The following is a 230,686-nucleotide window of genomic DNA, read 5'->3' on the forward strand; positions in this document are numbered from 1 at the left end:
AACCAAACGACAACTATATTTAGCCTGTAAAAAGTACTATTAATATATGCTTGATCTTTATATTTTTTTTAACTTTGACAATACAACTAATCAATTTTAGTAAACATAAATTCCATTGATGATGAGTCGCATATATCCTAGTCGCCTTTTAGCTATATTTTCAATTATATTTCTATTTTTTTCTTGTAAAAAATCGGATGTCAAACAGGAGCTCTTAAGTAATGGTCTATCCATTATCGCGACTGATGGCCACGTTGCAATTAGTGGCTATCGATCCTTTGTTGGTGAAGTTAGTACAGTCTATTGGTTAGATGGTCTAAAGATAGATGCGACTACATTTATTAAAAATATTCCGAATGGAACTTTTTATCGTAAAGCTATTGATGATAAATCAAGAATAAATTTTGAATATAAAAATAAGTCAGGAGCAAAAGAATCCTATCAGATGGACCAAGGTAGCTTCCTGTTAGATACCGTTATGTATTATTATAAAAACAATGTGAAGGTAAAAATGAATAGTGATAGTGTGGGGGTCCTACGTACTATGACTATGTATAATGATAAACCATTGTTTGCAGGTATGTATGGAAAGGTTTCTGGAAATTTCGGAGGAAGCTCATTAGCTATAGGTAAACCTTTTTATTGGAATGGTGTATCTGCGCCAGAAGAATTACCGTTGCCGAGCAAAGGAATATTTAAAGAAGTAACGACAATTTTTCAAGGTAGTGCAAATACAGTTTATATAGGTGGTAATTGTGGTTTTCCGGTCTATTGGAAAAATAAAGAACTTGTTGTATTGGATGAACGTTATGGTGAAGTTCTGCAGATTACACAATCGAACAATGATATCTATGCTGTTGGATTAATTAATAAACATCAATCAAACAGTACTGGTCATACTGCTTGTTATTGGAAAAACGGCGTTCTTCACGAATTAGAAGATAATGCTCAAGCTTCAGGAATTTTTATTAACGGTGAAGATGTTTATGTAACAGGTTCAACAGGAGACGTTCCTGTAAATTATAAGCCATGTTATTGGAAAAATGGTGTTCGTGTTGATCTGCCTACATCATAATTTTAACCTTACTTTTTTTCTTTTAAGATTTGCTGTGATTAAATTTGAATATTTAAAAATAAGTGTAATTTAGGTCTTAAAATTATAACCCAATGCGATATTCAATACATTCTATTTTATTGCTTCTTTCTCTTTCAAGTACATGTCTATTGGCGCAGACTAAAGAAGAGCTTAAGAAAAAATATGAAAACAGCGATCTTCATAAGGAAACGGAGAAAAAGATGAGAAATTCTAGAGCCTATCCCGATAGTGTGATTCTAGCACCTCTTCATTTTACAAACTCTTTCGTTACTTTAGATAGCGCTGTTAGTGACTTTCAATCTTTCAGTATCGATGTAGAAATATTGAATGACATTCCTGATGATTATGCGTTTTATATTTCACCTTTCAACATCAGCTTAAATGGTATGCCTATATATGGGGGCATCCAAACCCATTCTGATGGTTTTAGTGTGAAAGATAATTCCTATCAGCAGATCGGCAGAGGTGGGATTTTTTCGCGTTGGTATGAACGAAGTAAGGAAGCTACTCGCTCCAAAGGATATTACAACAGTAGTGATGGCGAAGGTGATTTCATCAGTGTTCGCAATAAACTTAATTGGAATAAGGGAAAATATCGCCTAAAACTTTCAAAAGCAGATTATGTTCCTGGAAAAGCAGTTCCAGAACACTATAATCCTAAAGATCTATATTTCGCCTGGGGCGATATGGAACATACGTGGGTAACCTACACGGTTGAAAATTTGGAAACTAAGAAAATTGATACCATAGGTTCCATGGCTTTTCCTGGCAAGAAGTTAGTGATGGGCAAAAGTATCATATACTTTACAGAGCAGTATCATAAAGCGTTTGATTTTGCCAGTAAGGATCGTAAACTAGGAGAGGGGTATCTCCGATATAAGGATATCCCAGTCATTGATATGACTTTAAGTAATTTGAGGATAAATGATAAAGAGTTTATTCCAAAGGAAATAAAAACTCATCATAACAGAACACATCATCCGGATCAGGATCAGATTGCAATGCCAATGCCGGTTCTGTCGACAGATAGCTATAATCCAACAACTGGAGTATTGACTTATCGGATCGGTAAGTTGGTGAAGTGGTAAATAATCAGTAAATAGTAATGTCTATAAGGCCACAGAATATTCTGGTCTTATAGACATTACTATTTATGGCACTATTACTTTTTAAATAGATTTTTAAAAAATGAACCTAATGTGTCTTTTCGCTGTTTATCAAGACCTAAGATTTTCAGATCTATTTCGATATTATTTTCTTCCGCATACGCATACCATTTTGCAAATTGAACTTCATCAGCATATTCTGAAGCAGGTCTATAATAATATAATAATTGGTTTACAGCATGATGGTAAACACCTATCTGCATTGCTTTTTCGTAATAGCTGATTGCTTTTTTAAGATTTATTTTTAATCCACCGAGGCCACGTTCATACATAATACCATAGTAAATAGGTGAAAATTCTTCATCGTAATCTTTTTTTAAAAGCGGTAGAACCTTTTTATAATCTTCTTTTGTAAAATATATATCGGCTAGCTTATCCGAATTGAAATAATATAATTTCTGGGCTTTTAAATAATAATCTAACGCTTTGTCTTCATCTTTTTCTACCCATTGGCCGTGGTAATAAAGATCTCCCAAATTAGCCCATCCTAATCCATTGCCCAATTCTCCAGCTTTAGTGTATGCATTTACTGCTTTATCAATATCTTTCTTACAGCCCAGGCCATTTTGATAGTGATATCCCAAATTGTTCCAGGCATTCTTTTCTCCTAATTTTGCAGCCTTTTCATATAATGCGAGACCTAAAGCTAGGTTGGCATGAACTTTATCTTCGGTATCGGTATAAATCATGGCCAATTCGGTCATCATTTGAGGATGCTTTCGCTGCACACCTATTTTTAAAACTTCAATTGCCTCCTCTATTTTGTTTTTTTTCAAAAGATCAAGACCTAATTCGTACAAGCTTTGATTATCGAAATAGTGAAAGTAATTTGCGCCGATTTTAGATTTCCAACCGGTGTAATATTTTAAGAAAAAAGCTAAGTCTTTTCCCCTTAAGTTCTCTTTTTGGTTATAGCATTTACCCATCTCCTCAGGTGTAATTTTTCTGATTTTCATCAGTTTGTCAAGACAAAACAATTCTTCTTTCTGATAGAGGAAAAGCTCATCGTTATGATGGTCAATTACTTCTGAAACATACTCGTAAATTGGACTTAATTGATTGGTCTGTCCATCCCAATATTGCATTCCATCTTTTAAGTGCACTCTTAAAAAGTGTTTTTCAAGCTGTTCGATTTTAAGATAAGAAGCATTGGGCTCTAGTAACCAATGGTTGTTAAAGGCATCAAAAATTCCATTACCAATTTCGGTATATAATATGTAGATATCTTTAAAGAAGTTTGCCAGATAATCAATTTCAATTTTTTGAATATTAGCATCTTCTTTTAGATAATTTTCATTTATCGGATTATAAATAAACCATTTTTTAGCCTTAAGGTAAACAAAAGTCTGGTAGTTCGAAAGTGTGATTACCTGATCTATTTCTGTATCAAGAATTTTTCCATCAGATTTGATAATTTCAATTTTTTTATTCCCTTTATTTGGTTTTACATAGAAAAAGTTATGGGGCAGTACATGTAATACATCTTCGAGATAATCGCCAATATGGACCCCTCTATTATTAAAATACTTACGCTTTGAAGTTCCTGCAATTTTTATAAAGAAAAGTTCACTCCCGTCAAAATCAAAAGGACTTTCACTATCTTGATTGATGACGTTTTCATTTTTATGATTGATTAACGTGTATGTGCTACCTGTTTTTGCATTAAAATAATTCCCATATAGATGTGTTAGCTCCTCATAAATAGGTGGAATAAGCAATTGATGATCTACCATATTTATAAGCCCAACCTTAGCATCAGAAGTTACACAACCAACTAGATGCTTAAATTCGTAATCGTAATCTGAAACTAGTCCGTAATAAATTTCAAAAACATGAGATGCATCATCATAAGTTGGTGGAACTATTTCAGTTCCTTTTGTGTCTAGGTAACCAAATTTGTTGTTTTTTTGAATAACTGCAATTCCATCCTCAAATTCAGATATTTCATCATAGTAGGCAGGAGTAATGATATTACCTTTTATATCTTTTAATCCTTTTACATCATTTTCTGTAAACACTTCAGCATAATCGTGTTTATAAACATCTTCATTCCAATATCCTAATCCGTAGTTTATCCAATCTGTTTTCAGAGCCTCAAGAAAATTTTGATAACCGGATGCTTTCAATATACTATCGAGCGGTTTTAAGCTTTGAGATTTTGTTGCCTTTAGGTAACTTTTATTTTTTTGTTGGATTTCAATAACCCAATCTTTCGCTTGTTCTGATTTTCTTTCCTCATTCATATTGAAGACATCCGTACCATCGATCAAGAACGTATCATAGGGTAAGTTTTCTAACAAATCAAATAGCTGATTGACGGGCTCGTAATACACCTTTTTATAGTGCAATTGGTATTCATCGGCCAATAGCGTGTAGAATTGCCTTAATAACACAATTCCCGCTTCTCGGTTTGCATATAATAGTTTTCCTTTTGCCCTGATTTCAGAAGCAAAAAGTGGTAATAAAAGAGGGGGTATTTCGTAGTTCCATTCTCCCAAATAATAGGGATAGCTTTCACCAGATTGGGAGTCGATATTATAGATGTAAATGCGATGTGCCATTTTTATAATTTTATTAAGATCCTGATCAAAGATAAAAAGATTAGTTTCTTAAAACATTCGCTGAAATTGGGGATTTTTAAGGAATGATATCTGCATACAAGTTATATTTTTCAGAATTTATGATAGCATAGAACCAACAGTATTCGGGATATATCGGTCAAAATAATGAAAAATATTGTTTAAAATTTACTGAAAATAGTATCTTTATTTAATAACAACAATACTAAATATTATAATCCTTTTACAAGTTATCTAATGAGATACATTTATTTGCGTTATGCGATGAATTTAATGAAAAATTTTAAATAGATTTTGAGACAAATACCTAGTAAAATCTCTGGCCACTAAAACATAATCGATGTTTTAATAAAATTTTAACTTTCCAATGCTTTTAAAAATACTGGATCCAAAGGAGATATGCTCGACGCAAAATAATGACTTAGATTACCGTTTTCATTGACTATATATTTGCTGAAATTCCAATCGGGTGCATGATCATTCCATCCATTTTGTGAAGCTTGAGTTAACCATTGGAATACAGGATGCTGTTCATTAGATTTGATCACTATGTTTTTTTTTGCAACAGGAAAGGTGACTCCGAAGTTTACCTGACAAAATTGCTCAATATTTTTGTCTGTGCCTTTTTCTTGCTCTCCAAAATCATTGGACGGAAAAGCGATGATAGCAATGCGGTTGCCCATTTTCTGATATAACGCTTGTAATTCCTCATATTGACGTGTGTAACCGCAATCAGAAGCGGTATTGACAAGGATTACTTTCTTTCCCTTAAAATCTGAGAAGTCTATTGTCATACCATTGCTTTTTACTGCTGTTAACTGGTAAAAAGACTGTAGTGCAGTTTTGCCAGAAGGAGCATGCAATATTGTTCCCATTTTTCCGGATCTGGAAAGTTTTTTGATTAGGGGATATAAAGTATGTAGTATTTTTTGTTTGAAATTCATAGTAATGTAGCGTTGATGAAAAGTAAAAGATATTATATGTTTATAACAAGAAAATAACTCGATGAAAATTACTTGGCTAAATATTGTAAAAAGTACTAAGTTACATATTTTGATAAGTTTTTTCCTTACCTATACATTCAACTTTAAATTAATGACGGATAAATTCTTTTAACATCCTAGGGAATTTATTGAAACAGCTTGTGAATGCCTTTTTGATATATTTTATTTTATGACAAACAAAAAAGTGTGATTATTTATTTATAAAGATGTTATTTGAATTTTGTAAAATAAATATAATAGTATGGAAAAGAATGATATAACAATTGTCTTGGTACATGGAGCCTGGGGAGATGGATCACATTGGAGTAAAGTAACAAAAATCTTATATGAGGCAGGATATAAGGTTAGAAGCGTGCAGAATTCTTTAACCTCCATGGCCGCTGATATTGAAAGAACGATCGATCTTATTGATAAAGAAGAAGGTAAGGTGCTACTTGTTGGACATTCTTATGGTGGCGCTGTGATTTCAGGGGCTGGTCATCATGAGAATGTAGCGGGACTAGTTTATGTTGCGGCATTTGCTCCGGACAAGGGTGAAAGTTTAGGAGGTATTTTTTCACGTAGAGAGCAGCCCAGCGGTGCTGCTAATATTGTCCCTGATGCGAAGGGTTTTCTTTGGATCAAGTATGACAAGTATCATGAGAGTTTTTCACAGGATCTTGATCCTATAGAATCAATGGTAATGGCTTTGTCTCAGAAACCTACTCATGGCAGTATTTTTGGCGCTGAGGCTGATGAACCCGCTTGGAAAGTAAAACCGAGTTGGTATCAGATTTCCAATAACGATCATATGATTCCACCTGAAACACAAAAGGAAATGGCCGAAAGGATAAAGGCAAAAGAGGTAATTGGTCTTGATGCCAGCCATGCTTCTATGGCTTCCCATCCTAAAGAGATTGCAGATTTCATCATAAAAGCAGTACAAGCTTTGTAAATTTAAAGTAAATACTGTTTTAGAGTTGTCTATAAACCATTGAGATATAAGTAACTTAATTTAGAATGGAAACAAGACCAGAAATTTTAACTTCTGGTCTTGTTTGTTTAAAAATGCATGTATTAGAGCGAGTCATTGAATACATTTCATTTCTAAGGGATAATAATCTTATAAAACTTATAATTTTGATAGTTCGTTATTTATTAAAATAAGTTCCTCTGCAGTAAAATTGATATCCATTGCCTGTGCATTGGCTATCGATTGTGACGCATTTCTGGCGCCTGCCAATACCACAGTGATGCCTGGTTGCAATGTTGTCCAGCGAAGGACCAATTGTGCTACGGTAACTCCCTTGTTTTGTGCAATAGGGGCAAGTGTTGCGATCAGGCTTTTTACTTTTTCGAGATCAAACTGTGAGAAATAACCGTTGCGGTGGTCATCTTGTTTTAAGGTGTTTTCTGTGAAGTATTTTCCGGTCAGTAGTCCTCTTTCCATCGGGCTGTAGGCGATAATGCCGGTTTGGTTTTCCAATGCATAAGGCACTAGATCCTGTTCAATACTGCGGTTGAGCATGCTGTATGAAACCTGATTGCTGGCTAGGGTAAGTGTTGCCGATGCTTCTTTTAATTGATCAACGCTGTAGTTACAAACGCCCGCTGTACGGATTTTTCCTTGCTGGATCAGAACTCCTAAAGCCTCCATCGTCTCGCTGATAGCGGTAGTCGAGTCCGGCCAATGGATCTGCAACAGATCGATGTAGTCGGTACCCAAACGTTTCAAACTTTCTTCCAGCTCTTTAATGATATTGGCTTTAGATGCAAATTTATATACCGGTATTGTTTTACCGTTCTCTGATGCATCAAAGAAAAATTCACCTTTTCCCTGGTTACTTCCATCCCAGACCAAACCAAATTTGGTCAGTAACTGTATTTTTGATCGGTCTTTTCCTTTAATGGCTTCGCCGATCATTTCTTCACTGAGACCAAATCCATAGAAAGGTGCAGTATCAATACTTGTCACACCGTGATCAAGTGATGCATGTACGGAAGCAATGGAGTCTTTTTTTTCATTTCCGCCCCACATATTGCCTCCAATGGCAAATGATCCATACGTGATGGCCGATAATTCTAATGCTGTATTTCCTAATTTTCTATATTCCATTGTGCGGTTGTTTTTAAATTAATGTTGTTGCAAGAATGATTGGTTTTTCCTGAAGCTTATCTGCTACAAGTTCACCAAATGCCTGGATGTAGGGTTGCTGATTGTGCGCATCTAAACCTTGCTGGCTCTTCCATATTTCATAAAAGGTGAACAGGTTGCTGTCATCGATTCCTTGATGCAGGCTATATAGTTCGCAGGCATCCTCTTTTCGGGTTTGCTCTACCATATGCTGCAGTACGGAAAGAACTGCAGCTCTATGTTCATCTTTTGTTTTAATGATGGCTGTTAAATGTATTTTCATGATACTAATGCTTCTGTTAGTTGTAGGGTAAATACTTTGTCAAGGTGTTTTTGGTAGGCTTCCATATCACGTAATATGTCTGCGTTTTTTTCCACATCATGGAAGTGAAAGCTTTCTAATTTTTCAAGGGATGCAAATGCATTCATACGATGAAAACCAAATAAAGGACCGTCATCTACACTGGTTTGATTGAAAAACTCTCCGGGTAAAGTGAAGGCAGTCTTTGGCGCATTCCAGCTGCTGGTCACCATATATTTGCGACCCTGCAACATACCACCAGTTCCGTAGTTGATGTCCGGGTTTTCAGAGCGGCGGCCGTCACTGTGGTATATGCCTGTACGGTGCCCTGAGGTAAACACTTCGTCAATATACTTTTTAAAAGCATTTGGTACCTGGAACCACCACATTGGAGTGTGGTAAATAATGTAATCTGCCCAAACAAATTTCTGAACTTCTTCGTCATGATCGTAACCATCTGCAATATGGGTTACTTTGATTTCTACGGAGTCAAATTTTTCAAAAAAAGCGATTGTATTTTCGGTTACTGTTTTATTGAACCGTCCGCTTGAATGCGCGAATGATTGTCCGGCGTTGATAATTAATATATGTTTCATATGTAAATGAATTTTCTTTTAATGGGCATATGGAATATCCAGATTATTTTTATTGCTGTTAGGCTATCGTGGATATTTCATTTTGCTTTATTTTAAATTTACTGTTACAAAGGTATCGGGGTTTTTGTTATTACAGAAATAGTATAAATTATAATTAAGTATTATATTTATGATACTTGTATTTTCACATCATACCGTACATGATTTACCAAACTTAATATAGACGATTATATAGGAATTAGGAGGGTGAGCATTAATGAACCTTGTTAATATTCTGAAAAATGACGGTTTATGTTCTAGTGAAAATGACCGATACTAGCATTTATAATCTTTTTATTATTATAGACGTATTATTTTTATGATACTTTTAGTATTTTTAAATCATATTTTTGATAATATGGTTAATTTGGAATGGTACCGCACTTTTAAAGCGATCTATAAGACAGGAACATTAACAGGTGCTGCGGAAATCTTATTTATTTCACAGCCGGGTGTTAGTTTGCATTTAAGTTCATTAGAAACCTATGTTGGTAATAAGTTGTTTGACCGTACAGGTCGAAAAATGATCCCAACAGAACATGGAAAAGTATTATATAATGCGTTGGTCGAGCCCTTAACAAAACTCGAGGAGGTGGAGAAAAACTTTCAGCGCTCAACAGAGAAACATATCCCGACAATAAGTGTAGGCATGTGTTTTGAAACTTTTCAGATTACTTTGGAACAATATGTCTCGACACTGCCTTTTAATCTGATTATCAGTTTCGGTGAGTATCCCGAAATGCTTGATCAGCTGGACAAAGGTATTCTAGATTTGATCATCACCCCTAAAAAGGGGGTGTCGGCCAATATTGAGCATGAACCGTTTTCATATGAAAAAATAGTACTTGTAGGGGGTAAAGAGGTCGATATTGACGCTTTTAAAGAAGTCCTGAAAACAAAAAATAAGGGTTTTATTGAAGATTGGCTGAAACAGCAGAAGTGGTACGGTACAACTGGCGATATGGAACATCTTTTTAATTTTTGGAACTTAAATTTTGGTAAAAAACCAGATTTTAGACCTAATTATATTGTCCCCAATCTGAATTCTATCGTACGCTGTTTAAGTGCAGGTGGAGGTCTGGCTGTTGTGCCTGATTTTTTATGTAATACTGAGATTGATAACGGGCAGATCCAACTGGTGTGGGAAGGAGATAAAAAACTCAAAAATACGTTATATTTTGGTTGTCGAAAAAAGACACTCCATCAGGAAGAAATTGATCATATTAAAACATTGTTTAGAAAAGTAATGGCCCGATAATTTTAAGCGTATTTTATGGAAACTACTAAGATAAAATGGGGAATAATAGGCTGTGGTGATGTAACGGAAAAAAAGAGCGGACCTGCTTTTAATAAAGTACCGGGTAGTGAGCTGCTTGCTGTTATGCGTAGAGATGCTGAGAAAGCTGCTGATTATGCGCATAGGCATGGAGTTCCTTTTTGGTATGCTGATGTTGACGGAATACTAAACAATCCCGAAATTAATGCCATTTATATTGCAACTCCTCCATCTTCGCATCTGGAATACGCACTTTTAGCATTGAAGCACGGAAAGTATGTTTATGTTGAAAAGCCTGTGGCACTTAACGCCAGTGAAGTGTCGATTTTGGCAAATGCTGTTCAGAAATATCAAGGTAAATTGGTGGTTGCTCATTATCGCAGACAGCTTCCGCTATTTTTAAAAATTAAAGAAATGATCAATAATGGTCTTATTGGTAATGTCCGGATGGTGGAGTTGCGTCTTTGGCAGAGCCGTTCTCCGGCTTTAGTCACTAAGGGAGCTGCTGATTGGCGGACAGATCCTGCGATATCTGGTGGTGGTTATTTCTTTGATCTTGCACCACATCAATTGGATCTGATGATCTATTTTTTTGGCACGCCTTTGTCTTATCATGGTTTTAGCCTAATTCAATCTACGGATAGTGCTGTTGCTGATCAAACAAGAGGCACAATTGTTTTTGATAACACGATCGTTTTTAATGGAAGCTGGTCTTTTAATGTAGCATCGTCGGATAACGTGGATTGCTGCGAAATAGTTGGAGAAACGGGGAGCTTAACATTTTCAATTTTTAGTAATAAAGTTGTTTTGAAAAATGAAAGTGGAGAGGAGGAATTTTCATTTGATCATCCCGAAAATATACAGCTACCAATGATTGCAAGTACAGTTAATTTCTTTAAGGATATGGGAGCTAATCCAAGTTCCATTGAAGAAGCGGTAACGTTAATGCAGATTATTGATGCTTTTGCTACTGTGGAATAATGAGGGTATTGATTTAAAAAATAAGGGTTGTTCAATTATTGAACAACCCTTATTTTTTAATGTTTTTGTCTATTACAAAATAGACTGACATACTTTAAGCGACCTCTAGTGTTGCTTGAATTGTCTTCGTAATCGCATCCAATAATACTTCCTTATATGCCATGAAATGGATCTGACGATCTACTTCTTCAGATACTTTTAAAGCTGTCTTAGCTGTCTTTACAGCTTGCAGTTCATTTAAATAAAGATCGTTAAATGTTGCGGTATCTTTATTTTTTAGTATTCTTATCGTGTGTGAATATTGTTCAAATATATCCGTGATGACAGCTAAATTTGCACTATCAAAATGTTGAAGTTCATTTGTTTTTTCAGAAAGCTTCTCAAGCTTTTTTCTTTCTTTTGCGTAACCCATAATCCTGCGAAGTTACAGATTTTTCTACAGCTATTTGCAAATGATGTGGAATACTCTTAAGAGATGTCAGAGTGCTATGCTTTCAGTAAATCTTTACATATCTAAAGATTAGTCGTAATCTGAGGAAATTAAAAAGGTTTCAAATCTGATTAGCGACGCTTTTTGATTGAATGAAAGTTAATTTCATAACTGGTTACCATGTTTGAGGTCGTAAGGTTCTAGCAACCAAATACGGTTTATGTTTTGCAAGTTTTGCATGAAATGCGGCCAACCCATAGAGCAATCCACTTATACATACGCTTGTACCATCTTGTGCATAGAGACGTATTTCATGCCGGGTTTTGTCAAATTCTGCATCTTTGATTTCATCCCAATTGATTGTTTTAGCTTTTCCCCAAGCATTGATCACAGATATTTTATTTTCACCTATGTATACTTTATGATTGTGGTAATAATTTGTTATATAAAGGAATCCGTAAAATAAGCTAGCCATGAGAAGCGCTGAAAATAAAATTAAGAGCCAGGAGCTATCTTGTCCCATATCCCAATTGAAATAATAGCCTAAGCCTATAAAAAATACAAATATTAAACCTATGCAATAACCTAGTATGGCAAAGAGAATATGGTTTTTAAGTATTTTGACGCCATGCTGTGTATTTTCAAATGAATTTTCTTTTTTTCGTGCGCGAGCAAATGTCCAAATAGTGATGGATGGTAAAATCAGTGAAATAAGAATATCAGCTAACATAGTTTAATGATTTTTTTTATTTTAAAAGGACTTTTCAAAAAGATTGATGCGAATTTAACTTTCATTTTTGATGTTTCACAAAAAAACTATAATATGTTTTGTTATGCTGTTTTTCACAATTTAATTGACACGGACAGTACATCGTTTTACAACAAAGGAACGGTGACCAAAGTAAAGTATTTGTTAACTTTAGTGTTACAATAGCCTCTCCATCCATTTTTTTATCAGTTTAGCATGACTGTACTTAAAACCCTTGATTTTTCAAATTCAACTTGATATGCAAGTAAGGGTAATCTAGCATAATAAGGTCATTTTCTACTATTTAGCTCATTTATAATGAAGGGTCTTGTGTTGCGATTATTGCAATGAATATGGATTTTTGATTGCTGTTTTGCTAATGAATGTTAGTTAAATTTTAAATTGTTTTCGCAATTAATGGTTTTTATTAAAAATATTTTATTTATTTGTTTCTGCGTGTTCACTTGGAATCATGCACACTAACATACATTAACGAACTAAATTAAATGAAAAATTCTAAACTATTTCATGTTTTAGCCTTTTCTATGGTATTTGGATTTGGTGGTCTCAACCAATCGATCGCCAGTACGCTGTCTGAATATCAAAGCAACCAAGTTAAGATTTCTGGAGTTGTTAAAGATGCGACTGGTCCGATCTCAGGAGCATCTATTGCTGTAAAGGGCACATCGATCGCCACTTTTACGGATGCTTCAGGTCGATTTACTTTAGCGACTATTCCTGCAGGATCAAAAATTGTGATCAGCTATGTTGGCTATGCATCTAAAGAAATTGAATGGAAAGGGGAAAGTACCTTGAATGTGCAACTGGAGTCTACATCAAATGATCTGGATGAAGTTGTTGTGGTTGCTTACGGTACCGCTAAAAAATCAACCTTTACAGGATCTGCCTCGGTGGTGAAATCGGATCAGCTGGAGAAAATATCAGGATCGGGATTTGCAGAGGCATTGCAGGGGATGAGCCCAGGTGTTAATGTGGTGAATAATGAAGGTAACCCGGGCGGTGACACCCGTATTCAAATTCGTGGTATAAGTTCTATGTCGGGTAATTCTAATCCGCTATATGTGGTGGATGGCATGCCTTATGATGGACAACTGAATTCAATATCGCCTTCGGATATTGAATCGGTTACAGTATTGAAAGATGCTGCAGCATCATCATTGTACGGTTCGCGCGCAGCAAATGGTGTGGTCGTGGTGACAACTAAAAAGGGGAAAACAGCTAAACCGCAATTGAATTTTAGATCGGCATGGGGTACTTCGGACAATGCAGTCAAAAATCCGACAAAAGCTTCTCCGCAGGAACAATTACTGAATACTTGGGAAGCCATGTACAATGATCAGTTCTATAAATATAACTTAACATCGGACAAGGCCGGAGATTGGGCTTCGGACAATGTCTTGAGTAAACTGCTTAAGCAGGTGACCAATTCGAAAGGTGAACCTACATATGTTTCTCCTTTTCAGCATATCAATGAAGACTATGTGTTGCATGATGGTAAGGGTAATCCCTATATCAATCCAAACTTGAAAATGATCTGGAATGAAGAAGATTATGATGTGTATAAGGCTGTTTTTTCTAGAAAACTAAGACAGGATTATGGCATGGATGTGTCGGGAACTGCTGGTGATGGAAAGACAAACTATTTCCTTTCATCTTCGTACCTAGATGATAAAGGATATGCTTCCAATCAGTACTTTAAGCGTTATGGCTTCCGTGCGAATGTGACGACTCAAATCAACAAATGGTTACAGGTGGGTGGAAATGTTTCTTACAGTGGGTCTAGACAGAATGTTTCTGGTGCAGCACGTGCTTTAGTGTTTACGACATCGATGTATTCACCTTATTTACGTAATCGCGATAATACAGATTGGGTTTACTCCGAAAAAACAGGTAAACGCATGTACGATTATGGCGATTATGTTAATAATTTCTTTGGAGCCAATGTGTTACAGAATAATGGTGATTATTGGAATAATGACAATGATGAAGATTTTAATAATTTTATGCGTACGATGATGGCATCCCGTTTCTTTGCTCAGGTTACCTTGCCTTATAACTTGAGTTTCAAAACGAGCCTCAGTATTGACGATAACAGTTCTAAAAACTTTTTGTACGGATCTGCAGTTCATGGAGCAGGACAGCTCGCTCCTTATGGTGTAACGGTGCTTACTAATGGTGGAAATGCGACTCGCTCGAATACGAACACTAAATCAGTGACGTTTAACAATATCTTAAGCTGGAATCAGGATTTTGGTAATCATAATTTTTCTGCATTGGCCGGTCAGGAATCGTATACCAACAACAGTCTTTACGACTATGGTTATGGTGAAGGCATTATGCAATTGGGGCAATATGAACTAAGTTCGACAACAAAGAATTGGCAGGTTCAATCTAACAAAGATCGTTTTGCTCTACTATCTTACTTCGGAAAGTTAGATTACAATTATAGCGGTAAATACTATTTATCAGGTTCATTCCGTCGTGATGGATCTTCCCGTTTTCATCCGGATAACCGCTGGGGGAATTTCTTTTCCGCAGGACTTTCCTGGCAGATTGCTAAGGAAGATTTCTTAAAGGATGTGAGCTGGTTAGATAACTTATCCTTCCGCTCCAGTTATGGTACTACCGGTAATGATAAGTTAAGCCGTAGAGGAGATAATGGCGTTGGAGGTGGTGATATTTACTATGCCTATCAGGGTGTATATGAAGCAAGCGATCTATATGGTCAAGCGGGTTTAAAACCATCTGCATTTCCTACGCCTGCTTTGATCTGGGAGAAGAACAAGCAATTTAATGCTGCATTTGATTTTGGTATTCTGAAAAACATCTACGGTACCATTGAGTATTACTCCCGTACTGCTTCTGATTTGCTTTACTACAAAGAGTTTCCACTTTCTGCACAGGTCGGTAATGCGAATGGTTTGAATACAAACTTAGGTGATTTGAAAAATTCGGGTTTTGAATTCTCATTGGGTGCTGATGCGATCCGTAATGAAAACTTTAGATGGAAAATTGATGCGAATCTTTCGACGTTGAAGAATGAGATCACTTATTTGCCAGGAGGTGAATTTACGTACAACAACCGTGGTGCTGGTTATAAACTTTCGGAGGGATATTCCTTGTATGAATTTTATATGGTGAAAAATGCAGGTGTTAATCCTGAAACAGGAAACATGCGTTACTGGATACGTGATGGTGAAAACTGGAAAATGACGGAAAACTATGATAAGGATGTCACTTCGAATGATTATCAACGTATAGGGTCTGCTCTTCCTAAAGTGTATGGTTCTTTGACCAATGCGTTTAATTATAAAGGGTTGGATATGTCCTTCATGTTGTACTATTCGCTAGGTTCTAAAATGTTTGATTATGCTTATGTGGAGCGTACAGCAGTACGTGGTGGTGTTGGTGTAATCCAGGATCTAATAGAAGACCATTGGCGCAAACCTGGTGATCAGGCTTTATTACCTAAATTTTCGAATGATGACTATGCGAGTACCCGTAAAAATTCTGATTTCTATGTGTTTGATAACGATTACTTAAGACTTCGAAATGTTTCTCTAGGTTATACGCTGCCGACAGCTACAATGGCGAGACTGGGGCTGTCTAAAGTGCGTCTGTATGTTTCTGGAGACAACTTATTAACGTTTGGGTCGGCTAAGAATCGCTATTCTGATCCGGAGACGGCTTTATCTGGTAATAATTATAATGGTTCTGCAGATAAAGATAACGGAATCCAAGGTTCAAGAAGAGTGTATATGGCTGGTTTACAAGTGTCATTTTAAGAAAGAATAGAAAATGAAAAATATCGTTAAAAGTTTACAATATATTGCATTAGGAACTGTTGTTTTAATGCAAACAAGCTGTAAGGATTTCCTTGATGCTAATTCTTCAACAGCGACTTCAGAGAATGTTGTTTTATCAAGTGCTTCTCAATTGGAGCGTGTATTGACTGCTACTTATAGACAATTGTATTTCAATGATCAAGGAATGGATCGGGTATATGCTGGTTTACCCGGTTTGCAGATGTATGTTGATTTAGGGGGTGCTGATATTGTGAGTCACACCAATATGGGAGGCAATCAGGTAACAGCATATACTTATGAACCGCAAAAAACACAGACGACAGGTTTATCTAATGGAATTTGGACGATGATGTATAAAATCATCAATCAAACAAATATCATTATTGAAGCGTTGCCTGCCGCGCAGGGGGAAGAGACATTAAAAAACCAGATTATGGGTCAGGCAAAAGCGATTCGTGGTCTTTGCTATTTCCATCTGATTCAAAATTATCAGCAAACTTATATGTTGGCTAAGCAGAAACCAGGTGTTATTTTGCGTTTGAGTCCTAAGGAAAGTGAAAATTTACCTCGAGCTACTGTAGAACAGACTTATGCGCAAATCGTCAAAGATTTGACGGATGCAAAATCGTTATTAGCTAATTATACACAGCCTAATAAATGGACCATTGATAAGTATGTGGTTTCTGGTCAGTTGGCACGTGTGTATTCGGTGATGAACAATTGGCAAGGTGCTTATCAAGAGGCGAAAACTGCTTATACAAATTATAGTCAATTGATGACCAAGACACAGTATCAGTCTGGATTTGATGATGTGATTACAAACAACTATGCTGAGGTGATGTGGGCAGTTCCATTTACAACGACTAATAACCTAGGTGGAGGAACACAATTTAACTTCTGGTATAACCAGGATGAAAGCTATGGCGAGGGTTATACGGATGGGCCTATTTACTCATTTTTGGATTTCTTTGCTGATGGTCAATATGAAAAACTGTTTGAAAAAACGGAAGATCGTTACCAATTTTGGAAACGTACTAAAAATGCTTCTAAAGAATGGTCGACAAAATGGGCGTATAATAAGTACAAACATTATGGTGATGCAAATGGTGCTAAACAGGGAAATACGAGACCTGAGGTTTCTTTAATGCGTGGATCTGAGATGTTATTGATTATGGCTGAGGCTTCAGCTCAATTAAGTAATGGTGAGGGTTTGGGTTATTTAAATAGATTGCAAACGGCTCGTGGAGTTAAAGGCTTGACAGTTGCCGCTTCTGGAACTCCTTTGCTAGAGGCTATTTATGTGGAAAGACGCAAGGAACTGTTATGTGAGGGAGTTACTGGAATTTATGATTTATTGCGTTTGCAAAAACCACTTATCCGTATTCAGGAAACAGCAACTTATGTAGAGGGGCACTATACTTGGGGTGTGACGAACTTGAACGGTTATGTTGCAAGCAGTCCGGCACCAACGGGAACTTTTCCTTCTAATGACTACCGTATGCTCTGTCAAATACCACAATTGGAAATTGCCAATAATACGGCACTTTCAGAGGCTGATCAAAACCCTTATTCAGGAACAAACTAAGGTAGTCTGTATCCTGCAAAAAAAGTTTTACAGATACAAGCTATAAATATGAATGTAAAATGGCCGAGTGTAATTCACTCGGCCATTTTTATTTTTTTACTGATTAAAGACGTCTTATCCAGATATTGCGGAAGTCAACAAGATCGCCATGGTCTTGCAATACGATTGGTCCTGGACCGTGAACTAATGTTTTTGGTAATCCGATGTACTCCGTAGTTCCTTCGATCTGCGTATTGTATTGTACCACAACACCATTGTGTAAAACGGTTACGATGCCTTTTTTGATTAATACACCATCGGCATTAAATCGTGGAGCGGTATACAAGACGTCGTAAGTATGCCATTGTCCAGCTGGTTTGGTTGCTGTGACCAAGGGTGGCTGTTGTTTATAGATCGATCCTGCTTGTCCATTGACATAGGTTGGGTTATTATTGTTGTCTAAGACCTGTAATTCATATTGACCCTGCAAAAAGATACCGCTGTTTCCTCTTCCTTGTCCTTCACCTTTGATGACTTCCGGACTTTTCCATTCGACATGAAGCTGGAAATCTTCAAAGTTTTCTTTTGTCTGGATATTCCCTGTTTTTGGGGTGGACGTTAAAACGTTATTTTGTACTTTCCAGGGTGCCTGCTCTTTTACGTTATTGGAACTTACCCATTGATTAAGATTGGAGCCGTCAAAAAGAACGATCGCATCAGAAGGAGCTTTGTTCTCAGTAGTTGTCACCGTACGCAGTACTGGAGTATAAAACTCGGTATCCTGCGGTTGAAATTTCGTTTGGGCATAACTTAAAGAACCAATTAGGCTCATGCTGAGGACACAGCAAGATATATAAATTTTGTTCATTTTGTAATAGATTGATTTCACGTAAATATAAGTATTCAATGTTAAAATCTGACATGCTTTTATGTAAGACTATTGTGATTGAAGTTCAGAGTGATTGAAAATGATCATCGAAAAAGAGGGTATAACTCATGTTTTAAAGTCGGGACAAAAGGTTGTCCGCCAAAACTAACAAAATGATGCATTTAAGCGTTATAATTATAAAAGGAAACACTTTATCGTCACCTAGTTTTTCATTCAGTCATGATAGAGCCCTTCGAGGGTTTCATGTACATCAATAACTAAAAACATGGATACACTAAAGCAATATCACGAAAAACGTAATTTTAAAAGTACAGAAGAGCCTAAAGGTAAGTTAAAGATTAAACGTGATAAAAAATTGCGCTTTGTTGTACAAAGACATCATGCCAGCAGATTGCATTATGATTTTAGATTGGAAGTTGCCGGTGTACTAAAAAGTTGGGCTGTACCAAAGGGACCATCATTGTTTCCTGCCGATAAGCGATTGGCTGTTCAAGTTGAAGATCATCCCGTCGATTACGCAAATTTTGAAGGGACAATTCCGGAAGGTAATTATGGTGCTGGTACCGTAAGTGTTTTTGATAAAGGGTATTATGAGTCTTTAAATGGACAAGATGAAGATAGTTTTTTAAGTAATTTAGCGGATGGGTCTATTAAGTTTGTCCTACATGGAGATAAGCTCAAAGGAGAATTTGCTCTTGTCAGAATAAAAGGTGATCAAGAAGGTAAGTCGTGGTTACTCATTAAACATAAAGATGAATATGCAACCGAAGTATCCTATAATGCTGAAGATGCAGTTCCTGAAAAAATAAAAAAAGAAGGATTAGAATATAAAAAAGTAGGAGCAAAGAAGAAGTCAAAACGAATAGCTAAGCCATCGAATAATAGTGAACCAGAGCTGACTCAGCTGTCGCCAATGTTGGCCAAGCTAACCGATGCTATGCCCGAAGGGAATGATTGGTTATTTGAAAAGAAATTTGATGGTTTTCGCATTATTGCTGTAAAAGAGGATGAACATATTTTTCTTTATTCCCGAAATGGAAAAAATATGAATAAACTATTTCCTTCCATTGTGAAGGAGCTAATGGCTTTAAATAGGAATGTTTGGTTAGATGGGGAAGTGGTGATAGAAGATCGCACAGGTAAATCGTATTTTCAGATGTTGGCAACCGGCGAACCATTGGGTAGTTCCTATCAACTGCATTATTATATCTTTGATATTTTGAATTTGGATGAAAATGACTTAAGTCAATACCCTTTATCTGAGCGAAAAGAACTATTGACTTTGTTTTTTAAAGGATTCAAAGGTCAAATGATTGAGTTGGTTACCTCACTAAAAGGGACGCCTATGTCCATTTATCGTCAAGCGGAACGAAAGGGATGGGAAGGAGTCATTGCCAAAGATCTTACCAGTCTTTATCATGCTGGAAAACGAAGCAATCAATGGCTTAAGATTAAAATTCGTCAAAGCCAGGAAGCTGTTATTTGCGGTTTTACAAAACCGCAGGGAAACCGTTCTTCTTTTGGAGCTCTCGTTTTGGGGTGCTATGACAATTTGGAGTTAACCTATCTAGGTAACTGTGGTACTGGATTTAGTGATGAGTTGTTGGAAATATTAATGGATAAATTGAAAAGGCGTATAATAAGCAAGAAGCCGTTTCCTCAAGTATCTATTGCGAAGGAAAAAGAAGTGACTTGGGTGAAGCCGGATCTCGTCTGCGAAGTTTATTATTCAGAGTGGACAATGGACCATCATTTACGTCACCCTGTTTTCAAGGGATTACGTACAGATAAAAAAGTTAAGGAGATCGTCATGGAAGAGGTCAGAAATGAAAGGGTAAAAGAGAAGATAATTTCTATAAACCGCCATAGTGTAAAACTAACTAATCTTGATAAAATATATTGGCCAGATGAAGGATATGTGAAAGGTGAAATGCTTGAATATTATGAACAATATGGTGATTTACTATTGCCTTACTTAAAAGATAAGCCAATTTCACTTCATCGTTTTCCTAATGGAATAGGAGCTGATAGTTTTTTTCAAAAGGATGTCGATTTAAAACAAATTCCAGATTGGGTAAAGACCGTGCCCATATATGCTGAAAGTACGGATAAAAATATCGATTATATGGTGTGCAATAATAGAGCAACCTTATTATATATTGCGAATCTAGGGTCTATTGAAATAAATCCTTGGCTATCTACATATAAAAAGGTGGAAAATCCGGATTTTGCTGTATTGGATCTTGATCCAAATGGAGCAGATTTTGATTCGGTCATTGAAATAGCGCAGACCGCTCATCGAATTTTTCAACAAGTTGGAGTTGCAGATTATATTAAAACATCTGGTTCGACAGGATTACATATCTACTTGTATGTCAAACAACGGTATACTTATGAGGTTGTACGCGATTTTATCCAGCTCATCGGAGAAATGATTCATGAGGAGCATCCTGATACAACAAGCCTTATCCGGGATCCTAAGAAAAGAAAGGGTTTAATCTATCTTGATTTTTTACAAAATAGAAGAGGACAGACCATCGCAGCTCCATATTCTATACGTCCTAAACCTGGTGCTACTATCAGCACGCCTTTACATTGGGAGGAAGTAAAGAAAGGTTTGGACATCAGGCAATTTAATTTAAAAACTATAACGGAGCGATTGAAGAAAGTGGAGGATCCATGGAAAACCTTTTTCGACACACCTAGTAATATTAAAGAAGCTTTAGCAAACTTATAACAATTGTCAAAGCGCGAACACTTAATTGATGTTTTGAATATTTTCAGATTTATAAATACCAATTTTTGTCTTACTTTTAGTAAATTGTATAGAGAAGTAGACGATTTATTTGTTGAATAGCAATACCATAAAGAAATTTAACCATTTATGTGAAAAATTATGATCTTTCATTGGGGTTAAATACCCGCTCTTGCGTATAAATTCAATGGTTGAATACACATTTCTAATTGTTTGAAAATAGTGTTGATGATTTAACTTGTGGTTTAGGGGGTATTAATACTCTTTTTTTTGAAAAAATATTAAAGGATATAGCACAGCGATTGCTTTAATGTTATCAACAATGCATGAATATTAAAATGATCCATGCTAGATAAAATTAGATTAAGTGTTAACAAAAGATGTGCGCAAGTACAGCAATAAAAAACTATCCTTTATGACAAAGACAGAATTTAACACCCAAGTGATCGAGCAAACAAATGAGCTCAAAGTTTTTGCAAAGCGTTTTACAAATGATTATGACGAGGTCAATGATCTTTTGCAAGATACCATGTTAAAAGCAGTAAGCTATTTCCGTAATTTTCAAGAAGGATCTAATTTAAAAGCATGGCTTTATACCATCATGCGCAATACTTTTATTAATAATTATAGACGTACAACTAAAAGTCGTTCTTTTATTACAACAGAAGAAGAGATCAGTACTTCGCATTTGCAATATTCTTCGGTAAGAAATGGTGGAGAAGATAAATTTGTGATGGAAGATATTCAGAAAGCATTGGGAGAATTGGATGAAGGGTTCTACATACCTTTTACTATGCTGTACGAAGGATATAAATATAATGAAATTGCTGAACATCTTAACCTTCCTATTGGTACAGTGAAAACTCGTATCCATATTGCAAGAAAAAGACTAAAGGGAACTTTATCAACATATAAAAATTAAATAGGATTAATTTCCATTTTGTGAAAAGAAGGGCATTCCTTGGGTTTAGACCTTAGGAAGCCCTTCTTTTTTTGTTTTCAACTTTCCTGTTTGTATTTCTTATAATGGTATTTTCCTATTCCATAAAAGGAACATTTTTATGGATTTTGGGTTATTATATAGGAAGCAGGATATAAAAATTGTATATGAAGAATTTATTTAATGAAAAACATCGCTTGGGCTTAGGTGGCGTGGCTATAGGAACTGGTTTTGAAGTATTATCAGATAAGCAGTCATATGATATACTGCAAAAGGCATGGGATCTGGGTATTCGATACTATGATACGTCTCCCTGGTATGGTCTAACAAAAAGTGAAGCGCGATTTGGAGAATTTTTAAAAGATCAAGATCGGTCTGACTATATCCTCTCTTCAAAAATTGGTCGATTATTTGATCCAGTGATACCCGAAGCTGTTCCGCCTACCATGTGGAAGGCACCATTTCCATTTGATTTCGAACATGACTATACTGCAGATGGAACTAAGCGTTCGATTGATGATAGCTTACTGCGGATGGGCGTTGATCATCTGGATATTGTATTTGTACATGATCTGTCTGAAGATCAGGTTGGTGACCGCTATGACTATTACTTCAAACAAGCAGCAGATGGCGCATTTAAAGTATTATCGGACTACCGTGACCAAGGTATAATAAAAGGCTGGGGACTTGGTGTCAATAAAATTGAACCTATTTTGGACTGTCTTGCAGTAGCGGACCCTGATATCTGTCTGTCTGCCACTCAATATTCAATATTAGAACATGAAGATGCTGTCGACCGCCTTCTACCCGCTGTGCAAAAAAGTGGAGTAAAGCTCGTTTCTGGTGCTGGATATAATTCAGGATTTATTGCTGGGAGAAACCGATATAATTACAAATCTTTTATACCAAAGGGCATGATTGAAAAACGTGAGCGTATTGCACAAATAGGAGCTTCTCATGGTGTCGGAATTATCCCTATTGCCCTTCAATTTGTGCTTGCAAGTGAGGATTTCGTTTCAATCATACCTGGTGCAAGTACTACAGATCAAGTACGATCCAATGTTGAGGCTTTGAATACCGTAATTCCCCCTCAACTTTGGGCGGAATTAAAAAATGAAGGTTTAATTTATAACAATGCTCCTGTGCCACAAATTTAGTGTTACAGCGACATTGTGTTATAGATAAATTATAAAAAATGATTTCTAGGCGTTTAACAAAGTGATCAGGACTATGGAAAATAAAAAAAAAGGATTTATAAGTAAATACATAAACATATTTAAATCGACAGTATCGGGATTTATGAATGAAGATTGTCTTAAATACAGTGCCTCACTTTCGTATTACACTATATTTTCAATCGGTCCGATTCTCGTGCTTATTATTTCCCTTGCAGGGATCTTTTTTGGAGAGGATGCGATTCAAGGGAAAGTGTTTTCAGAAATGAGAGGTTTGGTTGGTCCAAGCGCCGCCAGACAAATTCAGGAAGTGATCAGCAATCTGAAACTATCAGGTAAATCAAATTTTGCATTGATTGCTAGTATTATCACCTTGGTAATTGGAGCTACGACTGTATTTGGAGATATTCAAAATTCCATTAATAGGATATGGCATGTTCGGGCAAAACCAAAACGAGGCTGGCTCAAGTTGATTACGGATCGATTGCTATCTTCCTCTCTAGTTGTTGGACTTGGATTTTTATTAATGGTCACATTGGTTGTCAATGGTATCATTCTAGCTTTTACAGATCGATTGCAGGTCTATTTCCCTGATATAACAGTTTTCTTTATGAATGCAGTTAATTTTGCATTAAGCTTTGGAATTATATTTATTTTATTCGGAATCATATTCAGAACATTGCCTGATGTTAAGATCGAGTGGAAGACTGTACGCACGGGAGCTCTTTTTACAGCCTTATTATTTATTATCGGTAGGTATGCCATTGGATTATATTTAGAATCTTCCGGAACTGAGTCAACCTATGGTGCTGCAGGTGCACTTGTATTAGTATTATTATGGGTATACTATACTGCTGCTATCTTGTATTTTGGTGCGGTCTACACACGTGAAAATGCCATTGCAAACGGTATACCGATTAAACCTGCTGACTATGCGGTTTATGTAGAAGAAAAGGAGCGTGAGCGTGTGGTGGAAGAAATTCCGGCCAAACCCGCTGATCAAGGTGTGTCTTAATATAATGTTGTCAGATGATTATCAGGATTTTATGCTGTTATTTCGATTTTCATGAATAGGAGGTGTATAAATTTTTTGATAATACTATTTCGAAAAGGTTAATATTAATGATAAGTTTGTTGTTATCATTGCTATTTTCTTTCCGATCTGTGGTAAAGATATCTGGCAGTTGAATTACTTTTCAATTAATAAATATAAATGATGATAAAGACATCTTTAATGGTATGTGTTATGATGATGGGAATTTCTGTATCGGCACAGCGGAAGGGTTATCTTCCGCAGGGAGAAAATCAAGAAAGATATAAAGAAATCAGTGGACGGTACGGGAGTAATGACGGCATCTGTCTTTTTGAAGATGGTACTTTTATGCTTTATGGCTATGCTACAGCAGTTTTTGGGCATTATGGTTTTGAAAAGGACTACTTACTTTTTTATACGGATAAACAAGATCTATTTGAGATCTATGCCCACCAAGATCCATCTCTAGGCGCGGGAACGAAAATGGCTTTTGTAGGTTTTGAAGATGGAAATACCTATGTCAAGTTTGATAAAGACAGTGTACAGCAAGTGTTTAATGACGATGCGAACTGCTTTAGTAGCCCATTTGTATATGAAAAAAATACTTTTCCGAGAAGTATTAGTTTATATGCCGCAGAAAATAGTCAGGACGATTCTCTAGCTTCATGGAATTATCAGAATGATAAAGGCTTTAATAATTTTGTGCTCGTACACAATAAAGCCCGACGAGAATATGAAGATTTTTCCGGAGCGTTATATAAGAATGAAGATAATCAATTGGTGATCCAGCTTTCTAATTATGGAGGGGAAGACGGTTATAAGAAACAGGAAAGTGATCATGAATGGAATGATATCATGATGATGAAAAATGAATATCTTACATCGTTTAAATCACGTGATTTTATGCTTGTTAATAAGCATTATGGCACTTTTGAAAGGGATCTTTCTACCTATCGTCTGGACAAATTTACTAACCAGTATATGCGGCAGGATGACTCGGATAATGATGCCTATTATGAAGATAATGTGTATCAGGATGATCGTATCTTGAGTCAGTTTCTTAAACAGAATCTTATGGATAGGGTTATGAAGGGACGAGAAGAATTAGTATTTTCCGATTCAACTATCTTTTTCAGTAGCTGTACTGAGATCGAAAAGTCATATCGTTATAAAGGAAAAGTATTGAAGAAGGTCGATGATGAAGAGCTGAAGGAGGTTGTGGCACCTCTTATCATGACATTGCCGGTCGAACAAACTAATACGGGGAATGAGAAAAATAGTAAAAAGATCCATAAATAATATAAACCTTCATAGACGATGTAATCTTTCTCTTTGTCCTAGATAGATCAATGTGTACATGGAATAATTTCTTTTTAATTGAGGCTATGCGCTAAAAAATTCAGGTTGTTGCTTATATACTTTGATACCATACATTGATGATATTTTGAAGTCAATTGATAATGAGTAAAAAAAATAATTCTATCAGTATTTCGAAAAAAAAGTTTGGAAAGAATAATAGTGCCATTTCATTAATTTTTGTCATTATGTTTTCTCTTTTAGGAGTCATTGGCATTATAATAGATTGGAAAAGTGGACTTTCCGGACTTGCTTTAGTAACTGTACTATATGTTGTTCATAGCTTCGTCAAGTTCAACTATTTTCTCTACTTTATTGGCTTGTCCTTTGTTGCTATATATCTGTTGAGTGAATGGCAGGATATTGAATTTTTACAGATCGTCCTTTCTTCGATTTTTCTAACTTTTTTATTTTTCATAAAATCGAGTTATCAAACTTATAAAGCACTTGATAGTTTTGAAATTTTCTATTTGGATAGCAGAGAGCTACATTGTTTATCAACGGAGAATGATGCAGATTATAAAGGCTATGCACTAGATCCTAGAAGTTATTTAAAGAAGTATGCTGCAGAAAAAATTAGCGCTATCTCTTTCAAAAGAAAAGATATGACCATTGCAATAGATGATCTATTGATACGACCTAGAGCGCTAACAACAATTGATCTAGAACAGATTTACGATTTTGTAAAAATTAATTATCCAAATCTTTTAAATAGAGACGAGTTTATTCAACAAAATCTAAGTAAAGAAAATCAATATTACATTCATAAGATTTATATTTTTAGTCCTATCCTCGTTTTGGCACTTGTTATCTATTTCTTCGGAGATAATGGTAAAGATCATATCCTAACGCTTTGCTGTTTAATATTAATGGTTATTCTGCCAGTTGTCATTAGTAAATTTTTAGCAAGAGTATGAAGTGTACTTTTTAGTATTAATATTTTCATAGCTAAATCATATACTAGTTTTTTCGTTTAAAATAATCGAACACGGATTGTAAGATCTCTTAAGCGAATTGTAAACCCATCACAATATTGTCGATGTTTAAGGTATTTTTGTAATAGTAACAATTGAACATCATCGAGATTGCTAATGGTGTCATTTTCAAATTATATAAATGAACTATTTATTATTATTTTTCTTTACGATTTTATCTGCCTGTACCAATAATACGATACAAAAGCAGGACATGCGAAAATCTAAAATAGTGCAATTGCCAGGACATTATAATGTGCAGGATAATGCATGGGAAAACAGCGATCCCAATTATGATGCTTATTCTTCATTTGGAGAAGATCTTTATGCCACATTCAGTAAGTTGGATAAAGATGGAAATAGTTTGGGTCTGGGTCTTATTGATAAGAGTGGGAAAGTTATTATACAGCCTATTTACAGCAGTGTAACGATGCGCATTAGGACGGAAAATGATTTTTTCGTCGTTAGTGATTCCCTTAATAATTATGGTATAGTCAATAGCGAGGGTGTTGAAATTGTAAACCCTCAATTTGATGATATCTATTTTGGGAATAATGCGGCCGATTCGATGGATACAAAATTTGGATTGATAAAAGTCAGTAAAAATGATAAGAAGGGCTACATCAATGCCGCTGGTCAAATTATTGTTCCGGTAAAATATGATGATTTATTTATGATGGGCAAGAATGGCTTGATCATGTTTCAAGTTTTGATTCCTATAGGTAACGGTAACAATACCGCTAAATGGGGAATTATGGATTTTAATCAAAAAATAATTAGCCCACCTCGTTTTTCTTATCCAAGTCGTTTTGAAAATGGTAGCGTAACACTTGTATCAGAAGGTATAGAATATGATGTAAATGAAAATGGAATAATTAAAAAAAAATAATGAACACTTTTTTTTAAGCCTTATTATGTATCATAATAACGTTGCGAAAATCTGCTTATTAAAGCTATTGAAAAATGAAAGATTTTTTTAAAAATAAAATAACGATCTTTTTTACGTTAAGTGCATTATCGATTTTGATCGGAATTTTAATTGCGATTGTATTAGCTACGGGGGTTTCTGCTCCAGATAAGTTAGCCGCGATGTACATTTTTTTTGGACTGATTCCTGTTTTGCTCATCATTGTGATTGACAGAATCTGCGTTTGGAAATTTGGAACAAGAAAAGTAAATAAAATTCAGCTTTATATCCTGATCTGTTTTATTGGTCTGTTTGTAATCAATTGGATAAGACTACGATTGCAGGTGTAAAAACCTCAGTAATATAAATAATTAAAACATAAGATAAATTTAAATGAAAAGTAACAAAACCAAAATGATTCTTTTAGGAACAGTAGCTGTATTAATCGTATTGCTTATTGCTAGTAATTTTATATATATCACGCCAAATGAAACATTGCTCTATAAAGCGCAGCAATATGTAACCTATTCAAAAGCTGATTGGGAAAATTATGAAGAAAATAAAAGAATATTAGCAAATAATCCAACAGACGGTAATATTCAAACTGAGGTAGCTGCGGTAGTTTCTCCTGATGATATTTACTCGTTAGATACGAGCCGTGTGGCACCTGAAGTTGTTGCAAGTGAACTTGAAAAGATTAAAAAAGCAAATTTTGATCGTCTTGTTGAAGCTAAAATTAGACCTGATCATGAAGATGCACAGGCTGCGTTGATCCGCCATACTGATGGCCGATTAACGGACGTCATTATTAATCAAAAGATCAATATAAAAGTTGGTAAGTGTTACGATAACCCAAATACAGATGGCAATTACAATTGTGTAAGCTGTATGATTTTGTTATATAATAGAGATAAGAAAGATTGGCAGGAAGCACCTGATGGAGATAATTTTCTTAAGCCCGCGTATGATTTTTATCAGCCGTCAAAAGGCGATATTTGGGAAGCTAAAGATCTGACGATGCGTATTCCATTTGATTATGATCTGTACAAAAAGTTTGAAGGTAAAGAATAAATTTTTGAGCTCAATAATTGGAATGTAGTGCCATGATAGTCATGGCACTACGTGTCGTGATTGTCCACTTCATTTGGATTTGGCGGAAGCGGATTCGTGTCTTTTTTTGGTGGTGTACCGGTATTGCTTTTCACTTTGTTCTGAGATAAATCATTAGATTTCTCTTTGGGAATTTTTGCTATTGTTTTTAGAGCTTTATTTTTCATATAAACAAATCATTGTGGTAGTTTCATTATGAAGATAGTCTTTTATTGCTGTGAAATATGTTCGTAATGTTGTTTTGCTGAACAGTGTCATTGAAACAAATTGTTGAAGTTTTCGATGCTGTGCATAGCTCATTCAGTAACTGAAATTGTTTCTTTCCTACATTTGCCCAAGACATTTGTTTTCCATATTCTAAAGCATTGTTTCTGTAATAGTGCATTTTCTCAGGTTGATCTAAAAGATCATTGACAACTGACGAAAGTGCATGTGCGTCATTAAAAGGAAAGAATAACCCACGGTCATCTGCTAAGAGGTCTTTAGCATACCAATATGGAGTTGAAATACAGGCCGCTCCAGCGCCCAGTGCAAATGACAGTGTTCCACTGCTGATTTGGTTTTCATTTGGGTAAGGAGTGACATAAATATCGCAAGCGCTCAAATATTCCTTTAATAGTTTTTCGGATGCAAATTGATTGACAAATTGCACTTTATGACCAATATTACGGGCCATGACCATATCCATCAAATCATGTCTGTACGCGTCACCTTCATGCTTTAAAACATTTGGATGTGTTGAACCTAATATAATATAAACGAAGTCGTCATTCTCAATTTCAGAAACTGCCTGAATCGCTGTTTCAAAACCTTTGCTTTTACCTAAAAAGCCGAAACTGAGCATGACTTTTTTATTTTGAAATCCTAATTTTCTCTTCGCCATCTCTTGGTCGCAATCGAAGTTTGGAACACCGTGTGGTATTAGACTTACCTGACTACGATCAATTTGATATATTGTCTCTAGCATATTGATGGCACGACTCGTCATAACCGTGATTTTACTGCTATACTGCGCTAGTTCACGGAGAATACGGTATTCATTATGATGCGGATGTTCCAGCACGGTATGTAAGTTGGTAAGAATGGGTACATTTAAGTGTTGAAGTAAGTCAATAATGTAGCTCCCTGTTTCTCCGCCAAATATTCCGTACTCGTGTTGGATGATACAGGCATCAAATGCATTGTTGATGACATCGGCAGCCTGAATATAACTATCTAAATTTTCTTTCTCTACGATATAAGTTACTTCTTCAGGAAACACATATTCCGAACCATCAGATACCGCAAATATGTGATGATCATTCGCTAAAGATCGTGGCAGGGAGTGATATAGATCATGTGAAAACGTTGCAATTCCGCACTGCCTAGGTGGGTAAGTTCCAATAATAGCTATTTTCATTTTTTAGTATAAATTAAATCCACAAGAATTATTGAATGATATGGAATATTTCTGTACATTCTTCTTGTATTAAGAACAGGGTAAACGCTGTTAAGTTCAATTCGAATCGAATCCGATGATGTAAACAGGCATTTATTCTTATAAACAGGTATAAATTACTGTTATCACCGAGGTTGTCTCTTTATTTGTCAGTAACTCATAGAATTATCGTTTAAATAATTCCTTTTTATTGTTCATAATTGGAAAATATCGCTTTTTGCAAAGTAATATTTTTGGACCAATATAGTTTGCTTTGTGTCTAGGTGTCATTATTAAAAAATAAAATCCTATTTTTAGACTTTATCATTCGAATACCTGTGTTTACACGATTGTTGTTTACAGACGAATTGAACTAAACTGCTATGATTTTAATTGTTGACGATCAAGAAGCGAATATTTATTCACTTAAGAAATTACTCGAATCTCAAAATTTTTCAGTTGATACTGCGCTATCTGGAGAAGAGGCACTAAAAAAGGTTTTAAAGAATAATTATGCATTGATTATCTTGGATGTTCAGATGCCTGGAATTGATGGTTTTGAAGTTGCAGAAACGTTATCCGGTTTTAATAAAACTAAAGATGTTCCGATTATTTTTTTGTCGGCAGTCAATAAAGATAAAAAGTTTATTACTAAAGGTTATGCATCAGGTGGAATAGATTATGTTACGAAGCCTATTGATCCAGATATTTTAATGCTGAAAGTGAAGACTTTCTCTCGTTTATATGAACAGACGGTAGCTTTAAATGATATGCAACAGGTGCTTCGATTGGAAATTGAAGAACGGAAAAAAGCGCAGCAGGAGTTAAAGGAACAAGTAGAAAATTTGCATTCGACATTAGAGTCGCTACCACAGTTGGCATTTACGGCAAATGGAGATGGTGAAATAGAATTTGTGAACAGTAAATGGCTATCCTATGCAACATCAAATAAATTTCCTACAACGCATGCTGATGATCCGGATATACATGTATCTTGGGCAGAAGCATTAATTGCTGAAACACCAATCGAACTCGAGGTTCGTATAAAAGAATTAAAAGACGAGCTTTTCAGATTTCATTTGTTGCGGATTATTCCGATTAAAGAAAAGAATAATCAGGTTAAGTGGGTCGGTACCTTTACAGATATTGACGATCAAAAACAGATGGAAAAGAAAAAGGATGAGTTTTTGAGTATAGCCAGTCATGAATTAAAGACCCCATTAACCAGCATTAAGGCATATGCCCAGTTATTGGAACGAACAATTAATACTGCTAAAGACGTCACCGCAGTCAAGTACATCAATAGGGTACAAAGCCAAGTAACCAAACTTAGCGGACTTATTACAGACTTGTTGGACATCTCAAAAATTGAAAACGGGAAATTGAAGATTACAAAAAAGAATTTTGATTTTGAAAACTTACTAACCAATGCTATTGATATTATTTATCAAACCCATGAAAATAATTCCGTTACTATTGAGAGGGAAGGTGATCGAATAGAAGAGCTCTTTTTAGGTGATGAAGTTCGGATTGAACAGGTCTTGATCAATTACTTGACAAATGCCATTAAATATGCGCCTAATACAGATCGAATCATTGTACGTACAGAAAAGGAGGATGATCAATTAATCGTTAGTGTAAAGGACTATGGTATCGGTATTCCTGAACATAAGCAAAAGAATATATTTGGTAAATTTTATCGGGTAGAAGAATCTTCGGTGCGATTTCAGGGACTTGGTATAGGCCTTTATATCTGTTCGGAGATCATAAAACAACATAATGGTACGGTAGGTATCCAAAGTGAATTGGGCCAGGGATCTACTTTTTATTTTACTCTACCTTTAAATTAGTAAGAAAATGTCTAAACCATTTTTAAGAAATTTACAGATTGGCTTTGGTTTTTCCTTGGTTCTGTTATTGGCAAGTTCTACTGCATCTTATATAAGTATTAAAGAGCAGATCAATAACCGTACAAAAGTTGATCATAGTCGGCGCGTCATCGCATCAGCAAATAAAATATTAAATGATTTGCAAAATGCAGAAACTGGTCAACGGGGGTTTCATCTCACCGGTAAGGAAGCTTTTTTAGAGCCGTATATTAATAGTCAAAAATCTTTACCTCAAGCGCTAATCTTGACAAAAGAACTTGTGACTGATAACCCTGAACAAAGTCAAGTAGCGGACAGTCTATCTTCATTAGTGACTTCAAGACTTGGGATTTTAGCTAATCTCATTACAATAAAACGACAAGGGGGAGAGGTCTCTTTATCACAATTGGAAGAGGGTAAACAATATATGGATAGTTGCCGTGCTATCATTGCCCGGTTTATTGATGTTGAAGAGGTTCTCCTGAATAAAAGGTCTGATGAGCTCAATAAATCCTCTTTTTATACCTCTATTTTTGTCGTTATTGCGGCTATTGTTTCGTTGTTGATAACTATAGTTTTTTATTTACGTATTCGAGAAGATTTTATTAAGCGAGAAGAGTTACAAAAGTCTTTGACAAATAAAGATGAAGAAATCAGCAGGAGATTAAAAGTTACGCAACGTATAGCAAATCAAATAGCTAGCGGTGATTATACGGTCAATGTGAATGATACGGAACAAGATGATTTAGGAAGTTTGGGAGGCTCTTTGAATCAAATGGCTGATGCTTTAAAACGATCATTTGATGACTTAAATAATAATGAATGGAGACAAACAGGTCTGGCTCAGCTAAATGAAACTCTTGTTGGAAATAAAACAGAACAAATCTTAATAGCCGATGCTTTAAACCAGCTAATTAGCTATGGAAATTGTACCAATGGTGCTTTTTACCTTTGGGATCAAGATCGTATTGTGCTTAAAAATGCATATGGTTTAGAAGACCGTATGGTAAAGTCCCTATCGCCAGGAGAAGGTATGATTGGTCAGGTTTTTAAGGAAGGAAAAGTTAAACGATTTGAAAATCTATCGAACAGTGATTATGTCGTGAGTTTTGCCAGCGGTCAATTTCGTATCGATAATGTGCTTTTATTGCCTGTTTTTGCGGATTATCATTGTATAGGTGTTATTGAATTGGGATCGATCAATGCTGTAGAAAATGTAAAACTACCTTATTTCATTGAAGCAACCCGCAATATAGGGATTGCGATAGCTGCAGCGAAAAGCCGTGATCAGGTACAGCAACTTCTGGAAGAAACGCAAACGCAAACGGAAGAACTGCAGGCACAACATGCTGAATTGGAAAATTTAAACACGGAGCTCGAGGCGCAGACTCAAAAATTACAATCATCTGAAGAAGAATTGAGAGTCCAGCAGGAAGAACTTGTACAGTCCAATCACGAATTGGAGGAACGGTCAAAATCTCTTGAAGAAAAAAACCATCTTATCGCCGAGCGTAATCTAGAGATACAGCGGAAAGCTGAAGAGCTAGCGCTGAGCACAAAATATAAATCGGAATTTTTGGCGAATATGTCACATGAACTTAGAACTCCGCTTAATTCTATCCTTCTCTTATCACGATTGATGTCAGAGGATACGGACGGTAATTTGAATGAAGATCAAATTGAATCAGCAAAAGTTATTCAGAGTTCAGGAACAAGTTTATTAAGTTTAATAGATGAAATCTTAGATCTTTCTAAGATCGAATCTGGTAAAATGGAACTTGACTATCAAGATGTGAAATTACAAGATATAACGCATGATTTGCAGAATCTGTTTTTACCATTAATCAAGGAAAAATCACTTTCTTTTGATGTGTCTATTGATTCGAATATTTCTGATACGATAGAGACCGATCGTTTAAGATTAGATCAGGTTTTAAGAAATCTGTTATCAAATGCTGTTAAATTTACGTCGGAGGGTAAGATAAGTTTATCAATTTCTGAAGATAAAGATCATCCCGAGAATTTAATTTTTGAGGTTAGGGATACTGGAATTGGCATAGCTGAAGACAAGCAGAAAATTATCTTTGAAGCCTTTCAGCAAGCAGATGGGTCAACACGGAGAAAATTTGGCGGTACTGGACTAGGACTTTCTATCAGCCGGGAAATAGCGCGCCTCCTTGGTGGTAAGATTTTATTGACTAGTAAAGAAGGAGAGGGTAGTGTCTTCAAACTATTTATTCCGAAAAGCAAAACTTCTGACGTAATAAAACCATCGTCTGAGCGATTGATCGATATCATTGCTTCTGATATAGATGAAATGAAGAGTATCGTTGGTGAAGCAGTTTCTCCTAATATAGTTTATACTATTCCTGAAGAAGTCGAAGATGATCGCGATCATATTGTAAAAGGTGATAAAGTTATTCTTATTGTGGAGGATGATACTGCATTTGCGAAGGCTTTGCTCAAATATACACGTAAACAGAATTATAAAGGGGTAGTTGTGGTAAGAGGAGATATTGCTGCAGAATTTGCTGCTCGCTATTTGCCCTTAGCTATTTTGTTGGATATTCAGTTGCCTATAAAAGATGGCTGGCAGGTTATGGATGAAATAAAAAGCAATCCACTTACTAGACACATACCTGTTCATATCATGTCTTCACTTCAGGTCAAAAAAGAGAGTCTACTCAAAGGTGCTATAGATTTTATTAATAAACCTGTTGCCGTTGAGCAGATCGGGATCATGTTTAAAAAAATAGAGGATGCGCTAACGCGTTACCCAAGAAAGGTTCTGATTGTTGAAGAGAATCCTAAACATGCTTCAGCACTTTCTTATTTTTTGAGCAATTTTAATATTACTGCCGAAATTAAGACAAATGTTGATGAAAGTGTTCAAGCATTAAGTTCGGATGGCGCCAATTGTGTGATTTTGGATATGGGGGTGCCTGATAAGATTGGTTATGAAACTTTAGAAGCAATCAAAAATAATAAGGGTTTGGAAAATCTTCCTATTATTATTTTTACAGGAAAAAATCTGTCGCATGCAGAGGAGGTCAAAATTAAACAATACGCAGATTCTATTGTTATTAAAACGGCCCATTCTTACCAGCGAATTTTAGATGAGGTAGGACTTTTTCTTCACTTAGTTGAAGAAAATTCTGCTGACGTACAGAAAAGAAAAGTGAATAAGCTAGGTTCTCTGAGTGAAGTGTTAACAGGAAAGAAGGTTTTGATCGCAGATGATGATGTAAGGAACATATTTTCATTGTCAAAAGCATTAGAAAAGTACCAGATGAATGTTATATCAGCTACAAATGGGAAGGAAGCTTTGGTACAGCTAGAAAATAATCCGGATGTATCTATCGTTCTGATGGACATGATGATGCCAGAAATGGATGGTTATGAGACGATCAGGCTAATGCGAAAAAATCCGAAATATTCAAAATTACCAATCATGGCTGTTACGGCAAAAGCAATGACTGGTGATCGGGAAAAGTGTATTGTAGCAGGTGCTTCTGATTATATATCTAAGCCGGTTGATACTGACCAACTGTTATCTTTACTCCGCGTATGGTTATATGATAATTAAGAGCATAAAATAGGTGATGAAGAAAGCTAAGTTAGTATTGATTATTGATGATGATAATCGCAATATCTTCGCATTGCGATTGGCTTTAAAGTCGCGAGGATATCAGTCACTTTCCTGTAATAGTGCCCAAGAAGGCTTTGAATTATTGGCTAATAATAGCGATATTGAGATTGTTTTAATGGATATGATGATGCCCGATATGGATGGTTATGAAGCTATTCAGGTGATTGGGGCATCTGAAACTTATGGTCATGTTCCCGTGATTGCAGTAACAGCTCAAGCTATGCAGGGAGATCGTGAGAAGTGTTTGGATGCTGGTGCTCGTGCTTATGTGCCAAAACCAATAGATTTAGATCTATTAATAGGTATAATTGAACAGAATAGTTAGATGTGGGAACCGAGTATTATAAAAAATGAGGATATCGAGTTGCTTTTGACAGATGTGGCAGAACGGTATGGTTATGATTTTACACAATATAGTAAAGCGTCATTGAAAAGGCGATTGAATCGACTATGTCTGATCGATAAATTTACAAGCTTTGCAGAACTGCGATATCGGGTGATAAGCGATCCGGAATATCTGCAACGGTTTGTTGAGGAAATTACCGTCAACGTCACCGAAATGTTTCGGGATCCAAATTTTTATAAGGCTTTACGCGAGGATGTTTTTCCACGGTTAGGTACTTATCCCTTTATAAGGATCTGGATAGCGGGCTGTTCTACTGGAGAGGAGGCCTATTCGATTGCAATTTTGCTTAAGGAGGCCAATTTATATCATAAATCATTGATTTATGCCACTGATATAAATCCTGGAGTCTTAGAGCGGGCAAGTAGTGGGATGTTTCCCATCAGTCAAATGCAACATTATTCAGAGAATTATATTCAGTCTGGAGGGATAGAGGATTTTTCTAAATATTATACCGCTAATTACGATTCTGTAAAGTTTAACGGTGATTTAAAAGATAAAATGATCTTTTCAACACACAATTTAGTATCGGATACTTCTTTCAATGCATTTCAGCTAATTCTTTGTCGGAATGTGCTGATTTATTTTGACAAGGATTTGCAAAATAATGTTTTTGATTTATTTGATGAAAGCTTAGATACGCTGGGATATCTGGCATTGGGGTCTAAGGAAACTATTCGTTTTTCTAATTTGGAGAAAAAATATAAACAAATTAATGATGAACGAATATGGAGAAAAACCCGTTCATCATAATTCTCGTTTCAAATGAGTGATTCAATATTCGTAATTGGAGGTTCAGCAGGAAGTCTCAAGGTGCTGTTGGAGGTATTACCTCAACTTGATACGGATATATTGTTTCCTATTGTTATTATTGTGCATCGTAAATCCTATCCGGGATCTGTACTCAATAGATTATTAGCTAATAGCAGTAAATTGCCGGTTATGGAAGTAGAGGATAAGATGACTATTTTTCCCGGGAGCATTTATATCGTTCCGCCTGACTATCATATGCTTTTTGAAAATCAAACCCTGGTATCCTTAGACTTTTCAGAAAAATTAAATTTTTCACGTCCATCAATTGATATTACATTTCGATCAGCCGCAGAGACCTTTAAGGAGAATGTTGTTGCGTTGCTGTTATCAGGAGCAAACGCTGATGGGACGAATGGATTGAAAGAGATAAAGAAATATGGAGGAACTATCTTAGTGCAGGATCCAGAGACAGCAGAAATAGATTATATGCCTAAGCAAGCCCTATTGTCTATGGCGGTAGATCTGGTATTAAAACCATCCGAAATTGCGTCTTATATCAATCAATTGCGTATTTAACGCAACTAGCCTTGCGTTAGTTTTTTATTATATTAGCACCTTATTAACGTTTTCCTATACTTTGATTTACGATGAAAGATAAGACTATATTGCTCTTTGATGATGATGTGAATATACTGGAGGTTTGCACCATTATTTTGGAAAATTATGGATATCAGGTGGCTACATCTGAGACATCACATGATATTATTGAAAAAGTAACGGCTGTTAAACCTGATGTTATTTTAATGGATAACTGGATTCCTGAAATTGGCGGAATCAAGGCTACTCAACTTGTAAAACAGCATCCGGATTTTAATCATATTCCTGTTATATATGTTTCTGCGAATAATGATATTCAGCTATTAGCAGAAGAAGCGGGTGCTGACAGTTATCTCGAGAAACCGTTTAATTTGGACGATCTTGAAAATGCCGTTAAATCTATGTTGAACTTAGCGAAATCAGATTTAAATGTTTAAATGAATGGCTTATTCAATATGAATTAAAAAAGGATCCTGCTTGTTCAGGATCCTTTTTTAGTTCAACTCTATATTTTTTAAAACATTTATTTATCATTCATTAATTTTTATCTCCTGCGAGTTGTAAAGGATTCTAAAATAAATGTTTATCTATGATTGCGGAACAAGAAACTCAAGGACGTTTTCTCTTACTTCCAATATTGCAACATTCTTGAGCGGCAGTACCAGTTCGTCATCTATATGCATGTAGGTACTCTCACAATCAATGGTAAGCTGTTTAGCTTCAAATTTTTTATAGTCAAATGTAACTTCTTCTCCGTTTAATCTTTTCTTAATAAAAGCAGCGAAATCTGATCTTTGTGCCTCATCTACATATACGACATTGAAAAGACCATCATCTGTCACCGCTTCTGGTGATAATATTAGATTAGGACCCACGGATTGAATGTTCATAATTTCAAGTAACAAGCATTTGCCTTCGTAGATTTTATCATCGGCTTTTATCCAAAATTTTTCAGCTTTAGCAGTCGTAATAATTTCATGAAGGACTTCTAAAGCTAATTTTAGTTCATCTTTTGCGGTGTCAACTTTACTTTTATCAACGGATTCCATTTTCTGGATTAGGTGTGGAAAAACACCATATCCAGCGCCCTCTAAGAAGAAATCTGTCGTATCAGCATTTTTAATCACCCCTACATCAAAACGCTGTCGCTTACTGTTTTTCCAGTTTTTGATATGATCTAGATTTTTTTTGGTACTGTCAATCCCCAATGCTATGGACAGATTATTAGCAGTCCCCATCGGTAATATGGTGATAGGGATTTTCTTTTCAAGTGAATTTCTTTTCACCAATTCCTTAACGACTCCTCTTACGGTTCCATCGCCACCGGCTATTACAGCAAAATCTGCTTGATCTATTTGATGAATCCATTGATCTCCATTTTTTACCGAAAAGTATACACAAGCATAACCTTCCTGTTCAATTAATGTTATTAAATCAGATTTTAAATGATCCTCATCGCCTGCGCCCGGATTGTGTAATAAGATTGCTTGTTCCATAGATTTAATTTATATAACAACATTTAGCTTATCCATTTGTTGTTATTTATATAAAATATTTATTTGCAGAAACGATAGAAACTATGAGAATTTTAATAACAAATGACGACGGTATTTATAGTCCAGGTATTGCATCTCTAGCAAAAGTGGCTCGGAAATTTGGACAGGTAAAATTAGTGGCACCAGATGTTGAGCAGTCTTCGATGGGACATGCAGTCACACATTCTAGACCATTGAGTTATAAAAAATCTCCGATTGTATTTGAAGATGTGGAGGCTTATCGCGTAAACGGAACTCCAGCAGACTGCGTTGCCATGGGCATACATTTATGGAATGATGTTGATGTGGTTTTATCAGGAATTAATATGGGACCTAATCTAGGTAATTCGATGTGGCATTCGGGAACTTTGGCGGCCGCCAAACAGGCCGTCTTGTTTGGTATTAAAGGTATCGCACTGAGTACACCCGTGGGAAAAACAGAACCTGACTTTGAAGCGCTAGAACCCTTTGTAGAGCAAACATTGGCGCTTCTGTTGGCGGATAAGGAATTGGCTCTTTATAACGTTAATTTTCCTGAAAAGCCAACAGAAATCATCTGGACGAGACAGTCTGTGCGATTATATGATGGTACAATTATACCCGGAACGGACCCATTGGGACGAAAGCACTATTGGTTTACGGTATCTCCACTAGAGCCAGCTGATGAAGGTACAGACAGATGGGCTGTGGAGCATGATATGGTATCTATTACGCCATTGCGATTAGATTTGACGGATGAAGCAACGCTTTTGAAAAGGCTTGGAGAAAAATAGGTAATATTATTATCAATCGCGCTATTTATTTAAATGCTGATGTACATTAAATATATAAATGAAAATGAGAAATTTAAATATTGCTTTAATACTGATTATGAATGCCGTTTTCTTTTCGTCTTGTGGCGAGAATATGAAAAATAATTCCGATCTAAATAATACGCTAGATACAGTTCATCAGCAATTAAAAGGTCTTCCCCTCAATAATCTTGATCGGGAGAATCCTACAGATACCGTAGGTCATTAATAGACTTAAAGAAGCTTTGTTCGTTTTATCTAATGCAACGCTTAATCTGCTTCATCTCTGAGGGTGCGAATCTGATCGTGTGCCTTTTTTTGCTTTTCTGCATGATTTCGAATCATAGTGACGATAGCTATAGGAAGATCTGGGGCTTCTTTTAAAGCCTTTTCATACTCTTTTTTACTTGCGTCTTCACCACGTTCACATTCTTCGAGAATCTGTTTACGATCATGACCACTTAATGTTGCTTTCAGATCTAACCAGAAGCGATGCAATTTACCGGAGATGCGCGGGGGAATTGTTGGAGCTTCGCCATCGACAACGGTAAATGGAGCAAGCTCGGAGTTGAACAGGATGGTTTCTTGGATATAATCTTCGAATAGTGAACGTAAGTCATTATCACGATTTGTTTTTAGGTTTTCTAATGCTAAGGTATAGCCTTCGATTCTGTCGTTGTTAATCTGAATCAAATCTATTAAAATTCCTGCGGTTACAGTATCTGTATACATAATTTACTTTTTAGAAATACAACTATTAGAGGAACAAACTGATCCCTTAAAAAGTTTTTCGTTGAGTTTAATGCTCTTATTTGCTGATATTTTTCTAAAACAAAAATAAAAGATACAGAGTATTTGTCAAGATGCGTTAAGCCGGGGGATTACTGATAAAGTAACTATAAATCTTTAACGAAAAGGGTCTAATGAAAATTAGACCCTTTATCTATACGTTCAGCTGTACCGTATTTTTTGTTTCCTCATTAACGATACAGCATATTATGTGAAATAAATCAGTTTTAATAGTTTAATGATAAACCGAATCCCCAGCCCATATCACTATCGTAATGCGTACGTATACCCATATTTTTATTGATTACATATGTCAGGTCACCCATATATTCTAGATCTGTGTTGACCATAAAACCACCTCTTAATCTGGGTGAAATAGGAATGTCTTCGCGCATTAATTGTAAGCGTACTATTCCGTCATGATATACTTCAGCTTGAAAATTTACGAGCATAGGGAGCGTATACATAAATCCGGCACTGACAGCCCTTCTGACATCTTTCTTATTAACCTGTCCAAAGATGTTTTTTTCATGCTCGTCTTCACCCATTCTTCTATATCTCCAATCAAAACCTACAAATGGCATAAACCATTGCATTTTTCCGATGTATCGGCCTAAATGGGTCTCTACTTCATATCCATGCATATCATTATAGCCCAATCGCCATTCTGTTCCTAATGACCATCTGGCATTTTGTATCATTGCACCACCGTCATTACCGTTAGTCGCGAAATCATTTTGCACCATGAAGTGGGCCATATTACTTTCTTTCTGTAACGCTTTATAGGCCTTTTCTTTGTCTGGGAGTAACGGATTTTTATAATCGCCAACTTCAAACACTCTATTCATGCCCGCCATCATGTGGTATAAAATATGGCAATGGAAAAACCAGTCCCCCTCTTCGTTAGCTAAAAACTCAATAGTATCGACTTCCATGGGCATGACATCAATAACATTTTTCAGCGGTGCATTTTCTTTTTTACCGTTGATTACTCTAAAATCAAACCCATGCAGATGTATTGGGTGTCTCATCATGGAGTTATTGTAGAGGGTGATGCGTAATATTTCACCTTTCTTTACCGGAATTTTATCACTTTCAGCCAACACTTTATTGTCCATACTCCAGACATATCTGTTCATATTTCCGGTTAAGGTAAATTTAATATCTCTTACCGGCGCCTCTTTTGGCAGGGTGGTATTATAAGGAGATTTGAGCATTGCATAATTTAGCGTTACAATATCTGCTAAAGCATTGGCATTATACCGATCTTTATCATCGGTCATTTTATGGGAGCCATGTTGACTATGATCCTCTTTCTTTGTTTTGTCACCAGATTCTTTTTTTGTCTTATCACCAGATATTTCAGGATACATAACTACGTTCATATCCATTTGGTTCAGGCTCATCTTCATGCCCATATCATCCAGATCCCCGTTCATTTTCATCATGTCATTCATCATCTTCATGCCTTCAAAATATTTAAGGCGAGGTAATGGAGATATAAGCTGTTTTTTCCCGTTTCCTACAAAGTAACTTGTTGATTTTGTTCTATCTTCTGTAGTGGCCATGAATTCATACGAAGTGCCTTCATTAGGGATTGTGAGTACAATATCATAAGTTTCAGATACTGCAATCATTAATCGATCTACTTCTACAGGTTCTACATCGTTACCATCATTGGCTACAACGGTTATTTTACCTCCTGCATAACGAAGCCAAAAATAGGATGATGCACCACCATTTGATATGCGAAGACGAACTTTGTCTCCTGCTTTCAAAGTCTTATTATCTATTTTTTCTAGATTGGAGAACTCGTTCCCGTTCATTAAAACCTTATCGTAGTACACATCACTTACATCCATAGCCATCATACGTTTCCATTCATTTTTGACTTTAGTTTTAAAGTGACCTTCTTTAATAGCCTCGGCATAAGATTGGGTAGCACCTTTTTTGATGGCGGCCCAATCATTCGCATTATGCAGCATTCTATGTATGTTATCCGGATTTAGGTCTGTCCATTCACTTAATATAATTGGTATAGTAGGTAAATCGTCAATTCCTTTTCTGAAAGTTTTATCATCACTTCTTTTTTTCAGGATGAGACTGCCGTACATACCGATCTGTTCCTGTAAACCCGAATGGGAGTGATACCAATGTGTACCATGTTGGATAATAGGAAAGCGATAGGTATATGTTGTATTGGGTTTTATCGGTTCTTGGGTAAGATGGGGTACTCCATCCTCTTTATTAGGCAAAAATATGCCGTGCCAGTGTAAAGATGTATTTTCTTTTAGTTGGTTATGCACCACAATTTCGGCAGTATCACCTTCTGTAAATGTAAGAGTGGGCATAGGAATTTGTCCGTTAACCGAAATTGCCCGTTTTTCTTTCCCTGTAAAATTGACAATGGTATCTCGAACATACAGGTCATATTTGACAACTTTTTGTGCAAACGCAGTTGTTGCACAAATGAGCATAATCAATGTCTGTAACGCTTTTATAGATACATGCTTAGCTATATACATTGTTTATTTATTTTTTAGTGGAAGTTATTCCTGATGTTTTAACCAGTGAATAAGTATTTTTGTTTTTTCTGCATTTAATAGTTACATATAGCATATAAGAATATGATATACGTTGTCTATCTTATTTTAGAACTGTATTTATTAATTCAACGTTTCCACTGTGCTACCACAAGTCAACATTTTAGAACCAAAGTATGGGTTTTTGATGTCACTATCTTTACTCAACCAATGTGCACCTTTTCCTGCGTTAAACATCGGACAGTGCTGGTAGTAAATAGGACTCTCCAATTTAGATACTTTTGCTAGATCATAAATTGTTTTGGAAACATTTGCAAATAATTCACGTTGTTTTGGAACGGATTTAGATTTGGAAATACTTTCTACATGAGCAGTTAAGTCACTGATTCCTTTCATCCATACATCATGTTCTTTAGAAGATAGTGTATTCATATCTACTGCTTTAACAGTCGAAAGTAAGACAGTTGCTTGGGTGGAGGTAGCTGCCGCGTCAGTCTTTATTAAAGCATCTTTGACCGAAAAATAGCTATCAACAACTGCCTGCAATGGATTTTTGCTTTTTGTGGTAGCATCATGCGTTGCATGATTGGACATCTCATTATGATCTTTCAGCAGCATGGCATCAGTTTTGGTGCCAGTCTTTAATTCTCTTGTATATTGGCAACATTCAGGAAGCTTTATATATACATCCGCAGGAGCTAGAAAATCTTCGCTGTCATAACCTGCTAAGGCAATACGCTTTAAGATTTCTTCTCTACTCGTTTTTTGAGTATCATAACTGATTATAGCTTTTTTTGTATCAACATTCCATTCTACCTGAGCGACATTTTTGCTATTTCCTGCTTTTTCAATGGTTTTTTTACACATGTCACATTCTCCATAGATATTGACGGTTTCAGTTTTTGTATTATTAATTTGGGCATATGTATTTATAGATGATAATAATACAGTGATTACTACCAATATTTTTGATGTAGATTTCATGATTTTAATAATTAAAATAATATAAATTAAGGATTTTCAAAAGCTGATTATAGCTTTTGATAAGACGTACTTTGGGCATTAAGGGCCCTTTTTAACCTATTTTGGGAGGTAACCAGATGTTTGAAAATTCCGAATAATAATTATTTTGCTGAAATCCGAATTTTTGTTTGGCAACAAAAGAAAATTCTTTCAGATTTATATCAAATGGAATGGTTAAGAAAACGGAACAAGAAGAAGAGAGGCATCTACATGTTACATGATCGCACTTGCTATGGTTGCAGTCTCCGTGATCAGCTTTTTTAGAAGTATTATCTGAACAGGTATTATTTGTTTTTGAATGGGTAGTGTGCTGTTCGTGCGCAGTTGAAGTATGTTGCTTTTTAGTACTATCCTTTTCACAGGAATAGCCCGTACTTGGCAACAATAAAAAGCCAAGACAGATTAACAAGATAATACCAATATGAGTCTTCAAATTCTTCAATATTACAAATTTATAAATTAATTGTATTATTTAGCGATATGATGGTAATTTTTATTTTCTGTAATAGCTATGGTATCATTTTAAATGTTTACATATAATTACTGCTAGCTTCTTCAGCCATGGAAATTTTACATTGAACAATATTAAAAACAGAAAATTATAAGTTGATATTTGTATTGTTTTTTAATCTCTTAAAAACTATTAAAAAAATTGATGCCTGAAATATCTGGTTTCTAGATTTATTCTGATCTCATTATCTAACCAACCTACTTTACTAAAACAACTTTATCAGTTATGTGTTTAATCTTAAACATCTGATCTGCAATGGTTCGTGTTTTGTTTTTTTTAATAAATTAAGTTGAACAACCTAAAGATCACGTTATGCAGTTTGCTACTCTGACCAGATCCATCCTGTTAGACCTGCAGTCAAAAGGATATAATATATTAACCTCTAAGAATAGGATTGATGATGAGAACCCTACCTGGTATCCGATCAGTGTGCCCAATGTATGGGATTATCTGCTACAGCTAGATAGTAAAACAAATGTATTGAGTTTTCAGGAACCGGCTGTCCTTGTTATTGAAGATGCTTTGTTAAATGCGGAAGATGAGCAGCTTGATGGGGAGGTATTTATTGAGGATGATCATTATTTAAGACTGAACCAACGGCTTCACATCTATAATCAATATTATCAATTTGTAGCCAATCCGGAAGTTTATGATTTTTCATTCGACCCGCAAAGATTGATTATCCGTAATTATGCGCTGCATACTGGGGATCATAGTATGTATCTGGACTATCTGCAATTACATTATCCTGAACATGTTGCTGTAGGAATGAATGATTTGGAGTCTTTGACTCGATCTTTAATCTGTCTTGATGCTACTCAAGCACATAAGTGGTTTATGATGCACAATGTCGCAGTCGTAGAATCTGATATTTGGGTCTGTGATGAAGATGCTATTTTAAAAGTATTGGCTGTTCGGGGAGATGATTATACCTGGCATATTTCTGGTGATACTGACGAATTAATCTACAATCTTATTGCGCCACAAGATGTCTTGCCTATGCATGATCTGTTTTGGATTGATACAAGGGTAAGATAGGGGATATTATGCTATCAAAAAAAAAAGGATCGATTGTATGTCGATCCTTTTTTTTTGATATGCTATGATTATTTATTCTGTTCCTCCACCCAATGCACGATAAAGATCTGTTGAAGCATCAAATTGTTCTTTTTGAATCGAAATGGCCTCTAGATCATTTTGAAGGGAGTTATTCTGTGCAGTGATAACTTCAAGATATGTTGCCATTCCACTTCTATACAGCAACATTGCATCACTAACAGCCTTTTGCAATGCCGTTTTTTTCTGTTCTATCAGTGTAATACGTTGGCTTGCGTACTCTCTTTTTGCTAAAGCATCAGATACCTCACTCACAGCAGTCATGACTGCCAGACGAAATTGTTCGGCAGATTTTTCCTGTTCGATTTTTGCTATTTCATAAGCTGTTTTTAACTTCTTATTTTGAAAAATAGGTTGGGTAATGTTACCAGCAATATTCTTTACTAATGAACCAGGTAAATCAAACCAATTTTCAAATTGGAATGAATTTGTTCCAATAGAAGGAGTTAATCTCAAAGAAGGATACATCTGAGCCTTTGCAAGACCAGTACCTGCGTTAGCAACTACCACAGCATATTCTGCAGCTCTAACATCAGGACGTCTACTGAGCATATCGGCAGGAACACCTATTGGAAAGCTTTTCACAAAGGGTGTCGTATCCATTGTATTTGCTCGTGATATGCTATCTGGAAAAGACCCACAAAGAATACTCAGTACATTCTCTTGTAGTGCGATGTTTTGCTTAGCAAGGGGTACCAATAATTCAGCAGTTTTCTTCTGGGCTTCAGCTTGATCCACCGCCAGTGAATTGGTTTGCGCAGACTCGAACTGAAGTTTTATGATGTGCAAAGTCGTATCGCTCAAAGCAATGTTTCGCGAAGCAACTTTAAGTTGCTCATCCAAAGTAATCAAATTGTAATAAGCCTGTGCGACTTGACTTACAATACGTGTTCGCAATGCTGATAAATTTTCACGTTGCATGAAGAAGCTTGCTCTTGCAGATTCTTTTTGCAACGCAACTTTCCCCCATATATCCGCTTCCCAAGAAATATTAAGAGAAGCAGAATAATCGTCCATGTGTTGATTTCCTGTAAACTGCTCACTCAAAGAACCGTTCAAAGAGCTTTTTGATAGGTAGTTTCGTGCAGCAGATATCGAAAGATCAGCTGTTGGAAGAAGTCCCAGTTTTGCCTGTTTATAGGAAAGATCCAGCTGACGGAGACTCATCATAGCGATCGATATATCCTTGTTCTTATCAAGTGCCTTATCGATCAAAGCCGTCAAATAAGTATCTTTAAAGAAAGTTTTATAGGGCAAACTAATGGTATCACCTGTCACCTCAACCGTATTCCTATAACTTTGTGGAGTCTCCAACTCTGGACGACTATATTTTTTGTTTACAGAACATGAGGACAACAAAGTTGCCACTCCAATACCGTAAATTATATTATTTATAGATAATGCCATTATTCAACACTTTGAATTTTTTGATTTTTATTTTTACCCGATACCTTTTCCTGAAGATATTGAAAGAGTATATAAAGGATCGGTATGACAAACACACCTAATATTACGCCTGAAAGCATCCCTATTGCGGCGCCCGTACTGATCGATCTATTACCCATTGCAGATCCGCCCGTAGCAAACATTAATGGAATCATACCAGCAATAAAAGCTAGAGATGTCATGATAATAGGACGTAATCTTGATTTTGCACCCTCAATGGCAGACTCTACAATAGAATAACCTGCAGCTCGCCGTTGTACGGCAAATTCAATAATTAAGATTGCATTTTTAGCTAATAATCCCACAAGCATAATCAATCCTACCTGTACATAAATATTATTATCCAATCCGATGGCTTTAATCGATGCAAATGCACCAATAATACCTGTTGGAATAGATAGCAATACTGCAAGTGGTAAAAGGTAACTCTCATACTGTGCCGCTAATAAAAAGTAAACGAATAGGAGACACAACGATAAGATAACTAACGTTTGATTTCCTGCTGACTTTTCCTCTAAACTTAAGCCAGTCCATTCGTAACCGTAGTCTGACGGCAACTTGCTTAATACATTTTTTTCCAGATTATCCATGATTTCTCCGTTACTGGCGCCGGGTAGAGGCACTACACTAATGGTCAGCGCATTGAATAAGTTGTATCTACTTAAGGATTCTGGACCATACGCCTTATGTAGTGTAACCAGTGATTTCACAGGAACCATTTGATTTTGGTCATTACGGACAAATATTTCATTAAACGAATTTTCGTCTGTTCTGAATATTCCATCAGCTTTTACGTTGACACGGTAGAATTTACCAAATCGTGTAAAGTTCATGGATTGATCACCTGCGAAATAGGTCTGGATTACGTTCATCATGTTACTGATTTCGACACCCATTTGTTGCGCTTTATCCTCATCAACTTCAAGTTCAAGTTGGGGGAAATCGGTACGGAATGTTGTATAAGCAAATTGTACCCCTGGTTGTTGCATAATTTGTCCGATAACCTCATCGGACATCTTTTTCAGTTTTTCTGGCGATTTTCCACTTTTATCCTGTAATACGATTTCGGCACCGCTTGTAACCCCATATCCGTCTATTGGAGGGCTTCTAAAGGCCATTATAGTTGCTTCTTTAACAGTTGCAAACTTTGCTGTTAGATTTCCTAAAATCACATCAATATCTTTCTCCGCACCACGATCTTTCTTATCTTTCAACTTGATAAAACCCATAGCATATGCTGGACTGGCACTATTTGATAGAATGTTGAAGCCTGTAATAATGGTACTATTCTGTACTGATTCTTCTTTTTCCAACATATCATCTATACGTGCAGCAGCGGCAGTTGTCCGATCTAAGGCGGTACCCGGAGGCATACTTAAACTGAAGATAATAAATGAATCATCTTCCATCGGAACAAAGCTTTTTGGTGTACTGATCATCATCCAGCCTGCTAGTGCAGTAATCACAATAACTAAACCTGCACCGATCCACTTTTTAACAATTAAGAACCGTAATCCTTTGATATATTTACCTGTTAAATTCTCAAATCCAGCATTAAATGCAGTAAAGAATCGTTTTCCAAATCCTTTCTTTTCGACTTCTCCATGATGACCCTCGGCATGATTATTTTTCAATAATAAGGCACAAAGGGCAGGAGTAAGGGTTAACGCATTAACCGCCGATATAATAATTGCAATCGCCAATGTATAGGCAAACTGCTTATAAAAAATACCTGCAGAACCTGTCATAAATCCGATCGGTATAAATACCGCAGACATAACTAAAGTAATCGATACAACTGCACCCGTGATCTCACCCATAGCACTATGAGTTGCCTCTTTTCCGGTCATGTTTGTGCCTTCCATTTTACTATGGACGGCTTCGACGACCACGATGGCATCATCGACGACGATACCGATTGCAAGTACAAGTGCAAAGAGTGTCAGTACGTTTATTGTGAAACCAAAAGCAAGCAGAAAGAAAAATGTTCCTATGATCGCTACCGGTACAGCAATTGCAGGTATAATAGTCGATCTAAAGTCCTGTAAAAACAAGAATACGACGATAAATACCAGAATAAATGCTTCAATCAAAGTAGATTTCACCTGGCCTGTTGCTTCGTCCAAACGCTCTTTTGTACTCATCAAACTGGTATAGTCTACGCCAGGAGGAAAGTTTTTGGAAGCACTCTTTAATACATCGCGTACACCGATTTCGATGTCATTTGCATTAGATCCTGTAGTTTGCAGAATTGCAACAGTAACTGAGTTTTTACCGCTCATAGTTGTATTTCCACTATAACTAAGAGAACCAAATTCTATACGAGCTACATCTTTTAAGCGTACCAAAAGCTCACCATCACGTTTAACAACGATATTTTCATATTCATGAGGTTGGCTTTTTTTACCTTTATAACGCATTACGTACTCCAGTGCAGCATTCGATTCTTCACCCAATTTACCGGGTGCCACCTCTAAACTTTGAGTGCCGATGGCTCTACTTACATCTGCAGGTTCTAAACCATAAGAAGCCATTTTCTGCGGATTGAGCCAAACACGCATTGAATAGTCCTTTAAACCAAAAACCTGTGCCTGACCTACACCGGGTACACGTTTAATCTGTGGTATGACATTGATGTTGACATAGTTTTGAAGAAACAACTCATCATATTTTTCATTATCATCCGTATACACGTTGAAGATCATGATCATACTGTTCTGTTGTTTTGAGGTCGTAAGCCCCATCCGGATTACTTCCTCTGGAAGTATCGGCGTTGCTTGCTGTACTCTGTTTTGCACGTTTACAGCGGCCTGATCAGGATTGACACCTTGTTTGAAGATAATGGAAATGGAAAAAGAACCATCATTACTTGCAGTAGACTTGATATACTGCATGTTTTCCACACCATTGATCTGCTCTTCCAGTGGTGTTACCACTGAGCGGATCACGGCCTCACTGTTCCCACCAGGATAACTCCCCGAAACCATTACGGTGGGTGGAGATATATCTGGAAATCTTGTTACAGGAAGTCTTAATAATCCTATAACACCCAATATTAATAGCACAACCGAAATAACGGTGGCCATTACTGGTCTATCTATAATCTTTTTTAACATGTTGATACTCGTCTAAAAATTAATTTTTTAATGAGTCTTGACTGATTACTTTAGGTTGAACTACAATTCCTTCTGTTAATTGGTCAATACTATTTACGGCTATTTTATCGCCCGCTTTTACGCCGGATTTGATGATATAATCTGCACCTGTTCTACCATTTATTTCAATAGGTTTCATTGCCACTTTATTGCTGTCAGCGAGGACATAAACAAAAAATTTGTCTTGAATATCTTTCACTGCTGCCATAGGTAGCTTGATTGCACTGTTCAGACTTTTAGTTAAAACCACTCGCGCTGCACCTCCTGAGCGTAAAATTTTATCTGGATTTGAAAATACCGCTTTTAGTGATATCGTTCCTGTGTTACGATCAATGTTACCACTTGCAATTTCAACCTGACCTTTTTGATTATATTTGTTACCGTCGGCCATGATAATCTCTACCGTGTTCATTCCGGCATCTGTTTTTCTATCATTCATAAAAGCAATAAATTTTGCTTCATTGAGGTTGAAGTAAACAAATACCTGATCGATTTCAGATAAACTTGTCAATGGATTGACATCAGAAGGTGTGACCAAATTTCCGACCCTACTCGGAATACGGCCTATATATCCACTTACTGGTGCTTTGATAATTGCGAAGGCAGCGTTTAACTGTGAAGAGCTCACTGCTGATTTGGCTTGTGCCACTTGAGCACTTGCTGCATCATATTGCGCTTGTGCAGTTTTTAGCTGTAGGTCTGAAACAACCTTTCCCTGAACTAGAGGTCTTATTTTTTCTAATTCAATCTGTGCATTTGCCTGTGCAGCTAGTGCCGATTGTAACGAAGCTTTACTGTTATTCACCTGCTCATTGAAGACATCACTTTTAATTTTAAAAAGTGATTGCCCCTTTTGTACATATTGTCCTTCCTTCACATATGTCACTTCTAGGTAACCGGAAACTTGTGCTCTAATATCGACATTGACTGTTCCCTCTATGGTACCAGGATAAGTTTCTACAATCGTAGTCGGAGACTCTTTTAGCTCAATGAAATCAGCAGGAACAGCTTGTTGTTCATACGATCCATCTTGTTTTTGTCCGCCACATGAAATAAATAATAAACCGAAAGCAAATACGGCTGTATATAGATTGAAATTGTTTGTTGCTTTGAATTCTTGCTTTACCATTTTTTTATGATTAAAATTTCAAATACAAATAACAGAAGATTAGATGGTTTAAGAAAGAAATAATTGACTGAACTGGTGAAAATAGCTTCTGAACCGAAATAGTGATCTACTGAATCATCACGATGTAAATTGGTAAGTATAGCCGATTGTTTTTGTTTTAATACGATAAAATTAGAATTAAGTCTAGTAACAATTAGGATGTTAAATTTAAAATTATCGAGAGCAACAGCTATATTATTTTTATTTCATGTAACAGCAGTTTTGTAATTTATTGCTTTCTGTTGATGGAATTTTTTGTGATCAGAATGGTTTTTAATGTCAAAACAATCAATGTGTTGTGTTTTTTTACAATTATGTCATGTGATTTTTTATAGATAAACTCAACATAATAATTATTATTTCAAAATGTCAATGTTCATGCAATGGGAATGAATGTTTATATTTTATATCTTTGTTATGCTTTAGGGGTATTCTAAAAAAGAATTGAGAGAGTCCCTTTGAACCTGACACGGCTAATACCGACGTAGGGAAAAGCAATACAGTACACCTGTGCTGTTTTGTATGTGGTTTTTTCCTAAAGCATTCAATCTTTTATTAAATGAAATGAATATGGAGAAAACACTTTGGATGCATATCCAACAAGTAAGAGCACAATCGCCACTCGTACATAACATTACTAATTTTGTCGTCATGAATAATACTGCCAATGCCTTATTGGCTGTTGGAGCTTCACCTATTATGGCTCATGCTAAATCTGAAGTAGTCGAGATGGTCACTATCAGCGATTCACTTGTTATTAACATAGGAACATTAGATGAAGTGTGGTCAGAATCTATGTTATTGGCTGCAAATACTGCTTCTCAATTAGGGAAACCTTGGATTTTAGATCCTGTTGGAGCGGGGGCGACATCTTATCGCGATCATATTCTAAAAGAATTGCTTCGTGAAAAACCAACTGTCATAAGAGGTAATGCATCTGAAATTATTGCACTAAACAAATCTAATCTTATAAAGACGAAAGGAGTGGATAGTACTTCTCAAAGTGGTGAAGCAGTTAAAGCCGCATTAGATCTTCATCGACAATATGGTTCCGTTGTTTGTATTTCTGGCGAAACTGATATTGTGATTTCTGGGAGTCAGGAGATTCATCTAAAAAATGGACATCTTTTGATGACAAAGGTAACCGGGTTAGGATGTTCTGCAAGTGCGATTGTTGGAGCCTTTATAGCTGTAATAGCCAATAAAACAGAGGCAGTAACTGCTGCAATGGCTCTCATGGGAGTAGCTGGAGAACTAGCTGAAAAGGAAAGTGATGGACCGGGTAGTCTGCAGGTTAAACTTCTTGATAAGCTATATAACATCACTGAAACTGAATTTGGGAATACATTAAAATTTAGCATATAATGGATTTCGATACTTCTTTTCCTTATCAGTTATATCTTGTGATTTCAGAGCAGGATTGTCGTGGAATAAATTATCTTCATGTTGCGGAGCGCGCTATTATTGGTGGTGTAGATATTATACAGCTTCGAGAAAAAGAGCTAACGACCCGTCTTTACTTGGCAAAAGCCCGCCAATTGAAAGAGATCACTGACAAATATGGGATTCCTTTAATCATCAATGATAATCTTGAAGTGGCCCAAGAATTGGGTGCGGCTGGTATTCATGTAGGTAACCATGATATTTCTCCTAGTCATATTAGAAAAGCTTGGTATAGCCCAAGACCTCTGGTCGGTTATTCTATTGAAAATCTTGAACAGTTGAAAAATGAGCAGATTCCATTATCCGATTACTTGGGTATCAGCCCTGTATTCAATACTGAAACCAAAAAGGATACCATCACAGAATGGGGCTTAGAAGGTATTGTGAATATTCGACAACGAACAGATAAACCGTTGGTTGCTATTGGCAATATCCATATACAAAATGCTCGTCGTGTTATACAGGCAGGTGCCGATTGTTTAGCTGTAGTGTCTGCGATATGTGGGAGTGAAAATCCAGAAAAAGCAGCATTTGAACTTAAAAATGAAATTTTAAAATGAAAAAATACCGATACCCAACTACGCTGACGATCGCAGGTTTCGACGGAAGTGGCGGAGCCGGAATACAAGCGGATATCAAAACTTTTTCGGCATTAGGATGCTATGCTACCTCGGTATTGACAGCATTGCCTGTGCAAAATACGATGGGAGTCCGAAAGATTTATCCCATAGCACTGGAAGCTGTAGCAGATCAGATTGAATCTATTATGGACGATGTCTTTCCTGATGCCATAAAGATTGGAATGGTCCATACACCACAATTGGTTATTACAATTGCGCAGACGCTTCAGAAATATAAAAAAGTACCCCTTGTATTTGATCCTGTAATGGTTGCTACTAGTGGCCACCGGCTTATTGAGGAACAAACTATTGCAGCAATGATCGACCTACTTTTCCCCTTAGCAGATTTAATTACACCGAATATGGATGAAGCCGGTATACTGGCCAATGCGAAAGTAGAAACATTAGAAGATATGTATGTTGCAGGGGAAAGTATCCTAGCATTAGGTTGTGAGCGCGTCTTGGTAAAGGGGGGGCATCTGGAGCAGGATACGCTGCAATCTATATTATTTGATAAAAATTGCCGTCCCGAAATATTTAAAAGTAAAAAAATTAAAACAAAGAATACCCATGGTTCCGGGTGTACGCTGTCATCTGCAATAGCCGCTTATCTGGCACAGGGGCATACGATATCTGAAGCAGTTTCTTTAGCGCAAAACTATGTTTTTGTGGCAATAGAACAAGGGGCAGATGTACAATTAGGAATGGGCAATGGTCCTTTAAATCATTTTTTTAATCCTCAAAAACAAATTAAATATGAATTGGTCTGAACAGGTTTGGAATAGTATCTCAGATAAATATCAGTCTATATTAGACATGCCTTTTATAAAGGAACTTACGACAGGAAATTTGCCTAAAGAAAAATTTCAATTTTATATGGCTCAAGATTCGCTTTATCTTGAACATTTTGGTCGAGCATTAGCCCTTATTGGTGCTCGAGCACATGATGTTCAAGATGCGCTATCCTATATGCGTTTTGGAGAAAATGCAATTGTCGTGGAAAATGCCTTGCACGACTCTTATTTTAAGGATTTTGGTGTTACCGAGAAAGGTGATATTCAGCCTGTTTGCCATCATTATGTGCATTACCTAAAAAGTACAGCAGCGCTAGATCCTATAGAGGTTGGGATGGCTGCAACTTTACCCTGTTTTTGGATATATAAAGAAGTGGGGGAGTTTATTGCCAGACAAGAAAAAGTAGTTGATAATCCTTACCAAAAATGGATTGATACATACGGAGGAGAAGATTTTGCTATTTCTGTACGGCAAGCTATTGCTATGTGTGATCAAGTAGCCGCGAATACGACTGTTGCTATTCGTTATAAGATGAGTGAAGCATTTGTTTTAGCATCTAGACTGGAGTACCAATTTTGGGAAGCCGCTTACGATCAAAAGGTCTGGAATTAACGTGTTGATAAAAATGAGCAAACGTTTGTTCTTGTTTAGCATTTGTATACATCTTAAAATTTAATTAGTTTGCTTCATATTGTGAAAATATATTTTGTGATTACTTATTAAATATTCTTGTTTAAAAAGTAATCACATCCTTATGGTAAATCTGAATTGAAAAAATAAGTTATATAAATATGAGCTTTAAGAATAAAACTTTAGCGTCAGCACTTCTTGTCGGAGCGTTATGGAGTATACAAACGGTAAAGGCACAGACGCCTGCCTTTGAAATGGTGAATTTTCAAGAAATGGCGGATCCAACGAAAGATGCATTGTCTGACTGGTCCACGGTTAAAAAAGGCTTACATAGCTCATTCGTAACAATAGATAAGCGTTATCCTAAATCGCTGGTTCCTGATTTAGAGAAGAAGTCTAGCGATGCAGTAGTTGGCTGGCGTGGCGAACGTGTTTCATCACAAGTGTTATTATGGACGAAAGATGCCGCGCCGGATGTCAAGGTGACTATATCAGATTTCAAAGGTGCAAAGGGTGCTAAAATGTCTTCAAATGTTGCTTCAGCACGTTTCGTTCGGTATGTAATGACTGACGAATTTGCCGCTGGCTGTGGATATCGGAAGAAAGAGGATTTTGCTTCTTCATTATCACCAGATATGTTAGATGATCTAACAGCATTCGATCTGGAAGCTAGCAAAGCACGTCCTGTTTGGCTGACGGTGAAGATCCCGAGTGATGCTAGCCCAGGTGAATATGAGGCTAAAGTAAGTATCGCAAGCAAAGGCAAGGTTACTGACCAATTAACATTAAAAGTTACTGTATTAGAAAATATATTGCCTAAGCCAAGTGACTGGGTCTTCCATTTGGATCAATGGCAACATCCGTCGGCCGTAGCACGTGTGCATGGTTTAGAAATGTGGAGTGATGCTCATTTTGAAGCTATGAAACCTGTTATGAAAATGTTAGCTGATGCAGGACAGAAAGTGATCACCGCAACCATGAACAAAGATCCATGGAATGTGCAGACTTATGACCCGTATGCTGACATGATTGTTTGGAACAAAAATGCAGATGGTACTTGGGCTTACGATTATAAAGTATTTGACCGTTGGGTTCAGTTTATGATGGACCTAGGCATTAAAAAAATGATCAATATTTATTCGATTGTCCCATGGAATAATGAAATACATTATCGCGATGTAGCAAAAAATGAAGTTGTCAATGTTGTTGCAAAACCAGGTACACCCGCATTTGAGGAATTATGGACCCCTTTCCTAAAAGATCTTGTAAAACATTTGGATTCAAAAGGCTGGTTGGGAATTACAAACATCGCCATGGATGAACGCACAAAAGAAGAAGTTGATGGTGCTTTATCTCTTTTGAAGAAGGTGGCGCCAACTTTAGGCGTTTCTTATGCGGATAATCAGAAAACGTATCAGCGCTATCCTGACAGTAAAGATATTAGTATTGCTGCAAATCATCCCTTTTCTCATGAAGATTTGCTAGATCGTAAAAAAAGAGGTTTGATTACTACTTTTTATGTGTATTGTGGCAATAATTTTCCAAATCAATTTACGTTTTCAGATCCTGCAGAATCCGCTTATATGGGCTGGTATGCTGAAGCGGCAGATTTTGATGGATTACTGCATTGGGCATTCAACTCATGGGTAGAAAACCCAATTTTAGATTCCCGATTCCGTACCTGGCCCGCTGGCGATACCTATATTGTGTATCCAAATGGGCGAAGCTCGATCCGTTATGAAAGAACACTCGAAGGTGTTCAGGATTATGAAAAAGTGCAAATCGTCAAGAAAGCGCTTAAGGAGAAGGGATTGACTGAGGATTTGAAGCGTTTCGAAGCGGCGATCCAGAAGTTAAATAGTGCAGAAAGAACTAAAGTTTGGAATTCAAATCTAAACGAAGCTAAGGCCCTATTGAATGAGCTATCGATTAAGATAACGAACTAATTGTAAATTCATATTAGCACTTGTTTTTGCGACTGCTATAATCATTATTTGTAACCCTCCGGAATAAGAGTTTCGGAGGGTTTTTTTTTATATTTTCGGTTTTTTGATTTTATCCTTATGGCTAATGTATGATCTTTTGTTTTGGTCAGATCAGGTCGTTATTTATAAGCTGATGATGGTTTGATCTAGTTACTGGGTTTAGAGGATCGTAAGGTACTGTTATATATCGATATTAAGGCTTCTGCAACAAGCTTTGGATCCTGTTGATGAATACCATGACTGTATTTTGGAAGTAAGATCAGCTTGCTGTTATGGTTATTTTTTATCATCTCAGCATAGTGTTCTATACGAAGTTGATCGAGTTCTTTCCACCACGGGATTAAGTTGATACCCAAGTTTAGCTCTTTATTCATCTTTGTTTCGTATTGTTCGATATGCTTACTGTATGCAATCATTACGGTAACTGGAATGTCAGGTAGTGGTGGTAAAGAAGTATAATTTTTGAAAAAATGTGGCGTACTTTCATTCAGTTCTCTCTCTGCTTCATGTCGGAAACCTGTCGATGTGGACGGGTCTTTAATGATATTTTGAAGGTTTATATTCAAAAGTTCCTGATATCCTGTTTTACTTCCTGTTTTAAACTTTAGTTCATCATCCTCTTCTTTGGTCAGCATAAAATCAGTTGGATCTATGAAAAATAAACCAGCTATTTCTTCAGGGTGTTTTGAAGCAAACAAACGAATAAATGGCCCGCCTATTGAATGTCCAACTAGGAGGTAGGGTGGGCTTATTTTTAAAGTAGTCAGTAAGTCGTAAAGTCTTTTTACGACATCGGCATCGGTTTTTACTGCACTATCTAATTCAGATTCACCTATTCCGTTTCTATCGTAAACAATACCTGCAAAGCTACCTTGAATAAATGGGAATAAACTGCCATTACTTCCTCCAGAAGAACCGAGTCCACTCTCAAATACAACAATAGGTTCGTCGATTTTTCTATTTTCAAGTCCAAATGTACGATAAGCCATTTTTTTATTGTTAATGGACACCAATTTTCGTTCCGATACCTGAGCTAAGACTGAGGATATTGCAAAAAAGGTAATGAGGAAAACAGCGGCGATTAATTTCATAAGTGATTATTAAGGGTAAGATACTTATATGTTTTTTGTAACGGTTTAATTATAGCTGAATTTGAATGAAATATTTCATTTTGTCTAGCGGTGTTCGGTAAATACCATTGAATCAGCGGTAAATGTCCATATTAATCCTGTGGAAGGAGTAAATCATCGCTATTACTTTTAGACACGATGAAATGAAGGAGCATATATAAAAATTAATTCTCAGTGTTGGATTTGTTTGTGTTATTAAACTTTTAGATATTTGGTTATTACCATTTTTAACAAAAATAGCGATGATATTAGATGCTGCTTATCCAGACAGTGAATCACATCAAGAAATTATTTTAACGTCAACACTTGTAGGCATCTTATTCTATGTGTTATTGATTATTTATCAGCCTTTTGGAACTAGCCAGTTTGAGCATACCTATAAATATTTGTTATTATTTCCATACGCAGTAATGACTTCATTTTCATTTTGTACTGTCAATCTTTTATCCTTGCAGTGGAAAAAGAAATGGACAATAGGTTTGGAATTATTTAAGGCTTTTTTAATTTTATTTCTGATTTCAATATTTGCATACTTATATAATTCATTGTATTTGAGTGAAGTGCAGCTCTCTGTTGAAAATTTTTTGTATATGTTTGCTTACACTACGGCATTAGGAATTCCAGTTTCATCTATTTATATCTTGGCACGATTTATTTACCTCAATAATAAAGATCGATCTAATGAAGTGCGAGAGAACTATCAACATATTGAAAAAACAGATAATTGTATAGAAGAGGAAGATAATTTGAAACTATGTATTGTTTCCGACTATGCTAATTTTCATCAGGAAATGGATGTTGATGATTTTATTCTTGCAGAGGCTGCCGATAATTATTGTATCCTGCATTTTTATGAAAAGGGTATTCTAAAAAAAGAAATGGTCCGGATTTCTTTGACTAAATTATTGGATCAGGTCGAGTGTGACACGATACAAAAAGTGCATCGCTCCTTTATTTTTAATTTAAGAAAGGTGACGAAATTTAAAGGGAATACTGCCGGATATAAAATATCATTAGAAAATATAGATAGGGAGGTCACGGTTTCGAGAAATTATATTACTCCGGTTATTCCTCTTTTAAAAGAGTTTGCCGTTCGTCCCTAATATTTGCTAACGACCACTTTGTTTTTCCATGGTGTTTTAAGTCGCCTATATTCGTAATTATAAAAAAACAACTATGGACAGATTAAGATTTTATTTAGTTTTCATTATTGGGTTTGTAATTTACTTTTACATTGATGCCAATTTCTTTGCCTTAATACTAAAAAGTGTATTCTCAGTGACGTATTCAAAAGCCTTGGGACATGTTACGGCATATATGATAACATTGATACCTTTATTTATTACCGTCGGGATTCTTCATAAAGATTATCGACATATTCCTGAAAAATTGGGTTTATCCGACAGTTTATCTAGGGGTATTTCCTTTGCTGTAATAGCGACATTACCCATGTTGATTGGTTTTATATTCAAATTTGACTTGAACAAGGCACTTTCTTATGATACTATAATTATCAATACAATCTCCGCTGCTTTTTTTGAAGAACTGATTTATCGTGGTTTTCTTTTTGGACAATTATACCGGTATACACAACTAGGTTTTTTTCCTTCTGTATTTTTAGGTTCATTATTATTTGGATCGGCGCATTTATATCAGGGTAATGATATCAGCGAGTTGATCCAAATTTTTATGTTGACATGTTTAGGTTCGGTTTTATTTTCCTGGATCTATGCTGAATGGAAGTTTAATTTATGGACGGCAATTTTTTTACACTGCTTTATGAATTTGTATTGGCTTATTTTTGATGTCGATACCAATGCTTTGGGGGGAGTTTATGCCAATGTTTTTAGGTTTTCAACCATTTTCATAGCAATTGGAGGTACTGTTCTGTATAAAAAATATAAACAGATTCCTTTGGAAATAACCAAGAAAACTTGCTGGATAAAATAAAGAGTTTGTGATTTCATTATTTGGGAGTGCTGTCGGGGTCTTTGACCTACAACATCAGGGTTATGCTTTGACAGTACTTTTAATAATATTCAAAGGAACTTTTTTTTAGAACGAATCATTCCTATATTTAGCGTAAGACGTATAATAAAAACAGTTTGGCATATGAAAAATGAATTATTTCACTTTGAAAATGAAAATGATTGGGAAGATTTGGGAGGAGGGGTTAAGAGGCAAGTTGCGGTACATAATGAATTTATGATGCTCACTAAGGTTAGATTTGATGAAGGCGCTAGGGGCGAATTGCATCAACATCGTCATACACAAATTTCATACGTTAAATCGGGCGTATTTCATTATACTATTGGTGATGTTGTACATGTCATGAAAGAAGGGGATAGTTGCATCATTCCTGGAAATATAGTACATGGTTGTGAGTGCATATCTGCTGGTGAACTAATCGATTCTTTTAATCCTCCACGTGAAGATTTCCTACTAAAATAGGATTTGATAATCAACTATGCTGCTAAATCTCATCTCGGTCTCCTTTAATATTTAAGGTTTTCCGACCAATAAAAGGACCTTGCCCCATTAAAAAATTTATTGCTTTTGCAATATTCCTGTTGATACTTTCTTCAGTTTTTAAGAATGAAATATATTTAATAATTTCTAATTTTAAGGATGGGGTAAGTTCATTGAATCGTTTTTCAGCGACCTGATTGTTTTTTAATGCATATACCAATTTGGGGTGCGGAATTATAATTCTTGATGCAGTATCGAGCTGTATAGTCAGTTGTAAAAGTTCACCGATTCTTTGGGGTGAATTTTTTAACATTGTTGTATTTATATAGAGCCGCCATTCTCCTTTAAATCTTAACAATGTCTGGTTATAATCTGTATTATTTACCCGACCTTTTACTGGAATCTTTCCTTTTTCCTTTTGGGCTCTTCTTAATATTTCAGATAAAACCGTCTGGGGTAAAAACACAAACGGATTTATTCCGATAATTTCTAATTTAGCTTCAAATGAAAGCAATTCTTTATTTTCACTACTCATGACCCATCTTGAATTATACTGAAAACAATATGTTTTTCTATTTGCGTTTTAATCTGGATTCTTCTAAATCAAGTGTATATTCCAGATCTTTGATAATGCTACTGTCGTAGTGTTTTTCTTCTCGCAATTTGTAAAGTCCATTTCTTCTAACGGCAACTATTTCTAGCATGATTTTATTATAAAGACTTCTTACGGCAGTCAACTGTGCACGCCTATCTTCCAGTTTAGCATTTTCAGATACATGGATACTTCTCTGTAATTGTTCTTTAATTCTTGCAATTGTTTCGTATTCTTCCATCTCCTTGCTGTAGTTGCTATCCAGATAGGCAATGGAATCTTTTGCCAATTGAACCCGAATCTCGTCAATCTGATTCTCTATAGGTTCTTCCACATCCACATCATCCATCTTTATTATTTTGATGAGAATAGGGAGTGTCAGTCCTTGAAAAACTAATGTAATTAAGATGACAACGAAGGTGATAAAGAGAATTAAATTACGGTGTGGGAATGGATCTCCATTATTTAGTGTTAATGGTATAGCCAATGCTGAAGCTAGTGATACTACACCTCTCATACCTGCCCATCCTACAACTAGTGGTAATTTCCAACCTGGGCTCTTTTCTCTTGATCGGATCTTTTTAGAGAGAAAACGGGGGAGGTACTCTGATAGATATACCAAGACAATACGCAATACTATAACAATGGCACTAATAATTAAGGCATAGTTAATCGCTTCTTCCTGTGAATACTGCCCTAGTCCTGCAACGATAACTGGTAATTCTAAACCAATTAAAATAAATACGAATCCATTTAACAAGAAACCTAATGTAGCCCAGACTTCCTTGGTTTGAATTCGGGTATGATGATTTAAATAATCGCCTGAACGGAATGATAGAAACAGTCCACCACTTACAACGGCTAATACACCTGACCAATGAAAATGCTCTGCAAGAAGGTACATGATATAAGGAGCGATCAATGTAATAGGAGTTGAGATACTTGATGATTTTGCTACATAACGCAAGAATAAATATAATATATGCGCTACTGCTAAACCTACAACAACCCCCATGATGGATAATATGACAAATTCTGAGGCTGCCTTTTGAAATACAAATTGACCTGTTAGAATCACTGCTACAGCAAACCTAAACACGGTTAAGGAGGCTGCATCGTTTACTAAGCTTTCCCCTTCTAAGAGTGTTATGCCACGTTTAGGAATCTTCACACCTTTTAATACTGAGGTAGCTGCAACAGCATCAGGAGGAGAAATAATACCGCCTAATAAAAACCCTAATGCCAAGGTAAATCCAGGGATAATATTTACTGAAAAGTATGCGATAGCAATAGATGTAAAAAACACTAGTCCAAAGCCTAAGCTCATAATGGATCGTCGCCATTTTTTTAAACTGTCCCAACTGGTATACCAGGCGGCTTCAAATAGGAGAGGTGGTAAAAACACTAAAAATACCAAATCAGGATTGATGCTGATCACGGGCATGCCTGGAATTAGCGAGATGCCTAAACCTCCAATGACCAATAAAATGGGATACGAAATTTTGATCCTTTGACTTACTACAAATAGCATCGCCATGACAAAAAATAGCGATAAAACTAATAGGACATTCTCCTCTACCATAAGTTCTTTTTAATAATTCTTAATGCACAATTGTATCCAGGTTATAAAGGTAAAACATTTCGTTTTATTGTATCTATTTAGACGCCTAAAAATAAACTGTATTTATATTTTGTTATAAAAGCGGGAGCTAGATTCCGCTATTAATGATTTATTTGATCCTGTTGACCACCTACAATTCTGAATTATTCGAATTTTATAAAGTATATTAGAACTATGAAATTCTTTGATTCGCTATTTTAATGACGTTTTATTTAGATTGTTTTCGCCAATTAGTAGGCTATTGTTTTTGAAATATTTCATAATTAAATTTCAAAACATTTAAATTCCATAAGGTTAGCGTTTGTGTTGCAGTCAATTGTTTATCAGCTTCGCTTATGATTAATTCATCACGGAATGAACGGATATATTTTGACCAATGCTCACCTTTAGAATCTTTTAGCAAAAAATAAAAACCTGCATCACCAAAACGTTGACCAGACGAATTTAATACTAATTCACCATTTACGCCAACTTTAGGAGCCATAATAACGGTGGCATTACCATGAGGTAATGGGAAAATAGCTTTTACACAATACCGGCCACTTGGCAATTGACAGATCCCATATGCTCCAGAATATATTCCTTTGCCAGTTGATGCAATTTTTCTGAGCCAGAATATATATTTAATTTGGTTCGTTTTGGCATCCAAAAGTCTTACTATTTCGCTTGTAATAGATTCCGAATTTTGCATATCATAGATTGGGATATTTAATTGATTTAACCTATTGCTGAATAATTTTTTTAACAGAAATCCAAAAACTTTAAAAAAAGAATTCCATTTTACTGAAACATTTAGATCATAATGTCCTGTTCGTTCATAAAAATCAATCACTTTAGCTGATAATCGGGCGTATTCATGCGGAGAAAAATGAAGTTGGCTCATTGTTGGTATCAATCCATGCATTTCGGATGGAGTATCAATTATTAGATTTTCTAGCTTAGCAAGTTTATCGATGTAGTTCTTATCAATTGCTTCCAAATTACCAAATGGACCCATTAACCAGTTATCATTTTTTGAGTCAATTTTTCGACCGGATAGAATTACCCATTGTTGTGTAATCCAATCTTGAATCTTTTGCATCGGATGGGCGAAACTTATTTTGATCATAGAAGAGGTATGAGGTTATTACGTCCATTCCATTCACCAAATTCAGATAAAGGCTTAAATCGCAAAGTTGTAAATTCAAAGTGAAAATCTTTGCGTTTTCGTTCCTTCATTGCATCGACATGTCTTGTCGGAGCATGAACATTACTATGCCCTAAAACCATATCAGTCATTTCTTTTTGGGATTTCCAAATTGAAAATGTAGAAACAGTTCTCGGGTGTCTTATCGATGCCAAAGAAAAAGTAGTGCCGGGATGATCACGGACCAGTTTTTCTACGGGTTTGCCCCAGCGTATAAATCTTGGAATTTCAAATAATTTCATGCGAGCTAAGGTTACTGCTACAACGGGGCTATCAAGAGGTTCGAGTTCAAGTGTTACTTCCGGAATCTGGAATTTAGTTATTTCCCCCCATTGCCTTAGAAAAATTAATCGTGTGTGCCATCCTTTGGACAATACTCTCCCAAATTTGTTTTCGATTAAGAATTGGTCAACCGATGCTTCATCGTTCCACTGTGCGAATACAGCAACCTGCTTAGAAAAAAGTCGAGAAGGAGATGTGATGGCAGAGCCTAATGTCATTGCTGTCATACATTCCATATGAATTAATCCCGAATTATGAAATGGCTTAGGCGGAGATAAAATGGCCTTTAAAGCTGATAAATAGGATGTCTTTACTAAATGGTATGTAAATATGCTCATACTCAAAAATAAGTTTAATTTATCTTATTCCTGAAGAGTAAAGGTGTATTAGATAAAATACTAAAAAAAACTTACTGTTGCCTGTGTTTTTGTTCATCTTATGTAAAAGCTAAGTTAGCTTTGAAAAATAAATTGTAGATAAGAATCTATAGGAAACCAACTGGTTTACCATATCAAATCCAACATTGTTCCTGTAATTTTTTGTAATTTAGCCTTAACCAAGGTGGGAAAATTATAAACGGGCATAAGTCATAATTTAATGAATGATTGTGTTTTTTAACAAAACTTAAATGGAAACTGAAGATAACTATATTGAAATAAATAAACATTCATGGAATAATAGAACTGATACGCATTTAAAATCAGAGTTCTACAATCTTGAAGGATTTTTAAAAGGAGCAAGCTCACTAAATCCAATAGAAATAGAATTACTCGGAGATATTGAAGGTAAAAGTATTTTACATCTGCAATGTCATTTTGGGCAAGATACCATTTCATTAGGTCGACTTGGTGCGAAAGTTACAGGTGTTGATTTATCTGACAAAGCTATTGAAAGTGCAAAAAGAATTGCTTTAGAAACAGATTCAGATGCCCAGTTTATTTGCTGTGATTTGTACGATTTAGAAAATCATTTAGATAAGCAGTTTGATATTGTTTTTACAAGCTATGGTACCATAACCTGGTTGCCTGATTTAGAGAAATGGGCAGCATTAATTTCGCATTTTTTGAAGCCAGAAGGAAAATTTATTTTTGTTGAGTTTCATCCAGTTGTTTGGATGTTTGATGATAATTTCGATAAAATTGGTTATAATTATTTTAATGTGGCTCCCATTGTGGAAACAGAAAACGGAACCTATGCAGACAAAGATGCAACTATTTCTCAGTCTTATGTAACTTGGAATCACAGTATGAGTGAAGTTGTGCGCAGTTTACTCCATCACCAAATGGAAGTTGTGGATTTTCAGGAATACGATTATTCGCCTTATGATGTTTTTAATAACATGATTGAGTTCGAAACTAAAAAATATCGGATTAAGCATTTGGACAATAAAATACCGATGATTTATTCTATCGTTGCAACTAAGAAAAAAAAACCGTAACAAATTTTCTGAAGCTATTCTTTAAGATATACTTTTAAAGAATAGCTGTGATACATACCCTATTTTCAAATACCGGGAGAGTAAGGTTTGAGAACTCTATTAACCTGTTGTTATATAAATTGTTTCGGCTTGTAAAGCGAAATTTATGACCTTTTCCGCTATTTTGATTATTATAATATTTTCCATATCATTTATTGTTCAGGCCTTTACTTGAAATAGTCATGAATAGCTTTTGCCAGCAGTAAGGATTAAATCCTTTCACGGAGATCCAAATTATAATTTTACGATCCCTTTTTCAATCATTTCTAACATTACTGGTGAAGCATTTTTAAATGTAGGTGGCTGTTCTGTAAGACTTCCTGCATTTTTTTTGTTGATTTTAAATGTTAGATCCATTTCGGTAGTGAAAAGCAAAGCAGTTATAAAAGGATTTTTAAGGTATGAACTTAAAATTGTCAGTGCTTCATCAAGAGTGTGAAAGCTCTCAATTTCTTCTGTTTTGTATCGCAATGTTAAGGCAAGTTTATACCCTCCGGTTTCTAAAATATGAAGACGGACATAAATATTTTTAAGGTCAGTATCTCCAATTGTTTTGGCCAAGGTAAGTTTTGCAAAAGTTCCTTGATTGATACTTAATTTTACGTGTTCATAAAATTCAACAAAAACAGTTTGATATGGCATTTTAATATAATTTAAACTACAAAATTACACTAAGTAGATGATAAATAGCTCCTTTTTTTACAAAAAGGCAGTAAATTTAAAATTAGTCTATTAATTATAGTCTTACAATTGAAAAATTAGGAGAGTAAAAATGTACAGTTTGTAATAAGGTCATGTGTTAAAATTAAATATCTTCAGTTAGTATTTCTGTTTTAGTTAGTAGCGGATCTTGCTAATTGCTGTTTAAATAGTGTAATTGTTGATAGGATATTGTCTCTTTTATAAGGATCTAAATCAGTCGTTTAGGAAAGTCAAAGCTATGACCAGACAGACGAAAGCTATGAATGAAGCTAATGTCCTTATATTATTCCAAAACAGCCAGGGCTTTTCAAAGATAACTCTCATTTTCTGTAATGATTCTTCCGATGCTTTTGAGATATCAAATAGTTCTATTTTATTATTCAATGGCACATTCCGTACAGCTGTAATGCCGAATACACCGATTACATAACTTATACATGAAAAAAATATCAGAAGAAATTTAGGCGAATGAATATCGAAATACATGATCGAAGATATAATAAGTGAAAATAAAGTGCCGAAAAAACTAATATAAAAAATGGAATTTAATACTTCTTTATTAATACTTTGCATTGCAGTTAGGTATTCCTTATTATTTAGTTTGGCAAGACCCAGATTCACTGAAAATGTATATGCAAAAAAGAAACCCGACATTAGACCAGATAGGATTGTTGTCACTGCTAATAATTCTTGTGCATACATAAATGAGTTAAATTTGTTCTGATTAGATGTGTCTTCTTGTACTTTTATTTTGAGAAAGTTATATCTAAATATATCCATAATAATTATATTTCAAAAATTGGATTTGCAATTCCATCTAATTTTCAACTGGGATTGGAGGAAAATTTGAGATTTGTCTCTTCATAGCGCAGTTCAAGATCGAATCGGCAACTTTACTTCTGGAGTTATTATCAATAATTAAAAGGGCTAACTTTCATTAGCCCCTTTATGTTGGGAGTTTAACTGCATCGTGATTTTTATGTTTACAACCGTCTTCTTTTTTGGTTCCCATAGCTGGTTTATTACACCTAGGTTAAGAAAACTATTTTACAACATCTCTATTCGATCAGTTTTTACAGCTTTTAGTTTTAATGTGACAGTGTTTTTTATCAGTTAACAAACAATTTAGAAGTGTACAATTACTATAAAATATTGTTTTTTAATAACGCTAAGGTCAATGTTAATTTCATGCTGGTATCACCATTTTTGTTTTTATTTACGGAAAAAATATAAGACCGCAATTAATACCATTAAAGATGCTGAAAATAAAAATGCTACTTCAAGATTGAATTGATGAGCAATTAATCCTAAGATAGCAGGTCCCATGAGTTGACCTGCATAGCCCATTGTTGTTATTGCAGGAATACTTACAGAAGTAGGGACGACCTTTATTCTGCCAGCTTCACTAAAGAATAAAGGAACAAGATTTGCAGAGCCTATTCCCAATAATAAAAAGCCAAAAAGAACGAAGGGAATCCAAGATGAATATATGGCTATTATTAACCCTAGAGCAGCTACTAGACTACCGCCAATAACAATTGTTTTTATATTCAATTTTTCAACTATACGATCCCCCATTAATCTCATGGTGGCCATGGCAATAGAGAAAGTGGCATATCCTGCTCCTGTAAATTCGACATCAATATCTTTAAGATCTTTTAAAAATACAGCACTCCAGTCTAGCATAGCGCCTTCCGAGAGAAAACTTGCAAAACATAGTAGACCAAAAAAGAGTACTGCCCTATTAAAGATCAGTTTTTTTGAACTATGTTCTAGCTGTTTTTCTGGTTTTTGTATAATCTGATATTTTTGTTCTGTAGCATGATCAAATAAAGATTTGAATTGACTGAGCACAATTAAACATAACAGGAGTGAGATTGAAATTGCCGCTATTTGAGGAACTAATCCCATTTTAATTAAAAATCCTAAACCAAGGGATCCAAATAAGCCTCCCAAACTGAAAAGACCATGTAAAGAAGACATAATCGGTCGACCATATTTGTTTTGAACTAGTATACCGTGAGAATTCATAGCAACATCTATGGCGCCAATACTAGCACCAAAAACAAATATACAGAATGCCATAAGTGAAGCAGATGAAATAATCAGCAGTAAAGGAAGTGTAAGAGCAATGATTGCTGTTGTACATAGAATCACAATTTTATTGCCATAGTGTTTTGATAAAAGACCTGTTATTGGCATCATAATTACGGCACCCAAGCCAAGAAATAAAAGTAATAATCCTAACTCGGCCTCATTAATATCCAATCTTTCCTTTACATAAGGTACCATTGGTGCCCAGCTTGAAATTGCTAATCCACACACTAAAAAAATGAATTGAGTTGCTCTTTTTGCTTTTTTTGTTTGATTTTCTATCATTATTATTTTTCTAAATGTATTTTCTAATGCTTCATACTGTTTTGCAAACATATGCAAATTTATATAAATTTGCATATGTTTGCAAAACAATTAAAAAATAATAAGATGAACATGAAAATTGAACACATTGGAATTTGGGTAGATGACTTGGAAAAAATGCGCAACTTTTACCTGACTTATTTCAACTTAGAATGTAGTGAGAAATATAGGAATTTAAAAAATGGCTTTACATCATATTTTCTCAAGTTTGGTACTTGCGTTACACGGTTAGAACTTATGAACAGACCCGATATTCTTGATGAACCGTCAAAAAGAGGTTTTAACAAAGGAATTGCTCATTTTGCTATTTCAATAGGGGGAACTGAGGCTGTTGATCTGTTGACAGAAAGGTTCCGAAATGATGGTTTTACTATTGCAAGTGAGCCGCGTACTACAGGTGATGGATATTATGAGAGTGTAGTGCTGGATCCGGAGGGAAATTATTTAGAAATTTCGGCTTAAAGATAGAAATAATGATAAAAGCTGTAATTTTTGATATTGGGGGCGTTCTTTTAGATTGGAATCCTCGCTATGTATATCGTGATATATTTCCTCAAATTGATCAAATGGAGTGGTTCTTAGAAAATGTCTGTTCTACAGATTGGAATCTGCAACAAGATAGGGGAAGATCATTTAAAGAAGGAATGTATGTGTTAAAAAAGCAGTACCCCAACTTTGAAAACGAAATCGATGTATTCTGGAAAAGATGGCCGGAGATGCTAAAAGGTGAAATTATTGGTACTGTTGCAATTCTACAGGAGTTAAAAAAAAATTATGAAGTCTATGGTTTAACGAATTGGTCTTCCGAAACGTTCCCATTAGTTAAAAATAGATTTGACTTTATTGCAGATTTTGATGGCATTATTGTTTCTGGTGAAGAAGGGTATATTAAACCCGATGAAAAGCTCTATAAAATTTTGTTGGAAAAATATAATTTACGGGCAACAGAATGCATTTTTATAGATGATAACTCCGAAAATATAAAGGCCTCCGTAAAACTTGGATTTGTTGCCATACATTTTACAAATTCAATAGCATTAACAGTGAAATTGAAAAAATTGGGGATACAGGGCATTTTGTAGCATTACTATATTTAAAAATTGGTTTGCAATTTTTTGCGAATTAAAATTTTAATGCATATTATTGCAAATGAAGTTCTGTTAGAAATAATAGAAAATCCTGTTGGCAAATCTTTATATCAGTAAGTAGTAGCTATGTTAAAAGAAAAACGATTTGAATTCATACTAAATCAACTCGAAAGTGAGGAGATGGTCAGCTATGAAGTATTAGCAGAAAAGCTCGATGTGTCCGAAGATACTGTTAGGAGAGATATTGATCATTTGCATAAAATAGGTCTTTTATCTAAAGTGCGTGGTGGTGCAATTCAACGTTCTAAAAATCCGCTTACTTTCGAAGATCGAAACAGCTATTTAAAGAGTGAGAAGGATGTTATTGCTCTTAAGGCACAGCAGTTTATAAAAGAAGAAATGACTCTGTTTATGGATGGGGGCACAACAATATGTGCCATTGTTAACTACCTGCCTACGGATATTAAGCTTAGAATTATAACAAGCAATGCCATGCTTATTCCAATTCTAGAAAACTATCCCAATATTGAATTGATTTTATTGGGGGGAAAATATCATAAACAAACAGCAAGTACAGTTGGGCAGACAACCTGTAATGAGGCAAGAAGTTACATTGCAGATCTTTATTTCATGGGGACATGTGGGGTTGATTCGAAATTTGGTATATCTGCTGTCGTTAAAGAAGATGCAGAAGTTAAATTGGCAATGCTTGCATCGGCAAAGAAAGTTTTAGCTCTTGCAAATCAGGATCGTTTAAGAGTTACAGAGTCTTTTAAAGTATGTGATGTAGAACAAATCGATGTATTGATTACCAATTTAGCTACTACAGATAAGAGCTTAGACGAATTTAGGCACCAACCGATAACATTGGTTTAAGACAAAAAAATAAAACTTAATATATGAAACTTAAATTTTTAACCTATTCACTTCTTTTTGCTGTGACAGGTATGGGTATTACTTTCAATAACGTACAGGCGCAAGAACAAATAAGAACAAAAGAAATTGGTTTACAGTTATATTCTGTTAGAAGTATGATTGGAAGCCATGTTCAGCCGGACACTTATAATGCTGATTATTTATCCGTTTTACAAAAATTGGCTAAGATGGGTTATACATCTGTTGAGTCTGCTGGATTTAAAGACGGAATGTTTTATAATACCACACCGCAGGTCTTCAAAAGTAATGTTGAAAAAGCAGGTATGAAAGTTCTTTCTTCACATGCTTCGAGAACCTTAACGAAAGAGGAATTAGCGACCGGTGATTTCTCCAAAGCCTTAGGGTGGTGGAGAGAGACTATTATAGCACACAAAGCTGCGGGCATTAAATATATTGTTACCCCATGGTTAGATTTACCGAAGACAATAAAAGATCTCGATACTGAATGTCAGTATCTCAATGAGATTGGTCAACTTTGCCGTGAATATGGTATTAAGTACGGATATCATAATCATGCCCATGAGTTTGAAAAAGTAGAAGGAAAAGTGGTTATGCTTGATTACATGATCGAACATACAAAACCTGAAAATGTTTTTTTTGAAATGGATGTATATTGGACGATCATTGGAAAAGCAAGTCCTGTAGATTATTTTAAAAAATATCCAGGAAGATATGCTACTTTGCATATTAAAGATCACCGTGAGATTGGCCAGAGCGGTATGGTAGGTTTTGATGCTATTTTTGCTAATACCGATATTGCAGGTGTTGAGAATATATTTGTAGAGCTGGAAGAAACAACTGCCGACCTGGAAGTTGGACTAAAACAAAGTATAGATTATCTACTTAAGGCACCATTTGTAAAAACAACATATCAAAAATAATTCTATCTGTAATTATTTCATAAACAAAGCCTTGTTTCAGTTAAATGAAACAAGGCTTTGTCTTTATTATTTAATTCAAAGTATTAGTTTATATGAGCGCTTGGTTTTGTATCTATTTATCTTCCCTGTTGGTAGAGTCTTCCTACTTTAAGTGTCATGTTTTTTACAGCAGAAGAGTTTTTTAGTTTTTTCATAACTCTTGATCTTGACGCTTATTGATCCACTTGCGAAGACGTCCTCTAGCATTTGTATAGGGGGAAGCGGTATTGAACTGGATCATCCTGCCCAGCGTCCATTTCTCATACCAGGCTTCAGCATATAATTCTTCATTGCTTTTGCTCTCTACGAGTGATATTAGGTCTTTTACTGTTTGTCAAATTTTTGAATCAAGATCTGGAAGTTATCCTCTTCAAAGTCCGAGTAAAACTTTTGAGCCAATTTGCCTAGCTCATTCCATCTGTAACCGGTTTCTGGAAAATCTACAGGTAGGTTATCGGTTCTCATTTTGTTCCATTTCAGGACCAGCTGTCCCCATCCTATAAGATAAGCTAAAAGATTGTTGACACTCATCATTGTTCCTTTGGCATGACCCTCAAGTTCTTTTAAGTCGCTAAGCTCGTCTGATATATTTTTAAGTTCACTGTACAACTTATCGTAATTTGCTGTAATCGCGTGAAGTAATTCTTCTTTTGTTGTAGGAATTGGCATTGAGAGTGTTCTTGAGAAGCAATTTACAAAAAAATCTAATATTTATAAGAAATTATACCTAAAGCACATTTTTTGACATGTTATAGCAGTGATAGTAGGGGAGCGTTATTTACTTACTTAGGTATCCCTCAATATCCTTATATTAAATTTATACATATCCTTTTATTCGAACCGATCTCATTGTTTTATACTGATAAAATAAGACACTGACAACATCTTAAATTCGATTTGTTAATTCATAATACCAGTTATGAAATGAATATTTTTTCATTATTAATAATCGTGATGAAAAAAGCTAAACAAAATAGGCTTAAATTATGTTCTTACATTGAAATATTGTTATCGAAAAGTATAGTATGATGTGTTTATTTTAAAATATCTTCTAGATGTTCCTATATCATCCCAATTTAGGGGGCAGAAATCCAATTAAAATCAGGTAGTAAAACAAAGAAACAATAAATTTTATAATTATGAAAAAGTTAATTTTACAGATTTGCACCATAGTGCTTATTTTTTCCAGCTGTGCAACCAGCAGTATGATTACAGGATCGTGGCGTGATCCCTCTGTCGATTTGAAGAAGTATAGTAGAATATTTGTAGCAGTTATGACAGATAATGTGCCTGCTCGTCAAAAGGTAGAAGATGAAATTGCCTCATCACTCACTTCACTAGGTTTAACGAGTGTAAAAAGTATAGATGTCTTTCCGCCTAATCTTGCAAGTATGGAACCCAAGCGCTCTGATCTGGCGATGCAAAAGGTGGCCGGAACAAATAGTGATGCCATATTAACCATTGCTTTGATTGATTCTAAGTCAGAATCAAGATACATTCCGAATGTTTCAGTTTACCCTGTGAACACTTTTGGCTATTATAGAACATTTGGTGGTTATTATGATTTTTGGTACGGTAACCTTTATAACAATGGCTATTATACAACAGAGAAAACCTACTATATTGAGACAAATCTTTATGATGTTAGTACCGGTAGACTTGTTTGGTCTACCCAGTCAGAAAGCTACAATCCTGGTTCTCTAGATAGTTTTCTATCGGGGTATAAGAAGGCTATGGCCAAGCAGTTAAAGAAAGATAATTTAATAGTACAATAGCGCATAATTCCAATATTTATATTATTTTTATCTGTAAAAAAGAGGGTATACTCTCATAAAGTCATGGCAACGGACAAAGTTTAATCAAATTAAAAACAACGATCAGGGATTTATCCTTTTACAAACAAAAATTATGTCTATCAGTCAACTATAAAAATTGCTATATCAAGTCTGGAGGAAACGGAGTATTATCAGATAATCAACGGTAATTATTATCAAATGGCCTGTTTGAAGCCTAATTAAGTACTATTATGTTGTACAGCATAAATAACTTTTCATTGTTAATGATTTGATTGAAGTGAGGCTCAAGAGTCTCTTCGTGAGTTTTCAAGATAGAAAGTTTGACAAACCAATCACAAGGGTAGAAGGAAGCTAGGGAACGAATTTGGAATAAAGCCGTACAAAAAAATAAAATATTATTTTTTATTATCTGATAATTATGTTTATATTCACATAACCTTTCATAAAATTGCACACAGATAACTTGTTGTGCTCCAAAGCCTCCAGACCTGGAGGCTTTGCTGTTTTTATCTTTTTTTAGGTGAGGGATGGAGTATTGTTGATACACCTAAATTTGTTACAAACATGGCAAGATGTTGAAAAATGTGTTATAGTTCAAATAACAGCTAACGAAAAATCAATTAGCTTGCAACATTAGACTCATTTACTAAAAATGCTATGACATCATTTGGAAATGCCACTTGTATAAGTTGATGTAGACAAGTATTTGTCAATATTGGGTAAAATCTAGTTGTATTGCTAGATATTATATTGTGCGCAATATAATTTTATTAAATTTGTATTGTAATTAAATGACAGGATAATATATTCTTTAACGATATGGAATGCAAAGCTTATCGGTGGGGACGCGGTCAAATTAAAAAAAGCATTAAACTTTAAATATATAACAATGAAAAATTTGTATACAATAGGTGCGACAGCTACTGGCGGTAGAAATGGGCAAGTTAAAAGTGAAAATAGTGTGTTGAATCTTGAGGTGCGTATGCCGAAAGCCTTAGGGGGAGCTAACGATGATTATGCCAATCCTGAAATGTTGTTTGCGGCAGGATATGCAGCGTGTTTTGACAGTGCACTGAATTTAGTGATCAAACAGTCAAAAGTGCAAACAGGGGAGACCACTGTTACGGCAAAAGTGAGTATAGGGCAATTGGAAAACGGTGGTTTCGGATTAGCAGCTGAACTTCAAGCCAACATCCCGGGAGTCTCATTGGAAGAAGCGCAAGCATTAACAGAAAAAGCACATCAAGTATGTCCTTACTCTAACGCTACTCGAGGAAATATCGAAGTTAAGATAAGTGTTTCAAATCAATAAAATATGCCTCCAGCCCTCGCTATATGAAACTAAAGTGGAAGCTGGAGGTTATTTGTTTTAAATAAGATTTATCTGTTTAAAATTTCTCTATATACTGCTAAATAGTTCTGACACATTCTTTCCTTGGAAAAGTGATCCTCCACTTTTTTGCGACATGCTTTTCGGTTGATGAAACCGATATTTTTAACCATTTCTACGGCCTCGTCAATGTTTTCAGCGAGAAATCCATCTTGTTCATGATCGATTAGTTCGGGCATACTTCCTTTGTTAAAGGCAACAACTGGTGTGCCAGATGCCATCGATTCGACTACTGATAAACCAAAGGGTTCCTTAAAATTTATAGGGTGTAACAATACGCTGGCATTTGAGAGTAATTCATTGCGTCTTTCCGGACCAACGGAACCTATATATTCAATTTTACCGGGTTTTAAATGGGGCTGGATATGCTGTCTAAAGTAATTTTCATCTTGAATAATACCAGCTATGATTAGACGTTTTCCCAAGGCTTGGGCTATTGCTATAGCTTCTTTAGCTCCCTTATCATGATGGATTCTGCCGTAAAACAATAAATAATCCTGAGGGTTGTCGTTAAAAGTAAACTGTCCAAGGTCAATCCCATGGTAAACGGTAGCAATATAGTCCAATTCTTCCGCACGATCGGCATTGCTGATGGATACATAATGACCGTCTATATTATGCTTTTTATATACAGGAAGGATACTTCGGGACGAAAAACCATGGATCGTGCTTACGACAGGTGTCTGCACCAATCTGGAATAGGAAAGGGGAAGGAAATCAAATTGATTGTGTATAATGTCAAATTCGCGCGCATTTTCGAAGCACTCTGAAATATGCAACGATTCCCACACTTTGGCATTGATGTCACGATCTTCTTCATATCCTAAGAGACAAACAGCTTGGAGACGTGCTTTGGTAATTGAATTACCGGTCGCAAATAATGTGACTTCTACACCTAATTTTACAAGTTCTTCAGTAAGTAATGAGGTAATCTGTTCCCATGGACCGTAGTGAACAGGAGGTGTCCGCCAAGCGATTGGCGCAAGCATTGCAATCTTCATACCTCTACAACATACGATACCTGCTTTTGTTATTATTAATCGTTTTTGTCTAAGCCTCATTTATAAATACGATCGATTTGAAATGCACTATTTGAAGATGTCTTTGGGTTGGCAAATCGCTCTGATTTGAAAAAGGGGGTGTCCTAAATTGTTGGAAACCCCCTTTTATCATTTATCACCTATTTTTATAGGTGTTTTCAACCTTAATAAAGCTTCAAAGTTTGCTTCCGATCTGGGCCTACAGATAAAAATTTAATGGGAATTTGCAGTTCTTTTTCCAAGAAATTAATATATGCTTTGAGCTTCAGTGGAATTTCGGAAACATCGGTGACTGTGCTGATATCTTTATGCCACCCGTCTATTTTCTTCAATATAGGAGTTGCTTGTTGAGTAATTAACTCATAAGGCATATAATCGATCACTTTACCATGGTGGCGATAATGGGTGCAAGCAAAGATGTGATCTAAACCACTGAGAACATCTGCCTTTGTAATCACCAATTGAGTCACACCATTAAGCATTAGGGCATATTTTAGTGCAGGTAGATCGATCCATCCAGTACGGCGGGAACGACCGCTTACTGCACCAAATTCTTTGCCTGTTTGACGGATCTGCTCTCCTGTTTCATTGGCCAACTCTGTTGGGAAGGGACCACTGCCAACACGGGTGCTGTATGCTTTAAAGATACCGATCACCTCACCGATTTTGTTTGGAGCAATCCCTAAACCTATACAAGCACCTGCTGTTGTGGTATTGGATGAGGTAACAAAAGGGTAGGATCCGAAATCAAGATCAAGCAAGCTTCCCTGTGCACCTTCGGCTAAAACCCTTTTCCCTTCCTGAAGATAATGATTGACCAGATGTTCCGAATCCACCAGAGGATAATGCTTCAAGTGTTCGATTGCATCAAAAAAAGCAGTTTCATTTTGAATCGTATTCACTTCTACCTGATAAAATGAAGCAAGCATTGCTTTATGCTTTGTTAACAATTTTTGATAACGTTCTTTAAAATCTGGGAGCAAAATATCGCCTACTCGGAGTCCGTTACGTCCTGTTTTGTCCATATACACCGGACCAATACCCTTTAAAGTAGATCCTATTTTGTTCGTGTCTAGATTTTGTTCGGATGCCGCATCAAGCAAAAGATGTGATGGTAAGATTAGATGTGCTTTTTTTGAAATCAGTAGGTTACCTTTTTTCAATAAGTCGTGGCCGGCTTTTTTAAGCATATCCAGTTCTTTGATTAAACTGATCGGATCCAGAACAACTCCATTTCCGATCAGGTTCATGGTATGATCGGAAAAAATGCCGGAAGGAATCGTATTTAATACAAATTTTTTACCGTCAAATTCTAACGTATGACCTGCATTGGGGCCGCCCTGAAAACGCGCTATGAGATCATAATCTGTACTTAACACATCAACAATTTTCCCTTTACCTTCGTCGCCCCATTGGAGGCCTAATAATACATCAACTTGCATAATCGTATGTTCAAATATTTAATACGACAAAGTTCGGGAGAAAGGGTCAGGCTACACTTGCCAATTGGCAATAAAACCTTTAGCTAATGGTTTTTCGGATGCGGCTAAGCGATGTTGCTGTAATGCCTAAATAGGAAGCGAGCATCAGTTGTGGAATCCGGTTGGCTAATCCAGGATAATGCGCTAAGAAATGTAAATAGCGTGTTTGTGCATTCTGCACCAACATATTGCTGCTTGCCCTCATTTTATTTTCGAGGACATAAGAGGTGATTTTGGAAAAGATGTCTGACCAGCCGGGAATGGTGGCGGCTAGCTCCATAAAATCTTTTTTAGAGAAAACGAGCAGTTTACAGTCGGTTACGGCTTCGATATATTCTGCTGAAGGTAACTCATCAATGAAACTGATTGTATCGGCAACGAAGCGATTTTCGTAAACGAAATAACGAGTGAAGCTATCGCCTGCTTTATTGTAATAACAGATTCTGAAAACTCCTTGGGTGACGTAGCCTATATCTCTTGCCACTTTACCCGCTTCAGAAAAAAAATCTCCTTTATTGACCTGTCTATGCTGTGCTTTAGCTGATATTAAAGCACATTGATTCTTGTTGAGTTGTCCAAATTTGAGCAGATAATTGATCAAGTCTTCCATTTTTCAAAAATAAGATTATGCAATTGATTTTAAGTTGTCAATTGGCAAGATTTTACCTGAAATTTTAATTCTACAATCTTTCATGAATAATGCAATTTACACAGCTTTAAAGGTGTAATTGTACCTTATAACTTTGCTATCTAAGAGTTCTGCAAAGCATAAAATCTGAAAATTTAGGGAATAAATGCTTATGATATTGTAATTTAAGATTATTGCCGATTTTCGTTTGTTATTTATTTAAAAGGAGAACTATTTTTGTTATTTTCACAATCTCAATGAACACATCTATTTACTATATAATTTAAAGGCATGGAGCAATACCCGGTCCCGGAAAATGAATTGGAGCGTATCCGCCAATTAAAATCTTATGAGCTATTGGGATTGGGGAAAGACCCTGATCTTGATGTGTTTGCGCAGGCAGCCTGTCTCATAACAGATTGTCCAGCGGCACTTATTGCCATGATGGAGGAAGATACGCAGAGGATCCAGAGCTGTGTTGGTATGGAGTTGGATACTGTTGAAAGACGTAATACGGTATGTCAGTACACGATTATGAGTAAAGATGTACTTGTCATCGAAGATACTTTTGAGGATCCAAGATCGGCCACCAATCCTTTGATCAGAGAGGGAAATATTCGTTTTTATGCGGGAGTACCTTTATTGGATGACGAAGGGCATGCACTTGGTACGATCTGTGTCATCGGCTTCGAGCCTAAGTCGTTATCTGTTAAGCAGGTAGATTCTTTAGGACAGCTTGGAAAAGCTGTAACCAAAATTCTTTTAGGGAAAAAGAGAAAGGTCCAGGCAGGATATTTTGAGGAAGTATTTCATATTACCAATAATATGATCTGCGTATTGGACGACCAATATCGGATAAAAGAACTGAATCCTGCTTTTTCTGAGGCGCTTAAAATTGAAAAGTCTAAGGTGTTAGGAGCCTCTTTTTTTACATTATTGGATAATCATGATGAAGGTTTTCAGCAGCGTCTGAAAAATCTGGCAAATATTACCGAAGGTATACAATATACAACAGTAACATCGCAGGATGAAGGTAGTGATGTTGTGATTGAATGGTATTTCAAGTATGATGCAGCAACGTTAGAAATTTTCGGATTTGGGAGGAATGTTACTAGTGAACGGGAGGAACAATTAAAGTTAGCTGTTTCTGAACGGAAGTTTCGCAATTTTTTCGAGAATGCCATCGGTTTAATGAGTATGCACGACATGGAAGGTAATATTCTTGCTGTAAATGAGAAAGGCCGTAATCTTTTGAAGTATTCTGAGGAGGAAGCGAAGCATCTCAATCTGAAGCAACTTGTACCTACACATCACATGCAGGCTTTCGATGATTATCTCAAACGTATTCTTCAAAATGGGGAGGATTCAGGTATGATGATTCTAAAATCGAAGGATGGCGAAAAGATCTATTGGCTTTATCATAACATGCTCGAGCTGGATACAGAAGGGAAACCTTATGTGGTTAGTACTGCACTCAATATGACGGAACGGATACAGCTTGAAAATGACCTCCTGCATACGAAGCAGATTTTGGAGCAGACGAATACTGTTGCACAAGTCGGTGGATGGGAGGTTAATCTGGATCTGCATCAGGTTTTTTGGTCCGATTCAACAAAATTGATTCATGGAGTAGGTAAAGATTTTGTTCCAAACTTTGATCATGCCGTCGGATTTTTTGATGAAGACAGTCAGGTTAAGCTAACGGGTATTTTTGAGGAAGCAACGCAGCATGGCTGTTCATTTGATGTTGAATTGCGATTGAGACAGCAAGAAGGTGAAATCATTTGGGTACGTGTTAAAGGAATTCCCGAGTTCGATAACGGAACCTGTAAGCGTGTTTTCGGTATTATACAAAATATTGATACGAGTAAAAACCTTTACCTAGAATTGGAACGTAAGGAAGCGATGCTCAGAGCATTTGTGGATTATGTTCCGGCTTCTGTAGCGATGTTTGATCGGGATTTTCGTTATGTATCCGTCAGCCATCAATGGATGGAAGACTTCCATAAAGATAGGGATAATATCCTAGACCAGAATCTGTTTGATGTCTTTCCTAATATACCGGAAAATAGAAAAAATATTTACTATGATGCTCTTGAGGGTAAATCTTATAAAAATGTCGATGAATTGATTGATGTTGATGACTATGTGGAACCGCAGCACTTTAATTGGGAAGTAAGACCTTGGAATTTGTCTGATGGTAGTGTTGGCGGTATTATTATTTTTACTCAAAATATCACCGAATCTGTTGCTGTAAATTTAGAATTGAAGAAAGCAAAAGAACTTGCGGACTTAGCGAGTAAAGCAAAATCTGAATTTTTAGCTAATATGAGCCATGAGATCCGAACCCCTTTGAACGGTGTGATCGGATTTTCGGATCTGCTGCTCAAAACACCGTTGAACGATGTACAGAAACAATACCTCAATTATATTAACGAGTCGGGAAGCAGTTTATTGAATATTATCAATGACATCCTTGATTTTTCAAAAATTGAATCTGGAAAATTGGAACTGTATATCGATAAATTCAATGTATATGATTTGGCACATCAGGTAATCAATGTTGTACTTTACCAAGCACAGCGCAAAGATGTCGAACTCTTATTAAATATTGAACAGGGATTACCTGCTTCTATCTGGGTAGATGAGGCACGCATCAAGCAAATCTTGATCAATCTATTGGGAAATGCCGTTAAATTTACGGAAAAGGGAGAGATCGAACTTAAGATCGAAAAGCGCAGCAGTGACGAAAGCAAAATTAAATTACGTTTTTCTGTTCGTGATACTGGTATCGGTATTCCGGTAGAAAAACAGCAACGTATTTTTGATGCCTTTACCCAGGAAGACAGCTCTGTGAGCAAACGTTATGGTGGCACCGGTTTAGGACTCACCATTTCCAATAATTTATTGAAATACATGGGAAGTAAACTTTGTCTGGAGAGTGAACTGAATAAAGGATCTGATTTTTACTTTGATCTGGAAATCGCTTATGAAGAAGGTGGCATTGAAGAGGATGAGGAACTGCCTTTAAAACGCGTTCTTATTGTAGATGACAATGCCAATAACCGCACGATTATACAGCATATGCTGACTTATAGAGGGGTTGATTCAGTACTTGCAGAGAATGGTCTGGCGGCTTTACAATTACTGATGAGCGGTGAAAGGTTTGATGTTATTTTAATGGATTATCACATGCCTATTCTCTCCGGATTGGAGACGATCGAAAAAATAAAGGAATTGTTTTATAAACAGGAGGAAAGTATTCCACTCATTGTATTGCACACTTCTTCGGAGGAGCATGAGGTCATTTCTGCTTTCAGGCAACAGGAACGCTCATATTGTTTGCTTAAGCCTATTCGATCCGACGAACTTTATATTACTTTACGTAAAGCTATACAGCAAAGTAAAGCTGATGTTAATCATTTGGGACAGGATAGTGATAGTGGAACAACGGTTTACCAACAACAGGCTAGGGTTCTTTTAGCCGATGACAATTCTGTAAATATGGCGCTCAATCTGCGTATGATGGCCACTATTATGCCTAATGCTGAACTGATAGAGGTTACTAATGGAGGGGATGCAATCGAAAAATGCCTGCAGTCAAAGTTTGACCTTATCTTAATGGATGTGCAGATGCCTGGTGTAGATGGTATCGAAGCGACCAAACAAATAAGGCTATTAACAGGTTATGCTGCTATACCTATTATTGGTATTACTGCTGGAAATGTCCGTGGAGAAAGAGAAAAATGTTTAAAGGCCGGTATGTCTGAGTTTCTTCCTAAGCCGATAAGGCAACATGATCTGTACACGGTATTGCAGCAATTTATTCAGAAACAGGTGCTTGAACAAAAAGAAGAGGCTGTGATTGATGATCATCTAGATATGGATGCACTTCAGGAACAGATTGGAGATGACGTTAGTTTTAAATCTTTTTTCTTAGATCTTGTGATCAAAGAGATTAAGCAAGCATGGTTTCAATTGGAAAATGTCAGGGAATCGGAAGATATTGAACGAATGAAAGTGATCCTCCATAAATTGCGGGGAACAGCATCTACTGCGGGGCTTAAGAAACTGAGCATGCTGACATCTAATCTGGAAAAAGAACTATCGTCCAGTAACCCCGGATTGGATTTGCTGGATGATATAAAGCAAGAAATTGAAATAGGATTACAGTTAATCACGAATCTTTTAAACGAAAAGTAACATGTTGATTTTAATAGCGGAAGATGACGAATTGATTTTACGAACAATAGAACATAAATTAATTAAAGAGGGGCATACTGTCATTTTAACACGCAATGGAAAGGAAGCTATTGAAAAGATCAGTGAATTGGATCTTGATCTGGTTGTGACCGATATCATGATGCCGTTTGCATCGGGAATTGAGATTTTGTCGGCCATGCACACAATAGGAAAAAAAATACCGGTCATTGTGCTCTCTAGCATGGGACAGGAGGAAGTTGTGACAGATGCATTTGATTTAGGGGCATCAGATTTTATGGTCAAACCTTTTAGTCCAAATGAACTGCTGTTGCGGATCAAACGTCTGACAGCTAAATAAAGATTACTATGTTTCAAAAAATAACACTTCACGAACTGGTATTGGCCATAATCATTGTATTTGTGCTGGTATTGCTATTGATTATTGCGGTATTGTTTTATAGTTTTTATAAATACCGTGTTTTATCTAATAGACAAGTCTGGACACAGATCATTGAAAATAAGATTACTGAATCTATAGTGTTGGGACAGAATTTTGTTGAAAACGATGAATCCTTTGATATGCATCTGCGGGAACCAGCGTTCAGAAGTGTTTTTTTAGATCTTTTAGTGGCTTCAGAACGCAAATTTTCTGGTGTTGCCCGAGAAGAGATTACACATTTATTTTATAAGTTTAGTCTTGAGGATGAGGCCTGGCGTAATCTGATTAAAAAGAAAGCATATCACATAGCAGGAGGGATTCAGGAGCTGACCGCAATGCGTGTTTTACGTGCATTACCTAAATTTACATCCTTGCTGGAGCACCGGGAGAAACAGGTATATTTAGAAGCACAGTATGGAATAGTCAGTTTTAAAGGAGCTGAAGGTTTAAGTTTTTTAGACAACCTGAAGCATCCTCTTTCTGAGTGGCAACAGCTTCGTTTACTGAATTCTATTATTGATATTCCCGATCCGCAAATTGTCAATATTACTTTATGGTTGCGAAGTGAAAATACATCTGTGGTTATTTTTACGCTGCGTTTAATGCGGAAATTCCAGATGTTGTCTTATTATAGTGAAGTGCTAGAATTACTAGCGCATAATGATACTGCTGTAAAGCTACAGGTAGTGCGTACACTGGAGGCTTTTGAAAATAATAATACGATGGAGCAATTGGTGAGCGCTTTTCCAGAAGAAACATTAGCCGTTCAGATTGAGATCCTAAAAGCAATGAAGGTGTCCAAGAGTCTGGAATGTGATGCGTTTTTGAAAAAACAGTTGTGGGAGCATCCAGCAGTTGCGATCAAAATCTGGTCCGCCGAAGTGTTGGTTAGTTTAGGGGAGCGTCAGTATTTACGGGATATGGCTTTGGATGAGAACACGCCGGATGAGTTTAAACATATTATTAACCACGCATTGCAGGAAAAAGTATGCTAGAATTTTCACATATTGTTTACGAAGTAGTGATCTGGATATTTCTTGTATATTCGGCCGCTATATTTTTGATCTCTGCGTGGGTGGGTATCTATGCCTATGGTGCAGTAATACGTTATAAGCATGATAATTCCTATACCGATTATAATCTCATTGCAACCAATGTCAATGCACCTCGTTTTAGCTTAATCGCCCCGGCCTATAATGAAGGTATGACCGTCGTTGAAAATGTACGATCGTTATTATCTCTCTACTACCATAACCTAGAAATTATTATTGTTAATGATGGAAGTCGTGATGATTCTATGGAAAAGCTTATTGAAGCTTATGCATTAGAATCTGTTCCGTTTTTTATACAAGGTGATCTAGAAACCAAAGAGATCCGCGGTATTTATAAAAGTAAAAATGCCGCTTTCAAAAAGCTGATTGTCGTTGATAAAGAGAATGGCGGGAAGGCAGATGCGCTCAATGTGGGGGTAAATATATCTTCTGGCGATTATATCGTCTGCATCGATGTGGACTGTATACTAGAGCAGGATGCACTTTTAAAACTTGCAAAACCTTTCCTAGAGCAGACTGATAAAAGGGTCATTGCTTGTGGTGGCGTCATCCGTTTAGCTAATAACTGCCGTATAGAAAATGGTAAAGTAGTTGACGTTAACCTTCCTAAATCTTGGCTTGGACGTACACAGGCTTTGGAATATATTCGTGCTTTTGTATTGGGAAGAATGGCTTGGTCCCGAGCTTCTGGTCTTATCTTGATTTCAGGGGCTTTTGGGGCTTTTGATAAGCAGATTGTACTAGCCTGTGGTGGATATGACAGTAAAACTGTAGGTGAAGATATGGAACTGGTGGTACGCATGCGCCGTTATATGGAAGAACAGAAACTTCCTTATGAAGTGGTCAACATACCGGATCCATTATGTTGGACTGAGGTGCCTGAGTCTAAGGAGATTTTGAAAAAGCAGCGGAATCGCTGGATGAGAGGTACCATGGAAACACTTTGGAAGCACCGTAAGCTTATGTTCAACCCGAAGTACGGACGGTTAGGAATGGTCAGTATGCCCTATTGGTTTTTCTTTGAATTCCTTGGTCCTGTAATTGAATTTTCAGGATATATTATTTTTCTGATTTTTCTTTTTCTCGGTATTATAAACTGGCCATTTTTCTTTGCACTCTTTGCGCTGGTTATTTCATCGGGGATCTTATATTCTATTTACGCTATTTTGGTCGACTTGGTGAGTCACCAGGTGTATACCAAGAAACAAGATCTTTCCAAATTGATAGTTACAGCTATTTTGGAACCTTTTTATTTCCATCCAATTGTAGTCGGTGCAGGTGTACGCGGTGTGGTGGATTATTTTCGTAAACAGCATAGCTGGGGCGATATGAAACGTCAGGGTTTTCAGCAAGGGGCTGAAGATATTCCATTTTTTAAACGGATTGGTTTACAGTTGCGTATTGGATTGAAAAATTATGGTGCTGTAAGCCTTGTGTTTTTAGTGTTGTATATGCTTTCTGTCGCTGTAGAATGGTGGTGGTATAACGGGCAATTTCCACAATTAGGTCAATCAAATGGTTTAATACCACTTCTTTTGAATAATCTCGTTTTCGCTTTTCAGATACTAAGTGGTTGCGGTCTTGTGTATCTGATAGTACAACTTGTTCATCTTTCAGTAGCCAGGATATTATCCATCGTGTTATTATCTTTTGTCGTGGTAATGCAATATATTTTATTTTTATATTTTGCAGAATCACGCAATTTGTTGGGAGCGGATATGTTTTATTATAATACTGCCGAGATGATGCAAATTTTGGAAGCGAGTGGTATGCTGAGTTTTACCAATATCGCTTTATTAATCTTGCTCGTCGCATGTGCCTATATTCCTTTTTGGATAGCGTCGAAAAAAACGATTAAGAGCACCTATGTAGGCCTAAGTATGCTATTTTTAGGAGTTATTGTAAGTTTTATTCCTGTAGACCGCTTTAAGGTTTTTAAGATATCTGGTGATGAGTTTGCTCAAAATGCTGCTCGTAGTAAATGGCGTTATTTTCTAAATTCTAATGTCACCAATTATATCGAAGAACATCCGGGAATGTTGGTATTTGGAGCAGAAAAAGAGACGTCAGGGGAAAACCAAAGCTATCCTTTTCTTCGAAATGAAGATACAAAGGACATATTAGGGACCTACTTTCAAAAAAGTTCATCTGTCCCAAATTTGGTCATTATTGTGGTCGAAGGATTAGGGCATGCCTATAGTTCTCCTTCAGGGTATATCGGAAATTTTACACCTTTTATAGATTCTTTATCGAAGAAGTCCTTGTATTGGGAGAATAATTTAAGTTCTTCAGGCAGAACTTTTTCTGTTTTGCCGACATTGACAGGATCGTTGCCCTTTGCTTCGCATGGCTTCTTAGAACAGGATACTCTACCGGCACATTTTAACCTGTTCAATATCTTAAAAGCAAATGGATTCAATACAGGTTTTTTCTATGGCGGTAATTCAAAGTTTGATTTCATGGAAAAATTCATGACTTACAGTAAAGTGGATACTTTGGTCGATCAGTGGTCTTATGCCGAACCATATAAAAAGCTTCCCGAAAAAGGGGGAGAAAGTTGGGGGTATGAGGATCAAGCGGTATTCGCAAAAATGTTGGAGGTACAGAAAGTGCAGCAGACACCTTACTTTCATCTTTTGTTAACGCTCTCTACCCACAATCCTTTTCTAATCAATAATGCTGCTTTTTATGAAAAACTTTTTGATAAGCGGTTAGCTCTGGGCGATCTGACGCCTGATCGCAAAAAATGGGCTTTGCAAAACCGGAAGCAACTGGTGTCTGTATTGAACTTGGACGATGCATTGCAACAGTTTTTCAGGGATTATCAAAAGCGGGCAGATTTCGCTAATACGATCTTTATTATAACCGGTGATCACGCTATGCCTGAGATTCCTTTAGAAAGTAAAATTGATCGCTATCATGTTCCATTAATGATTTATTCACCATTACTAAAGGCGGCACATACTTTCCGTCATAAGGTAAGTCACTTTGATGTGACACCTTCTCTGCTTGCTTTTTATCGTAATAATTATCAGGTGAATACCCCAGGACAGGTAACCTGGATAGGCCGTGGTATGGAGATCGGAGCTTCTGCTAAAGGAAATGGAGCGGCGATGATGCAAAGTAAGAATCAGTTGATTGACTTTGTCTATGGTGACTACCATATTTCGGATGGCCAGTTGTATAAATTAGATGCAACACTTAATGAGGAACCTCTTTCTGAGGGTTCGGAGCGTGATCTGCTCATCAAGCGTTTCGAACTGTTTAAGCGTCAGAATAAGCAATTCTATACTAAGAAACAGCTACTGCCTGACAGTATTTTTAAGAATTATTTTAAGCAAACGATATCAAAACCCTAAAAGGTTTTGATATAGCAAACTGTGATATCGATCTGATTACCCTTCTCATTAGGTCTAAACTCTTGATTGAAGTATGTAGAAGAAATGGAAAACAGATTTGTACGGTTGACCGAAAAGTTATATTCTGCTCCGATCTTGAATGTTTTAAGCTTATAAATGGACTGGTCTAGGAGATTATTCCGGTTTTCTTCAGGACTAATTCCTGTTCCGATTAGAAATCCTAAATAGTCATTTGCTCCTTTGGTATAGTATCGAACTGTACCAGCGTATGAATGTGATATATTTTCATTGCTTGGGGTTAGATACGTTTTTAGGTTGAACCAGAAATTCTGATAATATTTGCCTATTGATGCTGTATACATCCAGATGTTATCACTGAAATATAGCTGTCTGTATCCGACTTCACCCTCAAAGCTGTGCGGTAAATTTGCATATAAAGAAACACCAGTTCTGTATTTAGGAAATATACCTACATTATTGGAATAGCCCCCAGCCACATAGAGATAAAACATTTTAGATAATCTTGGATAAGCCTCTACTTCAAATTGTAGTCCATTGTCAGCAAATTTATTCGCATAGTTTGTTCTGAAGATTACTGATCCTAGTGGTGTTGCTCTTTTATAACTAAGTGCTACAATATGCCAGTTATCGTCAAATTGTTTGTCAAAGTGAACAAAGTTATAATTAAGCCCGATAGCATTTTTAGCTGTATACTCCTGGATACTTTTTGCTAAAGCTCTTGCTTCAGCATTTTTAGGATTTAATTTTAGTAGATTATTTACTGATTTTTCAGCACTTTCATACGCATTATTACTGTATTCTATTTTTGTCCTTAAAAGGAGAAGATCTTCTGACGTCGGGTGAAAAGAAAGACCTTTATCCACCAAGTTTATTGCTTTGGCCGCTTGATCGTTCCAATACTCTAAAGAAGCATAGGCTATGTACAAATCTTCATCTTGCACATTTTGACTTTCCAATTTGGAAAATATGGTACGGGCACTATCTATTTTATCAGACCAAGTGTATAGACGTCCTAAAAAGATACTGATATCCGTATATTCGGGAGCCTGTTTCAAAGCCTGTTTACTGATTTTTATCGCTTCCGCATAATTTTTTTGATCAAAAGCCTCTGTTCGTGCTTTAACAAAAAGTTCATCGGCAGTCAACGTTGTTTCCTGGCCAAAGGAAGCAAACGGAAATCCAAATAAGTAAAGCGATAAATAAACAAATTTATTCATTTCCAATAGATTGTTTTATGTAATATGGTCGATCTTAATAAGCTATAAAGTTAATGAAATTTGTTTGAGATTGAACTGACTAAATGACTTTATCATCATGCATATAAATCGTTGGCGGTCTTCTTTAAAACGAATTGACGAAGTTGATCAAGAATTTGATAGACTTCCTTTTGTATTTCTTCTTATTTAGCATCATTTTAAGACAGTCCTGAGGAGAAACTTGTGGATTAAAACTATTTATCAAATTAGTTTAATGATCGGTATTCGGAGGGGGACATGCCTACTTTTTGCTTGAACAAACGAGTGAAATGCTGGGGATAATTGAAACCTAATTCATAGGCAATTTCACTGATTGATTTTTCGTGATCAAAAATTCTTTCTTTGGCGAAATCTATAACCTTAGTTTGGATATATTCCTGCGCAGTAATACCAGTTTCGCTCTTGATGATATCGCCGAAGTAATTTGGAGATAGGTTCAATTCTGAAGCACAGTAAGCTACCGTCGGTAGTCCGATCTTTTGAGATTTATCTTCGGTAAAATAAGCGTTTAATATATCTTCGAATTTTTCCAGTATACCCTTGTTGGAATGGTCCCTGGTTACAAACTGTCTGTCATAGAATCGGGTACAGTAGTTTAAAAATAATTCAATATTGGATGTAATCAATGTTCTGCTGTGCTTGTCAATGCTTTGTTCCATTTCATATTGGATTTTGGTAAAGCAATCTAAAACAATATGCCGCTCTTTTTCGGAAAGATGTAAAGCCTCGTTTACATCATATGAGAAGAAGTTATATTCATGGATTTTCTTTCCCAATGAAGTTCCTTTGATCAGGTCAGGATGAAACAAGAGTGCCCACCCTGAGGGTTGAAAGGTTGTGATATTAGGCTGTACGCCCAATACTTGTCCCTGAGCAATGAAAACCAATGTTCCTTCCTGAAAATCATAATTGTTGCGACCGTATTTCAATTCGCCACATTTTAATTCTTTCAGAAAGATGGCATAAAGACCAAAGTTAAAAGTCTGTGCAGGCATCGGTTTTGTTTTCGATAAGTCGATTACTGTAATTAAGGGATGCAAGGTTTCTATGCCACGCATTTTATTGTAGGCATCAATACTGTCTATTTTGATGATTTCTTCCATAACTCTTTTTTTATAATTCAATATTAATCAATTATAGCATAGGTCGGGATAGGCTAAGGCTGTTAACAGTAATAATGGTAAGAATTGCCGTAATCTGTATAAGCAAGAATCAACTGAACCTAGCGAATTTTGTCCTGTCATTTAACAAATGATGATTGGCTAATGAATTTAAACAAATTAAATGGGTAAAGAAAATGAAAAAGCGAGTTTTAGGAAATAGCGGACTTGAAGTGTCAGCAATAGGGATGGGCTGTATGAATCTGAGTTTTGGTACTGGAAAGGCAGTTAGCACACGGGAAGGTGTTCGTGTGATACGTGGAGCTTTTGAGAAAGGAATCACATTTTTTGATACAGCGGAGGCTTACGGACCTTTTACAAATGAAGAATTGGTGGGTGAGGCGTTGATCCCTATTCGCAAGGAGGTCGTTATCGCAACCAAGTTTGGTATGATCTCGGAAGAAGGTGGCTTGAACAGTCGACCTGAACATATACGTAAGGTTGCGGAGGCTTCACTTAAGCGATTAAGGACAGATTATATTGATTTATTTTATCAACATCGGGTTGATCCGAATGTTCCGATTGAAGATGTCGCCGGTACGGTGGGAGATTTAATTGCGGAGGGGAAGGTAAAGCATTTTGGACTTTCTGAGGTGGGTGCATCTACTATCAGAAAGGCGCACGCTGTTCAACCGGTTACTGCTGTTCAAAACCAGTATTCGATTTGGACACGTGAGCCGGAACAATATGTGCTACCGCTTTGTGAGGAACTGGGAATTGGTTTTGTACCGTGGGGCCCTTTGGGTACTGGTTTTTTGACCGGTACGATAACAGCAGAAACTACCTTTGATCCTGAAACTGATCTGCGCGCGAGCTTTCCCAGATTTACTAAAGTAGCGATGCAGGCGAATATGCCTTTAATCAAAATGTTAAATGCATTGGCACTAAAAAAAGGAATATCAACGGTGCAGCTCGCATTAGCTTGGTTGCTTAGTAAAAACCGTCTTATTGTTCCTATCCCGGGAATGGATAAGCTCGACTACATTGATGATAATATTCAGGCGCCCAACGTCATGATGACTGCCGAGGATCTGATCGAAATCGAGGTTGCTCTGACAAAGATCTCCATTCAAGGTGAGCGCCTATCTGCTGAATTGCTCGCGATCTCGGAAGAATAGGATGATAATTCATGCAATCGTAGAACATGTTGTGTGTCTGATGGGAGTCTTAAAGCATGTAATCTGTAATAATGGTAAGTTAAACAGTAATTTGTATCCTATAACGCTACATATTTGTGTCGATTTTTGAAGAAGTGCAAGAACGTGGATTCTTTAGAGCTTGAATCGACTTTTGGGATTTTTTTAATAGTAAAGAATAAACTTAAATGATATGGAACAGAATAATCGAAGAGACTTCTTAAAAAAGAGAGCGTTTATCGGAACGAGCTTATTGGCAACTTCTTCTTTAGGACTTGTAGGATGTAATCGTTCATCCGAAAAAGAAAACCATAGTGACAAAAGTAAAATGAACCTTTCATCAGAAAAAAGGACTTTGGGTAAAGGGAAGCAAAGTCTTGAAGTATCAGCTTTGGGATTAGGCTGCATGGGTATGAGTTATCATCGGAGTTTTATTCCCGATCGAAAGGAAATGATTGACCTATTGAGACGTTCTCCAGAATTGGGTTTGAATTTTTACGATACAGCAGAAGCTTATGGTCCCCTGTTTAATGAGGAACTGGTTGGGGAGGCATTGGCTCCGTTTCGTAAGGATATCATTATAGCCACTAAATTTGGTTTTAAAAATGGTAAACCGTCTGAAGGACTCGATAGTCATCCAGATCGTATTAAAGCAGTTGTCGAGCATTCGTTGAAAAGCTTAAAAACAGATTACATCGATTTATTGTACCAACATCGTGTTGATCCCAATATCCCTATTGAAGAAGTCGCTGGTGCAGTGAAAGATCTCATAGCAACAGGTAAGGTGAGGCATTTTGGAATGAGTGAGGCGAATGTGGACAATATAAGAAAAGCCCATGCTGTGCAACCGCTAACAGCTTTGCAGAGTGAATATTCTTTATTTACACGTGAACCGGAAAAGGATGTGATTCCGCTATGTGAAGAATTGGGGATTGGTTTTGTCCCGTATAGTCCGCTAAGTCGTGGGATGATTACGGGATACTTAAATGAGCGTTCAATATACGATCCTAATAATGATAACAGGCCTTCATTGCCACGGTATCAGCCTGAAAATGTAATTGCGAATTGGAAATTGATTGACACTCTTAAAGAATTTGGAGATCTCCGTGGATTAACCGTTGCACAGGTGGCACTATCATGGCTCTTAGCGCAAAAATCTTTTATCGTACCGATTCCAGGGACAACTAAATTAGCCCATTTGCAGGAGAATCTTTGGGCTGCTGTTTATGCATTTTCCGCTTCAGATTTGACTAGTTTGACTGCAAAGCTAAATGAGATTCCGATTGTCGGTGACCGCTTAACAGGTTTATCTGCTGAGCAAGTAAAGAAGTAAGATGATTATAATTGGTTGATTGGTAGGCTCCCAGAAGAAATTCTTGGAGCTTTTTTATTTTTAAAGGAGATATGGAATTTTAATCTAATTGCCATAGATTCCGTATTGAAATTGCTTACGGAAAAAATCATTGATTTGAAGGCGGATGAGGAGCAATAAAAATATGAACCCTGAGACTGGGTATTGAGTCTCAGGATATCATCATGCAAGGTAAAGTATTGCCAGTTATAGACATAATTATCTCAATTTTTTATTGATTTTTGAGGATACGAATTTCGAGAATTTTGTGGCTTCTATTCTGGTCTGCTCCTTTGATTTTTATGTTTAATTGTTTTTCTGCTTCTAGACCCTGTGTCAATGTGAAACGTGCTGTTTTGATATCAGATGTTGCTGTTGCTGGCACTAACTTTCCAACGATAACATCGTTTACCATGATTTCTGTCGTTCTTGGACCTTCTTCCGTTAGATATTTGATATAGATGTCTGCATTTTTGCCATCTTGCTTTTTTAAGATATAACTGAACCAGCCATCTGCTTCACGCCAACGGGTATCGTCAAATACACCTGCATGACTATTCAGCTGTTGAATAAAATGATCAGATTCCGGTTGTTGCTCCCCGCAGACAACTTTATCCACGGTTAGGGTGTTTAAACGGAGACTCTCTTGTTCATCGCGTTGCATTTTTTCCTGTGTACTAGCAAGCTCTTGTTCCGTCGCTTGCGGCCAATAGATGATGTATCGGCTGTCGTGAATCTTATAAAATGGTTCAAGTTCCATGTTAATATTTTCTTTTGCAAGACGAAGACCCGATAATGAAAAATGTAATGGCTTTGATGCAATAGGTTTTACTAGGTTTGGTATAGCAGAAGGTTCTGTCGTTAGAATTGGTAAGTCTCTCAATGGAATCTGGATTCCTTTTGCGACATGCCCCATCCGACTATCGTCGGATAACAAGTCGGGTAATGGTCCGGATGTGCGCGCTCCTAATACAATTGGACCATAGAGTAAACTATAGTATTTACTTTGATCTGGTAGCTGTTCTGTATGTATACCCATAGGAAGCTGAATAACGACTTGATCACCTTTTTTCCATTCACGATCAATGGTGAAGAAATCGCCCTCAATTCTATCAATTTTATAGATTTTACCATTTATGCGTATACTTGGTTTTTCGGACAACCATGCGGGTTTTCGCACATGTAGTGCAAATTTTTTGCCATTCTTTTTTGGGTGAATGTGTAGGGTTGTACTTGCTTGTTCTGGAAAATTGTTTTCTTGGACGATTTCGACTTCTTGGTCGCGCCAGTTGAGACGTGAAGGTATAAATAAATTAATATATAGATGATTACCTTGATACGCATAGATCATCTCGCCGAATTTCGAATGATTTTCCATTCCGGATCCAACACAGCACCACATACTTGTATGTGGTTGGGAGTATACTCGATAATGTCCAGGCCTAATTTGGGTAAAGTAAACGAATCCTCCGTTTTCCGGATGTTGGCTAGATAATATATGATTATATAAACTACGTTCATAATAGTCTAGATATTTGCCCTTTGGATCGGTTTGATGAAGCATCTTTGTCAAACGTAGCATATTATAAGTATTGCAAGTTTCGGGGCCTTCAATGCTATGGATCATTTTTGAGAAATCATTGGTCGGATTAAAATGCTCACTAACACTATTGCCTCCAAAGGAAATGGAGCGTTGTGTTACAACACTTTCCCAGAAATATCGGACAGCACTTTCCCAGGTTTCATCTTGAGCAATATCTGCGATTCTCTTAAAACCTAATACTTTTGGAATTTGTGTGTTAGCATGTTGTCCGGTAAGCTTATCTTGGTGTTTAATTAATGGATCTAGTACCTCATGATGGCTGAATTGACGGGCAAGTGCAAGATATGCTGGATCTTGTGTGATAGCTGCAACATCCGCAAATGTTTCGTTGAGTCCGCCATGTTCGCTACGTAACATTTCCTGAATTTGTTGTTCAGAAAGTTGTTGTACTAATATAATAGCCCAGTCGGTCATCTTTATCAGCATCTTTTTTGCTTCCTCATTTCCTGTAAGAAGGTAAGCATCACGTAGACCTGCGTAAGTCTTATGAATATTGTATAGCGGTACCCATTTACCATTTAAGCTAAATCCACTTGCTTGAATATTGCCTTGTGCGATTTCTTTCCAAATGGTTTTTCCACCTGGAACCCCACCAATATAGCCATTGCCATTAGCGTCTTGACAACTTTTTAAATTGGAAAGCATATAATCCAACCTTTTTTTTATTTGTAGGTCGTCAGTTGCCGCATACATATGTGCAAGGGCAGAAATATAATGACCACCGATGTGGCCATCTAAGCCTGTATTTTCCCAATTGGTATAAGATTCTTTCTTTTGAGGTAGCCCAGCTTCGCGTAGGAAAGGAGCTAATAAACGATCTGCATCGATCTCTAATAGATATTTTAAATCAAGATCTTGGGCATGCTTGAAAGGGCCTTGAAGCAAGCGGACATCGTTCAGGTCGAAATAGTTCAGCTGAGGCTTAGTTTGTGCTGATAATTCGGATGAGCAGATGACCATACAAGTAAAGTATGTAATGATTCTTTTTAAAGTCATGGCATTTCTGGTTTAAGATTTATACTTAATCTTACTTTTATTATTTAAATGTTATTAATACATTTATTAATTTAAGCCAAAAAAAGGTATTCAACTGTTTAGAGCTGATCGTTAACTGTTTATTGACCAGCTTGGTAAGTAGCTTAGGAATGACATGATTTTTTCTTTGTAAATGTCCTTGTTTAATCGAAAGTAGAATGCTCCTTTCTTAGATTTTTCCTTATCTTTTTCTTTTAGTTTAATGATCAGTTCCGAAGAAAGCAGCTTACGGCTAAAATTGCGTGTATCCAATTCGGTATCGTAGACACTTTCGTAAAGTGATACAATTTGTGGAATCGTGAATTTTTCTGGTAATAGCTCAAATAGAATAGGGTAGAGTGCCGCTTTTGCTCGAAGCTCACGTTTCGCTTTCTCAATCATCTGATTGTGATCAAATATTAATTCTGGGTGATCTTTGAGCGGGAACCAACAAGCTTCAAATTCTTCACTGATGATGTGTTTATATTGATGTACATCAATTAATGCGAAATGTGCGATACTGACCACACGTCCATATTTTTCACGGTCAGGATCGCCAAAAATGCCACAGTCTTCCATATAGACTCCATCTAAACCTGTCAGTTTCTTCAGAATACGAGAAGATGCTTGTTGCGGATTTTCTTCTGGTTGAACAAATCCACCCATTAAGCTCCATTTATTGCGTTCGGGCTCAAATCCTCTTTTAATAAGTAAAATTTCTAATGATTCGCCATTAAATCCAAAAATAATACAATCCACAGCTAATAATAAGCTTGGCTCATTTTTGTAAAAATCCATAATTGAGTAATCTCGTTTATAATTAATTAAAGATACAAAATGTATCGTACCTGTTACAATCTATCTAGTATTTCATATAAAAAACCATTCTATAACGATTAACTTATATCGTATTTATATAAACGGATTAATATTTTATTTCTATACAAAACAACGAAAAATAAATTAAAATTTCATTTTTTAAAAAAATAAATGTTAATTTGACATTAATTACTCCGATTAACAACTCAGCTTGCTGGATTTAAATAGTTTGTTTTCTAAGTAAGAGATTATAAATCAATATTATAAACCAAAAACACAAATAATGAAGAAAGCTTATGTGATCGGCTTAGATTACGGTAGTGATTCCGTTCGATCGGTTTTAGTAGATGCGGATAATGGCGTAGAGATATCTAGTGCAGTTTTTTACTATCCGCGATGGAACAGCGGAGAGTTTTGTGATCCGGTGACAAGTCAATTTCGGCAGCATCCTTTAGATTATATTGAAGGATTGGAATTTACAATACTTGAATGTCTTCAAAAGTCAGGTAATGCTGAAATTGCCAAATCTGTAAAAGCAATTTCTATTGATACAACTGGTTCTACTCCTATAGCAGTTGATGAAAAGGGTATTCCTCTTGCTTTAACTGAACGTTTTGCTAATAATCCGAATGCCATGTTTGTTCTTTGGAAAGATCATACGGCCGTTAGGGAAGCTCAGGAAATTAATGATCATGCTCAAAAATATGATATCGATTATTTAAAATATGTTGGTGGAATTTATTCATCGGAGTGGTTCTGGGCAAAGCTACTGCATGTGCTTCGTGATGATCAGGAAGTGCGCAATGCACTCTATACTTGGGTCGAACATTGTGATTATATACCGTTTTTATTGACAGGAGGCAAACGTGCCCAAGACATTAAGCGTAGTGTCTGTTCAGCAGGGCATAAGTCTTTATGGGCCGCTGAGTTTGGTGGTCTTCCTCCGAATCAATTTTTTGCAGAACTGGATCCGTATTTAGATGGTATGGTAGATCGTTTATTTACCGATACGCATACTGCAGCCGAATCTGCCGGAACACTTTCGGAGGAATGGGCAACCCGATTGGGTCTTTCTACTGAAGTAGTTGTTGGTGTAGGTGCTTTCGACTGTCATATGGGAGCAGTAGGCGGACAGATTGAGCCGTATTATTTAAGTAAAGTGATGGGAACGTCGACTTGTGACATGTTAGTCGCTCCGCATGATGAGGTTGGTGAAACCCTTGTAAAGGGTATATGTGGACAGGTGGATGGATCGATTATCCCTGGCATGATTGGTATGGAAGCGGGTCAGTCGGCTTTTGGCGATGCTTATGCTTGGTTTAAGCAAGTACTATCATGGCCATTCGCTAATATAATTGCACAATCTAATGATATTTCACCAGCAGATAGAGTAAAGATCGCTAACCTAATTGATACACAATTGATTCCTGAGTTAAGTCGAAAAGCTGAAGCACTACCAGTCACAGAATCCTCAGAATTGGCAATAGATTGGTTTAATGGACGTAGGACACCAGATGCTGATCAGACTTTAAAAGGTGCGTTATTGGGTCTTCATCTAGGGACAGATGCAGTGCGAATTTTTCGATCAATCGTCGAAGCGACTTGTTTTGGTGCCAAAAGTATTGCAGATCGTTTTGTTGAGCAAGGTGTACCGGTGAAGGGATTAATCGGGTTAGGTGGCGTTGCAAAGAAATCTCCTTATATCATGCAGACGATGGCTGATGTTATGAATATGCCTATTCGTATTCATAAATCTGAACAGACTTGCGCTATGGGAGCAGCTATGTTTGCTGCTACAGCTGCTGGTATTTATGCAAAGGTTGAAGATGCAATGGAAGCTATGGGACAGGGTTTTGAAAAAACGTATGAGCCTCGTCCAGAAATGGTCGCAATCTATGCCAAAAGATATGAACATTACAAGAGTCTTGGTGCTTTTATCGTAGAAACCAAACATTAATTGTGGCGAAGTAGCGCCTTATTCGTCGCTTCTTATATATATGATTTTTTAATTTTTTGAACTATAAAATAATGATTTATACAGACATAAAAGAAGAAGCTTTTCATTGCAATATGCAATTGCCTAAATTGGGATTGGTGCTTTTTACTTTTGGAAATGTTAGCGTTGCGGATCGTGATCGTGCCGTGTTTGCAATTAAACCTAGTGGTGTACCCTATGATGAATTGACTCCAGATCATATGGTCATTGTTGATTTTGAGGGGCGTGTGGTAGAGGGGAAGCTGAGACCTTCATCTGATACGCAAACTCATGCTGTGCTTTACAAACACTGGACGGAGGTAGGTGGTATTACACATACGCATTCTACTTATGCAACTGCTTGGGCACAGAGCCAACGTGATATTCCAATTTTTGGAACGACTCACGCAGATCACTTAACAACAGACATTCCGTGTGCGTCACCCATGGATGATCAAATGATAATGGGGAATTATGAATATGAAACGGGATTTCAGATTATAAATCATTTTGATGAATATAAACTCGATTATAAAGAAGTTGAAATGGTTTTAGTAGGAAATCATGCTCCATTTACATGGGGGAAAACCGGTGCTAAATCGGTATATAATAGTGCAGTTTTGGAAACGGTGGCACAAATGGCTTTGTTGACAGAACAGATTAATGCGAAAGCGCCACGCCTGAAAGATGCTTTGATCAAAAAGCATTATGAACGTAAGCATGGCGGAGCTTCGTATTATGGGCAAGAGTAAAAAGAATAAATAATCAAATATAAACGAATAAAATTGAAAGGAGATTGGACCTAAAGCCAATCAAGAAATTATAAACTATGAATATCGATTTAAATAAATTGGAAGTTTGGTTCGTTACTGGGAGCCAAGATTTATATGGTGAAGAGACCTTAAAACAGGTGGCTTTACATGCTGAAGAAGTAGCTCAATATTTTTCGGCACATAGGGAGATCCCTGTACAGGTAGTATACAAACCCATTGTCAAAAATAGTGAAGAAATATACAGTACTTTAACTGCAGCTAATGCTGCAGCAAACTGTATCGGTTTGATTACATGGATGCATACATTCTCACCTGCAAAAATGTGGATTAGAGGGTTGCAGGCTTTACAGAAACCATTACTTCACCTGCATACGCAATATAACCGTGATATTCCTTGGAGTACGATGGATATGGATTTTATGAATCTAAACCAAAGTGCACATGGCGATCGTGAGTTTGGTCATATTGTGACCCGATTGAATATCGGTAGAAAAGTAGTTACTGGTCACTGGAAAGATGAGGAGGTAATTGAACGCATAAATGTGTGGGTACGTGCAGCTGCTGCTTGGCATGATTGGCAGGGGGCGAAATTTGTCCGTTTTGGTGATAACATGCGTTATGTTGCGGTTACTGATGGGGATAAAGTGTCGGCTGAGACGCAATTTGGATTTTCAGTGAATACCTACGCCGTTGGCGATCTTGTCGCGGTAGTAGATGCGGTTACGGAATCGGAAATTGATACTTTACTGCAGGAGTACGAGGCCACTTATGATCTCGCAGCTAATGTAGTAGCAGGAGGAGAGCAACGCCAAAGTTTGGTAGAGGCAGCCCGTATTGAGCTTGGATTGAGGAAGTTTTTAGAATCTGGCAATTATAAAGGATTTACCGATACTTTTGAAGATCTTCACGGTCTTGTACAACTGCCTGGATTAGCCGTACAGCGATTGATGGCTGAAGGATATGGATTTGCCGGAGAAGGTGATTGGAAAACACCCGCATTGGTGCGTGCATGTAAAGTAATGGGTGCTGGTTTGCCGGGTACTACAGCTTTTATGGAAGACTACACATATCATTTTGATCCTGAGAATGAAATGGTACTCGGTTCGCATATGCTTGAGGTGGATCCAGCTTTAGCAGCTGATAAGCCTCGAATAGAAGTACATCCGTTGGGAATTGGCGGTAAGGCTGATCCTGCGCGTTTGGTGTTTGATGGCTTAAGTGGTCCTGCTTTGAATGCCTCACTGATTGATTTAGGAACTCGTTTTCGCTTGATCGTCAATAAAGTGATCGGTGTCGATGTGAAAGAGGAGTTGCCTAAATTGCCGGTGGCACGGGTTCTATGGAAACCCCTTCCGGATATGAAAACTGCTTGTAGTGCCTGGATCTATGCTGGTGGGGCTCATCATACTGCTTATAGTTTGAGTTTAAAACCTGAATATCTGGAAGATTTTGCCCGTATTGCTGGACTGGAGTATGTCGCTATTGATGAAAACACGACGTTAACGCATCTGGAAAACCAGTTGAAGTGGAATGAACTCTATTTTTTAATGAAGAAATAAACGGAATGGTCCTGCGCCTTTCTTAATAAAAGGAGTAGGACTTCATCATAAGCAAATCGCAATACTATGGATAAATTTGCAACAGTAGATTACATTATTTTTGTCGTCTACTTTATTATTGTAGCCGGATATGGCTTCTGGATATACAGTAGAAAAACAGCAGCCAACAATAGTAGTAAAGACTATTTCTTGGCAGAGGGTTCATTGACCTGGTGGGCTATTGGAGCCTCATTGATTGCTTCCAATATATCTGCCGAACAATTTATTGGTATGAGTGGAAATGGTTTTGAAGTCGGTATTGCCGTTGCGGCTTACGAACTCATTGCAGCTGTGGCTTTAATTATTGTAGCCGTGTGGTTTATACCGGTTTATCTTAAGAATAAGATCTTTACAATGCCTCAGTTTTTAAACAATCGGTATAATGAAACGACCAGTCTGATCATGGCAGTTTTTTGGCTTTTCTTATATGTGTTTGTCAACCTAACGTCGATCTTATACCTGGGCGCAATCGCTATATCGAGTATGGCTGGTGGAGGAGATAGTTTTCACTTGATTATGGTGGCCTTAGCTGTTTTTGCCGTCATTATTACCTTAGGAGGTATGCGGGTCATCGGTTTTACCGATGTGATCCAAGTGGTGGTTTTGATTATCGGAGGTATCGCTACGACTTACGTTGCATTAACCTTGGTAAGTGAGCACTTCGGTCTTGGTAAGGATGTCTTGGCAGGTTTTAATAAACTCATGGAAGATTCACCTAAGCATTTTGAAATGATCGTGGATAAACCCGGAGTTGGGGCTACACAAGAAGAGATTAACAAATACCTCATGTTGCCAGGGATAGGGATGTACCTAGCTGGTATCTGGATTGTGAACTTGAACTATTGGGGTTGTAACCAATACATCACACAACGTGCTTTGGGAGCTGATCTAAAAACTGCCCGTATGGGTATTTTATTTGCCGGGCTTTTGAAGTTATTGATGCCACTTATCGTCATGCTACCTGGAATTGCCGCGTATGTGCTTTATAAAAATGGTGCATTGCAAGAGGAGATGGCACCAGGAGGGGTATTTCATGCTGACAATGCGTATTCCGCTATTCTAGGTCATTTACCAAATGGTATGAAAGGTTTAGCACTTGCGGCACTAACGGCTGCTATCGTTGCCGGTTTAGCGGGTAAAGCAAATAGTATTGCTACTATTTATACGTTGGATATCTATAAAAAATACATCAATGCCGGAGCATCTGAATCGAAGATGGTGTGGGTAGGTAAAATTACAATTGTCGTTTCTATTCTTGTAGCTGTATTGTTTACTTGGAATGATACCTTAGGCATTGGAGGTGCCGGTGGATTTACCTTTATTCAAAAATATACGGGCTTTATTAGTCCAGGTGTGTTTGCTATGTTTTTATTGGGAATGTTCTGGAAACGTACCACTGGTCCTGCTGCAATCACGGGATTGGTTTCGGGATTTGGTTTATCGATCTTTTTCAATGAATTTGCGACAAAAGTATTTGGTCCTGAAACTTGGCTGTATACAGCCTACATCAATAAAAGTGGTCATTACGAAATTCCATTTCAAATCTGTATGGGACTAGCTTTTGCTTTTACGTTAGCCTTGATGATCGGTGTTAGCTTATTTGGTCCAAAAGAGAATCCAAAGGCATTTGTACTGGACAAAAAAATGTTCAAAGTAGAGCCATCGATTTTGGTATTGATTGTGGTAACACTCTTATTAGTAACAGCTATATATGTGCGTTTTTGGTAGATGTAATAATGATTAATCAATTGTAAATCATAACAATATGAATAGTAAAATTATAAATGGTATTTTGTTGACGTCCGCATTGGCTTGTGGTTGCCAACAGACCTCGAATAAACAGCATACGACTGAAAAAACAGATTCCGTGGATACGTCTTTTGATTCGGTTATCGATAGTAAAGATGTCAAATTGTATACATTAACGAATGGCAAGCTTAAAGCTGCGCTGACAAATTATGGTGCAAGGTTAGTGAACTTACAGGTTCCGGATAAAGCCGGCAACTTGACAGATGTGATCCTTGGTTATGACAGTGCTGCGGAGTATAAAGCTAATGCGAGTAATTTTTATGGGGCTATCGTAGGTCGTTATGGAAATAGAATCGGGGATGCAACTTTCACTTTGCAGGGAGTTAAATACGAACTGGAGAAGAATGATGGAAAAAACTCCCTGCATGGGGGTACTCATGGTGTTTATAATCAGGTATGGGATGTCGCGAACAGTTCGGATTCATCCATTACCTTCACTTATCTTTCTCCTGATGGAGAGGCAGGTTATCCTGGTGAAGTGAAAATGCAAGTAACCTATACCTTAAGTCATACCGGTGGCTTGGTCATGGATTATCAAGCAAATACGGATAAAGAGACGGTACTAAACCTAACGAACCATGCTTATTTCAACCTAAATGGTGCAGGATCTGCAACGATACTGGATCATGAGCTCCAAATCGATGCTGCAGCTATTACGGAAGTGGATGATACCTTGATACCGACTGGAAAGAGTATTCAAGTCGCGGGAACACCATTTGACTTCCGTAAAGGATTTGTCATCGGCGATCGTATTGAAACAGATAATGCTCAGTTGAAGATCGGAAAAGGGTATGATCATAACTTTGAATTGTCTCAAGCGGCTGGTTTTAGAAAGGTTGCTTCTGTGTATGCGCCGAAAACGGGAATAGAAATGCAGGTATTGACTACAGAACCGGGTTTACAGTTTTATAGTGGCAATTTCATGAAGGACACTGATCCTAAAGGAAAAGGTGGTTTGGCATATCCGTTCCGTTCTGCATTTTGTTTAGAAACACAGCATTATCCCGATGCTCCTAATCATCCTGCTTTTGCTTCGACAGTATTGAAACCAGAGCAGACTTATAGCACGAAATCGGAATATAGATTTACGATAAAATAAAATAGGATGAAAAAAATTGAGCTATTACTAGCAGCTTTAATGGCTGGTTCTACACCTTTGTTTGCACAGAGTCCTGTCAATCTTAAAGTAGACCTTGATCAGCCTGCCGGAAAGATGTCACCAGATATGTGGGGTGTTTTCTTTGAAGATATTAACATGGGTGCCGATGGTGGGATATACGCCGAATTGATTAAAAATCGTTCATTCGAATTTAATGAACCTTGGATGGGTTGGAAAAAACTGACCAAAGAACCTGAGGGAGCGTTTCTGATTTTAAACAACAGCAAACGAAAAGGTAATCCGCGTTCATTGAAGATCCATAACCCAAAGGGTGTGCAACTAGGAATACAAAATGAAGGGTTCCGTGGTATGGGAATTAAGAAAGGGGAGCAGTATGAGTTTTCGTTACTCTTTAAACAAGCAACTGCCGGAATGCGTATTCGTGTTGAGTTGCTGGATGATCAGGATAAAGTGGTCGGAAATAGTAGTTTAATATTGTCTAGTGGAAGTGATTGGAAAAGTAGTTCTGCGAAGTTTACGGCTTCAGAGACTGTTGCTAAAGGCAAGTTAAATGTCTGGATCGAAGGAGCTGGAGATGCAGAACTTGATATGATTTCTCTTTTCCCGACGGAGACTTGGAAAAATAGACCTAAAGGTTTGCGGAAAGATATGGTACAGATGCTGGCCGATATGAAGCCTGGATTTATTCGTTTTCCCGGTGGTTGTATTGTGGAAGGTAGGGATTTAGCGAGCCGTTTTCAATGGAAAAAGACGGTCGGCCCGATCGAGGAACGCGAATTGATTATCAACCGTTGGAATACTGAGTTTAAGCACAGACCAGCTCCAGATTATTTTCAAACTTTTGGTTTGGGTTTTTACGAATATTTCTTAATGGCTGAAGATATTGGAGCTAAGGCGGTACCGATCTTAAATTGCGGGATGGCCTGTCAGTTTAATACGGCAGAGCTTGTTCCGATGGATGAGTTGGACACCTATGTACAGGATGCATTGGATCTGATTGAGTTTGCCAATGGGGCAGTTACAACGACCTGGGGTAAACTTCGTTCGGACATGGGGCATCCGGCTCCTTTCAACCTTGAAATGCTTGGTGTAGGAAATGAAAATTGGGGACCTCAGTATATAGAGCGTTTAGCTGCATTCAAAAAGGTTTTTAACGAGAAGCATCCTGAAATAGCCATTATTGCTAGTTCCGGTACAGATCCCGATGGCGAGCGTTTTGCTTATTTGGATGAGCAGCTACGGGATATGAAGATTGATATTATTGATGAGCACTATTATAGACCACCAACGTGGTTTTTATCCAGTGTCTCCCGTTATGATGATTATGACCGTAACGGCCCGAAAGTGTTTGCTGGAGAATATGCTTCGCACACCACCCGACCTAATGGCCCTGGCCGTAGTACTTGGGAAGCGGCGCTTTCAGAGGCAGCTTTCTTGACCGGACTGGAACGAAATGCAGATGTCGTGCAAATGGCATCGTACGCGCCATTATTTGGTCATGTCGATGGTTGGCAATGGACCCCAGACTTGATTTGGGTCGATAATCTACATGCATACGGTACGCCAAGTTATCAGGTACAGAAATTGTACTCGACCAATAAGGGGACTGATATTATCCCCGTTAAATGGAATGGCGATGCGGTGGCAGGGAAGGATAGTTTGTTTGCATCTTCTGTATATGATAGTGCAAAGAAGGAGTTGATCATCAAATTTGTTAATTATAATAGTAAACCGGTACAGGTTAATTTTGATATCAATTCGAAGAAAAAAATGAAACAGGCAGCTGTAAAAACGACCTTGGCAAATGCGGACTTGAGTATTTCGACAAGTTTTGAAGAACCGTTGAAAATACAGCCCAAAGTGGAGCAGGTCAGCTATAAAGGGAAAAAGATAGTGGATACGTTTGCACCATACTCTTTGACCGTCATTAAGTTGGCTGTTCAATAAAATAAGTTTTTTACAATGATACGGTCATGGGTCGCACGTAGATGCAAATCACCATGAACTAAACGAAGCTTTGTCTTAGACAACGCAGTTATATGATTAACTCCTGAAGCCTTCACCTAGGCGTCAGGTTATAAATATACTCGTGATCGTATCATTGTCTTTACCCTGTCGTGTCTGCAAATATGTGATCAGCATGATGCTGGCATTTGTGGGGTGGGATATGATGTGAAGTTCTACTTGGTGCCATTTGGAAAAATAAGTACATCACGGTCTTTAAAACTCAGGTGACACAGTCCATCTTGGTTGTGTTGGTACTGTGGGGCAGATGCAGTTGTAAATCGGAATCGATGCGATCTCGTAAAGATGATACATTGTGATGGTCTTTAAACCGAAAGGTGAAGCAGGCATATGGTTGTGTTGGCGCTTTTAGACTGATGTATACAGTTATTTACGTCGTGTCATTTCAACGTGTTCACTGCAACAATAAGACCTTAAAAGCTGAGGTAAAACAGTCAATCTTGATAGGGTGTGAACTGTTGGACCGATGTTACTTAAAATTCTATTTGGTGCCATCTAGGACTCTTCATGTCATGATAAAAAGAAAGGGTATATAAACACCAGTATTTATAATTCATATCGCTACCATTGGCAAGCTATAGCCAATAATGAAGTTATGAACTTGAACATAAATAACTACTACTAATTTTATTCTGATGAAAAAACAGCTTATTTATATATGCTTATTGTTATTCTTTGTCGTAAAACATGCAGCATTATATGCCAATGAGCCGGATTCGGCTTATATATTTGCCTATAGTTCGGGAAAGAATGATCACCACAACGGGCTACATTTTGCATGGAGCTTGGACAAGAAAAAATGGACCACCATTGGTGCAGAAGCTAGTTTCTTACGATCTGACTACGGTCAATGGGGATCGCAGAAGAAGATGATTGATCCTTTCCTGTTTTTATCACCGACAGGAATCTGGCATTGTGTATGGAGTTTGAATCAAGAAGATGGTGCTTTTGCACATAGTGCATCGCGCGATTTGATCCAATGGGAAAGTCAGTCTTACCCTTTGGTATTTGCCGGAAGCAACTGCCTTAGTCCTGTTATTGATTACAATAAGACAACGGGTACTTACCAAGTGATTTGGAAGACGGATCGGAGCGCTAAAGGATACTACGCTGTAGAAACGAAGGATTTTAAAATGTTTTCTACCGCAAAAAAAGCTACTGTTGTGCATAATACAAAAGTAGCGATCCGTCTCTCTGATGGTAACTATACGGGAACAGTTCATAAAGTCGCGTGGCAAATCCTAGAGAATCTGTTAAAGAAACAGCAGTTGGATGCTTATAAGGGAAAGTTGAATAGTGAACGGATGGTCGATGATGTACAACGCTTTGCTTCACTTACTCCCCTGAAAGGAAATCTAAAATTAGATGAACATATTCCAGCGCGTAAGATCAGTGATCTACTTATCGGAGCATTTTTTGAAGATATCAATTATGCCGCTGATGGTGGATTGTATGCCGAATTAATACAGAATAGGGGATTTGAATATACGCCTATGGATCGAAAAGAATGGCATAGTTTAACTGCTTGGCGCACCACGAATAGGGAAACTGTTATTACGATTGATACGCTATCTCCGATTCATGAAAATAACCGGCATTATGTGACTTTGCAGGGTAAACCTGGAGCAGGAATCGTCAATGAAGGGTTTGGCGGTATTTCCATTAAGAAAGACGAGCAGTATAATTTTTCAATATATGCCCGAGGGAAATCAGGACAGTTGGGCCACTTGCAGATTCGCTTAATCGATGGGCACGGTAATACTATTGGAGAAACAAAAACGAAGAAGTTATCAAAAAAATGGGAACAGTACAAATTGGATATGGTTGGAAATGTGACCATTTCGGATGCTCGATTGGAGATTACTTATTCCAACAATGGAGCCGTCGATATGGACATGGTTTCGTTATTTCCTAAAAATACTTTCCGAAATAGAGCTAACGGTTTAAGAGCAGATCTTGCTAAGACTATTGCTGACATGAAACCTCGGTTTGTGCGTTTCCCTGGCGGCTGTGTAGCTCATGGAGATGGTATCGATAATATCTACCATTGGAAAAATACGATAGGACCTGTGGAGCAACGAAAACCACAGCGTAATCTCTGGGGGTATCATCAATCATTTGGCTTAGGCTATTTTGAATATTTCCAGTTTTGTGAAGATATGGGTGCAGAACCTGTACCCGTGGTGGCTGCAGGTGTACCTTGCCAAAATTCGGGACATCATGGTCACGAACTGGGCGGGCAGCAGTGCGGTATCCCTATGGAGGACATGGGCGATTATATTCAGGATGTTTTGGATCTCATTGAATATGCGAATGGTGATCGTAAGACATTGTGGGGAAAGAAACGTGCTGAAGCGGGTCATCCAGCTCCCTTTAACTTGAAATATATTGGCATTGGTAACGAAGATTTGATTACCGATCTGTTTAAAGAGCGCTTTACCCTGATTTATCAAGCCGTAAAAGAGAAATATCCTGATATTGAAGTCATTGGTACAGCAGGTCCATTTTATGAAGGATCGGACTATGTGGAAGGCTGGGATTTGGCAACTAAATTAAATGTTCCTTTAATCGATGAGCATTATTACAATCCACCGGGTTGGTTTATTCATAATCAGGAGTTTTACGACCGTTATGACCGCAAGAAAGCTAAAGTATATCTTGGTGAATATGCTGCACATGTTCCCAATCGTGCTAGTACGATTGAAACAGCATTGGCAGAGGCATTACACCTGTGCAATGTCGAAAGAAATGCCGATGTAGTCACCATGACTTCATATGCACCTCTGTTGGCCAAAGAAGGTAATACGCAATGGTCTCCAGATTTGATCTACTTTAATAATACGACAGTGAAACCTACTGTGGGTTACTATATCCAGCAGGCATTTGGACAGCATGCAGGCGATACGTATCTCTTTAGTGAATTAAAGTTATCAAATCACGATGAAGCAGTGAACAAACGTGTTGGAAAATCAATTGTGCGCGATGCTAAATCGGGTGATATCATCGTCAAATTGGTGAATTTATTACCTGTTGAAATTGACCTTGATCTTTCGACTATCGGTGTTGCAAATCAACAAGTGAATGCAACTGTTATTTCAGGAAAACCAACAGATCAGACAGCTAAACCTGTTGCAGCAACATTTCAATTAGACAGGTGCAAATTGTCTCCTTATTCGTTCACCGTTTTTCGCATTCCTGCCAAAAAATAGTAAGCATTATGAAAAAGATACAATTTATGATCAGGTGGTCATTGCTGATGTTATTTATACAGCATGGAGCAATTGCACTTGGACAAAGTAAAAAGGCTTTAAAAATTGCTCCAGTAGCCTATCTGTTTGCTTATTTTTCTGACAACAGCCCTGACGGTGAACAGGTTCGCTATGCAATAAGTAAAGATGGTATAGATTTTCAGCCTTTGAATGGAGGGGAACCGGTCATTGCATCGGACAGCATTGCCTTAAAAAAAAGTATTCGGGATCCGCATATTATGCGTGCTGAAGATGGAAAATCGTTCTATATGGTTTTAACGGATATGCGTTCAAGCGAAGGTTGGCAGAGTAATGATGGTATCATCTTGATGAAAAGTACCGATCTTATCCATTGGGAACATCAGGCGATTGATTTTCCAACACGTTTTCCTAATTTAAAAGGATTTGATCAGGAAAATTTACATGCCGTGTGGGCGCCACAAACGATTTGGGATGTAGTCGAGAAAAAATACATGATCTACTATTCGATAGGTAGACATGACTGGGAGTATGCAGTAGGGGATAAAAAACAGCCCTATTTTAAAATCTTCTACTCCTATGCAAATGCCGATTTTACGGATATCAGTACACCAGAGCTGTTATTTGATTTTGGCACAGCAGCCATTGATGGTGATATCGTATATGATAAAAAGATGCAGGAATATGTGTTGTTTTTTAAAGATGAGGGCTTATCTACAGTGAATAATGGTTTTCGTACAAGAAGTGGCGTAATGCGGGCAACAAGTAAAAATATAACTGGACCATATGAGACCGAATATCGTCATCTCAATGTGGATCAAAAGAAACCTGTTGAAGGTTCTAGTGTATTTAAATCGATTCATTCAGATGAATACATTTTGATGTATGACTGCTATACGGAAGGCTATTATCAGTTTTGCAAAAGTTCGGACCTTACGCATTTCAATTTTATAAAAAATACGCCGATGGGTGGAGCATTTACACCAAGGCATGGTTCTGTCATGCCGATAACTGCTAAAGAACTGTCCATGTTGACTAAAAAATATGGAATGCCTACAGGCTTTTAAGATTGGAATGCATAACAGTTCTCCTCCAAATAAAGTCTCAATATAGATGGTCACAGGAAGGAGTGATCATCTATATTGTTGTTAATTAGTCTTTTAAATCTTGTTTGTTAAGTGTAATTACTTAGGTAGATTCAAACTTATATGAATTTTAAAAATAAATGTTTGTTTTACATTTATTTTTTTATATTTGTTTTACAATTATAACCAACACATTTTTAAAACCCTCAATAAAAGACTATGAATTTGTAATGCTATGCTTGACTTTTTTATCAGGGGTAAAAAAAATTTGTCACTTTTTTTTAAGTGTATTTTTAACATTTAATAAATAACTTTTTATGTATTCTTAAACATGCTGACTTGCGGTATACTTGTCGCTTTATTTACGTCAAGAAATTATCTAAAATTGGCAAGATCGTAGGTAACCAAAATCAGTTATTGAAAACGAATAAATTATGAAAAACTTAAAGATTCTTTACTTATATGTTTTTATGAGTTTAATATCCATAATGACATATGCACAAACTAAAATTACGGGGCAGGTAATTAACAAGGACAAGGAGCCGATTGTAGGAGCCAGTGTGCTTGTTGAAGGAATGCCCAATTTAATAACCAGTACAGACAATACTGGTCGATTTCAACTGCATGATGGAAAAGGCTATTTAGTGATCACTTATGTCGGATACAAAACACAACGTATTGCGATTGGCAACCAGACTAACTTTTCGGTTGTGTTGGAAACGAGTGATCAATCTTTGGACGAAGTTGTGGTCGTGGGTTACGGTACGCAATCCAAACGGAATATCTCTGGCGCTGTCAGTAATATCAAGTCAGATGATATTGTACGTACTTCTTCTACGACAGCTGCAGGAGCTTTGGCAGGCAAAGTACAAGGTATCTCCGTCCGTGGAAAAGACGCTCGTCCTGGGAGAGGAGCAGCAATTGAGATTCGTAATATGGGAAATCCGCTTTATGTGATCGATGGTATTTCCTATGGCGGTCAAACAGGAACGGATTGGGTTGGAACACAAAACGGTTCTGGAGCAGATATGTTCAATGCCTTAAATTTGGAAGATATCGAAAGTATATCGATCTTGAAGGATGCTGCTGCTGCAATTTATGGATTTAGAGCAGCGGGTGGTGTTGTTTTAATCACGACAAAAAAAGGAAATAAGGGCGGAACTGCAAAAGTAAATATCAATGGCTATCAAGGCTGGCAAAATCTAACTCGTTTTCCTGAATTAGCCAATGCAGCGCAATATACCCGAGGTCTTGTGGAAGCGGCTCAAAATGAAAACAAAGATCCAAATGCGGTATATACACCCCAAGAACTTGAAAAATGGCAAATGGGGACAGAGCCCGGCTACAAAAGTTATGATTATTACGACATGATTATTCGTAAGAATATACCACAACGCTACATCAATGCGAATATGACAGGAGGGAGCGATAAGTCTAATTATTTTCTTTCAGTTGGACACCTGACACAGGATGCGATGATCAAAGACTTTAATTACAAGCGTACCAATTTGCAAGCCAATATGGAAGCGACTGTTTTGGAAGGATTGACAATAGGTACACAGATTTCAGGAAGGCATGAAGGAACACAAGATGTGGGTCTGCCAGGAGGAGATGGCTATTTTTCATCTATTTTGGCGATGTTCAAAAACAGGCCTACTGTAGCACCTTACGCTAATGATAACCCTAAATATCCGAATCATACTAACGACTTTGCTTATAATCCAGCAGTTTTTGATCGTGATATTGCGGGCTACAAGGACAATAAATATTTGGCAGGTAATGTAAACCTATTTGCCTCCTATAAAACAAAATTTGGTCTTTCTGCTAAAGGAACTGTGTCGTACAACTATACCAATAATAAATTTGATGGTTTCCAGTATACTTATGATGTGTATCGCTTTGAAAACGATGAATATAAAGCTACAGGAGGCACACGTTCTGGATGGCGTTATGATACCAATCGGGATATTGTTTCGCGCTCGGCGCAATTCCTAATTGATTACAATAAAAATATCGGTCATCATGCCCTTTCAGGTACATTAGGATATGAACGTTCGGATTGGGTACGTACGATCCGCTCATTAGGAGCAAATCCAACGAACAATTACATCCCGATAATGCGACTCGCTGAAGTTAATGACCTTGGAGATGATTGGTCTTATGAAGCTCGTGCAGGTTACATAGGTCGATTAAACTATAATTACAAGGGTAAGTATTTAGTTGAGTTATTAGGTCGATACGATGGTTCATACTTATATTATAAGGATCGCCGTTGGGGATTTTTTCCGGGAGCATCTGTCGCATGGCGAGTATCGGATGAAAACTTTTTTGAACCCTTGAAAAGTGTTGTCACAGACTTCAAAATTCGGGCATCTGCAGGACAAACAGGTTTGGAAAATGGCGTCAATATGCACGGCTATCTAGCAGGCTACAATTGGTCTCAAGGAGATGCGATTCTTGATGGTAATTATGTGACAGGTGTGCAACCACGTGGTGTTCCTATCAGAAATCTATCATGGGTGAAGAATACCACTTACAACATCGGGCTGGATGCAGGTTTATTTGGTAATAAATTGACGCTGACAGCTGATGCCTTCCAGATTATCCGTACTGGATTTCCGGGTAAACGTTATGATGTGTTATTACCTGATGAGATCGGATATGCGCTACCTAATGAGAATCTGGGTAAGAATGGATACTATGGAGCTGAAGGTATGATCACTTATACGGATAAAATCGGTGAATTGAATTATGTGGTGAGTGGAAATGTTACCTATTCTCGTTTTAAGAATATCGAATCTTATAAACCGCGCTTCAGCAACTCCTGGAACGAATACCGGAATTCAAACGAAGATCGTTGGGGAGGTGTATGGTGGGGCTACCAAGTTGTCGGCCGCTTCCAATCGGAAGAGGAGATTCGCAATCATCCAATTAACAATGATGGTTCAAATAACCGGAACCAACTGCCTGGAGATTTTATCTACAAGGATGTTAATGGTGATGGTGTGATTAATAATCTGGACGAACGTCCAATCGGTTATCAAACCGGGTGGGCTCCGATTATTTCATTTGGAGGACGAATAGGACTAAATTGGAAAGGTATTGATCTGAATGCTGATTTATCCGGAGGAGCGATGCAATCATGGTTTCAAGATTACGAATTGCGCAATGCATTCCATGGTGGCGGAAATTCACCAGCATATCTCTTAGAAGATAGATGGCATCGTACTGATCCTTATGATGCAAATAGTGAATGGGTATCAGGATATTATCCTGCACTACGTAATGGTAATTCTGGACCTAATCATAGAAATAGTGATTTTTGGTTAACAAATGTTCGTTATTTAAGAATCAGAAATCTTGAGCTTGGCTATAATTTTTCTAATGATCTCATCAAAAAAATTAAAGCTGAGAAAATCCGAGTGTATGTCAATGGTTCTAATCTATTTTCCTTTGACAACGTGAAGAAATTTCAGATCGATCCAGAGATTGAAGCTGCGGCAGCAGTGGTATATCCGCAGCAGCGCGTATTTATGGTTGGGTTCAATTTAACATTTTAAAGAAAATCAACAATGAAAAAATTATATACTTGTTTAGCGCTGTTTGTCTGCCTTGGATTTGGAGGTTGTAAACACGACAATTGGTTAGATCGAGATTCAAAAACATTAATTACTGACGATCAACTTTGGAATGATCCAAAATTGCTGACTTCGTTGATGGCAAACTATTATAACCGTTTACCGACGTTACATGGTGTTTTCAACAGCGGAGGAATGACTGAGCTGGACGATGCCATGTGGTCTGGGCACCGTGATCAGAATGGACGCAATGATTTTCAATTTGGGGATGATTATGGACGCTATTGGGATTATGGATTGATTCGAGATATCAACCTTTCGCTAGAAAATATAGAAACTTTGGGTCTCCAACTAACGGAAACAACAAAAAAACAATATATAGCTGAAATGCGCTTTGTCCGCGCGCTTGTTTATTTTGAAATGGTAAAACGTATGGGTGGAGTTCCTATCGTGACAAAACAGATGATTTATGACTTCAGTGGTGATCCAACACCGCTTCAGTTGCCCCGAGCAAAGGAGCATGAGGTTTACGATTTTATTTACCAAGAGATGGAAGCGATTAAAGAAGATCTCGGAAATAATGCGACTAGTAAAACCAGAGCCAATAAATATACTGTTCTAGCTGTACAGAGTAGAGCCATGTTATATGCAGCATCCTTAGCCAAATATAATGGGCTGATGGCTGAACCTGTAGTAACAGCAGGCAATGAAGTCGGTATACCTGCGGCTATGGCCAGCGATTATTATCGTAAATCATTGGCCGCTTCTAAAGAACTTATGAGCGGTCCTTTTACCTTGTTTAAAGAGAACCCTGACAAAGGCGTTAATTTTTACGAAATGTTAAACAAAAAGACTGGATCTGAAGTGATTTTTGCAAAGGATTTTGCTGTGGGTCTTAAAGTTCATCGATTTGCGCATGAAAATATTGTCAAAAGTTTAACGGAGGATAATGAAGCCACCTCTGGAATCTCGCCTTCGCTTAGCTTAGTGGAAAGTTTCGATTATTTAGATGGTCGAAAAGGAACATTACAGGATCGTGATGCGAATGGAAACTATATTGCTTATGCACATATTGATGATATTTTCAAAAATAAGGATGCACGATTATATGGTACCGTCATTTACCCAGGAAGTTCCTTCCGAAATACAGCAGTTAGTATTCAAGCAGGAGTTGCTACTTGGCAAAATGGGGCGTACCAACTTGTCACCGCGCCAGAATTGGGGAAGCAATTGGGCGATGAACTTGGGACAGCAAATGCAGGTGGATTATGGACTGGTTTTGACGGCCCCAAAGATGATGCACAGGATGTGAGTAATACAGGATTTTACATCCGCAAATTTGTTAGTGATGCACCTGCTGCTAGTGCTAGAGGTACTTCGGCTGCAAATTGGTGGCCTTGGTTCCGTTTAGGTGAAATTTATTTAAACGCCGCGGAAGCAAGTTTTGAACTCGGTCAGGTTGGCGAGGCCACGCAATATATCAATACCTTACGTGAACGTGCTGGATTTCCAGCAAACAGCATCAGCACATTGACGATGGAGATCATCCGTAATGAGCGTCGGGTAGAATTGGCTTTTGAAGATCACCGGTTTTTTGATTTAAAAAGATGGCGTTTGGCGCATATCATTTGGAATGGCGCTGAAAATGATCCTAATGCTGTGGTACGGGGCTTATATGGATACCGTGTAGTGCGTCTAGGCCATGCAGATCATGGGAAGTTTATCTATGCACGTGTCAAACCTAGTCGTTTCCGTAGAGCACGATTCTTTCGTTTAGCAAATTATTATTCTGCTATTGAGCAAAAGGTATTGGACAATAATCCAAAAATTGTTAGAAATCCGTTGCATTAATTTATTGAATTATGAAAAAGAATATTTTAACTCTACTAACCGCTACACTAGGTTTTTTGGCTGTTGGTTGTGAATATGATAATTTTGAAGCTCCTAAAGAATTTTTATCTGGCAAAGTGGTCTTTGAGGGCAAGGCGGTTGGTGTAAGAAATAACGGTACTGAACTGGAGCTATGGCAGGACGGTTATCCCTTAAAATCAGCTATCCCTGTATTTATTAATCAAGCAGGAGAATTTTCTGCAAATCTGTTTCGGGGCAAATATAAATTGGTTCGAAAAGGAAATGCGCCTTGGCTACAGCAATCGACTGATACAATTCTCGTAAACGTGAATGGAAATACGGTGCTTGATGTGCCGGTAACGCCTTATTTCGTCATTGGAAATGAAAGTTTTCAGGTTGCCAATAATCAAATAGCGGCAACCTTCACGGTTAAAAAAACGACCGAATCGGCTAAACTCGATCAAGTGAAACTTTTCTTGAGTAAATCTATTTTGACCGATCATGTTCTTTCTGATCAAGATATTAATGTTGATCTTCCACAAGTCTTATTCGGTACTGAAACGCGCATCACGAGACAATTGTCTGATAAATTCAAAGGGCAGGCATATATCTTTGTGCGTATCGGGGTGAAATCTTCATCTGCTGGAGAGTATATTTATACTCCGGTACAAAAGATCATGCTTAATTAAAGTATGTTGTTCTATTTGTAAATTCGTGAAATGCATGCTCAACCTAATTTTATTTACTCTATAACTTAAATCTTACATGAACAAAAGAAAATGGCAATTGGCCAGCATCTTAATCACTTTTTTTACAGTTAGTATGATGGGGCCAGCCATCGGACAGGAATATAAATCTGGTCCTACGGAAAAAGACTTTGTGGGCTATTTATTTGCTTATTTCAAAGGCAATGCAGTAGCTGATGAATCGGTTTGTTTTGCGGTTAGTACGGATGGCTATACTTATCGCGCCCTCAATAACAATCAACCTGTGCTGGACTCAAAGCTTATCAGTACAACTGGTGGAGTGCGCGATCCGCATATCTTAAGAGGGGAGGATGGTAAGTCTTTTTACATGGTATTGACGGATATGACCTCATCGAAAGGCTGGGATTCTAATCGTGCTATGATATTATTAAAATCGGACGACCTTATTCATTGGAAACATAGTGTAATTAACATCCAAGATCGGTTTAAAGGTAATGAAAGTTTGAAGCGCGTTTGGGCTCCACAGACGATCTATGATCCTGCTGTTGGTAAATATATGGTTTACTGGTCGATGAAGCATGGCGACGGTCCTGATATCATTTATTATGCTTATGCTAATCGTGAGTTTACCGATTTGGAAACAGAACCAAAGGTGTTGTTTATGCCTAAAAATGGTAAATCTTGTATCGATGGAGATATCATCAATAAAAACGGACTTTTCTATATGTTTTATAAAACAGAAGGGCATGGTAACGGTATTAAATTGGCTATAACAGATTCGCTTACTTCGAGCAAATGGATCGAACAACCGGGCTATAAACAACAGACTAGAGATGCTGTGGAAGGATCAAGTGTGTTTAAACTTAATCAGTCTGATCGTTATATTTTAATGTACGATGTATATGGGAAGGGCAAGTACCAGTTTTGTGAATCGGTTGATCTGGATCGCTTTAAAGTAATCGATCATGAGGTTAGTATGGATTTTCATCCGAGACATGGTTCAATCATTCCATTATCCAGAAGTGAATTTAAAGCCGTTACTGAGCGTTGGGGAACACCGGCAGACATCAAATTGGTAACTAGAAAAAATCCGATATTGGATGGTTTCTATGCCGATCCAGATGTGTTATATTCAAATAAAACAAAGAAATATTATATCTACCCAACTAGTGATGGATTTGACGGTTGGGGTGGTTCTTATTTTAAGACTTTTTCTTCCGTTGATCTCAAAGAATGGAAAGATGAGGGTGTTATTCTGGATTTGAAAAAAGATGTGCCTTGGGGCCCGCGCAATGCCTGGGCTCCAACGATAGCGGAGAAAAAAATAAAAGGGGATTATAAATATTACTATTATTTCACAGCAGCGCAAAAAATAGGCGTTGCTGTTGCTGATCTACCTACTGGACCTTTCAAAGATTCGGGAAAACCATTGATCGATTTTAAACCAGCAGGAATTAATAAGGGACAAGAAATAGATCCTGCTGTTTTTAATGATCCGAAATCGGGGAAAAGCTACTTGTATTGGGGCAATGGTTACCTCGCTGTTGCGGAACTGAATAAGGATATGGTATCCATCAAACAAAATACGACAAAGACATTAAAGATTGATGGTACATTTCGTGAGGGTGTCTATGTGATCTATAGAAATGGCACGTATTATTTTTTATGGTCTGAAGATGATACCCGCAGTGAAAACTATCGGGTACGTTATGGAACATCTTCTTCTCCTGTAGGAGAGATCCATCTTCCTGAAAACAATATTGTGCTTGAAAAGGATCCGTCTAAAGGAATTTATGGTACTGGCCACAACTCCGTACTTCAAATACCGGGTACTGATGAATGGTATATTGTATATCATCGATTTAATTTCCCTGACGGTATACACATGGGAGATGCAGCAGGTTACAACCGTGAAGTATGCATGGATAAATTATCATTTGGAGCTGATGGAACCATTAAAAAGGTAATTCCTACACACTAGTTGGATTTACGTTCTTAATAATTTTTACACAAAAAACTTACACTATAATGAAATGCTTACTTATTGTCACTTTTCTCAGCTTGAGCTCACTGTTGAGTTTTGCACAAAATGTGACTGTTTCTGGACCCGATAAACGATTAGTAGTCAATTTGTCTTTAGAAAATGGTCATCTCTACTATGATGTTCAGTTGGATGGAAAGGCAATGCTTGAAAAATCTGCACTTGGATTAAAAGGTCGTCAGGTTGATCTATCGAGCAATTTAAAACTGGTGGATCAGCAGTATAATAAAATTGATGAGCAGTATGAGGAACAGAAGATAAAACGTAGACAGGTACATTATCAGGCAAATGAGTTGATTTGCAAATTAGAAAATGGAAATAAACAAGCTTTACATGTCATATTTAGGGTAAGTAATCATGATATTGCTTTTCGTTATCACGTGCCACAGGTAGGTGAAGCAGCTAATTTATATATCGAAGAGGAATTGAGCTCTTTTAAATTCCCGAATGTAACAACAACTTTTCTAACTGCTCAAGCACCACCCATGTCTGGCTGGATGAAGACGAAGCCAAGTTATGAAGAGGAGTATGTGGCAGATGAGCAATTGGGTGCTCCTTCCAAGTATGGCTATGGTTTCAGCTTTCCGGCATTATTTCACGTCGGAGATCGCGGTTGGGTACTTGTTTCTGAAACAGGTGTAGGAGCACTGTACTGTGGATCTAAGTTGAGTGAAGGAACAAAAGATGGTCAATATAAGATTGCATTTCCGGAGATCGGAGAAAATAATGGCATAGGGAGCGCTAATCCTGCAATTGCATTACCAGGCAATACACCGTGGCGTACACTGACTGTCGGAAGTACGCTAAAACCTATTGCAGAAACCACCATCGCGTTTGATGTGGTTGAACCCATGTACAAAGCTTCAAAAGAGTATAGGTTTGGACGTTCAACTTGGAGCTGGCTGGAGTGGCAGGATGGCAGTATTAATTTTGAAGATCAGAAGAAATTTGTAGATATCTCTGCTACGATGGGTTATGAATTTGTTTTGGTCGATAATTGGTGGGATAGCAAAATCGGACGCGATAAAATTGAAGCCTTGATTGACTATGGAAAAGATAAAGGTGTCGGAATTTGTTTGTGGTACAATTCCAATGGTTTTTGGAATGATGCACCACAAACACCTAAAAATATGATGAATACAGCTGTCGCTCGAAAAAAGGAGATGGCTTGGATGCAAAGTGTTGGTATTAAGGGTCTAAAAGTTGATTTTTTTGGCGGTGACAAGCAGGAGACTATGAAGCTTTATGAAGATATTCTATCCGATGCGAATGATCATGGTTTATCCGTTATTTTCCACGGATGCACGTTACCACGAGGCTGGGAACGTATGTATCCTAATTTTGTGGGGAGTGAGGCTGTACTCGCTTCTGAAAATTTGATTTTCACACAACATGCTAATGATACCGAAGCTTTTAATGCGAGTTTACATCCGTTTATTCGCAATACTGTAGGCTCAATGGATTTCGGTCCCGTTCTTCTTAATAAAAGACATAATCGGGAGAACAATGGAGGAATGATACGGAAGACGACAGAGACATTTCAATTGGCTACTGCCGTGCTATTTCAGACCCCTGTACAAAATTTCGGAATCACACCCAACAATCTAACCGAGATGCCCGCACATGTTATTGATTTTATGAAACAGGTACCCACGATCTGGGATGAGACTGTTTTGATTGATGGCTATCCCGGCAAATATGTCGTTTTAGCGCGGAGGAATGGTGACCGTTGGTACATAGCCGGTATCAATGCAGAGAAAAAAGTAAAAGAATTAACTCTTCATTTACCAATGCTTTCGGGCGAAAAGTGGGAATTGCACCAAGATAATAAGGATCGGTCACCACAGCATAACGTGTTGCCTGCGCCAAAAGGTAAACAATTAAAGGTGACACTTCAGCCTGATGGTGGATTTATCATAGTAGGACAATAAATACATAACCTTTTAATTTGCTTAAAGATGCTTCGAATAGTAAAACATATCATCTTGCTTATCCCGATCTTTTTGTTTGGATCAAGATCTTTATTTGCGCAACTGGGATTTGGAAGTAGCGAGAAAATAAATGGAGACTGGCAGTTTCATCTTGGAGATTTGGATATAACCAAGATAAATACGCTGTCTTCTTCGGCTTGGCGGTCGGTTCAACTGCCTTATGATTGGAGCGTGAAATATCCACTAAGTCCAAATTTGGCCAGTGCTACAGGTTACTTACCAGGAGGAATCGGCTGGTATCAAAAAAAAATGATCATTCCTATCGCAGATCAAGGTAAAAAGTTATACCTCTATTTTGAGGGGGTATATAACCGGAGTGAGGTATTTGTTAATGGAAAATCTGTTGGTAAACGCCCTTATGGCTATATCTCGTTTTCATACGATGTATCTTCTTTAGTCGAATACGGCAAAGAAAATACAATTGCGGTAAAGGTCGATCACAGTCATAGTGCCGATTCGAGATGGTATACTGGATCTGGCATCTATCGCGATGTTTGGATTGTAAAGGCTAACCCTGTACATTTAGAACAATGGGGTGTATATGCCTACCCAGCAGTGAAAGGAAATCAAGGAAACTTACACGTAGAGGTAGCACTTGTGAATGAAACAAGTGCGGCTACAGCGGTTGAATTAGTACAAGAATTGATTGATGAATCCGGGAACACTGTCGGCAAAATTGTTAAAAAAACAACAATTTCTCCCAATGGCCGCATATCAGTACCCGTGAAGATAACGGTTAAGAATCCGAAATTATGGAGCTTGGAGCAAGCGAATCGTTATAAGTTAAAAACAGTGGTGCTGCACCATGGCAAAGAGATCGATCGTTCGGAGGTGAAAACGGGTTTTCGGACCTTGGCTTTCGATCCTGATCAGGGTTTTGCTTTAAATGGAAAATGGACAAAAGTAAAGGGGGTATGTATTCATCATGATGCGGGTGTATTGGGAGCTGAATTTTACCCCGAAGTATGGCGCCGTAGATTGCTGACTTTAAAGTCGCTGGGTGTCAATGCAATCCGAACCAGTCATAATCCACAAGCAACTTCATTGTATGATCTCTGTGATGAATTGGGCCTTTTGGTGATGAATGAAGCCTATGATGAATGGGAATATCCAAAGCGTAAATGGATAGCTGGTTGGAATGTGGGAACAGCAGGATTTGAAGGTGCATACGATTTTTTTGCAGATTGGGGTGAACGTGATCTTGCAGATATGGTGAAAAGAGATCGCAATCATATTTCTATTTTTGCTTGGAGTATCGGCAATGAAGTTGACTATCCAAATGATCCTTATTCTCATCCTATTCTTGATGGAAGTCAAGGGAATGGATTTACACAGCCTATTTTTGGAGGCTATAAAAAAGATGCTCCTGATGCCATGCGGTTGGGAGATATTGCTAAGCGATTGGCTGCTGTTGTTAAAAAATACGATACCAGTCGACCCGTTACTGCTGGACTAGCAGGTGTTGCGATGTCTAATGAAACGGAATATCCAGGAGTGTTAGATATTGCAGGATATAATTATACAGAAAGCCGTTATCAGGAAGATCATAAGCGCTACCCTAAACGAGTCATATTTGGTAGTGAAAATAGACATGATCTTGCTGCTTGGAAAGCTGTTCAAGAGAATAATCATATTTTCGGCCAGTTTCTATGGACTGGAATTGATTATTTGGGCGAGTCTGGTCGTTGGCCATCAAGAGGCTTTTATTCTGGCCTATTAGATTTTGCGGGATTAATTAAACCGAGAGGATATTTTCGTCAAGCCTTATGGTCAGAAAAACCAATGGCTTACTTAGGAACTTATGCCTTAAAAGGTGAGGTTGGTAAAACTGATGTGTGGTCGGATCTCGAAGCTGAAAGGGGGCAACGTAAAAATGAAGCTCCATCGATGGATGCTTGGCCTATATGGAACTATCGGGAAGGTCAATTGATACGTGTTGTCTGCTATACGAATACCGCTTTTGCAAGATTAGAACTAAATGGTAAAGTTGTCGGTGATATCAAATCGTATAATGAAGAACAGGGCATTGTTTATTGGGATATCCCGTATGCAGAAGGGAGATTGGAAGTTATTGGATTTGACAAGGAACAAAAGGAGCTGGTACGTCAAGTTCTAGAAACATCCGGACGTTCTCATGCCTTAGCGATCATCTCAGAATCTTCTGTTTCGGCAAGAACTGGCGACGTGATTCAAGTGGAACTGCAGGTGGTTGACAAAAACAACAGACCTGTTGTGCTGGCAGATGATGAGGTTACCTGCAGGATCGTAGGTGCCGCTAGGCTTTTGGGACTGGAGGCTGGAAACAACAGTGATATGACAGACTATACTGATAATAGACATCGCGTATATCATGGCAAAATGATTGCTTACATTCAATTGAATCCTGGGCAAGGAAATGTTTCTGTCCAATTTTCAGCACCATGGCTTGAAAATACTTCGATGCTCATTCAGCGTAAGGAGAATAGGTAGTATTATTTACTGGGAGTCAAGAAAGGCTGTTTCATCATAAATGCAGTGCCCCCAAAAAGTTAGACACTTTCTGGGGGCATTTTTATGAATAAGAAAAACAAGCACAGTTTTGAATTTAAGTTGAGCTGTGTTAGACAAATGGATGAGCATTATCGTTCTGCAAAGTCTTTGGGAGAAGAATTCGGGATTACGTATTCTTTGTTTGAGACCTGGTACAGAATATATAAGTATCAGGGGGAATCGGGGCTACTTCCCAGGAAAGGGAAAAGACACTTTAGTGCTTCTTTTAAGCTTTCTGTCCTTACCGCAATCCGAGAAGAAAGTTTATCTTTGAAAGAAGCCCGTGTACGCTTTGACCTTTCCTCGGATGCCCATATCATTGAATGGCAGAAAAGGCTGGACAAGTTCGGTCCAGAAGGATTGGAGGCACGGCCAAAAGGAAGACCCCTGATGACAAAGAAAGCAAATCCGCAGATCAAGCGAAAAGTTAGAAAAATGAATAAAGCGCTCACGCGTGAAGAGGAACTTTTGCAGGAGAATGAGTATTTACGTGCAGAAAATGCCCTGCTAAAAAAGCTCAGCGCCTTAGCTCAAGCCGAAAACAAGCGAAAGCCATAATGGAGCTAAGGCATCAATTTGATCTTGATATCCTGCTGAGTTGCGTTAAGATGGCATGAAGTACTTTCTATTATCATTCCAAGAAGGAGGGACAAGCAGATAAATACGAACAGGTCAAAGCGCAAATCAACAAAGTTTACCATGTACATAAGGGCCGCTTTGGCTATCGCCGCATTACCCTGCAGCTCAAACGGGATGGAGTGGATATCAATCATAAGACCATTCTTAGATTAATGAGGGAAATGGGTTTGAATAGTCTGATCAGGATAAAGAAATACAGGTCATACCGGGGTGAACCGGGCAAGATCGCCCCCAATATCCTCAACAGGAAATTCCAGGCTGAGGGGCCTTTGCAAAAATGGGCCACGGATATTACTGAGTTCAAAGTCAAGGAAAAAAAGCTGTATCTCTCCCCAATAATTGATCTGTTCAATCAGGAAGTTATAAGTTATGAAATTACTGACAGGCCGGTCTTTAAAGGGGTAATGGACATGCTCAAAAAGGCACTGCCCAAAGCAAGGGGGGCATCACAACTGCTTTTACATTCAGATCAGGGCTGGCAATACCAAATGCCTAAATATCAACAGTGGCTCAAAGAAAACGGAATCACTCAAAGCATGTCCAGAAAAGGAAATTGCCTTGATAATGCCGTAATTGAAAATTTCTTCGGAATTTTAAAATCAGAACTGTTTTATCTAAAACAATACGAATCAACAGAGAAGTTAAAAAGCGAAATAGAAGATTATATCTCCTATTACAATAATCAACGGATAAAACTAAATTTAAATGGAATGAGCCCGACAGAATATCGAGCTCATTATTACAAATCTAATTAACTAAATTTGTCCAATATTTTGGGGGCAGTCCAAAATGAGACAGCCTTTCTTGTTAAAAAAAATTTTAGAAAGATCGTTGGTGCTCGATAGGTTGATCTTCATAATTGTGCTTTTTCCAAATAAAAATCACGAAATAGTTTCTTTGGTTGTAGACTAAGATTTACTTAATTTTCTACGTAACATGGACAGGGAGCGCATGTGGTTTATCTTGTCGCGGTATGGCTTATGCACAAATCCTTATACTTATTTTATTTCGCCGTACCGAAATGCAAAGTTGTCCTATGGGTTTTTCGTTACGACAGTAGGAAAAATAGAATCCCCGAGATGATTTCTAACAGATTCAATTAAAAATTAGACTTCCCCTAGCTGGATAGGTGGGCTGCGAGAAGTTCTTTTGATCTTGACAAGAGACTAGATAACACTTCCGTTTTACATGCTAAGTAATTAATTATTCTTAATAATGAAATACTATTTCCTTTAAAGCATGTTACGTAGCCATGGTTAATGGCCATTCAGCATTGTTAATAAACCATATCACAATATGAACTACCTGAAGTACAAAGATATATCGCCTCATAGCAATCTATTATGGCGATGGTAAAGAAGCAATTGACCGTAGCGAATAGCTGATCCGCCATGGCGCAAAATGATTAAGCTGCAGCGTGAATACAAGAAGCCATACTGCTATAAGAGTTGGCAAGGATGGGAAGTCAATGTGCCCTAACGCATTGTTTTATCTCCATGGCGCAAAATGATTTCTCAAGATTACAGTGTGGCAATGCCTTTTCCGTATTGTCGTCAGTCAAAATCATAAAAAGAGCATTGTGGAATGCAGAACCTGGTTCTATTTTGGTTGTTGCATGATACGCTTTCTATGAAAAAAAAGAATATTTGGGATGATAGTCTCTTTTATTTTTATCCCGCTATATCTGTATGTTTCAATAATGATACAAAAGAATAATTTGCGACATTTTCTGTGTTTTTTGGCTTGTAGTACTCCTAAGCGTGTGTTTTTATATTATTCGGAGGTTTTTTTGAAAAGGGTTTTTTATAAAATAGCATTGTTTTAAAAATGTAATTGCTTGATAATTTGTTATATTGCAACGTAGACGCAACCAAGCTTAATGAATATTGAGCGATAACCTAAATGACAAAATGATGAAAATTGTAACGAAAAGAACGTGGGTTCTTTTTATTATCGTGGCTGCCGTGGCAGTTGGCGGTATTCTTTTTCTAGTACGATCAAAGCAACCAACCTTACCTTTAAAAAAAGGAGCGCATATTGTTCTTATTGGCAATAATTTGGGATCTCGGATGATGAATTATGGGCATTTTGAAACAGAGCTTCAGTTACGTTATCCGGATTCAAACCTCTATATCCGAAACATGTGCGATGGGGGCAACACGCCTGGTTTTAGGCCTCATGCGAGCCGGAAATCGCCTTGGGCTTTTCCTGGAGCAGAAAATTTTCAAACGGATCTTGCTCAACCCTCAGGAAGTGAAGGTTTTTTTGAGACTGAGGATCAATGGCTGGCTCGTTTAAAAGCTGATATCATCATCGCTTTCTTCGGCTATAACGAATCGTTTGAAGGCGCTGAGGGTTTGGAAAATTATAAGTCGGAGCTGGATGCTTTTATTAAACATACAATTAAACAACAGTATAACGGTACATCTCCGGTGAAACTGGCATTAGTTTCTCCGATTGCTTTTGAAAACCTCTCTAAGCAGTATGATCTCCCTGACGGGAAGCAAGAGAATCGGAATTTGTCTTTATATGCTGCTGCAATGAAAGAGATCGCAGCGAAGAATAACGTACACTTTGTCGATGTGTATAACCCTACAGAGCGCTGGTATTTCTGGACAAAAGAGCCCCTAACAATAGATGGATCGCAGCTTACAGATGCTGGATATGCGCGTTTTGCGCCTTTGTTGGCAGACCTAATTTTTGGGAAGGCTGATGTTAAAAATGAAGATAATCGTGATCTTATACGTCATGCTGTTCTTGAAAAAAATTGGATGTGGCATAACGATATTAAAATTCCGAATGGGGTACATGCTTATGGTAGAAGATATGATCCATTTGGGCCTGATAATTACCCTGCTGAAATTAAGAAAATCCGAGAAATGACTGCGATCAGAGATACGGCAATCTGGCTGGCTGCGCATGGAAAGAAAATGGATGTGGCGGCAGCGGATAAAAAGACAACCCCGGTACCTGAAGTAAAAACAAACTATGATCCTGGAAAGAATGGCAATTTGGCTTATCTGTACGGTGATGATGCTTTAGCAACCCTGAAAGTTGCCCCAGGTTTTAAGATTGATCTTTTTGCTTCAGAAAAGGAATTTCCAGATTTGGCTAATCCTTGTCAAATTACGTTTGATAATAAAGGTCGTTTATGGGTTGCTACAATGCCTAGTTACCCTCACTATAAACCAGGAGACTCGAAACCTAATGACAAGTTGATTATACTCGAAGATACTGATCAGGATGGTAAAGCAGATAAGCAGACCGTTTTTGCGGATGGACTACATCTTCCTGTAGGCTTCGAAATTACTGCTGACGGTGTTTATCTGTCTCAAGGAACTAATTTTATGCTTTTAAAAGATACGGATGGCGATGATCGGGCTGATGTCAGAGAGATTTTATTGAGTGGTTTTGATGATCATGATACCCATCATAATATTCATGCCTTTACGGTCGATCCTTCGGGAGCGATCATTATGGGAGAAGGAGTATTTTTACATTCTAATATAGAAACTTCTTATGGGCCAGTTCGTGGTACGAATGGTGGTTTTTACCGTTATAGTCCACAACGTCGCTATTTGGAACGGATGGCGCAGCCTAATGTACCCAACCCCTGGGGAATAGCTTTTGATGAATGGGGACAAAATTTTTATGCTGAAACCTCCGGACCTGATGTCAGCTGGATGCTGCCCGTGACTATAAAACCTAAATATGGTGTAGCAACGACCAAATCCCGGAATCTGGTACAGGATGAACATCGGGTGCGACCGACTTCTGGTCTTGAGTTTGTTTCAAGCCGCCATTTCCCCGATTCTCTACAAGGTGATTTCTTAATCAACAATACCATCGGCTTTTTAGGAACGAAAGAACACCGGTTGAATGATGATGGAACAGGTTACAAAAGTACACATCGACAGGACTTATTGCAGAGTTCGGACAAGAATTTTAGGCCTGTTGATCTGGAATTTGCTCCGGATGGGTCTTTATATATTGCGGATTGGCACAATATCTTAATCGGGCATATGCAGCATAATGCCCGTGATCCGTTGCGCGATCATGTACACGGACGTATTTATCGGATCACTTACCCGTCAAGACCACTTTTAAAACCGGCTCAAATTGCTGGAGCATCTATTTCTCAATTACTTGATAATCTGAAATTACCGGAATACCGCACCCGTTATCGTACCCGTGCTGAACTCAGGGGGCGGAAATCCTCAGAAGTACTGCCACAATTAAAAGACTGGGTAGCGAAATTGGATAAAAGTAATCCGAAATATGCGCATCAGCTGGTTGAAGCATTATGGGTAAGCTGGGGTTTGAATCAGGTTGATCAAGAGTTGTTGAGGAAGGTGTTGAAATCGGATGATTATCATGCTCGGGCTGCAGCAGTAAGGGTATTGCGCTATACGGGGCATCAGGTAAAAGATCATGAAAAGTTGCTGATGCAGGCCGCATCTGATCCGCACGGCCGTGTACGTCTTGAGGTGCTTACCGCCGCATCTTGGATGCCAAGGGAGAAAGGCATGCCGATCATGCAGGCAATAGCTAAAAAGGGTGTTGATGATTGGATCGAACCTGCCTATACAATGGCTGTTGCTAATTTGACTGGGAGGGAGGAATTGAAGGATAGTCCAGATAAAGTCAAAACGTCTCTTACCGGAATAGAACGTGATCAGTATATTAAAGGTAAGGCCCTTTTTGCAAAAGAAGGATTTTGTATCACCTGTCATCAAGCTGATGGCAATGGTTTACCGATGTCAGGATTTCCACCTCTTCATGGAACGAAATGGGTGACAGGTAGCCAAGATCGTTTAATTAAAGTAGTACTTAAAGGTTTACATGGGCCGATGGAAGTCAATGGAACAAAATTTCCGGGTCAGGTACCGATGACACCCTTTGAAGGAATGCTCAGTGATGAGGAAGTGGCCGCGGTATTAACATATGTACGCAATTCCTTTGGGAACAAAGCATCTTCAGTTTCCAAAGAAAAAGTAAAAGCAGTCAGGGCAGCTTCAGAAAGCAAAAAGGGGTTTTATGCTCCAGCGGAATTGTTGCAGGAGTTTCCATTAGAAAAGTAATGTTACGAACTTATTTGATACTAAGGGTTAAGTAGTGTTATGCTACTTAACCTGTTTTATATCGCCGATACCCTTAAGCTTGCTTCTGTAAGGCACTCAAATTATTGACACTTCTACTTTCTGGTTTTTCGTCCTGTAAAAGAGCCAGTACATTGGTGATGGTATAGACGCACATGTGTCTATAGGTCGTAGCAGTAAGGCTACCGGAGTGCGGAGTAATGAGTGTGTGTCGATGATCGACAAGTGCGTCCGGATGCTTTGGAGGTTCCTCTGGTAATACATCGGCAGCAAAACCTGCAAGGCTGTTTGTATTTAGTGCCTTTACAAGTGCTTCATGATCGATCAATGCTCCGCGGGCTGTGTTAATGAGTAAAGCCGTAGGTTTCATCAGATTGAGCTCTTGCGCACCCAATAAGGTTCCGATAACAGTAGTATAGGGGAGATGGAGACTGACAATATCGGCCTGTTGTAGGAGTTCTGTTTGTGTAACCTGTAGATAAGGAACATCTTTGGTTGATCGGCTTGAATATATGACGTTCATACCAAATGCATCAGCTAGTTTAGCCACACGTTGACCTATATTGCCCAGACCGATAATACCAAGGGTCTTTCCATGGAGCTCATCTCCGTTATATTGGTTACGCCAGTCCCAGTTGTTATTTTTTACCTGCTGAATGGATTCGTACAGGTTGCGTGTGAGCATAAGCATGAGGGCTAGAGTATGTTCTGCAATTGTTGAAGCATTGGATGCAGGAGCATGTATGATGCTGATATTGCGAGCAGTCGCTTCATGTACATCAATATTATCAAGGCCTACACCACATCGGGCGACCGCCTGTAGGGCGGGACAAGCATCCAATAGTGCCTTGTTGACCTGACCCTTTCCACGGGTAATGATGGCGTTTATGGTGTATTTGTCAATTGCTTTCTGCAATGAAATACTGTCGTAGCCTGTCAGTACATTAACTTGATCTTGCAACATGACTAAGGCTTCTTCAGCTATAGTTTCCAGTAATAAAACGTTTTTTTTGATTGTCATATGATAGGATTCCGCAGTACTCTTTATTGGCGTTTATTTGTGATATAAGGTCGCTTCATCAGATTTGTACCCTCTGAAATCATTTCTATTTGAAATATAGATACCTTCCTCATAGAGTTCGTCTTCTAGAATAAGTGGATCTATATCACTGCCAGGTGCTGATGATATTTCGACGAGATTGCCTGCTGGATCACGTAGAAAAAGCTGCATGGCACCATCCGGTAATTTTCTTACTTTCCCCCAGGGTGAAATATCGATCACCTGGAGTTCTTTCATACGGAAAAAGATCTTGTTAAAATCATCTACTTGAACGCAAATATGTCCACGAAATGAAGGCGTATCTTCCCATTCCGAGAGATGAAGCTGTTGCTCATCATTAAATTTAAAAAACATCACAGGGTAATCAAATCTAAAGGCAGCAAGGGGTTCCAGACCCAATTCGTTTTGATAAAATGCTGCCGCCTTTTCAAGATTATCTACGATAAGTGTGACGTGGTTGATTTTGATTGCACGTGCCATATCTATTGATTTATTTTGTTAGTTAGATTTTCTGTTTAAACTCATTAATAAAATTCCAGTTGGGTGTTAGTCCCAGCCCCGGTGCCACTGGAGCCGCGATGACGCCATCAGTAACTGTAATCTGCTCGTGGACCAGATCATACATCATAGGATTACCTCCAAGTGAAAACTCAATGATTGTTGCCGCCTGGGATGCAAATGCGACATGGAGCCCTGCCATAAATGAGAAAGCAGAACCCCAACAGTGCGGAGCAAGTTCTAATTGATGAACACTTGCTAGGTGTCCTACGCGCATGGTTTCGGAAATACCTCCAATAATCGCTGCATCGGGCTGTATGACATCTAGCGCTCTGACTTCAAGTAAATCGCGGATGTCAAAGCTTGTAAATTCACTTTCTCCTGCAGCTATGGGAATTGTAGTGGAAGCTCGGACTTCTGCTGTACCGTGTCTATTGTCAGGATTAATGGGTTCTTCAAACCAGTACAAATTACAATCTTCTACTCCTCGACAGAACTGTTTTGCTTCAGGTACACTAAAGGTACCGTGTGCATCTGTCATGAGTTTAATGTGAGGACCGAGTGCTTTTCTTGCGGCTTTGACACGGTCAATACTGTTTTGGACAGTTTGATCCATGATACCGACACGCATTTTTACGGCATTAAATCCTTTAGCAACATAACTATTGAGCTGCTCGCCTATATGATCAACGGGAGCCCAGCCACCACTGGCGTACGCAGGCATTTGTTCGCGACAGGCTCCGCCAAGAAGGTCCATAACAGGTACTCCCAAAGCTTTACCTTTTAAATCCCACAGAGCGGTGTCGATACCGCTCATTGCGGCTATAGTTAATCCTCTTCGACCAAGGATAGGGAATCTTCGACCTCTTGTGAGTGCATAATGATCGCGTGTGCCATTGTACATCTCCTCCCAAAGACGGTTTATATTTTTTGCATTTTTACCAATTAAAATGGGTTTTAATTCATTTTCAATGCAGCTTACTATGGATGCGCATACTCCAGATGATCCGACAGCTGCTTTTGCCTCTCCGAAACCTTGAAGACCATCTTCAGTGGTAACGACCACGAGTGTCATGTCGAAATTGGTTAGCAGACCGTAATCTGAAAAATGCTGTTTTTCTTTTGGTATAGGACGTCGCAGCCAGAATGCTTCTATGTTTGTTATCTTCATTGTTTCTATTTCTAATAGGGTAAATAATGCTATTTACCGAAATTTAAAATTGATTACTCCTTAGTCTGTGATATCAAGTTCGATGAGTTATTCAATTGCATTATTGCTGGTGTTGCGAAAAGCTCATTTTATATTTTTGAATCCTGCTCGGATGTTGTAGCCTACAACATTTTTTGTGACAGCTACTTAATAAGTTTGGACAAAATCTCGAATGATTTCTGAGTGAGCATTGTATAAAACTCTTCCGAAACTGATGCACTGCCATGATCTTCAAGAAATTTCTTTTGTTCAGGAGAGAGGTTTTCGGGATGCTCATCAATAGAATTGGGGTAAGGGTTTGCAGGAGTACGGTCCAAAGGTGAACAAAATTCCACAGACAGCACTTCGTTATAACCAATCTGATCGAGTGTTTCAAGTATTTTACTCCAATTCAGCGTGCCCATTCCCGGAGCCATCCTATTGTTGTCGGCAACATGGAAACCAACAAGTTTTCCTTTGGCTCGTTTGATTGCTTCATAGAGATCATCTTCTTCGATGTTCATATGAAAGGTGTCAAGGCACACACCGCAATCGGGACCTACGGCCGCAGCAAGTGCTAATGCTTGATCACCTCTGTTAACGAAATAGGTTTCAAATCTATTGATTGGTTCAATACCGATCAATATGCCTGATGACTGTGTGTAGTGATATACGTCTTGTAGTGAGTCAATGGCCCATTGCCATTCTTCTTCGGGTCTGCCATCGGGTATGATTTTACCCACCGTACCGGGCACCACAGAGATCATGTGACCATCGAGTTCCTTAACCATGCGCGCCACATCTTTGACATATTGTATGGATTTGGAGCGCTGAGCTTCATCTTTAGCCAGTAAATTTCGATCTCCTAACATCAATGTGACAGAGCCCCAACATGATAATCCATATTGTTTTAAAAGTTTTCTGACCTCTTTAGTGTCATAATGTTCTGGACTACCAGCAATTTCAATTTTAGTATAGCCTAAACTGGAGGCTCTGCGAATTGTTGTTTCTATTGTTTCGGCTCGCATCCAGTTATGTATCGATAATTCCATAGGGTATATAATGTTTCGGATAAAGTATATCGTGTGTATTGAAGCTATTGTTGTCTATAGGGAACGTTGATATCTATTTTTCCTGCCCATTTCTTAGGGATAGGTTTTCCTACAGTCCAATGTATGGCATTAATCAGTAACCGCTGAAAACTTGCTATATTAAAATCATCGGGATGACCAAGTGTTGTTGTGAAAACTTTTCCTCCAGCAGCGGTTTTCCAGGTCCACGCCACAGGATTTTCAACTGCTTTTTTATCTGGATCTACAGCTTTTCCCATTAATAACCAAGTTGATCCTTTTGATGGATAATCGGGTACAACATGGTACAACCAGGAGCGTACATGAAAGTTTGGATCTACTCCTGTTAAGATCGGATTTTTACTTTGTGTGGGAATAATGGATACATCGGTACTGGAATTATGACCGTAATGGGTGTGACCACCTTTGCCCCATCCTGGAGGACCTCCCAAAGCAAATTCACCAAAAGCATTCCATTTCTCCAAGGGATGTCCACTGGGATAATTAAAAGCATGTGTGCTGGTTCTGAAACCAATAACCGGCTTTCCGGATTTTAAATAATCGTCGATATGTTTAACTTGATCGGCAGGTAATAGTCTCCAACGAAGGTAGAAAATAGCAAGATCGGCATCTTTTAGAGCTTCTAGTCCCGGGATATTTTCTTCTGAATTATAGTCAGGACTTGCTTTTAGCACCAAAGTTCGCATGCCATAGTTTTTCTCAAGTTCGGCTGCTATCATAGGCAGGGTTTCTTCGCCACTGTATTCGTGGTCGCCCGTTACAAATACAATTAGAGGTTTTTTGACTGTTTTCTTTTTGCTTTGACCAGCAGATGGAGATACATTTGATAGCAATATGCCTATTGTAATTAAACATATAATGCTTTTTAGATGCTTCATTATGGTTTTATAATTAGGTTTAATTGTATAAACGAGGAACAAATAGTACTGTAGAAACCAGTTTGTTATGCCGTTCGGTTTAACTCAAATATATAAATAAAATAAACGTAAAACAAGATAAAACGACGGGAAATGTTGTACATTAAATACGGTCATGTATGGTCAACTATGAATTGGTTTTTTAAGTATATGACGTTTTATATGAAACGATGATCAGCTATATCTTAGCTTTAAATTGGTAAAATGTAAGGACTATTGATTGCTATAGTCTTTTCGTTTTCTTCAACTTTTTAATTCACTACACTGCCTATAGGCACCTACTTCTTTCTTGTTTTTCATGTAAAGGTATAATCCTCCAAAAGCAAAGATCAATAGGATAGGAAGTATTAACGTGATCTGTAATACTTCCGGCCCAGCTAGGTTTTTAGCTGTTGTGTATGCCAAAGCTTCTGCCGTTCCTTCTGTTGCTGAACTATACAGATCGAGATTGGAACCAATTGGTAAATGCTTTATGATTAATCCATCATAATAGCTGCCCATGATCATCGTATAGATGGAAACAGCAAACATACCAGCTCCACCGATAAGATTTAAACCCAAAGCTCCAGATTGTGGAATATTTTCGGCAACAAAACCGATCATAGTTGGCCAGAAGTAACACACACCGATACCAAAAATAATTGCTGCAAAGAAAACAGCATTACCTGTAAAGCTACCAAGCATATATAGACCTGCTGCTGCAAAGATTGCTGAAAAAAGGAGCACACCTTGGGGTGCAAGTTTTTGAACAATTGGTTTTGCGAACGCGCGGCCTATTACCATAATTCCAGTGGTAATCGTAAGTAATAGAATGGCGTTGTCGGTTACATTTTTAAGCAGTAAACTAATCCATTGCCCTGTAAATAGTTCAGTAATAGCGGTCATAAACATGCATAGAAATAGGAATAGAAATAAAGGAGAGCCTACTGCCTTGTACATGTCTGCAGTGGAATATCCTGAGGATACCCGTTCTGTAACGGGGAAATCAAGCTTTGAGAAAATATAACCATAAATAACTGTTGGAATTAACATCATCCCAACTTGGAACTGCCATCCGATGCCCAGATGGACAAATAGCGTGACCAATAACGTACCTATCACAACACCTCCAGGAAACCAGAGATGGAAATAGTTGAGTCTAGTTGTCTTTTCTTGCGGATATAGTGCGGCCACTAATGGATTACAAGCGGCTTCAACCGTACCATTTGCAATGCCAATTAATAATGTGGAGAAGAAAAGACTCCAATAGCCTTGTGCAAAGATGGTCAATAGAATACCTGCTAAATGAAAAAGGAAAGCCATCACCAGAAGGCGTTTCATCCCGATGATGTCAACAATAAAACCACCGATAACGATGGCAAGTGGAAATCCCCAAAAAGCTGTAGCTGTGATGGTTCCCAACTGTGTCGCATTTAATTGAAAATCAATGCCGAGTTGATCCATCATACCCGCACGGATACCGAAAGAAAGCGAAGTGACTAAAAGAGCGAGACAACTTGCCCAAAATAGTTTAGATGTTTGAATTTGATGCATATATTTAGGTTAAATTGATTAGTTTAAAAGTATTTCATCCATAAATATCCAAGCTGGTTGTCCTTTTCCGGCGTGCCATTCTGGTAATTTTTTGAAGTTTTTACCTACAATTTTGATGCAGGAGATTGATTGCGATTTAAATTTTACTTCCATCTTGATAAATGCATCTGCTTCATCTTTTTGTGGCATTGGATTTTTTACACGTTGCAATAAGCGCATGTTTTTTTCGTTAGTACCACCCCATACTTCAAATTCCTGTGGGGGAAGGATATGTGTTTGGATTTTTTTCATCATGTTGACCGATATAGATTTGAGGGGTAGCTGTTCTTTGAAAAATAGCATTAATGCCATGTTTTCATTGTAACCGATCCATTTGCCATTCTGGATGTCAAAGCTGCCGAGTTGTAAATCTGTCAATGTCTTCGGTCCGTCACCTTTATATTTTTCACTTGGCGCTACTATAAATGCAATGCTGTCGGGGCTGTAGCGACTTTGATAAAAGTTAAAAGTCAAGACATCACTACCGTACCATCCGGTTTTATATGCTTTAGTTTTTAATGTAACGGACTCTTTAATTTCAATTTCTTTGTCGTAAAGAGGTGACTTTAAACTATCGGGTTCGGTTCCATCGGTTGTATACCTGATCTCTACACCGTTGATGGGATGTTTAATCTGTAATGGTATTCTATTTTTGAAAATAGAAACGGTTGTACTTAAATGTGGCTGGTTTAGCTTTATGGGACTCTTTCCGTCGTCTTTAAAGCCTGTAATAATGCGAATTCCTTTTGCTAATTGTTTCAATTGGCCAATTTCATTTTCCTTTATATCAGTTCGCCATAATGATAGCTCTTTTAGGTTTTTCATAGCAACAAGTTGCTTCACGGTATTGAAATTTACTGCTGTACCAGATAGTGATAGGGTATTTAACTGTTTTAATGGAAGTAAATGCTTCAGTCCGTCGCCTTTAATAGCTGTGAAGTTGAGATTCAGTTTACGTAAATTTTCAAATGTGCTGATCGTTTTTAGTTCTTCGTCTTGCACGGGTAATCCGTTTAAGTTGAGAGATACAATCTGTCTTTTTATTTCTGTCAATTCTTTTAGCGCTTCTGGTTTGTAAATCGTTTTGTTATAGATATTAACAGACAGAGCAGGGGAGCCTTTATCGAGGATGGAAATAACCCGATAATCATTATTTAGTTTTTTGACCGTTGCCTCTGATGCCGCTGCAAAATCATATTGTTGTGCCATTGAAGGTGATGGGCCTAAAGTTGTAGAAGCTAGTATGCGTAAAGAATCTTGCTGTGGTAAATCGATTACTTTTTTATCCAATTGTGCATTTCCTTTTATCCAGAGGGTCAGTACAGCTATTTCTGTGGCAGTAAGTTCGGGTTTTCCTTTTGGAGGCATTCTTTTTTCATCTTCAACTGGAAGATGAAGGCGTTGCAATAATAAACTGATTTGGGGATTGCCGGGAACAAATAGTTTTCCATTTTTGCCACCTTTTAACATAGATGCTGCGTCAGTGAGGTTTAAGCTTCCTTTTGCTTTTTCCATATTGTGGCAACTGGCGCATTTGGCTGTAAAAATAGGTAGAATCACGTCTTGATAGATCATCGCTTGCTCTATTGAGACTTTTTCTGGGGTGGGTGTGACAGGAGCGAGTACGAAATTTTCGCCATGGGTCAATATGGCTCCATAATGCCCCGTAAGAAGAAGTGAAATAATAGTGAGCAAGGCAAACATTTTTGAAAGTGGAGAATTGTACCATGATTTTTCCCGTATCCAATAAATGAAAGAAGATATAAAGACAAGACTTACGCCGGTCCATTTGTGCCACTGTAAAGTACTTCCGCTGTAACCATCTTCTTGTGATAGTAATAAACCCATAATGACCGTTACTGTTGCCAAGAAAATACCACCTAGCAGTAGTCCCGATGTAAATTTGTGATATAGGGTTAATGTTGCATAGGATTTATTGTAACGAAAAATTTCAAGCAGCATCGCCAATAGCAATAGCACAATTGGAAAATGTAGTAGCATGGGATGCATTCTTCCAAATGATTGAAGCCATAGTGGTACCGAGATCTGTTTTCCAAATATTAATAAAAAGATGATAAAAATATTTAGCGCAAACAGTGCATGTTCTGTAAATCCTTTGAAGGTAATTTTCATATAAAAATTAGACTCGTGTAAATTTATAGGGATATACTTTTCCTGATGCCCATTGTGCTACGTAGATATTTTCGTCGTCATCGATGCAAACATCATGTGGGTTATGTAATATTTGTAATTCTTGGGCCATGGGCTGTAAGGTGCCATTGCTATATACTGGGATGGTACCACCAATATTGGATATTACCTTATTGTTTTTGTCTAGAATCGTAACGAAACCACTGTCTGCTTTATTGAGATCAGGAGATCTTAAAACAGCAGCATAAAGATTTTCATTTTTGATGACTGGCCGGCAGATGCATGCTCCTGGCAATGCGATGACTTCTAGGAGATTGCCGTTCATATCAAAACGTTTAAAGCAGTTGCGTGTACGGTCAGTAACCAGTAAGGTCGGATTTCCACTTCTTTTATCTACGCAAACCCCAAGAGCATTGTCCAAATGTTTTACTTCTTTTCCTCTTCCTCCAAAGTAGCCCTGTAGCTTCCCGTCAGCATTATAATGAAAGACATACTGCAAGCCATAACCATCGGCAATATAGAAATCGCCATTGTCTGCAACAGCGACTTCAGTCGGCACAAATTCTTCTTTTTTTTGATATAAACCGGTTTCCATAGGACAATCGATGGTTTTTAATATGTTGCCATCTAATGTGGTTTTAAAAACCTGATGCCTATCGGTATCTGTAATAAATAGCGATTCTTGTTTGCCTTCATTGGCGATGGTCAATCCATGTGCACCTGGAAAATCATGGCCCCAGGAGTTTAATAATTTACCCGATTTGTTATAAATTAAGATATTATTTTTAGTTTCATTGGTTAATAGTATAATACGTCCTTTTTTATCTTGGACCATTTCATGGCAGTCATTTACTGGGTTTTTGAGCGGATTTAATTGTCCCCATTTGTTATCAAGTGTGTAGCGCATGTTATGATGTCCGTATATTGGACCTTTTGGTTTGGCCATGAGGTCCTTCATAATGAAGAAACTTGCAGATAAGGTTGCTGTATTTTTGATAAATGATCTTCTTTCCATAAAAAAATAAGGTTATACTAATATGTCATTGATTACTTTTCCTGCGACATCGGTTAATCTATAACGTCTGCCTAGATGTTTATAGGTGAGTTTTTCATGGTTTAATCCGAGCTGATGTAGGATTGTGGCATGAAAGTCATGCACATGAACAGGATCTTTGATGATGTTATATCCTAGTTCATCGGATTCACCGTATACGATTCCTGGTTTGACTCCGCCACCTGCCATCCATATACTGAAGCAACGGGGATGATGATCACGCCCATAATTATCTTTGGTCATGGCGCCTTGGCTGTAATTGGTTCGTCCAAATTCTCCTCCCCAGATGACGAGTGTTTCATCCAATAGACCTCTTTGTTTGAGATCTGTAATTAATGCTGCCGATGCTTGGTCTACATCTTTTGCCTGACCTGCCATTTCTGTGGGTAAGTTACCATGTTGATCCCAACCTTGATGATAGAGCTGAACAAAACGGACTCCGTTTTCACTAAGTTTTCTTGCAAGTAGGCAATTGGCCGCAAAAGTACCGGGATTAAGGCAGTCTGCGCCATACAGTTTGATGATATCATCGGGTTCTTTAGAAAGATCAGTGACTTCTGGAACTGCAGTTTGCATACGATAGGCCATTTCATATTGCTGTACCTTGGCATTGATCTCTGGATCGCCAAATTCCTGATAGGAGAGGTCATTCATCGCGGCTAATTGATCAAGCATTTTTCTGCGTTCAAAACGATTTAAGCCATCAGGGTCTTTTAGGTAAAGCACTGGATCTTCACCACTGCTGAACTGTACGCCCTGATGGGTCGAGTCTAGAAAACCGTTGCTCCACAACTTGGAGTAGACACCCTGACCATTACCTTTTCCGCGTGATAATAATACAGTGTACGCCGGGAGGTTTTTATTTTCACTTCCTAGACCATAACTAAGCCAAGCACCCATACTGGGTCTGTTTCCTTGTTGTGCACCACTTTGAAAAAATGTCAGTGCGGGATCATGATTGATCGCTTCTGTGAACATAGATTTAATGATACAGATATCGTCAACAACTTTTGCTGTATGTGGAAATAAATCGCTGATCCATGCACGCGACTCTCCATATTGTTTGAAATCATAGTAGGAACCTACTAAAGGGAATGACGCCTGATTGGCAGTCATACCTGTAAGCCTTTGTGCTCCCCGTATGGATTCAGGAAGCTCTTGACCCATCATTTCTCTGAGTTTGGGTTTATAATCGAAAGATTCGAGTTGTGATGGAGCCCCATTCTGAAAGAGATAAATTACACGCTTTGCTTTAGGAGCAAAATCTGGAATACCCGAGGGAAGTCCTGCTTGCTCAAAGCCTCCTTCAAATAGATCGGGAATGAGCAAAGATCCCAATGCTACACTGCCTAAGCCTAAACTTAGTTTTGAAAGGAATCGACGTCTATTGAAATTAAGACCATGTTCTAAAATATTTTTGTCCATAATTTAGGATTTTGTAATGGTTTCTTCTAAATTGTATATAATGGTAATTACGCCCATTAATGCAGCAAGTTGTGTTTTATTGACTTTCTGATCTATAGGAAACTCTCCGACGGCCAAGACTTTATCAGCATTTGCTTTTTGTTTGAATGTATTTAACTGGTCGGCATAATAAGTTGTTAATCGTTTTATTTCTTGTTCCTTAGGTTTACGGCAGACTATACGACGAAATGCGGTTATTATTTTGGTCTCCGGAGTTCCTTTGTCTTGTAGTAAGCGAGCGGCCAGTACTCGAGAAGCTTCAAGTACGGTTGGATCATTCAACATCGCAAGTGCTTGAAGAGGAGTGTTGGTATTAAGCCGCTTAACTTCACACTGATCTCTATTACTGGCATCGAAAATGGCCATCACTGGAGGAGGTACCGTTCTTTTTATGAATGTGTATAATCCTCGTCGGTATAAACTTGCCTGATGGTCTTGTCGGTATGAGGCCAATAATCCACGACCTGATGTGGCCGCTTCCCATAGCCCTGCCGGTTGATAGGGTTTGACACTTGGACCACCGATGGTTGGAACCAACAATCCACTACTGGATAAGACGACATCACGGACATGTTCTGCCGGAATACGGTAACGGGGAGCACGAGCAAGAAAAATGTTGTCGGGGTCAACGTTGAATTTGTCAGGATCTACTACCGCAGATTGTCTATATGTTGCTGAGAGGACGATCTGTTTGACTAGTCGCTTGATGTCCCAGCCATGATTCATAAAATCAACTGCTAGCCAATCTAATAATTCTGGATGTGAAGGTAATTCTCCCTGCATTCCAAAATCGCCAGATGTTTTGACCAGACCTCTACCAAAATATTCCTGCCATACTTGATTAACAAATACACGCGAGGTGAGGGGGTTTTGTTTGTCAAATAACCATTGCGTTAAACCAAGCCTATTTTTAGGATATTTTTCGCTAAATCCCAATACTGACTTTGGGGTGCTTGCCTGCACGACTTCTCCGTGCGCATCATATACACCTCTGTTGAGTACATAGGTTTTACGGAGGGTATCTTGATCTCCCATAACCGATACGATCAACTTATTGGTATCTTGTTTGTTGACAAACTTTAGGATATCTTGGACATCAGCATTACTGATTTCCATTAATGGTTTTTTAGCGAATGTCTCCGGTCCACCAACAGTTGATTCGAGTCCGACTTCTTTGACGTTATTGAAGAAACCGGTCATTTGAAAATATTCTTTTTGTGAAAAGGGGTCATATTTATGATCATGACACTGCGCACACTCTAGGGTGATTCCTAAGATAGCTTTTCCCAGGGTATTTGTTCTATCTTTCACATATTCTACACGGTATTCTTCATCGATTACACCACCTTCTTCTGTTATTTTATGATTTCGGTTGAAAGCTGTTGCTAAAAGCTGTTCTTTAGAGGATTGAGGCATCAGGTCGCCCGCGAGTTGCCAGCTGATAAATTTATTATAAGGAGTATTGTTGTTAAAAGCATGAATAACCCAGTCTCTCCATGGCCACTGGCTACGGTAATTGTCGTCTTGGTAACCGTGCGAATCTGCATATCTGGAAACATCCATCCAGTGTAAAGCCATCCGTTCTCCATAAGCAGGGCTTGCCAGTAGGGTTTCTATTACCTTTTCGTAGGCATTAGGACTGTTGTCTGCCATAAATTTATCCATCATCTGCAATGATGGGGGTAGCCCCGTAATATCCAAACTAACTCTTCTAAGTAATCGTTCTTTGTCAGCTTCGGGATTTGGTGCTATTTTTTTATGTTCTAGTTTATCAAGTACAAAATAATCAATTTCATTTTTTATCCATTTGGTATTTTTTACTTTGGGAATGATGGGAGTTTTGGGTGCAGTGAAAGCCCAATGCTTTTCATATTTCGCCCCCTGCTTGATCCACTTTTCAATAATAGCAATCTCTGTTGCAGTTAAAGTGAGGTTGGTTGCAATAGGAGGCATTATATAGGATGTGTCTTTTGATGATATTCTCAAAAAAACTTCAGAATTTTTAGGCTTAAAGGGTACAATACCATGCGCTGTGGCATTACTCTTTAATGCTTTGTAAGCTTCTTCAGGTATATCGAGACGTAAATCTGCATCGCGTTTATTTGCGTCGGGCCCATGGCATGCAAAACATTTATCGGAAAGAATAGGTCTGACATGAAAATTATAGCTGATACTGTCAGGTATAGGTTCTTCACTCATCTGATTTGATGACGGTCTATGGCATGCCTGTATCATATATATACAAGCGAAGATCACGAGCATAGAATAAATAGGTCTTCGATACATATTTACGAGTTGTTAGTACTTGCGTGTGATACGCAATTGGTTTGCTTGTTTATAATTGGTGACTTTTATAAATCACTGGTTTAATCAAATTTAATCAGATGAAACTGGAGAATCTGACTCAATATTACCCCAAACTAATGTTATATGAACATTCTTGTGAGATCGTGTTGCAATAATGCGTTCAAACTTATTTAAAGCCCATCTTTAGGTTTGTAACTTATTTGTTGAAATTTATTTAGGTTAATATTTGCCTGTTTTCTATTAATATAATGAATTAATTACATGCTGTTTAGCGGTATCTTTATTTTTATTAGTTTGTTTAATCAATCAAAACCATCATTTACTTTGTAGAGGCTGTGAAAAATAGTCTTTCAGAAATGAAACTAAACCTGGGGTAAAATAGTATCTGTTGAAGATTAAGAGTAGAAATAGTATCAATACATCAAAAAATATTAAACCAATAAAATGAATAGAAAACTACGAATGGGAATGGTCGGTGGAGGCAAGGATGCTTTCATTGGTGCAATACATCGAATTGCGGCTCATATGGACGGATTAGTGGAGGTCGTTTGCGGAGCTTTAAGTATTAATCCTGAAATAGCTAAGGAGAGCGGAAAAGCGTTATTTCTTCCTGAAAACCGAACTTATCTCAATTTTGAAGAAATGATTGAGAAGGAGCGGCAATTACCTGCTGATGAACGTATGGATTTTGTGACAATCGTGACACCTAATTTTGCGCATTTCGCCCCTGCTATGTTGGCATTGGATAATGGCTTCCATGTCGTTATTGAAAAACCGATAACTTTTAGTCTAGACGAAGCTCTACAGTTGAAAAAGAAGGTAGAAGAAACGGGCTTGCTTCTGATGTTGACACATACTTATTCTGGATACCCTATGGTAAAGCAGGCTAAGCAGATGGTTGAAGGTAATGCTTTTGGTAAAATCCGTAAAATATATGTGGAATATCCGCAAGGATGGCTAAGTACGCTCACCGAACGTGAAGGTAATGCAGGTGCCGCTTGGCGAACTGACCCGAAAAAATCAGGGAAAAGTGGAGCTATGGGTGATATCGGTACCCATGCAGCACATTTAGCGGAGTATATTTCTGGTTTGAAAATATCACATCTTTGTGCAGATCTGAATACGATTGTAGAGGGACGAAGATTGGAAGATGATGGAAATGTTTTGTTGAAATTTGACAATGGTGCCGCTGGTGTACTTATGGCCTCGCAGGTCGCTGCAGGTGAAGAAAATGCATTAAAGATTCGTATATATGGTGAAAAAGGCGGAATTGAATGGGCTCAGATGGAGCCCAACACTTTACTTGTAAAATGGCATACAGAACCCACCCAAACGTATCGGGCAGGAACAAATGGTTTTCTTTCTGATATTGCGAAATTTAATTGCAGAACACCTGCCGGACATCCGGAGGGATATCTTGAAGCGTTCGCAAATTTGTATCGTAGTTTCTCGTTGACTTTATCGGCGCGATTGGATGGTGAGAATCCTTCAGATTTATTAGATTTTCCTTCAGTCGATGAGGGTATCAGAGGAATGGCTTTTATTGATACGGTTATTAAAAGTGGTGATAGTAATGAAAAATGGACTGTTTTTGAAATAAATAATTAGAAAATGCAAACACTTAAAGGACCTGGTATATTTTTAGCGCAATTTTTGGGAGAAAATCCTCCATTTGATAATTTAGAATCCATTTGTCAGTGGGCGCAAAAGATTGGATTTAAAGGCGTGCAGATACCAACTTGGGCAACGTCTTATTTTGACCTGCAACTTGCTGCTGAAAACAAGGATTATGCCCAAGAGATAAAAGGGATTGTCAATAGCTATGGACTCGAAGTAACAGAGTTAAGTACACATCTCCAAGGGCAATTGGTTGCAGTACATCCGGTATATGATGATCAGTTTGATGGTTTTGCTCCCGAAAAATATCATAAAAATCCTAAGGCAAGAACAGAATGGGCAGTAGAGCAGGTGAAATATGCTGCTAAAGCTTCTCAGCATATGGGTTTAGATGCCGTTGCGACCTTCAGTGGTGCTCTTTTATGGCATACGGTTTATCCTTGGCCTCAGCGTCCTAATGGATTAGTTGAAACCGGTTTTAATGAATTGGCAAAGCGTTGGCTTCCAATCTTAAATGTTTACGAGGATTACGGGATTGATCTTTGTTATGAAATCCATCCTGGAGAAGATTTACATGATGGGGTAAGTTATGAGCGTTTTCTTGAAAAGGTAAATAACCATGCGAGAGCCTGTTTATTGTATGATCCTTCGCACTTTGTTTTACAAGCAATGGATTACCTTTCTTATATCGATCATTATCATGAGCGTATTAAGATGTTTCATGTCAAAGATGCCGAGTTTAATCCAACAGGTAAGCAAGGTGTATACGGCGGATATTCCAATTGGATAGACCGCGCAGGCCGTTTTCGTTCGCTTGGTGATGGACAGGTAGACTTTAAATCGATATTCAGTAAACTAGCAGCTTATGATTACAAAGGATGGGCTGTGATGGAGTGGGAGTGTGCACTGAAACATCCTGAAGATGGTGCAATAGAAGGTGCTAAATTTATTGCCGATCACATCATTCATGTTACAGATAAGGCTTTTGACGATTTTGCTTCAACAGGGAGTGATGAAGCTTACAATAGAAAATTGATTGGATTGGTTTAGTATATTTTCATATATAAATCTTTAATAAGGGGTGTCTATTATTTTTAATAGACACCCCTTATTCGTATTCCTTAAATTGTTTTTACGTGTCGATGTGTAATATTATCGTCGCATTTTTGGAATGATAGTCAAATGATCATTAAATTAGAAGATCGATGCCAATTGGATTAATTCATGAGAAAAACGCAAATAAAGAATTTTTATGATTACTATCAGCCTGATCGTTGTGAACCGTTAATTCATGCTTCGGAGAACGGGGCTGTGCAGATGAAAGGTCTTAGTCGATTTGATTATCCAGGACAGGAATTACCGGATGCTATTTTGCCGGGAATTTATAGTATGGGTTATTGGGATGCTAAAACTGATCAGAACTGGGGGTTGGACTGGCACCGGAATGAAGGAATAGAATTTTCGTTTATGGAGTCTGGTAGTTTATATTTTTCTACTGAAAGTGAGACTGTTCATCTTCACCCCGGTAGCTTAACCATAACTAAACCGTGGCAATTACATAAGGTCGGTAATCCGATCGTAACGATAGGTAAGCAATACTGGATTATTATTGATGTTGGTGTGAGGCAACCTCATCAGGAATGGAAGTGGCCTGACTGGATCATTCTTTCAAAAGAAGATTTAGAATATCTGACAAAGATCTTACGTGAGAATGATGTTAGGGTTTGGCAATCGGATAAGAAAATACAAGAATGTTTTATTGAGATAGGGAAGTGTCTGGATCATGCGGAAATAGAAATTCCGCAGTCTAGGCTTAATATCTTAATCAACAGCTTACTGCTGGAAATATTAAGTCTTTTTAAAAAGGGTGATATTGAGTTTGACCAATCGTTAACACATAATCTAAGAACTGTTGAAATCTTTTTAAACCATTTGCGTACCGATTTTGAAAAATCATGGACACTTGAAGATATGGCAGAACACTGTGGACTTGGAAAAACGAGTCTTTCTAAATATTGTAAGCATTTAACAAATATGACTCCTGTCAATTATTTAATTAATATCAGATTGGAAACTGCGGCAAAAATGCTGATTGATCAGGAGGAAGAACACGTAACCAACCTTGGTTATTCTTGTGGTTTTACTAGTTCTCAATATTTTGCTACTGCCTTTAAAAAAAGATATAAATGCAGCCCGAGCGAATACCGCAGCAGATTTAGAAATGGATATGTGGGAAAGACTGCTTAAATTCTGATTTCTTTTTGTGAAAGCGAAATGGTGGTTTTGAAGAATGGAAATATGTTCATTATTCAACAACGGTATATATTAAACATGTTGCATGTTTTTTAGTGCTATTTTTAGCATTGTCAATACATTTTTTTTATTCTTTAGTTTAGTGACGTGATAAGTCGATAGAAATTATAAAGAGGAATAATGTGCAACATGTGATTGTAAATAGGGAATTTAATCACCAACTAAACCACCAATAAGATCAATTAATATGAAAGTACTTCCATTTACTTTGCTTATACCTGATGGTAAGAGTATGCTATCGGAAAGAGTTGAATTGCCACATTTCTATCAGCATATGCATCATCATAATGAATACGAAATTATTTGGGTAGAACAAGGTGAAGGAACTTTACTGGTTGGAAATAATATGCATAGTTTTCGTTCAGGAGATATTTTTCTAATTGGAGCAAATGTCCCTCATGTATTTAAATCCAATCCGGAATATTTCACAATGAAAGATCGGTTAAAAGTGAAAGCATGTTCATTATATTTTAACCTTTCGGGTATATTATCGGGTTTATTCCAATTGCCAGAGATGCATGTGTTACGTTCTTTCTTAAATCAGAATAAACAAGGCTTTCAGATACCGGGCAGGTATACGGTCGAAATTGCAAATCTAATGCTACAACTTCACAATGCTAGCGGTGTGGATGTGCTGTTACAGTTACTAAGCTTATTGAACCAATTGAAAGAAATGTCACCTCATTTGTTACCATTAAGTACCGATGTGTATTCGTCTGATCTTAATGCGAATGAAGGAGTTCGGTTTGATGCTATTATCAATTATATCATGCAAAATTTTAATAGTCAGATTACTTTAGAGGATGTTGCAAATGAGGCACATATGACACCTCAGGCTTTCTGCCGTTATTTTAAAAAACATACCGGAAATACTTTTGTTACCTTTCTTAATGAGATCAGAATTAATGATGCCTGCAAAAGCTTATTGACAGGAAAACATAAGGACCGTATATCTGGCGTTGCATATCAAGTGGGATTTAATAGCTTGACAAATTTTAACCGGGCTTTTAAAAGTGTGGTTGGGCAATCACCAAAAGCTTATATAAATGCCTATCATCATGTTAGCAAAGGAAGTTCTCTGGCAACTGTGTAATTTTTTCTTTAGATTTGGATGGCAGTGCAATGATCCATTTTACTTAAATAATGTATAATAGAATATGCTTAGGGCTACGGAAATTAAATTTCCGATCAGATAATAGTCATTATAAGCCGCTTCTTTTTTGATGTTTTCAGGAGTGTCTTCTTTATCCGCGCGTTTAAGTCTTGTTCCTAATTTTAAAGCGCCAAAGAGTGTGAGCACATGTGGAAAACCTTGACATAAACTATAAGTCATAAATAAACGTTCCAAAATACCTTTTACTGTAGATTTAGGATCAAACTTTTTGTTGTTGACCGATTTAGGCGTGAAAAGCCAAAATAGAAGACTAAGAAGGACTTCTGAAAAAAGAATGATTATTATTTTATAAACGAAGTGCATGGGGCAGTTTACTTATTGATTTTAAAATTGTTTTAGTTGCTTCATAAGATGAAATATTTAAAGTTTTCTCACGTTTCCAAATCTGAGATCTTGTTTTATTTATTTTTTCAGCAACAATCTTATAATCATTAAATTTAATAAATGCAGAGATTAAATTATAATCTTTCTCGGGATTCCATTTGTCAATGATATTTTCGAAGATAAGAAATGTATTGTTTAGAAGAGAGTCTAAATTAATATCTCCGATCTGTATGTAAAATCTTTGAGAATTGGTCTTCATACTGTTGAGTTTGTATCGTGCATCGCGTAATCCTTCACCTAACATTTCATAGGCGATTCTCTTATTAATGTTGGTTTCAATATCACCGTAAATAAGCACGTAGCGTAATTGAAAATCAAACCCTTGTATGATAATTTCTTCTTCTAGTGCGATAATGATATTTAATGCTGTTTCTAAATCCTTTGTTAGTCCCTGAAATTCATCGCCAAGTGTGATGGTAAGCGGAGATAATAGACTGTTTTCATAATCATGATTGATTTTGCTTACTGTTTCTTTAAAGTTTTGCATCAACAATGCTTGATTTTTTTGACCGCTTCCAATCACATCGCTCATCAATATAAAGTGTTTCATGATAAATGATTTTTATTACTTTATGTCAAATATAATGAAACAAAGTATTTTATTTCATTAAAAATGAAATTATAAAAAACATGGAAGCATTTTTTTAATAGCTCTTGACCATGACTGATTAGTATTTTGAAATGTTTATGAGTTTTCTTTAAGTAGATTTTCTAATACTGTTGTTAGATGTTCTATTTTGATATTACCATTTACAATCCGATTGGTTCTCATATCGACTAGAATATAACGAGGGTATGACACTATGCCGGCTTCAACTTGGAAAGCCGGGTATTGCTTTGAATCTAACCAATAATTGATAAAGTTAAAATTGTGGTTTTGTAAATATGATCTCCAATCCTGCATTTTACTGTCCATCGATATGCTTATAAACTTTAATTCACTTTGATCTGCATATGCTTTTGATATTCTTGAGAATTCGGGATGTTGCTGTCTACAAGGGCCACATGCAGTGTGCCAAAAATCGATAACTAGATAGTTAGAATTACCACTAACTTCTTTTAGACTTTTAACCTTATTATTTTGAGATGTTAATTTGATTAAAGGAAATAGAGCGTTTTTCTTATCGCTATAGGTTAAAATCATGTTGTCATAGGCATCATAGAGCAAGGTTGCTTTTTTGCTTCCAATAGTAGCAGTATCGATGCGTAAAACCGTATTTAAAATTTGTTCTCGATTTTTGAATACATGCCCCGAATTTATATAGTAAAACGAGGGGTTAGCTATCATGGATAATAACATCTCATAGGATACCAATGATTGAGGATAATCATTCAAAATAACTAAATATTGCGCTAGTTTGTTACGATCCCATTCTTCTTGACGGCTATTATCAGTTTGTAATAGCGGATCGCCAAATTCCCTATTTATTGCTACGATTTTTTGCATCTCCTCATTTAAAATAGAATTTTTAACATATACAATTTTTGTGTCATTATCGATACTGCAGTTTATATTTTTACGATCAATAATTACGGAGATTAAATCTCTATTGGGATTAATGTCCCCATTGCTAAAAGCTATATTTAATGCATTAAAATCTTTATAAATCGAATCAGAAACTATAAAAGTTTCCGAGCCCGAAATATCTTTCGTTATTTCTTTTTCTAATGTAAAGCTAAAACGCTCATTTACGATTTGCTGCTGATCTAATTTGCTACTTTCATATAAACGATAAATATATTTTGGAATAGGATTTTTTCCATAAACATTTCCATAAATGGTCACTTCTTGTGCTTGCGCAGTTACCTGACAAAAAATAATAAACAAGATAATTTTGACTACTTGTGTCATATATTAATAGGATTTTATATTGGTTTATAATGATATATTTCTTATCACTAAATGAATATAAAGATTAAATTTCACTATATCTCATTAATGGGGAAATTTAGTTGTATAATATATTGATTATTAAAGATGACGAGAGATCTAAAAGAATGAAATTTTTAAATAAAGCATTTTTAATAAGAATGCCAATCAATCATCTCTATTAAAATAAATTGTTACTTGCGTTAATCCTTTTATATTTATGTCTGTCGAATATAGACACCATCAATCCTTTTTTATGTTAAAGAAATCTTATTTAATTGCTGTTTTTTTGTTTTGCTTTTGCCTTGTTCACGGTCAAAATCGAAGTAGTCGAGGAGGAAATGTAACTGTATTTTCGGATCAGGAAGCATTCTACTTATACATCAATGGAATTCAGTATAACGAACGGCCCACGAAACAAATCAGAGTGGAGCGCATGAAAGACCATAGCTACGATATTCAGGTTGATTTTGTCGGAAGAGAAAAATCGACACTTTTAAAAAGGGGTATTTCAATGGTTAATGAAGAAGGTTCTTTTTTGGATTTGACTTATTTGGCTAATGCTTCCAGAAGTAACAGAACTCGTAGTTTGACTTTGTATGCTTTATTTCCTGCAGAAGAGGATATGCCTGACTCGCGTACAGCAAATGTATTTATTTACGGTCGCCCTAAGCAAATGATTGAGGGAGAGTTTGATCCAGGATCTGGTGGTGATGATTATTATGGAGAACAAATGACGAATGCAGAGTTTAATGCTTTTTTGAAAACGATAGATCAAGCTGGATTCGATAATGACAAATTGAAAATAGCTGGTATGACTGCTCCTCAGGTTGCATTTTCGGTGAATCAAATCAGAGAGGTACTTAAGAAGTTTTCTTGGGATGAGGGTAAGATTGCTTTTGCAAAAATGGCCTATTCTAATTGCCCGGAAAAAAGAAACTATATGACCTTAACTGATCAACTTGCTTTTGGAGATAGTAAAAATAAATTGATGGATTTTATAAAAAATCAACCTGTCGATCGTGATTATCTGGAGAGAATGACTGAGGTTGAGCTGAATGATCTGATTAAAGCAATGAGACAGAATGGATTTGATGACGACAAACTTAAAGTACTCGGAACTGTAAGTGGAAAGGTCGCTTTTCCTGTTGCTTCGATTAAAAGAATTCTCAAAGAACTAAGTTGGGATCAGGGAAAGCTATCTGCAGCACAAAAGCTGTATCCGAATTGTATAGATAAACGTAATTATGCAACCTTGTTAGAAGAGTTTACTTTCTTGGATTACAAAGATAAATTCACAGCATTTGTGAGAAATCAAAAATAAGTAAAGCTCTAATCAAATAAGGATCGCTAAATATAGCGATCCTTATTTTTTGAGACTTAAGGATGCTCAGTCACAGAGATCGATTCAAAAGGCAATTTACTTTCAAGCCATTGTAAGATTTCGATATATACCTTTTCTTTGATCGATTCATTGAGAAGTTCATGACGCATCATGGGATGCAGGTGGTATTTTACATCCTGATTACCATGGTCCATAAGGTCTTCAGCGGTCTTAATAACACCTTTTCCAAAATTACCTATAGGATCTTCTTTACCGCTTTCTAATAGAAATGGAAGTTGATTTGGAATGCCATCCGTCCAGTTTGGACCGGAACCACGATTGGCAACATATGCAGTCGCATAAAAAGCGTTGTTGGAAAATGGAATTCCACATAGTGTATCAGCTAAAAAATGGTCACGGTTTTCTTTTGCTAAACTCAACCAGTTGCTATTTTTTTGGTTAGGTTCATTTTTAAATTTTTTATTATTAAATGCACCAAATGAATAGTTAATAAAACTTGATCTGGTTTTAGGAAACATTTTGTTCAATAAAGCGAGTAGTCTTTCTCCTACAACAGCGGATTTATCCATTGTACCTGTACCGATGAGTACGGCTCCATGGAATAGATCACCAATTTCTTGTAAAACACAACGGGTAATAAAAGAACCCATAGAATGTCCTATAATAAAATGTGGTAGATCGGGATACTGTTTTGCAATTAATTTTGCCATCTCAATACCATCGTCTACTAATCTAACTCCCGGGTTTTCGCGTTGTATAAATCCTAATGCATCTTTATTTTTAACGGAGCGACCATGTCCCAGATGATCATAGGTCATTACTAAAAAGCCGTTTGTTGCGAGAAATCTTGCAAAATCATCATAACGTCCACTATGTTCCTGCATGCCGTGCAATATGAGTATTGTTGCTTTGGCTTTTTTTTCCGTGGGGAAGTAAAGAGTTTTAAAGATGTCATGTGTACCGCCTATGGTATCTGTAATCTCATGAAAACTAGATTCAAGATGTATCATGTTTAATAAATCAATTGGGGTAAATCCTAAAAATATCTATTTAAAATGCTTGATGCTTGATCTTTAATCCAAAATTATGGCCTGTTGATTCACAAACAATAAACAGATGTAAGATAAGTCTTTTTTACCTAATTCTAGAAATTGTCTTTTATAGATGATTGAGAATGCTTGTGAAATTATGATTTATTGATAAGACGTTTCTTACGCTGAGATAACATGTATTTTTTATTCAAAAGTTCTTTTCGTAAAATATGGTCATTTATGCGAGACTTGCTTTTAGCTTGGCGAGTAGATCGCTGGCCTTCGTATTGTCTATACTAATTTTTCTGATTGTTGCTCTTTTTCCTTTATCTTTTTGTTTGATTATTTTTAGCAGATCTTCAGTATATTCATTCTTGTATTTACTGATGTCAAATGGTTTGCTATGTTGTTTTATGAGTTGAAGAGCCATATCCATTTCATTCTTCTGAATTTTGATTGTAGTGGGTAACTTTAACTCAGAAATAGCCCTAATCTCTTGCTCATATCGGATCTTATTAAGCAATAATGTGCCCTTGTAGGGTCTGACTATGGCAAGGTGTTCAACATTGCGCATGACGAATGATCCAAGTCCAGCAGTTTTACTCTTTTCAAGTGCTTTTGTGAGTAATTGATACGCTTTTTCGCCACCTTTTTGAGGTTCAAGATAATAAGGAGTGTCAAAATAGATGCTATCAACTTCGTTGAGTTGTACAAAAGCATGTAAGCCAATAATCTTTGTTTTTTCTGGACTCGCTTCTTCAAAGTCAGCATCTTCTAAGATGACATAATGATCTTTAAGAAAATATCCTTTCACAATGTTTTCCCAAACAACTTCTTTTCCGGTTTTTTCGTTTACTCTTTTAAATTTAATATTAGCTTGGTCTTTACGATCGAGCATATCCAGATCTAGACTGCTACTTTCCGTAGCACTGTATAATTTTACTGGAATATTAACGAGCCCAAATCCTATAGCTCCCGTCCAAATAGCGCGCATAGTGAATGAATTTTACTGTTTACAACTAGGAATTAAATTCTTTAAAAGTTTATCTCCAGTTTATAGGGAGCAAGTCTGTTTTAGTCTCCTTAATACTTGATCGATGTATTCCGGAAATTGCGTTAAGGCTTCTCTTAGGTGTCGTTCGCCTTCTATAAATCCTTCTCTTCGTGCAATTTCTAGCGCCGAAAGGTATACTTTTTCAAGATAACCCTCTGGCATTTGTACAGAATCTAAGTCAGTGTTGCTCATAGCTTTAAAATTAAATATTGATGTTTTTCGTTGTTGACTGATTTGGTATAGCTTTAAATAAATGATAACTGCTATCCTTTAAATATATAACATATTGATCTGTAAATGGTTTTAATTTAACATGTTATTTTTAAATTGTTTTACGGATTATTTTGATGTAAAAGTTTTATTAAACTCAAGATGGTATTTATAGAAATTTGCAATTATTTATCTTCTAAATGTCGCGGAAATAATACGTAATAATTTGTACAGTATCGGTGTGTATAAATGGAGATTTTGAGCAGTATAAGGGACTGACTGAATAATGGAATGGCAGGTAAAAGCACAATCGATAATAATCGGTTTGGCTGTTTCGACAAATGAAAAGAGTTGAACAATGCTTATACCGTACATAATCTTCTGCGTTCCTTTTTAAGAAATTTAGATTTACTATTCCCTTCATTTATGATGGAAAAAATTAAAAAAAGTAAAGTATAGTCCCTAAAGAAAGCAGGGAAATGATGACCCAAAGTATTATTCCTTGAAGGAACGGTTTTATCCCCATTTCGATAATGAGTTTACGGCTTAGTCCACAACCTATTAGGAAAAGTGTTAGTGTTAAACCTGTTTTTGCAAAACAAGTGAAGATATGCTGATAGTTATGGATACTTGGTATATAGCTATTTGCCAACATGGCTACTACAAAAAGTCCTATAAACCACGGAATTTTTACTTTTGGACCATTGGTTTTAAACAAATAAGCTGCTAAAAAAGCAACAGGTATGATCCATAATGCTCTACCTAATTTAGCTGTTGTTGCTATTGCTAATGCCTCAGGACCATATTTATTGGCAGCGCCAACTACCGAGCTGGTGTCATGAATAGCGATAGCACTCCATATTCCGAATTGAAGTTGCGAAAGATCAAGCGCATTTCCAACTGCAGGAAATATAAACAGTGCTGCAGCATTAAGGGTGAATATAGTCCCTAATGCAATAGAAAGTTGTTTTTCTTGTACTCTAATAACAGGGGAAATAGCCGCTATTGCGCTTCCACCACAAATAGCTGTGCCGACAGCTATTAGGAAAGATGTTTTATTTTCTATTTTCAAAAGTTTACCAAGGAGATAACCAAAAATTAATGTGAATGAGAGGAAGGTCAACGTTAATAGAAAACTTGTTTTTCCTGTTTCTAACGCTTTGTCTATTTGCATACCAAATCCTAAGCCAACAACGGAAGCCTGTAATAAAATATGCGTTGCTTTTTGATTAAGATGGAGATAGGGATGCCCAACTGTTTGGGCAATAACTATCCCTAATAGGAGCGCTATAGGAGGTGAGATGAGTGCTGGTATACAGCAAGTGATAGCTATCGTTACAAATATAATTTGTCGGATACGATTATTCCTTATAACTACTATTTTGTCCTTAATTTCCATCTCTATCCTTTCGTTACTAGTCCTGTTTTGATTTGTGTTTTTGACTGATACAAATGTCGTGAACACAAAATTTTGATAGAAATGGTGATTTGTTATTGGGTATTACCTATGGTTATGATTTATTATTCTTATTTGTTATAGGTTTATTAGTGGAAAAGTTGAGAATTTAGTTTACACTATGTTACTTTTAAAAAAGTGCTTTAGCTGACTTGGCTTTAATTGTAAGGGAGGAGTTTTAGAATAAATCGCTTTTAACTTCATCTGAAGTGTCGGATTTGATAAAATGCAATAATGAGGCATCAAAGCTATACGGTATCAAAGCAATTCCTCAGAATTATTTGATTGGTCATGATGGAAAGATTGTTGCTATCAATGTTAAGGGAGAGTTTTTATTTAAAAAATTAAAACAAATATTTGAAGGAAAATAATTTTAATTATTATTGGAGCTTCGTTGTAGGTCAGAAGTTTTACTTCTGACCTTTTTTATGCATTTGATTTATGGCTAATCTCTAAAGTCATTGTTTTACAGTAGGTTAAATTAAGTTATTTAGAATGTAGAGATGTTCTAATGCATTTAAAAATAGATTTTTTGAGCTTTTAACATTTAGTAGCAGATTCTTAAATACTAATTGAATATACTATTTACATTGATAATTTATTAGGGTTTGCTGCCTGTATCATTAAGCACCACTTTTTTTAAAACTACAGATAACAGAAAGATGTCTTAAGTAGTTAATTTATACTTTGTTTTTTTTGACTATCATGTAAGATTGCTGTGTTCATATTTAATATTTGATTTTTAAATAAAAAATTAATAAATTTATATAACCAATAAAATCAAAGCTTATGCGAAAGTTATTTCAAAATAATCTTGGACTAAGATCTATAGTGCTGTACATTTTGATATGTATACTCGTTGTAGCTATCAGTGTTGTTTTTCTTCAATATCATAAACTCATAATTGTAAATGCTTTAGATAAAGCTTCTATAAATGGGACTTATATTCTTTACTCTTTGCTTGTAATAAGTTCATTAACTCTTGTAACGACATTTTTTGTTTCTCCCATATTCTTTTTTGAATATCTACAAAAGGAAAATGTTGATTATGTTTTAGTGAAATTGTTACCCTATTTGCCTATGGTTAGTGTATTTTGTGTATATTTTCTTTTATTTGGACCTGGCTATAATGAATTTACTAGTGAGGATAAGTGGAGTTTGATAGATACTGTTTATATAATATTGTCTGGAGTCACTGTATTGATTGCTGGTGTTATTGTTTTACATTTTATAAAAGGTTTTCAGTCTATTTTTAAAAATGCGATGGTTTTTGCCTATAACCAAAGTTATGGTAAAGCTGGAGATCAGTTTAGTTTAGATGATTTTAGAAAGCTTCCAATAAAAGAAAATGAAGAGCCAAAGTGTGAGGAAAATCCAAATGATGAATTGATTAAAAGAGTTGAGAAGTTAATTAATTCTACAGAAGAGTTGGAAGTTGAACCCATTGGAGATGTTAATTTTAATATCGTAATTTATGTTTACGGTGATGGTTTTGATTACTGTTTATTAGATTCCGGACTGGATATTCCGTTTATCTTTGGTGATGAAAATCCGGAAATAGTATTAGCAGAGTGTCACTTTTTACATATTAATATAGCTTTATATTTTAGGATAGATCAAGTGTATATTTTTAACTTTGAAGATAATTATGTTGTTTTAAATCCCGCCATCGATCGAAATTTACATAATATTAGAAGTAAGCGTGTGAATGAAAAACTAAATAGTTATCGTGTTAAAGGTAAACCTTCTGGTTATTTTCATATACATCCAAGTCTAGGTGATAAACTTCGTATAATTGTAGATGGATATGCAAATAAGCGTTTCAATCACTAATATTTGTCATTCAACTTTGTCGGATAATTATTTTTCATCCTTCTTATTCGTTTTAAAATAGCTATTGTTCTTTTTGTCATAAATTTTATGATATAAAAATAATCATCAACATATATTAAATTAATGGTTTCTTGTAATAAATTACGATTGATATAGTTTTTCATTATTGTACTGGGGAAGAGGTTTGAAAGGATTTTATTTTTATATTTTTTAGGAGTTATGAGTTTAGTTTACTAACTTCATTATTGAAAAAAATGATTTATTGAACCAATATTCTGAAGCAAACATGCTTTTGGGATAGACCTAAACTTGCTCTAATGATCTTGACCGTCATTGTATTAAGCTTGTTTTTGCTAATTGTTCTTATTACACAGGCAAAAATAAATGCTTTTCTATCTTTTTTAATAGTTTCTGTTATTTCTGGAATTTTGCTAGGCATGCATTTGGAGAGTCTTATTCTCGCTATTGAAAAAGGTATTGGCTCAGTAATGGGAAGCCTCATGTTAATTTTGGTACTAGGTGCTATGCTAGGGAAAATTGTTGCAGATAGTGGAGCCGCCGAGCGTATAGCGAAAGTCATGGTACGATTAATGGGAGAAAAGTATATCCAATGGGGTTTGATGCTGACTGGTTTTATAGTCGGAATCCCTCTTTTTTATGGAGTAGGATTTGTCCTGTTAGTGCCACTGATATTTTCAATATCCTATCGCTATAAACTTCCTGCCGTATATATTGGTCTTCCTATGCTTGCCGCATTATCAGTGACACATGGATTTATACCCCCGCATCCTTCTCCTGTGGCACTAGTGGCATTATTTCATGCCGATATGGGAGTAACATTGATTTACGGGCTTCTAGTTGCAACTCCTGCAATAATTATAGGAGGTCCTATTTTTGGAATGACACTACGAAATATAAGACCAAAGCACGAGCTGTTTTTTAAACCGGTTGGTACTGAAGTAGGTAGTGACTATAGTGTGCCCAGTGCATGTATTAGTTTTTTAGCCTCGCTATTTCCAGTTTTTTTATTGATTATCGGTACAGTTCTTCCTTATGTAATTGATACGGGTAATGAAAAATTATTGTCTTGGGTGAAATTCATTTCAAATCCAACCCTAGTTATGTTACTGGCTATTTTATTTGCAGGATATAGCTTGGGCATAAAACAGGGGCGAAGTATCAAGTCAATTATGGAGATCTTTGATGGAGCTGTGAGAGATATAGCAATGATTTTATTTATTATTGCAGGCTCAGGTGTATTCAAACAAGTAATGGAAGATAGTGGGGTCAGTTTGGCACTCGCTAATTATTTACAGACCTTACCCATTCATCCATTGGTTTTAGCGTGGTTGATAACTGCTGTGATACGAGGATGTATCGGTTCTGCAACAGTGGCTGCGTTAACAGCGGCTGGTGTGTTATTGCCACTAGCTACAGGTGGGCATATTCATCCAAGTTTGATGGTTCTCGCAATTGGAGCAGGCAGTTTGATGTTTTCACATGTTAACGATGCTGGTTTTTGGCTATTTAAAGAATACTTTGGGTTGAGTGTAAAGGATACGCTTCTATCATGGTCAATCATGGAAGCTATTGTATCTGTTGTCGGTTTACTTGCTGTCCTAGCGTTGGATATGATTATTACTTAAAATTTAATTACCTTAAATAATTATTTGAATAACATAAAATATATAACATATTATGAATTATAATGCAGACGAACAATTTGAAAAATTAGGTTTAACATTACCTCCGGCACCTGCACCTAAGGGTGTTTATAAACCTTTTGTAATTGATGGTAAATATCTCTATTTATCTGGTCATGGGCCTGTACAAGATGATGCATCATTAATTATTGGTAGAATCGGTGCAAGCCTTAATCCTGAGGAAGGTAAACTTGCCGCAAGACAGGTTGGATTAACAATGCTTTCTACTATAAAAACTAATCTAGGTAGCCTTAATCGTATAAAACGTGTAATCAAGGTGTTGGGAATGGTCAATTGTACTTCTGATTTTGAAGCGCATCCAGCTATTATTAATGGTTGCAGTGAATTGTTTGCTGCAGTTTGGGGAACTGAGAATGGAATCGGAACGCGTAGTGCGGTTGGATTTGGATCACTTCCGGATAATATTCCTGTAGAAATAGAAGCTTTGTTTGAATTACATGAAACAGTATGATTAAGCATTGGTATGAATTAAATGATGTTTCAGAAGTAGACTCTCCCGCACTCTTGGTTTATGAAGAGCGGGTTGTCGATAATATTCAAAAAGCTATTGAGATGGTAGGGGGCGATTGTAGCCGGATTCGCCCACATGTCAAAACAAATAAATCGACAGATGTCTGTATTGCTTTAAGGAAGGCGGGTATAAATCAATTTAAATGTGCGACTATTGCTGAAGCTGAAATTCTGGGAGATGTGGGAGCTAAAGACGTCCTATTGGCTTATCAGCCAACAGGTCCTAAGATTGAACGTCTGATTAAGCTTAAAAAACATTTTGGTAAAACCAATTATTCGTGCTTAATCGATCATAATGAGAGCGCTAGGGCATTAAATAGGGCATGTGTTTTAGCAGACTGCTCTATGGATGTGTATATTGATGTAAATATTGGGATGAATAGGACAGGGGTAGCATTGGAAGAGGTCGAGAAGTTAGCCGTGACCATACTGTCACTTCCAGGGCTTCGTTTGATGGGGGTACATGGATATGATGGTCATATCCATGACTCTGATCTCAAAATCAGAGAAGAACAAAGTGCTATATCATATGCATTATTAAGTAAAGCACATTTATTATTAAACCAATTATGTAGCTCAATATCAAGGATGATTATCGGAGGTTCACCTTCTTTTACTTTTCACGCAGATAGAACTGATGTGATTTGTAGTCCAGGGACGTTTGTATTTTGGGACTATGGTTATGGAGAAACTCTAAAAGAGCAACCTTTTGATTATGCGGCATTACTGTTAACCCGTGTTATAAGTATTGTTGATCAGCATCATATTTGTTTGGATTTGGGATATAAAGCTGTCGCAAGTGAATCAGCTTTACCGCGTGTCAAATTTTTAGATCAACCCGATCTTGAAGTCGTAAGCCAAAGTGAAGAACATATGGTCGTAAAGGTTCCAAATGCACAAGTATACGAAATAGGTGCAGCTTTCTATGCTGTACCAAAGCATATATGTCCAACTGTGGCATTGTACGAAAAATTGGTGGTCATCACTGATGGAGAGGTCGATAATTATTGGTATGTTACTGCTAGAGATAGAAAGATTAATTTCTAAAGGATGAAAAAACAAAGATTGATTTTTGATGCGCATTTAGATCTTAGTATGAATGCAATGGAATGGAATCGGGATTTAAGACTTCCGATTGCTGAACTAAATAGTAGAGAGCAGGGGATGGACGATAAACCTGATCGTGGAAATGCAACAGTCTCTTTTGGTGAACTGAAAAGGGGGAATATTGGCCTAGTTGTCGCTACTCAAATTGCAAGATACGTGGAGAAGGAAAGCTCTTTGCCTGGTTGGTATTCTCCAGAACAAGCTTGGGCACAAACACAAGGGCAATTAGCTTGGTATAGAGCAATGGAAAAGGATGGGTACATGCGCATGATCAAAACTAAAACGGATTTAGAAGAGCATATCATTCTTTGGAATGATGAGACCAATAAATCAAATAAACCAATCGGTTTTCTGCTAAGTTTAGAAGGAGCTGATTCTTTAATTGATTTATCTTATCTCGAATATGCTTATGAGCAGGGATTACGTGCGGTTGGGCCAGCTCATTATGGGCCAGGAAGGTATGCGAATGGTACGGACTCAAATGGGAGACTAAATGCAAAGGGAATAGCGTTATTAAGGGAGATGGAACGCCTTAATGTTATTTTAGATGTAACTCATCTTAATGATGATGCTTTTTGGGATGCTATGGATGGATTTAATGGTCCAATATGGGCTAGTCACAACAACTGTCGCGCACTTGTCGACCATAACAGACAATTTAGCGATGATATGATCAAAATCTTGATTTCGAAAAAAGCAGTAATTGGGGTGGCATTAGATGCCTGGATGATGGTTCCCAGATGGGTAAGAGGCGTATCTGACCCTAAGACAATGAATTGTTCATTAGAGGTTATGGCCAATCATATTGACCATATCTGTCAATTGGCCGGTAATACAAATCATGTCGGTGTAGGAAGTGATCTTGACGGCGCTTTTGGTAAAGAACAATGTCCATATGACCTGAAAACTATTGCTGATATTCAGTTGGTTTTTGATATATTGTCACAAAGGGGATATAGTGAGGATGCTTTAGATAAAATAGCACATTCGAATTGGATTAATTTTTTGCGAAATTGCTTATAAATGGTCCGTTTTTAGCGAATACGTGTTTTATACTTACCATACAATCGTTATAATTTGAATGATATTTCTCTGCAGAAGGTACTTCTAAATAATTAAAAATAAGATTTTTATAAATTTTAATAATCTTTTGTGCTTAAATTGTATAACAATGTGATCATTGATGTGTTTTATAAAAAGAATTTATTAGTCACTTTTATTGTTGATATGTATGTATAAACCCGTTCAAGTTAATCGGAAAGATATTTATTTTAGGCCAGATACCAAACGTGTCCTTGCTCGTTTTTTTTCATTAGGTGATGAACGTTCCATTAAAGTAATTCATCGGGTGCTACAATTATCGGATGAAAAACAAAAGGAAGTTTTTGGACAGGTTTTACGAAGTTATTCTCAGCGGCACCGAAGTATTGTGAAGGTGTTTGAGCGTAATTTTGATCGCATAAGACATCTATTGGAAAGATTAGAAATGCCGACGGATAAAATATCGATGACAGCTAAATTATTAATTGGTTCTTACTTTACGATGGAATATTCCATCGAATCGGCAGCTTTATTTAATCCATCTATTGTTGAGCATCCAGATCAGAGCGAGCTTTATAAAGGGGAGAAGAGGGTTATTATCAGTTTTAGAGCAACCGGTGAGGGGCATGTATCTTCGATAGTATTCCGCTCTGGTTATATTGATACGGAGAATAATATTCATCTAGATGTTGTGGGAACATTGCTGGACAAGCCTATCAATATTAAGAATCATCGGTATAATAAAAATAGCTTCATTTCTAAATTGGTTGAGTTGCATCCAAAAGATGCGACGGCTATGCAAAAGCTTAGCGAAAATCTAACAGAAACATTTACATATGAGGAGCTGAAGAGATATGTGGAGGGAATACGTGCTGAAATAGAGCATACAGAGGATAATGATAGTATATTGAAGCAAGCGATATGGCTCGCTTCATCGCATTATGAGATGACTTTCTCTTTGGATACTTCAATATCTGAAAGGGTTATTTTTCCAATTTCTGATACTGAAAAAAGGGGGATTGAAGATGCGAGATTTGTTCGTTTTATAACACCTAAGGGGGAGGTTATCTATTATGCAACTTATACTGCATATGACGGATTTAGTATTTTACCAAAACTATTGACAACTAAGGATTTTTATCATTTTACAGTCAAGCCCATCCATGGAGAAATTGCAAATAAAGGTGCTGCGATTTTTCCGCGAAAGATCAAAGGGAAATATGCTATGCTATGTCGTATTGATGGTGAAAATAATTATATCGCCTATTCCGATTATATCAACATTTGGAATGAAGCTATTCATTTGGTGCAAGAACCTGAAAGTCCATATGAGTTTATACAGATCGGAAACTGCGGTTCCCCAATTGAAACCGCAGCCGGATGGTTAATTATTACACACTCTGTTGGCCCTATGCGCGAGTATTCAATTGGGGCTTCATTATTAGATTTGGAAAATCCACATATAGAAATAGGACGCCTTAGTCTCCCTATTTTAACTCCTAATGATATGGAAAGAGAAGGGTATGTGCCAAATGTTGTCTATTCATGTGGAGCTATTGTTCATAATGATCAATTAATTATGCCTTACGCCATGTCGGACTATGCATCGACTTATGCGACCATTAACTTGAATGAGTTGATTCAGGCTATTCTTCAACCTGAAATTTGATTTTTAAAGACTTATAAACAGTTAAGTAGGCTATAAAATAACATAACGTGCTTTCTGCTCCTTGATTGCGGTTAATGCCATAAGTTTCTAACCCATCACAGCATCCTTTGGTGCTGTGGTCATATAGCGGGAGCTTAAGGTCATTTTCGCCTAAAAACCATTCAAAAGATCGAATCATTTTTTCAAAATATTCTTCATTTTTAGTGATTTCAAATACCTCCCTAAATAAAAGTACTGTGGCTGTAACATCAATGGGCTGTTGCCCGAATTTGCTTATATTTTGATTTTGTTTTGCCCATTTTTGATTGCCAATAATAGATAAAAACCCATTTTGCATAATGATATTTTCGAGAAAATAAAAGCTTGAAAATCCTATTTTTCTAAGTTTATCATCATTTAAATATTTGGTTGACATGAGTATTGCCAGTGGGATAATCGCATTGTCATATGCCAGAACTGGTTCAAACCATTTCCACTCATCATCAGCACTGGAATCATATTCATGTACTAATTTAAAAGCCAGTTTACGGAGTAACTCTGTGACTCTTTCATCATTTGGCTGTTGTTTTAGATATTCAGCAATACCCATCATAGTATAAGCGATAGCACGTATAGATTTTAAATTTTCAAAGTGTGGCATAGCTTTAAAAAACATATTTGATCCTAACTGATAGAAGTCAACAAAAGGTGCTGTATTAAATAGATATCCCAATGCCCATATAGCCCTACCAAAAGAATCTTCAGATCCGACTTCTTCTAAAAATTCATTCTGAAAATTCATGAAGTTATGAAATAATCCGTCCTCTCTTTGAGCATAGTAAATGTAATTAAGATAGGTCGAGATTCTCTTTCTAGTATCCTTTTCTCCAAAGGCTTCATATTGCATCAGGCTAACCAATAGCGCTCTAGCGTTGTCATCCAAACAGTATCCTTCTCGATAGTTGGGTGTTGCAAATGTGGCATGTTGAATAATTCCTACATAATTTGTCAATCGATCAAGATGATCCCATCTGAATTTTGGAAAACGCTCTAACATCGTTATTTTTATATCGGTGTCGAGATTTACTTGTGTAGAGGAGAGCTTTTGGAGTAACTTGACATAAGATCCGCCTAATTTGTTCCAAGTCATTTTCTCACCATGATGGCGAGCCCTACTTCTAAGTTCTTCTAGTTTTTTAGGGTTATCAAATAGGTCAATGAGAATATTTTTTAATTCTTTATGATTTTTAAAATCAAATAAAATGCCTCTTCCATCTGCCAATAAATCTTTCGCATGCCAATAGGGAGTAGATAATACAGCCGCTCCAGCCCCTACAGCAAATGATAATGTTCCACTCGTAATCTGAGCTTCATTAATATAGGGAGTAATATAGATATCACATGCTGTTAAGTAGGTGGTTAGGGTTTCGTTACTGACAAAATCATTGACAAAAATGATGTTGTTTTCCAAGCCCATTTGTTTTATTAAGGCAGTTAGATACTCCCGATATTCTTCGCCAGATTCCAATAAAACGTTTGGATGCGTTTTTCCTACAATAAGGTAAACAGTATTAGGATATTCTTGTACGACCTTTGGAAGTGCATGTATAACTGTTTCAATTCCTTTGTTACGAGCTATAAAACCAAAAGTAAGGATGATGCGTCTATCTGTCAACTGTAGTTTTTCTTTTGCATCGTTCTGTTGGTAATCAAAGGCTGGAACTCCATGAGGTATTAAACGTATTTTGTTTTCATGTACATGATATATTTTTTGGAGAAGTCCAATTGCATAGGAACTCATGACTACTATGATAGAAGCTCTTTTTGCAATTTCAATCAATATTGCTCTTTCATCAATATTTGGTTTTTCTAATATAGTATGTAAGTTGACCAATAAGGGCATATGAAGTAAATTGATCAAAGAGAGTATGTAAACACCGCTATTCCCTCCAAAAATACCATATTCATGTTCCAGCACTACACAATCATATTTATTCTCGTTAATAAAATTGGCCGCTTGGATATAATCTAATTGCTGTTGGGGGTTAATTTCGAAAACAACTTCCTCATTATAAGAATAAGATCGGTCTGAAAGAGCAATAATATGTTGGGTAATAGTTGAATCCTGATGGTCTATGGATTGTAGTAAATCATTGGTAAAAGTTGCTATTCCACATTGTTTTGGCAAATAAGTACTGATGTAGGCTATTTTCATGTTGAATTCTTAAATTTTTTAAATAATTAAATGATTTGATATGCCTGATTTTTTAGTTCAGCTGTTTTGATGAATTTACCTTATTTATGTTTCATGACTGAAACAGGTTGATATAATGGTATTCGGTGATCATTGTTATTTTTAATGAGTTTATTAAGAATGATCGTATTTATTTTTTAAGGAATGTACATGGTGTTAAAAAAATTATTTATATATGTATTTGATCCTCACGCTAGGCACGATAGCTTTTCATGGCTGTTGTGCCTAGTTTGAGAGCTATTGAAAGTATAGGTTCTGAATAAATATTAGTGAATTGCCCATATTCAACATACTAAACAATTAGAAAGTAGAAAAGTTGAATGTTTTTGAATTGTTGAAGGTACTTCTTTTTAAATCAACAATAGAAATTTCTTTTTACCGTACTGTTAAATATTTGTTAATCGAATCAAATTATCCAGCGCATGAAAACAATTTCACTTCCCAAGTGTTATATCTATAGTATTTACTTTAAAAAAGGAGATTTTATTATGAGCGAATTAACATGGAAAGGTCGTTGGAACGAACTAAAAGGTAAAGTGAAACAACAATATGCAGATCTAACGGATGACGATCTATTGTACGCCGAGGGAAAAGAAGATGAATTATTAGGTAAACTTCAAAAGAAAACCGGAAAAACTAAGGAAGAGGTAGAAGATTGGTTAGATAAATTGAAATAGTAAATTTTAGTTTTATATAGCATAAAAAATGGTTAAGTACGATAAGTGCTTAACCATTTTTTTTTGTCTCCAATAATTTATTATTACAACAGTGCCTGATTCATCTTTTAATGGATTAATATTTTAAAAAATAATACATTTCAATTGTTTGTTGTGAAAAAAAATGATCTGAAAATCAGTAGTTTGCGCATTATTTTTGGTATTTTCCCTTATTTGTGAAAAAAAAATTTTAGCTTTGTGAAGCCCATCCCAAAAGGGCATGTTTTTCATAGGTAGATGAAAAGGTCGCGTTAAGTCTAACACGACCTTTTTTTATTTCCATCCATAGATTTGTTATAAATAATAAGCGCATGTTTATTTATCAATAGTTTTGAAAATTGTTTATTCAACATATCTAATTTTACTCAATATTTTTTTGATAACAATCTTAGTCCTGTATATTTGCTTTTAGAGAAATGAGATGAATAGGTTGAACAGAAAAAGCCTCACTAAAAGTAAGGCTTTCTAAGCAGTGCTCCCAACTGGGCTCGAACCAGTGACCAAAAGATTATGAGTCTTCTACTCTAACCAACTGAGCTATAGGAGCGGTTATTATATTTTGTCAAAATGTAACGTTTACCGCGTTTTGACGATGCAAATATTGATATTTGTATTGATATTTCAAAATAAAAAGATGAAAAAAATTAAAAATATTATCCTCGATTATGGAGATGTGATCTTTATGATCGACTTTTTGAGGATGGAGTCTGCCTTTAGTGAGTTGGGAATCAAAAATGTACGAGATTATTATGGTCACCGAGCACAAACAAAACTTTTTGATGATTTTGAACAAGGAAAAATTCCCGCAAAAGCATTTCGAGATGGAATTCGTGAAATTTCCGGTATATATTCTTTGACGGATACACAAATAGATGCTGCATGGAATGCCATGTTAATTGGTGTGATGGATGGAAATCATGAATTATTGCTCGATCTTAAAAATGAATATCGATTATTTTTATTGAGCAATAATAACGAAATTCATTATGGTTGGATTATGGATTATTTAAAAAATAATTTTGACCTCGATGATAATACAGCTTTTTTTGAAAAAGACTATTATTCACATTTAATGGGTATGCGTAAACCCAATATTGAGATTTTCCAATTTGTATTAAAGGAAAATGGTTTGGTCCCCGATGAGACGGTTTTTATAGATGACAGTCCACAGCATTTAAAGACTGCGAGTGAATTGGGATTAAAAACTTATTTGCTCACTAAACCTGATACCTTATATGATTTAATTTATCGTGAAGGCTTATTGAAAAAATAGTGAGATTCTTTTTGTATATCTCAATCATAATTGTACCTTTGCATCACTTTAAAAATTAAAAGGCTACGAAAGGAGGTATATACAGAGCATGATTATCGTAAATGTAAAAGAAGGAGAATCTTTAGATAGAGCATTAAAACGTTTCAAGAAGAAATTCGAAAAAACAGGAGTTTTAAGAGAACTACGTTCTCGTCAAGCTTATGAAAAGAGATCTGTAACTCGTCGTATTCAAGTTAAGAAAGCGATCTACAAACAAGGATTAAACCAAGAGGTTTCAATCTAAGGTTTCTAAAAAGATATAAAAAAGGGAAAAGTTTACTTTTCCCTTTTTTTATGCGCTTTAATTCGGTAAATTAGTTACAAATAGAATGGATTATGTATATAAAAGAGTTTGAACGGTATCTTCAATATGAAAGGCGCTACTCTAAACACACTTTAATAGCTTATTTACATGAAATTAGTCTGTTTTTAGTGTTTCTAGAGAATGAACATCTTCCATTCGAAGAGGTTGGCCATCGTGATATGCGTCATTATTTCGCCATGATGACAGAAGCGAATAAATCGGCTACGACAGTGAATCGAAGCATCTCGGCATTACGGACTTATTATAAGTTCTTACAGCGAGAGGATATTGTGAAAGATAATCCGATACAAGTGAAAGCTCTGAAAATGCCTAAGAAGTTACCAGTGGTAGTTGAGAAGGATAAATTGATGTTGTTGCTGGACCACTTAGAAGAGAACGTGCATGATTTTGAAAGTCGTCGAAATAAATTGGTGATGGAACTTTTATTTGGTACAGGTATTCGACTTGCAGAATTATTACAAATTCAGGATAGAGATATTGATTATTATAACAAAAATATTCTTATATTCGGTAAAAGGAGTAAGGAAAGGTTAGTTCCTATTAATGGGACATTAATAAAAGAGCTACAGCTTTATTTACACGCTAAAAGTTTATACATTGAAAATAATAAATCAAGTTTCTTAATCGTTACTAAAGAGGGAAAACCGGCCTACGAGAAATTGATCTATAGAATTGTGCATAAATGTCTGTCGATGGTTTCTTCACAACAGAAGAGAAGTCCGCATATTTTGCGACATACTTTCGCGACAGCATTATTGGACAATGGTGCAGATCTTAATGCAATAAAGGAGCTCCTCGGGCATGCGGGGCTTGCGGCAACACAAGTCTACACGCATAATTCTGCGGAGCGGTTAAAGTCTATTTATAAACAAGCTCATCCAAAAGCTTAAAAAAAGGAGGAAAAATGAACATTACTGTGCAATCAATTAAATTTAATGCTGATCAAAAGCTAATTGAGTTTATCCAAAGAAAAACAGGTAAATTGAATCAGTTTTTAGACTCAATCATTGGTGGAGAATGCTATTTACGTTTAGAAAATGTAGATGATGAATCTAATAAGGTATCGGAAATTAAAATAAATATACCAGGGAGTCAACTTTTTGCAAAAGGACAAGCTAAGAGTTTTGAAGAAGCAACTGATATTGCAGTAGAATCCTTAAGGAGACAGATTAATAAACATAAGACCAAAACTAAAACACAGGCCAGTAATCATAAAGAGATCTTGACGACTGAAGAAGAAGAATATTAGTATATAATAGTTTAATAAATGAAAGACTAATCATTATGATTAGTCTTTTTTTGTGTAAAACAAGGAGTTAACAATGCGCATCTGGGCTTCTTTTTATGCTAAAGACAACTATTTATAATTGTTCAAAATAATTTAAAACTTACTTGGATTGATTATAAATAATGATTATTTTTGCTTCATCATAATGAATTAAGAAATGTCAAACAAAATCTGTCCATTAACAAATGTAGAAGAGGTCTTTAAAACTGAAACTGGTGCCATATATCAGTGTAGTCGTAAAAACTGCTATTGGATGGAATTTGCGGGTTCAACGACATCTTTTTCGGTGTCAGACTTTTTTAAATTTAAGAAATCAATAGATAATATTGATGTCGAGAAAATGCTAACAGACACTGCACGTTCTGCGGATTTTACATTGGTAATGCCTTTTCGAACAGAACGTTGCTTTCTCCTGGCAGTTCAAGATGTTTTGAATTTAAGAGATTTGTTAGATGGAGCTAAATTTATGATCGAATTAAATAGTATTGTTAAGGCTTGTTTACGTAGTTCTCAGATTACTGTGTTAGCTTAATTTTCCATTCTTTGTAATTATACTGATTCTAAACAGTTTAACCTTTTTTCCGCTAATTTAGACTGAATTCGTATTGCAAATTTTTTATACAAAAATCTGTAATGTCCCCTATATTTGTAGTGTTCAAGTAAGTCAAGTATTTGAAACTTGATTATTATAATTAGTATTAAAACTTACAGATATGAAAGATTTATTAAAATTAAAATCTTCTTTAACAGAAGAGATCGAAAATATATTAAATGCTCAAATTAAAGTTGAAGCACATTCTTCTTCACTATACTTAGCGATGTCATCTTGGTGTGATGATCAAGGTTTGGAGAATGCAGCAGATTTTTTTGCTAAACAGTCCAATGAAGAGCGTGAGCATATGTTGAAAATCTTCAATTATATTAACAATAGAGGCGGTCGTGCTATTTCACCAGAAGTAACAGGTATTCCTTCAGATTTTGATTCATTCCGTGGGATTTTCGAATCAGCATTGGAACAAGAGATGTTCGTTACTGAACAATTTAACAACATCGCAGACAAATGTATGAAAGCTAAAGATTACGTAACATTTAACTTTTTACAATGGTTCTTAGCAGAGCAAGTTGAAGAGGAATTTGTTGCGAGAAGAATCTTAGAATTATTTGATGTAATTGGAGAAGATGGTACTGGACGTTGGGAAATTGATAAACACTTACTTAAAGTTACTTTTGCTGGTGAATAATTAATTTATTCTTATAAATAAAATGAAAGGCGACTTATTTCAAATAAGCCGCCTTTTTTATATACAACTATTCATTATTTTGCGTTATGGTTGTGTAAATTATTATGTATATTGAGATACAAATAGAATAAGTTGTTTTGATGTCGGATAAATTCGAAATATCAGGAAATACTCATAGGGTCATCTTTCTTATCGTCTTCTTTTTTGTTGTGGGTAATGCACAAGCCCAACTCCAGAAAAAGGAGGTGTACGGATTTGTTGTGGATATCGATGGGCAACCGCTTGCTGGCGTCAATGTGCGTCTGACAACTTCTTTGGATACCGTCATGGCAATTTCTTCCAAAACAGGTTTCTACAAATTTTACCAAATTAAAGGAAGTAATATCCGTTTAAACTACAGTTCTTTAGGCTTACAGATTGTTGATCGTTCTTACCCTCAGTATAATACAACAGATCGTGTTATTGCGGAGACTGTTGTTTTAAAACCACAGGTTTCAGTGCTCAAAGAAATTGTTATTAAGAAATATAAACCAATCGTCTTCAAAGAGGATACGGTTCAATTTAATATGGGAGCTTTCCAGTTTGATCGACGCACACTGCTGGAGGATGCGCTTAAACAATTACCGAACTTCCAGGTTTCTCGTGATGGCTCTGTATATGCTTTTGGTAAACCGATTACTTCTGTACAAGTAGATGGTAAAAAATTCTTTGGAGGAGATGTGCTTACCGCTACTCGAAATCTTCCTGCGGATTTTATTAAAAATATTCAGGTTATTGATTTTTTCGGAGATGAAGCAAGTGCTAAGGGAACAAAAACTGGTGAGTCTGAGAAAATTCTAAATATTGTTTTGAAAGATGACAAGAAAAAAATAAGTTTTGGACAGGTTACAGGTGGTTTAGGTGATCAAGAACGATACCTCGCGAGTGCAGGCCTCAATAAATTCAATGATGGTCAGGAACTATCTTTTGTAGGATCTGTTAATAATACAAATACGAATCTTTTTTCTTTCGGTTCTCCAAATGGAGGAGGTTCCAGGGATCGTGTAATGGGCGAATTGGCAGACTTTGCCGACCCTACTGATGGTTTTAATGCTATTGGGTCCTTGGGAACAAGTTTTTCCACTAATTTGAATGATAAAATTAGTGCTTTTGGACGTTACAGCTATACAAATACAAAGAATACGACGAGGGGGAATTCCTATCTACAGTCTGTATATGGTAATAACATTATAACCAACCAAGAGGATTATGTAACAAAGACTGTTGATAATGCGCATCATATGAATTGGGGGTTTGATATAAAATTATCTGATTCAGATCTTTTAAAAATATCTCCAACTTTTTCATGGAATAAATCGAAAGGTAATGAATCTAGAGATCGATATATTAAGAATAGACAGATCACAAACGATGGGGAATATGCTTCTGACAACAGTAGTACGAGTCCAAATGCTGAAGTAGACATCTTATATGCCAAAAGTTTTAAGAAGCCAGGACGGAAATTAGTGTACAATTTACATCTGGGATATAATTCAGTCGATAAAAAAGAGGATATAGTTGACCGGAATAAGATTATAGATAGTGCGTTTAATCAAGTGCAAATTAAGGATAGTTTTTTAAATCAATTTGTGAAAAGTGAAAACAAAAATCAAGATATTAAAAGTTCGCTATCTATTATAGAGCCAGTGGACAAGGGCGGAGTATTAGAATTGAATTATGACTTTAGTTACACCTCAATTGATGCAAGGCGGTTAGTTCATGAACGAAATAATGAATTGGTAGATTTTGGTCGAGTTGATTCTCTTAGTTTAAGTTACGATTATGCTTTTTCATCCAATAGAGTTGGCATGAAATATCAACAGGATATATTCAATAAATTTAAATATAATATCGGATTTGCGGTTCAACCAACAGAACTTAAAGGTTTTTCTAAAGATAAATCAATTCAAACATCTTATAGTAATGTAAATCTTATACCAGCAGCGGGGGTCAAATGGAAATTTAATGAGAATTCTGATTTGTCAATTGATTACTTAGGTAAAAATAATCAACCTAATTTCTATCAGATTCAGCCGATATTGGATAATACAAATTCACAAAATATTATACAAGGAAATCCAGAATTACAAGCAGAATTCGCTAACCGTATCTTGGCTAAATATCGAAAATCAATTGTAAAAAGGGGACAATATTTTGAAAGTAGTATTGCTTATAATTTTATTTCAAATAAAATTGTCTCTAATCGGACTACTATTCCTAATTCAACAATACAAAAAACTACCTTCTTAAATACATCGGGTTATTATGATATCAAGGCATACTACTTATTTACTGCAGCTTTGTTTAACGATAATATACAGATGAGTTTGAATGGCAATGCTGATTTTTATAATAATGTCACTTACATAAATGACATTCGTAATGACGGTGGACATTTTTTATATTCGCAGTCTCTGCAATTCAGGTACATGTTTAATGATGTATTTGAAGCTGAACTTAATGGAAATTACGCATTAAACAAAGCTACCTATAAACGACCTTATAATGATCAAATTGTGGCGCATACCGGTGTGCTTGGTTTGGGATCCAAATATTATGTGAGCGCACATGGATCTTTTGGTGTAGAGGTATCGCAAAGGTTAAATTCGGGATATTCATCATCATCATGGACAAATATAAATCCCACAATTATTAATGCATATTTTGAATATACTTTTATGCGTAATAATTTAGCAATGTTACGGATTCAGGGCTTTGATTTACTAAATCAAAATTCAGGTATTACCAGAGATGTAATAGGAAATGATATATTTGACGTTCAAAATGAAAGGTTATCTCGTTATTTTATGGTCTCTTTAAATTTCCGTTTACAAAAATATCCTAAAAAATCATAATGAAAGCAGTTGTTATAACAAAATTTGGTGGACCTGAAGTTTTGAAGATAAAGGAGGTGGATACACCAACTTGTACTGGGCATCAAGTGTTGATTGCTGTAAAAGCAGCAGGTATGAATAGGCCTGATGTGTTTCAGCGGAAGGGAAATTATGCGGCCCCTGAAGGTGCCCCCGCTGATATTCCTGGTCTTGAGATTTCGGGAGAAATTGTATCCATTGGTGAGTTGGTAGATGAATGGAAAATTGGTGATCAGGTCTGTACTCTTTTATCTGGTGGAGGATACGCAGAATATGTCGCTGTTGATCAGGGACAGTGCCTGCTTATACCTAAAGGATTGACTTACGAAGAAGCTGCCGCTTTACCAGAAACATTGTTTACCGTGTACCATAATGTCTTTCAAAGAGGGGAACTAAAATATGGCAATAGCTTTTTAGTTCATGGTGGAAGTGGAGGTATTGGATCAATGGCAATTCAGTTAGCAAAGCTTGCAGGAGCAAAAGTGTATACAACAGTGGGATCGGGTGACAAAGCTACTTACTGTAAAGAATTGGGAGCGTCAGTGATCATTAATTATAAGGAGCAGGGCTTTAGGGAGATTATTGGAGACAATAAAATTGATGTTATACTTGACAGTATAGGAGGCGATTATTTTGAAAAGAATCTTGAAGTATTGAAACCGGATGGTCATCTGATCTACATTAACGCAATGAAAGGTGCTAAAGTAGAATTAAATCTTTTTAAATTGATGCAAAAACGAATCTACCTATCAGGTAGTCTTTTAAGAAGTAGATCTATTTTATTTAAAAAAAATGTGCGCGATGACATAAATAAACAGATCTTACCTCTAATCAAACCAGGTGTTTTTAAAGCAAATATCTACAAGACCTTTCAATTGGAAGAGGCTTCTGTTGCCCATGCATTGTTAGATTCTGGTGACTTTACAGGAAAGCTTGTCTTTGTTCTTTAAAATAGATGTGCAATTCCTTTTTGATATTGTAATGGAGTAAATCCTGTCGCTTCTTTGAAATATTTGTGAAAACTGACAAAGTTTTGAAAACCACATTCGAAGCAAATTTGTTTCACATTATATTTACGTTCTGCTAACAATTTACAGGCATGCCCAATACGTATTTCAATAAGATATTGAAATAGAGTTTTTCCAGATTTAGCTTTAAAGTAGCGACAAAACGAGTTTGTAGTCATTCCAGTTAATGTCGCAATATCTTCTAACTTGATTTGTGATTTGTAATTTTGTGTAATATAATCCATAATAACAGTCATTCTTCTGAAATCTATATCTTGACTGTCAATCGGATAATTTTCACTGGACAACAAAGTATAGGCTTCAGATTCTGCTATTAAAGTTAAGACTTCTATTAGTGCTATTATTTTAGTTGAGTTGTTATTGTTTAAAACCTTTTCTATTAGAGATTTAGCTAATTGCAAAATTGATTTATTTAACTGAATTCCCCTTTTAGATTTTTTTAATAAATTCTTTAATTTATAATTTTCTGGCAGATTAAAGAAAGCGTCGCCAAGAAAATTTTCTTTAAAATGGGAAACTCTAATGTCCGCAGGTTCGGGACAGTTATTATCTAAATAGCAGGAGTCAAATAGCCAATAATGAGGTAAGTTAGATCCAACCAATACGATATCACCATTTGTAAAATTTTTAATACTGTCACCAATAAATTGGGTTCCCGATCCCTTTCCGAAATGAATTAATTCAAGCTCTTCATGGTAGTGCCAAATATTATGATTTTGTGGAATAATATCGTTCCTCACGCTGAATGACTGTACGTTACTATTATTGACTTTTAGTAGTTGTGGTTTCATTTATTAATAAATATATGCACTATATTTTACAGTTCTACTATTTTGAATGGTAATATAGCGTAATAATTGGGTAAAATACTTAAATTTTCTTTCATTAATTATTCCTTATTTTACATAAACCAATGATAAATTATATTTTATATGTCAGTTAGTAAAAATAATAAATTAGCGATTGTACTCGTAACATCCCTTTTTTTCTTTTGGGGCTTTGTTCATAATTTGGACCCTATTTTAATTCCACATCTTCGTAATGCATTTAGTCTAACGCATTTACAGGCTTCTTTAGTGGATTCAGCTGTTTTTATTGCTTATTTTTTACTAGCTATTCCTGCCGGTATGATCATGAAAAAATATGGTTATAAATCGGGTATTTTAATAGGTCTGACAATTTTTGCTATTGGTTGTTTTTTATTTATACCAGCAGCTAATCAGATTAGTTATGTATTCTTTTTAGCGGCTTTATTTGTTGTGGCTTGTGGTTTAACTATTTTGGAAACTGCGGCAAATCCCTATGTTACGGTCTTAGGTGACCCCAGTAAAGCAACACAGCGATTGAATTTTGCCCAATCCTTTAACGGACTGGCAGCATTTATAGCTCCAATCTTGGGCGGAAAATTTATTTTAGCGGAACAACCAAAATCTGATACTGAGATTGCCGCCATGAGCGAGCAGGTTAAATTAGCCTATATGGAGGCAGAGACTGCGACTGTAAAAGCGCCTTACATGATTTTAGGTTTAATTATTCTGATTGTTGCTGCGATTCTTTTTTTCACTAAGCTTCCTGATATTAAAGATGATGAAGGCGAACAAAAGGCTGGTTTCTTTCATGCATTTAAGCATAAAAATGTAAAGTGGGGAGTAATCGGACAGTTTTTTTATGTAGGAGCACAGGTGTGTGTGTTGAGCTTTATGGTACTTTATGCTACTGAAGTTGCTGGAATCACTCCCTTAAATGCTTCCAAATATGCTAGTTTTGCAGGTTTAGCTTTTATGTTAGGTCGTTTTGTTGGAACATTTTTTATGAAATTTATACAGCCACTAACTTTGCTAATGATTTATTCTATCATTTGTATTGCATTGTCATTTATTGTGATATACGGAAGTGGCACAATAACAGTCTATGCATTAATTGCAGTAGCATTTTTTATGTCGATTATGTTTCCCACAATATTTGCGGTCGGAGTTGAGGGAATTGGGGCAGATACGAAATCAGCTTCAAGTTTAATCATTATGTCTATTGTAGGTGGAGCAATTTTGCCGCCTTTATTGGGATTGATTTCAGATAAAACTGGTAATCTTCAACTGGGCTACTGGGTACCTATGATCTGTTTTATAGTAGTGCTTTTATTTGCTCTAGCTAATAAAAATAATTTAAAGACGAAATCTTCTCACGAATAATAATTGTAAAATGACTCAATATACTTTTGCCTTAGATCTGGTTAATGATCCTAAATTAATTGCTGAATATGAAAAATATCATAGGAGTGTTAGTTCCGAAATTCAACAATCAATTTTAGATGCCGGTGTTACTAAAATGCAAATTTTTAGATTTGAAAATCGCTTGTTTATGATCATGGAAGTGGATGACACTTTTACATTTGAAAGAAAAGCAAATATGGATGCTACCAATCCTAAAGTTCAGGAATGGGAACAGCTGATGTGGAAGTACCAGAGTGCTATTCCGGGAGCTAAAGAAAATGAGAAGTGGGTTTTAATGAAACAGATATTTGATTTGAAGAAATAAAATGATAAAAGATAAAAAAACATATTTGCAGATTCATCCAGAGGATAATGTATTAGTGGCTTTGCAAGATTTGCCTAAAGGAACGTTAATTGAATGGAAAAATAACAATTTCCATTTATTGCAAGATGTAGCTGCCAAGCATAAGTTTACCATCTCTCCTTTAAGTCAGGACGCTGAGGTTTATATGTACGGTGTGTTGGTTGGAAAGGTAAACTGTGCATTAGAAACTGGTGCCTTGATTTCTACAGAAAATCTACGTCATGCCGCCGATGATTTTAAGCTAAGTAAAAGAAGAACGGACTGGATAAAACCTGATGTTTCATCTTTTTTAGCAAAAACCTTCAATGGCTTTCATCGATCTAACGGATCGGTTGGTACTGCTAATTACTGGTTAGTAATCCCATTGGTTTTTTGTGAAAATAGAAATGTCCTGACTTTAAAGACAGCTTTTGAAGAGAAGTTGGGGTATAAAGTAAGGGCGAATGATTATACCACTGAAGTGGATGAATTGATCCGTTTATATCAATCAGGTGCAGATATTAATCAGATCATAGCTCAGGATTTAAGTTCTTCGGCAACGCGAGCAAGCGACCATCGCTTATTTGAAAATGTCGATGGAATCAAGTTTTTAAATCATGAAATGGGCTGTGGCGGTACACGTATGGATTCGGATGCACTTTGTGGTTTGCTTGCAGGCTACATTACACATCCAAATGTAGCAGGTGCAACCATCTTAAGTTTAGGTTGTCAACATGCTCAAGCCTCAATATTAGAGGCGGAGATCGCGAAAAGGGATTCGAAGTTTGATAAACCTTTGTATATTTTTGAACAACAAAAAGAAGGTACGGAGAAGGAATTAATGCAAAAGGCTGTGAAGGCAACATTTGCAGGAATGATGGAAGCAAATAAATGTATACGTCAACCCGCTACCTTAGATAAATTATGTATAGGTCTCGAATGTGGCGGATCGGATGGGTTTTCTGGTATCTCTGCAAATCCTGCTCTCGGATATCTTTCTGATATTTTAGTAACGTTAGGTGGATCTGTTATTTTAGCTGAATTTCCAGAGTTATGTGGGGTTGAACAAGAGTTAAGTGACCGATGTGTAGATGAAGAGACTGCGGATAAATTTATGGAGTTAATGCGTGTTTATAATGCGAAAGCTGAGGCTGATGGTTCTGGTTTTTATATGAATCCTTCTCCTGGCAATATTCGTGATGGTCTGATCACCGATGCAATAAAGTCTGCTGGAGCTGCCAAGAAAGGCGGTACATCGCCTGTAACTGCAGTAATTGATTATCCAGAGTTAGCCAATAAGCCAGGTCTTAATCTGCTATGTACACCAGGAAATGATGTTGAAAGTACTACCGCAGAAGTTGCTGCAGGAGCAAATATTGTTTTGTTTACCACTGGTCTAGGAACACCAACGGGTAATCCAATAACTCCAGTGATTAAACTGTCTACAAATACAAAGACATTTGAGAAAATGCCAGATATCATCGATATTAACTGTGGGACTATTATCGAGGGTGAGGAATCAATTCAAGAAGCGGCACATCGTATATTAGATTATGTGATTGAAGTGGCTAGCGGAACAGTGGTGCCGAAAGCGGTACTTTTGGGACAGGATGACTTTATTCCTTGGAGAAGAGGCGTATCTTTATAATCATAATTTTGTGTCAAGATTATCAGTAAAGCTTGATAGACACGTTCTTTTTGTTAATAAATTTTAATAATCATAAGGTAGCTGTTCATGAAGTATCATGGATCAGATATTAATAATAAATAATATAATAACATGTCAAAATTGCAAAATAAAGTAGCTGTTATCACAGGTGGTGGAAGTGGAATAGGTCGTGCAATAAGTTTACTTTTTGCCGCAGAAGGAGCAACTGTTCATATTCTGGATCTTAATATTGAAGGGGGGCAAAGTGTCGTTTCTGAAATAACTAATCAAGGAGGACGGGGATTTGTCCATGCATGTAATGTAAGTCTTCAGGATGAGGTGTTATCAATTGTAAATACTATCGGTAAAATTGATATTTTAGTTAACAATGCAGGTATCGCTCATGTTGGAAATCTAGAAAATTGTAAAACTGAAGATTTTGAAAGAGTATTTAATGTAAATGTTAAAGGTGCTTATAATGCGCTTTATGCAGTTGTTCCAAAAATGAAGGAAAATGGTGGCGGGGCAATTCTTAATCTAGCGTCCATTGCAGCTTGGGTAGGAATTACAGATCGATTCGCATATTCAATGAGTAAAGGTGCCATTTTTGCAATGTCACTATCGGTTGCTCGTGATTACATGGCTGATGGAATTAGATGTAATAGTATTTCACCTGCAAGAGTACACACACCATTTGTGGATGGTTTCATTGCCAAAAACTACCCAGGACAAGAAGCAGAGGTCTTTGAGAAATTGTCAAAGAGTCAACCGATTGGACGTATGGCACAACCTGAAGAAATTGCTAAATTGGCTTTGTTTTTATGTAGTGATGATGCCGGTTTTATCACTGGAAATGATTATCCCATTGATGGAGGTTTTATAAAACTAAATAATTAAATTAAGGATCTTTTGAGATCACTTATATATAATATTAATATTGAAAATATGAAATTAATACGTTTTGGAGCAGCGGGAAAAGAACAAATTGGTGTTCAGATAGATGGTGTAAATTATGATGTATCTGCATTTGGAGGTGATTATAATGAGTCTTTTTTTGAGAATGACGGTTTAGAGGCTTTAGAAGAGTTTGTTAAAGCAAATAATGGTAAATTAATTCCTGTACCAGATACTGAAAGAATTGGTGCACCATTTGCAAGACCTTCTAAAATAGTTTGTATTGGTCTTAATTACAAAGATCATGCAGAAGAAACAGGTGCTACAATTCCTGCAGAACCTATTATTTTTATGAAATCTACTACTTCTTTAGTAGGTCCATACGATCAGGTAATGATACCTCGCGATTCTGTTAAAACTGACTGGGAAGTGGAGTTCGGAATTGTTATTGGTAAAACCGCATCTTATGTGGAAGAAGCTACTGCATTGGATTATGTAGCGGGATATGTGTTGCATAATGATGTTTCTGAACGTGAATATCAATTAGAACGTGGTGGAACATGGGATAAAGGTAAAGGTTGTAATACGTTCGCTCCTATGGGACCCTTTTTGTCAACTAAAGATGAAATCAAAGATATTAATGACGTCAATATCTGGTTGAAGGTAAATGGTAAAATGTATCAAAATGGAAGTACTAAAAATTTAATCTTTTCAGTACCTTTTATTGTGAGTTATGTGTCTCAATTTATGACATTGTTGCCGGGCGACGTAATTTCTACTGGTACACCAGCAGGTGTTGGATTAGGATTTAATCCTCCAATTTATTTAAAACCTGGCGATGTGATTGAATTGGGTGCCGATGGTCTAGGTGAGTCCCGTCAAGAGGTAATTGCTTATTCAAAATAATTAATTCTTATGCGTATAGATGCTCATCAACATTTCTGGCAGTACGATCCCAGACGACATAATTGGATTACTAGTGAAATGAAGGTTTTACAACAAGACTTTATTCCGCTAGATCTGCAGTTTATACTGGAAAAGAATGATTTTGATGGCTGTATTGCTGTTCAAGCAGATCAGTCTGATGAAGAAACAAAGTATTTGGTGCAATTGGCACAAGAATATTCTTTTGTAAAAGGAGTCGTTGGTTGGGTCGATTTACGAGCTTCGAATATTGATGAACAGTTGCATCAGTATAGAGATGAAGCTATTCTTAAAGGATTTAGACATATTGTAGAAGGGGAGGAAGATCCCGATTTCTTACAGCGAGATTCATTTTTAAAAGGGATAGAATCTCTAACGAAATATCGTTATACATACGATCTTCTGATTCGTCCTCGTCATTATGCTGGTGCTATAACATGCGTGCAATCAAATCCAAACCAAACATTTATTTTGGATCATATTGCTAAACCCCCAATTAAATCACGCGAGTTTGAAGAATGGGCATTATTTATTGAAGAATTAGCAGCTTTTTCAAATGTTAGTTGCAAAGTTTCTGGTCTTGCTACTGAGGCAGACTGGAAAAGTTGGCGACTGGATGATTTTACACAGTATTTAGGACATGTATTTGATTCATTTGGTAAAGATCGAATTATGTTTGGATCCGATTGGCCGGTATGTTTATTAGCAGCATCTTATGAAGAAAGTGTTACCATTGTGGAATCGAAATTGGACGCATTTACTACTGCTGAGAAAGAGGCGTTCTGGGGATTGAATGCATTAAAAACCTATAATTTATAAGGTAGAATATGAATTTGAATTTGAAAGATAAAGTTATAATTGTCACAGGAGGTGCAAAAGGCATTGGTAAGGCAATTGTTTTAGGTTTGGCAAAAGAGGGTGCTATTCCGGTAATTGTTGGACGTAGACAGGTTGATAATGATCTTGTTAAGCAAGAAGTAGAAGCTCTTGGCGGGCAGGCTTTTGCTGTGCAGGCAGAACTGTCTGATCCGAAAGATTGTGAGACTGCAGTTGCGAAAACAATTACTCATTTTGGGCGTATAGATGGCTTAGTGAATAACGCAGGAGTGAATGACGGAGTAGGTTTAGCCTCTGGTAATTATGAAAAGTTTTTAGCTTCTTTACATAAAAATCTAATTCATTATTATTTAATGGCTCATCATGCATTAGATGCTTTGATCGCATCACAAGGTAGTATTGTAAATATTACTTCAAAGACGGCAGAGACAGGGCAAGGCAATACATCAGCTTATGCAGCCTCTAATGGCGGTAGAAATGCGCTAACGAGGGAGTGGGCTGTGGAACTGCTTCCACACCGAATCCGCGTGAATGCAATTGTCGTCGCAGAATGTGCTACGCCACAATATGATACCTGGATACAAACTTTAGATAATCCTGTAGAAACTTTAAAGAAAATTACAGATCGTATTCCACTAGAACATAGAATGACTACTTCAGAGGAAATTGCTAATACAGCATTATTTCTTTTGTCCGACAAATCTAGTCATACAACAGGGCAGTTGATTCATGTTGATGGTGGTTATGTTCATCTTGATCGCTCGATCATTGCCGAGCAATAACCATAGGAAGTTATTGAGGAAATAAAAAGGGCTTTTAATATTTATTAAAAGCCCTTTTATTATTCAATCGATAAGGATTAACCTAATTTACCAATTTCTTGAACTAAATCAACGATCTTGTTAGAGTAACCCCACTCGTTGTCATACCAAGAGATAACTTTAACGAAGTTTTCATTTAATGAAATACCCGCTTTAGCATCAAAGATAGATGTGCGCGCATCACCTACGAAATCAGTTGAAACAACTTCGTCTTCTGTGTAACCTAAAATACCTTTTAAGTCACCTTCAGAAGCTTCCTTCATAGCCGCTTTGATTTCTTCGTAAGTAGCAGATTTTGCTAAACGTACTGTTAAATCAACAACAGAAACGTCTGCTGTAGGAACGCGTAAAGACATACCTGTTAATTTACCTTTTAATTCAGGTAAAACTAAACCAACAGCTTTAGCTGCACCAGTAGAAGAAGGGATGATGTTTTGATAAGCACCACGTCCACCTCTCCAGTCTTTCACTGAAGGTCCATCAACTGTTTTTTGAGTTGCAGTAACAGCGTGTACAGTTGTCATTAAACCTTCAACGATACCAAATTTGTCGTTTAATACTTTAGCAACAGGTGCTAAACAATTTGTTGTACATGAAGCGTTAGAAACGATATGTTGATCAGCTTTTAAGTCTTTATGATTAACACCCATAACGAAAGTAGGAGTATCATCTTTAGCAGGTGCTGACATTACTACTTTTTTCGCACCAGCATCAATGTGTTTCTGTGCTAATTCTTGTGTCAAGAAGAAACCTGTAGATTCAATAATAACTTCTGCACCAACTTCATTCCATTTTAAGTTTGCAGGATCTTTTTCTGCTGTAACACGAATTGTTTTTCCGTTAACCACTAAGTTTCCGTTAACAACCTCTACTGTTCCATCGAATTTACCATGTGTTGAATCATATTTCAACATATACGCCATATAATCTGGCTCCACCAAGTCATTGATACCAACAACTTCAACATCTGGACGATTTACCGCAGCTCTGAATGCTAAACGACCAATACGGCCAAATCCGTTAATTCCAATTTTCATATTATTAATTTTTATTGATATAATATTTTATAAGATTATGAATAGGTTCCTTTATAATTGTCCCTATTGATATATTAAATTCTTCCGTTGCCACCTCTTTTAGCAAATTTTCAAAATTAGCGGCTACGGAACCTGTAAAGTGAATGTCATTATCAGGATGTTCCTTGTACAATGGTTTAATGAAAGTTTTAAGAAACAAACGAAATCCATTTTTTACAATCTGAATAATGAATGGATGATTTTTGTTTTCCAATACAAATTCGGAGAATGAATTGAGAAAAATAGTTGGTTGAGGGGAATTATAAACCTTTTCCAAGATTATTTTTCGATCAATAGCATATTTATTTAATAGTTTATCCTGCAGATCCTGCGGAAGTGTATCTGTTAAATAATGTTTTAACAACATTCTTGATGTCCAATTCGTAGATCCTTCATCGGCTAAAATATAACCGAGGCCATAATTATTTGGGATAACTTTTTTTCCCGTATAAAATGCCGCATTTGAACCACTTCCGATAATGCCAATAATGCCTTTTTCATCGCCAAAAGAAGAAATTGCAGAGGCGATAACATCATGTTCCACCTTTACTTTCGCGTTAATAAAGAATTTTTCAAATACAGTTTTGATTTTGTTCTTGCGTTCCGGAGAAGATGAGCCAGCACCAAAAAAATAAATCCGTTTGATCTTTTCAGCATTATTGATCAAATTGGTATTTTTATTTAAAAGTTGTGCAATATATCGCTCGTCTTGCAAATAAGGGTTAATTCCACTTGTACGAAAGCCCGTGATCACACGACCTTTATCGGCTAATCTCCAATCTGCAAATTTTGAACCACTGTAGACCACTGCAATCATCTGAATTCTCTATTTTTTATTTTAAATAGCCAATACTTGAACAAGTTCTAACATATCAGAACTTAATTTGTATTCTTTATTATTAATAGCCTCCTCTAGTGGAGTCGTAACAACTTCATTCCCTCTAACACCAACAGTCATACGATTGTTTCCTTTTAGTAATTCTTTTACGGCAGCAAAACCTAAACGGCTCGCAAGTACCCGATCAAAGCTTGATGGAGAACCACCGCGTTGTAAGTGCCCTAAGATACTAACTTTTGTGTCATAATAATCAAATTTTTCTTTCACTTTTTTGGCTACATTATAGGCACCTCCGTTTTGATCACCTTCTGCGACAATAACAATTGAAGATGATTTTTTTCCACGGCCATCTGCAGCTGATAAGTGAGCAATTAATTCATCTATCGCTGTTTCCTTTTCTGGCAACAAAATTGCTTCTGCACCACCAGCTATGCCAGCATTCAAGGCAATACAGCCAGAGTCTCTTCCCATAACTTCAATGAAAAATAAACGCTCATGGGATGCAGCTGTATCTCTAATTTTATCTATTGCTTCGATAACTGTATTAGTTGCCGTATCATAACCTAATGTGAAATCAGATCCGTATAAATCGTTATCGATTGTACCAGGGATACAAATAACTGGAATATCATATTCTTTTGAGAAAAAGTCTGCACCTGTAAAAGTTCCATCTCCACCTATAGCAACCAAAGCATCAATACCGGCCGCTTTTACATTTTCGTAAGCTTTTGCTCTTCCTTCTTTTGTTTTAAATTCGAGACATCTCGCTGTTTTAAGAATAGTTCCGCCTAATTGGATAATATTACTAACCGAACGTGATGTCATTTCTGTAAAGTTACCGTCCAACATACCTTGATATCCTTGGTATATACCGGTAACACTTAATTTTTCGTATAATGCTGTACGGACAACCGCTCGAATGCAAGCATTCATGCCTGGAGCGTCTCCGCCTGATGTAAAAACTCCGATTCTTTTAATATTCACCACTGTCAAAAATTTTAGGTTGTACGAATATAGTGTATTTTTTACACTATTGAAATTATTTTTTATTTTTTTGTTTCGATAAAAATTAAGGTAAAGTTATTAACTTTATAGCATAAGCTACATATTCAACTCATTGGTTTAAGTAAAGATAATAAATTAGAAAAGTTTTGTATACTACATTTACAGTCGATTGTGTCATTTTCGGTTTTTATGAGGGGGAACTACATGTTCTACTAACGGAGAGAAATGAATATCCTTTTAAGGATTGGTGGGCGTTGCCTGGTTTTTTTGTTAATAATGATGAAGAAATGGAGGATGCTGTTAAGCGGATATTATATGAAAATACAGGTCTTAAGGATGTGTTTTTGGATCAATTGTATGCCTTTGCAGGTTTAAAAAGACATCCTCAGGGAAGGATCTTGACAGTTGCTTACTATGCTTTACTACAATTGGACAAGACAAAAATTAAGTTAAAGCCAGTTACTTCTTATATGCGACAGGCCAAATGGTTCCCTTTAAATAAAGTGCCAGATTTGGCTTTTGATCATAGTACAATTTTAAAACAAAGTGTTGAAAAATTGAGACGTCGTATCGCTAATACACCCATCGCTTTTGAACTGTTGCCAGACAAATTTACGTTGACACAGTTACAAATGGTCTATGAAAGTATTTTGGGAAGAGAATTGGATAAAAGAAATTTTAGAAAAAAAATGATTAACTACGGTTTTCTTAAAGAATTGGACGAAGTTCAAAAAGGAGTAGCTTATCGTGCGGCAAGGCTTTACAAGTTGGATAAACGCAAGTTTTTAAAGCAATTTCAAAACAGTATAACTTTTTAACAGTTATAAGTTTAAAATAAAAAAAGTGCATATCGTATAGTATGCACTTTTTTTATTTTAAAAATTGACGATCTGTTGACAATTAAATTGTGAGTGTTTTTCACTTTTTGTATATTTGACCAAAGTTTACATAAAGTCAAAAGTTTAGAATCAAGTATGTCAACAAACAATGATAATAAGAAAGAGTTCATTATTGCCGCAGCTATTAGAAGATTTGCGCACTATGGCTTTTCTAAAACAACCATGAATGAGATTGCAGAAGATGTTAAAATTACCAAGGCAAACCTTTATTACTATTATCCTGATAAAACAACATTAGTGCATGATGTGATCTTATCTGTCACAGATGATTTCAGGAAGCAAGAACAAGAACTAATTAAGAAGTCTAAATCTTCCGTCATTAATCTTCTTTTAGATTTGTTGGATTTAAAATCAGCATTTATAGAGCGTCATTATATGTTGCATATGAATGAAAACATGGAATGGATAAAAGGTGCGCCATTGCAAACATTGATGCGTCAAATACATGAAAAGGAAGTTATCGAAGTTGCAAAATTATTTCAAAATGGAGTAGATAATAAAGAACTTGCTATAGAGGATGTACATAAAACAAGTGAAATGTACGTTTACCTAATGAAAAGTATCGGATTAGTAGGAATATTATGTGATGTGTTTACCGGAATTCCAACGCAATGTAATGTGGGCGATGTTTTACAGAAGCAAAAAGATGCAACAATGTTAATATACAATGGTTTAAAGTTTAATACGGTTTCGAATTAATTATAAAAATGAAAAAGATAAAAATAGTAGGAGTGCTATTAGCCGCTTTGTTTTCAGTGAATTTCGCGCATGCGCAGGAAATATTAACATTGAACCAAGCTCTTAAGTATGCGCTGGAAAACAAAGCAGAGGCAAAAAAATCAACACTTGATTTAGAGAACGCCCAGTATAAAATTGACGAAGTCCGAGGGGGAGCTCTTCCGCAGATTAGTGGTGCAGGTACATTGACATATAACCCAATGTTACAGAAGGTGGCACTACCTGGAGAAATTATTGGAAAACCCGGTGAAACAGTAATGGTCGCAATGGGGCAAAAGTGGCAATCAAATGCTTCCCTGCAGGTTAATCAGCAGCTATTTAACCAATCATTATTTACGGGTTTAAAAGCCGCAAAAACTACAAAAGAGTTCTATATCATTAATAAAAGCTTGTCTGATGAGCAATTAATTGAAAAGGTCGCAAATGCGTATTATGATGTTTTTCAGACACAGTTACAACTAGAGACCGTTGATAATAATTTAAATAGCACAACTAAAACAAGAGATGTGATCGCGGGTTTGGTACAGGCGGGTTTGGGAAAGAAAATTGATTTGGACCGTACAAGTGTAGCTGTCAATAATTTAAAAGCAAACCGTCAAATTTTGATTAATGCATTGGAATTGAAAGAAAATGCGTTGAAATTTGCTATTGGTATGCCTATGCAACAGGAAGTTAAACTTCCCAATGAGACTTTTGAAATAAACTTATCAACAGCTGATTTAGCAGCGGCAGAATTAGCATCAAGAACTGAAGTTAGATTGCTGGAAAAGCAAAACCAACTATTGGAGTTGAATAGAAATGCTATGAAAGCTGAACTTTACCCTAAACTTTCTTTTTCTGGTAATTTAGGATATTTAGGAATGGGACCAACTTTCCCAATTTTCGCAAAAAATGAAGGAGTTAAATGGTCGGGTTTTTCTGGTTTAGGCTTAAATCTCTCAGTTCCTATTTTTACTGGAGGAACAACAAAAGCCAAAATTAACCAAGCTACTATTCAGTTGAAACAAGCGCAGGTTGATTTGGAAGATACTAAATTGGCTCTGAGTTTATCCAATGAAAATGCCAAATCGCAGATTACAAATAGTCTATTGACAATTAATAGTAATCGCGAAAATGTACAATTAGCGAAAGAAGTTTTGGATAACACGCAGAATAATTATAAAAATGGATTAGCAACGCTCACAGATTTATTAGATGCTGAAAATGCTTATGCAGATGCACAAAACAATTTAAGTACATCATTATTAAATTACAAAGTAGCTGAGGTTCAATTGATTAAGGCTAAAGGGGAATTAAATACATTATTAAATAGCAAATAGTAACCGATATATGAAAAAGATATTTATAACAGGAATCATAGTTATTGCTGCATTAGCAGGTATTATGTATGTGTTGAAAAAAAATAAAAAGGAGAATGAAGCTCAAACAGCTGTAGTAGCGCAAAAAAATGCAGCAGTTGCTGTTCGTATTGCTGAGGCAGGCATTAAGGATGTCAATACAGTATACGTAACAAATGGAACTTTCCTTCCTAAACAAGAAGTTAAACTTTCTTCAGAAGTTGCTGGACGTGTAGCTCGTGTACTTGTAGATGAAGGTGATTATGTAAAAGTAGGACAGACATTAGCCATTATTGTTGGAGATAAGCAAAATGTAAGTGTAAACAATGCGCAGGCGGTTTACGATAATGCGAAAAATGAGGTAGCTCGATTTGAAAGTGCATTTGCAACAGGTGGTGTTACGAAACAGCAATTAGATCAGATGAAATTGCAATTGGAAAATGCAAAAAACAATTTACGCTCATCACAGATCACGGCCTCAGATGTTAACGTAAAAGCTTCATTTGCTGGTATTGTCAATAAGAGAAGTATTGAGCCGGGTTCATATGTAAGCCCAGGAAATGAAATGTTTGAAATCGTCAATGTGTCTTCATTAAAATTGAAGGTAAACGTAGACGAGAAAAATATAGGATTTGTCAAATTAGGTCAAAACATCAAGGTTCAGTCAGCAGTGTTAGCTAATAAAACCTTCCAAGGTAAAGTCACATTTATTGCGCCCAAAGCAGATGGAAGTCTAAATTTCCCTGTTGAATTGGAAATAAGTAATAATGCTGCTAATGATTTAAAGGCAGGAATGTACGGAACAGCTTATTTTGGTGATGATCAGACTGCTCAAGCATTAGTTGTTCCTAGAGATGCTTTTGTCGGTAGTGTAAGCTCGAATCAGGTATTTGTTGTTAAAGACGGAAAAGCGGTATTAACTAAAGTAACTGCTGGTCGTGTGTTTGGAGATCAGGTTGAAATCATTTCAGGTATTGAAAGTGGTGCACAAGTCATTACGACAGGACAGATCAATTTATTGGATAGTACTGCTGTAGAAATCATTAAATAATTAACGTAAGTTTTAAATGAAAATTTCTGAAATATCTATAAAACGACCGAGTATCATCATTGTCATATTTTTATTATTGACATTAGGTGGTATCGGATCTTATTTGAATTTAGGCTACGAATTAGTTCCTAAATTTGATGTGAATGTTATAACTGTACAGACCGTCTATCCCGGAGCTGCTCCTTCGGAAGTAGAAACATCTGTTTCTAAAGTAATAGAAGATGCCGTTTCATCTTTAGAGAACGTAAAGAAGATTGAAACAAAATCTATGGAAAGTGTTTCGGTCGTCATGATTACGTTAAATACAGGTGCCGATGTCAACTTTCTTTTGACTGATGCACAACGTAAAATCAATGCTGTGATCAATGATTTACCGGAAGATGCCGAAACCCCATCGTTAAGTAAATTTTCACTCGATGATGTGGCGATAATGAACCTTTCAGTAACGTCAAGCTTATCTGAAAAAGAATTATACGACTTATTAGATCAAAAGATTCAACCTGTTTTTGCCCGGATATTAGGTGTTGCAAAAGTAGATTTGACCGGTGGTGAAGAACGCGAAATCCAAGTAAGTGCTAATCCAGAAAAATTAGAAGGATATGGCCTTACGATCAGTGATGTGCAAAAAATAATTGCATCTTCTAACTTAGATTTTCCTACAGGTAGCATTAAATCGAGAGACAATCAGACAACAATCCGTCTATCGGGTAAATTTACCTCATTGGACCAAATGCGTAATCTTCCGATCACTACGCCTTCTGGTGTATCAATTCGTTTAAGTGATGTTGCAGATGTTCAGGATGGTATCAAGGATATTGAAAAGATATCTCGTATTGATCAAAAAAACACCATTTTAATGCAGGTTTTCAAGCAGTCAGATGCCAATGCGGTTGCTGTATCGAAACTTGTTAAAAAGACAATCGAGGTTGTAGAAAAAGATTACAAGGAACAAAAAATCAAAATTGATGTCGCGAGTGATTCGACTGAATACACCATTAATGCCGCAAGTAACGTAATGCACGATTTAATGATCGCTGTTGCTTTGGTAGGTTTTATCATGTTGTTTTTCTTGCATAGTTTACGTGATGCCTTTATCGCTGTTGTAGCTATTCCTTTGTCATTGATTGCAACTTTTATCGGGCTTTATGTAATGGGGTATACGCTTAACTTAATGTCCTTATTAGGTCTTTCCCTAGTGGTTGGTATTTTAGTGGATGATGCGATCGTTGTTATTGAGAATATTCACAGGCACATGCAAATGGGTAAAAGCAAGATTCGTGCAGCTTATGATGGTGCTGCAGAAATTGGTTTTACCGTAACTGCCATTACGTTAGTAATTGTTGTTGTATTCTTACCGATTGCTTTATCATCAGGTTTAGTATCTGACATCTTGCGTCAATTTTGTGTAACGGTTATTTTTGCAACATTAATCTCTTTACTTGTTTCATTTACCGTAGTACCTTGGTTGTATTCACGTTTTGGGAAACTGTCACACATTAGCAATGCGACTTTCTTTGGTAGAATTTTAGAAAAATTTGAAGCAGGATTACAGAAATTAACACATTGGATTTCTGGAATTTTAGAATGGGCATTACGTAATCGCTGGAATAAGGTAATTACCTTAGTCGTAACGATTATGATGTTTGCTGCATCCATTAGTTTATTGGTGATGGGTTACATTGGTACAGATTTCTTTCCGGGTAATGATAAAGGAGAATTCTATTTACAGCTAGAACTTAATAAAGATGCTTCGATTGAACAAACCAACTTTATGACTCAAAAAGCTGAATCATTTTTAGCGGCTAAACCAGAGATCGAAAGAGTGATCACAACTGTGGGACAGGCGTCTGATGGTATGATGGCTGGTACTTCAGGAACGAAGTATAAATCTGAAATGCAGATTTATTTGAAAGATGGTCAAAACAAATTGGTGCCAACAAAAGTGTATGCTGCGAAGTTGAAACGAGAGATGGAAGAGCATTTAGTGGGAGCCAAAGTAAAGACGGTTTCAATCGGTATTATGGGGGCAGAGCAGGCTCCATTGAATCTAACTGTAATTGCATCATCGCAAAAAGATGCTTTAGAATTTGCTGATAAGGCTGCCGCATTATTGCGTAATATTTCAGGAGCAACGGAAGTAAAATTGACATCAGAAGATGGTAATCCGGAGATCAATGTACAATTAGATCGTGACAAGATGAATGCTCTGGGATTAAATGTCGCTTCTGTAGGTATGACGATGCAGACAGCATTCTCTGGTAATACTGATACAAAATACCGTGCTGGTGATACAGAATATGATATCAACATTCGTTATGATCAATCTGGGAGAACGAGTATGGATAATGTGAAAAACTTAAAATTCATTAATGCGAAGGGCGAGTCGATTTCCTTAGAACAATTTGCAGATATCGAATATGGATCTGGGCCAACTTTATTGGAGAGACGTGATAAGTCACCATCTGTTTCAGTACAAGCGCAAGTTGTCGGTAAACCTGCTGGTACGATAGCGAGTGAATGGGAAACTGAATTTAAGAAACTTGAACTTAAACCAGGTGTATCGTTCAAGTGGGGCGGAAATATGGAGAATCAACAAGAAGGTTTCGGTACTTTAGGAATTGCATTATTAGCATCCATTATCTTAGTATACTTCGTGATGGTAGCCTTATATGATAGTTTTGCAACGCCATTTATTGTATTATTCTCGATCCCATTATCGTTCATTGGTGCATTTTTGTTATTAGCATTAACGAACCAGACTTTAAATATCTTTACTATTTTAGGTATTATTATGTTGATTGGTTTAGTTGCGAAAAATGCCATTATGTTGGTTGACTTTGCAAATCATAAGAAAGACGCCGGTTTTACTACATATGAATCATTAATTGCGGCAAACCATGCACGTTTACGTCCTATTTTAATGACAACTATTGCAATGGTTATTGGAATGGTTCCGATTGCAATGGCGCAAGGTGACGGTGCCGACATGAACCGTGGTATTGCAATTGTGATTATTGGTGGTTTATTGTCATCGTTGTTTCTTACGCTGATAATAGTACCAGTTGTTTACTCTCTTTTCGATGGCATTCAAAGAAGATTGGGTAATCATGAAAAGGTAGATTACGAAGCAGAAATGGTTGCAGACTATGTTCCAAGTGATGATTATGTAGATGAAATGTCCAGCAAGCACTAAATATTTTTCATAAGTTTATTTAAAAGAAGAAAGCCTTGCAAAACTGCAAGGCTTTCTTCTTTTGTTACTGTTCGTATTTAATTTATGTTAAATTTTGATAAAATTATTTCAAACAATCGATTGCATTTAAAAAAATGCTAATTTTGATTCAATTGTTTAAATTAATAACGTTAATAATAAATTATGTGTGGAATAGTTGGTTACACGGGTCCGCGTCAGGCATTTTCTATCGTGCTTGATGGACTTAAGAGATTAGAATATCGTGGATATGATAGTGCTGGTATAGCATTAGTTCAAGAAAACAAGCTCAATGTTTTTAAAAAAGCAGGTAAAGTAGCAAATTTGGAAACTGCCGTTTCTGGCCATGATGTTAGTTCACATACCGCTATTGGACATACCAGATGGGCTACACACGGTGAGCCTTCCGACAGAAATGCTCATCCACATTATACACCTGATGGTCAAATTGCCATGATTCATAATGGTATTATTGAAAACTATCTAACTATAAAAAATGAATTAATCAGTAAAGGGTATGAGTTTAAAAGCGATACAGATACCGAAGTTTTACTCTATTTTATTTCTGAAATTAAGAAAAATAATGCCTGTAGTTTAGAGGAAGCAGTACGTATTGCTTTAAAACGGGTTGTTGGTGCTTATGTTATTTTATTGATAGAACCGGAACATCCTGAAACTATCATTGCGGCACGTAAAGGAAGTCCATTGGTTATCGGTATTGGTAAAGGAGAGCATTTTCTTGGTTCCGATGCATCTCCAATGTTAGCATATACCAATGAGGTTGTGTATATCAATGATTACGAATTGGCCATTGTTAAACCTGATGAATTAATATTAAAAAATATAGGAAATGAGCGTGTTACACCTTATGTTCAAAAGTTAGATCTGGAATTGGCGGCGATTGAAAAAGGAGGCTATGATCACTTTATGCTCAAAGAAATTATAGAACAGCCGCAAGCTATTTTTGATTCAATGCGTGGACGTTTGGATTTAGATAAACTGACCATTACATTGAGCGGCATTGAGCAGTACGCAGAGCAGATTTGTAAAGCAAATCGAATAGTCATCGTCTCATGTGGTACAAGCTGGCATGCCGGATTAGTAGCTGAATATTTAATTGAGGAGCTTTGCCGGATCAATGTCGAAGTCGAGTATGCTTCAGAATTTCGATACCGAAATCCTATTGTAAATGAAGGAGATGTTATTTTAGCGATATCACAGAGCGGTGAAACAGCAGATACACTGGTTGCTTTAGAAAATGCGAAAAGCAAAGGAGCAATTATATTGGGTGTTGTGAATGTTGTAGGATCATCTATTGCAAGATTATCACACGCTGGTGCGTACACGCATGCTGGTCCAGAGATTGGAGTAGCAAGTACAAAAGCATTCACTGCGCAGTTAACAGTTCTTGAATTAATCGCAATTAAAATAGCGCATATTAAAAAAACAATTGATGAGCACCAATATGCACATCTTTTAAAAGAACTGAGTGCAGTTCCAGATAAAGTACAAACGATTTTAGATACGCAACTTCCAAAAATCAGAGAAATAGCTCGTAAATATAAGGACGCAAGAGATTTTCTATATTTAGGTAGAGGATATAATTTCCCTATTGCATTAGAAGGAGCCTTAAAACTAAAGGAAATTACGTATATCCATGCAGAAGGGTATCCGGCAGCAGAGATGAAGCACGGACCTATTGCATTAGTAGATGAAAATCTTCCAGTAGTATTTGTGGCTACCAAGGACCGCTATCATGAGAAAATTGTGAGTAATATTCAGGAAGTGAAGGCCAGAAAAGGTCGTATTATAGCGGTTATTACTGAGGGAGATGAAGTATCAAAAGGGTTGGCGGAAGATTATATCGAAATTCCGGATGCTGATGAAATTGTAGCACCTATTTTATCCGTTATTCCATTGCAATTATTATCATACTATATGGGCGTTGAACGTAATCAAGATGTTGACAAACCTCGTAATCTAGCCAAATCTGTGACTGTTGAATAAAAATATGAGTCAAATAAAAAAAGGTAGCATCACTCGATTAGGTTTTGATTTTATTCCACAGGTATTTATACCAAAAGGGAAAGATGAAAATCATCATCGTTTTGAACAAAATCCACGTTCAGATTATAGGAATTTGACAGTAGAAGAAATCGTCATTCTTATCGAAAATGGTAATAGGGCAGATAATTGGGAGAATATCTTGGTAAGTGAATCATTTATCCCTTATCAAATTAGACAGAGTAATTTCTTTGGGCTGGTTCGAATTGGTCATATGGCACCAACCTATTTAGAATATCGTAATCTTAAACTGGAATCAGGTATTTATAATAGCACTATTGTAAGTTCTGATTTGGGTGATTACGTGGCTATACACCATGTCCGTTATATGTCTCATTTCATTATTGGTAACGATGTTATATTAAGTAACATCAGCGAAATGGAGACGAGTAGTACTGCTAAATTTGGAAATGGAGTTTTACGAGAAGGGGAGGCCGAAGATCTACGGATAGCATTGGAGCTATGTAACGAAAATGGGGTGCGCTCTATTCTTCCTTTTGATGGGATGCAAGCAGCGGATGCTTATTTGTGGACACGAAATAGGCAAGATACTGTTTTGCAGCATAGATTTAAGGAGCTGACTGAAAAGAGATTTTCCACAGTACGAGGCACCTATAGTATGATTGGCGATCGCTGTATCATTAAAAATTCGCAGAATATAAAAAATGTGCAAATTGGTTCAGATGCATATATTAAAGGAATCAATAAACTGAAAAATCTTACCATTAATTCTTCGCCCGAAGCATTTACACAAATCGGTGAAGGTTGTGAATTGGTCAATGGAATTGTCGGATATGGATGCCGTATATTCTACGGAGTTAAAGCTGTAAGGTTTATTTTGTCGTCTTTTTCACAATTGAAATATGGCGCTCGTCTTATAAATTCTTTTTTAGGAGATAACTCAACTATTTCGTGTTGCGAAGTTCTAAATTCTTTAATCTTTCCTGCACATGAGCAACATCATAACAATTCTTTCTTATGCGCGGCAACGATCATGGGGCAGAGCAATATGGCTGCAGGTGCGACAGTTGGTTCGAATCATAATTCTAGAGCTGCAGATGGCGAAATTATTGCAGGAAGAGGATTCTGGCCAGGCCTATGTGTTAGTTTAAAGCATAATTCAAGATTTGCATCTTATACACTTCTAGTTAAGGGTGATTTTCCATATGAAATGGATATTCCGATTCCATTTTCTTTAGTCAACAATGATGTTAAAAACGATAAATTAATGATCATACCTGGTTATTGGTTTATGTATAATATGTATGCGCTTGTTCGTAATGCAAATAAATATGAAAGTAGAGATAAACGTTTATTGAAAAATCAATATTTAGAGTATGATATGCTTGCTCCAGATACGATCAATGAGCTTTTCAATTCCTTGCGCATTATTGAATTGGCAGTTGGTTCTAAAATTGATGCAGATAGCAATTTGCTCACCAAAGAAGAAATTATTCGAGCAGGTAGAGCAAAATTGACTGGACCGCTAGATCAGATACCTACATCAGTTCTTGTAAAAGGATTTGAACATTCGAAAAGGAAAGTGGAATTGGTCAAAATTGGCACTGCTTATCCACTTTTTAAGCGTTTTATCCAATACTACGGAACCATTCATATGATTGACTTTTTAGAAACTCATAGCTTTGAAGAGTTGAAAAATGAGATGACAAATAGTCAACGCCTAGAGTGGGAAAATATCGGTGGGCAATTGATAGAAAAAAATGCTATTGATCAATTGCTTCGTGAAATTAAATCAGGCAAGATTGATGATTGGGAAGATATCCATAAATATTATCATGAATTGAGTCGATCTTACTTAGAAACAAAAAGGGCGCATGCATTTGCATCGTTACTCGAAATTACAGACGTAACATCGGAATCTATATCGGTTGAAATTGTGCAAGCTTGGCTGAAAGAAGCGATCTCGCATCGAACATGGATGGTTGATGAAATTTACGCAAGTAGGGCGAAAGATTACGAGAATCCTTTTCGAAATATGGTATACAACAGTGAAGAGGAACGTGATTTGGTTGTTGGCAAGTTATCTGAGAATAGTTTTATTTTGCAGCAACGTGACGAGCTCAATGGCTTTATAAAATGTGCCCATAAATTAATTTCAAAACTGTCGAATTAGACGATAATATAAAAACAAAAAATAAATCTTTCAAAATAGAACAATAGATGGTTGATAAATATTTTATGTAGTTATATTATTCATATTTTCAGGAAACAATTTAAGTTTAAAACGATATTTAATAGCTATTAAATATCGTTTTATTATTTATATTTGCATGACCAATTATAAATAAAATGCCATATAAAAAAGTATTATTAGTTTTTCTGATGTTATTTACCATCAGTCACTATCAGGTTTATGCACAAAAAAAAGAAAAAATCGAATATAAGTTTGGCAAAATTCAACCTGAAGAATTTTCAATTATGCCATCAGGTGCAGACTCTGCCGCTTCAGCCATTAAATTGTTTGACATCGGTAACTGTTATTTTGAATTAAGTCCTGCTTCAAAATCATTTGTCTATGTATATGAAAGACACGTGCGTTATAAAATCATTAATAAAAATGGGTATGATTACGCAAATCATACTATTGGATTGTATAAAAGTAATTCACAGTCCAAGGAAACGTTAGATAATATGAGCGCAGCTACCTATAATATGGTGGATGGTGTCATGAAAACAGACAAAATTGATAAAGATTCAAAATTTACGGAAGAAGTAAATAAGAATGTTATCCAGAAAAAATTTACACTACCTAATGTAAAAGAAGGATCTATAATTGAATATAAGTATAAGATTAAATCGGATTTCATTTTTAATCTTCGCGGATGGAGTTTCCAAAGTGAAATTCCGACCCGTTGGTCCGAATTTACAGTAACTATTCCAGAGTATTTTGATTATAAATTCAGTAGAAATGGATATTATGATATTGCACATCCTATGCACGAAACCGTTAATGCAAGTTACGTTTCCGGTGTTCAATCTGCTGCGATTCGTGATCGCTTTGTGGCAGAAAATATGCCCGCTTTGAAGGACGAACCTTTTATTTCAAGCCTAGATGATTATCGACCTTCTATAGATTTTGAACTTCGATCCACCAATTTCCCTGGACAGTTTTTTGTTGATTATACAGGATCATGGCCAAAGATTATCAGTTCTTTGCTAGAAGATGAAAATTTTGGACGTTATATAGAGAAAACAAGCTTCGCTAAAAATAATTTGAAATCTATCATTAAAGCTGAAAACGATTCTTTGGCAAATGCGAAATCAATTTTTAAATATGTTAAGGATAATCTTAAGTGGAATGAGAAGTACAATTTTTATAGTACGGAAACAAATCCCAAAACAATTTTTGAGAAAAAAACAGGAAATTCAGCCGATTTAAATTTGGTGCTGATCAACTTTCTGAAAGAAGCGAATTACAGTGTTTATCCAGTGTTAATTAGTACACGTTCCAATGGGAAACATCCTGGATACCCAATCATAAGTAAATTTGATAATGTTGTGGCTGCGGTAGAAATTGGAGGCAAATCATACTTTCTCGATGCAACGGTTAAGGACATGCCATTTGGAATGATGAATTATCAAAATTTAAATCATGAGGGTTTTTTGATCAATGTTGGTGAAAAAAGTGGTGGGTGGATCAGCACTGAAACGCTTTTCGGAGATGAGAGCATGCATGTGTATAATCTCGTGTTAGATAAAGAAAACCGATTAAAAGGTAGTGTAACCAATTATTTCAATGGATATGCCGGTTTAAGTGCTCGCAACAGCTACAGGACTGCCATCAATGAAGAAGATTATATCAAGAACCTGAAAAAAAATAAAACGGGATTAGAGCTTAATAACTTCAAGATCTTAAATCTGGATAGTCTAGATGATCGATTGATTGAAACGATGGATGTTGAGATAGAAGATAATGTGGAAGAAGCTGGAGATCTGGTTTATTTCACACCTTTACTTTTCGAACGAACAAAGGAAAACCCATTGAAACATGAGGAAAGACTTTTTCCTGTAGATTTCGCTCATCCGATACTTGAAAATTGCCGGGTAGTCATTAATTTTCCTGAAGATTATCAGATTGATAAACTTCCTAAGGGCGGCATTTTTAAACTTCCTGAAGATGTCGGCTCCTTTTCGATATCGTATTTAATCGATGGCCAGACACTTCTAATAAAAAGTGCTATTCATATCAATAAGTCGATGTACAGTTCAGAAGAGTATTTCTATCTTAAAGAACTTTTCGCCGCTATTGTAGAGAAGCAAGCAGAAAAAATTGTATTTAAAAAGAAGGTATAATGAAGTATACATTGGGTTTAATGGCATTGCTGTTTTTTTCTCACGGTAATGCACAGACAAATTGGGATGTGGCAAATATCCACGAAGCGCTTAAAAAAGATGCCACTATTGTTATTAGAAATGAAGAACAGTTCCTCGATATTAAAGGCATCAATGCTGCAAAGTATGATTATAAAATAACTGCAACCATTTTTAGCAAAGCAGGTGATGACTTTGCTGCAATGGAAGAAGTTTACGATAAGTTTTCTACTATTTATAATATAAAAGCGGTTTTGTATGATGCCACCGGTAAGAAGATTAAGGAATATAAATCCTCTGATATAAAAGATCAAAGCTTGATATCTGGTTTTTCAATATTTGAGGACAATAGGCTAAAGAGTCTGAAATTTGTAAGTAATAGTTATCCGTATACCATTGAATATAGTTTTAGCCAAGATTTTAAAGGATTACTTTATTTTCCCCAGTGGCGCGATCTAAAAGATTTTGGTGTTTCCGTAGAAAAATCAAGTTATTGTATTCAAAAAGATAAAAATTATCAAATGAAATACCTCTCGAGTACAGGGTTAAAAGTTGATTCGACCAGTATTGGAGGTAAAATACGTTATAAATGGGAGAGTAGTCAAGTACCTGCTTTAGCTAAAGAACCGATGGCTATAGGGATTGATAATCTAAGTTCCTGGGTTAAAGCCTCTCCGAACTTATTTGAATATGATGGCTCTACCGGTAATTTTGATAACTGGAATAATTTTGGACAATGGATTTATAAGCTTAATGAGGGTGGAAATCAATTACCTGAAGCATTTAAAATCAAGATTCGGGATTTAACACAAGCAGCACGGACTCCAGAAGAAAAGATGCGCATCCTGTATCAATATCTGCAACAGAATACACGTTATGTCAGTGTGCAATTGGGTATTGGCGGATTTAGACCTGTATTGGCGGAGAAAGTAGCTACAGTTAATTATGGTGATTGTAAGGGGCTGTCCAATTTTATGAAAGCGATGCTGAATGAAGTGGGAATTAATTCACATTTAGTGATGATTGGAAATGGCAAACCTAGTTTAAACCCTCAATACTCAAGTATCGGGCAGGCTAATCATATGATATTAGCTGTACCGATAGGGAAGGACACTACCTTTCTGGAGTGCACGAGCCCTTATTATCCCATGGGATTTATTGGTTACGGAAACTCAAATAGAAACGTACTGTTAGTGACAGAAGCTGGTGGAAAACTTGTAAAGACGCCGGCTTATAATGCCTCACAAAACTATCAGGTGAGTAAAACAAAAATTAAATTTAACAATGAAAATGATATTGATGTATTGATCAACACATCATATGGTAATTCTCAATTTGAAGATAATTTACGAAAAACAGTTTTAGAACCAAGTGAACAGAAAAAAAGAGCATTAGAAAATAGCAATATTCCTATTGAAACATTTGGTTATTATAAATGTGATCAAAAAGATAAAACTAAACCGGAGTTAGTAGAGGAGTTATCATTTAAATCAAAACCATTATTAAGTAAGGGTGGTGATAAATATTTTCTGTTACTGAATCAAATGAATAGAAGGGAAGCTGTACCTATTAAGATTGCAGATCGAAAAACATTTTTTTCCGTTCCTTATGCGTATGAAGATAAAGATGAGATCGTTTTCGAATTGCCACAAGGCTATCAGATAGACTTTATTCCAAAAGATATTCTGATCGAATCAGATTTCGGTATTTACACGGCGACATTTGAAAAAAAAGATGGTCTTCTTATCTACAGCCGAACTCAGAAAATGAATGATAAAATATATCCACCAGAAAAATACAGTGAGTATGTTGATTTTTATAAAAAAATAGTTCAGGCAGATAAGCAGAAAGCTGTTATTACAAAAACGTTATAATTCATTTAAACTGATGTAATAAATTAAAAAGCTGTAAGGAAACTTTGATATCCTTACAGCTTTTTTGATATAAATACCTGGTTTTATATGTGATCAATAAATAATCTGAGCCCGTGTTGTCTGTGATTATCAATCAATTTTGATGCACGATAATTAATCATCCAAATCCGCCATGTAGATGTCATGTACGACAAATTTAACTTGTGCATTAGGTAATAGCATATCCATGACATCTTCCGAATCTATTGGATACAAAGTTTCACTATCTGCATCAAGCATTTCAGAATCAGGTATGAGCTCAAAGAATGTAATTCCATTGCTCTGTGATAATTCCTCCACTTTTATGCAGACAACATCTTGATTTTTCCAATTTGACCAGATGGTTTTATTGAACAGTTGATATGGATTTTTTTCTGAATTAGACATGTATGCAAACATAGTCAATCACATCTCTACAACAAAATTTATTCTTAAGTAAGAGTCCTGGTCACCTTGGTACAGATGTAAATTATACAAAAACAAGACCTGTGCAGCACTTTAAGTACAATTCTTTTTTAGAATGGTACCTCTGCTGGGTTGAGTCCTGAAAAACCTAAATCCCCCATATTTTTAATTAATGCTATATCTTCAGCAGTCAATTCAAAATTTGATAGGTCAAGATTTGCCTTGATATTGATCGGATTAGTAGATTTTGGTAACGGATTAATATCCTCCTGTAGTGCAAATTTAATGCAGATCTGGCCGACACTAACGTTATACTTTTGCGCTAACGAAAGCAATACTTCATTGTCAAGAATTCGACCTGATCCAAGAGGTGACCAAGCTTGTACCAAAATGTTGTTTTCTTTACAGTACGAAACTGTTTCTTCCTGTAAATACCCAGGGTGAAATTCCAGTTGATTGACAGCTGGTTTAATTTGTACTGTTTTCAAAAGGGTTTCAACATATTTCTTAGGAAAATTACTTAGACCAATAGCTTTGACTCTTTCATCAACATATAATTTTTCAAAAGCTCTCCAGGTATCAGCATTAATTTCTGCCCAATTTTCAAATTGTGCTTCATTAGCCGGCCAATGAATAAGGTATAAATCAACATAAGTTAAATTGAGTAAAGCTAGTGATTTTTCAAATGCAGTTAATGTGTTTTCATATCCACGGTCCGCGTTCCATAATTTTGTCGTAATAAAAAGATCATCACGATCAATTCCACTATCTTGAATGGCCTTTCCAACACTTTTTCGTTACCATAAACGGCAGCAGTATCGATATGAATATAACCCGCATTTAATGCCTCAGCTACCGCATTATAGGCAGGCGCACCATCTTCGATTTGCCAGGTTCCGAAACCGATAGCAGGAATCTTAATCCCGTTGTTTAATGTATATGTAGTCATGTATTAAAGTTATTTGTAAATAATAAAACTAAAATTAACGATTCTAACAGGCAATCTCAGTTCCTCCGTTTATTTTAGTGAGAATTTGACAACATAATGAAATATGGAAACGAATCATTATATTTAATACATGGAAGCAATTGTTATTGGAGGAAGTGGAGCTACAGGAAGAGAACTGGTTAGGCTATTATTAGAAGATGTACGCTTCACTAAAGTCCGTGTATTAGTACGTAAAGCTTATTTTGAACAACATGATAAGTTAGAAGAGATTATTGTCGATTTTGACAAATTATCATCTTATCACCAAGTTATAAAAGGAGAAGTTGCATTTTCATGTCTCGGCACAACTTTAAAAGATGCAGGAAGTAAAGATGCACAATGGCATATAGATTACGATTATCCACTGGATTTTGCACAGCTAGCTTTCAACAATGGAGTATCCCATTTTGTTCTATTATCAGCAATAGGAGCAGATGCAAAATCCAGTATTTTCTATAATCGTATGAAAGGAAGTTTAGAAGAAGCAATCAAAAAAATTGGATTTAAACACCTTATGATATTGCAACCAGGCTTTATAGAAAGACCTAATTCAAATCGATTTGGAGAAAAGGTCGGACTGAAAGCAATTACTTTTTTTAATTCATTAGGTTTTTTTCGGCATTATGCGCCTATTAAAACGCATCAGCTCGCTCAAGCAATGATAGAAAGTGTTTTTTCATATGGATCAACCGTTCAAGTAATTTCATTAAAAGAAATGAGGGCACTAACTAAGTAATTAGATGTAGGCTGTAGCGCATATAGAATATAAGTGCACATGCATCTGAAAAGAAAGGTAATAGACAAATATAATTGTGTTTAATCCAGTCATGCCAACATTTTACTTTTAACCGTCATAATTCAACCTTTTGTAGCGATTTAAATTTCAATTTCCTATCTTTAGGCGAATTTTGAATCAGCCTCAGCGTTCGTTTTGAATTTCAATTTTGTTTAAGCAAATTAAAAGATTTCAATAAAAAAATTATGTCATCTAAAATCATTTACACCAAGACAGATGAAGCGCCATTGTTGGCGACTTACTCATTCTTACCTATTGTACAAGCATTCGCCAAAACAGCTGATATCGATGTTGAATTAAGAGATATTTCTCTTGCAGGTCGTATTTTAGCAAACTTTTCAGATGTATTAAGCGCAGATCAGAAAGTAGCTGATGCTTTAGCTGAATTAGGTCAGTTGGCAACAACTCCAGAGGCTAATATCATCAAATTACCAAATATTTCAGCTTCTATTCCGCAATTAAAAGGAGCAATTGCTGAATTGCAGGCAGCAGGTTATGCGATACCAAATTTCCCTGACAACCCAGAAACTGCAACAGAAACTGAAATTAAGGCAAAATATGCTAAAGTATTAGGTTCAGCTGTAAATCCAGTTTTACGTGAAGGAAACTCTGACCGTCGTGCTCCAAAAGCTGTTAAGAATTATGCTAAAGCAAACCCGCATTCAATGGGTGCTTGGTCGCCCGATTCTAAAACACGCGTAGCTTCAATGTCTCACGGTGATTTTTATGAGACTGAGCAATCAGTAACAGTAGAAAATGCAGGACAGTTCAAAATTGAATTTGTTAATGCAACGGGTGCTGCAACTGAATTAAAAGGCTTATCTCCATTAAAAGCAGGTGAAGTAATCGATTCATCAGTAATGAGCTTAAATGCATTGAAAGCTTTTGTTGCAGACACAATTGCAGCGGCTAAAGCGGAAGATGTTTTATTATCTGCTCATTTAAAAGCAACGATGATGAAGGTGTCAGATCCTATTATTTTTGGTGCTATCGTAGAGGTTTATTTTAAAGATGTATTTGCTAAATATGGTGAATTATTCAACTCTTTAGGTATCAATAAAAATAATGGTTTAGGTGAAGTATTTGCTAAAATCTCCGGCACTCCGCAAGAGGCAGAAGTTAAAGCAGCGATCGAATCAGCTATTGCTAATGGTCCAGATTTAGCAATGGTAAACTCTGATAAAGGTATTACAAACTTACATGTACCTTCAGATGTTATCGTTGATGCATCTATGCCAGCGATGATCCGTACTTCAGGACAGATGTGGAATAAAGAAGGAAAATCTCAAGATACCATCGCTATTATTCCAGATCGTTCTTATGCAGGAGTGTATGAAGCAACTATTGAAGATTGTAAAGAAAATGGGGCATTAGATCCTACAACGATGGGTTCAGTTCCCAATGTTGGTTTAATGGCTCAAAAAGCTGAAGAATATGGTTCACATGATAAAACTTTCCAAGCATCAGAAAACGGTTCGATCCGTGTTGTAGATGCAAATGGAAATGTTTTGATGGAACAAACCGTTGAAACTGGTGATATCTTCCGCATGTGTCAAACTAAAGACGCACCTATTCAAGACTGGGTAAAATTGGCGGTTAACCGCGCGCGTTTATCGGCTACACCTGCAGTATTCTGGTTAGATGAAAACCGTGCTCACGATAGAGAAATCATCAAAAAAGTTGAGAAATATTTAGGTGATTTTGATACAAATGGATTAGACATCTTTGTTATGAATCCTGTTGAGGCGACTAAATTTTCTTTAGACCGTATCCGCGAAGGATTAGATACAATTTCTGTAACGGGTAACGTATTACGTGATTATTTAACAGATTTATTTCCTATTTTAGAAGTTGGTACATCTGCAAAAATGCTTTCTATCGTTCCTTTAATGAATGGTGGAGGTTTATTTGAAACAGGTGCTGGTGGTTCTGCTCCAAAACATGTTGAACAATTCTTACAAGAAGGTTATTTACGTTGGGATTCTCTAGGTGAGTTTTTAGCTTTAGGAGCATCTTTAGAGCATTTGTCACAAACACAGAATAATGCGCAGGCATTAGTTTTGGCAGAAGCATTGGATGCTGCAACAGAAAAATTCTTAGCGAATGATAAATCTCCAGCACGTAAAGTAGGTCAAATCGATAACCGTGGTTCTCACTACTATTTGACAGCTTATTGGGCTGAAGCTTTAGCTGCACAAACAAAGGATAGCGTACTAGCAGCGAAGTTTGCACCTTTAGCTAAGTCATTAGCTGAAAATGAGGCTAAGATCAACGAAGAGTTGATTGGTGCTCAAGGTAAAGCACAAAACATTGGTGGTTATTATTTCCCTAATGATGATTTGGCTACAGCCGCTATGCGTCCTTCGCAAACATTAAATAATGCAATCGCTTCTTTATAGTAGTGATTTTATAAATAAAAGGGCTCCATTCATCGTGAATGGAGCCCTTTTATTTATAAAAATTATAAAGTATTATGGAATACTAATTTTTGTTCTTCATTAAATTCATTTCGAGTATAACCTGTTCTAAGGTCTCTTCATTAACAATAGGTATATGTTGTATTTTTACCATACTTTGCAGTTTTGTATCATTGTCGAGTAAATGAAAATTAGATCTCACAAAAGGATGAGCATTTGGTTTTTTAGAATCCTTATTTTCATTCATAATGGAATGATTTCTATTTTTATTTCGAAATGGATGCATAATGATTCGATTATGTCTGTAATTGGTATTTACAATTTACATAAAATAAATGAAAAGTACAATAGATTGGAATCTTGAAAATAATTTTTTAAAATTACCCCATCATAAGGTTAATAGTTGTTTAGCTTTTTTTAAGTCAACTTCTTCACCTGCAAGAATCTCTATAAAGTATAATTTTTGCCAAAGTTGTGTTTGTTTAGCCTGTTTATTCTCGGCGATATCCCAATTTGGATAGACTCTAAAACCTCGTTTACCAGCTTTACATTCACCTCTCAAGATACCATGTTTTAACAGAATGCTTCTAGGGAATATAAACAATCCAAAATCATTATCTTTTCGGGTAGCTATTATATAAAAATCAATAGGGTTACTGCCTGCATACGGAGTCGTAATTCCAGCTGCATCCCTATACCATAAGGTAACGAATTGACCAATCTTTTTAGGTGTTATCTTGGCTTTCCTATACTTAATTTTCAAATGGTCTAGATCAAAATTTTGAGCATCATATTCTTGACTTTCTCGTTCATATTTTCTATGTGCCATTGTTAATCCACAGGGCTGAAAAATAAATGTATTGATGAGCTGAATCTCCGTAGGGGTAAGGGTAATATCTTGCAATGTGATGTATATAATAATTTAAAAAGCTTATTTATATGAAACGGATTATGCATTTGAAGAATTGCTTGAACATGGTAAGCAGTTTCAAACTTTGTTAAAACTTGTATTGTTGCAAATATAAAGAGACTTGTGCAGATCTTTTTAAAGCGAGTGATATTAGCATAGTATATAACCTTAGATATAACAAAAAACAGACAGTATTTTTAAGTACTGTCTGTTTTCATGAAACCAAATATGACTATTAGTATTAGTAGGTGATTTCTCCCTTTATAGCAAGTTTATTTTTATCCATAAGAGTAGTTGTCATTGTAGCGCTGACTTTGCTCTGTTTTAATTTACTAAACGGATATATTGTCCACTTTTCTGGCCATGCATTAAAATCAATAAAGAAGTAAAAAGGGTGTTGAGTTCTTTCATTTTGAATCCGATCAGGAGATCGTTCAGAAGTTGTATTTAACAAGTATGAATCGATATGTGCTTTATGAAATTGATAAAACATTTTTCCAGGAAGGGACGCAGCTAATGGCTCGTTATATTTCCAGGTATGTACAATATAAGGAACAGCAATCTCTGTTACTTTTATTTCTTCTATAGCATTAAAATCATCATCATATGCATATGCAATCGAGGTATCTTTTTGGATGACACTATCGGTTTTAATCTCTAAATCCAAATAATTAGCATAATTCTTCTTTAACTGTTCCTGATTGAATCCTGTATACTTGCTCATAATCTGGGATAACAAAGGAAGATCATTTAGCGACAATAAACTCCATAAGGTAACAATTTGATTAGCTGTATCTATCTTTCTTACCTGAAGGTTCTGTTCTATACTTTCAGATAACAACCACTGTCCAGTAATGTCTGTCTTATGTTTCGTAACAGTAGCTTCAGCCATTAAACTTCTGTCTTTTAGGGCATAACCAATATGTTTTTTGGTCAAAGCATGTTCAAAGCCTTTAAAAGAACCGATCTGTACCCATGCATCCTGATTTTTTAACAGTGCATGGAGCTCACTAAAATCCGAATTAGGATCAAGTCCAATCGAATAAACAAGATGATTATGATCAAACAGTACTTTAATATGTTTTGCTATATTAACACTGACAATACCTTGTTTTTTATCTACAAAATTAATTGCCTTCGGATATTGGTTTGCAAAAAAAGAAAAACAATCATCATAGTTCGATACAGCTAATATTCCGCAGAATTGATTTTTCTGTGTATCATTACTAAATAAAAACAGACGGGCTGGAATAGATATTCCTGAATTCCATACGATTTTTTTTATCAAGTCTTCACCACCTTCTATTCCTGTAGAACGGGTATCAAAGCTCAAGAGCTGAGATACATTATCCAACACTAAGTCATCAACAGCAATGGAGAGAATACCGGTACTTGATTGACTGACATATTGTTTTTCAATCCTATTTTTACGGACAGTATAAGTCACCCATAGGAACGATATAAGTATAAGTAATAGCGAGCAGATGATAATTGTAATCCTTTTCATGTACAATTAATTAGCGATTTTACTATCCATGTTCTGCATGATATGTTTTAAAATATACTGTAATGCATTTTTATCCTCTTTTGGCAATTCTATAGAAAGTTCACCAGAGAATTGACGATTTTTTAACGTACTTCCTTTTAATTGAATATCGCCGTAAGTCGATAGGTCTTTCATTGTTTGTTGCAATGAAGCAGTTACTGGTACTTCTAGTTTATGGACTACTTCAGGAATAGCATTTGCGTGAACAACCAAATTGAATGGGTTAGCAAGTAAATCCTTTTTCACTTTTGCATTTTTAGTACCTTTAAAACGGTTTTGTTCAATAGAAGTTAATTGTTGTACATCACTACCCACAAATACAAGATCTTCCTTGAAAAGGATATAGATTGGTTTTATATTTTTCTGCTCAGCAATTTTGTAAATACCATTTTCCAAAGTTACTTCTTGTTTTTTTACAGCGAAGTCAAGTGTACGTTTATACAATCTTTGATCTTGAGAAGTAAACATCCATAAGAAATTAGGTACATACTCATCTTTCATTTTCGTAATTTCTTTGTAATTGTAATCATCATCATACTCATAGGTTACATACTCTTTATTAACCTTTTGAAGATCATTTAAGAAAAAAGCATGGTCACCTTTCATCACTTTACCGATTGCTTTCTCATCTAGTGCAATTTCTAAAGCTGTAGCGCCAATGGTGACAACGTCACTATATTCGCCTGCAATGGGAGCATACCAACGATTCACAAGGGCTGGCAGTTGTTTTAGATAAGCTTCCGTATTAATATTTACGGCCGCATATGCCAAATGGTTTTCAGGGATATATTTTGCAAATTTCTTGTTGATTTTACCATTGTACAACGGTTTGAAAATCTTTGCCATTTCAGCATCGACTCCCAAAGTTCCAGTAAACTTAATCGTATGCTGATCCTGGATTAAATCAAATGTACCTTCCTCATATCCATATTTAAATTTATCCATATCAATACCATAGGCCAATTTTAACACATCATAAGGCAATGCACCTTGATATAATTTATCTACATTGGGCACCCAGAGACGAATCAGATGTTTGTTATCTGTTAATTTGATCGCTTTATTGTTTGCCATGTTGCTCTTAGGATCTAAGTAGCCATTAAAGTCATTTGCAAGCCATGTTCCAAATAATTTATTTTTAATAGAATCATTTTTAGCTTCTCGAGCTTGATTTAGAAGATAAAGTGAGTCCGACTCCAAATCGTAAGCCTCTACTGTGTCTACTGAATCATCCCATTGATCTGCGGATATGGCTATAGTCGAATCAACAACAGCTTCAACGGCCTCCATTTCAGCTTCGCTTATTTCTTCTAATACGTTCACGGTATCAGGTAAAATTTCCTCTTCACTCTCAAAAGTTTCTTCTTCCATAGCCTCCACAGCTTCTTCAGCAGCAGCTGTAGCTGCGGTTGCCGCATCACCTAATGCTTCATTATAGGTCCAGGTGTCCGTCGCATAAGAGCCAAGATCTAAGCCGTAACGGTCTGCTACATCTTTCATTTGAAAATACTGACTGTGTACATCACCTGTGAGAATAAACATTGTTTCTGAATTCCAGGCAACCTGTGTTTTACCATCTTTGGAAACTCTTCTTTCATATCCATTATATATTGGAAGAACTTCATATTGTGAAAACATATGTTGTTTGACCTGATGGTTTGCTTTCAGGGGAAGTAAAATTCCAATGTAGTGTAAACTATCGGTATTTGCACGGTAAACATAAGCCTGTTTATCTAGATTAAAGTCCAGCTCTTTTAGGTTTTTGATTGGAAAATCCATGTTTTTGGCCTGTTCAAATGCACCTAGTTTAGTTAGTGTTTCGTTTAGCAGTTCCATAGAACTTTGTTCTACGATAGCTTTATTATTAATAGAAACAACAAAGTCGGCATGAGCCGGTATTTTGCTGGTCAGTTCTTGAGCTGTAGCCTCCATTCCTGCAAAAGCAGATAATGCTAACAAGGGTAAGAATTTAATATTCATGTAGTTATTTGTTATTTAAAGTGATGGTATTGGCTAATGAAACTTTGCCACTAGCAAGATCTGTAGCCTTTAACTTAAGTAGAACAGCTTTTGCAGAACTGGATATTTTTGCTGAAGCATGTTTTTGTGATTTGACCGTTTTATCAAAACGTATAATCTGTGTGTAAAAGGCATCATTAAAATATTTGCGGTCAGTTTCAGATATACGGGCATACTCTTTACTTAAAGTAGGAGAGTGTGTATATGTTCTGGTAAAGGTTCCAGTTTTAGCATCGTAGGAATAATTATTATTATTACCTAGGGCACTTTTAAAATGAGTTCCAAGCGCTTTACTAAAATTATTCAGAGCATTTACGGAAGCGAAATTGCAGGAGACAGTTGCAATATAATTGTTAAAATCTAAATTATATTGCACCTGACTTATACCTGGGGTATTTTTTAAAATACGGATCATGTCCTCGGTTTCACTCTTTATCTTCTCTTTTGTCGGAATTTGAATGCCATTTACACTTTTTAATTTCATCAGAGAGGCCACTTTAGTACTACTTTTACTAAGGTTGAGTGTAGCTTTAATACTGCCAGAACCATTGGCATTTAGATTGATATCTTCGATAAAGTCAAAGCAACTTGTCAATAAACTGCAACAGCAGATTAAGATTATTAATCGCGAAAACGACTTAAGTTTTATCATTTTTTATTGTTTTAAAGGATTTGCTATTATTCCTGCTAATTACCGTGCCATCATCGTACGGCATCAGATTTTCTTTCTAGGTTCTTAGCAATTTTACGTCTACTCAAAGCTAGAGATTAGAAGCAATTTCTACAATCCCCGAAACTAGTGGTTTTACCAATCAAAGTTCTACTATTGACGAATCAATCCATATTCTAACGCTAATTTAATTGCAGAACTAAGATTTTTTGCGTCAAATTTCTCAATCAAATTTTTACGGTGACTTTCCACAGTATGCGGACTAATAAATAGTTTTTCTGCGATTTGCCCCGTTGTTAATCCCAAAGATGCCTCAGTTAGTACTTCCTTTTCCCTACGGGTCAATTTTGGAACACTTTTGAGTTCATCTTTTGATTTTCTTTCAACAATATTTTTGGTTTGAGAACATAGAAATTTGTTTCCTTTTATAACCTGTTCAACTCCGGCAACAATCTCTTCCACAGAAGCATTTTTTTGAATATAACCTTGGGCCCCCTCTTGCAGTACACTATTGATAACAGCATATTCGTTATGTACACTGATTACTATAATACGCATTTGAGGATACTTGGACCGTAACGGTTTGATCAGCTCAATACTATTGGCATCAGGAAGATTAATATCCAGTAAAAGCACATCAACAGGCCCATCCGAAAGCGCTTTATGCATGGTTGATGCATCAGGATAACAACCCACTACTTCTAACATATCTTCCTTAGAAAGGATATTTTTCAATCCTTCCGAAAGCAAAGGATGATCATCTGTAATTGCTATTTTAATCATTTATTTTATTTTTTTGGAAATATAATTTCAACACTTGTCCCCACATCTTTTTCCGACTGTATAGTAAATTTCCCTTTAAGGAAATCGATCCGCGATTGTATATTATGAAGGCCTGCTGAGTGATTACCCTTAACCTGATCAATATCAAATCCTTTTCCATCATCTTCAACAGTGATGGTGTAATAATCAGCTTCTTCTACAATTTGAATGATAATTTGTTTGGGGGCAGCATGTTTTATTGCGTTATTAACCAACTCCTGGATTACCCGATAAACAAGTAATTGTTCATCTTTTGTAAGTTGATTCGAATAATGTAAAAATTGTACATCAATATCCAATTCTACATTGGACATACGAACAGCGTAATCTTGTAATGCTTCCTCAAGACCATATCTATTTAGCAAATCGGGCATCAGATTATGAGCTACGCGTCTTAGCTCTTCTACAGCAGTATCCAATTGCAGAAGAGATTTTTGCATATCATTTTTCATTGGGCTATCCACTTTATTTGTCAATTGAGATAAACTGATTTTTGTGGTGGATAAGAGGCCTCCTAGTCCATCATGAAGGTCCCTGGCCAATCGTCCTCGTTCCTGTTCCTGACCATCAAGCATAGCAGTTAATATTGATATTTTTGAATTCTGACGTTCCTTATCTAAAGAGAAATTGTACAGTTCCTTATTTTGACGCATACTTTTGGATCGCTGTTTATATGCGTATAGCATTAATAGTAGAACCAGTAAAAAAAACAAGATCAAAGCCACATAATATTTATTTATTTTCTCTTTATAAGAAATCTCATTTTTGAAACTGAGGATGTCCTGAGCACGATTTTGTGTCTCTAAACGAGATAGCTTAAGTTCCTGGGTTCTTTTTTCAGATTCAAGCTGTGTGAGCTCAAGTTCTTTTCGCTGATTTTCTTCATGCAACTTCAAATTCTCATATTGCTGTTTTTGCTGCAGACTGACGGTATGCAGCAAACGGAGCTGCTGTTCTTTTTTATCCGTTTCCAGTTGCATTCTGATAAGTTGTTGTTGCTGTCTTTCTTTATCAAACTGTGCTTCTAGTCGTTTACCCAATTCCAATTGTTCTTGATTGTATATGGATTTAAATGTTTCCATATACACTTTATGGTAACGTATGGCTTCAGCAAGATTATTCTCCTGTTCCGCAATTTCAGAGAGATTCTCGTAAATACTGAGGATGATGTTCTGATCCGGAACACTGCTTTTAGTAATCTCCATAAGTGCCGACAACAAATAGGCTTTAGCACGCTCAGGTTTTTTGTTTTTCAGTGCGATCTCCGCCATTATACCGTAAGCAGACGCAACATGCGTGTATTGTTGAGTCGCTGCTCCCTGCTTTAGGGCGAGCTCAGCATATTGAATTGCCTGATCTTGATAAGAATCAGGAAAAAAACTAAAGTAGAGGTAAGCTAGATTATTAGCAACAAAAGATAGATTAGATGGGAAGGGGATTGTAGCCTTATTTTTGTTATACGTATTAATAGCTAAGAGGTAATACTTTTCTGCCTGATCTCGTAATTTGTGGTTAGTATCGTTCTTTATGTACTGTTGTTCATACATATACCCCATGAGCATATAAGCGTCAAATATAGCAATGGGATCATTTTGTTGAATAGCAAGATCTAAAGCAAGTAGACTATATTTCTCCTGTAGCTGATGCTCATTCCAATTCGCATAAATTGAAGTTAGCTCCTTGTAAGTTGTAGATTTACGGCTATTAAGTGTACGGGATGGGGGAGCCTGATCAAAATAGCGGATCGCACGTAGAAAACTTCTAACAGCTTCACCTTCTTTATTATTTCTGGTATATAGCCATCCTTCACAATAACTTATATAACCCTTGATCTCTACATCTTTAGATTTGCTAGCAAACTCTTTTGCCTTATCAAAACTACTTTTAGATTCTTTTATACGCTCGCTGATTCTATAATTCATAGCCTCAATCGCATAAAGATTAGCCGCATATTTTCCATCTGGTAAGCGACTTGCTATCTGGATATTATCTTTAAGGATTTGACCGGCCTTAACTTCTTGTTGATTGAAAAATAAGGCAGTTGCATATTTGCCGGCAACTATTAATCTTTCTGGATTCGTAACAGATACTTTATCATATTGTTCCTTTAGTTTATCTAGCACTTCCTGAGCAGAAGAAAAGTTAAATAAAAAACACAAGATTAATAGAAGCAGAGTTTCTCTCGATTTATTGGTAAAATATAGTGCACTCTTCTTCATTTGCATTCATTCTGGACCTGTTATATAGGAGACTAAGATATCATTTTTTATAAACAATGTATAGATCGAAACATTAAAATAGTTGTTTAAACTCCATAAATGCAAGAAAACTCCCATATTTAGTAAAATAAATATGGGAGTTTTCTCATATTATTCAGCCTCTACAGCAGCAACCTCTAGACCTTTAGTATCAATATAATATATGTTTTCACCAGCTTCATCTTCCGAGACAATGGCTACACCATTATCAAACGCAAGTGCTGTTGAAAATTTAAAAGGAATAATTGTTTTACCTTTTTCATCAATGTATCCATACTTACCATTTTTCATCGCTAAGAAAATATTTCCTTCATCAGGTAAAGCCATATATTCATATCCTCCGGCTATTTTTTTATTATCTTTAATAGAGAGTAAAGAATAAGAAGTATCCTCGAACGTAATAAAATAGTCTTTATTTCTCATGAAAATGTGTTCATGTACTGCTGGTATGATCACCTGCTCCTTCTCATTCATAAAACCGCTTTTATCATTTTTCATGAATTGGATCAGCCCATTTTCCGGAAAACTCACCATCTCATATGTTGCGTTAATCAAAACGCTTCCATCAGCACGTAATAAACCGTATTTATCTTGTGCACCGTACATGAATGTTTTGGAGTCGTCAGAATAGTTTAGAAAATCGTGTTGTAGCGTAATAATTTCTTGACCGGCTAAGTTGATCGCTCCAAATTTATCCTCTGCATTGTTTACTATAGATATGTCTCCATCAAAAGGTGCTATAAAAGTATACTTAGGTTGAAAAAAAACTTGATCATTCTCATCTTTTAGTCCATATAAATCTCCGGTTTCATTAGTGAAAATATAGCGATTATCAGCAACTTGAAGATCACCATATCCTATTGCACTATCAGCTTGCATTTCCGTATAACTTTCTGGAATTTCGAATAGCTCTTGAGTCAATTCCTCAGAGTCGATCTTTTTTGCAATGTAGCCATCTCCCGATACCGTAATTGACAATGGTGCCCCAGGTAAAGTTTCTAAGAAATTGAATTCCGCCCAAGATAAATTAGGGATCTGCTCAGTATAATAAACCGCAAGTTTTACATCCTCGCCAGACTCCTCATCAGTTCCTATATTAATTATTGCTAGTTTACATGTATATCCCGCTATTTTTTTCTCTTGGCCTTTTATGTATTCGATCTGGATATCACTGTAATCATTTTTGGTACCGTCTTGTAGCATCAAGTACTCTTGAGAGTTAGGAACTAAAATAAATGATTTTAATTTTTTCTTATCTTTTATCTCGATGTGACTTTCATCCTGCGTATAAGCGATGCGCATATAATCCTGATTCACCCAAGCTCTTAATTGCGTATCATCCAGCTGTCCATTGTTTTCTCCCGATTTTATTCCGTAATCGATACGAAAAAACTTGTTGGATTGAGCTAGGGCACTTAAGCTCATTAAGCACACTGTTGCTAGTGTTAGTGTTATTCTCTTCATGATATTAATGTAATTCTAACACAAAAGTCATGATAGTTTTTTACCATTTTTATCCCTGATAACAGCCATTTGCAAAACATGAATAGGGATTATTTTCGTTATCATAAACAGCTCTTGACCATCTCCTCATGTATTGATCACCTAAGCATGAAGTTTATTTGTTTATTTTGGAGCGCTTTAATTTTTTCGATTTCTAAATATAAATGGTTGTTTTTTAACTTGAAATAGAGAAAATCTAAACAATAAGAGGATGTAATTTGTTTAAAAGTTGTACAGATTATTTCAAGCGACCAGATGTGAGACATATGCGCATACCTTTACTACTTTTTTTCATTGCAACTTTTGTAAATGCCAACCCCCAGCAGTTAAAGCAGGTATCGCAGGAAGAAGCGATTCTGACGAACATTGTTTTCATGCGTACCGAGGGATTATTTATGACCCAACTGATAGAGCAAAAGTCAAAGAATAAAAAAGTGCTTTCCGCATGTAAGCGAGCCAAACGTTACTACACAGAGACCCAGCCTATGCTACTAGAAGTTATAAAAGGTAAAGCACTTGCCCTAGATCAAAAACAGTTCGATTACATTTCTCAAGAAGCTGAAAAAAAATTCCAAAATTACGACATCAAAAATGAAGGTCATTGGATTAAACTCTATCAAAATCACATTCAAAACTGTATACGCTCCTATAGCCTACTTTTGCAAGATAGAGAATGGGCAAGTGTTACCTATTTTTCATTTTATGCACTCCCAGAATTGATTAATCTCGATCAGGAATTTATAAAATTAAACATTAAATAAATACAAGTATATTTAGCGTATATCTGGATCAAATGAAAATTCTTACCGCAAAACAAATGATGAACGCAGATGTACTGACCTGCAACGAACAACAAATTACAAGCTTAGATTTAATGGAAAGAGCTTCCCAAACGGTCTTTGCTGCATTAAAGATCAAGTACCCAGATCTCCCAAAACAACATTTCACCATCATCTGCGGAAAAGGAAATAACGGCGGAGATGGATTGGTATTAGCACGTTTATTAGATGCACATTTAGCCAATGTGATGGTATATGTCCTAAAATCCGAAATTTACGCGCCTGATAATAGCCGCAATCAGGCAAGATTATCCGCGGCGCAAATTCATTTTTTTAACGAAACAGATCAGTTACAAATCCCGGATAATACCATTGTTATAGATTGTCTGTTCGGATATGGACTGCGAGAAGAATTAGACGGAAAATGGGCTTATATCTGCAAGCAGATCAATGAAGCTGATGTTCCTGTATATGCCATTGATATGCCTTCAGGCTTATTGGCAGATAGACCAACATCGATTACTGCTCCTGTGATTCATGCAGATTTGGTATATACTTTCCAAATGCCTAAGCTCGCATTATTAATGCCTCAGAACCAAGTTTTTTATGATGATTTTCAAATACTGGACATTCAATTGAGTAAAAATGCTATTGAAAAAGAAAATTCCGATTTGATTTATGTGGAAAAAGGGTTAATACTCAAATACTATAGAAAAAGGAAAAAATTTGAACATAAAGGCAATTTTGGACATAGCATGATCATAGGGGGAAGCAAGGGAAAAATGGGGTCTGTCCAGCTGGCACTAAAAGCAGCTTTGCGAAGTGGCTGTGGTTTAGCTACCGCCTTTGTACCTGCTTGCGGGCATATCATTATCCAGACTGCTGTGCCCGAAGCTATGGTCTTATTAGATGACCATAATGATGTGATAACCACCATGCCCGACTTAGCAAATTATCAGGCTGTTGGCATTGGAGTAGGAATGGGAACCGCAGCAGAAACAAGTGTAGCCTGGATAGATTACATAAGTAGAGGAATCCAAACGCCATTGATTATAGATGCTGACGGTTTAAATATGATGTCAAAAAATCCCGAATTATGGAGCTTTATACCGAAAAACACCATTCTGACTCCACATCCAAAAGAACTGAATCGGATTATAGGATCGTGGATGGACGATTGGGATAAATTAGAAAAAGTAAAAGAATTTGCAAGTAAATATCAGGTCAATATATTGATAAAAGGAGCAAATAGTGCAATGGTGATGAGCGACGGTAAGATCTACTTGAATAGTACAGGAAATGTAGGAATGGCAACAGGGGGTAGCGGCGATGTATTAACAGGGATTATAACCGCATTGCTTGGACAGGGATATCCTGCAAACGAAGCGTTAATCATGGGTGTATATTTACATGGAAAGGCAGCAGATTTGGCAGTTAAGACCATCGGTACTTATAGTCTTCTTCCCTCAGATATTATTCAGTATTTACCACAAGCGTTTCTTGAATTAGAACTTGCGACACTATAAACCAGTCCAAGACTTAAATGGCAGACGATAGTTTGTTTTCTTGTCATAGGGCAAGGGGACTTTATGATCTATTGTTTATTTTTGATTAAACAGATGGTAGTTAACCATCACTAAATCAATAAACAATGGATAAGCCAAAATCAACAAAACTAGAAGTGATTATTCCCGCTTATAGAATGCATACACAGACTTTTTTAAGTGTGTTATCTGGGATATCTGAAGTGGATGCCAAGAAGCGGATCGATGGACGAACGAATCATATTATTTGGATGGCCGGCAACTTTGTCAATGTACGTTACGGAATAGCAAACATTTTAGGTTTGGAAGAAACAGATCCCTATAACGATTTGTTTTATATGGGAAAGACATTAGATGAACAATTTCAATACCCGACTCTAGCCGATCTCATTGCTAGTTTTCATAAAATCTCTCCTAAAGTTTACCGGAGTTTATTGGCCGTCAATGATGAACAATTGTCTGAATTATTTCCGATTGGAATGAATATCCCCTTTGTTACAGAAGATAAACTCAATTTTATCGGAATGTGTATAGGTAGGCAGGATTATATTGGCGGGCAGATGGCATTGATGAGACGTATCCTTAATTATTCGAGTATGAGTTACGGTGTAGATGACAAGATCACATATTAGCATGGAAGCACATGTAACAGGATACCTAGAGGTAAACGGAATTCGCCTGTATCATGAAATTTATGGAACAGGTGAACCTTTGGTTTTGATTCATGGAGGGGCGGGTTCTATACAGTTTGATTTTAGAGAAACGATTATCCGGTTACAAGAACGCTTTTTGCTGATCGGCATTGATCTGCAAAATCACGGACGCTCAGATCATAGGGAAGAACCTGAAACTTTTGAACAGGATGCAAAGGATATTGTCGCATTATTGGATCTGTTGGGAATACCTAAAGCCTCTTTTTTTGGATTTAGCAATGGTGCTACGACTGCCTTAGAGATAGCAAAGATTTACCCAGATCGCGTCGTGAAGATCGTAGCAGCCTCTGGAGTTTATAAAAGAAATGGCCTGATACCAGGTTTCTTTCAAGCAATGGAACAGGCAACAATTGATAATATGCCGACCTATCTGAAAGAGAACTTTCTGAAACTAAATTCGAATATAGATGAGTTGCATAATATGTTTCAAAAAGACAGTCAGCGGATGATCCATTTTGAAGACTGGAAAGATCGTGATATGCAGCATATTAAAAATCCTGTTCTGCTCATTTATGGAGATCGAGATGTTGTTACAGTCACACATGCCGCAACCATCAGTCATTTGCTCCCTGATGCAAGATTATGCATACTTCCTGCCACCCACGGCGGGTATATGATGGCCGATGAATCAGGGATAGTAGATGAAGAATTAATCACATTTACGGTATTACAGATCGCAAGATTTTTAGAATAATTTACATGTTCCTGGGTCAATTTAAATACAACGTTTACAGTTTGTTAGGGTCATTAGGTAATTAATAAAGTGAAATATAGGTTATAGGGCTACTTTATTTTTAAATATTTGTAATATCTTAGAGTATCACAGACGAAACTTTCAAAGTTTATCGCGCTAAGAACCCATTACTAAATTAACCCATATTGAAAATGAAGATGTACAAATCATTTATTCCGCTCTGCACTGCTTTATTCTTGTCAGCTTGTTCTTCAAATTACCTGATGACTGTTAATACCACCAATACGATTAAAGAAAAAGACCAAGGAACTTTCTTATACACAAATGACACTTTGGCTGTTCAATACTCTTTTGCGGGGAAGGATGGTAAAGTATATGTTAAGGTTGAAAATAAATTAGATTATCCAATCATGTGGAACTTAAAAAATTCTGCACTAGTAATCAACGGAAAGGCCCTTAGTTACGCTAACAACCAGATAGATTTAAAAGGTAAAGTGAATCAGAATGTTTCCGCTTTTAGTGAGGATATTATTCATGGATATTTTAACGGCACAGCAACATTACCTAAAGATATGTTATTAATACCACCTCATGCGTTTGTCGATGGAAGGTTTTTTGATCTTCGCGATGATGTAAAGAAATCGGTATCCCAAGCAAAAAAAGAAAAAGTTGTGCGGTATGGCATGAACGGTGGAACATATAATGTACAACAAGCCAAGTTTAACATACAGGATTCGCCTTATATCCTGAGCAGTTTTTTGAGCTATTCTGTGTTGAATAATGGCGAGGTTACTTTCAGAACTACAGAACAAAAATTTTATGCTGAAACATTATTTCAGACTGGTACATCATTAAATAATGTACTTGAGTATTATACAAAACAAGGTGATCTAATGGCTTATAAGAAAGTAAAAGGTGAAAATGCTTTGCTGTTAGGAGGGGTGGTGGCTTTAGGTGCAGCAGCAGGAGCACTTGACAATAGTAGAACCGATTAAGCTGTAATTGAACTATAAAAAGCCTTGATCACTTCGACAAGGCTTTTTTATTTTTTATCGTATTTTAATAAGGTTTACTGACATACTGTTGTCATTAACAGACTTATTTTTGTGTTAGCTAAAACACAGTAAGGCGACGAACTTGTCTATTTCCAGTAACTTGATACAACGTCAAATTGATATAGCGAAAATAAAAACGGTAAAATTTTGAAGAAACAAAACAGTTAAAAATGATCAAATTTAAATATACTATCTTATATGTGTCCGATGTGACACGGGCCATTCAGTTTTATGAACAAGTATTTGGCTTTGTACGAAAATTTATAACACCTGAAAATGACTACGGTGAATTAATAACAGGAGAAACCACCATTTCATTTGCCAAACACAGTTTAGCACAGACTAATTTGAGTGCAGGATATCAGGAAAGTTCTCGTTTAGCGAAACCTTTTGGAATAGAATTGGGCGTTATCACGGATAATGTTGAAGATCTAGTAGACAAAGTATGGGAGTATAATGGAATTATTGTTGAACAGCCTACAGTCAAGCCTTGGGGACAGACCGTTTCATATGTGAGAGATTTAGATGGTTTTCTAATTGAATTATGTACTCCGTTACCTTAACCAGAAACTTTTTTGTAAAAATATATATCCGTTTATTATCGAGTAGCGATGCCTTTTTAGTGCATTTTTCTCTCCATAAAGCACACATTAAGATCGATTAAGTATTTTTAAATAGCGCATTTATACATTTTTTTTTATAGTTTTAGCGATTTAGCATATTAAACAGAGAAATGGCGTTAACAAACTTGTCAAGACGAGTCGCTCTCGGAATCGATATTGGTGGAACCAATACGAAATTCGGAGTGGTAAATCATCGCGGGGAAGTTCTAGAAAAAGGATCCCTAAGAACAGATGAATATAAGAAAATAGAAGATTTTATTGATGCATTATATCTTCAGGTTTCTCCACTTATCGAGAAATACGGTACAGTGAAAAACTTTGATGGAATTGGTCTCGGTGTACCTAACGGTAATTACTATACAGGTACGGTAGAATTAGCTCCTAATTTACCTTGGAAAGGTGTAATTCCTTTTGCCGAACTTATGGAAAATAAATTTGGTATGGAGTGTACCATTACCAACGATGCGAATGCGGCAGCTTTGGGAGAGATGCTTTTCGGAGCAGCACGTGGTATGAAAGATTTTATCATGATTACTTTAGGAACAGGTGTAGGAAGCGGAATCGTTGCCAATGGAAATGTAATCTATGGACATGATGGTTTTGCGGGAGAGTTAGGACATACCATTGTAAAACCAGGAGGTAGAAAACACTGGAGTACAGGTTCGGAAGGAAGTCTGGAAGCCTATGCATCTGCTACCGGCATAGCCATTACAGCGAAGAAAATGAGAGCAGAATTTCCAAGTTCTATGCTCAATCAATATCCAGAAGAATCAATCAATTCTAAAACAGTTTACGAGTGTGCCATAAAAGAAGATCCAATTGCTATTGAAGTATTCCGCTATACAGGACAGAAGCTGGGTGAAGCATTAGCTAATTTTGTGATGTTTTCATCTCCTGAGGCGATCTTATTGTTTGGCGGAGTTATTCAAGCCGGAGACTTTATTCTCAAACCTGCAAAATTACATATGGAAAGAAACCTACTTCCCATCTTTAGAGATAAAGTGAGATTGGTATTTAGTGAGCTTCCTGAAGCAGATGCCGCTATTTTAGGTGCAAGTGCACTCGTTTGGGAACAATAAAAGAAAATAAAACTCGTCTTTTAAGACGATCGTTTTCATAAACAGTGTCCGGTTGATGGATTTTAATGTAAATTAAATTTTAACAGCCGGACACTCCTATAAAGCCACATCGTCACGAGTATTAGCACGGCAGACCATTCTAAAGGTCAGATTTATTCTGGGCAGAATTTGTCGAGCTGTTTTAGGTACCTGGTGCTGCCAGCAACTGTTTGTCGTACCAGCCATCAGCAGGAAAGATCCATGATGCAGAGGAATTTCGATCTGCTTTATATCCTTTAGAAATTTATGACGCAGTCGGAATAAACGTGTTTCCCCAAAACTGAGCGATGCAATCACAGGATTAGGACCAGACTTATCAGTATGATCACTATGCCACGCAACACCATCTTTCCCGTTACGGTAGAGGTTGAGCAAAACAGCATTAAAGCTTAAACCAGTTTCTTTTTCCACTCGTTTTCGGATGGCTAATAGTGCTGTGGTCCAGTCAGGACCTGCGGGATCAGCACCCAAATTGCTTTTATCCTCATACCAAGCGATCATGCGTGGCGCTTTAACTGTTTTATCAAAGATCTCCATTTCATATTCGCGCCATTTCGTATTATGGAGCAAAGTATTGTAGTAATGGTCCGATTCTTCCTTTGAAAAAAAAGAATCAATTAGCATGAGTTCCGTATCAGGTAGATCGAATACAACCTTACCTCCATGGCCAGGTGCGAATATTTCAGTGTCATTAAATAAATTCATCGTATATGTTTTAGTAAAGTGGTAACAGTCAATAGGTGTTTTCTTCATTTACTATAAACTTTAGAGTCTCCAATTGTACGTTTTTTGGTTATCAAAAACAGCAGCTGGCTCTTCGGATTTATATATAGTAACGTTCCTATTATGCTTATTAAAATATGATACAACAAAAATACTAATTATATTAGTATTTTTATTAAATTTGAAGCTATAAATATTAGCAGTATGATGTTGTCAAAAAACTTGAAGTATTTAAGAGCACAAAAAGGGATATCACAGCGCGAGATAGCAGCAGACTTAACCATTACACGCGCTAGGTACGCGAAGTACGAGGAAGCCCTCTCAGAGCCTCCGATAGAAGTTTTATTGAAATTATGTCAATATCATCAGATCAGTATCGATACACTGATTACGGTAGATTTGAAGAATTTGAATCAAAAAACAGAGCTAATTGAAAATAGTTAGAATAATTTATATCGCAAAAAAGCCGTACTATTTTTTAGGTAGTACAGCTTTTTGGCTTAAAATGTATCATTAGAGTTCCAGTACAGTAAGTAGAGGGAAATGGTCTGAAGGAAATTTACCGGAATAAGTATCTGTCAAAATTCCCCATTTATGACCTTTGAAGTGTTTGGATACAAAAATATGATCAATGATTGTATTATGAACAGGGAATTTTTCACCTGTCCGAAAACCATTGGAGCTTCCATTTAAAGCATAGGGCATGCTTACCATATGATAAGTATCTTTCAATAAATCAGATGTCGCTAAACTCTTATACCATTCAGAATTGCTATCGCCATTAAAATCACCCATAAGTATAACTGGCTGTTCTTTTGCGATTTCAGTAATCTTTTTTAATATTAACAAGCTCGATTCTTTGCGGGCTAATATTCCGCGATGGTCGTAATGAGCATTGAAGAGGAAGAACGACTTTTTAGAATCTTTATCTTTTAGCTGTATCCAAGTACATATTCTGATGTTGGATGGCGCGTCCCATCCTAGACTCGGTCTATCTGGAGTTTCAGATAACCAAAAGTCGCCTTTACTGACCAGCTCAAAACGGTCCTTTTTATAATAAATTGCCGCATGCTCGCCCGCAGCTTTACCGTCATCTCGTCCTAGTCCATAACGTTCAAATTGAGGGAGTTGCTTACTAAGATCATCCAATTGATTCTTTAATGCTTCTTGTGTCCCAAAGATATCAAATTCATGAAATTGGATTAATTGCGCGATCGGAGTCACTCTGTTTTGCCAGCGGTCCAGACTATCATTAGGCGTATCATAGCGAAGATTATACGTCGCCACGCGCATTTTTTGAGCCTGAGCAGTTAATGTAACTGCCGAAATCATGAGGCAGAGCATGGTTTTGATATAGCCTGTTTTCATATTTTTTCTAAATATTCATATTACTAGGTTAAGTAGCAGACCTACTATTGCCAGAAAGGATAATTTTTCAAATTTTTGTTTAAAACAATCGCATTGCTTGGTATTGGATAGTAGTACTGTCTGCCGTCATCATACCAGGTACGTGTTTGCGCTTTAAACCACTCCAGATGTTTATCTGCAGTTAACGTCTGGTAGTTAGTCGCTGGTCCACCAATAGCTATTTTTGCAACTTTGGCGCCAACCGTTACCGAAGGACCTTTATTATTGCCGTCATAGAAGATAACATCTACAGTGCCGTCGCGATCCAGATCCATCGGTTTGTCCAATTCCGGAATATAGATACCGGACCATTCTAAAGAAGCCATGATATGACCCGCATTCCATCTTTTTAGATCATTAAATCTAAAACCTTCAAGCGCCAGTTCAACTTGTCTTTCACGTCTTATTTCTAGCAGTACAGGGTTGTCGATATCTTTAAAGAATTTTTCTTTGATGTAAGTATCAATCACTGTCGGTAATTGCGAGGTACCTCCTGTAATACCTGCACGCGAACGTAGTGCACCAATAGTTTTTTGCCAGTCGCCATCTGTAATTTCACCCAATTCAGCACGTGCCTCAGCATAATTAAGCAGTACTTCTGCATAGCGCATCAATGGAATAGCATTCGTATTTAGCTGTCCATTATCATATTTACTTTCATCAAGTGTATATTTTATTGGCTGATAACCTGTGTACGAATAACCATTAAAATTTGGTGCTGCTGGTTTTCCATCTATTTTATAGCCTGGGGTACGGATCAGCTGAGATAAGCGGTAATCTCTATTTTGACACTCATCATAAAACTCTTGTGTATTGTACCCCGTTCTATTCGTATACGGTGTACCATCTCGGTTTAATATCGTATTGATAAACGGTCTTACAAAACTATAACGTGGGCCATAAGTCGGAGAAGTCCAATACCAGTTCGCAGAACTTAGGATGGCCAGGTTCTTATTAAAAGCAATAGCTAGCATGACCTCTTGAGTAACTGCAGCATCACTGACAAAAAGCTGACGTTGCGATAGTTCGGGACCTCTAGCGGTATAGATACTGTGCGGTCCCTTTGTCATCAGTTCCTGAGCGGCATCCACCACCTGTTTATAATATTTGTTTGCAGTTGATGCTAAGCCCAGCTCAGTATGGTATTTACGAAATGAAGCTTCAAAAAGTGCAATTCTTGTTTTCAGTCCCAGAGCAGTCCATTTCGTGATCTCCGAACCGTCTGTAGAGGAGCTGGTCTGTATATTCGCGTAGGCATAATCCAGATCTGCCAAGATATGATCCATCACTACAGTACGGTCTCCGCGGTCCCCATATAAGATATCGTTGTCAGTAATTGAAAGAGCCTTATCCACCCAGGGTACATCGCCGAAACGAGTGACCATTTTATAGTAAAAGTATGCTCTAAAAAAGCGAGCAACACCATTGTAATGGTTACGACTTGTTTCCGATACGTTTGACCGGTTATTGCTTGCTAAAAAATGATTGATATTTCTAAGGTTCTTCCAATCCCATCCAGAACTTGTCTGTGCCGTATAGGCATTCAATTTTAAAAAATTGTCGAGGTTATTGACAGCGCCATAATCAGACATCTGGTCCAATCTGTAGGCATCAGAAGAAGAAGGCAGATCATTGTAAAATGAGATCGAATAGCGACGGAGTCCTCCCTCGGTTCCAAATACGTCTTCTTCTAAGGCTGACGATTCCGGAAATTCATTTAGCTCACAGCTGTTGCATAAAGCCAGTATACTTAATAAATAGAATATCTTTTTCATGTGTGTTTTTTCTTAATCGTTGCATAATGCTTCTGGTTATCTAGAAGCATCTTTCTAATCATAAATGTTAAAAAGTGACTGATATACCTAAGCTGATTGATTTCATGGTCGGATAGTTGAAGCCATCACCAGCATTGCTGTCGCTGATATCCGGGTCGGATGAACCGATATTGCTTACATCCAGATCGCGTGTATGCTTATAGAACGGTGACCAGCTCCATAGGTTTTCACCCGATAGCGAAGCTTTTATATCCTGAAAGCCCCATCGTGATACGATAGATTTAGGAAGACTATATCCAACTTGGATATTTTTCAGTCTAATGTAACCCACATTTTGTAAGTAACGTGTTTGAGGCGTTTCTTTGATAGACTGGTTATAGCCAGCGTAGCGGGGTAGGTAAGCACCTTTGTTGTCCTCAGTCCAGTAGTTATTTAAGTGCCATTCCGGCAGATTATTGTACGGTCTATTATATTGTCCCCAGAAAATTGATTCATTGCTTGGATACCAGTTTTGACGGCCTACTCCCTGAAAAAATGTGGACAATGATATGCCGTTCCAGTCCGCATTAAAGTTAAATCCATAGATATACCGGGGATCCTTATTACCGATGATTTTTTTATCACCATGATTGTCTAATGTATTGGTGCCGTAATCGATCTTCCCGTCACCGTTTAAATCTGCAAAACGGACATCGCCTGGATACACAATACCAGCACTAGACGATTTGATTAAAATCTGCTTTGCGGCATTGTCAATCTCCGCTTGCGATTGGAACAGACCTTGAGTTTCGTATCCCCAGATTTCACCGACTGTTTGACCGGCATAGTAATCGCCTAACGTACCCGTTAGATTATTGTATTTATCGATTTTAGATTTATAGTCAGCTAAGGTTCCTCTAATACTATAGCGCAATGATTTACCCGCCACATCAAATCGATTGTTGTAAGAAAGTGTAAGTTCATAACCATTTGTGGTCATATCAGCATAGTTACCTTTAGGAGATGTAGCACCAAATATATCCGGCAATGTCATGCCTACAGTAAACATATCAGTTGTTTTACGTGTATACATATCGGCTACCAATTGCAGTTTACCATTTAAGAAACTCATATCCACCCCAAAATTGGCAGTGGTCGCCGTTTCCCAGGTTAGCTGATCGGGCAGTACTACCGGTTGCTGCGTATAGCGTGGCCGTTCACCGTTTATGATACGGTCAGAAGTACTGATGTTATAAATCTGTAAAAAGGAATAGGATTTAATATTACCATTCCCTAAAGAGCCGTAGGAACCTCGAAATTTTAAATCTGAGATAATTTCAGGATTTACAGACCAAAAATCTTCCTGTGATGCTCTCCAGCCCAAAGAAGCAGAAGGAAAGAACGCCCATTGCGAACCTATCGGGAATTTGGAAGAGCCATCATAACGACCGTTCACTTCAAACAGATAGCGGTCTTTGTAAGCATAGTTAGCTCTAAAAAATAATCCTGCGATCCGGTATTTTTCATAATTACCAGAAGCAGTAATGGCATCCCCAAGAGCAAGATTAATATTGCTGACATCATTGGTTAATAGTCCATTTTTAGAAACATCAACACTTTCTCTTACCTTTTGCTCATAGTTATACCCAATTAACCCTTTAAAGTAGTGATTCTGTTTAAACGTATTCTCATACTCCGCATAGATATTTGTAAATAAGTTACGTTCTTGAAGCACATACTTTGATATATCATTATACTGGGTTGCCAGCTGAAGGATTTCACCTTCCTTTATACTATAAGGAATAGGAATACGTATTCTTGTTGCCACATCATCCTTATTCATAAAAGTGAAATCTCCCTTTACTCTGAACGTGTTGTTGAAAAATTTAGTTTCAAAACTTGTTGTATTACGCAATAGACCATCATCGGTATCTTTACCATTTTTACTCATAATAAAATCTCCTACAGAATACGCCGCAGAATATGAAAGCGTTCCATCAGGATTGAAGATAGGAGAGGTGGGATGCCCTTCATCGGCGATGTTACGCAGAATATTTCCTCCTTCACCAACAGTCATCGGGATATGGTACTTTTTGGCCGAATAGTCTAAATTATTAGCGATACGTAACCAGTTGGTCACCTGTATGCCTCCCTTTGCTCTTAAATTAAGACTTCTAAATTTATCGGTATTATAGCGATATAGACCATCGTAGCCATAGTATCTTCCCGAAAGGTAAAAATCTGTTTTTCCAGAAGATCCATTGATCGCGATATTATGGTTCTGAGCCATCGTATTATCCTTGATCAAAGCTTTATAATAATCTTCATTGCCATAATACACGTAATTTCCATTACCATCGACAGTCACCTGTTCCTGAATACCGGCATCATTACGCCTTTTGAATTCTTCCAGCCAGGCCAGTGAAAAAGGTTGTGTCTTGTTCATCTTACTCGGAATTGATGAATAATTATTCCAGGAATTGTAAGCCTCCGAAAAATGAGATGCATAGGTATAGCCGTCCGTTACAAATTGAGGCGTTGCGGTCGGCTTCTGGCTTGCCAGGGAACCCGAATAATTGACAGAAGTGCGACCCTGTTTTGCTTTTTTTGTACTGATAAGTACTACGCCAAAAGTACCCCTCGATCCATATATCGCAGCCGATGAAGCATCTTTTAAAACAGATACAGACTCAATGTCATCTGGGTTTAAATTTGCAGGATCACCTTCCACTCCATCAATCAGAACAAGAGCAGCTCCACCCTGACCAATGGAAGTCGTGCCGCGTATGTTAAAACTCGCTGAACGGCTCGGTTTGCCATCGGCCAGATTGATATTTAAATTTGGAACAGCACCTTGTAGCATTTGCGTTGCATTAGCAGCCATGCGTCCTTCAAACACTTCTTTGCCGACCATATCGACAGCTCCAGTAAGATTAGCTTTTTTTTGCGTACCGTAACCCACAACAACAACCTCGTCCAGTTGAGAAGAACCTTCTTCCATTCGGATCAAAATGGAGTTATTGTCCGCAGGTTTAACAATAAAATTATTTTCCTCTTTGTTTCCATAACCGACGATTGAAAATCGAATGTTATACGATTTACCAGCTTCAAGGGATTCAAATAGAAATAGTCCTTTAGCATCTGTGGCGGTATTGGTGATCACTTTGTTCAGAGAATCGGTGACCGTAACAGTTACACCAGACAGGAGCGAACCTGTTTGGCTGACGACAGTTCCTTTTACACGACCTTTTTGTTGCCCGTACAGCGGAGATGTAAGCACAATGCTCCCCAGTGCGAAAATCAATGCTCGTTTTTTTAGGTGTTCGTTAATTTTCATGTTTATTTTAAAAAATTAGTCAATATGATTTCACGTAATACATTAATTATACTTTGTCTATCCAAGGAAATTTCAGTGGATCAGCTCATTAATTGGAAGATTCAGCCTTTTTGCTCACATAGTAAGTAGATTGCTCTTTTCTATATTCAAGCTCGTTTAGACCACATAAAATATGTAGGATATTTTCGATGCTTTCAGATGCCTCAAAAGCACCGGTAAAGGTCAGTTGATTGACGTTCACACCGTCATATATAATTGCAACCTGCTTTGCTTTTGCGATTGAAGCAAATACCGTTTTTAGATTTTCTTTTTCAAAATTCAGGCTTGAAGAAGTTGCTGCTAACGATACAGCAACGCTATGCTGCGGAATAGGATCCGTATTCTTGATAGGACTTTTCGCTTTTTTTGATATTTTCCATTCCAATAGCTGGGTCATATTATTGATGACGATCTGTTCGCCGGCACGCAAGACCGTTTCATGAAATCTGTGCAAACTTTGGGCTGTAGGAGCTACTCGGATAGATCCTTCTACCAGATGAATATTGGTCTCTTTATTATTTTGCCCATCAATGGTAAAGACTGTACCCAGAGCAGTAGTTGCTATTCCATTTGAGATAACCGTAAAAGGTCGGTGTTTATCTTTTGTAACATCAAACTTTCCTTTTCCGGTTAGAGAAAGCATACGGGAGGTATCCGTAAACTGAGGGTTATAAGTCAGGGAACTATGAGGAGATAAAGTGACGCTTGTACCATCTGGCAATATATGTCTCACAAATACACTCGTGCTGCTCACAATCCGCTTTTGAAGGGGTAGTACTGTGACCGAAGTATGAACAAAATCCTGTTGATTTTCCCAAATAATCGAGACTCCACCTGTAACGAGAAGTAAACTTGCCGCTATTTTGACAATAATACGGGATAACGATTGTTTTTTACGAGCAGACTGGTCTCCGATAGTCTTGATGAGACGGTCATAAACTTTCTTTTTTTGTTCTGGGCTTAGTCTCTCCGATAAAAGAGTCGGCTGCTGATCAAATTCCTCTTGCAGTTCCGCTTTGAGTTTATGATCTGTTATTTCGAGTTGGTCGAGTAATTGCTGTTTCTCCTTTGGAGAAGCATAACCGGACCAAAATTTCTGTATAAGTTGCTTCGTATTCATATCGTTGGTATAAATACTAGCAATGATGGTTTAGGGGATGAAATTTTGGATTAACAAATGATTAAGATTATGTAAATTCTAAAGATGCTCGGTATAAAAGATCACCAATAGTCCCAGTGCAGTATATGGAGCCTCATTTTGGATATAATCTTTGATTGCACGGTTAGACTGTTTCAGATAATCTTTAACAGAATGACTGCTTATCCCCATTATTTTTGCGACCTCATCCGCAGATCTCCCTTCAAATCGGCAAAGTTTAAAAACCTCCCGTTTCTTTTTTGGTAATTTTTCAACCGCCTGATGGATCATCCTGATTTGCTGTTCATACAGATCTTCATCAATCACATCTTCATTTTCAAGTTGTAGGTACTGATCATAAGTATCCACACTTTCAATAGCTTCTTTCACCTTTTTCTTAAGGAAAGTAATGGATTTATTATAGCTCACCACAAATAGCCACCCAGGAATTGATTTTTCATCCACCAGCTTTAGTCTATTTTGCCAAAGTGCAGTAAATACCTCTTGCAATAAATCCTCAGCACATTCAGGTCGCTTAACCAAACGCAGAATATTAGCGTATACCGCATTTGCATATGTTTCATACAACTGTGCAAACTTATGCATGTCGATAGCAATAGGTTGTTGTGAGGTATCTGTAATTCGAAAGTTATCCATAGCAGTACATGTATTTGGCAGATTGTTTCAGGATTTGCAATCGCAATCCATTTTATGGAAGACAAAGCTATCCAATCAATGCTATCAAGATGTAAAGTTGTCATTAAGGAAATGTTAATCTATAAAATTGAACGCCAAAGGAAAAGAAATACCCGTATCCTAAAAAAAATAACTATGTTTATTCCATTGAATACAAAATAAACGAATGAAACGAACAGCATTACTAACCTTACTTTCTATTTCTACCTTTACCACTGCAGTTTTTGCACAGCAGGATTCCATGATGTTAGATAAAATCTATCATGAATCTTTCTATCAAGGACAGGCTTACGACAATTTGCACTACCTCACAAAACAGATCGGCCATCGTATTGCCGGATCACCTGCGGCTGATAAAGCTGTAGTCTGGTCCAAAAGCCTGATGGAAAAACTTGATTTCGACAAGGTATACCTACAGGATGTAAAACTCCCTTATTGGGATCGCGGTCCAAAAGAAAAAGCCTACATAGTAGGTTCAAAGGAGTCTCTAAATATCCTCGCGTTAGGAGGTTCAGTAGCCACTCCATCCAAAGGGATAACAGCCGAGGTTATTGAAGTCCAATTGTTAAGTGATCTGAAGAAATTTGGTGACCAGGTACGTGGAAAAATTGTTTTCGTCAATAAACCATGGGACGAGTCTATCGTAGAAACTGGTGTTGCATATGGACTCAACTCAAGTCAGCGAAGCCGCGGTCCAGCTGAGGCTGCTAAATTAGGAGCAGTTGCTTACTTATTTCGATCTTTATCATCATCCACAACTGATGACTATCCCCATACAGGAGGAACAGGTTATGTCAAAGGAATCGATAGTATTCCTGCTATGGCAATATCTGCGACTTCAGCCATTAAGTTGAGCGAAGCATTAAAAACCAATCCTCACACAAAAGTTTATCTGGAACAGCATTCCGCTTGGAAAGGAATGGTGCAGACACACAACGTTATTGCAGAATGGAAAGGTGCAGAATTTCCTGATAAGATTATCACGATCGGTGGACATATTGATTCTTGGGATGTAGGAGAAGGGGCACACGATAATGGAACCGGTACTATGGGGACTCTAGATGCGATACGTACCTTGATGGCATTAGGATATAAGCCTAAGCACACCATCCGTTTAGTATTTTATATGAACGAGGAAAATGGAGTGCATGGTGCATCAACCTATGGACAGGTCGCTAAAGATAAGCGGGAACAGATTGTTGCCGCAATAGAAAGTGATGCTGGTGGATTTGCACCTAGGGGTTTTGACATTAAAGCCTCTGCCGAAAGAGTTGTGTGGATGCAACAACATTGGAAGCCTTTATTTGAACAGAAATTCTGGGTATCACGTTTTTTACAGGGAAGTCCAGGAGTAGATTCAGGAGTCTGGGGACAGCATTTTCCAAATACCGTAATGTTCAACTTTAGACCAGATCCGCATCGTTATTTTGATCTGCACCATACGGCAAAAGATGTCTTTGAAGCCGTCGATAAACGAGAACTGCAATCAGGAGTAGCGGCTATTGCCTCTTTGCTGTATTTAGTTGATCAACAGATAGAACAGCTGTAAGAGCTAAACAATAAATAGAAAGGGGGCCAAACTGTAATATGGCTCCTTTTTTTAGTTGATCGTTTGGTGTAAAGCAATTCTATTCCCCTCGCTATCTTCAAACTCAGCAACAATAAAACCAAGTAAATCATTTATAGTTTTTGGATATAATATTTTTCCACCTTCCGAAATAACTTTTTCAAGTGTTGCATCCATATCTTGCGTCTTAAAATAAATAATAACACCCTGTTTGGTAGGTGTATAGGCATCACTTTTGGCCAGTGCTCCAGAAATACCACCACTAGCTTCCTCAAAAGGAAAAAGTGACATTTCATAACCATCGATGATTTCTTTTTCGAATTTAAAATTGAATACTGCAGTGTAAAATTTCTACGCACGATTTAGATCATTGACTGGAATTTCAAAGTAGATCACTGGGTTTGTTTGGGACATAAGGGTATTTTGTTTGGTAATATATTATTGTTTTTACTGATTTGAAGAAGGGGCAAGTAGCACTGTTTTAATTTACCTGTAGCAAAATTAAATGCTTTAGTAGAGATTTCATCCAATTGGTCAGTAAAAGAACTGTGCAAAGCCAACATTAACATGATTTGTATTGAAATGTATTTTTTTTTTATAAAGATTCTGCATGGAT

General features: G+C 36.7%; 179 protein-coding genes, 1 tRNA gene, 4 pseudogenes and 1 riboswitch. Of the genes and pseudogenes, 110 read left to right on the top strand and 74 right to left on the bottom strand.

The features are described 5' to 3' along the window. Positions 1–118: 118 nt before the first annotated feature. Together WH188_RS16880 and WH188_RS16885 are read left to right on the top strand one after the other, a co-directional pair. Positions 119–1,075: a hypothetical protein gene (locus WH188_RS16880; RefSeq protein WP_168126937.1), complete on the top strand. Its 957-nt coding sequence runs from the start codon at positions 119–121 to the stop codon at positions 1,073–1,075. A gap of 92 nt (positions 1,076–1,167) precedes the next feature. Beyond that, positions 1,168–2,184 (top strand): hypothetical protein, encoded by a 1,017-nt coding sequence (locus WH188_RS16885; RefSeq protein WP_168126936.1) that lies wholly within the window; start codon positions 1,168–1,170, stop codon positions 2,182–2,184. Between the two features lie 74 nt (positions 2,185–2,258). Here WH188_RS16885 and WH188_RS16890 read toward each other — a convergent pair whose 3' ends face one another. After that, on the bottom strand, positions 2,259–4,823 hold the full coding sequence (locus WH188_RS16890) for an SEL1-like repeat protein (RefSeq protein WP_339424430.1): 2,565 nt from the start codon (positions 4,821–4,823) through the stop codon (positions 2,259–2,261). 374 nt (positions 4,824–5,197) lie between these two features. Continuing rightward, positions 5,198–5,785, bottom strand: a complete 588-nt coding sequence (locus tag WH188_RS16895; RefSeq protein ID WP_168126934.1) for a glutathione peroxidase — start codon at positions 5,783–5,785, stop codon at positions 5,198–5,200. A gap of 301 nt (positions 5,786–6,086) precedes the next feature. On the opposite strand from WH188_RS16895, the gene WH188_RS16900 reads away from it, so the two are divergent. Further along, positions 6,087–6,779: an alpha/beta hydrolase gene (locus WH188_RS16900; RefSeq protein WP_168126933.1), complete on the top strand. Its 693-nt coding sequence runs from the start codon at positions 6,087–6,089 to the stop codon at positions 6,777–6,779. A 177-nt stretch (positions 6,780–6,956) separates the two neighbouring features. Here WH188_RS16900 and WH188_RS16905 read toward each other — a convergent pair whose 3' ends face one another. From WH188_RS16905 to WH188_RS16915, 3 genes are read right to left on the bottom strand one after another with little or no spacing between them, the layout of a single operon-like run. Beyond that, complete coding sequence (locus WH188_RS16905) at positions 6,957–7,940, bottom strand: aldo/keto reductase (protein WP_339424431.1); 984 nt, start codon at positions 7,938–7,940, stop codon at positions 6,957–6,959. A 13-nt stretch (positions 7,941–7,953) separates the two neighbouring features. Next, positions 7,954–8,241, bottom strand: a complete 288-nt coding sequence (locus tag WH188_RS16910; protein WP_168126932.1) for a putative quinol monooxygenase — start codon at positions 8,239–8,241, stop codon at positions 7,954–7,956. After that, positions 8,238–8,855: an NAD(P)H-dependent oxidoreductase gene (locus WH188_RS16915; RefSeq protein WP_339424433.1), complete on the bottom strand. Its 618-nt coding sequence runs from the start codon at positions 8,853–8,855 to the stop codon at positions 8,238–8,240. Before WH188_RS16915 ends, WH188_RS16910 begins: the two co-directional genes overlap by 4 nt. 358 nt (positions 8,856–9,213) lie before the next feature. Between WH188_RS16915 and WH188_RS16920 the strand changes: the two genes are divergently transcribed. Then, positions 9,214–10,152: a LysR family transcriptional regulator gene (locus WH188_RS16920; RefSeq protein WP_311732290.1), complete on the top strand. Its 939-nt coding sequence runs from the start codon at positions 9,214–9,216 to the stop codon at positions 10,150–10,152. Positions 10,153–10,167: 15 nt separating this feature from the next. Further along, entirely contained in the window at positions 10,168–11,151 is a 984-nt protein-coding gene (locus WH188_RS16925) for a Gfo/Idh/MocA family protein (protein ID WP_168126930.1), read from the top strand. A gap of 94 nt (positions 11,152–11,245) precedes the next feature. Here the strand turns inward: WH188_RS16925 and WH188_RS16930 are convergent, their stop codons facing one another. Both WH188_RS16930 and WH188_RS16935 read right to left on the bottom strand, forming a co-directional pair. Beyond that, complete coding sequence (locus WH188_RS16930) at positions 11,246–11,563, bottom strand: hypothetical protein (RefSeq protein WP_132842363.1); 318 nt, start codon at positions 11,561–11,563, stop codon at positions 11,246–11,248. A gap of 193 nt (positions 11,564–11,756) precedes the next feature. Then, positions 11,757–12,311 (bottom strand): hypothetical protein, encoded by a 555-nt coding sequence (locus tag WH188_RS16935; RefSeq protein WP_168126929.1) that lies wholly within the window; start codon positions 12,309–12,311, stop codon positions 11,757–11,759. Positions 12,312–12,835: 524 nt separating this feature from the next. On the opposite strand from WH188_RS16935, the gene WH188_RS16940 reads away from it, so the two are divergent. Continuing rightward, complete coding sequence (locus WH188_RS16940; RefSeq protein WP_168126928.1) at positions 12,836–16,135, top strand: SusC/RagA family TonB-linked outer membrane protein; 3,300 nt, start codon at positions 12,836–12,838, stop codon at positions 16,133–16,135. Positions 16,136–16,148: 13 nt separating this feature from the next. Beyond that, positions 16,149–17,741 (top strand): RagB/SusD family nutrient uptake outer membrane protein, encoded by a 1,593-nt coding sequence (locus WH188_RS16945; RefSeq protein WP_132773801.1) that lies wholly within the window; start codon positions 16,149–16,151, stop codon positions 17,739–17,741. A gap of 103 nt (positions 17,742–17,844) precedes the next feature. Here the strand turns inward: WH188_RS16945 and WH188_RS16950 are convergent, their stop codons facing one another. Continuing rightward, the gene (locus WH188_RS16950) at positions 17,845–18,588 is read right to left on the bottom strand and encodes a 3-keto-disaccharide hydrolase (RefSeq protein WP_132773803.1); all 744 of its coding nucleotides are present in this window, start codon (positions 18,586–18,588) and stop codon (positions 17,845–17,847) included. A 286-nt stretch (positions 18,589–18,874) separates the two neighbouring features. Here WH188_RS16950 and ligD point away from each other — a divergent pair, with 286 nt between their 5' ends. From ligD to WH188_RS16995, 9 genes are all read left to right on the top strand, one after another. Continuing rightward, positions 18,875–21,346 carry a DNA ligase D gene (ligD, locus tag WH188_RS16955; RefSeq protein ID WP_168126927.1) on the top strand — a complete coding sequence of 824 codons (2,472 nt, stop codon included), beginning with the start codon at positions 18,875–18,877 and terminating at the stop codon, positions 21,344–21,346. A gap of 433 nt (positions 21,347–21,779) precedes the next feature. Next, positions 21,780–22,286, top strand: coding sequence for an RNA polymerase sigma factor (locus tag WH188_RS16960; RefSeq protein ID WP_168126926.1), 507 nt, complete (start codon positions 21,780–21,782; stop codon positions 22,284–22,286). A gap of 185 nt (positions 22,287–22,471) precedes the next feature. Then, the gene (locus tag WH188_RS16965; protein WP_168126925.1) at positions 22,472–23,461 is read left to right on the top strand and encodes an aldo/keto reductase; all 990 of its coding nucleotides are present in this window, start codon (positions 22,472–22,474) and stop codon (positions 23,459–23,461) included. Positions 23,462–23,534: 73 nt separating this feature from the next. Then, positions 23,535–24,494 carry a YihY/virulence factor BrkB family protein gene (locus WH188_RS16970; protein WP_339424434.1) on the top strand — a complete coding sequence of 320 codons (960 nt, stop codon included), beginning with the start codon at positions 23,535–23,537 and terminating at the stop codon, positions 24,492–24,494. A gap of 198 nt (positions 24,495–24,692) precedes the next feature. Then, complete coding sequence (locus WH188_RS16975; RefSeq protein WP_168126923.1) at positions 24,693–25,811, top strand: hypothetical protein; 1,119 nt, start codon at positions 24,693–24,695, stop codon at positions 25,809–25,811. A 161-nt stretch (positions 25,812–25,972) separates the two neighbouring features. After that, positions 25,973–26,785, top strand: a complete 813-nt coding sequence (locus WH188_RS16980) for a hypothetical protein (RefSeq protein WP_168126922.1) — start codon at positions 25,973–25,975, stop codon at positions 26,783–26,785. Positions 26,786–26,984: 199 nt separating this feature from the next. Beyond that, positions 26,985–27,731, top strand: a complete 747-nt coding sequence (locus WH188_RS16985; protein ID WP_168126921.1) for a WG repeat-containing protein — start codon at positions 26,985–26,987, stop codon at positions 27,729–27,731. A 74-nt stretch (positions 27,732–27,805) separates the two neighbouring features. Further along, the gene (locus WH188_RS16990; RefSeq protein ID WP_021189955.1) at positions 27,806–28,099 is read left to right on the top strand and encodes a hypothetical protein; all 294 of its coding nucleotides are present in this window, start codon (positions 27,806–27,808) and stop codon (positions 28,097–28,099) included. 43 nt (positions 28,100–28,142) lie between these two features. Then, positions 28,143–28,820, top strand: a complete 678-nt coding sequence (locus WH188_RS16995; RefSeq protein ID WP_168126920.1) for a hypothetical protein — start codon at positions 28,143–28,145, stop codon at positions 28,818–28,820. A gap of 47 nt (positions 28,821–28,867) precedes the next feature. On the opposite strand, the gene WH188_RS17000 is transcribed toward WH188_RS16995, so the two are convergent. Together WH188_RS17000 and WH188_RS17005 are read right to left on the bottom strand one after the other, a co-directional pair. Then, positions 28,868–29,026 carry a hypothetical protein gene (locus tag WH188_RS17000; protein WP_165902415.1) on the bottom strand — a complete coding sequence of 53 codons (159 nt, stop codon included), beginning with the start codon at positions 29,024–29,026 and terminating at the stop codon, positions 28,868–28,870. 26 nt (positions 29,027–29,052) lie between these two features. After that, on the bottom strand, positions 29,053–30,258 hold the full coding sequence (locus tag WH188_RS17005) for a glycosyltransferase family 4 protein (RefSeq protein WP_132773821.1): 1,206 nt from the start codon (positions 30,256–30,258) through the stop codon (positions 29,053–29,055). Positions 30,259–30,659: 401 nt separating this feature from the next. On the opposite strand from WH188_RS17005, the gene WH188_RS17010 reads away from it, so the two are divergent. The 6 genes from WH188_RS17010 to WH188_RS17035 all read left to right on the top strand — a co-directional run bounded on the left by WH188_RS17010 (position 30,660) and on the right by WH188_RS17035 (position 37,983). After that, complete coding sequence (locus WH188_RS17010; protein ID WP_132773823.1) at positions 30,660–32,126, top strand: ATP-binding response regulator; 1,467 nt, start codon at positions 30,660–30,662, stop codon at positions 32,124–32,126. 7 nt (positions 32,127–32,133) lie between these two features. Next, on the top strand, positions 32,134–35,730 hold the full coding sequence (locus tag WH188_RS17015; protein WP_168126919.1) for a response regulator: 3,597 nt from the start codon (positions 32,134–32,136) through the stop codon (positions 35,728–35,730). Between the two features lie 16 nt (positions 35,731–35,746). Further along, positions 35,747–36,118, top strand: coding sequence for a response regulator (locus tag WH188_RS17020; RefSeq protein WP_021188095.1), 372 nt, complete (start codon positions 35,747–35,749; stop codon positions 36,116–36,118). Continuing rightward, positions 36,119–36,949: a CheR family methyltransferase gene (locus tag WH188_RS17025; protein WP_339424435.1), complete on the top strand. Its 831-nt coding sequence runs from the start codon at positions 36,119–36,121 to the stop codon at positions 36,947–36,949. It abuts the gene before it with no gap. Positions 36,950–36,961: 12 nt separating this feature from the next. Further along, positions 36,962–37,525: a chemotaxis protein CheB gene (locus tag WH188_RS17030; RefSeq protein WP_132773827.1), complete on the top strand. Its 564-nt coding sequence runs from the start codon at positions 36,962–36,964 to the stop codon at positions 37,523–37,525. A gap of 71 nt (positions 37,526–37,596) precedes the next feature. After that, a complete protein-coding gene (locus WH188_RS17035) occupies positions 37,597–37,983 on the top strand; it encodes a response regulator (protein ID WP_021188098.1) in 387 nt (128 codons plus the stop codon). Between the two features lie 150 nt (positions 37,984–38,133). Here WH188_RS17035 and WH188_RS17040 read toward each other — a convergent pair whose 3' ends face one another. Next, positions 38,134–39,042, bottom strand: a complete 909-nt coding sequence (locus WH188_RS17040; RefSeq protein ID WP_168126917.1) for a diacylglycerol/lipid kinase family protein — start codon at positions 39,040–39,042, stop codon at positions 38,134–38,136. An 83-nt stretch (positions 39,043–39,125) separates the two neighbouring features. Between WH188_RS17040 and surE the strand changes: the two genes are divergently transcribed. Then, entirely contained in the window at positions 39,126–39,854 is a 729-nt protein-coding gene (surE, locus tag WH188_RS17045) for a 5'/3'-nucleotidase SurE (RefSeq protein WP_168126916.1), read from the top strand. Between the two features lie 64 nt (positions 39,855–39,918). Then, entirely contained in the window at positions 39,919–40,101 is a 183-nt protein-coding gene (locus tag WH188_RS17050; RefSeq protein ID WP_206368353.1) for a hypothetical protein, read from the top strand. A gap of 41 nt (positions 40,102–40,142) precedes the next feature. On the opposite strand, the gene WH188_RS17055 is transcribed toward WH188_RS17050, so the two are convergent. The 4 genes from WH188_RS17055 to WH188_RS17070 all read right to left on the bottom strand — a co-directional run bounded on the left by WH188_RS17055 (position 40,143) and on the right by WH188_RS17070 (position 44,669). Continuing rightward, positions 40,143–40,604 (bottom strand): ferritin-like domain-containing protein, encoded by a 462-nt coding sequence (locus tag WH188_RS17055; protein ID WP_132773835.1) that lies wholly within the window; start codon positions 40,602–40,604, stop codon positions 40,143–40,145. Positions 40,605–40,888: 284 nt separating this feature from the next. Continuing rightward, complete coding sequence (locus WH188_RS17060) at positions 40,889–43,186, bottom strand: multicopper oxidase family protein (RefSeq protein WP_168126914.1); 2,298 nt, start codon at positions 43,184–43,186, stop codon at positions 40,889–40,891. A gap of 141 nt (positions 43,187–43,327) precedes the next feature. Then, entirely contained in the window at positions 43,328–44,188 is an 861-nt protein-coding gene (locus WH188_RS17065) for a DUF3347 domain-containing protein (RefSeq protein ID WP_168126913.1), read from the bottom strand. Positions 44,189–44,279: 91 nt separating this feature from the next. Beyond that, the gene (locus WH188_RS17070; protein ID WP_021188103.1) at positions 44,280–44,669 is read right to left on the bottom strand and encodes a hypothetical protein; all 390 of its coding nucleotides are present in this window, start codon (positions 44,667–44,669) and stop codon (positions 44,280–44,282) included. 381 nt (positions 44,670–45,050) lie between these two features. Between WH188_RS17070 and WH188_RS17075 the strand changes: the two genes are divergently transcribed. Then, on the top strand, positions 45,051–45,776 hold the full coding sequence (locus WH188_RS17075) for a hypothetical protein (protein WP_168126912.1): 726 nt from the start codon (positions 45,051–45,053) through the stop codon (positions 45,774–45,776). A gap of 72 nt (positions 45,777–45,848) precedes the next feature. Here WH188_RS17075 and WH188_RS17080 read toward each other — a convergent pair whose 3' ends face one another. From WH188_RS17080 to WH188_RS17090, 3 genes are read right to left on the bottom strand one after another with little or no spacing between them, the layout of a single operon-like run. Continuing rightward, entirely contained in the window at positions 45,849–47,261 is a 1,413-nt protein-coding gene (locus WH188_RS17080) for an efflux transporter outer membrane subunit (protein WP_206368351.1), read from the bottom strand. After that, positions 47,261–50,416, bottom strand: coding sequence for an efflux RND transporter permease subunit (locus WH188_RS17085; RefSeq protein ID WP_021188105.1), 3,156 nt, complete (start codon positions 50,414–50,416; stop codon positions 47,261–47,263). The genes WH188_RS17080 and WH188_RS17085 overlap by 1 nt, the downstream gene beginning before the upstream one ends. A gap of 19 nt (positions 50,417–50,435) precedes the next feature. Next, on the bottom strand, positions 50,436–51,584 hold the full coding sequence (locus WH188_RS17090; RefSeq protein WP_021188106.1) for an efflux RND transporter periplasmic adaptor subunit: 1,149 nt from the start codon (positions 51,582–51,584) through the stop codon (positions 50,436–50,438). Between the two features lie 453 nt (positions 51,585–52,037). Beyond that, positions 52,038–52,131: riboswitch (TPP riboswitch) on the top strand. A gap of 62 nt (positions 52,132–52,193) precedes the next feature. Here WH188_RS17090 and thiM point away from each other — a divergent pair. The 5 genes from thiM (at position 52,194) to WH188_RS17115 (ending at position 57,057) form a co-directional block, all read left to right on the top strand. Continuing rightward, entirely contained in the window at positions 52,194–52,988 is a 795-nt protein-coding gene (gene thiM, locus WH188_RS17095) for a hydroxyethylthiazole kinase (protein WP_197086323.1), read from the top strand. Further along, positions 52,988–53,626: a thiamine phosphate synthase gene (thiE, locus tag WH188_RS17100; RefSeq protein ID WP_168126911.1), complete on the top strand. Its 639-nt coding sequence runs from the start codon at positions 52,988–52,990 to the stop codon at positions 53,624–53,626. Before thiM ends, thiE begins: the two co-directional genes overlap by 1 nt. Then, positions 53,623–54,456 carry a bifunctional hydroxymethylpyrimidine kinase/phosphomethylpyrimidine kinase gene (thiD, locus tag WH188_RS17105; RefSeq protein WP_168126910.1) on the top strand — a complete coding sequence of 278 codons (834 nt, stop codon included), beginning with the start codon at positions 53,623–53,625 and terminating at the stop codon, positions 54,454–54,456. Before thiE ends, thiD begins: the two co-directional genes overlap by 4 nt. Next, the gene (locus WH188_RS17110; protein ID WP_168126909.1) at positions 54,443–55,093 is read left to right on the top strand and encodes a TenA family protein; all 651 of its coding nucleotides are present in this window, start codon (positions 54,443–54,445) and stop codon (positions 55,091–55,093) included. The genes thiD and WH188_RS17110 overlap by 14 nt, the downstream gene beginning before the upstream one ends. Positions 55,094–55,272: 179 nt before the next feature. Further along, complete coding sequence (locus tag WH188_RS17115; RefSeq protein ID WP_168126908.1) at positions 55,273–57,057, top strand: DUF4091 domain-containing protein; 1,785 nt, start codon at positions 55,273–55,275, stop codon at positions 57,055–57,057. 185 nt (positions 57,058–57,242) lie between these two features. Here the strand turns inward: WH188_RS17115 and WH188_RS17120 are convergent, their stop codons facing one another. After that, complete coding sequence (locus WH188_RS17120; protein ID WP_168126907.1) at positions 57,243–58,187, bottom strand: alpha/beta fold hydrolase; 945 nt, start codon at positions 58,185–58,187, stop codon at positions 57,243–57,245. A gap of 281 nt (positions 58,188–58,468) precedes the next feature. Between WH188_RS17120 and WH188_RS17125 the strand changes: the two genes are divergently transcribed. The 3 genes from WH188_RS17125 to WH188_RS17135 all read left to right on the top strand — a co-directional run bounded on the left by WH188_RS17125 (position 58,469) and on the right by WH188_RS17135 (position 60,677). Beyond that, positions 58,469–59,329, top strand: coding sequence for a LytTR family DNA-binding domain-containing protein (locus WH188_RS17125; protein ID WP_168126906.1), 861 nt, complete (start codon positions 58,469–58,471; stop codon positions 59,327–59,329). A gap of 73 nt (positions 59,330–59,402) precedes the next feature. After that, positions 59,403–60,176 (top strand): CPBP family intramembrane glutamic endopeptidase, encoded by a 774-nt coding sequence (locus tag WH188_RS17130; RefSeq protein WP_168126905.1) that lies wholly within the window; start codon positions 59,403–59,405, stop codon positions 60,174–60,176. A 162-nt stretch (positions 60,177–60,338) separates the two neighbouring features. Beyond that, positions 60,339–60,677 carry a cupin domain-containing protein gene (locus WH188_RS17135; RefSeq protein ID WP_132842425.1) on the top strand — a complete coding sequence of 113 codons (339 nt, stop codon included), beginning with the start codon at positions 60,339–60,341 and terminating at the stop codon, positions 60,675–60,677. 22 nt (positions 60,678–60,699) lie between these two features. Here WH188_RS17135 and WH188_RS17140 read toward each other — a convergent pair whose 3' ends face one another. The 4 genes from WH188_RS17140 to WH188_RS17155 form a co-directional block, all read right to left on the bottom strand. Continuing rightward, positions 60,700–61,230, bottom strand: a complete 531-nt coding sequence (locus tag WH188_RS17140) for a YdeI/OmpD-associated family protein (protein WP_132842426.1) — start codon at positions 61,228–61,230, stop codon at positions 60,700–60,702. 37 nt (positions 61,231–61,267) lie between these two features. Beyond that, positions 61,268–62,869, bottom strand: a complete 1,602-nt coding sequence (locus WH188_RS17145; protein ID WP_168126904.1) for a Na+/H+ antiporter — start codon at positions 62,867–62,869, stop codon at positions 61,268–61,270. Between the two features lie 277 nt (positions 62,870–63,146). Beyond that, positions 63,147–64,016 (bottom strand): hypothetical protein, encoded by an 870-nt coding sequence (locus WH188_RS17150; RefSeq protein ID WP_168126903.1) that lies wholly within the window; start codon positions 64,014–64,016, stop codon positions 63,147–63,149. Continuing rightward, the gene (locus tag WH188_RS17155) at positions 64,013–64,714 is read right to left on the bottom strand and encodes a hypothetical protein (RefSeq protein ID WP_168126902.1); all 702 of its coding nucleotides are present in this window, start codon (positions 64,712–64,714) and stop codon (positions 64,013–64,015) included. The genes WH188_RS17150 and WH188_RS17155 overlap by 4 nt, the downstream gene beginning before the upstream one ends. Positions 64,715–65,004: 290 nt before the next feature. Between WH188_RS17155 and WH188_RS17160 the strand changes: the two genes are divergently transcribed. Next, on the top strand, positions 65,005–65,814 hold the full coding sequence (locus WH188_RS17160) for a class I SAM-dependent methyltransferase (protein WP_168126901.1): 810 nt from the start codon (positions 65,005–65,007) through the stop codon (positions 65,812–65,814). A 273-nt stretch (positions 65,815–66,087) separates the two neighbouring features. Here WH188_RS17160 and WH188_RS17165 read toward each other — a convergent pair whose 3' ends face one another. From WH188_RS17165 to WH188_RS17175, 3 genes are all read right to left on the bottom strand, one after another. Beyond that, complete coding sequence (locus WH188_RS17165) at positions 66,088–66,495, bottom strand: hypothetical protein (protein WP_021188118.1); 408 nt, start codon at positions 66,493–66,495, stop codon at positions 66,088–66,090. A 273-nt stretch (positions 66,496–66,768) separates the two neighbouring features. Further along, a complete protein-coding gene (locus tag WH188_RS17170) occupies positions 66,769–67,335 on the bottom strand; it encodes an anthrone oxygenase family protein (protein WP_206368349.1) in 567 nt (188 codons plus the stop codon). Positions 67,336–67,767: 432 nt separating this feature from the next. Then, positions 67,768–68,934, bottom strand: coding sequence for an MFS transporter (locus tag WH188_RS17175; protein ID WP_168126900.1), 1,167 nt, complete (start codon positions 68,932–68,934; stop codon positions 67,768–67,770). A gap of 111 nt (positions 68,935–69,045) precedes the next feature. On the opposite strand from WH188_RS17175, the gene WH188_RS17180 reads away from it, so the two are divergent. The 4 genes from WH188_RS17180 to WH188_RS17195 all read left to right on the top strand — a co-directional run bounded on the left by WH188_RS17180 (position 69,046) and on the right by WH188_RS17195 (position 71,878). After that, entirely contained in the window at positions 69,046–69,435 is a 390-nt protein-coding gene (locus WH188_RS17180) for a VOC family protein (RefSeq protein WP_168127071.1), read from the top strand. A gap of 11 nt (positions 69,436–69,446) precedes the next feature. Further along, entirely contained in the window at positions 69,447–70,055 is a 609-nt protein-coding gene (locus tag WH188_RS17185; RefSeq protein WP_168126899.1) for an HAD family hydrolase, read from the top strand. Between the two features lie 132 nt (positions 70,056–70,187). Beyond that, on the top strand, positions 70,188–70,937 hold the full coding sequence (locus WH188_RS17190) for a DeoR/GlpR family DNA-binding transcription regulator (protein WP_132842433.1): 750 nt from the start codon (positions 70,188–70,190) through the stop codon (positions 70,935–70,937). A gap of 23 nt (positions 70,938–70,960) precedes the next feature. After that, on the top strand, positions 70,961–71,878 hold the full coding sequence (locus WH188_RS17195; RefSeq protein ID WP_168126898.1) for a sugar phosphate isomerase/epimerase family protein: 918 nt from the start codon (positions 70,961–70,963) through the stop codon (positions 71,876–71,878). 190 nt (positions 71,879–72,068) lie between these two features. Here WH188_RS17195 and WH188_RS17200 read toward each other — a convergent pair. Continuing rightward, positions 72,069–72,586, bottom strand: a pseudogene (locus tag WH188_RS17200) (ClbS/DfsB family four-helix bundle protein). Between the two features lie 470 nt (positions 72,587–73,056). On the opposite strand from WH188_RS17200, the gene WH188_RS17205 reads away from it, so the two are divergent. Together WH188_RS17205 and WH188_RS17210 are read left to right on the top strand one after the other, a co-directional pair. Then, positions 73,057–73,692 (top strand): DUF4136 domain-containing protein, encoded by a 636-nt coding sequence (locus WH188_RS17205; RefSeq protein WP_168126897.1) that lies wholly within the window; start codon positions 73,057–73,059, stop codon positions 73,690–73,692. 910 nt (positions 73,693–74,602) lie between these two features. After that, positions 74,603–75,025 (top strand): organic hydroperoxide resistance protein, encoded by a 423-nt coding sequence (locus WH188_RS17210; protein WP_168126896.1) that lies wholly within the window; start codon positions 74,603–74,605, stop codon positions 75,023–75,025. 68 nt (positions 75,026–75,093) lie between these two features. Here the strand turns inward: WH188_RS17210 and WH188_RS17215 are convergent, their stop codons facing one another. The 3 genes from WH188_RS17215 to WH188_RS17225 all read right to left on the bottom strand — a co-directional run bounded on the left by WH188_RS17215 (position 75,094) and on the right by WH188_RS17225 (position 78,234). After that, a complete protein-coding gene (locus tag WH188_RS17215; RefSeq protein ID WP_168127070.1) occupies positions 75,094–76,104 on the bottom strand; it encodes a glycosyltransferase in 1,011 nt (336 codons plus the stop codon). A gap of 203 nt (positions 76,105–76,307) precedes the next feature. Further along, entirely contained in the window at positions 76,308–77,585 is a 1,278-nt protein-coding gene (locus WH188_RS17220) for an adenylosuccinate synthase (protein WP_168126895.1), read from the bottom strand. A 79-nt stretch (positions 77,586–77,664) separates the two neighbouring features. Continuing rightward, entirely contained in the window at positions 77,665–78,234 is a 570-nt protein-coding gene (locus WH188_RS17225; protein ID WP_168126894.1) for a Crp/Fnr family transcriptional regulator, read from the bottom strand. A gap of 309 nt (positions 78,235–78,543) precedes the next feature. On the opposite strand from WH188_RS17225, the gene WH188_RS17230 reads away from it, so the two are divergent. The 4 genes from WH188_RS17230 to WH188_RS17245 are packed head-to-tail and all read left to right on the top strand — an operon-like array spanning position 78,544 to position 87,305. Beyond that, the gene (locus tag WH188_RS17230) at positions 78,544–82,455 is read left to right on the top strand and encodes a response regulator (protein ID WP_168126893.1); all 3,912 of its coding nucleotides are present in this window, start codon (positions 78,544–78,546) and stop codon (positions 82,453–82,455) included. A gap of 1 nt (position 82,456) precedes the next feature. Then, a complete protein-coding gene (locus WH188_RS17235) occupies positions 82,457–82,813 on the top strand; it encodes a response regulator transcription factor (RefSeq protein WP_168126892.1) in 357 nt (118 codons plus the stop codon). 8 nt (positions 82,814–82,821) lie between these two features. After that, a complete protein-coding gene (locus WH188_RS17240; RefSeq protein WP_168126891.1) occupies positions 82,822–83,889 on the top strand; it encodes a hypothetical protein in 1,068 nt (355 codons plus the stop codon). Next, positions 83,883–87,305, top strand: a complete 3,423-nt coding sequence (locus WH188_RS17245) for a sulfatase-like hydrolase/transferase (protein WP_168126890.1) — start codon at positions 83,883–83,885, stop codon at positions 87,303–87,305. The genes WH188_RS17240 and WH188_RS17245 overlap by 7 nt, the downstream gene beginning before the upstream one ends. On the opposite strand, the gene WH188_RS17250 is transcribed toward WH188_RS17245, so the two are convergent. Together WH188_RS17250 and WH188_RS17255 are read right to left on the bottom strand one after the other, a co-directional pair. Continuing rightward, on the bottom strand, positions 87,302–88,543 hold the full coding sequence (locus WH188_RS17250) for a YaiO family outer membrane beta-barrel protein (protein WP_339424436.1): 1,242 nt from the start codon (positions 88,541–88,543) through the stop codon (positions 87,302–87,304). The two genes, WH188_RS17245 and WH188_RS17250, sit on opposite strands and share 4 nt — an antisense overlap. Before the next feature lie 245 nt (positions 88,544–88,788). Next, positions 88,789–89,685 (bottom strand): helix-turn-helix domain-containing protein, encoded by an 897-nt coding sequence (locus WH188_RS17255; protein ID WP_021188850.1) that lies wholly within the window; start codon positions 89,683–89,685, stop codon positions 88,789–88,791. A 194-nt stretch (positions 89,686–89,879) separates the two neighbouring features. On the opposite strand from WH188_RS17255, the gene WH188_RS17260 reads away from it, so the two are divergent. Both WH188_RS17260 and WH188_RS17265 read left to right on the top strand, forming a co-directional pair. Beyond that, positions 89,880–90,860 (top strand): aldo/keto reductase, encoded by a 981-nt coding sequence (locus WH188_RS17260; RefSeq protein WP_168126888.1) that lies wholly within the window; start codon positions 89,880–89,882, stop codon positions 90,858–90,860. 211 nt (positions 90,861–91,071) lie between these two features. After that, complete coding sequence (locus WH188_RS17265) at positions 91,072–92,211, top strand: aldo/keto reductase (RefSeq protein WP_339424437.1); 1,140 nt, start codon at positions 91,072–91,074, stop codon at positions 92,209–92,211. A gap of 250 nt (positions 92,212–92,461) precedes the next feature. On the opposite strand, the gene WH188_RS17270 is transcribed toward WH188_RS17265, so the two are convergent. Further along, positions 92,462–94,828: a glycoside hydrolase family 127 protein gene (locus tag WH188_RS17270; RefSeq protein ID WP_339424438.1), complete on the bottom strand. Its 2,367-nt coding sequence runs from the start codon at positions 94,826–94,828 to the stop codon at positions 92,462–92,464. Between the two features lie 111 nt (positions 94,829–94,939). Further along, the gene (locus WH188_RS17275) at positions 94,940–95,644 is read right to left on the bottom strand and encodes an NUDIX hydrolase (protein WP_021188845.1); all 705 of its coding nucleotides are present in this window, start codon (positions 95,642–95,644) and stop codon (positions 94,940–94,942) included. 304 nt (positions 95,645–95,948) lie between these two features. Between WH188_RS17275 and WH188_RS17280 the strand changes: the two genes are divergently transcribed. The 16 genes and pseudogenes from WH188_RS17280 to WH188_RS17360 all read left to right on the top strand — a co-directional run bounded on the left by WH188_RS17280 (position 95,949) and on the right by WH188_RS17360 (position 127,694). After that, positions 95,949–97,622 carry a ribulokinase gene (locus tag WH188_RS17280; RefSeq protein ID WP_168126887.1) on the top strand — a complete coding sequence of 558 codons (1,674 nt, stop codon included), beginning with the start codon at positions 95,949–95,951 and terminating at the stop codon, positions 97,620–97,622. A 71-nt stretch (positions 97,623–97,693) separates the two neighbouring features. Beyond that, the gene (locus WH188_RS17285; RefSeq protein ID WP_168126886.1) at positions 97,694–98,392 is read left to right on the top strand and encodes an L-ribulose-5-phosphate 4-epimerase; all 699 of its coding nucleotides are present in this window, start codon (positions 97,694–97,696) and stop codon (positions 98,390–98,392) included. A 77-nt stretch (positions 98,393–98,469) separates the two neighbouring features. Next, positions 98,470–99,972, top strand: a complete 1,503-nt coding sequence (gene araA / locus WH188_RS17290) for an L-arabinose isomerase (RefSeq protein ID WP_132773883.1) — start codon at positions 98,470–98,472, stop codon at positions 99,970–99,972. A gap of 66 nt (positions 99,973–100,038) precedes the next feature. Further along, positions 100,039–101,739 carry a sodium:solute symporter family transporter gene (locus tag WH188_RS17295; protein ID WP_132773881.1) on the top strand — a complete coding sequence of 567 codons (1,701 nt, stop codon included), beginning with the start codon at positions 100,039–100,041 and terminating at the stop codon, positions 101,737–101,739. Positions 101,740–101,776: 37 nt separating this feature from the next. Next, positions 101,777–102,919 (top strand): aldose epimerase family protein, encoded by a 1,143-nt coding sequence (locus WH188_RS17300; RefSeq protein ID WP_021188843.1) that lies wholly within the window; start codon positions 101,777–101,779, stop codon positions 102,917–102,919. Positions 102,920–102,925: 6 nt separating this feature from the next. Then, the gene (locus WH188_RS17305) at positions 102,926–104,887 is read left to right on the top strand and encodes an alpha-L-arabinofuranosidase C-terminal domain-containing protein (RefSeq protein ID WP_339424439.1); all 1,962 of its coding nucleotides are present in this window, start codon (positions 102,926–102,928) and stop codon (positions 104,885–104,887) included. A gap of 713 nt (positions 104,888–105,600) precedes the next feature. After that, positions 105,601–108,174 (top strand): alpha-L-arabinofuranosidase C-terminal domain-containing protein, encoded by a 2,574-nt coding sequence (locus WH188_RS17310; RefSeq protein WP_168126885.1) that lies wholly within the window; start codon positions 105,601–105,603, stop codon positions 108,172–108,174. A gap of 8 nt (positions 108,175–108,182) precedes the next feature. Next, positions 108,183–109,259: a glycoside hydrolase family 43 protein gene (locus WH188_RS17315; RefSeq protein WP_206368347.1), complete on the top strand. Its 1,077-nt coding sequence runs from the start codon at positions 108,183–108,185 to the stop codon at positions 109,257–109,259. Positions 109,260–109,711: 452 nt separating this feature from the next. Beyond that, positions 109,712–112,837, top strand: coding sequence for a SusC/RagA family TonB-linked outer membrane protein (locus WH188_RS17320; protein ID WP_168126884.1), 3,126 nt, complete (start codon positions 109,712–109,714; stop codon positions 112,835–112,837). 12 nt (positions 112,838–112,849) lie between these two features. Next, positions 112,850–114,706: a RagB/SusD family nutrient uptake outer membrane protein gene (locus WH188_RS17325; protein ID WP_132773874.1), complete on the top strand. Its 1,857-nt coding sequence runs from the start codon at positions 112,850–112,852 to the stop codon at positions 114,704–114,706. 11 nt (positions 114,707–114,717) lie between these two features. Further along, complete coding sequence (locus WH188_RS17330; RefSeq protein WP_132773873.1) at positions 114,718–115,395, top strand: DUF3823 domain-containing protein; 678 nt, start codon at positions 114,718–114,720, stop codon at positions 115,393–115,395. A 76-nt stretch (positions 115,396–115,471) separates the two neighbouring features. Beyond that, complete coding sequence (locus WH188_RS17335; protein ID WP_339424440.1) at positions 115,472–117,394, top strand: family 43 glycosylhydrolase; 1,923 nt, start codon at positions 115,472–115,474, stop codon at positions 117,392–117,394. A gap of 47 nt (positions 117,395–117,441) precedes the next feature. Next, a complete protein-coding gene (locus WH188_RS17340; protein WP_132773871.1) occupies positions 117,442–119,385 on the top strand; it encodes a glycoside hydrolase family 97 protein in 1,944 nt (647 codons plus the stop codon). A 27-nt stretch (positions 119,386–119,412) separates the two neighbouring features. After that, positions 119,413–121,914 (top strand): sugar-binding domain-containing protein, encoded by a 2,502-nt coding sequence (locus WH188_RS17345; RefSeq protein ID WP_168126882.1) that lies wholly within the window; start codon positions 119,413–119,415, stop codon positions 121,912–121,914. Positions 121,915–121,998: 84 nt separating this feature from the next. Beyond that, positions 121,999–123,368: pseudogene (locus tag WH188_RS26350) on the top strand (IS3 family transposase). A 1,155-nt stretch (positions 123,369–124,523) separates the two neighbouring features. After that, entirely contained in the window at positions 124,524–127,694 is a 3,171-nt protein-coding gene (locus tag WH188_RS17360) for a PVC-type heme-binding CxxCH protein (RefSeq protein ID WP_206368342.1), read from the top strand. Positions 127,695–127,767: 73 nt separating this feature from the next. Here WH188_RS17360 and WH188_RS17365 read toward each other — a convergent pair whose 3' ends face one another. The 10 genes from WH188_RS17365 to WH188_RS17410 all read right to left on the bottom strand — a co-directional run bounded on the left by WH188_RS17365 (position 127,768) and on the right by WH188_RS17410 (position 140,943). Continuing rightward, a complete protein-coding gene (locus WH188_RS17365; protein WP_206368340.1) occupies positions 127,768–128,733 on the bottom strand; it encodes a 2-hydroxyacid dehydrogenase in 966 nt (321 codons plus the stop codon). 33 nt (positions 128,734–128,766) lie between these two features. Continuing rightward, positions 128,767–129,252 (bottom strand): VOC family protein, encoded by a 486-nt coding sequence (locus tag WH188_RS17370; protein WP_021190653.1) that lies wholly within the window; start codon positions 129,250–129,252, stop codon positions 128,767–128,769. Between the two features lie 22 nt (positions 129,253–129,274). Beyond that, complete coding sequence (locus tag WH188_RS17375; RefSeq protein ID WP_168126880.1) at positions 129,275–130,441, bottom strand: mandelate racemase/muconate lactonizing enzyme family protein; 1,167 nt, start codon at positions 130,439–130,441, stop codon at positions 129,275–129,277. 182 nt (positions 130,442–130,623) lie between these two features. Beyond that, a complete protein-coding gene (locus WH188_RS17380) occupies positions 130,624–131,511 on the bottom strand; it encodes a sugar phosphate isomerase/epimerase family protein (RefSeq protein WP_132773942.1) in 888 nt (295 codons plus the stop codon). Between the two features lie 44 nt (positions 131,512–131,555). Further along, the gene (locus WH188_RS17385; RefSeq protein ID WP_132773940.1) at positions 131,556–132,428 is read right to left on the bottom strand and encodes a ThuA domain-containing protein; all 873 of its coding nucleotides are present in this window, start codon (positions 132,426–132,428) and stop codon (positions 131,556–131,558) included. Positions 132,429–132,710: 282 nt separating this feature from the next. Next, positions 132,711–134,000, bottom strand: coding sequence for an MFS transporter (locus tag WH188_RS17390; RefSeq protein ID WP_021189434.1), 1,290 nt, complete (start codon positions 133,998–134,000; stop codon positions 132,711–132,713). An 18-nt stretch (positions 134,001–134,018) separates the two neighbouring features. Further along, a complete protein-coding gene (locus WH188_RS17395) occupies positions 134,019–136,172 on the bottom strand; it encodes an FN3 associated domain-containing protein (protein ID WP_168126879.1) in 2,154 nt (717 codons plus the stop codon). Between the two features lie 7 nt (positions 136,173–136,179). After that, positions 136,180–137,205 carry a 6-bladed beta-propeller gene (locus WH188_RS17400; protein WP_168126878.1) on the bottom strand — a complete coding sequence of 342 codons (1,026 nt, stop codon included), beginning with the start codon at positions 137,203–137,205 and terminating at the stop codon, positions 136,180–136,182. A gap of 12 nt (positions 137,206–137,217) precedes the next feature. After that, positions 137,218–138,669, bottom strand: coding sequence for a DUF1501 domain-containing protein (locus tag WH188_RS17405; protein WP_132773934.1), 1,452 nt, complete (start codon positions 138,667–138,669; stop codon positions 137,218–137,220). 3 nt (positions 138,670–138,672) lie between these two features. Continuing rightward, a complete protein-coding gene (locus WH188_RS17410) occupies positions 138,673–140,943 on the bottom strand; it encodes a PSD1 and planctomycete cytochrome C domain-containing protein (protein ID WP_339424441.1) in 2,271 nt (756 codons plus the stop codon). 516 nt (positions 140,944–141,459) lie between these two features. On the opposite strand from WH188_RS17410, the gene WH188_RS17415 reads away from it, so the two are divergent. The 4 genes from WH188_RS17415 to WH188_RS17430 all read left to right on the top strand — a co-directional run bounded on the left by WH188_RS17415 (position 141,460) and on the right by WH188_RS17430 (position 146,038). Further along, entirely contained in the window at positions 141,460–142,623 is a 1,164-nt protein-coding gene (locus WH188_RS17415) for a Gfo/Idh/MocA family protein (protein WP_168126876.1), read from the top strand. 3 nt (positions 142,624–142,626) lie between these two features. Then, positions 142,627–143,682, top strand: coding sequence for a sugar phosphate isomerase/epimerase family protein (locus WH188_RS17420; protein ID WP_168126875.1), 1,056 nt, complete (start codon positions 142,627–142,629; stop codon positions 143,680–143,682). A gap of 174 nt (positions 143,683–143,856) precedes the next feature. Further along, on the top strand, positions 143,857–144,879 hold the full coding sequence (locus WH188_RS17425) for an AraC family transcriptional regulator (RefSeq protein ID WP_021190080.1): 1,023 nt from the start codon (positions 143,857–143,859) through the stop codon (positions 144,877–144,879). A 253-nt stretch (positions 144,880–145,132) separates the two neighbouring features. Next, positions 145,133–146,038 carry an AraC family transcriptional regulator gene (locus WH188_RS17430; RefSeq protein WP_021190079.1) on the top strand — a complete coding sequence of 302 codons (906 nt, stop codon included), beginning with the start codon at positions 145,133–145,135 and terminating at the stop codon, positions 146,036–146,038. A 39-nt stretch (positions 146,039–146,077) separates the two neighbouring features. Here WH188_RS17430 and WH188_RS17435 read toward each other — a convergent pair whose 3' ends face one another. The 3 genes from WH188_RS17435 to WH188_RS17445 form a co-directional block, all read right to left on the bottom strand. Then, complete coding sequence (locus WH188_RS17435; protein WP_132773924.1) at positions 146,078–146,422, bottom strand: hypothetical protein; 345 nt, start codon at positions 146,420–146,422, stop codon at positions 146,078–146,080. Next, entirely contained in the window at positions 146,406–147,053 is a 648-nt protein-coding gene (locus WH188_RS17440; protein ID WP_132773922.1) for a SatD family protein, read from the bottom strand. Before WH188_RS17440 ends, WH188_RS17435 begins: the two co-directional genes overlap by 17 nt. Positions 147,054–147,188: 135 nt before the next feature. Then, positions 147,189–148,331, bottom strand: coding sequence for a TlpA family protein disulfide reductase (locus WH188_RS17445; protein ID WP_168126874.1), 1,143 nt, complete (start codon positions 148,329–148,331; stop codon positions 147,189–147,191). Positions 148,332–148,629: 298 nt separating this feature from the next. On the opposite strand from WH188_RS17445, the gene WH188_RS17450 reads away from it, so the two are divergent. After that, positions 148,630–149,697 (top strand): DUF4476 domain-containing protein, encoded by a 1,068-nt coding sequence (locus WH188_RS17450; RefSeq protein WP_165905992.1) that lies wholly within the window; start codon positions 148,630–148,632, stop codon positions 149,695–149,697. A gap of 56 nt (positions 149,698–149,753) precedes the next feature. On the opposite strand, the gene WH188_RS17455 is transcribed toward WH188_RS17450, so the two are convergent. The 4 genes from WH188_RS17455 to WH188_RS17470 all read right to left on the bottom strand — a co-directional run bounded on the left by WH188_RS17455 (position 149,754) and on the right by WH188_RS17470 (position 153,412). Next, complete coding sequence (locus WH188_RS17455; protein WP_168126873.1) at positions 149,754–150,728, bottom strand: alpha/beta fold hydrolase; 975 nt, start codon at positions 150,726–150,728, stop codon at positions 149,754–149,756. 259 nt (positions 150,729–150,987) lie between these two features. Next, entirely contained in the window at positions 150,988–151,743 is a 756-nt protein-coding gene (ku, locus tag WH188_RS17460) for a non-homologous end joining protein Ku (protein WP_021190073.1), read from the bottom strand. A gap of 60 nt (positions 151,744–151,803) precedes the next feature. Next, on the bottom strand, positions 151,804–151,995 hold the full coding sequence (locus WH188_RS17465; RefSeq protein ID WP_021190072.1) for a hypothetical protein: 192 nt from the start codon (positions 151,993–151,995) through the stop codon (positions 151,804–151,806). A gap of 457 nt (positions 151,996–152,452) precedes the next feature. Beyond that, the gene (locus WH188_RS17470; protein ID WP_132773913.1) at positions 152,453–153,412 is read right to left on the bottom strand and encodes a YeiH family protein; all 960 of its coding nucleotides are present in this window, start codon (positions 153,410–153,412) and stop codon (positions 152,453–152,455) included. Between the two features lie 266 nt (positions 153,413–153,678). On the opposite strand from WH188_RS17470, the gene WH188_RS17475 reads away from it, so the two are divergent. From WH188_RS17475 to WH188_RS17505, 7 genes are all read left to right on the top strand, one after another. Beyond that, a complete protein-coding gene (locus WH188_RS17475; RefSeq protein WP_132773911.1) occupies positions 153,679–153,840 on the top strand; it encodes a thiol:disulfide interchange protein in 162 nt (53 codons plus the stop codon). A gap of 418 nt (positions 153,841–154,258) precedes the next feature. After that, positions 154,259–155,302: a hypothetical protein gene (locus WH188_RS17480; RefSeq protein WP_132773515.1), complete on the top strand. Its 1,044-nt coding sequence runs from the start codon at positions 154,259–154,261 to the stop codon at positions 155,300–155,302. A 317-nt stretch (positions 155,303–155,619) separates the two neighbouring features. Further along, the gene (locus WH188_RS17485; protein ID WP_168126872.1) at positions 155,620–156,948 is read left to right on the top strand and encodes a GntT/GntP/DsdX family permease; all 1,329 of its coding nucleotides are present in this window, start codon (positions 155,620–155,622) and stop codon (positions 156,946–156,948) included. 52 nt (positions 156,949–157,000) lie between these two features. Further along, complete coding sequence (locus WH188_RS17490; RefSeq protein WP_021190979.1) at positions 157,001–157,477, top strand: RidA family protein; 477 nt, start codon at positions 157,001–157,003, stop codon at positions 157,475–157,477. Next, complete coding sequence (locus WH188_RS17495; protein ID WP_206368338.1) at positions 157,474–158,583, top strand: D-TA family PLP-dependent enzyme; 1,110 nt, start codon at positions 157,474–157,476, stop codon at positions 158,581–158,583. Before WH188_RS17490 ends, WH188_RS17495 begins: the two co-directional genes overlap by 4 nt. Before the next feature lie 3 nt (positions 158,584–158,586). After that, positions 158,587–159,666, top strand: coding sequence for a dipeptidase (locus WH188_RS17500; protein ID WP_021190977.1), 1,080 nt, complete (start codon positions 158,587–158,589; stop codon positions 159,664–159,666). A gap of 208 nt (positions 159,667–159,874) precedes the next feature. Then, entirely contained in the window at positions 159,875–161,353 is a 1,479-nt protein-coding gene (locus tag WH188_RS17505) for a glycoside hydrolase family 130 protein (protein ID WP_132773521.1), read from the top strand. Here the strand turns inward: WH188_RS17505 and WH188_RS17510 are convergent. Beyond that, a complete protein-coding gene (locus tag WH188_RS17510; protein WP_132773523.1) occupies positions 161,331–163,547 on the bottom strand; it encodes a glycosyltransferase family 4 protein in 2,217 nt (738 codons plus the stop codon). The genes WH188_RS17505 and WH188_RS17510 overlap by 23 nt on opposite strands. 527 nt (positions 163,548–164,074) lie before the next feature. Between WH188_RS17510 and WH188_RS17515 the strand changes: the two genes are divergently transcribed. Continuing rightward, complete coding sequence (locus WH188_RS17515) at positions 164,075–164,263, top strand: CsbD family protein (RefSeq protein WP_031289203.1); 189 nt, start codon at positions 164,075–164,077, stop codon at positions 164,261–164,263. A gap of 512 nt (positions 164,264–164,775) precedes the next feature. On the opposite strand, the gene WH188_RS17520 is transcribed toward WH188_RS17515, so the two are convergent. Next, positions 164,776–164,849: transfer RNA gene (locus tag WH188_RS17520), tRNA-Ile, on the bottom strand. Between the two features lie 87 nt (positions 164,850–164,936). On the opposite strand from WH188_RS17520, the gene WH188_RS17525 reads away from it, so the two are divergent. The 8 genes from WH188_RS17525 (at position 164,937) to WH188_RS17560 (ending at position 172,330) form a co-directional block, all read left to right on the top strand. Then, positions 164,937–165,575: an HAD family hydrolase gene (locus WH188_RS17525; protein WP_206368335.1), complete on the top strand. Its 639-nt coding sequence runs from the start codon at positions 164,937–164,939 to the stop codon at positions 165,573–165,575. An 88-nt stretch (positions 165,576–165,663) separates the two neighbouring features. Continuing rightward, on the top strand, positions 165,664–165,858 hold the full coding sequence (gene rpsU, locus WH188_RS17530; RefSeq protein WP_021190399.1) for a 30S ribosomal protein S21: 195 nt from the start codon (positions 165,664–165,666) through the stop codon (positions 165,856–165,858). A 92-nt stretch (positions 165,859–165,950) separates the two neighbouring features. Further along, on the top strand, positions 165,951–166,829 hold the full coding sequence (locus tag WH188_RS17535) for a tyrosine-type recombinase/integrase (RefSeq protein ID WP_021190398.1): 879 nt from the start codon (positions 165,951–165,953) through the stop codon (positions 166,827–166,829). Between the two features lie 14 nt (positions 166,830–166,843). Continuing rightward, positions 166,844–167,188 (top strand): ribosome hibernation-promoting factor, HPF/YfiA family, encoded by a 345-nt coding sequence (gene hpf, locus WH188_RS17540; protein ID WP_132773528.1) that lies wholly within the window; start codon positions 166,844–166,846, stop codon positions 167,186–167,188. A 196-nt stretch (positions 167,189–167,384) separates the two neighbouring features. Beyond that, the gene (locus WH188_RS17545; RefSeq protein WP_021190396.1) at positions 167,385–167,759 is read left to right on the top strand and encodes a DUF6686 family protein; all 375 of its coding nucleotides are present in this window, start codon (positions 167,385–167,387) and stop codon (positions 167,757–167,759) included. A 181-nt stretch (positions 167,760–167,940) separates the two neighbouring features. Continuing rightward, positions 167,941–168,468 (top strand): ferritin, encoded by a 528-nt coding sequence (locus WH188_RS17550; RefSeq protein WP_021190395.1) that lies wholly within the window; start codon positions 167,941–167,943, stop codon positions 168,466–168,468. A 140-nt stretch (positions 168,469–168,608) separates the two neighbouring features. Beyond that, complete coding sequence (locus tag WH188_RS17555) at positions 168,609–171,362, top strand: outer membrane beta-barrel protein (RefSeq protein WP_132773530.1); 2,754 nt, start codon at positions 168,609–168,611, stop codon at positions 171,360–171,362. Next, positions 171,362–172,330: an NAD(P)H-quinone oxidoreductase gene (locus tag WH188_RS17560; protein ID WP_339424442.1), complete on the top strand. Its 969-nt coding sequence runs from the start codon at positions 171,362–171,364 to the stop codon at positions 172,328–172,330. Before WH188_RS17555 ends, WH188_RS17560 begins: the two co-directional genes overlap by 1 nt. Here the strand turns inward: WH188_RS17560 and WH188_RS17565 are convergent. After that, a complete protein-coding gene (locus WH188_RS17565; protein WP_132773534.1) occupies positions 172,327–173,199 on the bottom strand; it encodes an AraC family transcriptional regulator in 873 nt (290 codons plus the stop codon). The genes WH188_RS17560 and WH188_RS17565 overlap by 4 nt on opposite strands. Before the next feature lie 141 nt (positions 173,200–173,340). Here WH188_RS17565 and fucP point away from each other — a divergent pair, with 141 nt between their 5' ends. The 7 genes from fucP (at position 173,341) to WH188_RS17600 (ending at position 180,046) form a co-directional block, all read left to right on the top strand. Then, the gene (gene fucP / locus WH188_RS17570) at positions 173,341–174,597 is read left to right on the top strand and encodes an L-fucose:H+ symporter permease (RefSeq protein WP_132773536.1); all 1,257 of its coding nucleotides are present in this window, start codon (positions 173,341–173,343) and stop codon (positions 174,595–174,597) included. Between the two features lie 10 nt (positions 174,598–174,607). Further along, a complete protein-coding gene (locus WH188_RS17575; RefSeq protein WP_132773537.1) occupies positions 174,608–174,943 on the top strand; it encodes an L-rhamnose mutarotase in 336 nt (111 codons plus the stop codon). A 1-nt stretch (position 174,944) separates the two neighbouring features. Next, positions 174,945–176,609, top strand: a complete 1,665-nt coding sequence (locus tag WH188_RS17580; protein ID WP_132773539.1) for a UxaA family hydrolase — start codon at positions 174,945–174,947, stop codon at positions 176,607–176,609. A 132-nt stretch (positions 176,610–176,741) separates the two neighbouring features. Further along, the gene (locus WH188_RS17585) at positions 176,742–177,506 is read left to right on the top strand and encodes an SDR family NAD(P)-dependent oxidoreductase (RefSeq protein WP_021190391.1); all 765 of its coding nucleotides are present in this window, start codon (positions 176,742–176,744) and stop codon (positions 177,504–177,506) included. 48 nt (positions 177,507–177,554) lie between these two features. Continuing rightward, the gene (locus tag WH188_RS17590; RefSeq protein WP_021190390.1) at positions 177,555–178,409 is read left to right on the top strand and encodes a fumarylacetoacetate hydrolase family protein; all 855 of its coding nucleotides are present in this window, start codon (positions 177,555–177,557) and stop codon (positions 178,407–178,409) included. 9 nt (positions 178,410–178,418) lie between these two features. Then, entirely contained in the window at positions 178,419–179,246 is an 828-nt protein-coding gene (locus tag WH188_RS17595) for an amidohydrolase family protein (protein WP_132773541.1), read from the top strand. A gap of 8 nt (positions 179,247–179,254) precedes the next feature. Further along, positions 179,255–180,046: an SDR family oxidoreductase gene (locus WH188_RS17600; protein WP_132773543.1), complete on the top strand. Its 792-nt coding sequence runs from the start codon at positions 179,255–179,257 to the stop codon at positions 180,044–180,046. A 77-nt stretch (positions 180,047–180,123) separates the two neighbouring features. Here the strand turns inward: WH188_RS17600 and gap are convergent, their stop codons facing one another. Genes gap through pfkA form a run of 3 tightly spaced genes read right to left on the bottom strand, consistent with a single transcriptional unit; the run spans position 180,124 to position 182,986 of the window. Beyond that, entirely contained in the window at positions 180,124–181,122 is a 999-nt protein-coding gene (gap, locus tag WH188_RS17605; RefSeq protein WP_132773545.1) for a type I glyceraldehyde-3-phosphate dehydrogenase, read from the bottom strand. Positions 181,123–181,126: 4 nt separating this feature from the next. Beyond that, positions 181,127–181,978: a hypothetical protein gene (locus WH188_RS17610; RefSeq protein ID WP_021190387.1), complete on the bottom strand. Its 852-nt coding sequence runs from the start codon at positions 181,976–181,978 to the stop codon at positions 181,127–181,129. A gap of 21 nt (positions 181,979–181,999) precedes the next feature. Beyond that, a complete protein-coding gene (gene pfkA, locus WH188_RS17615; RefSeq protein ID WP_021190386.1) occupies positions 182,000–182,986 on the bottom strand; it encodes a 6-phosphofructokinase in 987 nt (328 codons plus the stop codon). Positions 182,987–183,150: 164 nt separating this feature from the next. Between pfkA and WH188_RS17620 the strand changes: the two genes are divergently transcribed. The 9 genes from WH188_RS17620 to WH188_RS17660 all read left to right on the top strand — a co-directional run bounded on the left by WH188_RS17620 (position 183,151) and on the right by WH188_RS17660 (position 198,510). Then, on the top strand, positions 183,151–183,822 hold the full coding sequence (locus WH188_RS17620) for an NUDIX hydrolase (RefSeq protein WP_021190385.1): 672 nt from the start codon (positions 183,151–183,153) through the stop codon (positions 183,820–183,822). Between the two features lie 156 nt (positions 183,823–183,978). Then, positions 183,979–184,602 carry a TetR/AcrR family transcriptional regulator gene (locus WH188_RS17625; RefSeq protein WP_021190384.1) on the top strand — a complete coding sequence of 208 codons (624 nt, stop codon included), beginning with the start codon at positions 183,979–183,981 and terminating at the stop codon, positions 184,600–184,602. Between the two features lie 8 nt (positions 184,603–184,610). After that, complete coding sequence (locus WH188_RS17630; RefSeq protein ID WP_132773547.1) at positions 184,611–185,960, top strand: TolC family protein; 1,350 nt, start codon at positions 184,611–184,613, stop codon at positions 185,958–185,960. Between the two features lie 10 nt (positions 185,961–185,970). Beyond that, on the top strand, positions 185,971–187,029 hold the full coding sequence (locus WH188_RS17635) for an efflux RND transporter periplasmic adaptor subunit (RefSeq protein ID WP_168126869.1): 1,059 nt from the start codon (positions 185,971–185,973) through the stop codon (positions 187,027–187,029). A gap of 16 nt (positions 187,030–187,045) precedes the next feature. After that, positions 187,046–190,222 (top strand): efflux RND transporter permease subunit, encoded by a 3,177-nt coding sequence (locus tag WH188_RS17640; protein WP_132773551.1) that lies wholly within the window; start codon positions 187,046–187,048, stop codon positions 190,220–190,222. Positions 190,223–190,405: 183 nt separating this feature from the next. Further along, positions 190,406–192,247 (top strand): glutamine--fructose-6-phosphate transaminase (isomerizing), encoded by a 1,842-nt coding sequence (glmS, locus tag WH188_RS17645; RefSeq protein WP_132773553.1) that lies wholly within the window; start codon positions 190,406–190,408, stop codon positions 192,245–192,247. 4 nt (positions 192,248–192,251) lie between these two features. Then, a complete protein-coding gene (locus WH188_RS17650; RefSeq protein ID WP_132773555.1) occupies positions 192,252–194,438 on the top strand; it encodes a DUF4954 family protein in 2,187 nt (728 codons plus the stop codon). Between the two features lie 176 nt (positions 194,439–194,614). Then, the gene (locus tag WH188_RS17655; RefSeq protein WP_168126868.1) at positions 194,615–196,618 is read left to right on the top strand and encodes a DUF3857 domain-containing protein; all 2,004 of its coding nucleotides are present in this window, start codon (positions 194,615–194,617) and stop codon (positions 196,616–196,618) included. After that, complete coding sequence (locus tag WH188_RS17660; protein ID WP_132773559.1) at positions 196,618–198,510, top strand: DUF3857 domain-containing protein; 1,893 nt, start codon at positions 196,618–196,620, stop codon at positions 198,508–198,510. The genes WH188_RS17655 and WH188_RS17660 overlap by 1 nt, the downstream gene beginning before the upstream one ends. Positions 198,511–198,663: 153 nt before the next feature. On the opposite strand, the gene WH188_RS17665 is transcribed toward WH188_RS17660, so the two are convergent. After that, complete coding sequence (locus WH188_RS17665; protein ID WP_132773561.1) at positions 198,664–198,936, bottom strand: hypothetical protein; 273 nt, start codon at positions 198,934–198,936, stop codon at positions 198,664–198,666. 128 nt (positions 198,937–199,064) lie between these two features. Beyond that, positions 199,065–199,903: pseudogene (locus WH188_RS17670) on the bottom strand (aldo/keto reductase). A 130-nt stretch (positions 199,904–200,033) separates the two neighbouring features. Between WH188_RS17670 and WH188_RS17680 the strand changes: the two are divergent. Further along, on the top strand, positions 200,034–200,678 hold the full coding sequence (locus WH188_RS17680; protein ID WP_132773565.1) for an NAD(P)H-binding protein: 645 nt from the start codon (positions 200,034–200,036) through the stop codon (positions 200,676–200,678). Positions 200,679–200,923: 245 nt separating this feature from the next. Then, complete coding sequence (locus tag WH188_RS17685; protein WP_168126866.1) at positions 200,924–203,137, top strand: NADP-dependent isocitrate dehydrogenase; 2,214 nt, start codon at positions 200,924–200,926, stop codon at positions 203,135–203,137. Between the two features lie 82 nt (positions 203,138–203,219). On the opposite strand, the gene WH188_RS17690 is transcribed toward WH188_RS17685, so the two are convergent. The 8 genes from WH188_RS17690 to WH188_RS17725 all read right to left on the bottom strand — a co-directional run bounded on the left by WH188_RS17690 (position 203,220) and on the right by WH188_RS17725 (position 212,844). Further along, the gene (locus WH188_RS17690) at positions 203,220–203,441 is read right to left on the bottom strand and encodes a hypothetical protein (protein ID WP_132773569.1); all 222 of its coding nucleotides are present in this window, start codon (positions 203,439–203,441) and stop codon (positions 203,220–203,222) included. Positions 203,442–203,543: 102 nt separating this feature from the next. Then, positions 203,544–203,984: a MepB family protein gene (locus tag WH188_RS17695; RefSeq protein WP_168126865.1), complete on the bottom strand. Its 441-nt coding sequence runs from the start codon at positions 203,982–203,984 to the stop codon at positions 203,544–203,546. A 322-nt stretch (positions 203,985–204,306) separates the two neighbouring features. Continuing rightward, positions 204,307–205,572, bottom strand: a complete 1,266-nt coding sequence (locus WH188_RS17700; protein WP_339424444.1) for a hypothetical protein — start codon at positions 205,570–205,572, stop codon at positions 204,307–204,309. A gap of 6 nt (positions 205,573–205,578) precedes the next feature. Next, positions 205,579–207,591: a hypothetical protein gene (locus tag WH188_RS17705; RefSeq protein ID WP_132773574.1), complete on the bottom strand. Its 2,013-nt coding sequence runs from the start codon at positions 207,589–207,591 to the stop codon at positions 205,579–205,581. Between the two features lie 4 nt (positions 207,592–207,595). After that, complete coding sequence (locus tag WH188_RS17710) at positions 207,596–208,282, bottom strand: hypothetical protein (protein ID WP_031288690.1); 687 nt, start codon at positions 208,280–208,282, stop codon at positions 207,596–207,598. Between the two features lie 171 nt (positions 208,283–208,453). Then, on the bottom strand, positions 208,454–209,083 hold the full coding sequence (locus tag WH188_RS17715; RefSeq protein ID WP_132773576.1) for a response regulator: 630 nt from the start codon (positions 209,081–209,083) through the stop codon (positions 208,454–208,456). Between the two features lie 5 nt (positions 209,084–209,088). After that, positions 209,089–211,341, bottom strand: coding sequence for a sensor histidine kinase (locus WH188_RS17720; RefSeq protein WP_168126862.1), 2,253 nt, complete (start codon positions 211,339–211,341; stop codon positions 209,089–209,091). 150 nt (positions 211,342–211,491) lie between these two features. Continuing rightward, positions 211,492–212,844 (bottom strand): WG repeat-containing protein, encoded by a 1,353-nt coding sequence (locus WH188_RS17725; RefSeq protein ID WP_132773578.1) that lies wholly within the window; start codon positions 212,842–212,844, stop codon positions 211,492–211,494. A gap of 305 nt (positions 212,845–213,149) precedes the next feature. Here WH188_RS17725 and WH188_RS17730 point away from each other — a divergent pair, with 305 nt between their 5' ends. The 7 genes from WH188_RS17730 to WH188_RS17760 all read left to right on the top strand — a co-directional run bounded on the left by WH188_RS17730 (position 213,150) and on the right by WH188_RS17760 (position 219,370). Then, a complete protein-coding gene (locus tag WH188_RS17730; RefSeq protein ID WP_339424445.1) occupies positions 213,150–213,644 on the top strand; it encodes a hypothetical protein in 495 nt (164 codons plus the stop codon). A 32-nt stretch (positions 213,645–213,676) separates the two neighbouring features. Beyond that, the gene (locus tag WH188_RS17735; RefSeq protein ID WP_206368333.1) at positions 213,677–215,188 is read left to right on the top strand and encodes an NAD(P)H-hydrate dehydratase; all 1,512 of its coding nucleotides are present in this window, start codon (positions 213,677–213,679) and stop codon (positions 215,186–215,188) included. Positions 215,189–215,313: 125 nt separating this feature from the next. Next, the gene (locus WH188_RS17740; RefSeq protein WP_132773583.1) at positions 215,314–215,838 is read left to right on the top strand and encodes a DinB family protein; all 525 of its coding nucleotides are present in this window, start codon (positions 215,314–215,316) and stop codon (positions 215,836–215,838) included. A 1-nt stretch (position 215,839) separates the two neighbouring features. Further along, positions 215,840–216,613: an alpha/beta fold hydrolase gene (locus WH188_RS17745; protein ID WP_132773584.1), complete on the top strand. Its 774-nt coding sequence runs from the start codon at positions 215,840–215,842 to the stop codon at positions 216,611–216,613. 191 nt (positions 216,614–216,804) lie between these two features. After that, entirely contained in the window at positions 216,805–217,608 is an 804-nt protein-coding gene (locus tag WH188_RS17750) for a hypothetical protein (RefSeq protein WP_165905984.1), read from the top strand. 230 nt (positions 217,609–217,838) lie between these two features. Further along, entirely contained in the window at positions 217,839–218,231 is a 393-nt protein-coding gene (locus tag WH188_RS17755) for a VOC family protein (protein WP_021190678.1), read from the top strand. Between the two features lie 170 nt (positions 218,232–218,401). Continuing rightward, a complete protein-coding gene (locus tag WH188_RS17760) occupies positions 218,402–219,370 on the top strand; it encodes an ROK family protein (protein ID WP_132773587.1) in 969 nt (322 codons plus the stop codon). Between the two features lie 96 nt (positions 219,371–219,466). Here WH188_RS17760 and WH188_RS17765 read toward each other — a convergent pair whose 3' ends face one another. Beyond that, positions 219,467–220,033 (bottom strand): alpha-ketoglutarate-dependent dioxygenase AlkB family protein, encoded by a 567-nt coding sequence (locus WH188_RS17765; RefSeq protein ID WP_207902510.1) that lies wholly within the window; start codon positions 220,031–220,033, stop codon positions 219,467–219,469. 321 nt (positions 220,034–220,354) lie between these two features. Between WH188_RS17765 and WH188_RS17770 the strand changes: the two genes are divergently transcribed. Continuing rightward, the gene (locus WH188_RS17770) at positions 220,355–220,576 is read left to right on the top strand and encodes a helix-turn-helix domain-containing protein (protein WP_165905985.1); all 222 of its coding nucleotides are present in this window, start codon (positions 220,355–220,357) and stop codon (positions 220,574–220,576) included. A 69-nt stretch (positions 220,577–220,645) separates the two neighbouring features. Here WH188_RS17770 and WH188_RS17775 read toward each other — a convergent pair whose 3' ends face one another. The 5 genes from WH188_RS17775 to WH188_RS17795 form a co-directional block, all read right to left on the bottom strand. Further along, the gene (locus tag WH188_RS17775; protein ID WP_132773591.1) at positions 220,646–221,500 is read right to left on the bottom strand and encodes an endonuclease/exonuclease/phosphatase family protein; all 855 of its coding nucleotides are present in this window, start codon (positions 221,498–221,500) and stop codon (positions 220,646–220,648) included. A 44-nt stretch (positions 221,501–221,544) separates the two neighbouring features. Next, on the bottom strand, positions 221,545–223,314 hold the full coding sequence (locus WH188_RS17780; RefSeq protein WP_168126857.1) for a RagB/SusD family nutrient uptake outer membrane protein: 1,770 nt from the start codon (positions 223,312–223,314) through the stop codon (positions 221,545–221,547). 67 nt (positions 223,315–223,381) lie between these two features. Then, entirely contained in the window at positions 223,382–226,630 is a 3,249-nt protein-coding gene (locus WH188_RS17785) for a SusC/RagA family TonB-linked outer membrane protein (protein WP_132773594.1), read from the bottom strand. 88 nt (positions 226,631–226,718) lie between these two features. Next, positions 226,719–227,789, bottom strand: coding sequence for a FecR family protein (locus tag WH188_RS17790; RefSeq protein ID WP_132773596.1), 1,071 nt, complete (start codon positions 227,787–227,789; stop codon positions 226,719–226,721). Positions 227,790–227,867: 78 nt separating this feature from the next. Next, positions 227,868–228,464, bottom strand: a complete 597-nt coding sequence (locus WH188_RS17795) for an RNA polymerase sigma factor (RefSeq protein ID WP_132773597.1) — start codon at positions 228,462–228,464, stop codon at positions 227,868–227,870. A gap of 205 nt (positions 228,465–228,669) precedes the next feature. On the opposite strand from WH188_RS17795, the gene WH188_RS17800 reads away from it, so the two are divergent. Next, positions 228,670–230,052, top strand: coding sequence for a M20/M25/M40 family metallo-hydrolase (locus WH188_RS17800; RefSeq protein ID WP_132773598.1), 1,383 nt, complete (start codon positions 228,670–228,672; stop codon positions 230,050–230,052). Between the two features lie 51 nt (positions 230,053–230,103). Here the strand turns inward: WH188_RS17800 and WH188_RS17805 are convergent. Further along, a pseudogene (locus WH188_RS17805) lies at positions 230,104–230,409 on the bottom strand (VOC family protein); the annotation flags it as partial. Positions 230,410–230,686 lie beyond the last annotated feature (277 nt).

It is taken from the genome of Sphingobacterium sp. MYb388, from assembly GCF_037479535.1.
In the GTDB taxonomy this organism is placed as follows: Bacteria; Bacteroidota; Bacteroidia; order Sphingobacteriales; family Sphingobacteriaceae; genus Sphingobacterium; species Sphingobacterium anhuiense.

Coding starts and splice junctions, on each gene's coding strand:
- WH188_RS17750 (WP_165905984.1), top strand. CDS start 216,805: ATGAAGATGTACAAATCATTTATTCCGCTCTGCACTGCTTTATTCTTG.
- gap (WP_132773545.1), bottom strand. CDS start 181,122: ATGAAAATTGGAATTAACGGATTTGGCCGTATTGGTCGTTTAGCATTC.
- WH188_RS16880 (WP_168126937.1), top strand. CDS start 119: ATGATGAGTCGCATATATCCTAGTCGCCTTTTAGCTATATTTTCAATT.
- WH188_RS16970 (WP_339424434.1), top strand. CDS start 23,535: ATGGAAAATAAAAAAAAAGGATTTATAAGTAAATACATAAACATATTT.
- WH188_RS16950 (WP_132773803.1), bottom strand. CDS start 18,588: ATGAACAAAATTTATATATCTTGCTGTGTCCTCAGCATGAGCCTAATT.
- WH188_RS17315 (WP_206368347.1), top strand. CDS start 108,183: ATGAAAAAGATACAATTTATGATCAGGTGGTCATTGCTGATGTTATTT.
- WH188_RS17760 (WP_132773587.1), top strand. CDS start 218,402: ATGGCGTTAACAAACTTGTCAAGACGAGTCGCTCTCGGAATCGATATT.
- WH188_RS17260 (WP_168126888.1), top strand. CDS start 89,880: ATGAAAAAGCGAGTTTTAGGAAATAGCGGACTTGAAGTGTCAGCAATA.
- WH188_RS17700 (WP_339424444.1), bottom strand. CDS start 205,572: ATGAAAAGGATTACAATTATCATCTGCTCGCTATTACTTATACTTATA.
- WH188_RS17525 (WP_206368335.1), top strand. CDS start 164,937: ATGAAAAAAATTAAAAATATTATCCTCGATTATGGAGATGTGATCTTT.
- thiM (WP_197086323.1), top strand. CDS start 52,194: ATGGAGAAAACACTTTGGATGCATATCCAACAAGTAAGAGCACAATCG.
- WH188_RS17005 (WP_132773821.1), bottom strand. CDS start 30,258: ATGAAAATAGCTATTATTGGAACTTACCCACCTAGGCAGTGCGGAATT.
- WH188_RS17710 (WP_031288690.1), bottom strand. CDS start 208,282: ATGATAAAACTTAAGTCGTTTTCGCGATTAATAATCTTAATCTGCTGT.
- WH188_RS17745 (WP_132773584.1), top strand. CDS start 215,840: ATGGAAGCACATGTAACAGGATACCTAGAGGTAAACGGAATTCGCCTG.
- WH188_RS17205 (WP_168126897.1), top strand. CDS start 73,057: ATGAAAAAGTTAATTTTACAGATTTGCACCATAGTGCTTATTTTTTCC.
- WH188_RS17640 (WP_132773551.1), top strand. CDS start 187,046: ATGAAAATTTCTGAAATATCTATAAAACGACCGAGTATCATCATTGTC.
- WH188_RS17655 (WP_168126868.1), top strand. CDS start 194,615: ATGCCATATAAAAAAGTATTATTAGTTTTTCTGATGTTATTTACCATC.
- WH188_RS17275 (WP_021188845.1), bottom strand. CDS start 95,644: ATGGATTTTTACAAAAATGAGCCAAGCTTATTATTAGCTGTGGATTGT.
- WH188_RS17795 (WP_132773597.1), bottom strand. CDS start 228,464: ATGGATAACTTTCGAATTACAGATACCTCACAACAACCTATTGCTATC.
- WH188_RS16985 (WP_168126921.1), top strand. CDS start 26,985: ATGAACTATTTATTATTATTTTTCTTTACGATTTTATCTGCCTGTACC.
- WH188_RS17575 (WP_132773537.1), top strand. CDS start 174,608: ATGACTCAATATACTTTTGCCTTAGATCTGGTTAATGATCCTAAATTA.
- WH188_RS17590 (WP_021190390.1), top strand. CDS start 177,555: ATGAAATTAATACGTTTTGGAGCAGCGGGAAAAGAACAAATTGGTGTT.
- WH188_RS17240 (WP_168126891.1), top strand. CDS start 82,822: ATGTTTCAAAAAATAACACTTCACGAACTGGTATTGGCCATAATCATT.
- WH188_RS17040 (WP_168126917.1), bottom strand. CDS start 39,042: ATGGAACAAGCAATCTTATTACACAATCCGGGCGCAGGCGATGAGGAT.
- WH188_RS17175 (WP_168126900.1), bottom strand. CDS start 68,934: ATGATAGAAAATCAAACAAAAAAAGCAAAAAGAGCAACTCAATTCATT.
- WH188_RS17165 (WP_021188118.1), bottom strand. CDS start 66,495: ATGCCATATCAAACTGTTTTTGTTGAATTTTATGAACACGTAAAATTA.
- WH188_RS17735 (WP_206368333.1), top strand. CDS start 213,677: ATGAAAATTCTTACCGCAAAACAAATGATGAACGCAGATGTACTGACC.
- WH188_RS17405 (WP_132773934.1), bottom strand. CDS start 138,669: ATGGACAAAAATATTTTAGAACATGGTCTTAATTTCAATAGACGTCGA.
- WH188_RS17765 (WP_207902510.1), bottom strand. CDS start 220,033: ATGCTAATTGATTCTTTTTTTTCAAAGGAAGAATCGGACCATTACTAC.
- WH188_RS17450 (WP_165905992.1), top strand. CDS start 148,630: ATGTTAAAGAAATCTTATTTAATTGCTGTTTTTTTGTTTTGCTTTTGC.
- WH188_RS17375 (WP_168126880.1), bottom strand. CDS start 130,441: ATGAAGATAACAAACATAGAAGCATTCTGGCTGCGACGTCCTATACCA.
- WH188_RS17435 (WP_132773924.1), bottom strand. CDS start 146,422: ATGCACTTCGTTTATAAAATAATAATCATTCTTTTTTCAGAAGTCCTT.
- WH188_RS16900 (WP_168126933.1), top strand. CDS start 6,087: ATGGAAAAGAATGATATAACAATTGTCTTGGTACATGGAGCCTGGGGA.
- WH188_RS17535 (WP_021190398.1), top strand. CDS start 165,951: ATGTATATAAAAGAGTTTGAACGGTATCTTCAATATGAAAGGCGCTAC.
- WH188_RS16960 (WP_168126926.1), top strand. CDS start 21,780: ATGACAAAGACAGAATTTAACACCCAAGTGATCGAGCAAACAAATGAG.
- fucP (WP_132773536.1), top strand. CDS start 173,341: ATGTCAGTTAGTAAAAATAATAAATTAGCGATTGTACTCGTAACATCC.
- WH188_RS17345 (WP_168126882.1), top strand. CDS start 119,413: ATGCTTCGAATAGTAAAACATATCATCTTGCTTATCCCGATCTTTTTG.
- WH188_RS17545 (WP_021190396.1), top strand. CDS start 167,385: ATGTCAAACAAAATCTGTCCATTAACAAATGTAGAAGAGGTCTTTAAA.
- WH188_RS17380 (WP_132773942.1), bottom strand. CDS start 131,511: ATGGAATTATCGATACATAACTGGATGCGAGCCGAAACAATAGAAACA.
- thiE (WP_168126911.1), top strand. CDS start 52,988: ATGGATTTCGATACTTCTTTTCCTTATCAGTTATATCTTGTGATTTCA.
- WH188_RS17255 (WP_021188850.1), bottom strand. CDS start 89,685: ATGGAAGAAATCATCAAAATAGACAGTATTGATGCCTACAATAAAATG.
- WH188_RS17130 (WP_168126905.1), top strand. CDS start 59,403: ATGGACAGATTAAGATTTTATTTAGTTTTCATTATTGGGTTTGTAATT.
- WH188_RS17150 (WP_168126903.1), bottom strand. CDS start 64,016: ATGATCAAAATAAGTTTCGCCCATCCGATGCAAAAGATTCAAGATTGG.
- WH188_RS17215 (WP_168127070.1), bottom strand. CDS start 76,104: ATGAAGATTGCAATGCTTGCGCCAATCGCTTGGCGGACACCTCCTGTT.
- WH188_RS17080 (WP_206368351.1), bottom strand. CDS start 47,261: ATGGCATTATCTATAAATAATATAATTTACGGTATTGGAGTGGCAACT.
- WH188_RS17455 (WP_168126873.1), bottom strand. CDS start 150,728: ATGATACATCTTGAATCTAGTTTTCATGAGATTACAGATACCATAGGC.
- WH188_RS17365 (WP_206368340.1), bottom strand. CDS start 128,733: ATGACAATCAAAAAAAACGTTTTATTACTGGAAACTATAGCTGAAGAA.
- WH188_RS16890 (WP_339424430.1), bottom strand. CDS start 4,823: ATGGCACATCGCATTTACATCTATAATATCGACTCCCAATCTGGTGAA.
- WH188_RS17755 (WP_021190678.1), top strand. CDS start 217,839: ATGATCAAATTTAAATATACTATCTTATATGTGTCCGATGTGACACGG.
- WH188_RS17370 (WP_021190653.1), bottom strand. CDS start 129,252: ATGGCACGTGCAATCAAAATCAACCACGTCACACTTATCGTAGATAAT.
- WH188_RS17050 (WP_206368353.1), top strand. CDS start 39,919: ATGAGAAATTTAAATATTGCTTTAATACTGATTATGAATGCCGTTTTC.
- WH188_RS17720 (WP_168126862.1), bottom strand. CDS start 211,341: ATGAAGAAGAGTGCACTATATTTTACCAATAAATCGAGAGAAACTCTG.
- WH188_RS17360 (WP_206368342.1), top strand. CDS start 124,524: ATGATGAAAATTGTAACGAAAAGAACGTGGGTTCTTTTTATTATCGTG.
- ku (WP_021190073.1), bottom strand. CDS start 151,743: ATGCGCGCTATTTGGACGGGAGCTATAGGATTTGGGCTCGTTAATATT.
- WH188_RS17060 (WP_168126914.1), bottom strand. CDS start 43,186: ATGTATATAGCTAAGCATGTATCTATAAAAGCGTTACAGACATTGATT.
- WH188_RS16975 (WP_168126923.1), top strand. CDS start 24,693: ATGATGATAAAGACATCTTTAATGGTATGTGTTATGATGATGGGAATT.
- WH188_RS17180 (WP_168127071.1), top strand. CDS start 69,046: ATGAAAATTGAACACATTGGAATTTGGGTAGATGACTTGGAAAAAATG.
- WH188_RS16980 (WP_168126922.1), top strand. CDS start 25,973: ATGAGTAAAAAAAATAATTCTATCAGTATTTCGAAAAAAAAGTTTGGA.
- WH188_RS17625 (WP_021190384.1), top strand. CDS start 183,979: ATGTCAACAAACAATGATAATAAGAAAGAGTTCATTATTGCCGCAGCT.
- WH188_RS17510 (WP_132773523.1), bottom strand. CDS start 163,547: ATGAAAATAGCCTACATCAGTACTTATTTGCCAAAACAATGTGGAATA.
- WH188_RS17790 (WP_132773596.1), bottom strand. CDS start 227,789: ATGAATACGAAGCAACTTATACAGAAATTTTGGTCCGGTTATGCTTCT.
- WH188_RS16995 (WP_168126920.1), top strand. CDS start 28,143: ATGAAAAGTAACAAAACCAAAATGATTCTTTTAGGAACAGTAGCTGTA.
- WH188_RS17665 (WP_132773561.1), bottom strand. CDS start 198,936: ATGTCTAATTCAGAAAAAAATCCATATCAACTGTTCAATAAAACCATC.
- WH188_RS17715 (WP_132773576.1), bottom strand. CDS start 209,083: ATGATTAAAATAGCAATTACAGATGATCATCCTTTGCTTTCGGAAGGA.
- WH188_RS17425 (WP_021190080.1), top strand. CDS start 143,857: ATGAGAAAAACGCAAATAAAGAATTTTTATGATTACTATCAGCCTGAT.
- WH188_RS17725 (WP_132773578.1), bottom strand. CDS start 212,844: ATGAAGAGAATAACACTAACACTAGCAACAGTGTGCTTAATGAGCTTA.
- WH188_RS17280 (WP_168126887.1), top strand. CDS start 95,949: ATGAAGAAAGCTTATGTGATCGGCTTAGATTACGGTAGTGATTCCGTT.
- WH188_RS17035 (WP_021188098.1), top strand. CDS start 37,597: ATGAAAGATAAGACTATATTGCTCTTTGATGATGATGTGAATATACTG.
- WH188_RS17340 (WP_132773871.1), top strand. CDS start 117,442: ATGAAATGCTTACTTATTGTCACTTTTCTCAGCTTGAGCTCACTGTTG.
- WH188_RS17190 (WP_132842433.1), top strand. CDS start 70,188: ATGTTAAAAGAAAAACGATTTGAATTCATACTAAATCAACTCGAAAGT.
- WH188_RS17490 (WP_021190979.1), top strand. CDS start 157,001: ATGAATTATAATGCAGACGAACAATTTGAAAAATTAGGTTTAACATTA.
- WH188_RS17785 (WP_132773594.1), bottom strand. CDS start 226,630: ATGAAAATTAACGAACACCTAAAAAAACGAGCATTGATTTTCGCACTG.
- WH188_RS17170 (WP_206368349.1), bottom strand. CDS start 67,335: ATGGATATATTTAGATATAACTTTCTCAAAATAAAAGTACAAGAAGAC.
- WH188_RS17800 (WP_132773598.1), top strand. CDS start 228,670: ATGAAACGAACAGCATTACTAACCTTACTTTCTATTTCTACCTTTACC.
- WH188_RS17780 (WP_168126857.1), bottom strand. CDS start 223,314: ATGAAAAAGATATTCTATTTATTAAGTATACTGGCTTTATGCAACAGC.
- WH188_RS17480 (WP_132773515.1), top strand. CDS start 154,259: ATGCGAAAGTTATTTCAAAATAATCTTGGACTAAGATCTATAGTGCTG.
- WH188_RS17270 (WP_339424438.1), bottom strand. CDS start 94,828: ATGACTTTAAAAAGAATCATTACATACTTTACTTGTATGGTCATCTGC.
- WH188_RS17065 (WP_168126913.1), bottom strand. CDS start 44,188: ATGAAATCTACATCAAAAATATTGGTAGTAATCACTGTATTATTATCA.
- WH188_RS17155 (WP_168126902.1), bottom strand. CDS start 64,714: ATGAGCATATTTACATACCATTTAGTAAAGACATCCTATTTATCAGCT.
- WH188_RS16920 (WP_311732290.1), top strand. CDS start 9,214: ATGATACTTTTAGTATTTTTAAATCATATTTTTGATAATATGGTTAAT.
- WH188_RS16990 (WP_021189955.1), top strand. CDS start 27,806: ATGAAAGATTTTTTTAAAAATAAAATAACGATCTTTTTTACGTTAAGT.
- WH188_RS17740 (WP_132773583.1), top strand. CDS start 215,314: ATGGATAAGCCAAAATCAACAAAACTAGAAGTGATTATTCCCGCTTAT.
- WH188_RS16965 (WP_168126925.1), top strand. CDS start 22,472: ATGAAGAATTTATTTAATGAAAAACATCGCTTGGGCTTAGGTGGCGTG.
- WH188_RS17560 (WP_339424442.1), top strand. CDS start 171,362: ATGAAAGCAGTTGTTATAACAAAATTTGGTGGACCTGAAGTTTTGAAG.
- WH188_RS17310 (WP_168126885.1), top strand. CDS start 105,601: ATGAAAAAACAGCTTATTTATATATGCTTATTGTTATTCTTTGTCGTA.
- WH188_RS17250 (WP_339424436.1), bottom strand. CDS start 88,543: ATGAATAAATTTGTTTATTTATCGCTTTACTTATTTGGATTTCCGTTT.
- WH188_RS16935 (WP_168126929.1), bottom strand. CDS start 12,311: ATGTTAGCTGATATTCTTATTTCACTGATTTTACCATCCATCACTATT.
- WH188_RS17225 (WP_168126894.1), bottom strand. CDS start 78,234: ATGGAAGACTTGATCAATTATCTGCTCAAATTTGGACAACTCAACAAG.
- WH188_RS17595 (WP_132773541.1), top strand. CDS start 178,419: ATGCGTATAGATGCTCATCAACATTTCTGGCAGTACGATCCCAGACGA.
- WH188_RS17285 (WP_168126886.1), top strand. CDS start 97,694: ATGATTTATACAGACATAAAAGAAGAAGCTTTTCATTGCAATATGCAA.
- WH188_RS17500 (WP_021190977.1), top strand. CDS start 158,587: ATGAAAAAACAAAGATTGATTTTTGATGCGCATTTAGATCTTAGTATG.
- WH188_RS17685 (WP_168126866.1), top strand. CDS start 200,924: ATGTCATCTAAAATCATTTACACCAAGACAGATGAAGCGCCATTGTTG.
- araA (WP_132773883.1), top strand. CDS start 98,470: ATGAATATCGATTTAAATAAATTGGAAGTTTGGTTCGTTACTGGGAGC.
- WH188_RS17440 (WP_132773922.1), bottom strand. CDS start 147,053: ATGAAACACTTTATATTGATGAGCGATGTGATTGGAAGCGGTCAAAAA.
- WH188_RS17410 (WP_339424441.1), bottom strand. CDS start 140,943: ATGATACAGGCATGCCATAGACCGTCATCAAATCAGATGAGTGAAGAA.
- WH188_RS17565 (WP_132773534.1), bottom strand. CDS start 173,199: ATGAAACCACAACTACTAAAAGTCAATAATAGTAACGTACAGTCATTC.
- WH188_RS17730 (WP_339424445.1), top strand. CDS start 213,150: ATGCGCATACCTTTACTACTTTTTTTCATTGCAACTTTTGTAAATGCC.
- WH188_RS17235 (WP_168126892.1), top strand. CDS start 82,457: ATGTTGATTTTAATAGCGGAAGATGACGAATTGATTTTACGAACAATA.
- thiD (WP_168126910.1), top strand. CDS start 53,623: ATGAAAAAATACCGATACCCAACTACGCTGACGATCGCAGGTTTCGAC.
- WH188_RS17030 (WP_132773827.1), top strand. CDS start 36,962: ATGAGTGATTCAATATTCGTAATTGGAGGTTCAGCAGGAAGTCTCAAG.
- WH188_RS17135 (WP_132842425.1), top strand. CDS start 60,339: ATGAAAAATGAATTATTTCACTTTGAAAATGAAAATGATTGGGAAGAT.
- WH188_RS17090 (WP_021188106.1), bottom strand. CDS start 51,584: ATGGTAAAGCAAGAATTCAAAGCAACAAACAATTTCAATCTATATACA.
- WH188_RS16905 (WP_339424431.1), bottom strand. CDS start 7,940: ATGGAATATAGAAAATTAGGAAATACAGCATTAGAATTATCGGCCATC.
- WH188_RS17210 (WP_168126896.1), top strand. CDS start 74,603: ATGAAAAATTTGTATACAATAGGTGCGACAGCTACTGGCGGTAGAAAT.
- WH188_RS17695 (WP_168126865.1), bottom strand. CDS start 203,984: ATGGCACATAGAAAATATGAACGAGAAAGTCAAGAATATGATGCTCAA.
- WH188_RS17160 (WP_168126901.1), top strand. CDS start 65,005: ATGGAAACTGAAGATAACTATATTGAAATAAATAAACATTCATGGAAT.
- WH188_RS17775 (WP_132773591.1), bottom strand. CDS start 221,500: ATGAAAACAGGCTATATCAAAACCATGCTCTGCCTCATGATTTCGGCA.
- WH188_RS17115 (WP_168126908.1), top strand. CDS start 55,273: ATGAGCTTTAAGAATAAAACTTTAGCGTCAGCACTTCTTGTCGGAGCG.
- WH188_RS17415 (WP_168126876.1), top strand. CDS start 141,460: ATGAATAGAAAACTACGAATGGGAATGGTCGGTGGAGGCAAGGATGCT.
- WH188_RS17305 (WP_339424439.1), top strand. CDS start 102,926: ATGAAAAAAATTGAGCTATTACTAGCAGCTTTAATGGCTGGTTCTACA.
- WH188_RS17505 (WP_132773521.1), top strand. CDS start 159,875: ATGTATAAACCCGTTCAAGTTAATCGGAAAGATATTTATTTTAGGCCA.
- WH188_RS17515 (WP_031289203.1), top strand. CDS start 164,075: ATGAGCGAATTAACATGGAAAGGTCGTTGGAACGAACTAAAAGGTAAA.
- WH188_RS17295 (WP_132773881.1), top strand. CDS start 100,039: ATGGATAAATTTGCAACAGTAGATTACATTATTTTTGTCGTCTACTTT.
- WH188_RS17555 (WP_132773530.1), top strand. CDS start 168,609: ATGTCGGATAAATTCGAAATATCAGGAAATACTCATAGGGTCATCTTT.
- WH188_RS16925 (WP_168126930.1), top strand. CDS start 10,168: ATGGAAACTACTAAGATAAAATGGGGAATAATAGGCTGTGGTGATGTA.
- WH188_RS17660 (WP_132773559.1), top strand. CDS start 196,618: ATGAAGTATACATTGGGTTTAATGGCATTGCTGTTTTTTTCTCACGGT.
- WH188_RS17025 (WP_339424435.1), top strand. CDS start 36,119: ATGTGGGAACCGAGTATTATAAAAAATGAGGATATCGAGTTGCTTTTG.
- WH188_RS17580 (WP_132773539.1), top strand. CDS start 174,945: ATGATAAAAGATAAAAAAACATATTTGCAGATTCATCCAGAGGATAAT.
- rpsU (WP_021190399.1), top strand. CDS start 165,664: ATGATTATCGTAAATGTAAAAGAAGGAGAATCTTTAGATAGAGCATTA.
- WH188_RS17420 (WP_168126875.1), top strand. CDS start 142,627: ATGCAAACACTTAAAGGACCTGGTATATTTTTAGCGCAATTTTTGGGA.
- WH188_RS17010 (WP_132773823.1), top strand. CDS start 30,660: ATGATTTTAATTGTTGACGATCAAGAAGCGAATATTTATTCACTTAAG.
- WH188_RS17635 (WP_168126869.1), top strand. CDS start 185,971: ATGAAAAAGATATTTATAACAGGAATCATAGTTATTGCTGCATTAGCA.
- WH188_RS17140 (WP_132842426.1), bottom strand. CDS start 61,230: ATGAGTAGTGAAAATAAAGAATTGCTTTCATTTGAAGCTAAATTAGAA.
- WH188_RS17330 (WP_132773873.1), top strand. CDS start 114,718: ATGAAAAAGAATATTTTAACTCTACTAACCGCTACACTAGGTTTTTTG.
- WH188_RS17110 (WP_168126909.1), top strand. CDS start 54,443: ATGAATTGGTCTGAACAGGTTTGGAATAGTATCTCAGATAAATATCAG.
- ligD (WP_168126927.1), top strand. CDS start 18,875: ATGGATACACTAAAGCAATATCACGAAAAACGTAATTTTAAAAGTACA.
- WH188_RS16930 (WP_132842363.1), bottom strand. CDS start 11,563: ATGGGTTACGCAAAAGAAAGAAAAAAGCTTGAGAAGCTTTCTGAAAAA.
- WH188_RS17430 (WP_021190079.1), top strand. CDS start 145,133: ATGAAAGTACTTCCATTTACTTTGCTTATACCTGATGGTAAGAGTATG.
- WH188_RS16895 (WP_168126934.1), bottom strand. CDS start 5,785: ATGAATTTCAAACAAAAAATACTACATACTTTATATCCCCTAATCAAA.
- WH188_RS17470 (WP_132773913.1), bottom strand. CDS start 153,412: ATGGAAATTAAGGACAAAATAGTAGTTATAAGGAATAATCGTATCCGA.
- WH188_RS17650 (WP_132773555.1), top strand. CDS start 192,252: ATGAGTCAAATAAAAAAAGGTAGCATCACTCGATTAGGTTTTGATTTT.
- WH188_RS17245 (WP_168126890.1), top strand. CDS start 83,883: ATGCTAGAATTTTCACATATTGTTTACGAAGTAGTGATCTGGATATTT.
- WH188_RS17600 (WP_132773543.1), top strand. CDS start 179,255: ATGAATTTGAATTTGAAAGATAAAGTTATAATTGTCACAGGAGGTGCA.
- WH188_RS17265 (WP_339424437.1), top strand. CDS start 91,072: ATGGAACAGAATAATCGAAGAGACTTCTTAAAAAAGAGAGCGTTTATC.
- WH188_RS17585 (WP_021190391.1), top strand. CDS start 176,742: ATGTCAAAATTGCAAAATAAAGTAGCTGTTATCACAGGTGGTGGAAGT.
- WH188_RS17485 (WP_168126872.1), top strand. CDS start 155,620: ATGATCTTGACCGTCATTGTATTAAGCTTGTTTTTGCTAATTGTTCTT.
- WH188_RS17120 (WP_168126907.1), bottom strand. CDS start 58,187: ATGAAATTAATCGCCGCTGTTTTCCTCATTACCTTTTTTGCAATATCC.
- WH188_RS17325 (WP_132773874.1), top strand. CDS start 112,850: ATGAAAAAATTATATACTTGTTTAGCGCTGTTTGTCTGCCTTGGATTT.
- WH188_RS17145 (WP_168126904.1), bottom strand. CDS start 62,869: ATGGTAGAGGAGAATGTCCTATTAGTTTTATCGCTATTTTTTGTCATG.
- WH188_RS17230 (WP_168126893.1), top strand. CDS start 78,544: ATGGAGCAATACCCGGTCCCGGAAAATGAATTGGAGCGTATCCGCCAA.
- WH188_RS17220 (WP_168126895.1), bottom strand. CDS start 77,585: ATGCAAGTTGATGTATTATTAGGCCTCCAATGGGGCGACGAAGGTAAA.
- WH188_RS16910 (WP_168126932.1), bottom strand. CDS start 8,241: ATGAAAATACATTTAACAGCCATCATTAAAACAAAAGATGAACATAGA.
- WH188_RS17390 (WP_021189434.1), bottom strand. CDS start 134,000: ATGCATCAAATTCAAACATCTAAACTATTTTGGGCAAGTTGTCTCGCT.
- hpf (WP_132773528.1), top strand. CDS start 166,844: ATGAACATTACTGTGCAATCAATTAAATTTAATGCTGATCAAAAGCTA.
- WH188_RS17125 (WP_168126906.1), top strand. CDS start 58,469: ATGATATTAGATGCTGCTTATCCAGACAGTGAATCACATCAAGAAATT.
- WH188_RS17705 (WP_132773574.1), bottom strand. CDS start 207,591: ATGAATATTAAATTCTTACCCTTGTTAGCATTATCTGCTTTTGCAGGA.
- WH188_RS17020 (WP_021188095.1), top strand. CDS start 35,747: ATGAAGAAAGCTAAGTTAGTATTGATTATTGATGATGATAATCGCAAT.
- surE (WP_168126916.1), top strand. CDS start 39,126: ATGAGAATTTTAATAACAAATGACGACGGTATTTATAGTCCAGGTATT.
- glmS (WP_132773553.1), top strand. CDS start 190,406: ATGTGTGGAATAGTTGGTTACACGGGTCCGCGTCAGGCATTTTCTATC.
- WH188_RS17195 (WP_168126898.1), top strand. CDS start 70,961: ATGAAACTTAAATTTTTAACCTATTCACTTCTTTTTGCTGTGACAGGT.
- WH188_RS17185 (WP_168126899.1), top strand. CDS start 69,447: ATGATAAAAGCTGTAATTTTTGATATTGGGGGCGTTCTTTTAGATTGG.
- WH188_RS17630 (WP_132773547.1), top strand. CDS start 184,611: ATGAAAAAGATAAAAATAGTAGGAGTGCTATTAGCCGCTTTGTTTTCA.
- WH188_RS17075 (WP_168126912.1), top strand. CDS start 45,051: ATGCAGTTTGCTACTCTGACCAGATCCATCCTGTTAGACCTGCAGTCA.
- WH188_RS17000 (WP_165902415.1), bottom strand. CDS start 29,026: ATGAAAAATAAAGCTCTAAAAACAATAGCAAAAATTCCCAAAGAGAAA.
- WH188_RS17055 (WP_132773835.1), bottom strand. CDS start 40,604: ATGTATACAGATACTGTAACCGCAGGAATTTTAATAGATTTGATTCAG.
- WH188_RS17015 (WP_168126919.1), top strand. CDS start 32,134: ATGTCTAAACCATTTTTAAGAAATTTACAGATTGGCTTTGGTTTTTCC.
- WH188_RS17465 (WP_021190072.1), bottom strand. CDS start 151,995: ATGAGCAACACTGACTTAGATTCTGTACAAATGCCAGAGGGTTATCTT.
- WH188_RS16945 (WP_132773801.1), top strand. CDS start 16,149: ATGAAAAATATCGTTAAAAGTTTACAATATATTGCATTAGGAACTGTT.
- WH188_RS17550 (WP_021190395.1), top strand. CDS start 167,941: ATGAAAGATTTATTAAAATTAAAATCTTCTTTAACAGAAGAGATCGAA.
- WH188_RS17610 (WP_021190387.1), bottom strand. CDS start 181,978: ATGATTGCAGTGGTCTACAGTGGTTCAAAATTTGCAGATTGGAGATTA.
- WH188_RS16940 (WP_168126928.1), top strand. CDS start 12,836: ATGAAAAATTCTAAACTATTTCATGTTTTAGCCTTTTCTATGGTATTT.
- WH188_RS16915 (WP_339424433.1), bottom strand. CDS start 8,855: ATGAAACATATATTAATTATCAACGCCGGACAATCATTCGCGCATTCA.
- WH188_RS17690 (WP_132773569.1), bottom strand. CDS start 203,441: ATGCATCCATTTCGAAATAAAAATAGAAATCATTCCATTATGAATGAA.
- WH188_RS17300 (WP_021188843.1), top strand. CDS start 101,777: ATGAATAGTAAAATTATAAATGGTATTTTGTTGACGTCCGCATTGGCT.
- WH188_RS17495 (WP_206368338.1), top strand. CDS start 157,474: ATGATTAAGCATTGGTATGAATTAAATGATGTTTCAGAAGTAGACTCT.
- WH188_RS17320 (WP_168126884.1), top strand. CDS start 109,712: ATGAAAAACTTAAAGATTCTTTACTTATATGTTTTTATGAGTTTAATA.
- WH188_RS16885 (WP_168126936.1), top strand. CDS start 1,168: ATGCGATATTCAATACATTCTATTTTATTGCTTCTTTCTCTTTCAAGT.
- WH188_RS17385 (WP_132773940.1), bottom strand. CDS start 132,428: ATGAAGCATCTAAAAAGCATTATATGTTTAATTACAATAGGCATATTG.
- WH188_RS17680 (WP_132773565.1), top strand. CDS start 200,034: ATGGAAGCAATTGTTATTGGAGGAAGTGGAGCTACAGGAAGAGAACTG.
- WH188_RS17400 (WP_168126878.1), bottom strand. CDS start 137,205: ATGGAAAGAAGATCATTTATCAAAAATACAGCAACCTTATCTGCAAGT.
- WH188_RS17085 (WP_021188105.1), bottom strand. CDS start 50,416: ATGTTAAAAAAGATTATAGATAGACCAGTAATGGCCACCGTTATTTCG.
- WH188_RS17335 (WP_339424440.1), top strand. CDS start 115,472: ATGAACAAAAGAAAATGGCAATTGGCCAGCATCTTAATCACTTTTTTT.
- WH188_RS17395 (WP_168126879.1), bottom strand. CDS start 136,172: ATGAAAATTACCTTCAAAGGATTTACAGAACATGCACTGTTTGCGCTA.